General features: G+C 71.7%; 157 protein-coding genes and 4 pseudogenes (1 of these 161 only partly in view). 76 read left to right on the top strand and 85 right to left on the bottom strand.

The genetic code is table 11. The annotated features are described in order from the left end of the window. Positions 1-230 precede the first annotated feature (230 nt). Complete coding sequence (locus ACFYOY_RS28195) at positions 231-809, top strand: hypothetical protein (protein ID WP_388590346.1); 579 nt, start codon at positions 231-233, stop codon at positions 807-809. A gap of 76 nt (positions 810-885) precedes the next feature. On the opposite strand, the gene ACFYOY_RS28190 is transcribed toward ACFYOY_RS28195, so the two are convergent. Further along, positions 886-1,479, bottom strand: a complete 594-nt coding sequence (locus tag ACFYOY_RS28190) for a sugar phosphate isomerase/epimerase family protein (RefSeq protein ID WP_388590344.1) — start codon at positions 1,477-1,479, stop codon at positions 886-888. Positions 1,480-1,839: 360 nt separating this feature from the next. On the opposite strand from ACFYOY_RS28190, the pseudogene ACFYOY_RS28185 reads away from it, so the two are divergent. The 7 genes and pseudogenes from ACFYOY_RS28185 to ACFYOY_RS28155 form a co-directional block, all read left to right on the top strand. Then, positions 1,840-1,944 (top strand): annotated as a pseudogene (locus ACFYOY_RS28185) (LysR family transcriptional regulator); the annotation flags it as partial. A gap of 40 nt (positions 1,945-1,984) precedes the next feature. Next, positions 1,985-2,836: a LysR family transcriptional regulator gene (locus tag ACFYOY_RS28180; RefSeq protein ID WP_351885598.1), complete on the top strand. Its 852-nt coding sequence runs from the start codon at positions 1,985-1,987 to the stop codon at positions 2,834-2,836. A gap of 126 nt (positions 2,837-2,962) precedes the next feature. After that, a complete protein-coding gene (locus ACFYOY_RS28175; RefSeq protein ID WP_351885066.1) occupies positions 2,963-3,781 on the top strand; it encodes a DUF4142 domain-containing protein in 819 nt (272 codons plus the stop codon). A gap of 502 nt (positions 3,782-4,283) precedes the next feature. Beyond that, positions 4,284-4,730, top strand: coding sequence for a hypothetical protein (locus ACFYOY_RS28170; protein ID WP_351885063.1), 447 nt, complete (start codon positions 4,284-4,286; stop codon positions 4,728-4,730). Further along, positions 4,727-5,563: a transcriptional regulator gene (locus ACFYOY_RS28165; protein WP_388590342.1), complete on the top strand. Its 837-nt coding sequence runs from the start codon at positions 4,727-4,729 to the stop codon at positions 5,561-5,563. Before ACFYOY_RS28170 ends, ACFYOY_RS28165 begins: the two co-directional genes overlap by 4 nt. A gap of 37 nt (positions 5,564-5,600) precedes the next feature. Beyond that, entirely contained in the window at positions 5,601-6,038 is a 438-nt protein-coding gene (locus tag ACFYOY_RS28160) for a roadblock/LC7 domain-containing protein (protein WP_351885057.1), read from the top strand. An 86-nt stretch (positions 6,039-6,124) separates the two neighbouring features. After that, entirely contained in the window at positions 6,125-6,499 is a 375-nt protein-coding gene (locus ACFYOY_RS28155; protein ID WP_351885054.1) for a hypothetical protein, read from the top strand. A gap of 97 nt (positions 6,500-6,596) precedes the next feature. On the opposite strand, the gene ACFYOY_RS28150 is transcribed toward ACFYOY_RS28155, so the two are convergent. The 3 genes from ACFYOY_RS28150 to ACFYOY_RS28140 all read right to left on the bottom strand — a co-directional run bounded on the left by ACFYOY_RS28150 (position 6,597) and on the right by ACFYOY_RS28140 (position 10,654). Next, entirely contained in the window at positions 6,597-7,925 is a 1,329-nt protein-coding gene (locus tag ACFYOY_RS28150; RefSeq protein WP_351885052.1) for an enolase C-terminal domain-like protein, read from the bottom strand. Positions 7,926-7,971: 46 nt separating this feature from the next. Continuing rightward, on the bottom strand, positions 7,972-9,294 hold the full coding sequence (locus ACFYOY_RS28145; protein WP_351885051.1) for a gluconate:H+ symporter: 1,323 nt from the start codon (positions 9,292-9,294) through the stop codon (positions 7,972-7,974). 181 nt (positions 9,295-9,475) lie between these two features. Next, the gene (locus ACFYOY_RS28140; RefSeq protein WP_351885048.1) at positions 9,476-10,654 is read right to left on the bottom strand and encodes a mandelate racemase/muconate lactonizing enzyme family protein; all 1,179 of its coding nucleotides are present in this window, start codon (positions 10,652-10,654) and stop codon (positions 9,476-9,478) included. A 152-nt stretch (positions 10,655-10,806) separates the two neighbouring features. Between ACFYOY_RS28140 and ACFYOY_RS28135 the strand changes: the two genes are divergently transcribed. From ACFYOY_RS28135 to ACFYOY_RS28120, 4 genes are all read left to right on the top strand, one after another. Then, positions 10,807-11,709, top strand: a complete 903-nt coding sequence (locus ACFYOY_RS28135) for a LysR substrate-binding domain-containing protein (protein WP_351885045.1) — start codon at positions 10,807-10,809, stop codon at positions 11,707-11,709. 5 nt (positions 11,710-11,714) lie between these two features. After that, entirely contained in the window at positions 11,715-13,001 is a 1,287-nt protein-coding gene (locus tag ACFYOY_RS28130; protein WP_388590339.1) for an MFS transporter, read from the top strand. A gap of 33 nt (positions 13,002-13,034) precedes the next feature. Continuing rightward, complete coding sequence (locus ACFYOY_RS28125) at positions 13,035-13,559, top strand: DUF2867 domain-containing protein (protein ID WP_351885039.1); 525 nt, start codon at positions 13,035-13,037, stop codon at positions 13,557-13,559. 83 nt (positions 13,560-13,642) lie between these two features. Continuing rightward, positions 13,643-14,899, top strand: coding sequence for a cytochrome P450 (locus ACFYOY_RS28120; protein WP_351885036.1), 1,257 nt, complete (start codon positions 13,643-13,645; stop codon positions 14,897-14,899). Here ACFYOY_RS28120 and ACFYOY_RS28115 read toward each other — a convergent pair. Further along, entirely contained in the window at positions 14,896-15,456 is a 561-nt protein-coding gene (locus ACFYOY_RS28115; RefSeq protein WP_351885033.1) for an ATP-binding protein, read from the bottom strand. The two genes, ACFYOY_RS28120 and ACFYOY_RS28115, sit on opposite strands and share 4 nt — an antisense overlap. Positions 15,457-15,654: 198 nt before the next feature. Here ACFYOY_RS28115 and ACFYOY_RS28110 point away from each other — a divergent pair, with 198 nt between their 5' ends. The 4 genes from ACFYOY_RS28110 (at position 15,655) to ACFYOY_RS28095 (ending at position 19,589) form a co-directional block, all read left to right on the top strand. Continuing rightward, entirely contained in the window at positions 15,655-16,422 is a 768-nt protein-coding gene (locus ACFYOY_RS28110; RefSeq protein ID WP_351885030.1) for an IclR family transcriptional regulator, read from the top strand. Between the two features lie 42 nt (positions 16,423-16,464). After that, complete coding sequence (glpK, locus tag ACFYOY_RS28105) at positions 16,465-17,970, top strand: glycerol kinase GlpK (RefSeq protein WP_351885027.1); 1,506 nt, start codon at positions 16,465-16,467, stop codon at positions 17,968-17,970. Between the two features lie 183 nt (positions 17,971-18,153). Next, positions 18,154-18,555 carry an SseB family protein gene (locus tag ACFYOY_RS28100; protein WP_078647054.1) on the top strand — a complete coding sequence of 134 codons (402 nt, stop codon included), beginning with the start codon at positions 18,154-18,156 and terminating at the stop codon, positions 18,553-18,555. Positions 18,556-18,752: 197 nt separating this feature from the next. Further along, positions 18,753-19,589, top strand: coding sequence for an undecaprenyl-diphosphate phosphatase (locus ACFYOY_RS28095; protein WP_351885023.1), 837 nt, complete (start codon positions 18,753-18,755; stop codon positions 19,587-19,589). 44 nt (positions 19,590-19,633) lie between these two features. Here the strand turns inward: ACFYOY_RS28095 and ACFYOY_RS28090 are convergent, their stop codons facing one another. Next, positions 19,634-20,764 carry an alkene reductase gene (locus ACFYOY_RS28090; protein WP_388590335.1) on the bottom strand — a complete coding sequence of 377 codons (1,131 nt, stop codon included), beginning with the start codon at positions 20,762-20,764 and terminating at the stop codon, positions 19,634-19,636. Positions 20,765-20,854: 90 nt separating this feature from the next. Here ACFYOY_RS28090 and ACFYOY_RS28085 point away from each other — a divergent pair, with 90 nt between their 5' ends. Next, positions 20,855-21,796 (top strand): sigma-70 family RNA polymerase sigma factor, encoded by a 942-nt coding sequence (locus ACFYOY_RS28085; protein ID WP_351885016.1) that lies wholly within the window; start codon positions 20,855-20,857, stop codon positions 21,794-21,796. Then, entirely contained in the window at positions 21,789-22,133 is a 345-nt protein-coding gene (locus ACFYOY_RS28080; protein ID WP_351885013.1) for a hypothetical protein, read from the top strand. Before ACFYOY_RS28085 ends, ACFYOY_RS28080 begins: the two co-directional genes overlap by 8 nt. 53 nt (positions 22,134-22,186) lie before the next feature. Here ACFYOY_RS28080 and ACFYOY_RS28075 read toward each other — a convergent pair whose 3' ends face one another. Together ACFYOY_RS28075 and ACFYOY_RS28070 are read right to left on the bottom strand one after the other, a co-directional pair. Continuing rightward, entirely contained in the window at positions 22,187-23,041 is an 855-nt protein-coding gene (locus tag ACFYOY_RS28075; protein ID WP_351885010.1) for an oxidoreductase, read from the bottom strand. Continuing rightward, on the bottom strand, positions 23,038-23,913 hold the full coding sequence (locus ACFYOY_RS28070) for a helix-turn-helix transcriptional regulator (RefSeq protein WP_351885007.1): 876 nt from the start codon (positions 23,911-23,913) through the stop codon (positions 23,038-23,040). Before ACFYOY_RS28070 ends, ACFYOY_RS28075 begins: the two co-directional genes overlap by 4 nt. A 215-nt stretch (positions 23,914-24,128) precedes the next feature. On the opposite strand from ACFYOY_RS28070, the gene ACFYOY_RS28065 reads away from it, so the two are divergent. Further along, positions 24,129-25,274, top strand: coding sequence for a cytochrome P450 (locus tag ACFYOY_RS28065; protein WP_388590353.1), 1,146 nt, complete (start codon positions 24,129-24,131; stop codon positions 25,272-25,274). Positions 25,275-25,318: 44 nt separating this feature from the next. Next, the gene (locus ACFYOY_RS28060; RefSeq protein WP_351885001.1) at positions 25,319-26,488 is read left to right on the top strand and encodes a serine hydrolase domain-containing protein; all 1,170 of its coding nucleotides are present in this window, start codon (positions 25,319-25,321) and stop codon (positions 26,486-26,488) included. A 64-nt stretch (positions 26,489-26,552) separates the two neighbouring features. Here ACFYOY_RS28060 and ACFYOY_RS28055 read toward each other — a convergent pair whose 3' ends face one another. The 4 genes from ACFYOY_RS28055 to ACFYOY_RS28040 form a co-directional block, all read right to left on the bottom strand. Next, a complete protein-coding gene (locus ACFYOY_RS28055) occupies positions 26,553-27,866 on the bottom strand; it encodes an MFS transporter (RefSeq protein ID WP_351884998.1) in 1,314 nt (437 codons plus the stop codon). A gap of 2 nt (positions 27,867-27,868) precedes the next feature. After that, positions 27,869-29,236 carry an NAD(P)/FAD-dependent oxidoreductase gene (locus ACFYOY_RS28050; RefSeq protein ID WP_388590331.1) on the bottom strand — a complete coding sequence of 456 codons (1,368 nt, stop codon included), beginning with the start codon at positions 29,234-29,236 and terminating at the stop codon, positions 27,869-27,871. Positions 29,237-29,352: 116 nt separating this feature from the next. Beyond that, positions 29,353-29,943 (bottom strand): helix-turn-helix domain-containing protein, encoded by a 591-nt coding sequence (locus ACFYOY_RS28045; RefSeq protein ID WP_093469534.1) that lies wholly within the window; start codon positions 29,941-29,943, stop codon positions 29,353-29,355. 64 nt (positions 29,944-30,007) lie between these two features. Then, complete coding sequence (locus ACFYOY_RS28040) at positions 30,008-30,589, bottom strand: TetR/AcrR family transcriptional regulator (protein WP_388590329.1); 582 nt, start codon at positions 30,587-30,589, stop codon at positions 30,008-30,010. Positions 30,590-30,734: 145 nt separating this feature from the next. On the opposite strand from ACFYOY_RS28040, the gene ACFYOY_RS28035 reads away from it, so the two are divergent. After that, a complete protein-coding gene (locus ACFYOY_RS28035; RefSeq protein ID WP_351884989.1) occupies positions 30,735-31,472 on the top strand; it encodes an SDR family oxidoreductase in 738 nt (245 codons plus the stop codon). A 16-nt stretch (positions 31,473-31,488) separates the two neighbouring features. Here ACFYOY_RS28035 and ACFYOY_RS28030 read toward each other — a convergent pair whose 3' ends face one another. Both ACFYOY_RS28030 and ACFYOY_RS28025 read right to left on the bottom strand, forming a co-directional pair. Then, a complete protein-coding gene (locus tag ACFYOY_RS28030) occupies positions 31,489-31,803 on the bottom strand; it encodes a hypothetical protein (RefSeq protein WP_351884986.1) in 315 nt (104 codons plus the stop codon). Then, on the bottom strand, positions 31,800-32,213 hold the full coding sequence (locus ACFYOY_RS28025; protein ID WP_351884984.1) for a helix-hairpin-helix domain-containing protein: 414 nt from the start codon (positions 32,211-32,213) through the stop codon (positions 31,800-31,802). Before ACFYOY_RS28025 ends, ACFYOY_RS28030 begins: the two co-directional genes overlap by 4 nt. A gap of 314 nt (positions 32,214-32,527) precedes the next feature. Here ACFYOY_RS28025 and ACFYOY_RS28020 point away from each other — a divergent pair, with 314 nt between their 5' ends. The 8 genes from ACFYOY_RS28020 to ACFYOY_RS27985 all read left to right on the top strand — a co-directional run bounded on the left by ACFYOY_RS28020 (position 32,528) and on the right by ACFYOY_RS27985 (position 77,305). Beyond that, entirely contained in the window at positions 32,528-33,346 is an 819-nt protein-coding gene (locus tag ACFYOY_RS28020; protein ID WP_388590326.1) for a hypothetical protein, read from the top strand. Between the two features lie 14 nt (positions 33,347-33,360). Further along, on the top strand, positions 33,361-34,560 hold the full coding sequence (locus ACFYOY_RS28015) for a copper amine oxidase (protein ID WP_351884978.1): 1,200 nt from the start codon (positions 33,361-33,363) through the stop codon (positions 34,558-34,560). 49 nt (positions 34,561-34,609) lie between these two features. Next, positions 34,610-35,968, top strand: coding sequence for a serine hydrolase domain-containing protein (locus ACFYOY_RS28010; protein ID WP_388590324.1), 1,359 nt, complete (start codon positions 34,610-34,612; stop codon positions 35,966-35,968). 134 nt (positions 35,969-36,102) lie between these two features. Beyond that, positions 36,103-54,726 (top strand): non-ribosomal peptide synthase/polyketide synthase, encoded by an 18,624-nt coding sequence (locus tag ACFYOY_RS28005; RefSeq protein ID WP_388590322.1) that lies wholly within the window; start codon positions 36,103-36,105, stop codon positions 54,724-54,726. An 11-nt stretch (positions 54,727-54,737) separates the two neighbouring features. After that, the gene (locus tag ACFYOY_RS28000; protein WP_388590320.1) at positions 54,738-74,771 is read left to right on the top strand and encodes a non-ribosomal peptide synthase/polyketide synthase; all 20,034 of its coding nucleotides are present in this window, start codon (positions 54,738-54,740) and stop codon (positions 74,769-74,771) included. Continuing rightward, a complete protein-coding gene (locus ACFYOY_RS27995; RefSeq protein ID WP_351884966.1) occupies positions 74,768-76,024 on the top strand; it encodes an MFS transporter in 1,257 nt (418 codons plus the stop codon). The genes ACFYOY_RS28000 and ACFYOY_RS27995 overlap by 4 nt, the downstream gene beginning before the upstream one ends. 63 nt (positions 76,025-76,087) lie before the next feature. After that, complete coding sequence (locus ACFYOY_RS27990) at positions 76,088-76,291, top strand: MbtH family NRPS accessory protein (RefSeq protein WP_046086618.1); 204 nt, start codon at positions 76,088-76,090, stop codon at positions 76,289-76,291. A 150-nt stretch (positions 76,292-76,441) separates the two neighbouring features. Continuing rightward, positions 76,442-77,305, top strand: coding sequence for an SAM-dependent methyltransferase (locus tag ACFYOY_RS27985; RefSeq protein ID WP_388590317.1), 864 nt, complete (start codon positions 76,442-76,444; stop codon positions 77,303-77,305). Between the two features lie 21 nt (positions 77,306-77,326). On the opposite strand, the gene ACFYOY_RS27980 is transcribed toward ACFYOY_RS27985, so the two are convergent. Together ACFYOY_RS27980 and ACFYOY_RS27975 are read right to left on the bottom strand one after the other, a co-directional pair. Further along, positions 77,327-77,542, bottom strand: a complete 216-nt coding sequence (locus ACFYOY_RS27980) for a ferredoxin (protein ID WP_093469525.1) — start codon at positions 77,540-77,542, stop codon at positions 77,327-77,329. 5 nt (positions 77,543-77,547) lie between these two features. Further along, a complete protein-coding gene (locus tag ACFYOY_RS27975; protein ID WP_351884958.1) occupies positions 77,548-78,738 on the bottom strand; it encodes a cytochrome P450 in 1,191 nt (396 codons plus the stop codon). 135 nt (positions 78,739-78,873) lie between these two features. On the opposite strand from ACFYOY_RS27975, the gene ACFYOY_RS27970 reads away from it, so the two are divergent. After that, the gene (locus ACFYOY_RS27970) at positions 78,874-79,467 is read left to right on the top strand and encodes a TetR family transcriptional regulator (RefSeq protein ID WP_351884955.1); all 594 of its coding nucleotides are present in this window, start codon (positions 78,874-78,876) and stop codon (positions 79,465-79,467) included. Between the two features lie 27 nt (positions 79,468-79,494). Here the strand turns inward: ACFYOY_RS27970 and ACFYOY_RS27965 are convergent, their stop codons facing one another. From ACFYOY_RS27965 to ACFYOY_RS27950, 4 genes are all read right to left on the bottom strand, one after another. Continuing rightward, positions 79,495-82,182 (bottom strand): SMI1/KNR4 family protein, encoded by a 2,688-nt coding sequence (locus ACFYOY_RS27965; RefSeq protein ID WP_388590315.1) that lies wholly within the window; start codon positions 82,180-82,182, stop codon positions 79,495-79,497. Positions 82,183-82,314: 132 nt separating this feature from the next. Then, on the bottom strand, positions 82,315-83,634 hold the full coding sequence (locus ACFYOY_RS27960) for an NAD(P)/FAD-dependent oxidoreductase (RefSeq protein WP_388590313.1): 1,320 nt from the start codon (positions 83,632-83,634) through the stop codon (positions 82,315-82,317). Positions 83,635-83,743: 109 nt separating this feature from the next. Beyond that, a complete protein-coding gene (locus ACFYOY_RS27955) occupies positions 83,744-85,723 on the bottom strand; it encodes a beta-N-acetylglucosaminidase domain-containing protein (RefSeq protein ID WP_388590311.1) in 1,980 nt (659 codons plus the stop codon). Between the two features lie 219 nt (positions 85,724-85,942). Continuing rightward, on the bottom strand, positions 85,943-86,392 hold the full coding sequence (locus tag ACFYOY_RS27950) for an SRPBCC family protein (protein WP_351884943.1): 450 nt from the start codon (positions 86,390-86,392) through the stop codon (positions 85,943-85,945). 203 nt (positions 86,393-86,595) lie between these two features. Between ACFYOY_RS27950 and ACFYOY_RS27945 the strand changes: the two genes are divergently transcribed. Further along, positions 86,596-88,113 carry a glycosyl hydrolase family 28 protein gene (locus tag ACFYOY_RS27945; protein ID WP_351884940.1) on the top strand — a complete coding sequence of 506 codons (1,518 nt, stop codon included), beginning with the start codon at positions 86,596-86,598 and terminating at the stop codon, positions 88,111-88,113. A 26-nt stretch (positions 88,114-88,139) separates the two neighbouring features. Here ACFYOY_RS27945 and ACFYOY_RS27940 read toward each other — a convergent pair whose 3' ends face one another. Continuing rightward, positions 88,140-89,162 (bottom strand): glycoside hydrolase family 113, encoded by a 1,023-nt coding sequence (locus ACFYOY_RS27940; RefSeq protein ID WP_351884937.1) that lies wholly within the window; start codon positions 89,160-89,162, stop codon positions 88,140-88,142. 121 nt (positions 89,163-89,283) lie between these two features. After that, complete coding sequence (locus ACFYOY_RS27935; protein ID WP_351884934.1) at positions 89,284-91,146, bottom strand: polysaccharide deacetylase family protein; 1,863 nt, start codon at positions 91,144-91,146, stop codon at positions 89,284-89,286. Between the two features lie 591 nt (positions 91,147-91,737). Between ACFYOY_RS27935 and ACFYOY_RS27930 the strand changes: the two genes are divergently transcribed. The 3 genes from ACFYOY_RS27930 to ACFYOY_RS27920 all read left to right on the top strand — a co-directional run bounded on the left by ACFYOY_RS27930 (position 91,738) and on the right by ACFYOY_RS27920 (position 95,050). Continuing rightward, complete coding sequence (locus tag ACFYOY_RS27930; RefSeq protein ID WP_351884931.1) at positions 91,738-92,979, top strand: glycosyltransferase family 2 protein; 1,242 nt, start codon at positions 91,738-91,740, stop codon at positions 92,977-92,979. Between the two features lie 161 nt (positions 92,980-93,140). After that, positions 93,141-94,358, top strand: coding sequence for a non-hydrolyzing UDP-N-acetylglucosamine 2-epimerase (gene wecB / locus ACFYOY_RS27925; protein WP_351884928.1), 1,218 nt, complete (start codon positions 93,141-93,143; stop codon positions 94,356-94,358). Then, entirely contained in the window at positions 94,355-95,050 is a 696-nt protein-coding gene (locus ACFYOY_RS27920; protein ID WP_351884925.1) for a family 16 glycoside hydrolase, read from the top strand. Before wecB ends, ACFYOY_RS27920 begins: the two co-directional genes overlap by 4 nt. Here the strand turns inward: ACFYOY_RS27920 and ACFYOY_RS27915 are convergent. Continuing rightward, complete coding sequence (locus ACFYOY_RS27915; RefSeq protein WP_388590307.1) at positions 94,981-97,341, bottom strand: HelD family protein; 2,361 nt, start codon at positions 97,339-97,341, stop codon at positions 94,981-94,983. The genes ACFYOY_RS27920 and ACFYOY_RS27915 overlap by 70 nt on opposite strands. Positions 97,342-97,478: 137 nt before the next feature. Next, a complete protein-coding gene (locus ACFYOY_RS27910) occupies positions 97,479-98,438 on the bottom strand; it encodes an NAD(P)-dependent alcohol dehydrogenase (RefSeq protein ID WP_388590305.1) in 960 nt (319 codons plus the stop codon). 90 nt (positions 98,439-98,528) lie between these two features. Here ACFYOY_RS27910 and ACFYOY_RS27905 point away from each other — a divergent pair, with 90 nt between their 5' ends. Beyond that, complete coding sequence (locus ACFYOY_RS27905) at positions 98,529-99,212, top strand: TetR/AcrR family transcriptional regulator (RefSeq protein ID WP_351884916.1); 684 nt, start codon at positions 98,529-98,531, stop codon at positions 99,210-99,212. A gap of 1 nt (position 99,213) precedes the next feature. Here the strand turns inward: ACFYOY_RS27905 and ACFYOY_RS27900 are convergent. Continuing rightward, positions 99,214-99,570: pseudogene (locus ACFYOY_RS27900) on the bottom strand (CAP domain-containing protein); the annotation flags it as partial. Positions 99,571-100,077: 507 nt separating this feature from the next. Beyond that, positions 100,078-101,769, bottom strand: coding sequence for a phospholipid carrier-dependent glycosyltransferase (locus tag ACFYOY_RS27895; protein WP_351884913.1), 1,692 nt, complete (start codon positions 101,767-101,769; stop codon positions 100,078-100,080). Positions 101,770-102,044: 275 nt separating this feature from the next. Between ACFYOY_RS27895 and ACFYOY_RS27890 the strand changes: the two genes are divergently transcribed. Then, the gene (locus ACFYOY_RS27890; RefSeq protein ID WP_388590302.1) at positions 102,045-103,613 is read left to right on the top strand and encodes an MDR family MFS transporter; all 1,569 of its coding nucleotides are present in this window, start codon (positions 102,045-102,047) and stop codon (positions 103,611-103,613) included. A 15-nt stretch (positions 103,614-103,628) separates the two neighbouring features. Here the strand turns inward: ACFYOY_RS27890 and ACFYOY_RS27885 are convergent, their stop codons facing one another. The 5 genes from ACFYOY_RS27885 to ACFYOY_RS27865 all read right to left on the bottom strand — a co-directional run bounded on the left by ACFYOY_RS27885 (position 103,629) and on the right by ACFYOY_RS27865 (position 111,393). Then, positions 103,629-106,499 (bottom strand): NHLP bacteriocin export ABC transporter permease/ATPase subunit, encoded by a 2,871-nt coding sequence (locus tag ACFYOY_RS27885; protein ID WP_388590300.1) that lies wholly within the window; start codon positions 106,497-106,499, stop codon positions 103,629-103,631. A 1-nt stretch (position 106,500) separates the two neighbouring features. Beyond that, positions 106,501-108,783: an NHLP family bacteriocin export ABC transporter peptidase/permease/ATPase subunit gene (locus tag ACFYOY_RS27880; RefSeq protein ID WP_388590298.1), complete on the bottom strand. Its 2,283-nt coding sequence runs from the start codon at positions 108,781-108,783 to the stop codon at positions 106,501-106,503. Then, the gene (locus ACFYOY_RS27875; RefSeq protein WP_351884904.1) at positions 108,780-109,586 is read right to left on the bottom strand and encodes an HlyD family efflux transporter periplasmic adaptor subunit; all 807 of its coding nucleotides are present in this window, start codon (positions 109,584-109,586) and stop codon (positions 108,780-108,782) included. Before ACFYOY_RS27875 ends, ACFYOY_RS27880 begins: the two co-directional genes overlap by 4 nt. Before the next feature lie 104 nt (positions 109,587-109,690). Further along, positions 109,691-109,909, bottom strand: a complete 219-nt coding sequence (locus tag ACFYOY_RS27870; RefSeq protein WP_078638564.1) for a hypothetical protein — start codon at positions 109,907-109,909, stop codon at positions 109,691-109,693. A 464-nt stretch (positions 109,910-110,373) separates the two neighbouring features. Next, positions 110,374-111,393, bottom strand: coding sequence for a glutathione S-transferase family protein (locus ACFYOY_RS27865; protein WP_388590296.1), 1,020 nt, complete (start codon positions 111,391-111,393; stop codon positions 110,374-110,376). Between the two features lie 210 nt (positions 111,394-111,603). On the opposite strand from ACFYOY_RS27865, the gene ACFYOY_RS27860 reads away from it, so the two are divergent. After that, positions 111,604-112,563: a DMT family transporter gene (locus tag ACFYOY_RS27860; RefSeq protein WP_388590294.1), complete on the top strand. Its 960-nt coding sequence runs from the start codon at positions 111,604-111,606 to the stop codon at positions 112,561-112,563. Between the two features lie 177 nt (positions 112,564-112,740). Here ACFYOY_RS27860 and ACFYOY_RS27855 read toward each other — a convergent pair whose 3' ends face one another. Then, complete coding sequence (locus tag ACFYOY_RS27855; RefSeq protein ID WP_351884895.1) at positions 112,741-114,309, bottom strand: helix-turn-helix domain-containing protein; 1,569 nt, start codon at positions 114,307-114,309, stop codon at positions 112,741-112,743. 241 nt (positions 114,310-114,550) lie between these two features. On the opposite strand from ACFYOY_RS27855, the gene ACFYOY_RS27850 reads away from it, so the two are divergent. Continuing rightward, on the top strand, positions 114,551-115,027 hold the full coding sequence (locus ACFYOY_RS27850; RefSeq protein ID WP_388590292.1) for a hypothetical protein: 477 nt from the start codon (positions 114,551-114,553) through the stop codon (positions 115,025-115,027). Positions 115,028-115,130: 103 nt separating this feature from the next. Here the strand turns inward: ACFYOY_RS27850 and ACFYOY_RS27845 are convergent, their stop codons facing one another. Then, complete coding sequence (locus ACFYOY_RS27845) at positions 115,131-115,739, bottom strand: TetR/AcrR family transcriptional regulator (RefSeq protein WP_351884889.1); 609 nt, start codon at positions 115,737-115,739, stop codon at positions 115,131-115,133. 174 nt (positions 115,740-115,913) lie between these two features. On the opposite strand from ACFYOY_RS27845, the gene ACFYOY_RS27840 reads away from it, so the two are divergent. The 5 genes from ACFYOY_RS27840 (at position 115,914) to ACFYOY_RS27820 (ending at position 122,902) form a co-directional block, all read left to right on the top strand. Then, complete coding sequence (locus tag ACFYOY_RS27840; protein ID WP_351884887.1) at positions 115,914-117,137, top strand: cytochrome P450; 1,224 nt, start codon at positions 115,914-115,916, stop codon at positions 117,135-117,137. Positions 117,138-117,292: 155 nt separating this feature from the next. After that, positions 117,293-118,432: an amidase domain-containing protein gene (locus tag ACFYOY_RS27835; protein ID WP_388590290.1), complete on the top strand. Its 1,140-nt coding sequence runs from the start codon at positions 117,293-117,295 to the stop codon at positions 118,430-118,432. Positions 118,433-118,555: 123 nt separating this feature from the next. Then, a complete protein-coding gene (locus tag ACFYOY_RS27830; protein ID WP_351884881.1) occupies positions 118,556-119,317 on the top strand; it encodes a GNAT family N-acetyltransferase in 762 nt (253 codons plus the stop codon). 154 nt (positions 119,318-119,471) lie between these two features. After that, the gene (locus ACFYOY_RS27825; RefSeq protein WP_351884878.1) at positions 119,472-121,967 is read left to right on the top strand and encodes a glycoside hydrolase family 3 C-terminal domain-containing protein; all 2,496 of its coding nucleotides are present in this window, start codon (positions 119,472-119,474) and stop codon (positions 121,965-121,967) included. A gap of 140 nt (positions 121,968-122,107) precedes the next feature. Further along, positions 122,108-122,902, top strand: coding sequence for an SDR family oxidoreductase (locus tag ACFYOY_RS27820; RefSeq protein ID WP_351884875.1), 795 nt, complete (start codon positions 122,108-122,110; stop codon positions 122,900-122,902). A 66-nt stretch (positions 122,903-122,968) separates the two neighbouring features. On the opposite strand, the gene ACFYOY_RS27815 is transcribed toward ACFYOY_RS27820, so the two are convergent. The 7 genes from ACFYOY_RS27815 to ACFYOY_RS27785 form a co-directional block, all read right to left on the bottom strand. Beyond that, the gene (locus ACFYOY_RS27815) at positions 122,969-124,090 is read right to left on the bottom strand and encodes a class I SAM-dependent methyltransferase (protein ID WP_351884872.1); all 1,122 of its coding nucleotides are present in this window, start codon (positions 124,088-124,090) and stop codon (positions 122,969-122,971) included. Continuing rightward, positions 124,087-125,352 (bottom strand): glycosyltransferase, encoded by a 1,266-nt coding sequence (locus tag ACFYOY_RS27810; RefSeq protein ID WP_351884869.1) that lies wholly within the window; start codon positions 125,350-125,352, stop codon positions 124,087-124,089. Before ACFYOY_RS27810 ends, ACFYOY_RS27815 begins: the two co-directional genes overlap by 4 nt. Continuing rightward, positions 125,349-126,278, bottom strand: a complete 930-nt coding sequence (locus tag ACFYOY_RS27805; protein ID WP_351884866.1) for an alpha/beta hydrolase — start codon at positions 126,276-126,278, stop codon at positions 125,349-125,351. The genes ACFYOY_RS27810 and ACFYOY_RS27805 overlap by 4 nt, the downstream gene beginning before the upstream one ends. 3 nt (positions 126,279-126,281) lie before the next feature. Next, positions 126,282-126,608 carry a phosphopantetheine-binding protein gene (locus ACFYOY_RS27800; RefSeq protein ID WP_351884863.1) on the bottom strand — a complete coding sequence of 109 codons (327 nt, stop codon included), beginning with the start codon at positions 126,606-126,608 and terminating at the stop codon, positions 126,282-126,284. Continuing rightward, complete coding sequence (locus ACFYOY_RS27795; protein WP_388590286.1) at positions 126,605-131,194, bottom strand: beta-ketoacyl synthase N-terminal-like domain-containing protein; 4,590 nt, start codon at positions 131,192-131,194, stop codon at positions 126,605-126,607. The genes ACFYOY_RS27800 and ACFYOY_RS27795 overlap by 4 nt, the downstream gene beginning before the upstream one ends. Continuing rightward, complete coding sequence (locus tag ACFYOY_RS27790) at positions 131,191-138,318, bottom strand: SDR family NAD(P)-dependent oxidoreductase (RefSeq protein ID WP_351884857.1); 7,128 nt, start codon at positions 138,316-138,318, stop codon at positions 131,191-131,193. The genes ACFYOY_RS27795 and ACFYOY_RS27790 overlap by 4 nt, the downstream gene beginning before the upstream one ends. Positions 138,319-138,758: 440 nt before the next feature. Then, complete coding sequence (locus tag ACFYOY_RS27785; RefSeq protein WP_351884854.1) at positions 138,759-140,432, bottom strand: ATP-binding cassette domain-containing protein; 1,674 nt, start codon at positions 140,430-140,432, stop codon at positions 138,759-138,761. A gap of 462 nt (positions 140,433-140,894) precedes the next feature. Here ACFYOY_RS27785 and ACFYOY_RS27780 point away from each other — a divergent pair, with 462 nt between their 5' ends. Beyond that, the gene (locus ACFYOY_RS27780; RefSeq protein WP_351884852.1) at positions 140,895-141,548 is read left to right on the top strand and encodes a hypothetical protein; all 654 of its coding nucleotides are present in this window, start codon (positions 140,895-140,897) and stop codon (positions 141,546-141,548) included. A 98-nt stretch (positions 141,549-141,646) separates the two neighbouring features. Here the strand turns inward: ACFYOY_RS27780 and ACFYOY_RS27775 are convergent, their stop codons facing one another. After that, positions 141,647-142,345, bottom strand: coding sequence for an alpha/beta hydrolase (locus tag ACFYOY_RS27775; RefSeq protein WP_351884849.1), 699 nt, complete (start codon positions 142,343-142,345; stop codon positions 141,647-141,649). A 70-nt stretch (positions 142,346-142,415) separates the two neighbouring features. After that, positions 142,416-142,604 carry a phosphatase PAP2 family protein gene (locus tag ACFYOY_RS27770; RefSeq protein ID WP_351885592.1) on the bottom strand — a complete coding sequence of 63 codons (189 nt, stop codon included), beginning with the start codon at positions 142,602-142,604 and terminating at the stop codon, positions 142,416-142,418. A 209-nt stretch (positions 142,605-142,813) separates the two neighbouring features. Between ACFYOY_RS27770 and ACFYOY_RS27765 the strand changes: the two genes are divergently transcribed. Continuing rightward, complete coding sequence (locus ACFYOY_RS27765) at positions 142,814-143,917, top strand: hypothetical protein (protein ID WP_351884846.1); 1,104 nt, start codon at positions 142,814-142,816, stop codon at positions 143,915-143,917. An 86-nt stretch (positions 143,918-144,003) separates the two neighbouring features. On the opposite strand, the gene ACFYOY_RS27760 is transcribed toward ACFYOY_RS27765, so the two are convergent. Next, complete coding sequence (locus ACFYOY_RS27760) at positions 144,004-144,846, bottom strand: aldo/keto reductase (protein ID WP_388590282.1); 843 nt, start codon at positions 144,844-144,846, stop codon at positions 144,004-144,006. Positions 144,847-145,072: 226 nt separating this feature from the next. Here ACFYOY_RS27760 and ACFYOY_RS27755 point away from each other — a divergent pair, with 226 nt between their 5' ends. After that, complete coding sequence (locus ACFYOY_RS27755; protein WP_351884840.1) at positions 145,073-145,855, top strand: hypothetical protein; 783 nt, start codon at positions 145,073-145,075, stop codon at positions 145,853-145,855. Positions 145,856-146,152: 297 nt separating this feature from the next. Continuing rightward, positions 146,153-147,970, top strand: a complete 1,818-nt coding sequence (locus ACFYOY_RS27750; RefSeq protein ID WP_388590280.1) for a ricin-type beta-trefoil lectin domain protein — start codon at positions 146,153-146,155, stop codon at positions 147,968-147,970. A 49-nt stretch (positions 147,971-148,019) separates the two neighbouring features. Here ACFYOY_RS27750 and ACFYOY_RS27745 read toward each other — a convergent pair whose 3' ends face one another. From ACFYOY_RS27745 to speB, 9 genes and pseudogenes are all read right to left on the bottom strand, one after another. Next, a complete protein-coding gene (locus ACFYOY_RS27745; protein ID WP_351884834.1) occupies positions 148,020-148,772 on the bottom strand; it encodes a class I SAM-dependent methyltransferase in 753 nt (250 codons plus the stop codon). A 234-nt stretch (positions 148,773-149,006) separates the two neighbouring features. After that, a pseudogene (locus ACFYOY_RS27740) lies at positions 149,007-149,918 on the bottom strand (alpha/beta hydrolase family esterase); the annotation flags it as partial. Positions 149,919-150,036: 118 nt separating this feature from the next. Beyond that, positions 150,037-150,825 carry an SGNH/GDSL hydrolase family protein gene (locus ACFYOY_RS27735; protein ID WP_388590278.1) on the bottom strand — a complete coding sequence of 263 codons (789 nt, stop codon included), beginning with the start codon at positions 150,823-150,825 and terminating at the stop codon, positions 150,037-150,039. A 138-nt stretch (positions 150,826-150,963) separates the two neighbouring features. Further along, complete coding sequence (locus tag ACFYOY_RS27730) at positions 150,964-151,476, bottom strand: GNAT family N-acetyltransferase (protein ID WP_388590276.1); 513 nt, start codon at positions 151,474-151,476, stop codon at positions 150,964-150,966. 157 nt (positions 151,477-151,633) lie between these two features. Then, positions 151,634-153,082 carry a gamma-aminobutyraldehyde dehydrogenase gene (locus tag ACFYOY_RS27725; RefSeq protein ID WP_388590274.1) on the bottom strand — a complete coding sequence of 483 codons (1,449 nt, stop codon included), beginning with the start codon at positions 153,080-153,082 and terminating at the stop codon, positions 151,634-151,636. Further along, the gene (locus ACFYOY_RS27720; protein ID WP_351884822.1) at positions 153,079-153,486 is read right to left on the bottom strand and encodes a nuclear transport factor 2 family protein; all 408 of its coding nucleotides are present in this window, start codon (positions 153,484-153,486) and stop codon (positions 153,079-153,081) included. The genes ACFYOY_RS27725 and ACFYOY_RS27720 overlap by 4 nt, the downstream gene beginning before the upstream one ends. 26 nt (positions 153,487-153,512) lie before the next feature. Further along, positions 153,513-154,172, bottom strand: coding sequence for a cyclase family protein (locus ACFYOY_RS27715; RefSeq protein WP_388590272.1), 660 nt, complete (start codon positions 154,170-154,172; stop codon positions 153,513-153,515). A gap of 7 nt (positions 154,173-154,179) precedes the next feature. After that, on the bottom strand, positions 154,180-155,721 hold the full coding sequence (locus tag ACFYOY_RS27710; RefSeq protein ID WP_351884816.1) for a cytosine permease: 1,542 nt from the start codon (positions 155,719-155,721) through the stop codon (positions 154,180-154,182). Next, positions 155,714-156,676, bottom strand: a complete 963-nt coding sequence (speB, locus tag ACFYOY_RS27705; RefSeq protein ID WP_014058268.1) for an agmatinase — start codon at positions 156,674-156,676, stop codon at positions 155,714-155,716. The genes ACFYOY_RS27710 and speB overlap by 8 nt, the downstream gene beginning before the upstream one ends. Before the next feature lie 111 nt (positions 156,677-156,787). Between speB and ACFYOY_RS27700 the strand changes: the two genes are divergently transcribed. Further along, positions 156,788-158,248 carry a PucR family transcriptional regulator gene (locus tag ACFYOY_RS27700; RefSeq protein WP_351884812.1) on the top strand — a complete coding sequence of 487 codons (1,461 nt, stop codon included), beginning with the start codon at positions 156,788-156,790 and terminating at the stop codon, positions 158,246-158,248. 22 nt (positions 158,249-158,270) lie between these two features. Here the strand turns inward: ACFYOY_RS27700 and ACFYOY_RS27695 are convergent, their stop codons facing one another. The 5 genes from ACFYOY_RS27695 to ACFYOY_RS27675 form a co-directional block, all read right to left on the bottom strand. Further along, positions 158,271-159,077, bottom strand: a complete 807-nt coding sequence (locus tag ACFYOY_RS27695) for a class I SAM-dependent methyltransferase (RefSeq protein ID WP_388590269.1) — start codon at positions 159,075-159,077, stop codon at positions 158,271-158,273. Then, entirely contained in the window at positions 159,074-160,678 is a 1,605-nt protein-coding gene (locus tag ACFYOY_RS27690; RefSeq protein ID WP_388590267.1) for a PucR family transcriptional regulator, read from the bottom strand. The genes ACFYOY_RS27695 and ACFYOY_RS27690 overlap by 4 nt, the downstream gene beginning before the upstream one ends. A 96-nt stretch (positions 160,679-160,774) precedes the next feature. Continuing rightward, positions 160,775-162,169, bottom strand: coding sequence for an FAD-dependent oxidoreductase (locus ACFYOY_RS27685; protein WP_351884803.1), 1,395 nt, complete (start codon positions 162,167-162,169; stop codon positions 160,775-160,777). Positions 162,170-162,217: 48 nt separating this feature from the next. After that, positions 162,218-162,883 carry an HAD family hydrolase gene (locus ACFYOY_RS27680; protein WP_351884800.1) on the bottom strand — a complete coding sequence of 222 codons (666 nt, stop codon included), beginning with the start codon at positions 162,881-162,883 and terminating at the stop codon, positions 162,218-162,220. A 68-nt stretch (positions 162,884-162,951) separates the two neighbouring features. Next, positions 162,952-164,319: an MFS transporter gene (locus ACFYOY_RS27675; protein WP_351884797.1), complete on the bottom strand. Its 1,368-nt coding sequence runs from the start codon at positions 164,317-164,319 to the stop codon at positions 162,952-162,954. A gap of 445 nt (positions 164,320-164,764) precedes the next feature. Between ACFYOY_RS27675 and ACFYOY_RS27670 the strand changes: the two genes are divergently transcribed. Continuing rightward, positions 164,765-165,751 carry a D-2-hydroxyacid dehydrogenase gene (locus ACFYOY_RS27670; protein ID WP_351884794.1) on the top strand — a complete coding sequence of 329 codons (987 nt, stop codon included), beginning with the start codon at positions 164,765-164,767 and terminating at the stop codon, positions 165,749-165,751. Positions 165,752-165,858: 107 nt separating this feature from the next. Here the strand turns inward: ACFYOY_RS27670 and ACFYOY_RS27665 are convergent, their stop codons facing one another. Next, on the bottom strand, positions 165,859-167,565 hold the full coding sequence (locus ACFYOY_RS27665) for a CocE/NonD family hydrolase (protein WP_388590264.1): 1,707 nt from the start codon (positions 167,563-167,565) through the stop codon (positions 165,859-165,861). 98 nt (positions 167,566-167,663) lie between these two features. Between ACFYOY_RS27665 and ACFYOY_RS27660 the strand changes: the two genes are divergently transcribed. After that, positions 167,664-168,407, top strand: coding sequence for a TetR/AcrR family transcriptional regulator C-terminal domain-containing protein (locus ACFYOY_RS27660; protein WP_351884791.1), 744 nt, complete (start codon positions 167,664-167,666; stop codon positions 168,405-168,407). Here ACFYOY_RS27660 and ACFYOY_RS27655 read toward each other — a convergent pair. Together ACFYOY_RS27655 and ACFYOY_RS27650 are read right to left on the bottom strand one after the other, a co-directional pair. After that, the gene (locus ACFYOY_RS27655; RefSeq protein WP_208521241.1) at positions 168,404-168,862 is read right to left on the bottom strand and encodes an Rrf2 family transcriptional regulator; all 459 of its coding nucleotides are present in this window, start codon (positions 168,860-168,862) and stop codon (positions 168,404-168,406) included. The genes ACFYOY_RS27660 and ACFYOY_RS27655 overlap by 4 nt on opposite strands. A 33-nt stretch (positions 168,863-168,895) precedes the next feature. Continuing rightward, a complete protein-coding gene (locus tag ACFYOY_RS27650; RefSeq protein WP_388590262.1) occupies positions 168,896-170,092 on the bottom strand; it encodes an acyl-CoA dehydrogenase family protein in 1,197 nt (398 codons plus the stop codon). Positions 170,093-170,248: 156 nt separating this feature from the next. On the opposite strand from ACFYOY_RS27650, the gene ACFYOY_RS27645 reads away from it, so the two are divergent. Beyond that, positions 170,249-173,257: a SpoIIE family protein phosphatase gene (locus tag ACFYOY_RS27645; RefSeq protein WP_388590260.1), complete on the top strand. Its 3,009-nt coding sequence runs from the start codon at positions 170,249-170,251 to the stop codon at positions 173,255-173,257. 17 nt (positions 173,258-173,274) lie between these two features. On the opposite strand, the gene ACFYOY_RS27640 is transcribed toward ACFYOY_RS27645, so the two are convergent. Continuing rightward, positions 173,275-174,015, bottom strand: a complete 741-nt coding sequence (locus ACFYOY_RS27640) for an SDR family oxidoreductase (protein ID WP_351884781.1) — start codon at positions 174,013-174,015, stop codon at positions 173,275-173,277. Between ACFYOY_RS27640 and ACFYOY_RS27635 the strand changes: the two are divergent. After that, positions 173,905-174,795, top strand: a pseudogene (locus ACFYOY_RS27635) (SDR family NAD(P)-dependent oxidoreductase); the annotation flags it as partial. The gene ACFYOY_RS27640 and the pseudogene ACFYOY_RS27635 overlap by 111 nt on opposite strands. 272 nt (positions 174,796-175,067) lie before the next feature. On the opposite strand, the gene wrbA reads toward ACFYOY_RS27635, so the two are convergent. After that, complete coding sequence (gene wrbA / locus ACFYOY_RS27630; protein ID WP_388590350.1) at positions 175,068-175,688, bottom strand: NAD(P)H:quinone oxidoreductase; 621 nt, start codon at positions 175,686-175,688, stop codon at positions 175,068-175,070. 237 nt (positions 175,689-175,925) lie between these two features. Between wrbA and ACFYOY_RS27625 the strand changes: the two genes are divergently transcribed. Next, positions 175,926-176,687 carry a pirin family protein gene (locus ACFYOY_RS27625; protein ID WP_351901911.1) on the top strand — a complete coding sequence of 254 codons (762 nt, stop codon included), beginning with the start codon at positions 175,926-175,928 and terminating at the stop codon, positions 176,685-176,687. 40 nt (positions 176,688-176,727) lie between these two features. On the opposite strand, the gene ACFYOY_RS27620 is transcribed toward ACFYOY_RS27625, so the two are convergent. Beyond that, the gene (locus ACFYOY_RS27620; RefSeq protein ID WP_388590257.1) at positions 176,728-177,663 is read right to left on the bottom strand and encodes an ABC transporter permease; all 936 of its coding nucleotides are present in this window, start codon (positions 177,661-177,663) and stop codon (positions 176,728-176,730) included. Continuing rightward, positions 177,660-178,268, bottom strand: coding sequence for an ABC transporter ATP-binding protein (locus ACFYOY_RS27615; protein WP_351901907.1), 609 nt, complete (start codon positions 178,266-178,268; stop codon positions 177,660-177,662). The genes ACFYOY_RS27620 and ACFYOY_RS27615 overlap by 4 nt, the downstream gene beginning before the upstream one ends. A gap of 153 nt (positions 178,269-178,421) precedes the next feature. On the opposite strand from ACFYOY_RS27615, the gene ACFYOY_RS27610 reads away from it, so the two are divergent. Continuing rightward, positions 178,422-180,722, top strand: a complete 2,301-nt coding sequence (locus ACFYOY_RS27610) for a polyprenyl synthetase family protein (RefSeq protein WP_351901906.1) — start codon at positions 178,422-178,424, stop codon at positions 180,720-180,722. A 31-nt stretch (positions 180,723-180,753) separates the two neighbouring features. Here ACFYOY_RS27610 and ACFYOY_RS27605 read toward each other — a convergent pair whose 3' ends face one another. Continuing rightward, positions 180,754-181,512 (bottom strand): FadR/GntR family transcriptional regulator, encoded by a 759-nt coding sequence (locus tag ACFYOY_RS27605; RefSeq protein WP_351901904.1) that lies wholly within the window; start codon positions 181,510-181,512, stop codon positions 180,754-180,756. A gap of 206 nt (positions 181,513-181,718) precedes the next feature. Between ACFYOY_RS27605 and ACFYOY_RS27600 the strand changes: the two genes are divergently transcribed. Both ACFYOY_RS27600 and ACFYOY_RS27595 read left to right on the top strand, forming a co-directional pair. Then, a complete protein-coding gene (locus tag ACFYOY_RS27600) occupies positions 181,719-182,699 on the top strand; it encodes a formylglycine-generating enzyme family protein (RefSeq protein ID WP_351901902.1) in 981 nt (326 codons plus the stop codon). 48 nt (positions 182,700-182,747) lie between these two features. Continuing rightward, positions 182,748-185,015: an arylsulfatase gene (locus tag ACFYOY_RS27595; protein WP_351901900.1), complete on the top strand. Its 2,268-nt coding sequence runs from the start codon at positions 182,748-182,750 to the stop codon at positions 185,013-185,015. 67 nt (positions 185,016-185,082) lie between these two features. Here ACFYOY_RS27595 and ACFYOY_RS27590 read toward each other — a convergent pair whose 3' ends face one another. From ACFYOY_RS27590 to ACFYOY_RS27555, 8 genes are read right to left on the bottom strand one after another with little or no spacing between them, the layout of a single operon-like run. Then, entirely contained in the window at positions 185,083-185,880 is a 798-nt protein-coding gene (locus tag ACFYOY_RS27590; RefSeq protein ID WP_351901898.1) for an SDR family oxidoreductase, read from the bottom strand. An 8-nt stretch (positions 185,881-185,888) separates the two neighbouring features. Beyond that, positions 185,889-187,379: an aldehyde dehydrogenase family protein gene (locus ACFYOY_RS27585; protein ID WP_351901896.1), complete on the bottom strand. Its 1,491-nt coding sequence runs from the start codon at positions 187,377-187,379 to the stop codon at positions 185,889-185,891. Then, positions 187,376-188,257 carry an ATP-binding cassette domain-containing protein gene (locus ACFYOY_RS27580; RefSeq protein ID WP_388590253.1) on the bottom strand — a complete coding sequence of 294 codons (882 nt, stop codon included), beginning with the start codon at positions 188,255-188,257 and terminating at the stop codon, positions 187,376-187,378. The genes ACFYOY_RS27585 and ACFYOY_RS27580 overlap by 4 nt, the downstream gene beginning before the upstream one ends. Further along, a complete protein-coding gene (locus tag ACFYOY_RS27575) occupies positions 188,250-189,317 on the bottom strand; it encodes an ABC transporter ATP-binding protein (RefSeq protein WP_351901892.1) in 1,068 nt (355 codons plus the stop codon). The genes ACFYOY_RS27580 and ACFYOY_RS27575 overlap by 8 nt, the downstream gene beginning before the upstream one ends. Further along, positions 189,314-190,192 (bottom strand): ABC transporter permease, encoded by an 879-nt coding sequence (locus ACFYOY_RS27570; RefSeq protein ID WP_351901890.1) that lies wholly within the window; start codon positions 190,190-190,192, stop codon positions 189,314-189,316. The genes ACFYOY_RS27575 and ACFYOY_RS27570 overlap by 4 nt, the downstream gene beginning before the upstream one ends. Then, on the bottom strand, positions 190,189-191,139 hold the full coding sequence (locus ACFYOY_RS27565) for an ABC transporter permease (RefSeq protein ID WP_351901888.1): 951 nt from the start codon (positions 191,137-191,139) through the stop codon (positions 190,189-190,191). The genes ACFYOY_RS27570 and ACFYOY_RS27565 overlap by 4 nt, the downstream gene beginning before the upstream one ends. A 16-nt stretch (positions 191,140-191,155) precedes the next feature. Next, entirely contained in the window at positions 191,156-192,670 is a 1,515-nt protein-coding gene (locus tag ACFYOY_RS27560) for an ABC transporter substrate-binding protein (RefSeq protein ID WP_351901886.1), read from the bottom strand. A 5-nt stretch (positions 192,671-192,675) separates the two neighbouring features. Next, positions 192,676-193,749, bottom strand: coding sequence for an isocitrate/isopropylmalate dehydrogenase family protein (locus tag ACFYOY_RS27555; RefSeq protein WP_351901884.1), 1,074 nt, complete (start codon positions 193,747-193,749; stop codon positions 192,676-192,678). 150 nt (positions 193,750-193,899) lie between these two features. Here ACFYOY_RS27555 and ACFYOY_RS27550 point away from each other — a divergent pair, with 150 nt between their 5' ends. Both ACFYOY_RS27550 and ACFYOY_RS27545 read left to right on the top strand, forming a co-directional pair. Continuing rightward, a complete protein-coding gene (locus ACFYOY_RS27550; RefSeq protein ID WP_351901882.1) occupies positions 193,900-195,360 on the top strand; it encodes an amidase in 1,461 nt (486 codons plus the stop codon). Beyond that, positions 195,357-196,139, top strand: a complete 783-nt coding sequence (locus ACFYOY_RS27545) for a FadR/GntR family transcriptional regulator (RefSeq protein ID WP_351901880.1) — start codon at positions 195,357-195,359, stop codon at positions 196,137-196,139. Before ACFYOY_RS27550 ends, ACFYOY_RS27545 begins: the two co-directional genes overlap by 4 nt. A 97-nt stretch (positions 196,140-196,236) precedes the next feature. Here ACFYOY_RS27545 and ACFYOY_RS27540 read toward each other — a convergent pair whose 3' ends face one another. After that, positions 196,237-196,698 carry an Lrp/AsnC family transcriptional regulator gene (locus ACFYOY_RS27540; protein WP_093470041.1) on the bottom strand — a complete coding sequence of 154 codons (462 nt, stop codon included), beginning with the start codon at positions 196,696-196,698 and terminating at the stop codon, positions 196,237-196,239. A gap of 208 nt (positions 196,699-196,906) precedes the next feature. Between ACFYOY_RS27540 and ilvN the strand changes: the two genes are divergently transcribed. Genes ilvN through ACFYOY_RS27520 form a run of 4 tightly spaced genes read left to right on the top strand, consistent with a single transcriptional unit; the run spans position 196,907 to position 200,877 of the window. Continuing rightward, entirely contained in the window at positions 196,907-197,422 is a 516-nt protein-coding gene (gene ilvN / locus ACFYOY_RS27535) for an acetolactate synthase small subunit (protein WP_388590249.1), read from the top strand. Further along, complete coding sequence (locus tag ACFYOY_RS27530) at positions 197,419-198,516, top strand: thiamine pyrophosphate-dependent enzyme (RefSeq protein WP_351901876.1); 1,098 nt, start codon at positions 197,419-197,421, stop codon at positions 198,514-198,516. Before ilvN ends, ACFYOY_RS27530 begins: the two co-directional genes overlap by 4 nt. A gap of 2 nt (positions 198,517-198,518) precedes the next feature. Beyond that, entirely contained in the window at positions 198,519-199,541 is a 1,023-nt protein-coding gene (locus ACFYOY_RS27525) for an alpha-ketoacid dehydrogenase subunit beta (protein WP_388590348.1), read from the top strand. Between the two features lie 31 nt (positions 199,542-199,572). Continuing rightward, positions 199,573-200,877: a dihydrolipoamide acetyltransferase family protein gene (locus ACFYOY_RS27520; RefSeq protein WP_388590247.1), complete on the top strand. Its 1,305-nt coding sequence runs from the start codon at positions 199,573-199,575 to the stop codon at positions 200,875-200,877. 133 nt (positions 200,878-201,010) lie between these two features. Here ACFYOY_RS27520 and ACFYOY_RS27515 read toward each other — a convergent pair whose 3' ends face one another. Beyond that, positions 201,011-201,760, bottom strand: coding sequence for a TioE family transcriptional regulator (locus ACFYOY_RS27515; RefSeq protein ID WP_351901872.1), 750 nt, complete (start codon positions 201,758-201,760; stop codon positions 201,011-201,013). 58 nt (positions 201,761-201,818) lie between these two features. Here ACFYOY_RS27515 and ACFYOY_RS27510 point away from each other — a divergent pair, with 58 nt between their 5' ends. Continuing rightward, entirely contained in the window at positions 201,819-203,021 is a 1,203-nt protein-coding gene (locus ACFYOY_RS27510) for an erythromycin esterase family protein (protein ID WP_351901870.1), read from the top strand. A 6-nt stretch (positions 203,022-203,027) separates the two neighbouring features. On the opposite strand, the gene ACFYOY_RS27505 is transcribed toward ACFYOY_RS27510, so the two are convergent. Next, the gene (locus ACFYOY_RS27505) at positions 203,028-203,954 is read right to left on the bottom strand and encodes an MBL fold metallo-hydrolase (RefSeq protein ID WP_351901868.1); all 927 of its coding nucleotides are present in this window, start codon (positions 203,952-203,954) and stop codon (positions 203,028-203,030) included. A 100-nt stretch (positions 203,955-204,054) separates the two neighbouring features. Here ACFYOY_RS27505 and ACFYOY_RS27500 point away from each other — a divergent pair, with 100 nt between their 5' ends. From ACFYOY_RS27500 to ACFYOY_RS27490, 3 genes are read left to right on the top strand one after another with little or no spacing between them, the layout of a single operon-like run. Continuing rightward, complete coding sequence (locus ACFYOY_RS27500) at positions 204,055-205,011, top strand: AraC family transcriptional regulator (RefSeq protein ID WP_351901866.1); 957 nt, start codon at positions 204,055-204,057, stop codon at positions 205,009-205,011. A gap of 1 nt (position 205,012) precedes the next feature. Beyond that, positions 205,013-206,215 carry an AAA family ATPase gene (locus tag ACFYOY_RS27495; RefSeq protein WP_351901864.1) on the top strand — a complete coding sequence of 401 codons (1,203 nt, stop codon included), beginning with the start codon at positions 205,013-205,015 and terminating at the stop codon, positions 206,213-206,215. Positions 206,216-206,233: 18 nt separating this feature from the next. Then, a complete protein-coding gene (locus ACFYOY_RS27490; protein WP_388590244.1) occupies positions 206,234-207,871 on the top strand; it encodes a vWA domain-containing protein in 1,638 nt (545 codons plus the stop codon). A gap of 14 nt (positions 207,872-207,885) precedes the next feature. On the opposite strand, the gene ACFYOY_RS27485 is transcribed toward ACFYOY_RS27490, so the two are convergent. Beyond that, on the bottom strand, positions 207,886-208,809 hold the full coding sequence (locus ACFYOY_RS27485; protein ID WP_388590242.1) for an alpha/beta hydrolase: 924 nt from the start codon (positions 208,807-208,809) through the stop codon (positions 207,886-207,888). A 181-nt stretch (positions 208,810-208,990) separates the two neighbouring features. On the opposite strand from ACFYOY_RS27485, the gene ACFYOY_RS27480 reads away from it, so the two are divergent. Next, entirely contained in the window at positions 208,991-209,836 is an 846-nt protein-coding gene (locus tag ACFYOY_RS27480) for a helix-turn-helix domain-containing protein (RefSeq protein WP_388590240.1), read from the top strand. Between the two features lie 53 nt (positions 209,837-209,889). Here the strand turns inward: ACFYOY_RS27480 and ACFYOY_RS27475 are convergent, their stop codons facing one another. The 3 genes from ACFYOY_RS27475 to ACFYOY_RS27465 all read right to left on the bottom strand — a co-directional run bounded on the left by ACFYOY_RS27475 (position 209,890) and on the right by ACFYOY_RS27465 (position 211,678). Further along, positions 209,890-210,249 carry a hypothetical protein gene (locus ACFYOY_RS27475; RefSeq protein ID WP_351901856.1) on the bottom strand — a complete coding sequence of 120 codons (360 nt, stop codon included), beginning with the start codon at positions 210,247-210,249 and terminating at the stop codon, positions 209,890-209,892. Positions 210,250-210,288: 39 nt separating this feature from the next. After that, positions 210,289-210,804 (bottom strand): hypothetical protein, encoded by a 516-nt coding sequence (locus ACFYOY_RS27470; RefSeq protein ID WP_351901854.1) that lies wholly within the window; start codon positions 210,802-210,804, stop codon positions 210,289-210,291. A 313-nt stretch (positions 210,805-211,117) separates the two neighbouring features. Beyond that, positions 211,118-211,678: a TetR family transcriptional regulator gene (locus ACFYOY_RS27465; protein ID WP_351901852.1), complete on the bottom strand. Its 561-nt coding sequence runs from the start codon at positions 211,676-211,678 to the stop codon at positions 211,118-211,120. A 124-nt stretch (positions 211,679-211,802) separates the two neighbouring features. On the opposite strand from ACFYOY_RS27465, the gene ACFYOY_RS27460 reads away from it, so the two are divergent. Next, complete coding sequence (locus tag ACFYOY_RS27460; protein ID WP_388590237.1) at positions 211,803-212,714, top strand: SDR family oxidoreductase; 912 nt, start codon at positions 211,803-211,805, stop codon at positions 212,712-212,714. Positions 212,715-212,741: 27 nt separating this feature from the next. Here the strand turns inward: ACFYOY_RS27460 and ACFYOY_RS27455 are convergent, their stop codons facing one another. The 3 genes from ACFYOY_RS27455 to ACFYOY_RS27445 all read right to left on the bottom strand — a co-directional run bounded on the left by ACFYOY_RS27455 (position 212,742) and on the right by ACFYOY_RS27445 (position 213,900). Continuing rightward, positions 212,742-213,032, bottom strand: a complete 291-nt coding sequence (locus ACFYOY_RS27455) for a hypothetical protein (protein ID WP_093470014.1) — start codon at positions 213,030-213,032, stop codon at positions 212,742-212,744. Further along, a complete protein-coding gene (locus ACFYOY_RS27450) occupies positions 213,029-213,313 on the bottom strand; it encodes a hypothetical protein (protein WP_014057924.1) in 285 nt (94 codons plus the stop codon). The genes ACFYOY_RS27455 and ACFYOY_RS27450 overlap by 4 nt, the downstream gene beginning before the upstream one ends. Before the next feature lie 182 nt (positions 213,314-213,495). Next, the gene (locus ACFYOY_RS27445) at positions 213,496-213,900 is read right to left on the bottom strand and encodes a nuclear transport factor 2 family protein (RefSeq protein ID WP_351901846.1); all 405 of its coding nucleotides are present in this window, start codon (positions 213,898-213,900) and stop codon (positions 213,496-213,498) included. 104 nt (positions 213,901-214,004) lie between these two features. Here ACFYOY_RS27445 and ACFYOY_RS27440 point away from each other — a divergent pair, with 104 nt between their 5' ends. The 3 genes from ACFYOY_RS27440 (at position 214,005) to ACFYOY_RS27430 (ending at position 216,842) form a co-directional block, all read left to right on the top strand. Beyond that, positions 214,005-214,457, top strand: coding sequence for a MarR family transcriptional regulator (locus tag ACFYOY_RS27440; RefSeq protein ID WP_351901844.1), 453 nt, complete (start codon positions 214,005-214,007; stop codon positions 214,455-214,457). 477 nt (positions 214,458-214,934) lie between these two features. After that, positions 214,935-215,651 (top strand): DUF998 domain-containing protein, encoded by a 717-nt coding sequence (locus tag ACFYOY_RS27435; protein WP_351901842.1) that lies wholly within the window; start codon positions 214,935-214,937, stop codon positions 215,649-215,651. A gap of 144 nt (positions 215,652-215,795) precedes the next feature. Then, positions 215,796-216,842, top strand: a complete 1,047-nt coding sequence (locus tag ACFYOY_RS27430; protein WP_351901840.1) for an amidohydrolase family protein — start codon at positions 215,796-215,798, stop codon at positions 216,840-216,842. Positions 216,843-216,890: 48 nt separating this feature from the next. On the opposite strand, the gene ACFYOY_RS27425 is transcribed toward ACFYOY_RS27430, so the two are convergent. Beyond that, on the bottom strand, positions 216,891-217,718 hold the full coding sequence (locus ACFYOY_RS27425) for a class I SAM-dependent methyltransferase (RefSeq protein WP_351901839.1): 828 nt from the start codon (positions 217,716-217,718) through the stop codon (positions 216,891-216,893). A 77-nt stretch (positions 217,719-217,795) separates the two neighbouring features. Here ACFYOY_RS27425 and ACFYOY_RS27420 point away from each other — a divergent pair, with 77 nt between their 5' ends. After that, on the top strand, positions 217,796-218,185 hold the full coding sequence (locus tag ACFYOY_RS27420; protein WP_137963661.1) for a signal peptidase I: 390 nt from the start codon (positions 217,796-217,798) through the stop codon (positions 218,183-218,185). A gap of 32 nt (positions 218,186-218,217) precedes the next feature. Here ACFYOY_RS27420 and ACFYOY_RS27415 read toward each other — a convergent pair whose 3' ends face one another. Further along, entirely contained in the window at positions 218,218-218,604 is a 387-nt protein-coding gene (locus ACFYOY_RS27415; RefSeq protein ID WP_388590233.1) for a hypothetical protein, read from the bottom strand. Between the two features lie 430 nt (positions 218,605-219,034). Here ACFYOY_RS27415 and ACFYOY_RS27410 point away from each other — a divergent pair, with 430 nt between their 5' ends. The 4 genes from ACFYOY_RS27410 to ACFYOY_RS27395 all read left to right on the top strand — a co-directional run. After that, positions 219,035-219,835: an acyl-CoA dehydrogenase gene (locus ACFYOY_RS27410; protein WP_351901838.1), complete on the top strand. Its 801-nt coding sequence runs from the start codon at positions 219,035-219,037 to the stop codon at positions 219,833-219,835. Between the two features lie 135 nt (positions 219,836-219,970). After that, the gene (locus tag ACFYOY_RS27405) at positions 219,971-220,726 is read left to right on the top strand and encodes an enoyl-CoA hydratase/isomerase family protein (RefSeq protein ID WP_388590230.1); all 756 of its coding nucleotides are present in this window, start codon (positions 219,971-219,973) and stop codon (positions 220,724-220,726) included. A gap of 111 nt (positions 220,727-220,837) precedes the next feature. After that, the gene (locus ACFYOY_RS27400) at positions 220,838-221,455 is read left to right on the top strand and encodes a cytosine permease (protein ID WP_351901834.1); all 618 of its coding nucleotides are present in this window, start codon (positions 220,838-220,840) and stop codon (positions 221,453-221,455) included. Between the two features lie 87 nt (positions 221,456-221,542). Beyond that, positions 221,543-222,167, top strand: the 5' portion of a protein-coding gene (locus ACFYOY_RS27395; protein ID WP_388590228.1) for an acetyl-CoA carboxylase biotin carboxylase subunit family protein. It continues 563 nt past the right edge of the window; only the first 625 of its 1,188 coding nucleotides appear in the window; it begins with the start codon at positions 221,543-221,545; its stop codon lies beyond the right edge, outside the window.

Raw genomic sequence — 222,167 nt, 5'->3', positions numbered from 1 at the left:
ACCCCGGTCGACCACATCCTGCACTGGTCGACATGGCGCCGCCGACGCCAGCACCAGGCCCGTGTCAGTCACTACAAACGACGCGGACACAGCCCCTGAGCTGGCCAGCAGTCACGGCAAGCACCGTTGCAGTACTAGGGGCGCACGGTAACGGTGGAGTGAACCGGAGGGCGGCGATGGGCGGGTGGAATCGGGACCGGTCCCCGGGACCCGGGTCTACGGTTCCCGCCATGCGGATCACCTGGAGACTCGTCCTCGGCTTCCTCGCCGTCTCGGTCCTCGCCCTCCTGGCCGCCCTGACGAGTCCGTCGTGGCCCCAGGGGCGGGTCGCGGACGGCGGCTCGGGCGCCGGCGCGCCGACGGTGTCGCCCGCCACCGTACGGGGGGCCGCGCCCTGCACCCGGCGCGCCGCCACCCCGCGGGAGCCGGCGCGCCGGGCGGGGCCGGGGGACACCGTCTGCTTCGAGAACAACCGCTGCGAGAAGGTGGACAACATGTGTGTGATGGCCGAGGGCCCGAACGACGGCGAGGGTGACGGCCGGGGCACCACCTCCGACTTCACCATCAGGGGCAACCACTGCGAGACGCTGCGCGCCTCCCAGGCCCTGATGTTCGAGGACGTACAGAACGCCACCATCACCGGCAATGAGTTCGCCGCCCCCACCGACCACGCCATCGGCCTCGCCCGCCACTCGACCGGCGCCCGGGTCGACGGCAACACCCTCCACTCCGGTATCCGCTACGAGGTGGGCATCGACGATTCGTCCAGGGCGGGTTACCGGGGCCCTGAGCCGGGTCGCCTGCCGTAGGAGCCTCTGGGAGGAGGGGCCGGGGGGAGCGGGGGCGCGGGGTTCTCCCGCTCCCCCCGGTGAGCGGGACGCCCGGTCATGCGGCGCCCGCCGCGTCGCGTGCCGCCGCCAGATCGGCCACCAGGCGCTCCTCGACCGGGACGCCGGAGTCGGAGTACTGCCCGGACAGACACACCGGCCCCGTATAGCCGAGCTCCGCCAACTTGCCGAGCGCCGCCGACCGGTCGGCCAGCCCGTCGGGGCCCGGTACGAACCAGGGTTTCCAGTGCCCGCCGACGGCTCCGGCGGCCGGTTCGGTGCGCACATGGACGACGTTCTTGAGGTTGACGATGCCGAGCCGCTCGGCGACCAGGGGCAGGGTGACCCGCGGATCGTCGCCCGCCAGCGCGTCGTGGGCGGCGTCCCAGATCACCCGGAAGTGCTGGGCCGGCAGGCCGTCGAGGAGGTCCATCACCCCCAGCGCGCAGGACACATAGCGGCCGTGGTGCGGCTGCACCCCGATCTGGACGCCGTACTGCTCCACGAGGGGCGCCGCGTCCTCCAGCCGCCGCCGTACGCGGCGGACCGAGGCGGCATAGCCGTCGGAACCCAGCTCGGCCGTGACCCGGATCATCGGCACGCCCGCCTCCCGGCAGGCCGCGAAGACGGATTCGCGGAGATCGCCGGCCACGCTGATCACCTCGACGCCCTCGGCCCGCAGCCGTGCGGTGAACTCCGGCAGCAGCCGCCCGGCTTCGGCCGGCGTGACGTAGGCGGTGTCCCGGGCCGGGATCTCGGCGACGGGGCATGCCCCAACTGGTCAGCAGCACGTCGCTGCCGGCGGCGAGCCGGGCCACCACATCCTCGGTCAGCGGCTCATCGGCCCAGGTCACTTCGTAACGTTTCTCGATCAGCTGCCGGGCCTCGGCGCTGATCACATCGGCGGCACGCTGGGGGTCATGGCGACGGCGAGTCTGGACAACCTGGCTCCTCGGACGGGATCGGCGCGGATCTGCCCTGGCGGTCGTCACGACCGTAGAGGCGGGCCGCCATGCCCGTCCAAGCCCACTTTCGCATCGCCCCATACTCTGAGGGTGTGAACCTCTCCCTGCAGCAGCTCCGCGGCTTCGTGGCGGTGGCGGAGGAGCAGCACTTCGGCCGGGCCGCCGCGCGCCTGAACATGACCCAGCCCCCCGCTGACCCGTCAGATCCAGGCCCTGGAACGCGCCCTGGACGTCGTCCTGTTCGAGCGCACCGGGCGGGGCGCCCGGACCACCGCCGCGGGACAGGTCTTCCTCGACCACTGCCACCGGGTCCTGGCCCTGCTGGACGCCGCGCCGACCGCCACCCGTCGCGCCGCCGACGGCCGCACCGGCACCCTGCGGCTCGCCTTCACCGCGATCGGCGCGTACGCCATCCTGGCCGACGTCCTGGACCTGGTGAACCGCCACCTCCCCGGCGTCACCGTCGAACTGACCGAACTGGTCAGCCCCGACCAGTTCGCCGCCCTCTCGGAGCTGCGCATCGACCTGGGCCTGGTGCGGCCGCCCATCCCCGAGGGATACGCGTCGCTCCTGGTCCACTCCGAGGACCTGGTCCTCGCGGTCCCCGCCGGCCACCCGCTGGCCCAGGCCGGCGACGACACCCCCGTCGCCCTGACCGACGTGGCCGATGACTACATCGGGTACAGCCCCGAGGGTTCCCGCTATCTGCACGACATCTGCGCTGCCATGATCGGCGTGGACCGCTATGCCGTCGGCCAGTTGACCTCCCAGGTCCCCACCATGCTCGCGCTGGTCCGCGCGGGCCTGGGCTGCGCCCTGATACCCCGCTCGATCATGACCATGGGCGTCCACGGCGTCCGCTACCGCGAACTGGCCCCGGCCGACGCCCACTCCGTCACCCTCCACGCCTGCTGGAGCCCCGACAGCCCCAACCCGGCCCTCCAACGGCTGGTGGACGTCCTCACCCGGGAGCGCCTGGCGAGCGGCGCCGTGACGCATGAATCCGGAGGTGGCTGTGAGATAGGCCATACGCGGCCGAAGTAACGACTCAAAGACGTATAAACAGCCGCTGCGCCATTGAGCACAGACCCTCCGCGGTCCGTATTCGCCGGTGCAAGCACGGGCAGACACTGCTCTGCACAACGACCGGCGTCCCCGCCAGGAGGCTCTATGCGATCCCGGTACTTCGTGACAGGTACCTCCCTCCTCATAGGTTCCGTGGTGGTCACCCTCGGCGTGATCATGTCGCCCGCCCTGACGGGTGTGCAGCAGGAGAACCAGACGAACCTGGCGAAGACGAACTCGACGCAGTACGGACCGCTCACCGGGGCCGACAAGGAGTTCGTGGTCAAGGTCCGGCTCGCCGGACTGTGGGAGTACCCCGTCGGTGAGCTGGCCCTCAAGAAGGGCACCACGGCGGCGGTGAAGACAGCCGGTGAACATCTGATCGTGGGGCATGCGCAACTGGACGACGCCTCACGGGACATCGCACCCAAACTCGGCATCACCCTGCCCAACAAGCCCACGCCGCAGCAGCAGGGCTTTCTGGACACGCTCACGGCCGCCACGGGCAAGAACTTCGACAGCGAGATGGCACAGATCCTGCGCATCACCCACGGCCAGATCTTCAGCTCCATCGCCAAGATCCGGGCGACCAGCAAGAACACCCTGGTGCGTCAGCTCGCCACCCAGGCCAACAACACGGTGTTGGACCACATCACGCAGATGGAGAACACCGGGATGGTCGACTACGAGCGGCTTCCCGCGCAGATCACCGAGACTCCGACCCAGGGACCGGACTTCACCAAGCCGGTGATGCCCAAGCCCGGGGAGCCGATGGTGGTCCTGAAGAAGCCGGCCTCGCTCGAGGGCAAGGGCGAACCGCCCACACCGTCCCCGCCCGCTCCGGTCGACGACGCGCCGGGCTCCTCGGCCTCCCCGACCACTCCGGGCGCCGCCGTCTCCCCCTCCGCGCCCGCCGTTCGGTAACGCACCGTCAGGACAGCGCAGACAAGCCGGGTGAAACGCGGGCGGTTTCCGCCACATCGGTACCGTCAAATCTCGCCACTCTGTGCGGCACAGGGGTGCGAGACGGCCCTGGGAGAGCCTCATGGGCGCCCCTGTCGGGCACCGCGCCGCGTTCCGGCTCCAGGCGAATGCGTACTCGACCATCGCACGACCGTCTACTGACCCATCCACCACGCCTGCAATAGGACGGTGGAATATGCGCCCGCCCGTCTGTGGCCCGGTGGGCCCCAGAGCCGCTATGAATCCGTTCAGAGGGCCGGTGACCGGGCCCGGCGTGCCACTGACAGGGGATGCCGAGGTGTACGGGGCCCATGGGGCGGCGGACCCTACTACACGCCCCTCACCATTTCCGAGCATTACTGGATTTAACCCCCAACTGCTGAACCCTGCGTAACCTCTCCGTCACTGGTGAAGCGCCCCCGGTGGGCGCCCGCCACGGGCGACGCAGGGAAGGGGAGGCCGCATGCCCGGAATCGACGAGTGCTTGCTGGAAGCGATGACCGTGCACGGCGCGCGCGGAGCCGCCGTGATCGAGTGGACCAGCGGACTCGCACTCGGCATGGTCGGCGAGGTCCGCGACGAGGACCCCGAGGCCACGGCGGCGGAGACGGCGGAGCTGGCCCGGATGGCCGCCGAGCAGCGGGCGTTCGCCGCGCTGGGTCCCGGCGGCGCGAAGGGCGGCGCCAGGAGCGGCACGGAGAGCGGCGCGGACGGGGACGACGCGGCCGGGGAGCCCGCCGTCGAGGACGTCATCGTCACCACCCGCACCTGCTACCACCTGCTGCGCTTCGTCGACACGGCCTTCGACAGCGGCGTCTTCTTCTATCTCTGGCTCGACCGCCGGGAGGGGAATCTGGCGCTCGCCCGGATGCGGCTGCGCGATATGTGCGGGCGTCTGGCGCTGATATGAGCATGCCTCGCAGGTCCGGTGGGCGAGCCGGCCACGCGCCCAGCCTCGCCGGGCTCGCCGCCGAGCGGGCCAGCGGCGCCCTGCTGTGCGACGCGGGCACCGTCTATCTCCGGGACGGCCAGGTGGTGCACGCCGAAAGCCCCGCGGCCCCCGGGATCGAGGTGCTGCTCACCACCGGTGGGCGGCTGACCGCCGACAGCTGGCGGGAGGCGGTGGGCCGGACGGGCCCGGACGGCGGGGTCGGGCGGTTCCTCGTCGACAGCGGCCGGCTGTCGGACGCGGAGCTGGAGATCTGCCATCTGGGTGCGCTGTTCGACGCGGCGTACTTCGCACTCGGGCACGGCAGTGGCCCCCGCGGCTTCCAGCGGGGCGCGGCCCACTGGCTCGGAGCGGTGCGTGCGGTGGGCGCGGTCGCCGTCGAGCGCGAGACCCGGCGCCGCGGCAAACTGCTGGACTCCCTGTGGCCGTATCCGCAGGTGGACACCGAGCCGGTGGCGCTCCGCCGCCCCGATGGCCGTGCCCCGGCCGTGACCCCTCGTCAGCGCGCGGTGCTGGCGCTGGCCGACGGGGTGCGCACCCCCGCCCGTATCGCGCGGGAGCTGGGCCGTCCCGCCTTCCACACGCTGATCGACATACGGCGGCTGGCGGCGGCGGGCCATGTCGCCACACCACGGCCCGCCCGTCCGGGGCCTCCGGGCCGCCCCGATCTGCCCGCCCCGTCCGGCGCCTCCGCGCCGCCCGCCCCGGACCGCGGTCCCGCCGCGGCCGTCTTCACCGACCCCGATATCGACCTGCTGCGCCGGCTCCGCGACGCCTTGGAGGCAACGCTGTGATTCCCCCGACCGACCCGCCCGACCCGTGCGCGGCGTCATGAGACTCAGCCTGCGGCAGCGCACGGAGCGGAAGTGGCTGCTGGCCGCCGAGCCCGACGTACTGGAGGAGCTGCGCCGGCTGCGGGCCCGGGTGACCCATGTGACCGGCGCCCTCGCCGCCACCAGCGACGGCGTGGTGCTGGCACATGACACGGCCGTCGAGGCCGAGGGCGTGGCGGCGCTGACCGCCGCGGCCCTCGGGGTGGCGCAGTCGCTGGCGGGCGCCACCGGGCGGGGCGCCTTCCGTGAGCTGCTGGTCCGCGGCGAGAACGGCTATGTCGCCACCTATGCCGCGGGTTCCACGGCCGTGCTGACCGTTCTGGCCGGTGACCGCACCAATGTCGGCCGCCTCCATATGGAGGCCCGTCGCTCGGGCGCCCGTCTCGCCGATCTGGTGGGCGTCGCCCTCAGCAGGGCCGAGCAGCCGCAGCCCTGACCACCACGACCTTTCCCCGCCCGGCGCGTTCACCCGTGCCGGCACCCGACCGGACATCAATGACATCGAAAGGAACAGCCACGATCATGGCGAACACCCAGACCGCGCTCAAAGAGGCGATGACGTCCATCGAGGGCGCCCTCGGCGCCGCGCTGGTCGACTACTCCAGCGGGATGGCCCTCGGCACCGTGGGCGGCGGCAAAGAACTCGACCTGACGGTGGCGGCCGCGGGCAACACCGATGTGGTGCGCGCCAAGGTGCGGACCATGGAACAGCTCGGTCTGCAGGACTCCATCGAGGACATCCTCATCACCCTCGGCAGCCAGTACCACCTGATCCGGCTGCTGAAGGGCCGGGACAGCCAGGGCCTCTTCCTCTATCTGGCGCTGGACAAGAACCGGGCCAATCTGGCGATGGCACGGCACCAGCTGCGCAGGATCGAGGCCGATCTGGAGGTCTGAGGTCCGGGCCGTACGACCCCCGATACGGGCGGGGGCCGCTCGATGAGCGGCCCCCGCCGTCTGATCGGCCCGGTCGGCATGCGCGGGGTCACCGCACTCAACGCACCAGGCAGGGACGCTTGTTGTCGAAGGTCCAGCCCGGAATGAGATAGCGCATGCCGACCGCGTCGTCCCGCGCCCCCAGCGCCTTCTCCTGGTAGAGGGCGTGGGCGGCGAGGAGCCGGTCGCGGTCGAGCCGGATCCCGAGCCCCGGAGCGTCCGGGATGGCGATCTCACCGCCGGTGATCCGCGGCGGCTCGACGGTGAGCCGCTCCAGTCCCTCCTGCCAGATCCAGTGGGTGTCCAGGGCGTTGTACTCGCCCGGGGCGGCGGCTCCGCAGTGGGCCACCATCGCCAGGGAGATGTCGAAGTGGTTGTTGGAGTGGCATCCCCAGGTCAGGCCCATCTCATGGCAGAGCTGGGCCACCCGTACCGACCCCTGCATGGTCCAGAAGTGGGGGTCGGCCAGCGGGATGGAGACGGACTGCAGCGCCAGTGCGTGGGTCATCTGCCGCCAGTCCGTGGCGATCATGTTGGTGGCCGTGGGCAGTCCGGTGGCGCGCCGGAACTCCGCCAGGATCTCCCGGCCCGAGTAGCCGTCCTCGGCCCCGCAGGGGTCCTCGGCGTAGGCGAGCGTGCCGAGCAGCGGCCGGCACAGCTCGATCGCCTCGCGCAGCGACCAGGCGCCGTTGGGGTCGAGGGTGATACGGGCGTCGGGGAAGCGCTCCTTGAGCGCGCGTACCGCCTTGACCTCCTCGTTTCCCTCCAGGACGCCCCCCTTGAGCTTGAAGTCCTTGAAGCCGTAGAGGTCGTAGGTGGCCTCGGCCTGGCGGACGATCGCCTCGGGGGTCAGCGCCTCCTCGTGGCGGATGCGGTACCACTCCGCCTCGGCGCCGGGTTCGCGGACGTACTCCAGGTCGGTCCGGTCGGGGTCGCCGACGTAGAACAGGTAGCCCAGGACCCGTACCGCGTCGCGCTGCTGCCCGTCGCCCAGGAGCGCCGCCACGGGCACCTCCAGATGCTGGCCCAACAGGTCCAGCAGGGCCGACTCGACGGCGGTGACGGCATGCACGGTGGTGCGCAGATCGAAGGTCTGGGTGCCCCGGCCCCCGGCGTCGCGGTCGCGGAACCGCCGCCCGATCTCGCCCAGCACCCGCTTGTAGTCGCCCACCCGCGCCCCGACGACGAGGGATTCGGCGTCGCGCAGCGTCTGGGTGATCTTCTCACCGCCGGGGACCTCCCCCAGTCCGGTACGGCCCTCGGAGTCCTCGAGGACGACCACGTTGCGGGTGAAGTAGGGGCCGTGGGCGCCGGAGAGGTTCAGCTCCATGCTGTCCCGGCCGGCGACCGGATAGACGGCGAACGAGGTGATGGTCGGCTGGCTCATCGTGGCGTCCTTGGGTCGGTGTCGGAGGGGGTCGTACAGGGAGGGTTCAGATAATGGCCTCGATGGCCAGCACGCCGCCGAGACCGAGGACCGCGAGCACGGTGGTGTAGGTGGTGCGCGCCTTGATGGCGTCGATGACGGAGAGGTTGAAGTACTCCTTGAACATCCAGAAGCCGGGGTCGTTCACATGGCTGAATGCGATCGATCCGCAGGAGACGGCGAGGACCATCAGCTCGGGGTGGACTCCGCTGTTCTCCAGGAGCGGCTGCACCACACCGGCGGCGGTGACCACGGCGACCGTAGCCGATCCGAGCGCCACTCGCAGGACGACGGCGATGAGCCAGGCGAGGATGATCGGCGAGATGGACCAGTCGTCCGTGAGGTCCTTGATGTAGTCGGAGATCCCGCCCTCGACCAGGACCTCCTTGAAGGCACCGCCGGCCCCGATGACCAGCAGGATCATTGCCATCGCCTGGGCCGCCGAGTTGCAGGAGGCGCTGACCTCGGCCAGGCTCCGGCCGATCCGGGGGCCGAACGCCCACACCGCCAGCAGCAGGGTCAGCAGCAGGGCGATCGGCGCGGAGCCGATGAAGGTGATGATGTGCAGGGCGGGGCTGTCGCCGGACACGGCCATGTCGGTCACCGCGGCGCCGGCGATCAGCACCACCGGGACCAGGGCCACCGACAGCGACCAGCCGAGACCCGGCATCTCCTCCTCGGTGAAGGTGCGCTCGCTGACCAGACCCTTGGGGATCTCGGGGTCCATCCGCCGGACGAACGGGAGCCGCGGCCACACCAGGGCGATCAGCGCACCGGCCGGAACGGCGATGAACAGCCCGTAGAACAGGGTCAGGCCGACGGAGGCGTGGAAGGTCGAGGCCACCGCGGTGGGCCCGGGGTGGGGCGGCAGAAAGCTGTGCATGGTCGACAGGGCGATCGACATCGGGAGCCCGACCCACAGCAGGTTCTTCCGGGTGACCCGGACGATGGTGAACGCCACCGGCACGATGATGACGAAGGCGACCTCGTAGAACATGGTCACGCCGATGAGCATGGCGGTGACCACCATCGCCACCTGGACCCAGCGCAGTCCGAAGGTGTCGATGAGGGTGTTGGCTATTCGCTGGGCCGCGCCGCAGTCACCCATGACCCGGCCGACCATGGCGCCGAGACCGACGACGAGCATGGTGTCGCCGATCTGACCCCCGACGCCCTCTCCGAGGACATCGGGGATCTTCTCCACCTCGACCCCCTGCACCAGCGCGACACCGACGGCCACGAGGAGCAGGGCGATGAAGCCGTTGAGCTTCAGCTTGGTCATGAGGAACAGCAGGATCACCACGCTGATTCCGACGACGACGAGAGGCATGTCTTCAGTTCCCCTTTGAACTGCGGCCGGTGAGCTGGAGGCTCGAGCGGGTCGCCACACGGGCCAAGGAGTCCACGTACATGCACTCCGTCTATATATGAAGATGGAGGCTAGAGGGGTGAACACCGCTGGTCAATGGGTGTGCCCGTGGATTCGCGATCGGCGCCGGCGCGAACCGGACTTACCGGGCGCCGAATTCGGCCTTGGCGCACGTCCAGGCGCGGGCCTGCTCGCTGAGGGTGATGCCGAGGCCGGGCCGTGCGGACACCCGCATCCGGCCGTCGCTGATCTGCAGCCGCTCGTTGAACAGCGGCTCCAGCCAGTCGAAATGCTCCACCCACGGCTCATGCGGATAGGCGGCCGCGAGATGGAGATGGATCTCCATCGCGAAGTGCGGGGCGAGTTGCAGATGGTGCTGCTCGGCGAGGGTGGCCAGCTTGAGGAACTGGGTAATGCCACCGATGCGCGGTGCGTCGGGCTGAATGATGTCCGCCGCGTTGTGGCGTATCAGCTCCCAGTGTTCGGCGACGCTGGCCAGCATCTCCCCGGTGGCCACGGGGGTGTCCAGCGAGGCGGCGAGGGCCGCGTGGCCCGGTGCGTCATAGGCGTCCAGCGGCTCCTCGATCCAGACCAGGCCGAACTCCTCGAAGGCGCGCCCCATCCGCTGTGCGGTGGGCCGGTCCCACTGCTGATTGGCGTCGACCATCAGCGGCACATCGTCGCCCAGGTGCTCCCGTACGGCGGTCAGCCGGCGCAGATCCTCCTTGCCGTCCGGCTGCCCCACCTTGATCTTGATACCGCCGATTCCGCTGGCCAGGGAGGCCGTCGCGTTCTCCAGAACCTGCTCGGTCGGCGTGTGCAGGAAGCCGCCCGAGGTGTTGTAGCAGCGGACGGTGTCGCGGTGCGCGCCCAGCAGCTTGGCCAGCGGCAGCCCGGCCCGCTTGGCCTTGAGGTCCCACAGGGCGATATCGAAGGCCGCCACCGCCTGGGTGGACAGCCCGCTGCGGCCCACGGAGGCACCGGCCCACACCAGCTTGGTCCAGATCTTGCCGATATCGCTGGGGTCCTCACCGAGGAGGGTGGGCGCGATCTCCTGGGCGTGGGCGAACTGGCCGGGCCCTCCCGCGCGCTTGGAGTAGCTGAAGCCGATCCCCTGGTGTCCCTCCTCGGTGGCGAGTTCGACGACGAGGAACGCCACTTCCGTCATCGGCTTCTGGCGCCCGGTGAGCACCTTGGCGTCGCTGATGGGCGTGGCCAGGGGAAGGACGACCGAGGACACTCGGATCCAGGAGACCCGGTCGAGGGTTGCCTCACCTGCCTGCTGCGCGGTGTGCGTTGCCGTATGCGATGTGGTCACCACGTGTTGTCCCTGTGTGTGGGCCCGTATGCGGGGCGAGTGGATGTCGCCGGATCCGCCCCGGGGGCGGCCGGCGAGCTCCTTTGCAAGCTAAGGTCGCCAGACGATCTACGTCTAACTTAAAATTGGCATGCGTTGATACCGGGAGAGCATCGTTGTTCACGCTCATGCAACTCATCAGCTTTGTGACGGTCGCCGAGGAGCTGCATTTCACCCGGGCCGCGGAACGGCTGAAGATGACCCAGCCGCCGCTGAGCCGCCAGATCCAGCTGCTGGAGACCGAGTTGCGGGTCCAGCTGCTGGAGCGCACCAACCGCTCGGTGCGGCTCACCCCCGCGGGACGCGCCTTCCTCACCGAGGCCCGCCGCATTCTGCGGCAGTCCGAGCACGCGGTCCTCGCCGCCCGGCAGGTGGCGACGGGCGAGGCGGGGTCCATCGCCATCGGCTTCACGGCGGCCAGCGCCCACTCCGTACTCGGCACCCTGCTGGAGATCGCCCGTGCCGCCATGCCGGGCGCGGAGATCACCCTGCGCGAGATGGTCACCCGGGACCAGCTGGAGGCCGTCACCGAGCAGAGCCTGGACCTGGGCCTGGTACGGCCCTCGGTCACCGGACCGGATCTGCGCTCCCGGCCCGCGGCCCGGGAGCGGCTGCTCGCCGCCCTGCCGACGGGACATCCGCTGGCGGCGGGCGAAGGCCCGCTCCAGGTGGCCGACTTCGACGGGCAGGACCTGCTGATGTACTCGCCCATCGAGGCGCGCTACTTCAACGAGCTGCTCATCAGCATCTTCCGCGCCGCCCACGCCACCCCGGTCTTCTCCCAGTATCTGAGCCAGGTCCACACCATCCTGGCCCTGGTGAACGGCGGCTGGGGCGTGGCTCTGGTCCCGGAGACCGCCGCCCGGCCGCGCTACCCGAACATCGTCTTCAAATCGGTGGAGCTGACCACTCCGGAGCCGGTAGAACTCAACCTCGTGTGGCGTAAGAACAGCGACAACCCGGCCCTGCATGCACTGCTCCGCCACGCGGCCGCTCTTCTCCCCGCCCAAGGAGCCTGACCGTCGTGACCCCCAGAACCTCCGGTGGCCTGCTGCGGCGCCACCGTGACTTCCGGCTGCTGTGGTGCGGTGAGACCGCCGGGAAGTACGGTGCGGCCGTCACCGGAGTGGCGATGCCGCTGATCGCGGTCACCACCCTGCACGCGGACACCTTCGAGGTCGGTCTGCTGACCGCCGCGAGCTGGGCTCCTTGGCTGGTCATCGGCCTTCCGGTGGGGGCCTGGGTGGACCGGTGGCGCCGAAGGCCGGTCATGCTGACCGCCGCCGCAGTTTCGCTGGTACTGTTCGCGGCTGTCCCGGTGGCCGCCTGGTGCGGCCTGCTGAGCATCGGACTGCTGCTGACCGTCGCCCTGTTGACGGGTACGGCTGCGGTGTTCTTCCAGACCGCCTATAGCGCGTATCTCGCCCGCCTCCTGGACCCCGAGGACCAGCCCGAGGGCAACGCCAAACTGCACGGCAGCGCGTCCGCGGCGCAGATCGCCGGCCAGGGCTCCGCCGGTCTGATCGCACAGGTGGCGGGCGCGGTCTACGGGATGTTCGTCAACGCCGCGACCTTTCTGGTCTCCCTTGCCTGCCTGACCGGCATCGGCTTCCGCGAACCGCGCGTCCCGCGGGCCGAGCGTCCGCCCCGGGCGCTGGCCCGCGAGGTGGCCGAGGGGCTGCGGCTGATCGCCCGCGACCGGTGGCTGCGCACCCTGACGCTCTTCGCCGCCGCGTCCAACCTGGCGCTGATGGGATACCAGTCGATCCGGGTGGTCTTCCTGGTCCGGACCGTCGGCCTGTCCCCCGGGCTGGTCGGTGGGCTCATCGCGGCCGTCAGCCTCGGCGGCGTCGCCGGGGCGTTCTGCGCGCGCCGTGTGGCCGCCCGGGTCGGCGACGCGCGGGCGACGCTCCTGTTCGAGCTGGGGCTGGCCGTGGGCGCGCTGCTCATGCCGATGACCGCAGAGGGACCGTGGGTCGTGCTGTTCGTGGCGGGCGGTTTCTGCGTCACCGCCGGGGTGGTGGCCGGCAATGTGATCAAGGCGAGCTTCCAGCAGCGCTATTGCCCACCGGAGCTGCTCGGCCGGCTCACCGCGTCATCGGCGTTCGTCAGCTACGGAATGCTGCCCCTCGGAGCGCTGCTCGGCGGTGCGCTCGGCACCGCGCTGGGGCTCCGGGCCGCCATGTGGATCACCACGGCGGGCCTTCCGCTCGCCGGGCTGGTCCTGCTCTTCTCCCCCATCCGCCGCTCCCGGGACCTTCCGGCGTCCGCGCCGGCCCGGCCACGCCAGGAAGCGCCGGCCACGCCATGAAGCCCGGCCACATCATGAAATGGAGCTCTCCCCATGACCACTCCCCCGGCCACTCCTCGCGCACGACGCGTCACGGTGCCCGGGGCGCTGGCGGCCCGTGACGACCTCGCGGACGCCCACTACGCCTCGGCGTTCGCCTTACCGGTCCCACGGGCCGGGTCCCTGACCGCCGAACAGTGGGCGCGGGCCGTCTTCGAGGGCGCTCCGGCTCCCCTGCGGCGGTTCCTGGTGCTGGGCTGGACGCTGGGGCTCGGTCTCCGGCTTCGCCCCAGGACCTCGCCGCACCATGTCCTGGGGTGGGCCGTCTCGGACGCGGCGGATCACTCGCTGACCCTCACCGCGCGCTCCCCGCTGGTGCTCACGCACAACGTCGTGGCCGTCGAGGACGCGAGAGTCCTGTGGGCGACCTTCGTACGGTTCGACCGGCCCGCCGGCCGCCCGCTGTGGGCCCTGGCCGCGCCGATCCACCACCGGACGGTTCCCCGGCTCCTCCGGCGAGCGGCACGCGATGCCGCGTCGACCGGGGAAACCACCCGCGGTGACGGCCGGTTGCCGTAGCCCCCGGTCGCGTCGCCCGGCCCAGCGGCCCGAGCTACGCTCAAAAGGGAGGGACTCGGTTCGCCTTCGAAGGGAACGTTTCCGTGTCCGTCACATCACGCGCGTCGACTCCGGCGCCGCTGCCCAGACATCGCGACTGCCCCTTCGACCCGCCCGGTGCCTACGAGGCGCTGCGCGAGGAGGGCGGGGCCAGCCGGCTGGCCTTTCCGGACGGCAAGGCGGGCTGGCTGCTCACCCGGCACGAGGACGTGGCGCAGTTGCTGGCGGACGACCGGTTCAGCTCGGACCGCCGCCGGACCTCCTCACCGGTGCACGCGTTTCCGGTCCGCCCGGACGATCGCCGCATGCTGGGCTCGTTCATCGGCATGGACCCACCCGAGCACACCCGCTACCGGCGGATGCTGAGCAAGTGGTTCACCGCCCGGGGGATGCGGCGGCTGCAGCCCCGGATCGAGGAGATCGTCGACGGTCACCTGGCCGCGATGGAGCGCGCCGGTCCGCCGGCCGACCTCGTGACCTCCTTCGCCCAGCCGATCCCGTCGCTGGTGATCTGCGAGCTGCTGGGGGTGCCGTACCAGGACCGGGCCGACTTCCAGCGGTGGGCCACCGTTCTGCTCCGGATCGGCCAGGGCGAGGAGGAGGTCTACGCGGCCCGGGACGCGCTGTGGGAGTACATGCGGGAGCTGATCGACACCAAGCGGCACCGGCCGGACGAGGCGCTGCTCTCCCGTCTGGTCAACGGCGAGCACGGCGCGCCCGGCGGCTCCGGCACCGCCACGGCGGCCGGGCTGACCGACGAGGAGCTGACCGGTGTGGGGCTGCTGCTGCTCATCGCGGGCCATGAGACGACGGCGAACATGCTGGCCCTTGGTACCTACGCCCTGCTGCGCCATCCCGGGCAGTCGCAGCTGGTGCGGGAGCGGCCCGAGGTGATCGACCACGCGGTCGAGGAGCTGCTGCGGTATCTGACCATCGTCCAGTTCGGGACGGTACGGGTCGCCCGGGAGGATCTCGAGATCGCCGGGGCGCGGGTGCGGGCGGGGGAAACGGTCGTCGGGTCGCTCGCCTCGGCCAACCGGGACCCCTCGCGGTTCACCGACCCCGACACCCTGGACGTCACCCGCGAGACGGCCGATCAGATCGCCTTCGGCCACGGCATTCACCAGTGCCTGGGCCAGCACCTGGCGCGGATGGAGATGCGGACGGGCTTTCCCGCCCTGCTGCGGCGCTTCCCCACGCTGCGCCTGGCGGTGCCGCCAGACGAGGTGCCCCTGCGCCACGACATGCTGATCTACGGCGTCCATCGGCTCCCGGTCACCTGGGACCGGGCTGTCGGTTAGGCGACCGGCAGGTCCGCCCACCAGGTGATGCCCTCATGGCAGGAGTGGCTGCCGTGGCGCGTGGACAGCGCGGTGACGATCCCGAGCCCGCGGCCGTGCTCATCGGGCTCGATGTCCTCGTCCGCCCGCTGACCCGCGGGCACCGGGCCGCCGTCGGTGACCTCGACGCGCAGGCTGGACGAGCCCTCGCACTCGGTCCAGCGCAGCCGCAGCACGGCCGGGGGCAGGGCGTGCAGGATCGCGTTGGTGACCAGTTCCGAGATCACCATGAGCGCCTCGTCGAGGCAGTCGGCCGACAGCTCCCATTCGGTCAGCAGCGCGTGCGCCCGCCGCCGCACGGTGGCCACGGCCTCGCAGATGTGCGGGACCGGGAGGACATGGCCGTCTCCCTCGTCCGCCGGGGGCCGGTCCGGGACCCCGTCGCGTGTCGCCACCGGCGCCAGCAGGGAGTCCGGATCCGGCGCCTGGGAGCCGATGAGACGGGCGCCGTTGAAATCGACGGTCTCCGCGGTCTGCCCGGTGACGCCGGGCTTCGGATAGCTCAGTTGTTCCGCCACGTCTCCTCCTCTCCGAGCCGGGTGGGTTGTCTGTGCCGGGCACCCTTCGGGTCACCTTTTGACATCCTGGTCTTCTTGTCCCGATACGGACGCTATGGCCCCTATCCGCCGGGGTCAACGAATCCGAGTCGGCATTACCGAACGTTTGGCGTTTTCGCCGACAGGCTGTGGCACTGGCCGAAGAGCTACGATCGCGTCATGGCCGGCCCGGTGCAGTCCATCGAGCGGGCAGCGGCGATTCTGCGGCTGCTCGCCCAGGGCTCCGGTCGGCTCAGTCTGGGCGAGGTGGCCGCCTCGCTCGGCCTCGCGAAAGGCACCGCGCACGGCATTCTGCGCACTCTGCAGAGCGTCGACTTCGTCGAACAGGACAAGGCGACGGGGAAGTACCAGCTCGGCGCGGCGCTGCTGCACCTGGGGACCAGCTATCTCGACATCAACGAGCTGCGGTCCCGCTCCATCAACTGGACCGACGCCCTGGCCGCCCGCAGCGGTGAGGCGGTCCGTCTCGGAGTGCCCCTGGAGGGCAAGGTCCTCATCGTCCACCACGTCTTCCGGCCCGATGACACCTTCCAGACCCTGGACGTGGGCTCGCTGCTCCCCCTGCACGCCAGCGCGCTGGGCAAGATCCTGCTGGCATACGGGGCGACCCCTCTGGAGCCGCTCATGGAAACCGAACCGGAGAACTACACCCGTCACACGCTCGTCTCTCCCCAGCAGCTCAGCCGGGCGATGGGCGAGATCCGCGAGAACGGGTGGGCGGTCGCGACCGAGGAAATGATGGTGGGCGAGGCCGATATCGCCGCGCCGATCCGCGGGCAGGGCGGCCTGGTGGTGGGCGCCGTCGGCGTCTCCGGCGCCGTGGACCGCCTCTGCGACAGCAAGGGCCGCCCTCATCCCTCACTCGTCGGGCTGACGCGCGACGCCGCCCGGGCGATCTCCCGCGATCTCGGCGCGGCCCGCTGGTGACGCCCGTGCCCTGCTCGAACCCGCCCGAAGGCAGGCCAGGCCATGGTTGAACGCTATGTGATGTCCATCGACCAGGGCACCATGTCCACCCGGTGCATCCTCTTCGACCACCAGGGACGGCTGGTCTCGGTCGGCCAGCGAGAACATCAGCAGTACTTCTCCAAGCCCGGCTGGGCCGAGCACGACCCCGCCGAGATCTGGTCCCATCTGCGCCGTGTGGTCGTGCCCCGGGCCCTGGAGGGCGCGGGGATCCGGCCCGAGCAGATCGTGGCCATCGGCATCGCCAATCAGCGCGAGACCACGGTCGTCTGGGACCGCCGCACCGGCGTTCCGGTGTGCCACGCCATCACCTGGCAGGACACCCGTACCAGCGGCTATGTCGAGGAGCTGCGGCGGACCACGGGTGACGACTTCTTCCTCGAACGCTGCGGGCTGTCGCCCACGACCTACTTCTCCGCGCCACGGCTGCGCTGGCTGTTCGACCATGTCGACGGCTTGCGCGAGCGCGCGGAGCGCGGGGACGTGCTGTTCGGCACGATGGAGAGCTGGCTGATCTGGAACCTCACCGGCGGGCCCGACGGCGGACTGCACCTCACCGACGCCACCAACGCCAGCCGCACCATGCTGATGAACATCCGCAGCCTGACCTGGGACGATGAGCTGCTGGCCTATTTCGATGTGCCCCGGGCGATGCTGCCGGAGATCCGTCCTTCCGCCGAGTGCTACGGCATGGCCCGCGCCCTGCTGCCGCAGGTCCCGATCTGCGCCGCGCTCGGCGATCAGCAGGCGGCGCTGTTCGGGCAGACATGTTTCGCCAGCGGCGAGGCGAAGTGCACCTACGGCACCGGCAGCTTCCTCCTGCTCAACACCGGCACCGAGCTCGTACGGTCCCGGCACGGGCTGCTGACCACGGTGGGCTACAAGGTGGGCGACGAGCCGACGGTCTACGCACTGGAGGGCCCGATCGCCGTCACCGGCTCGCTGGTGCAATGGTTCCGCGACCGCCTGGGCATGATCCACAGCGCCCCCGAGATCGAGACCCTGGCCCGCGGCGTCGAGGACAACGGCGGCTGCTACATCGTTCCCGCCTTCTCCGGGCTCTTCGCCCCGCACTGGCGCAGCGACGCGCGCGGGGTGATCGTCGGGCTCACCTCGTACATCACCAAGGGACATCTGGCCCGGGCGGTTCTGGAGGCCACCGGGTGGCAGACCCGGGAGGTGGTCGACGCCATGAACGCCGACTCGCCCCAGCCGCTGCGGCAGCTGAAGGTGGACGGCGGGATGACCTCGAACAATCTGCTGATGCAGTTCCTGGCCGATGTCCTGGACCTGCCCGTGGTGCGCCCCATGGTCTCCGAGACCGTCTCCCTCGGGGCCGCCTACGCCGCCGGGCTCGCCTCCGGCTACTGGCCCGATCTGGAGGGGCTGCGCCGCAACTGGCACCGCGCGGCCCAATGGATGCCCACGATGGACCCCGCGCGGCGGGAGGCGGAGTACGAGAACTGGCAGCGGGCGGTCGAGCGGTCGCTGGGCTGGGCCAAGTCGTAGCCCGGGGCACCTTCCCGGGCGGGCTGGGTCGGGCCCTGTCGGGCCCCCGGGGAAGAATCGAGCGCGAGGGGGACGTGTGAGTTCCATGAGGCGGGGTATTCGAGCCAGCCGCGGCTGTTGAATCCAGTCGCTCTGGGACCCAGAAACCCATGAAGACCCAAAACCCGATCCATGGACGGAATCATGACCAGCCCTTCCGATGAAAACGTCTCCGCCACCCAGCAGGCCCTCGGCGAGCTGGCGGCCGACCGGGCGGACGAGTCGGCGCTGAACACCCTTGCCAACAGTGAGGTCCTCCTCCCCTCCGCCGAGAGCGGAGAGGAGACCGACCCCCAGGCCGTGACCCTGCCCGTGTTCCAGCAGGAGGACGGCGCTCAGCTGGTACCGGTCTTCACCACTCCGGACCGGATGCACCAGGCCCTGCCCCAGATCGAGCGGTACCACCTGGTGCCGCTGGGCGCACTGGCCCAGGGATGGCCCTCCGAAGAGCTCTCCCTGACCATCGACGCGGGTGCCCCGGAGGCCGTCACCCTCTCGGCCACCGGCGTACGGAGCCTGCTCAGCGGCTCCGGTCCGGCCGCCTGACCTTTTTGGCCGCGGCGGCCCGTGCCCCTCTCTCTACGGGCACGGGCCGCGGCGATGCCCGGATACCGCGGCCGCCCCTGCCCCGCGATCGCGACGATCGCCGTGGGCCGCCCGTCGATTGGTCACCTTCCCGATCCATCGTCTACCGTCCCGTAGACATTCACTGGTTACGGAAAGACACCGGCGGGACGGAACACGTGAGCGCGATCAACATCGGACAGGCCGTGGTTCTCGGCGTCGTCGAGGGGGTCACGGAGTTCCTCCCGGTCTCCTCCACCGGTCACCTCAAGATCACTGAGGGGCTGATGGACATCCCGGTGGACGACAAGTCCGTCGTCGCCTTCACCGCGGTGATCCAGGTCGGTGCCATCGCCGCCGTGCTGCTGTACTTCTTCCGCGACATCCGGCGCTTCGCCACCGCATGGGGACGGGGACTGGTCAACCGCGAGGAGCGCTACCACCACGACTACAAGTTCGCCTGGTGGGTCATCTACGCCACCATCCCCATCGTGGTCGTGGGCCTCGCGGCCAAACCGCTGATCGAAGGCCCGCTCGCCTCCCTGTGGGTGGTGGCCGCCTCGCTGATCGTGGGCAGCGGGCTGATGTGGCTGGCCGACCGGATGGGCCGCCACAAGCGCGGGGAGGACGACACCAGCGTCAAGGACGCGATGCTGGTCGGCTCCTCGCAGATCCTCGCGCTGCTCTTCCCCGGCTTCTCCCGCTCGGGCGCCACGATGGCCACCGGCCTCATGCTCGACCTGGACCGCCTGGCCGCCACCCGGCTCTCCTTCTTCCTGGGTATTCCGTCGCTGACCGGCGCCGGTCTCTACGAGCTCAAGGACGCCATGGGCGGTGGCGTGGGCACGGTGCCGCTCGCGGTGGGCACGGTGGTGTCCTTCGCCGTGGCCTACGCCTCCATCGCCTGGCTGTTGAAGTTCGTCGCCAAGCATTCGTTCAACGCCTTCGTGATCTACCGGATCATCATCGGCCTGGCGCTGTTCGGACTGCTCGGCTCGGGCGCCCTCAACGCCTGACGCCGCCGCGGCGCTCTCCGCCCCCGACCCGGCCGCGGGCACTCTCACCCGTCTGACGCCGTCCCCCGGCCACTCGCGGGATAGTCGACATAGCCGCCCGCCCCGCCGGTGTAGTACGTCCCCGGGTCGCCCGCCGCCAGCTCGCGGTCCAGGGCGAACCGGGCCACCAGGTCGGGGTTGGCCACGAAGTGCCTGGCGTAGGAGACGGCGTCCGCGAGCCCCGCCTCGATCACGGCGTTCCCGGTCCCCCGGTCGAAGCCGTGGTTGGCGATCAGCGGGCCGTCGAAGAGACGCCGGTAGCGGGCGAAGGCGTCGTGGCCGGGGGCGGCACCCGGCGCGGCGAGGGCCGGTCCCCGCAGATGCAGATAGGCCACGGGGCGGTCGCACAGCTCCGCCACGAGCGCGTCGTAGTCGGCGAGCGTCCGCTCATCGGCGGTGAACCGCTCGGCGGTCCAGTACGGCGACAGGCGGACGCCCACCCGGCGGCCGTCCCAGGCCGCGGCCACCGCGTCGACGATCTCCATCAGCAGCCGCCGCCGGCCGGCCGGGTCGTGGCCGTAGGCGTCGTGGCGGCGGTTCAGCCGCGGATTGAGGAACTGCGGGATCAGGAACGAGCCGAGGGCGTGGATCTCGACCCCGTCGAAACCGGCGCGGCGGGCGTTCGCCGCCGCCGCGCGGTAGTCCGCGACGGTGTCCCGGATGTCCGTGATCGTCATCTCCCGCGGGGTGACCGTCTCCCTGGGCCCGCCGGGCGTGTAGGAGCGCTCCCGGGGATCGACCGCCGAGGGGCCGGCCGGAAGGGCTCCCCCGAGGTGGTCGGGGTGCGAGGCGGCGCCGGTGTGCCACAGCTGCAGCACGATCCGGCCGCCGTGGGCGTGGACGGTGTCGGTGACCCGCCGCCACCCGCCGACCTGCTCCTCGCTGTAGACACCGGGGACGTTCGGGAAACCGATGGCCCGCTCACTGACCCAGGTCCCCTCGGTGATGATCAGCCCGGCCCCGGCCCGCTGGCCGTAGTAGGCCGCGTGCATACCGTTCGGGACCAGCCCCCCGCCCGTGGCCCGGGCCCGGGTCATGGGGGCCATCACCACCCGGTTGGGCAGCCGGAGGTCCCCCAGGTCCGCGGGGCGCAGCAGCGGCTGGTCCAGGACAGCCGGACAGGTGGTGGTGCTCATGGTGTCTCTCCTCGTCACCTCGGCCTGGTCACCCCGGCCGCGTGGGATACGTCTGAAGAGGTGACGGAGCGCGGCGAGGAAAGGTGACCGATGGACGGGCGGAAGCCGGGAGACGGACAGCACCCGCAGGACGGGCTGGCGGAGCGGTTCGAGACGCACCGCGGCCCGCTGCGGGCGGTCGCCTACCGGATGCTCGGCTCGCTCAGCGAGGCGGACGACGCCGTCCAGGAGACATGGCTGCGGCTCAGCCGTGCCGACACCGAGGCGGTCGGGAACCTGTCCGGCTGGCTGCGGACGGTCGTCTCCCGGATCTGCCTGGACATGCTGCGCTCCCGCACCGCGCACCGGGAGGAACCGGTCGGACAGGAGCTGCCCGACCTGGCCCGGGAGCGCGGGGACGGCGGCGATCCCGAGGAGGAGGCGGTGCTGGCCGACTCGGTCGGCAGGGCGCTGCTCGTGGTGCTGGACACGCTGGGCCCCGCCGAGCGGATCGCCTTTGTGCTGCACGATGTGTTCGCGGTGCCGTTCGACCGGATCGCGCCCATCGTGGAGCGCTCACCGGTCGCCGCGAAGAAGCTCGCCAGCCGCGCCCGCCAGAAGGTGCGGGGTGGCGCGGCGGTGCCCCGCGCCGAGCTGGACCGGCAGCGGCGCACCGTCGACGCCTTTCTCGCCGCCGCCCGAGGCGGGGACCTGGAGGCGCTGCTTACGGTGCTGGACCCGGATGTCGTACGGCGTGCCGACCGCGCCGCCCTGCCCGAGGGGGTGCCGACGGTGACCCGCGGTGCGCGGGCGGTGGCGGAGGAGACCGCCGGGCTCGCGCCGAGGTCGCGGTTGGCCGAGCCGGCACTGGTGAACGGGGCGGTGGGGATCGTCGTGGCCCCGCGCGGCCGACTGCTGCTCGCCCTGACCCTCACCGTCGAGGACGAGCGGATCACCGCGTACGAGGTGATCGCCGACCCCGGGCGGCTGAGCCGTCTCGAATTGGGTCTCCTCGACGAGGTGCGGCCTGACATAACCTCGGCCCATGGGTGATGTGCTGCCGTATCTGATCGTCGCCGGGGTGCTCGCAGCGCTCATGGGCTTCCTCGGCTGGGTGGCGTCCCTCGCCCGCCGCCGCGGCGCGACCGGCACGGCCCTGCGGGCGGCCCTGGCCTCCCATGACGAGGCATTCCGGGTGACCGCCCATGACTCCCATCACGAGGTCCGGGCGCAGGCGGAACGCAAGGCGCCGATCCTCTCCCCCGACGGTCAGTGGACGCCCAGCCACGCCATGGCGGGTCCGCCGGACCGTCGGCCCTTTGGCCTGCGGGCTTCCCGGACCCGGCGGGGACTGCTGCGCCGGTGGGGCCGCCGGGTGCGGGGGCGCTGACGGCCCCGGCGGGTCGGCGGGTCCAGGACGCTGCCACGGGGTAGTCGGCGGGCCTAGCGTGCAGCCACGGGGTAGTCGGCTCCGAGGGTGACATCGCGCCAGGCGTCGAAGGCGGTCCTGAGGGAATCCAGCCTGGCCTGGGCGATGTCGTAGGCCGCCTTGCCCAGCAGCAGCCGCAGCGGGGGCTCCTCCGCCTCCACCGCGCCGATGATGGCCTCGCTCGCCCGGGCCGGGTCCCCGGGCTGGTGGCCGTAGGTGGCGAGGGTGCTGGTGCGCCGCGCGCCCGCGCTCTCGGCGTAGTCGTCGATGGCGATGGCGGACTGCCGCATGGAGGGGCCGGACCAGTTGGTGCGGAAGGCGGCGGGTTCGACGATCGTCACCTTGATGCCCAGCGGGGCCACCTCGGCGGCCAGCGATTCGGAGAGGCCCTCCACGGCGAACTTGGTGGCGTGGTAGTAGCCGGTGGCGCCGAAGGCGGCCAGGCCGCCGAGGGAGGAGATGTTCACGATGTGGCCGGAGCGGCGGGCGCGCATGCCCGGCAGCACCGCCCGGGTGACGTCGACCAGGCCGAAGACATTGGTGTCGAACAGGGCCCGCACCTCCTCGTCCTCGCCCTCTTCGAGAGCGGCGAGATAGCCGTAGCCCGCGTTGTTGACCAGGACGTCGATGAGTCCGAAGGCGCTTTGGGCCTCCTTGACGGCCTCCGCCACCTGGTCCTTGTCGGTGACGTCGAGTGCCAGGGCCAGCGCGCGGTCCCCGTGCCCGGCGACGACGTCGGCCAGCTGCCCGGGGTCGCGGGCGGTGACCACCGCGCGGTGGCCATGGTCGAGGACGGCGGTGGCGAGTGCCCGGCCCAGACCGGTGGAACAGCCGGTGATGAACCAGACGGGCGAGTCGATCACGGTCATGCGGAAGAGTCCTTCGTCGTGGTGCTCATGGTGTCGTGGGGTGTCTCCACCGCGTCGGCGGCGAGGCTGCCCAGCAGGGACAGCGCCTGTTCGGACGGGCTGCCCGGTTCGGCCTGGTAGACGACGAGCTGCTGACCGGGGGCGCTGTTCACGGTCAGTGCCTCGTACTCCAGCGTCAGCTCCCCCACCAGCCGGTGCCGGAAGCGCTTGGTCTCATGGGTCTTCTGACGGATGTCATGGCGGGCCCACAGCCGCCGGAACGCCTCGCTCTTCAGCGACAACTCACCGACGACGGCAATCAGTTCGGGGTCCTCCTCGTCGATTCCGGCCGCCGCGCGGAGCCCGGCGACGGTGTTGACCGCCACCCGCTCCCAGTCGGGGTAGAACTCCCGCGCGTCCGGGTCGAGGAAGACCAGCCGCATCAGGTCCCCGCTGTGGGTGTGCCCGTCGAACAGGGCCCTGCCCAGGGTGTTGTGGGCCAGTACGGTCAGACAACGCCCCAGGACGACGGCCGGTGTCCGCGGCCAGCCCTCCATCATCCGCAGCAGGGTCGGGCTCACCCGCTCCCGCCGCGCGGCCGGGCGCCGCCGGCCGGGGGCCGGACGGGCCAGCCGGTGCAGATGGGCGACCGCGTCCTCCTCCAGCACCAGGGCCCGGGCCAGCGCCTCGACCACCTGTGCCGAGGGATGCCGCTCCCGGCCCTGCTCCAGCCGTACGTAGTAGTCGGTGCTGACCCCCGCCAGCAGGGCGACCTCCTCGCGGCGCAGACCCGCCACCCGGCGCCGGCCGGCGGGCAGGATGTCCACGTCCTCGGGCCGCACCAGTTCACGGCGGGCGCGCAGAAAGCGCCCCAGAGGGTTCTCGCTGTCCATGAAATCGAGCCTAGACCTGGGAAAGCGGCATCCGGAGCCCGTAAGGTGGCCGCGCTACTCCTAGTCTGGGCCGGGAGGTGCCGCCCATGGGCGGCGGATCACACGACGACGGATTACGAGACCACGGAGCGCAGGACCACGGGCCACCGGGCCACGGAGCGCGGGAACTCGGGGAGCGCAGGGTCGACCGGGGGCCGTACGGAGGCGGCTGCCCGGTGCGGCGGGGGCCCGACGGGATCTGGCAGGTGGCCGGCTACGAGGAGGCCCGCGCCGTCCTGCGCAGCACCGCCACCGTGCAGGCCGGACTCGGCATCGAGACCGTGCAGAAGCTGCCGTCCCGGTTCCGGCGGCCGGTGCTCTACCGGGACGGTCACGAACACCGTGAGGACCGGCGGCAGACCGCCCGGTTCTTCACCCCGCGCCGGGTCGACGAGCACTATCGCGAGGTCATGGTCCGGGTGGCGGAGGCACAGATCGACACCATCCGGGAGACCGGCCGGGGCCTGCTCGCCGACGCCGCCTTCCATCTGGCGATCGAGGTGGCCAGTGCCGTGATCGGCCTGACGGAGAGCCGGCCCGGGATCCGGCGGCGGCTGGAGCGCTTCTTCCCCGAGAAGTTCGGCACCCCGGGGCTGACCAGTCTGCACGGGATCCGCTGGCTGCTGCGACAGAACGCCAACTGGCTGCGGATCTACTGGGGCGATGTCCGCCCGGCCGTACGCACCCGGCGGCGACGGCGGCGCGACGACCTGATCTCCCATCTGCTGGACGAGGGGTGTTCGGCGGGCGAGATCCTGGGCGAGTGCATCACCTTCGCCGCCGCGGGCATGGTCACCACCCGGGAGTTCGTCAATGTGGCCGCGTGGCATCTGTTCGGCGACGCCGCCCTGCTGGCGCGGTACCGAGCGGCCGACGAGCCCGGCCGGATCGCGATCCTGCAGGAGATCCTCCGGCTCGAACCGGTCATCGGCCGGCTACGCCGTCGTACCACCGCACCGCTCCGGCTGCCCGGCGGCGGACAGGATGCGGGCGCGGAGGTGACGGTGCCGACCGGGGAGCTGGTCGATGTCCTGCTCCACCAGGCCAATCTCGACGGCCGTACGGTGGGCGAACGGCCGGAGCTGCTCCGTCCGGGCCGCCCGATGGCCGCGGGCGCCGGTGCGCCGGGGCTGTCCTTCGGGGACGGTGCGCACAAATGCCCCGGAGCCGCCATCGCGCTTCTGGAGACGGATGTCTTCCTCAGCCGGCTGTTCGCCCTGCCCGGTATCCGTATGGCGTCCCCGCCCAGGGTCGGCTTCAAGGACGAGATCGCCGGCTATGAGCTGCGCGGCTGCGAGGTCGTGCTCACCGACCGGGCTTGACTGCCACCGGCCCCGCCGACCACCCGAGCGTCAGGAGAAACCATATGACCGAGTCCCCGGCCCCGATCCAGGGCCACTGCGACCCCCGGTTCGCCGGAGTGCGGGCCGCCTTCGAGGCGAACTTCGGCGAACGCGACGAGCTGGGCGCCGCGGTGGCCGTGCGGATCGGCTCGCAGACCGTGGTGGATCTGTGGGGCGGCTGGGCCGACGGCGGGCGCACCCGCCCCTGGGAGCGGGACACCCTGGTCAATGTGTGGTCGACCACCAAGGGGCCGGCGGCGCTGTGTGCCCATGTGCTGGCGGACCGCGGGCTGTTGGACCTGGACGCGCCCGTGGCCGCGTACTGGCCCGAGTTCGCCGCGGCCGGCAAGGGCTCGCTGCCGGTGCGGTATCTCCTCTCGCACCGGGCGGGGCTGGCGGGGTTGCGGGAGCCGCACAGCGTGGCGGAGCTGTACGACTGGGAGTTGACCACCGCCCGGCTGGCCGCGGCCGAGCCGTGGTGGGAGCCCGGCACCCGGAGCGGCTATCACGCGCTCACCTACGGCTTCCTGATCGGCGAGGTGATCCGGCGGATCACCGGGCTGCTGCCCGGCGAGTTCCTGCGGCAGGAGGTCACCGGGCCGCTGGGCATGGACTTCACCATCGGCCTTCCGGAGAAGGAGACCGGCCGGGCCGCCGAGTTGATCGGTCCGCGGGCCGGGCGGCCGGGCGGTGAACAGGCCGCGGCGGGCCTGCGGTTCACCCCCGTCGCCCTGGCGGCGCTGGGCAATCCGGTGGTCGGCGCGGCCGAGGCCAACAGCCGGGAGTGGCGCGAGGCCGAGCTGCCGGCCCTCAACGGCCATGGCACGGCCCGCGCCATCGCCGAGCTGTACGGCATCCTCGCCCGCCGCGGTCTGGCCGACGACCGCCGGGTGCTGTCCACGGAGGCCGCCGAGCGCGCCCGCGAAGGCCAGGGTTCCTGCCGGGACCTGGTCCTGGGCGAGGCTCTCGGCCGGGACACGGAGGTGGCGCTCGGGGTGTGGCTGAGCGGTGCGCACGGCTCGTACGGCCCCAACCCGCGCGCCGTCGGCCATGACGGCTTCGGCGGCTCCTGCGGGCTCGCGGACCCGGAGGCGGAGCTTTCCCTGGGCTATGTGATGAACCGTATGGGCCCGCACATCGTCGACGACCCCCGGAAGATGACCCTGGTGAAGGCGGTGTACGCGGCGCTGTGACCGGCGGGGCGGCCCGGCCGCGGCTGGGCCGCCGCGTCGCCGTAGCCGGGCCACCCGGCCGTGGCTACGCCTCTCGCGAGCGTTTCAGCAGCGCCAGGGAGCAGATGAGGGACACCGCCACCAGCGCCATCTGGTAGATCACGACCGGCACGATCGAGCCGCCGGTCGAGCGCAGCAGCCACTCGCCGACCAGGGGTGCCGTACCGCCGATGAGCGCCGAACACAGCTGGTAGGAGAGGGAGATACCGGTGTAGCGCACGGAGATCGGGAAGGCGGCGGCGAGCAGTCCGGCCAGGATCGCGTAGTTCATCGCGCCGGTGATGCCCAGCAGACAGATGCCGAGCCCCACGACGACCGGCTGAGTCGTCGAGACACAGGCGTACATCACGGGCACCAGAGCGAAGTTGAGGCTCAGCAGGGCCGCCACGGTGCGGCGCGGGCCGAAGCGATCGGCCAGCAGCACCCCGAAGGGCTGGGTGAAGAACTGGATGACGCTGTAGACGAGCAGCACGTTCAGCATGGTGGAGCGCTCCATGCCGAGGCTGCCCGTGGACCAGGACAGGACGAAGGTGGTGATGAAGTAGGTGGCGGCGATGCCGATCGAGCTGGCGAGCACGCCGAGGGCGAGGGTTCCGGGGTGGCGGGTGACCAGCTCCCGCAGGGGGACCTTCGCGACCCGCTTCTCGTCCCGCAGCCGGGCGAACTCCGGGGACTCCTCGACCTTGAGCCGCACGACGAGGCCGATGACCACCATCACGGCGGAGAAGAGGAAGGGAACGCGCCAGCCCCAGGCGTCGAAGTCGTCGTCCGGAAGCTGGGTGAGCAGGGCGAACATCCCGGTGGCCAGAATCGATCCGGCCGGTGACCCCTGCTGGGCGAAGGCGCCGAACGACAGAGCCTTCCCCTTGGGCGCGTGTTCGCTGGCGATGAGGACGGCGCCGCCCCATTCGCCGCCGACCGCGATGCCCTGCACCATGCGCAGCAGCACCAGTGCGATGGGCGCGGATACGCCGACCTCGTCGTAGCCGGGGAGCAGCCCGATCAAGGTGGTGGCGATGCCCATCATGAGCAACGTGGTGACCAGGGTCTTCTTCCGGCCGATCCGGTCGCCGAGGTGGCCGAAGACGATGCCGCCGATCGGCCGGGCGAGGAATCCGAGCCACAGGCTGCCGAACGCCTCCAGCGCGCCGGTGGTGTCACCGCCGCCGAAGAAGATCTTGCCGAGGACGAGCGCGGACGCGGTGGAGTAGATGTAGAAGTCGTACCACTCGACGGTGGTGCCGATGAACGAGGCGAGACCCGCCTTGCGGGCGGTCCGCTCGCGGTCGGTGGCCGTGGCGCGGTCCGTGGCCGCGGCGGTGGCGGTGGGCTTGCTCATGGTCAGCGTCCAGATATGCGGTCGGCGAGACGGGCGATGGGGGAGGTGGTGGTGCGGCCGGAGGACTCGGAGCGGTCGGCGGCGCGGTACGCGGCGTACATGCCGTGCACCCCGATCCACCGGAACGGTTCGGGCTCCCATCGACGGGTGCGGTGGCCGACCCAGGGCAGCGCGGTCAGCTCGGTGGAGCGGCCGAGCAGCAGATCGCACAGCGTGCGACCGGCGAGGTTGGTGGCGGCCACGCCATGGCCGACGTATCCGCCCGCGAAACCGAGGCCGGTGGCCGGGTCGTAGTCGATCGAGGCGCACCAGTCTCGGGGCACGGCCAGCACCCCCGACCAGGTGTGGTCGATGGCGGCCTCGGCGGTGTCCGGGAAGAGGCCGGTGAGGATCCGCCGCAGGGCGCGCACGGTGTCCGCGCTGGTCTGTCCGGCCCGGTCGGTGCGGGAGCCGAACTTGTAGGGCACCCCGCGGCCGCCGATGGCGATACGGCCGTCCGCGGTGCGCTGTCCGTAGGTGTAGGCGTGGGTGGCGTCGCTGAGGAGTTCCTGCCCCTCCCAGCCGAGCCGCTTCCACAGCTCGTCGGGGAGCGGCTCGGTGACGATCATCGAGGAGTTCATCGGCAGCCAGGTGCGCCGCTCGCCCTCGATACCGCTGGTGAAGCCCTCGGTGGCGCGGACGATCCGGCCCGCGCTGATGGTGCCGAACGGGGTGCTGACCCGGCCGGGGGCGATGGCGGTGACGGGGGTGGACTCCAGGATCCGTACGCCCCGCGCCTCCACCGCGCGGGCCAGGCCCCGCACCAGCTTGGCCGGGTGGACCCGGGCGCAGTGCGGATTGTGGTAGCCGCCCAGCGCCCCGTCCAGGCGCAGCCGCTCGGCGACCCGGGGCGCGCTCAGCCACTCCAGGTCCTGTGCGCCCCAGTGCCGCAGCTGGTCGTACGCCGTGCGCAACCGGGGCAGTTGGGCCGCGCCGTGGGCGACGGTGAGATAACCGCTCTTGACGATGTCGGCCTCGATGCCCTCGGTACGGGCCACCGAGATCACCTCGTCCACGGTGTGGATCATCTCCCGCTGCAGGGCGATGACGGCCTCGCGTCCGCGCTTCCTCGCATAGGTCCCGGCCGATCCGGCGATCTTGCAGCTGAGCCAGCCGGCGTTCCGCCCCGAGGCGCCGAATCCGGCGAACTCCCGGTCCACGACGGTGATATCGAGATCGGGGACAGCCTGCTTGAGGTAGTACGCGGTCCACAGCCCGGTGAAGCCCGCGCCCACGACGCACACATCGGTGGCGAGGTCACCGTCGAGGGGCGGACGCCGTTCGGGGAAGCCGGTCTGGCGGTACCAGAAGGACACATTTCCGTTCAGCACTGCGGCACTCAGCCAATCGTGATCGTACGGCCGCTGGTCGGGCGGCCTGAGGATGGCCCCGGTTTCGTCGCGGATCGAGAAGGGCGGACCGAGGAGCGTGGACCCAGGGGTGCGGGTCAGTAGCTGGGCGGGCTGATCACCCACAGCACCCGGGCGGCCGCCGCGGCCGTCTCGCTCAGCCGGTGCGGTACGGCGGAGGAGTAGCGGATGCTGTCACCGGCCCCGAGGGTGAAGGAGCGGTCGCCGAGCTGGAGCGAGACCGTGCCCTCGAGTACGTACAGGAACTCCTCCGAGTCGCCGTGGCTGTAGAGGGTCTCCCCCGTGGAGCCGTGGGCGTCGAACTCCCCCAGGAACACCTCGAGATGGTGCTGCGGCCCCGGGGTCAGCCGGAACTTGCGCCCGCCGAGCACCCCGAGGGCGAGCCGGGGCGCCTCCTCGGCGCGCAGCACGCTCGGGCCGCTGGTGAAGTCGTCGCCGAACAGATCGGCCACCTTCAGGCCGAGCGCGGCGGCGACCTGCTGGAGGGTGGCGATGCTGGGGTTGGCCTGCCCGCGCTCTATCTGGCTCAGATAGCCCTCACTGATCGCGGCGGCCTCGGCGACGGTCCGCAGCGTCAGCCGTCGTGCCTTGCGCAGCGCACGCAGCCGGTCGCCTACGGACTCGTCGCCGGTACCGGCGGCCCGGTCCGTGGGGTGTTCGTTCTCCATGGCCGGACACGCTAAGAGCGCTGAGCGGCTGGCACAAGAGTCTGTACTGAAAACTCAGAAATCTTTACTGAGGACGGGATCCGGCGCTCAGTCCGTCCAGGGTGAGGTCGAGGAGGCGGTCGGCCTGCTCCCGCTGCTCGGGCTTCCCCGAGGCGAGGGCGATGCCGGTCAGAGCGGCGAACACGTCGGTCGCGCTGATGTCCGACCGGATCACACCGGCCGCGGCGGCGGCGCCCATCAGCCGCGAGAGGGCGTCCTGGATCATCTCGTGACTCTGGGCGTACGGATTGACGCCCGACGCGACGACGCCCCGCAACGCGTCCGCCATGCCCAGCTTGGCGTTCGCGTAGTCCATGAAGCGGCCCAGCCACGCACGCATGGCCTCGCGCGGGGGCAGGGCCGCCAGCAGCTCGGGGGCGGCGTCGCAGAGCCGGGCCAGCTCATTGCGGTAGGCGGCCTCGATCAGCAGCTCGCGGGTCGCAAAGTTCCGGTAGAGGGTGCCGGTGCCCACGCCCGCCTCCTTGGCGATGCGCTCGAGGTGGGCATCCAGCCCTTCCTCGGCAAACACCCGCACCGCGGCGGAGAGGATCTTCTCCCGGTTGCGCTGCGCGTCGGCCCGCAGCGGGCGCCCTGGATCCCTGGCCATCGACGACTCTCCTCATTCCCCGGTTGCTAAGTGGAGGCGCATCCGCTTAGTGTGGACGGAGTGAAGTGGAGGCGGCTCCGCTTCTTACTGTAGGCCATCCCCGCCTCCCCCTTTTCCCGCAATCCCTCTGGAAGGACTCCCCATGATGTCCGGTATCGAAGGCAAGGTCATCGCCATTACGGGCGCGAGCAGCGGCATCGGCGAGGCCACCGCGCTGCTGCTGGCCGAGCGCGGCGCCAAGGTCGTCCTCGCCGCGCGGCGGTCGGACCGCATCGAGGCGCTGGCGGCCCGGATCACCGAGGCCGGCGGCGAGGCCGTCCCCGTCGTCACCGATGTGAAGCGGCGCGAGGACCTGTCCCGCCTGGTGGCGACGGCACGCGAGCGGTACGGAAAGCTCGATGTACTGGTCAGCAACGCCGGTATCAGCCCGATCTCCGCCCTCGACGATCTGCGCGTCGAGGACTGGGAGGAGATGGTCGACGTCAACATCAAGGGCGTGCTGTACGGCATCGCCGAGGCTCTGCCCGTCTTCCGCGAGCAGGGCTTCGGGCATTTCGTCCACACCCTCTCCACCGCCGGGCTGACCATCGTCCCGCGGATGTCGGTCTACGCCGGCACCAAGAACGCCGTACGCGCCATCTCCGAGGGGCTGCGCCAGGAGGCGGGCGAGTCGCTGCGGGTGACCACCATCTCGCCGGGGTTCACCGAGACGGAGCTCGCGCATTCCATCACCGACCCGGACGCGAAGAGCCAGATCCAGGACTCCATGGCCAAGATCGCGATGCCGCCGAACGCCATCGCCCGCGCCATCGCGTTCGCCGTCGAGCAGCCGTCCGGTGTCGACGTCGGCGAGATCGTGGTCCGCCCCACCGCACAGAGCTGAGGCCCGCGCCCGACGGTCAACCGCCGGGCGTACGGCCGGTATCCAGCAGCGCGACATGGACGGCCGCGGTGAGAACCACGGCCGCCAGTGTCCATGAGATCCAGTTACCCGGGTCGGGCAGCCACTGGCGCCCGAGCGCGATCGGATAGATGGCCACCGCGTACCCGGCGGGTACGGTGCGCGACACAATCCCCTTACGGGCGGCGCCGAAGAATAACAGCGGCGCCAGCAGGCCGGCGGAGAACACCACACCCACCACCCACAGCACCCGGTGGCGTAGGCCGGTGTACACAGTGGGCCGCGCGGATGTTCCGGTGGAATATTCCTTCACGATGGCCTTTCGCTCGGTGCGGAGTGCAGACGATTGAGTGCGTGGTGTGCGCTCACGGCGCCGATGCCTTCCAGATCGCGAAGCTGACGCGCGGAGAAACTGGAGAGTAGTTCGAGATTATCGATACCAGCTCTGAGTAATGCATTGGCCAAACGATGTCCGATTCTGTCGTGTCCAAGGGCATCGAAGAGTTCGCCGCCCTCGCAGGAACCGCATCGTCGTCCGGACTCGCTCGGCGCCTTTTCCCGGACGCCGCACCCACCGCACATATCGATCACCCGGTCATCCCATCGCGCCCTGGACCAGCTCATTTTGACGATGGCCTCGCGAAGCGCACCAATGCTGTCGGCCGCGGAGGAGGAATGAGTGGCGCCACAGATGTCACATCGAATGGTGATCGAATGGCTCATGTGAGCATGATGGCAGAGCGGCTTCCAAGGGGCCTTCCCCGTCATCGCTTTGCGGCCGTTCGGCCACCCATCGGGACATGCGTTTCTCACAGCCGCTTGATGACAAATGCGACTGTTACCCCGCCCGGAGTGGTGAAAGCGTGAGCCATCAGTGGACAGCGAAGTGTCCGGGGGGTCCGCGCAAGCCGTCGTCAGCGGCTTGAATCCCGTCGGTGCGGACGGGGAACGCACCAGCGACAATCCAGGATCCGGCCGAGTGCTGTCACCGCGAGCCCCACCGGGCTCTCCTGACCGACAACGGAAACGGCTGGGTGATGAGAGACAACGCCACTGACAGGGGCGCGGACGATACGAGGGGGCGCCGTCACCGGCGATGGCGCGTATCCGCGGCGCTGGGTCTGACGGCGGTGCTGGCGGGCGGCGGGATCGCCGCCCTCCAGGCGGCCGGATCGCCCGTGTCCGATGCCCCGGAGCCCACGGCCGTCGTCGCCTCGCACTCCGGCCGGCTGACGCCCGGGGAATCGCGCGAGGCGTCCCGCATCGCCGTCGACGCCGCCACCCGGCCCGGGACCGCGCCCGCGCGGGGCGGCCAGGACGCGAAGAAGGACACCGCGGGCGGGGAGCGGAACGTCGCGGGCGGTTCCGGCGCCGAGCCGCTGGACACCCGCCGTCCGCCCCGGGCCAAGTCGGCCTCCTCCGCCCCGGACAGCCGGGCCGAGGTCCAGCTCTACGACTACGCCTCGGACACCCTCATCACCCGGCTGGTCGATCTGCGCTCCAAGAAGGTCCTCGACTCCGCGCGTCAGCACGGCGTCCAGCCGCCTCCCACCCTGGCCGAGGCCCGTGAGGCGGTGAAGGTCGTCCTGGCCGACCGCCGGCTCGGCCCGGGAATGCGCGACTCCTACACCTCGCAGACCGGGAAGCGGCTGACCTCGCCCTCACAACTCCGCCTCCAGAGCATGTCGTTCCTCGGCTCCCGCGCCAAGGGGGTGGACGGCGCGCGGAAGGTGTCCCGGTGCGGTGAGCACCGGTGTGTGCAGCTCTTCGTGCGCCTTCCGGGTGGCAAGTGGATCGACACCAGCCGGATCGTCATCGATCTGTCGGCCAGGCGCGCCGCCGTCATCGGCCTGTGAGGGGAGCTTTGTCCGTGTCCAGTCTGTTTCGGCGTGCCCGTGTGCTGGTCGCCGTGGTGGGATTGCTGGCCCTGTGGGTGCCGGGCCCGGCGTCCGCCGCGCCCACGAGGGCCTCGGCGGCCCCGTCCTGCCCCGCCGCGGATCGCATCGACACCACCCTGAAGAACGGTGCCCGGTGGCAGATGTGCTGGGACATCGACCGCAACACCGGTGCGGTGCTCAGCGATGTGATCTACACCCCGAACCGCGGCGCCCCCACCCGTGTCCTCAAGAGCGCCTCGCTCGCCGAGGTGCATGTGCCCTACGACAGCGGTCAGCCGCGCTTCTACGACGTCTCCGCGATCGGCTTCGGCGATCTGGAGCAAGGCACACTCACCCGGCTCAGCGCCAAGGACTGCCCGGACGGGCGGCTGCACGACTTCCGGGACACCCCCGTGCTGTGCGTCGAGGAGCAGCCCCGCCCGTTCGCCTACAAGAGCGCGGTGGAGAAGGGCGTCCTGCACGGCACCGACCTGGTCGTCTTCTCGGTCTCGGAGATCGGCTGGTACGACTACATCACCGAATGGCGCTTCTCGGACGACGGTTCCATCACTCCCCGCTCGGGCGCCACCGGGAGCCTCTCGCCGTTCCAGTTCTCCGACGCGAGCAGCGGCTGGCCGACCGGGGTGGGCTCCACCCGGTTCAGCGAGAACCACTCGCACAACATCTTCTGGCGGCTGGACTTCGACGTCGACGGACAGTCGGCGAACACCGTGGAGCAGTACGACTACCTGGGCAGCGGTACGGCCGAGCGCACCACCAAGCGCACCGTGCTCTCCGATGAGACCGCGGCGGACCTCGCGCCCACCCGCTTCTGGCGGGTGGTGAACCCCACGGCCGAGAACTCCGACGGCCACGCCAAGTCCTGGGAGATCGACAACCACCACAGCGATCAGTACCGGGGTCCGCACGAGACCGAGGAATTCACCCACCACGACATGTACTTCACGCAGTACCGGGAGTGCGAGCGGCTGGCCTACGGCAACACCGCCCCGGACTGCGCCACCTCGGTCGACAAGTACACCGGCGGCGAGAAGCTCACCGACCCGGTCGCCTGGGTCAGCGTCGACTTCCACCATGTGCCCAGGGACGAGGACCAGGACCCGATGCCCACCCACTGGCAGGGCTTCACGATCGTGCCCCGGGATGTCACGGCCACCAGCCAGCTGCCTTGACCCGGCCCCTGTCGCCCATCCCGTTCCGTCCCCCGGCAAGGAGTGCACCGTGTTACGTCCGACCCCGGCACCGTCCGTCGAGCGGTCGAAGATACGCCGCGTCCTCGAGGACCGCCTGACCGCCCTGGCCCGCGCCCATCAGGTGCCCGGAGCCCAACTCGCCCTGCACAGCGGCGGGACGACGCTCGCCGTGCAGACCGGCGTCCTGGACGCGGAGACCGGCGAGCCGTTCACCGCCGAGGCGGCCGTGCCCATCGGCTCCGTCACCAAGGCGTACACCGCGACCGTGGTGGCGCTCCTGGTGGCGGACGGCGATGTGGAGCTGGACGACCCGGTCGGCGAGCATGTGCCGGAGCTGCGGCGGGCCGGCCCGCCGTGCACGGTGCGCCAGGTGCTCAGCCACACCGCGGGGCTGCCGTCCGGGCCCGACTCGGACCAGGTGGCCTCGGTGACCTCCGCACGCTATCTGCTTGACCACTGCACCGACCGCAGCCTGGTGATGCCCCCGGGCACGGACTTCTCCTACTCCAACGCGGGCTATGTCGCGGCGGGCCGGCTGATCGAGACGGTCACCGGGATGAGCTGGCAGGAGGCCATGCGGTCCGTGCTGCTCGATCCGCTGGGCACCGTGCCGTCGTTCATCGGCACGGCCGCCACCCCGCACCGGCCGACCGCGCGCGGCCACTCGGCCAACACGGCCACGGGCAGGACCAGACCGGTGCGGCAGAACCTCGCCCCCGCCGAGGCCGCGGCCGGTGCGCTGCGGGCCAGTGCGCTCGATCTGGTGGCGCTGGGCCGGGCCCATCTCGGCGACGGCCCGCGGGGGGTGCTGCCCCGTGAGCTCGCGGAGGAGATGCGCCGCCCGGTGCCCGGCGCCGACCCCGGTGTGCTGGCCGACGGCTGGGGCCTGGGATGGGCGCTCTTCCGGCACGGCGAGACGCTGTGGTTCGGGCACGACGGCAACGCCCAGGGCACCTCCTGCTCGCTGCGGGCCGATCCCGCCACGGGGGTGGTGGTCGGCTTCACCGCCAACGCGGGCGGCGGCACCGAGCTGTGGAACGAACTGACCGATGTCCTCGGCGAGGTCACCGGCGTCCGGGTGCCCGCCGGCCCCACCCCGCGGCACCTGGCCGCCCCCATGGCCATGACCTCGCAGTGCACCGGGATCTATCTCAACGGCGACATCGAGTACCAGGTGACCATCGGCGACGGCGGTGGCCTCGCCCTGTCCGTGGACGGCGACCTCCCCGCGCCGCTGGTCTGCCATGAGGACCTCACCTGTGATCTGGTGGACCCCTCCTCCGGACGCCAGATCCCCGGCGGGCGCTTCGTCCGCGATCCGCGGACCGGCGCCGTCGACCGGATCCAGCTCTCGGGCCGGATGGCCCGTAAGAGCGCCCTGGTCTGAGGCCCCACCGCCCACACGCACGGCCGTCTCCCCACATCTCCCCCGGCCGGGTGCGGGCGCCCCGGCTCGGCGCCGACAGGCCCGAACCGTCACTCATCCGCCCGTTCAACCGCTCTGAAGGGCCACACCCCGCCATGACGGACCACTACGCGACCTCATCGGTGTCCGCACCCCAGGATGTCCCGGACCTCCCTCCGGCGGCGTGGAACGCCACGGACCGTGCCGTCTCCCGCGCGCCGCTCGGCGAGCTCTTCGCCGTATGGGCGAGGCGCACCCCCAAGGCGCCGGCCCTGGTGGCGGACGACCGCGAGTGGTCCTTCGGCGAGGTCGAGCGCTGGGCGAACCGGCTGGCCCACCACCTCATCGGGCAGGGTGCGGGGCCGGAGCGCGTGGTGGCCCTGGTCCTGCCCCGCTCGGCCGAACTGGTGGTGGCCGAGCTGGCGGTGGCGAAGGCCGGTGGCGCGTACCTCCCGATCGATCCGGCGCATCCCGAGGAGCGCCGGGCCATGATGCTGGCCGACGCCCGGCCGGTGGCCGTGCTCGACGACCCGGCGCGGATCCGGGAGGTGGCGGCCGGGCCGGGCCCCGATCACGCGCCCGGCCGGGCGGACCTGCTCGGCCCGCTGTTCCCCGAGCATCCCGCGTATGTCATCTACACCTCCGGCTCCACGGGGGTGCCCAAGGGCGTACTGGTGCCGCACGCCGGTCTGGGGAACTTCTCGGCCGCGACGACGGCCCACTACCGGGTCCGGCCGGGCGACCGGGTGCTGCAGTTCTCCTCGCCGAGCTTCGACGCCTCCGTTCTGGAGCTGTGCTCCTCCGTGCTCGCCGGGGCGGCACTGGTGGTGCCCCCGGAGGGGCCCCTGCTGGGCGCCGAGCTGGCCGCGGTGCTGCGGGAGAAGCGGGTGACCCATGCCCTGATCCCCCCGGCGGCGCTCGCGACCGTGCCCCCGGAGGAACTCCACGACGGGCTGCCCGACTTCCGCACCCTGATCGTGGGCGCGGAGGCATGCCCCGCCGATCTGGTGGACCTGTGGGCGCCCGGGCGGCGACTGGTCAACTCCTACGGCCCGACGGAGGCCACGGTCGTGGCCACCTGGACGGACGCCCTGGCGGCGGGCTCCGGCGCCCCGCCGATCGGCCGTCCGCTTCCCAACACCCGGGTGTTCGTGCTGGACGAGGCGGCGCGGCAGGTGCCGGTCGGCGTCACGGGAGAGCTCTGCGTCAGCGGCGCGGGCCTGGCCCGCGGCTATCTCGACCGGCCGGGGCTGACCGCCGAGCGCTTCGCTGCCTGCCCCTTCGGACCGCCCGGCTCCCGGATGTACCGCACCGGTGATCTGGTCCGGTGGAACGCCGACGGTGAACTGGAATTCCTCGGCCGGGCCGACCACCAGGTCAAGATACGCGGCTTCCGCATCGAACTGGGCGAGGTGGAGGCCGCGTTGGCCCGCCACCCCCAGGTGGGCACGGCCGTGGTCACCGTACGGGAGGACGAGCCCGGTCAGAAGCGGCTGGTCGCCTATGTGGTGCCGCCCGGCGGCGGGACCCCGCCGAAGGCCGCGGAGGTGCGCGCCGCGGCGGCCCGGGTGCTGCCGGCGCATATGGTGCCGTCCGCCTATGTGGTGCTGGATGCGCTTCCCCTCACCCCGCACCGCAAGATCGACCGGCAGGCGCTGCCCGCCCCGCGCACCGCGCCGGACATCCACTCCCGCCAGGTCGCCCCGCGCACCCCCGCCGAGGAGGCCCTGGCCCGCATCTGGTCCGAGGTGCTGCCGGTGGACACGGTGGGCGTGGAGGACGACTTCCTGGGCCTGGGCGGTGACTCCATCCTCGGAGTGCGGCTGCTGACCCGCGTCCGGGCCGAACTGGGCGTGGAGCTCTCGCTGCGCGACCTGCTCGACGCCAGGACGGTGGCACGGCTGGCCGGCCGGCTGCCCGCCGGGGCCACCGACGCGCCCGAGGAGCCGATCCCGCCCGCGCCGCGCGACCGTCCGCTGCCGCTGTCGTCCGCCCAGCGGCGGCTGTGGTTCCTGGACGATCTGACCTCCGGCGGCACCGAGTACAACACCGGGGCCGGGCTGCGGCTCGACGGCCCGCTGGAGGCGGTCGCGCTGCGCCGGGCGCTGGACCGGCTGGCCGCCCGCCATGACGCCCTGCGCACCACCTTCGCCACCGTGGACGGGCACGGGGTGCAGCAGGTGGCCGCACACGGGACCGTACCGCTGGACCGGGTCGACCTGGGCGCGCATCCGCCGCGGGAGCGTGCCGAGACGCTCGACCGCACCCTGACCGGCGAGCTGAACCGCCCCTACGACCTGCGGCAGGGGCCGCTGACCAGGGCGCTGCTGATCCGGCTCGCCGACGAGGAGCACATCCTGCTGCTGGCACAGCATCACATCGTCACCGACGGCTGGTCGGTCGGGGTGCTGGTGCGCGAGCTGGCCGCGCTCTACGCCGCCGAGGTGTCCGGAGCCGTCGCCGAGCTCCCCGAACCCGCCCTGCAGTACCCGGACTTCGCGGTGTGGGAGCGCAGCCGTCCCGCCACTGCCCGGGAGGACGCGGATCTGGAGTACTGGCGGGGCCGGCTGGCCGGGATGCAGACGCTGGAGCTGCCCACCGACCGCCCGCGCCCGCCGGTGCGCACGACGGCGGGCGAGGTGCACCGCCGTGAGCTGCCCGCCGAGCTGGTGGCCGGGCTGACCCGGCTCGGCAGGGAGCGGGACACCACGCTGTTCACCCTGCTCGCGTCCGCCGTCGCGGTGCTGTTCTCCCGCTATTCGGGCCAGCGGGACATCGCCTTCGGCACCGTCACCGCCGGACGCCACCGCAAGGAGCTGGAGTCGGTCGCCGGATTCTTCGTCAACACTCTGGTGCTGCGCGCCGATGTCGACGGGGACAGCACCGTCGAGCGGTTCCTGGACGCGATGCGCGAGACGGTGCTGGATGCCTTCAGCCATGACCGGCTGCCGTTCGAGCGGGTCGTCGAGGAGCTGGCCCCGCGCCGCGACCCCAGCCGCAATCCGCTGGTGCAGGCGCTGGTGGTGCAGCAGAGCGCCATGGTGCCCGCCCAGGAGGCGGGGGGTGTGCGGATCAGCGAGCACTCCCTGCCGCGCCCCGCCGCGCGGTTCGATCTGGTGCTGGAGTTCCTGCCCCGCGACGACGGCTCGCTGGGGCTGACCGCCGAGTTCAACTCCGATCTGTTCGACGCGGCCACGATCGAGCGGATGGCCGGGCATCTGCACCGGCTGCTGACCGCCATGGTGGCCGATCCGGGCGCCACCCTGGTCGAGCTGCGGATGCTGGCCGACGCCGAATGGCATGCGATGCTCGACGCCTGGAACGGGCCGGAGCAGACCGCCATCGAGGCCACGCTGCCCGATCTCTTCGCCGCCCAGGTGGCGCGGCGGCCGACCGCCACCGCCGTGACCTGCCAGGACACCAGCCTCTCCTACGACGAGGTGAACCGGCGCGCCAACCGGCTGGCGCGGCTGCTCATCGCCCGGGGCGCCGGTCCCGAGCGGCTGGTGGCCCTCGCCCTGCCGCGCTCGGCCGAGCTCGTCGTCGTCCTGCTGGCGGTACTCAAGGCGGGCGCCGGATATCTGCCGGTGGACCCCGGCTATCCGGCCGAGCGCATCGCGTTCATGCTGGAGGACGCCGCCCCCTCGACCGTCCTCACCACCACGGAGACGGCCGGCTGTCTGCCCGCGGACGCCGAACCGCTGGTGCTGGACGACCCGGCGGTCCGCGCGGAGTTGGACGGGCTCGCGGACGGCGGCATCACCGACGGGGAGCGGATCCGTCCGCTGGACCCGGCCCATCCCGCGTATGTCATCTATACCTCCGGTTCGACCGGCCGGCCCAAGGGCGTGGTGGCCACCCACCGCGGGGTGGCGGGGCTCGCGGCCTGGGCCGAGGCGGAGCTGGGCCGTGAGCGGCTGACCGACGTGGTGGCCTCGACCTCGCTCAACTTCGATGTGTCGGTCTTCGAGCTCCTCTGTCCGCTGCTGGCCGGCGGCAGCGTCGAGGTGGTGCGGGATCTGCTCGCCCTCACCGACCCGGGCGGGCGGCCGCGTGCGCAGGGGCTGCTCAGCGGGGTGCCCTCGGTGTTCTCCCGGCTTCTGGGCGAGGACCCCCCGGCGGCCCGGGCCCGGACGGTCGTGCTGGCGGGCGAGGCACTGCCCGCCCAGACCGTACGGGACATCCGGGAGGCCATGCCGTCCTGCCGGATCGCCAATCTGTACGGGCCGACCGAGGCCACGGTGTACGCCACCGCCTGGTTCTGCGACGGCCAGGCGCCGTCGCAGGCCCCGCCGATCGGCCGCCCGGTCGCGGGCACCCGCGCGTATGTCCTGGACCCGACGCTCCGGCTGGTGCCGCCCGGGGTGACCGGTGAGCTGTATCTGGGCGGGCAGGGCCTGGCCCGGGGCTATCTGAGGCGGCCCGGGCTGACCGCCCACCGCTTTCTCGCGAACCCCTTCGGGCCGCCCGGAGGCCGGATGTACCGCACCGGTGACCTGGTCCGCTGGAACGGTGAGGGCCGGCTGGAGTACCTGGGCCGGGCCGATGACCAGGTGAAGATCCGCGGCTTCCGGATCGAACGGGGCGAGGTGGAGACGGCGCTGCTGCGCCACCCCGATATCGCCGAGGCGGCCGCAGTCGCCCGGGAGGCGGACGGTCATGCGCGGCTGATCGCCTATGTGGTGGCCGCCGCGGGGGCCGCGCCGGACCCGGCGGGGCTGCGGCGGTTCCTGCGGCGTTCGCTGCCCGACTACATGGTGCCCGCCTCGGTCGTCGTCCTGGCGCGGATGCCCCTGAGCCCCAACGGCAAGCTGGACCGCGGCCGGCTCCCCGAGCCGGACTGGGCCGAGGCCGCGGCACCGGGCTATGTGGCTCCCCGTACCGCCACCGAGCGGACCCTGGTGGCGGTCTGGGCCCGGGTCCTGCGGGTGGAGCGCGTGGGGGTGGAGGACAACTTCTTCTCCCTCGGCGGCGATTCGATCCTCAGCATCCAGCTGGTCTCACAGGCGCGGCAGGCCGGGCTCGCCGTCACCTCGCGCGATGTCTACCGTCACCAGACGGTCGCCGCGCTGGCCCTGCATCTGGACACCACCACGGCCCCGGCCGGGCCGCCCGGCTCCGACGGGGACGAGACGGCCACCGGGGAGCTGCCGCTGACCCCCATTCAGCACTGGCTGTTCACCACCGACCCCGAGCGGGCCGGCCACTTCAACCAGACCATCTCCCTGGTGCTGCCCGAGGACGTGGACGAGGACGCGCTGCGGCACGCCCTGGACGCGCTGGTGGCACACCATGACGCGCTGCGCTCCCGGTTCCACCGCCGGGACGACGGCTGGCACCATCGGATCGAGGACGCGGCGGCGGTCCGCGTACCGCTGACGACCACCGGTGGCGCGCATCTGGGCCGCTTCGACCTGGCCGGGGAACCGCTGCTGCGCGCGGTGCTCGACCGGGACGCCGGGCCGCACCCGGTCCTCCATCTCACCGTCCACCACGCGGTCGTGGACGGGGTGTCCTGGCGGGTCCTCCTGGAGGATCTCGACAGCGCCTACCGGCGAGCCGCCCGTGACGAGGGGGCCGGGCTTCCCGCGAAGTCCTCCCCGCTGCGCCGCTGGGCGCTGCGGCTGGGCGCCCACGCGGCCGAGGGCGGGTTCGCCGACGAGGAGGCGTACTGGACCGGCCTGGCCGGGGCCTGCGACCCCTCACTGCCGATGGACCTGGAGGGGCCGAACACCTATGCCTCGGCCCGGTCGGTCACCCTCCGGCTCGGCCCCAAGGAGACCGCCGCACTGCTCCAGACGCTGCCCGAGGTCTACCGGACGCAGGTCAACGATGTGCTGCTGAGCGCGCTGACCCGGGTGCTGCGCAACTGGACCGGGCGGGCCCGGGTGCCGGTGGACGTGGAGGGCCACGGCCGCGAGGAGCTCTTCGCTGACCTGGATCTGTCCCGTACGGTCGGCTGGTTCACCACCCGCTTCCCGGTGGCGCTCGACCTTCCGGACGGCGGCTGGGGCACGATCCTCAAGTCGGTCAAGGAGCAGATGCGGGCCGTGCCACGGCGTGGTCTGGGCTTCGGGGTGCGGCGCCATCTGCTCGATGGCGAGGGCCTCCCCGACGGCCCCACGGCCGGGATCAGCTTCAACTACCTCGGCCGGTTCGAGTCGCCGGGCGGTGGCGACGGCCTCTTCCGTGGTCTCCACCGGGAACTGGCGCTGGACGCCGACCCGTCCTCGCCGCGCCCGCATCCGCTGGAGGTGGTGGGCCGGGTCGAGGGGGACGACCTGGAGTTCACCTGGTTCTACTCCGCGCATCTGCACCGGGAGGAGACGGTCGCCCGGCTCGCCGAGGAGTTCCGCGAGGCGCTGCGCGAGATCGCCCGGCACGGCAGCGCGCCAGGGGCGGGCGGCCGCACCCCGTCCGACTTCCCGCTCGCCGCCCTCGACCAGGCCGCCGTGGACCGGCTGGCGGGGAACGGCGGCACGGTGGAGGACATCTACCCGCTCACCCCCACCCAGGCCGGCATGCTGTTCCACAGCCTGGCCCAGGACGATCGGCGCGCCTACTTCCAGCAGCTGAGTTTCGTCCTCGACGGGGTGCCCGATCCGGCGGCGCTGGCCGCGGCCTGGCAGCAGGTCGCCGACCGTACGCAGGTGTTGCGCGCCCGCGTGGTGTGGGAGGGGGTGCCCGAGCCGGTCCAGGTGGTGGAGCGCGGGGTGCGGATCCCGGTCACCCTGCTCGACTGGCGTCGGCTGTCCGGGCCCGACGAGCGCCGGGAGGAGTTGCGGAGGTTTCTCGCCGAGGACCGGGAGCGCGGTCTCGACCTGGCCGCCGCCCCGCTGACGCGGCTGGCGCTGGCCCGGCTGTCGGCCACCGAGGTCCAGGTGGTGTGGACGTTCCACCATCTGATCCTGGACGGCTGGAGCCTCTTCCAGGTGCTCTCGGATGTCTTCCACTGCCACGCGCGGGCGCGTGACGGGGCCTCCGGCACGGCCCTGGCCACCGGTCTGCCCGGGCGCCGTCCGTTCAGCGACTATGTGGCGTGGCTGCGGGAGCGCGACGGGGTCCTGGCCGAGGAGCACTGGCGGGCCCGGCTCGGCGGCCTCACGGAGTCCACCCCGCTGCCGTACGACCGGGAGCCCACCGAGACCCACCACGCCGAGTCCACCGAGGACATCCGGCTCACCCTGCCCGCCGCCACCACCGGCCGGCTCCAGGAGCTGGCCCGGGGCGAGGGGCTCACCCTGAACACCGTGGTGCAGGGCGCCTGGGCGCTGCTGCTGGCGCGGCAGTCCGGGCGCGAGGATGTCGTCTTCGGGACCACGGTGTCCGGACGGCCACCGGAGCTGCCCGGCGTGGAGACGATGAACGGGCTGTTCATCACCACCGTGCCGACCCGCCTCACGGTGCCGGCCGGCTCCACCCTGCTGTCCTGGCTCGGCGAGGTGCAGGCCGGGCAGACCGAGGACCGGCGGTTCGACTTCGTACCGCTCACCCGGCTGCGGTCCTGGACCGGCCTGCCCGAGCGGGTGAACCTCTTCGACTCCATCGTGGTCTTCGAGAACTACCCGCTCGGTGACGACCTCGCCGCCGCCCACGGCCTCGCCCTGCGCGATCTGGACGGCGTGGAGACCACCAACTATCCGCTGTCCCTGGTGGTCTACCCCGGCGCGGAGCTGGCGCTGCGGCTCGGCTACGACCCGGCGCTGTTCGATACGGCCACCGCCCGGCGGCTGGCGGAGTATCTGACGGTGCTGCTGGCGGCCATGGCCGACGGACCGGACCGGGCGCCCGCACGCCTTCCGATGCTCACCTCCATGCGGCGCCACCAGGTGCTCCGGGAGTGGAACGACACCGACGTCCCGCTGCCCGAGTCCACGGTGGCCGGGATGTTCGCCGACCGGGTGCGGAGTGCGCCGGACGCGACGGCCCTGGACGGCGAGGCGGGCCCGGTGAGCTACCGGGAGCTGGACGCCCGCGCCAACCGGCTGGCCCACCGGCTCATCGGCCACGGCGTCGGACCGGAGCGTCCGGTGGCCGTCCTGACGGACCGGTCGGTGGAGCTGGTGGTGGCGCTGCTGGCGATCGTCAAGGCCGGCGGGGTGTACGTACCGCTGGACACCCGGGCCCCCGAGGACCGGCTGCGCAGCGTGCTGGCGGAGGCGGGCGCGGAGCTGCTGCTGACCGACCGCGCCTGGGAGCGCACGGCGGCGGACCTCTCGGGCGCCGGGCGGATCCTGATGGTGGAGTCCGGCGACGACGACGGCCCCTCAGGGCCGCCGAGCGTGGCGCTCTCCCCCGACAACGCCCTGTATCTGATGTTCACTTCGGGCTCCACCGGGCGGCCCAAGGGGGTGGCGGTGCGCCACCGCGATGTGACCTCCCTCGTCGCGGACCGCGCCTTCACGGGCCACGACCGGGTGCTGGTGCACTCCCCCCAGGCGTTCGACGCCTTTACGTACGAGCTGTGGGTGCCGCTGCTGCGCGGCGGCCGGGCCGTGCTGGCGCCTGCCGGGGACGTGGACGCGGACACCGTGCGCCGGGCGATCGGCGAGCACGGGGTCAGCTGCCTGTGGCTGACCGCCGGGCTGTTCCGGCTGCTGGCACAGGAGGCGCCGGAGGCGCTGCGCGGCGCCCGGGAGGTGTGGACCGGCGGTGAGGCGGTGCCCCCCGGGGCGGTGCGCCGAGTGCTCGCGGCCTGCCCGGAGCTGACCGTGGTGGACGGCTACGGACCCACCGAGACCACGACCTTCGCCACCCGGCGCCCCTTCCGCTCCGGGGAGGCGCTGCCGCGCTCGCTGCCCATCGGACGGCCGCTGGACAACACCAGGACGTACGTCCTCGACAGTGCCCTCCAGCCGCAACCGCCCGGCATCCCCGGGGAGTTGTACATCGCGGGCGCCGGGTTGGCCCGCGGCTACCACGGCCGCCCGGGCGCCACCGCCGAGCGGTATGTGGCCGATCCGTTCGGGCCGCCCGGCTCCCGGATGTACCGCACCGGGGACATCGTGGCCTGGACCGACGACGGTGAACTACGCTTCCAGGGCCGCGCCGACGACCAGCTGAAGGTCCGGGGCTTCCGCATCGAGCCGGGCGAGATCGAGGCCACGCTCGCCCGCCACGAGGCCGTGGCGCAGGCGGTCGTCACGCTCGCCCACGTGGGCGACCGCACGCTGTTGACCGGCTATGCGGTGCCGGTGCGCGGGGCCGAGGTGCCGGGCACCGGGGAGCTGCGCGCCTTCCTGGGCGGCCTGCTGCCCGACTACATGGTGCCGTCGGCCTTCGTCGCCCTGGACGCCCTGCCGCTCACCCGCAACGGCAAGGTGGACCGCCGCAAGCTGCCCGCGCCCGACCCGGACGCGGCCGGGACGGCGGGGTATGTGGCACCCCGTACCGACGCCGAGCGGACCCTCGCCCGGATCTGGAGCACACTGCTGGGCCGGGAGCGGGTCGGCGCCGAGGACAACTTCTTCCATCTGGGCGGGGATTCGATCCTCAGCATCCAGGTGGCCTCCCGCGCCCGCCAGGCGGGGCTGGCGCTCACCCCCCGGGAGCTCTTCCGGCACCCCACGATCGCCTCGCTCGCCACCGTCACCACCCCGACCGCGGCGCCCGCCGCCGACACCGGGCCGGTGACCGGTGAGGTGCCGCTCACCCCGATCCAGCACTGGTTCTTCGGCATGCGGACCGCCCGGCCCGGCCACTTCAACCAGTCGGTGGTCGTCGAACTCCAGCGGGATCCGGACCTCCGCGCACTGCGCGCGGCGCTCGACGCGCTGCTGGTCCACCATGACGCGCTGCGGACGCGGTTCGCGACCGGGGCCGACGGAGGCCCCCGGCAGTACTGCCCGCCGCCGGAGCTGACGAGCCCGGCGCTCTTACGGGAGGACGACCTGTCGGGGCTCGGCACGCCGGAGCGGCGGGCCGCCGAGGACGCGGCGATGGCGGAGGCACAGGCCGGATTCGACCTGGCCCGGGGACCGCTGCTGGCCGCGCGGCTGTTCCACCACGGAGACGGGCAGCGGCCGACACTCTTCCTGACCGCCCACCACCTCGTGGTCGACGGTGTCTCCTGGCGGGTGCTGCTGGAGGACCTGAACACCGCCTACCAGCAACTGCTCACGGGCGGGCGGGCCGACCTCGGCCCGCGCACCACCTCCGTGCGGGACTGGTCCCACAAGCTGACCGAGCACACCGTCACCGGCGGCTTCGACGCCGAACTCCCCCACTGGCGAGCGGTGTCCGCGGAGTGTGCCGCCGGGCTGCCCGTGGACGGCGAGGGCGACAACACGGTGGCGTCCATGGCCCAGGTCACCGTCCGGCTGGACCGTGAGCGCACCGACGCGCTGCTGCGGCTGGTCCCCGAGGTCTACCGCACCCGGGTGGACGATGTGCTGCTCGCGGCGCTGGGACGGGTGCTCGGCGACTGGACCGGACGGCGCCGGATCGCCGTGGACCTGGAGGGCCACGGCCGGGAGGAGCACCTGCTGGACGGGGTGGACCTGTCCCGCACCGTCGGCTGGTTCACCAGCCTGTATCCGGTCGCCCTGGACCTTGCCGAGGGCGGCTGGGGCGAGACGCTCAAGTCCGTCAAGGAGCAGCTGCGGGCCGTTCCGGCACGCGGCGTCGGCTACGGCGCGCTGCGCCATCTCGACCCCGCCTCGGAGCTCCGGGGCGCGGCGGAGCCCGGCATCAGCTTCAACTACCTCGGGCAGTTCGACTGGTCGGCCACGGGTGAGGACCCCGGGGACACCGGTCTCGTCCGCACCGTACGGGACGGTCTGGGCGGTGACGCCGCGCCCGACACGGTCCGGGCCCATCTGCTGGACGTCGTGGGCCGGGTGGAGCACCGGTGCCTGGAGATCACCTGGTACTACGGCTCCGGGACGCACACCGAGGAGACCGTGGCCTGCCTGGCGCGGGGGATGCTCCGCGCGCTGGAGGAGATCATCGGCCACTGCGCCGACCCCGCGGCGGGCGGCCGGACCCCGTCCGACTTCCCGCTGGCCCGGCTGGACCAGGCCGCGGTGGACCGGATCGCCGCTGACGGCCGGGCGGTCGAGGACATCTATCCGCTGACCCCGACGCAGGCCGGGATGCTGTTCCACGGGCTGATGGATCCGGCGTCGGACACCTATGTCAACCAGGTCCAGCTGACGCTGACCGGGGCGCGCGACCCGCAGGCGCTGGGCACCGCATGGCGGCACACGGTGGACGCCAATCCGATCCTGCGCACCCACCTGGTGTGGGCGGACACCCCGGAGCCGCTGCAGGTCGTGACGCGCGGGGCGACGCTCCGCATCGTCCACCACGACTGGACACAGCGGCCCGAGGAGTGGCGCGAGGCCGAGCTGCTCCGCATGCTCGCCGAGGACCGCGCCGAGGGGATCGACCTGGCCACGGCGCCGCTGATGCGGCTGGCGCTGATCCGGCTGTCCGCCGATGAGGTCCGGATCGTCTGGACCTTCCACCATGTGCTGCTCGACGGCTGGAGCGCGGCACAGGTCTTCGACGAGGTCTGCGAGCGGTACGCGGCGCTCACCTCGGGCCGGGCGCCCGTGGTGCCCACCCGCCGGCCGTTCCGCGAGTACCTGGGCTGGCTCGGCGAACAGGACACGGCGGAGGCCGAGCGGTACTGGCGTACGGCGCTGGCGGGGTTCGCCTCGCCCACCGAACTACCGCGCGACCGGCCCGCGTCGGAGGCGCACCGCAGCGCCTCGTCGGGCTCGCACCGGGTCACCCTCGGCGCCGAGGAGTCCGCCCTGCTCCGTACGACGGCGCAGCGGGGCGGGCTGACCATGAACACGGTGGTGCAGGGCGCCTGGGCGCTGCTGCTGTCCCGGTACAGCGGGTCCGACGACCTGTGCTTCGGCACCACCGTCTCGGGGCGGCCTGCCGCGCTGCCGGGGGTCGAGTCCATGGTCGGGGTGTTCATCAACACCATCCCCACCCGGGTCCGGGTGGCGGGGCGGAGCAGGCTGCTGGACTGGCTGCGGGAGCTGCAGTCGGCGCAGTCGGAGGCCCGGCTCTTCGAGTCCGTGTCCCTGGCCCAGCTGGGGAGCTGGAGCGAGGTGCCCGGCGGGGTGAGCCTCTTCGACTCCATCGTGGTCTTCGAGAACTACCCGTTCGACAGCGAGGCCATCACGGCTCACGGCCTGGGCATCCGGCAGGAGCGGGATGTGGAGCCCACCAACTTCGCCCTCAGCGTCGTGGTGGCGCCCGAGGAACGGCTGTCGATCTCCCTGGACTACGATCCCGCGGCCTTCGACGCCCCGACGATCGAGCGGCTGGGCGCGTGTCTGCGCACGCTGCTGGAGGAGATGGCGGCCGATCCGGAGCGCCGGCTGGACGACCTGCCGCTGATCAGCGAGGGCGAGACGCGCGGGATCCTGGACCGCTTCAGCGGCCCCATCGCCGCCGCGCCGCACGCGGTGCTGCCCGCGCTCTTCGAGGCTCAGGCGGCCCGTACCCCGGACGCGGTGGCGGTGCTGGGCGACGGCGGACGGCTGGCCTTCCGGGAGCTGAACGAGCGCGCCAACCGGCTCGCCCGGCTGCTGATCGCCTCCGGCGCCGGGCCGGAACGGTTCGTGGCCCTCGCGCTGCCGCGCACCCCGGAGCTGGTGGTGGCCGTGCTGGCGGTACTCAAGAGCGGGGCGGCCTATCTTCCGGTCGACCCGGCGTATCCGGCGGAGCGCATCGCCTTCATGCTCGGCGACATCGCCCCGGACACGGTGGTGACCACCGGAGACGTGGCGGACCGCATCCCCGCCGGGGCGGGCGGCCGGATCCTGCTGGACGACGCGGAGTGCGGCCGTCAGCTGGCCCAGCTGCCCGCGCAGGACATCGGCGACGCCGAGCGGCGCTGCCCGCTGGACCCCGCCCATCCGGCGTACGCCATCCACACCTCGGGGTCGACCGGTACGCCCAAGGGCGTCGTGGTCACCCATGAGAGCGTGGCCGCGCTGGCCGCGTGGGCGCGGGAGGAGTTCGGTGCCCAGGGGCTCTCCCATGTGGTGGCCTCGACCTCCCTCAACTTCGATGTGTCGGTCTTCGAGATCCTCTGCCCGCTGCTGGCCGGCGGCGCCGTCGAGGTCGTCCGCGATCTGCTCACCCTGGCCGAGGGGACCGAAGCCTGGACGGCGAGCCTGATCAGCGCCGTGCCCTCGGCGCTCGGGCAGGTGCTCGGCAAGGGGTCGGTCTCGGTGACGGCCGGCACGGTGGTGCTGGCGGGCGAGGGGCTCGCCGCCCGCACCGTCCAGGAGGTCCGCGCCGCCATTCCCGGCTGCCGGGTGGCGAACATCTACGGACCCACCGAGGCCACCGTCTACGCCACCGCCTGGACCTGTGACCCCGCCGACCCGGACCGCACCCCGCCCATCGGCGCCCCGGTCGCCGCCACCCGGGCCTATGCGCTGGACGCGCGGCTGCGGCCGGTGCCGGTCGGGGTGCCGGGCGAGCTGTATCTGGCGGGACCGGGCCTGGCCCGGGGGTACTTCGGCCGGCCGGGGCTGACCGCGCAGCGGTTCACGGCCGATCCGTTCGGCCCCGCGGGCGGCCGGATGTACCGCACCGGCGATCTGGTCCGCTGGGACGAGCGGGGGCAGCTGGAGTACCTCGGCAGAACCGACGACCAGGTCAAGGTGCGCGGCTTCCGGATCGAACTGGGCGAGGTCGAGGCCGCGCTGGCGCGCCACCCCGATATCGCCGAGGCGGCCGCGGCCGTCGTCGACACCGGCGGTCACAAGCGCCTGGCCGGCTATGTGGTCCAGGTCCCCGGCGCCCCACCGGCCGACACCGCCGCGATCCGTGCCTTCCTCACCACGAGCCTGCCGGACCATATGGTCCCCTCGGCTCTGGTGGTCCTGGACCGGCTGCCGCTGGGGTCGAGCGGCAAGCTGGACCGGCGGGCCCTGCCCGCGCCCGTGTGGGCGGCCCGCGCCACCGGCCACGTCGAGCCGCGCACGGAGACCGAGAAGGCCCTCGCCGCCATCTGGGCGGAGGTCCTGGGGGTGGAGCGGATCGGCGTGGAGGACAACTACTTCACCCTCGGCGGCGATTCCATCCTCAGCATCCAGATCGTCTCCGCCGCCCGGCGGGCCGGTATCGAGCTGACCCCGCGCCATCTCTTCGTCCACCAGACCGTGGCGGACCTGGCCATGGCCGCGCGGGAGGCCCCGGCCACAGCGACCGCTCACGAGCAGGACCCGGTCGTCGGGGAGGTGCCGCTGACCCCGATCCAGCACTGGCTCTTCGAGCAACTGCCCAGCACGGCGGGGCACTTCACCCAGTCGGTCTCGGCCGAGCTGACCGCGCCGGTGGACGAGAGCGCGCTGCGGGCCGCCCTGTCCACGGTGGTGACCCACCATGACGCCCTGCGGCTGCGCTTCGAGCGGACCGAGGACGGCGCCGTACGCCAGCACAACGCCCCGCCGGAGGACCAGCCGGTGCTGGACCTCCACGACCTGTCCTCCGTGGCGCCGGGGCGGCGGGACGCGGTGATGCGGGAGACGGCCGGGCGGATACGGGCCGGGTTCGACCTGACCCGGGGGCCGCTGCTGCACGCGGCGCTCTTCACCCGGGGCGAGGGGGAGCGGCCCGTGCTGCTGCTGACGGCCCACCACCTGGTGGTCGACGCCGTCTCCTGGCGCATCGTGCTGGAGGACCTGGACACCGCCTACCGGCAGATCGCCGCGGGCCGGACGGTGGAACCGGGCGCCAAGACCACGTCGTTCCGCACCTGGGCACGGCGCCTGAGCGAGCACACCGCCGCCGGGGGCTTCGACGCGGAACGCGACCACTGGGCGGCCACCCACGGCTGCACCGACCTGCCCACGGACAGCGAGGGCCCCAACACCGCGGCCTTCGAGGAGGAGGTGACCGTCCGGCTCGGCGCCGAGGAGACCCGTCTGCTGCTGCAGGAGGTGCCGGGCGCGTACCGGACCCGCGTCAACGACGTCCTGCTCTGCGCCCTGGGGCGGGTGCTGGCCCGCTGGACCGGCCGGGACCGGGTGGCGGTGGCCCTGGAGGGGCACGGCCGGGAAGAGATCTTCGAAGGCGTCGATCTGTCCCGTACGGTCGGCTGGTTCACCAGCATGTACCCCGTCGCGCTGGAGACACCCGCCGACTGGGGGCTGGAGCGGACGCTGAAGGCCGTCAAGGAGCGGCTGCGGACGGTCCCCGGAAACGGCTTGGGCTACGGCGCGCTGCGCCATCTGTCCGGCGCGGCCGCCGCCGGCCTCCCCACCGCCCCGAAGATCAGCTTCAACTACCTCGGGCAGCAGGACTGGGAGCCACCCGCGGCGGATGGTCTGCTGCACGCCCTGACCGGTGGGCTGGAGGGCGATATGAGCCCGGAGGCGGACCGGCCGCATCTCCTCGATGTGATCGGCCGGGTGACCGACCGTCGGCTCGAACTCGGCTGGTCCTACTCCCGGTCGCTGCACCGGCGCGCCACCGTGCGCCGGCTCGCCGAGGAGATGGTGGAGGAGCTGCGGGCGATCGTGCGGCTGTGCACCCGCCCCGACGCGGGCGGGCGGACGCCCTCGGACTTCCCGCTGGCCGCGCTGGACCAGGCGACCGTCGACCGGCTGGCGGGCGACGGCCGGGACGTGGCCGATATCCATCCGCTGACCCCGACCCAGTCCGGGCTGCTCTTCCACGCACTGGCCCAGCGGGACCAAGGGCTCTATGTGGAGCAGGCGACGTTCGTCCTGGACGGGGTCGCCGATTCCGGGGTGCTGGCGGCCGCCTGGCGGCATGTCGTGGACCGCACCCCGGTGCTGCGCGGCGAGGTGGTGGTGCACGATGTGGCCGAGCCGCTGATGGTCGTGCGCCGCACCGCGGTCGTACCGATCGAGGAGCTGGACTGGAGCGGCCTCACGGAGGACGAGCGCACGGCCGCGCTGGAGCGGCTGCTGGACCGGGACCGCGCCCGTGGGATCGATCTCGCCGCGGCCCCGCTGCTCCGCGTCACCCTGGCCCGGCTCTCGCCCGGTGAGGTGCGGGTGCTGTGGACCTTCCACCATGTGCTGCTGGACGGTTGGAGCGTCTTCCAGGTGCTCGGCGATGTCTTCGCCGCCCATGCCGCCCTGGCCGCCGGTGAGCAGCCGAGATTGCAAGCCCGCAGACCGTTCGCGGACTATGTCGCCTGGCTCGGCCGTCAGGACCACACGCGCGCGCAGGCGCACTGGCGGCAGGCCCTGGAGGGATTCACCGCTCCCACTCCCCTCCCCTTTGACCGCAGGCCGACGCCGGAGATCGCGACCCGGTCCTCGCACTGGCTGTCGCAGCGACTCGGTGAGCAGGACACCGCCGCCCTCCAGGACTTCGCCCGGCGGCACCGGCTCACCATGAATACGATCGTGCAGGGCGCTTGGGCGTTGCTCGTATCCCGCTTGAGCGGCGAGTCGGACGTCTGCTTCGGGACGACGGTCTCCGGGCGCCCGGCGGAGCTGCCCGGCGCGGACGACATCACCGGCATCTTCATCAACACCCTGCCGGTGCGGTGCGCGGTGGCGGGCGCCACCGGAACCGCCGCCTGGCTGCGGGAGCTGCAGGCCGAGCAGGCGGACGCGCGCGGCTTCGGCCATGTGCCGCTGTCCGAGCTGCGCGGCTGGAGCGAACTCCCCGCCGGGGTGGACCTCTTCGAGAGCCTGGTGGTGTTCGAGAACTACCCCATCAACAGCGCCGCCGCGGCCGAGCACGGGCTGCGGGTGCGCGATCTGAACGCCCTGGAGTCCACCAACTACGCGCTGACCGTGGTGGTCTCGCCCGGATCCGAACTGTCGGTGGAACTCGGCTACGATCCGCGGCTGTTCGAGGAGGCCACCGCCGAGGCGCTGGCGGACCGGCTCACCCATCTCCTCGGCACGCTGGCCACGGCCCCCGACGAGCTGCCGCTGGACCATATCGACGTCCTCCCGGCCGCCGAGCGCCACCGACTGCTGGTGGACTGGAACGACACCGCCCGGCAGGTGCCCGAGGCGACATGGGCCGAGCTGTTCGAGGCGGCGGCGGACCGCGGCCCGGACGCGGTGGCGGTGGACTCCCTGCGCCTGCGTCTGACCTACGCGGAGCTGGACGGCCGGGCCAACCGCCTCGCCCACCACCTCATCGGGCAGGGCGTGGGCCCCGGGCGGATCGTCGCGCTGGTGCTGCCCCGGTCGGTGGAGTCCGTCGTCGCCCGGCTCGCGGTGGCCAAGACCGGGGGCGCCTATCTGCCCATCGATCCCGACTACCCGGCCGAGCGCATCGAGTTGATGCTCAAGGACTCCGCCCCGCATCTCGTCATCGAACGGGCCGCCGAGGTCCGGGCCCCGGACGGCCCGGCGCACCGCCCCACGGACGAGGACCGCCTCGGCGCCGTCCACCCGGACGACCCCGCCTACGTGATCTACACCTCCGGGTCCACCGGAACCCCCAAGGGAGTGGTTGTCACCCACCGCGGGATCGCCGGGTTTGCCGCCGCCGAGGCCGAGCACTTCCAGGTGCGGCCGGACGACCGCGTCCTGCAGTTCTCCTCGCCCGGCTTCGACGCCTCCGTCCTGGAGCTGTGCATGGCGCTGCCGTCCGGGGCCGCCCTGGTGGTGCCCGAGCCCGGCCCGCTGCTGGGCGGCCATCTCGCGGAGATCCTGCGGCGGCAGCGGATCACGCACACCCTCATCCCGCCCGCCGCGCTCGCGACACTGCCCGCCGGCACCGAGCGTGAGCTGCCCGATCTGCGGACGCTGATCGTGGGAGGCGACGCCTGCGGCGCGGAACTGGCCGCCCGGTGGGCGCCGTACCACCGCATGATCAACGCGTACGGGCCCACCGAGACCACCGTGGTGGCCACCTGGTCCGAGCCGCTCGACTCCAACGCCGCCCCGCCACCGATCGGGCGACCCATCCCCAACACCCGGGTCCAGCTGCTCGACGCACGGCTGCGCCCGGTACCGGTGGGTGTACCCGGCGAGCTGTGGGTCAGCGGTCCGTCGCTCGCCCGCGGCTATCTGGGCCGCGCCGGGCTGACCGCCTCCCGCTTCCTCGCCGACCCCTTCGGGCCGCCCGGCTCGCGGATGTACCGCACCGGCGACCTCGCCCGCTACGACGCCCAGGGCCGCCTCCACCATCTGGGGCGCGTCGACCACCAGCTCAAGCTGCGCGGCCATCGCATCGAGGCCGGTGAGGTGGAGACCGCCCTGTGCGGCCATCCCGCCGTCGCGGAGGCCGTGGTGACGGTGCGGGAGGACGAGCCCGGTGTGCGCCGGCTGGTAGCCCATCTGGTCCTCGCACCCGGGGCCGCCGCCCCGGCCGACACCGAGCTGCGCACCCATCTGGGCCGGACGCTTCCGGGCCCGACGGTCCCGTCGGCGTTCGCCGTGCTGGACCGGCTGCCGCTCACCGAGAACGGCAAGACCGACCGCGCGGCGCTGCCCGCGCCCGGCCCCGCCACCACCGCCGCCGCACCGGCCGGCCATATCGCCCCGCGCACCCCCACCGAGGAGGTCATCGCGGAGATCTGGTCGGAGGTGCTGGGGGTGGCGCCGGTCGGCGCGGAGGACGAGTTCTTCACCTTGGGCGGTGACTCGGTCCGCAGCCTGCTGATCGCCTCCCGGGCCAAGGAGGCGTTCGCCGTCGACCTGACCCCGCGGGACATTCTGACCGCGCGCACCGTCTCCGCCCTCGCCGACCTGGTCGAGGAGCACATCCTGCGCGAACTCGAAGACGCCGCTTCCAGCGGCAGCGACCACGACGACCGGTGAGGAAGGACGACATGACGTCTTCGAGGAGCGATCGCGCCTCCGCGCTGCCCGAGGAGCTGCGGGAGGCCCTTCGCCGCCGCCTCGCGGGCAAGGCAGGGCGCGCCGACGCCATCCCCCGCGCGGACCGCACGCGGCCGCTGCCGCTGTCCTTCGCCCAGGAACGGCTGTGGTTTCTGCACACCCTCCAGCCGGAGGAAGCGGGGTACAACAGCGCGCTGGCGCTGCGGCTGACCGGCGCGCTGGACGTGGCGGCGCTCTCCGGGGCGCTGGACGCCCTGGTGGAGCGCCATGAGGCGCTGCGGACCACGTTCGAGGACATCGACGGCCGGCCCGCTCAGGTGGTGCGCCCGGCCGCGCCCGTCCCCCTGCCGGTGGCCGACCTCACCGGCGCGGACGGGGACACGGGGGCGCTGGACCGGCTGCTGCTGGCCGAGTACGCCCGGCCGTTCGATCTGCGCACCGGCCCGCCGCTGCGGACGCTGCTGATCCGGTCGGCCGAGGACGAGCACGTGCTGCTGCTCACGGCCCATCACATCGCCACCGACGGCTGGTCGATGGGGGTGCTGCAGGACGAGCTGTGCGCGCTGTACGCGGCGGAGCCCGGCGCGGACCCGCTGCCCCCGGTGCCGGTGCAGTATCCCGACTTCGCCCTGTGGCAGCGGGAGCGGCTGTCGGGGGCCGCGCTGGACCGGCAGCTCGCCTACTGGACGGGGCGGCTGGACGGCGTCGTCCCGCTGGAGCTGCCCACCGACCGGCCCCGGCCCCCGGCGCCCACCTCGGCGGGGGCGATCCACGAGTTCACCGTGGACCGCGCCACCGCGGACCGGCTGCGCACGCTTGCCGCGCGGGAGCGGACCACGCTGTTCACGGCGCTGGTCGCCGCCTGCCAGGGGCTGTTCGCCCGCTGGTCGGGGCAGGACGACATCGCCATCGGCACCGTCACCTCCGGCCGTGGCCGCACGGAACTGGAGCGCGCCGTCGGCTTCTTCGTCAACACGGTGGTGCTGCGCTCCGCGGTGGACACGGCCCGTTCCTACCGTGAGCTGCTGGCCGACGCCGGGACCACGGTGCTGGACGCCTTCGCCCATGACGAGACGCCGTACCAGCGGCTGGTGGAGGCCGTGGGGGCACGCCGGGAGGCGGGCCGCAATCCGCTGTTCGACGTGATGGTGCTGCTGCACAGCGCCCCGCGGAGCGCGCCCCGGCTGTCCGGACTGGCGGCGGCGAGCGTGGATGTGCCCCGGCAATCGGCCACCTTCGACCTCAGCGTCGAATTCGTCGAGGACGGGGAGGAACTGCGGGGGCTGCTGGAGTACAGCACCGAGCTGTTCGACACGGCGACCGCCGAGCGGATGGCGGGACATCTGCTGGTGCTGCTCGACGGGGTGGCGGCCGATCCGGACCGGCCGGTGCGGGAGCTGCCTCTGCTCACGGACGGCGAACGGAGGCGGATGACGGCCGCCGGGCGCGGCCCCGCGCTCGCGGTCGAACCGGCCACGTTCCCGGCGGCGTTCGAGGCGCAGGCGGCCCGTACGCCGGAGGCGACGGCGCTGGTGGCCTCCGATGCCACCTACGACTTCGCGGGGCTGAACACGGCCGCCAACCGGCTGGCGCACCATCTGATCGCCCAGGGCATCGGACCGGAGCGCGTCGTCGGGGTGAAGCTGCCGCGGACCGCCGACATGGTCGTGGCGATCCTGGGGGTGCTCAAGGCAGGCGGGGTCTATCTGCCCCTCGACCCGGAACTCCCCACCGAGCGCCTCGCGTTCCTTCTGGCCGACGCCGAACCGGCGCTGGTGCTCGACGAGGCCGCCCTGCGGGCCGTCCCCGCCACGCTGCCGGTGGCCGATCCCACCGACGCGGACCGGACCGCCGCACTGCACCCCGGCAGCGCCGCCTACGTCCTGTACACCTCCGGCTCCACCGGCCGCCCCAAGGGGGTGGCCGTGGAGCACCGGTCGATGGTCAATCTGCTGGTCGGCCACCGGCAGGGCTTTGTGGCGGAGGCGGGTGGCGGGCCGCTGCGCGCGGCGCTGACCGCGTCGTTCTCCTTCGACACCTCGCTGGAGGGGCTGCTCCTCCTGGCGGACGGCCATGAGCTGCATCTCATCGACGAGGCCACCCGGCTCGACCCGGCCGCGCTGGTGGCGCGCATCGCCGAGCACCGCATCGACTTCCTCGACCTCACCCCCTCCTACCTGCGGCAGCTTCTCCCCGCCGGGCTGCTGGACCACCCCCGGCACCGCCCGCGGGTGCTGATGCTGGGTGGCGAAGCCCTCGGCCCGTCGCTGTGGCGGCGGCTGGCGGACACGCCCGGCACGACGGCGTACAACTTCTACGGCCCGACCGAGTGCACCATCGACGCGCTCGCCGCCCGGATCGGCGGCGCCGGGCGTCCGGTGGTGGGTCGGCCGCTGGGCAATCTGCGCGCCTATGTGCTCGACTCCCGGCTCCAGCCGGTGCCGGTGGGGGTGGCGGGTGAGCTGTATCTGGCCGGTGATCAGGTGGCCCGGGGGTACCGGGGCCGTCCGGGGCTGACCGCGTCCCGCTTCGTGGCCGATCCGTACGGGCCCGCCGGGAGCCGGATGTACCGCACCGGGGACCTGGCCCGCTGGACCGCCGAGGGGGAACTGGACTGCCTCGGCCGCGCGGATGACCAGGTGAAGATCCGGGGCCACCGGATCGAACCGGGCGAGATAGAGGCGGCGTTGCTCGATCTGCCGGCCGTCGCCGAGGCAGCCGTCGTCGCGGTGACCGACGACCGCGGCCACACACGGCTGGCCGCCTACTACGTGCCCGCCCCGGGCGGTGAACGACCCGCCTCCCCTGAGCTGCGCGCGGCCCTCGGGCGCACCCTGCCCGGCCATATGGTCCCGGGTGCGTTCGTCGCCCTCGACGCCATGCCGCTCAACGCCAGCGGCAAGCTGGACCGCCGGGCGCTGCCCGCCCCCCGGCTCGACGCGGACCGGCCGGAGCGGACCGCCACGGCCCCGCGCACCGGTACGGAGCGGGAGCTCGCCCGGATCTGGGCCGAGGTGCTGGGCGCCCAGACGGTGGGGGTCAGCGACAACTTCTTCGAGCTGGGCGGCGATTCGATCCTCAGCATCCAGATCGTCTCCCGCGCCCGTCAGGCCGGACTCGCGCTCACCTCGCGGGACGTCTTCCTGCACCAGACCATCGCCGAGCTGGCCGCCGCCGTGACGCCGCGCAGCGCGCCCGGCGCCGCCGAGGAGGAGCGGGCGGACGCGGCGGGTCCGGCGCCGCTCACCCCGATCCAGCACTGGTTCTTCGCCACCCATGGCCCGCTGCGCCACTTCACCATGTCGATGGTCCTCGATCTGCCGCCCGATCTGGACGAGGGCGCGCTGGAGGCCGCGCTGGACGCCGTGGTCGCGCACCACCCGGCCCTGCGCACCCGGTTCGTCCAGGGCGACGACGGTGGGTGGCGCCAGCTCGCGGACGGCGTGGTGGGCGGGCCGCTGCTGCGCCACCATGATCTGGCCGGGCTCGACGGCACCGAGGAGACGGCCTCCGCCGAGGCGGCCGCGGAGGCCGCCCGCGCCGAACTCGACCTGACCACAGGGGCGTTGCTGCGGGGCGCCCTGCTCCGGCGTGGGGCGGGGGCCCGGCCGCGGCTGTTCCTCACCGCACACCATCTCGCCGTGGACAGCGTCTCGTGGCGCATTCTGCTGGGCGATCTGGAGAGCGCCTACCGGCAGGCCGCCGCCGGGGAGCCGGTGCGCCTGGAGCCCGCCTCCACCGCCTTCATCACCTGGGCCCACCGGCTGGGCGAGCAGGTGCGGGAAGGCGGGCTGGACGGCGATCTGGCGTACTGGGAGGGCGTACGGGAGGCGGGCGGCGCGGACCTTCCGGTGGACCACCCGGGCACGGCCACGGCCGGGTCCACCCACACCGTGCGCGTGACGCTCGACCGCGAGGTCACCGACGGGTTGCTGCGACGGGTGCCCGGGGTGTACCGGACGCAGATCAACGATGTGCTCATCAGCGCGCTGGGTCGGGTGCTCGCCGGCTGGACGGGCGAGGACCGGGTGCTGGTGGCCATGGAGGGCCACGGCCGGGAGGAGCTGGACGCGGCCGTCGATCTGTCCCGGACCGTGGGCTGGTTCACCACGCAGTACCCGGTGGCGCTGACGCTGCCCGCAGGCGGCTGGGGCACGGTGCTGAGGTCGGTGAAGGAGCAGCTGCGCGCGCTGCCGCACCGGGGGCTGAGCTATGAGGCGCTGGCGTATCTGAGCGCCCCGGACTCCCCCGCGCGGGCGCTCGCCGACGCGCCGCTGCCGGGCATCTGCTTCAACTACCACGGCCAGTGGGGCTCTGGTGGGGACGGTGGCGCGTTCACGCTCACCGGGGAGAGCCTGGGGCGGGATCTGGCCGCCGACGAGCCCTCGGTCTATCCGCTCGATGTGTCCGCCGTGGTAGCGGACGGTGAGCTGGAGCTGACCTGGCTGTTCTCCGACCGGGTCCATGACGCGGCCACGGTGCGGCGGCTCGCGGACGGCATGCTCACGGCGCTGCGGGAGATCGTGGCGCACTGCGACGGACCGGGCGCGGGCGGCCGGACGCCCTCGGACTTCCCCCTGGCCCGGCTGGACCAGGCCGCCGTCGACCGGCTGGTGGGCGACGGGCGGGAGATCGAGGACGTCTATCCGCTGACGCCGCTTCAGGAGGGCATGCTCTTTCACCGGCTGATCGGCGGCGAGGAGGACGTCTACCTCGACCAGGCCGTGCTGACCCTGGAGGGGGTGCGCGACCCGGAGGCGTTCGCCCGGGCCTGGCAGGAGACGGTGGACCGCACCCCGGTGCTCCGCGGTGGCGTCGTCTGGGAGGGCGTGGAGCGGCCGCTGCAGATCGTCCGCCACCGGGCCGAGGTGCCCGTGACCCATCTGGACTGGCGCGGGCTGTCCGATGAGCGGCGCGAGGCCGAGCTGGAGCGCTTCCGCGCCGAGGACCTGGCCCTGGGCATCGACCTGGCCGCGCCGCCGCTGATGCGGCTGGCCATCGCCCGGCTGACCGACGCCCGGGTGGCGCTGATCTGGACCTCGCACCATCTGGTCCTGGACGGCTGGAGCCTGGCGCAGGTCTTCACCGAGGTGTGCGAGCGGTACACCGCGGCCGCCCGGGGCCATGCCCCGGCGCTCCCCGCCCGCCGGCCGTTCCGCGACTATCTGCAGTGGCTGGACGGGCAGGACGGTCAGGAGGCCGAGCGCCACTGGCGGGACCTGCTCGCGGGCTTCACCGCGCCGACCCCGCTCCCCCGCGACCGCGTGGCCGTGGAGTCCCACCGGGCCCGGTCCTCGGCGACCGTGGCGGTGGCGCTCACCCCCGAGGTGTCGGAGGAGCTGCGCCGTACGGCCCGCGGCGGCGGTCTGACCGTCAACACGATCGTGCAGGGCGCCTGGGCGCTGCTGCTGTCCCGGTACGGCGGTGTGGAGGACGTGGTCTTCGGCACCACCGTCTCGGGCCGTCCGGCGGAGCTGGCCGGGGTCGAGTCGATGGTGGGGATGTTCATCAACACCCTGCCGACCCGGGTCCGGGTGGACGCCGCCCGGAACACCGGTGACTGGCTGCGGGAGCTCCAGATGGCGCAGTCCGCGTCCCGGCGCCATGAATCCGCCTCGCTGGCGCAGGTGTCGGGCTGGAGCGAGCTACCGGCCGGGACCCCGCTCTTCGACTCCATGGTGGCCTTCGAGAACTACCCCTTCGACGACTCCTCGGCGCGCGAGGAGGGGCTGCGGATCGTCGAGGTGCGGTCCGTCGACGCGACCAACTTCGGCCTGAGCCTGCGGGCGCATCTCTCCGACCGGCTGGGCTTCGACCTCGGCTATGACCCGGGGCTGTTCGACGCCCGGACCGCGGCCGCGCTCGCCGACCGGCTGTGCCTGCTGCTCACGGCGATCGCGGCGGACACCGACCGTCCGCTGCGGGCGCTGCCGTGGACCACCGGCGAGGAGCGCCGGCGGATCCTGGTGGAGTGGGGCGGCGGCGCGGCCCCGGCGACACCGGAGCGGACCCTGGTGGAACTGTTCGAGGAGCAGGCCGCCCGCACCCCCGGCGCCATCGCCGTCTCCTGCGCCGGGACATCGCTGTCGTACGCCGAACTCGACACACGGGCCAACCGGTTGGCGCATCGGCTCATCGCCGAGGGCGCCGGGCGGGAGCGGTATGTGGCGCTGGCGCTGCCCCGTTCGCCGGAGATGATCGTGGCGATCGTGGCGGTGCTGAAGACGGGGGCGGCCTATCTGCCGCTCGACCCGGACCAGCCGTCCGGCCGGATCGCCCGGATGCTCGCCGACGCCGAACCGGTCGTCCTGCTGACCACCGCCGTCCTGGTGGCGCGGCTCGGCGAGGACGACGACGCCGTCACCGCCGTGGCCCGGCTGTGCCTGGACGACCCCGCCCTGATCGCCGATCTGGAGCGCCGGCCCGCCGCCGTCCCGGCCGGTCCGGGGCCGCTGCCGGACAGCCCCGCCTACGCCATCTACACCTCCGGGTCCACGGGCGTGCCCAAGGGAGTGGTGATCCCGCACGCCAATGTGGTCCGGCTGTTCTCCCGGACCCACGCGTGGTTCTCGTTCGACGCGAGCGATGTGTGGACGCTGTTCCACAGTTACGCCTTCGACTTCTCCGTCTGGGAGATCTGGGGGCCACTGCTGCACGGCGGCCGGCTCGTGGTCGTCCCGTACGCCGTCTCCCGCTCCCCGGAGGAGTTCCTGCGGCTGCTGGCGGACGAGCGGGTGACGGTGCTCAGCCAGACACCGTCCGCCTTCCAGGGGCTGATGCGCGCGGACGAGGAGAACCCCGGGGCCCGGCTCGCCCTGCGCCGGGTGGTGTTCGGCGGTGAGGCGCTCGACGCGCGGCGGCTGGCGGGCTGGTACGCGCGGCATCCGGACACCGCGCCGGGGCTGGTCAACATGTACGGGATCACCGAGACCACCGTGCATGTCACCTACGCCCCGCTCGACCGCGCCACCGCGTCCGTCACGGCGGCCACCGGAAGCGCCATTGGCACCGGCATCCCCGATCTGCGGGTCTATGTGCTGGACGAGGGTCTTCGGCCGGTGCCGCCAGGGGCGGTCGGCGAGCTGTTTGTGGCGGGGGCCGGGCTCGCCCGGGGCTATCTGCGCCGCCCGGGGCTGACCGCGTCCCGTTTCGTGGCCGATCCGTACGGGCCCGCCGGGAGCCGGATGTACCGCACCGGCGACCGGGCCCGGTGGAGCGCGGACGGCGAGCTGGAGTATCTGGGCCGCGCCGACGACCAGGTGAAGATCCGTGGTTTCCGGATCGAGCCCGGGGAGATCGAGGCCGCCCTGGCCGCCCATCCGCGGGTCGGCGACGCGGTGGTGACCGCGTGGGAGGACCAGCCCGGGATACGGCGGCTGGTGGCCTATGTGGTGGCCGCCGGTGCGGCCGCGCCACCGGACGCCGCCGAGCTGCGGGAGTTTCTCCAGCGGTCGCTGCCCGCACAGATGATTCCGGCGGCGTTCCTGTCGCTGGAGGCGCTGCCGCTGACCGTCAACGGCAAGCTGGACCGGGGCGCGCTGCCCGCGCCCGGCCCGGACGGCTTCGCGGCGAGCGCCGAGCGGATCGCCCCGCGCACCGAGGCCGAGCGTACGGTGGCGCGGGTGTGGGCCGAGGTCCTCCCGGTCGAGGAGGCCGGGGCGACGGACGACTTCTTCGCCCTGGGCGGCGATTCGATCCTGGCCATCCGGGTGGCTTCCCGGCTGCGGACGGCCTTCGGCGCGGACGTCACCCCCCGCGCGCTGTTCACCCACACCACCGTGGCCGAGCTCGCAGCCGCGCTGACCGCGCCCGAGGAGGGCAGGAGTGCGGACACCATCCCGGCCGTGCCACGGGACGGGGAGCTGCCGCTGTCCTTCGCACAGGCGCGCCTGTGGTTCCTGGACTCCTTCGACGGCGGCGGTACGGAGTATGTGACGCCGTTCGCGCTGCGGCTGCGCGGCCGTCTGGACACCGCCGCCCTGCGCACCGCCCTGGACGGTCTGGTGGCCCGGCACGAGCCGCTGCGCACCACCTTCGCCGAGGTGGACGGCCGCGGGGTGCAGCGGGTGCACGACCCGTACCCGGTGGCACTGCCCTCGCACGACCTCACGGACCGTCCCCCGGCCGACCGCGAGCGGGAGCTGGAGCGACTGCTGGAGCTTGAGGGCGCCACCCCCTTCGAGCTGCGCACCGGGCCGCTGCTGCGGGCGTCCCTGATCCGGCTGGACGACGAGGAGCATGTGCTCACCCTGACGATGCACCACATCGTCACGGACGGCTGGTCCACCGCCGTTATCGGCGCCGATCTGAGCGAGCTGTACGGCGCCGCGGTCATGGCACGGCCGCCCGCGCTCGCCCCGCTGCCGCTGGGTTACGCCGACTACGCGGCGTGGCAGCGCGATCCGCTCGGCGGCGCGGCGGCGGTGGAGCCGCAGCTGGAGTACTGGCGGGCGCGGCTGGCCGATCTGGCGCCGCTGGAACTGCCGACCGACCGGCCGCGGCCGGCCGTGCAGACCAAGAACGGGGCCCTGCTGGAGTTCACCCTGCCCGCCGGGCTGGTGGAGCGGCTGCGCGCGGCCGGACGGCGCGGCGATGCCACCCTCTTCATGACGCTCCTCGCCGCCTGCCAGGTGCTGCTCGCCCGCTGGTCGGGCCAGCAGGACATCGCGGTGGGCACCGTGACCTCGGGACGGGAGCGCCCCGAACTGGAGCATCTGGTCGGGATGTTCGTGAACACGCTGGTGCTGCGCACCCGGGTGGACGCCGACCAGCCGTTCGAGGAACTGCTCGGCCGGGTGCGGGACACCGTGCTGGACGCCTTCGCCCACCAGGACGTGCCGTTCGAGCGGATCGTGGACGCGCTCCGGCCGGAGCGGGACACCAGCCGTACCCCGCTCTTCCAGGTCATGGTGGCGCTGCACAATCTGGGCGCGGAGGTGCCGGATCTGCCGGGTCTCGGCGTGGAGGCCGTCCGGGTCCCGGGCCGGACCGCCGGTTTCGATCTGGGCTTCGACTTCGTGGCGCACCTCGGCGCCCTGACCGGTTTCGTGGAGTACAACACCGACCTGTTCGACGCGGCCACCGTGGAGCGGATGACCCGCCGGCTGCGGCTATTGCTGGAAGCGGTGGCCGAGGACCCGGGGCTGCGGGTGGGCGAACTGCCGCTGCTGACCACCGAGGAGCGGCGGACGGTGCTGGAGGAGTGGAACGACACCGCGCTCGCGGTGGCGGACACCACCTTCCCCCGTCTCTTCGAGGAACAGGCCGCCCGCACCCCGGGCGCCACCGCGCTGGTGGCCTCCGACGCCACCTACGACTTCGCGGGGCTGGGCGCCCGCGCCAACCGGCTGGCCCACCATCTGATCCACCTCGGCGTGGGCCCGGAGAAGGTGGTCGCGGTCAGGCTCCCGCGCACCGCCGATCTGATGGTGGCCCTGCTCGCCGTCCTCAAGGCGGGCGGTACGCATCTGTACGTCGATCCCGAACTGCCGCCAGAGCGCGCGCGATTCCTGCTGGAGGACGCCGCGCCCGAGGTCGTCCTCACCCCCGAAGTCCTGCGGGACGCGCCCCTGGACGGGCTGCCGGGCACCGATCCCACCGATGCGGACCGGCTGTCCCCGCTGCTCCCCGGGCACACCGCGTACATCACCTACACCTCGGGGTCCACCGGCCGCCCCAAGGGCGTCGCGGTCGAGCACCGCCAGCTGGTCAACCTCTGCCTCGACCACGCGGCCGAACTCATCGCACCGCACCAGGCCGAGGCGGGCCGCCCGCTGCGCGCGGCGCTGACCGCCGCGTTCTCCTTCGACACCTCCTGGGAGGGCGCGGTGTTCCTGGCCGCGGGCCAGGAGGTGCATCTGGTCGACGACGCGGTACGGCTGGACCCGGCCGCCCTCGTGGCGTTGATCGACTCCCGTGGCGTGGACTTCGTCGACCTCACCCCGTCGTACCTCCATGAGCTGATGGCCACCGGGCTGTTCGCCCAGGGCCGCCACCGCCCCCGGATCGTCATGGTGGGCGGCGAGGCCCTCGGGGCGGCGCTGTGGCGGGAGCTGCGCGCGGTGCCGGGCGTGGCGGCGTACAACTTCTACGGGCCCACCGAATGCACCGTGGACGCGGTCTACGGCGACCTGGCCGGTCTCGGCGAGCGCCCGCTCATCGGACGGCCCGGACGCAATCTGCGGGCGTACGTCCTGGACGGCGCGCTGCGACCGGTGCCGCCCGGCGTCCCCGGTGAGCTCCATCTGGCCGGGGCCCAGGTCGCCCGCGGCTATCTGCGCCGCCCAGGCCTCACCGCGGGGCATTTCGTCGCCGATCCGTACGGCCCTCCCGGCAGCCGGATGTACCGCACCGGCGACCGGGCGCGCTGGACGGCGGACGGGGCGCTGGAGTTCCTCGGCCGCGCCGACGAGCAGCTCAAAATCCGTGGGCTGCGGATCGAGCCCGGGGAGATCGAGGCCGCGCTGCTGGACCATCCGGCGATCCAGGAGGCGGTGGTCGTGGCCCGCGAGGACACCGGCCACCGGCGGCTGGTGGCCTATCTGGTGGCCACCGGTTCCGCCGACTCCCCCGGCCCGGCCGCCGATTCCCCCGATCCGGCCGCCGTCCCCGATCCGGTGGAACTGCGCGCCCGGCTCAAGCGCACCCTGCCCGACTACATGGTCCCGGCCGCCTTCGTGACGCTGGAGCGGATGCCCCGCACCGACAGCGGCAAGGTCGACCGGCGCGCGCTGCCCGCTCCCCCCGACCGGCCGGAGCAGGGGTCGCCGTATGTGGCGCCCCGCACCCATGCCGAGACGGTGCTGACGGGCGTCTGGGCCGAGGTGCTGGGCGTACCCCAGGTGGGTGTGGAGGACAACTTCTTCGCCCTGGGCGGCGATTCGATCCTCAGCATCCAGATCGTCTCCCGCGCCCGCCAGGCCGGGCTGGCCCTCACCGCCAAGGACGTCTTCCGCCACCAGACCGTCGCGGAACTCGGGTTGAGCGTCGAGACCGCCCGGCGGCAGCCGCTTCCGGAGCCCGCCGGGGCGGTGGCCGGACCGGCGCCGCTGACCCCGATCCAGCACTGGTATCTGGACGGTCGACGGCCCGGCGAGCGGCACCACTTCACCATGAGCCACCGGCTGGAGCTCACCGGCGACCTCGACGAGGCCGCCCTGCGGCAGGCGGTGGACGCTCTGGTGGCGCAGCACGCGGCGCTGCGCACCCGCTTCCTGGCCGTCGACGGGAGGTGGCGGCAGGAGGTCCTTCCCGCCGCCCCCGACGGTGTCCTGGAGCGGCACGACCTGTCCGGTCTGGACGACGCGGCACGCGACGCCGCCGTACGGGAGGCCACGGTCGCGGCCCAGACGGGGCTGGACATCGCCGAGGGGGCCGTACTGCGGGTGCTGCTGTTCACCTTCGGTCCCGGGCGGCCGCCCGAGCTGTTGCTCACCGCCCACCATCTGGTGGTGGACGGCGTCTCCTGGCGGGTGCTGCTCGGCGACCTGGAGACCGCCTACCGCCGCGCCGCCGCCGGTGGCCCGGCCACCCTGCCCCCGGCGAGCAGCGCCTTCACGCGGTGGGCCGCCCGGCTGGCGGAACACGTGCGCTCCGGCGGGCTCGACGGCGATCTGGAGTACTGGACGGGCGTGGCGCGCTCCGCGCCCGCCGCGCTCCCCGTCGACCGCGAGGGTCCCAACACCCATGAGACGGCGGCCACGGTGACCACGGTCCTCGACCGTGCCGAGACCGAGGCGCTGCTGCGCCAGGTCCCGGGTGTCTACCGGACGCGGATCAACGATGTGCTGCTGAGCGCGCTCGGCCGGGCGCTCGCGCGCTGGACCGGTGGGGACACGGTGCTGATCGGCGTGGAGGGACACGGCCGCGAGGATCTCTTCGAGGAACTGGATCTCTCCCGTACGGTCGGCTGGTTCACCTCCGAATACCCGCTCGCGCTGGCCGTCGACGCCGAGGCGGGGTGGCGCGACACCCTCCGGTCCGTCAAGGAGCAGCTGCGCGCCGTCCCGCACCACGGGCTCGGCTACGGAGCTCTGCGCCATCTGGCCCTTGCGGGCTCCCCGGCCGGGGAGCTGCGGGGCGGCCCGTCGCCGCAGATCGTCTTCAACTACCACGGCCTGTGGGAGGTGGCGGCGGACGACGACGGCGCGGCCCCCGGCCTCTACCGCGCCGTCCTCCCCGTGACCGGCCAGGACGCCCCGCCCGGGGAGACCCGCGCGTGTCTGCTGGAGGTCACCGGCGCGGTCCAGAACGGCCGTCTGGAGCTGGGCTGGAGCTATCCGGCCCGGATGTACGACGAGGCGACCGTGCGCCGGCTCGCGGACGACTGTCTGGCCGCGCTGAAGGAGATCGTCGCGCACTGCGCGCAGCCCGGCGCGGGCGGGCGCACCCCGTCCGACTTCCCGCTCGCCCGGCTCGACCAGCGCCAGGTGGACCTGATCGCCGGTGACGGCGGCGCGGTGGAGGATGTCTATCCGCTGGCCCCGCTCCAGGCCGGCATGCTCTTCCATGGCCTTGTGGACAGCGGTGCCACCGGTGGCGCCTACTTCGACCAGATCGCCATCCGGATCGGCGGGATCGCCGACCCGGACGCCTTCGCCGCCGCCTGGCAGCGGGTGGTGGACCGTACGCCGGGCTTACGCAGCTCCGTCCGCTGGGAGGCTCTCGCCGAGCCCGTCCAGCTCGTCCACCGCCAGGTCGAGTTGCCCACCGCCCGGCTGGACTGGCGGGGGCTGACGCCGTCCGCGCGGGAGGAGGCGCTGGGGCGGCTGCTGGCCGAGGACCGCGCCGCCGGGATGGAGCTCACCTCGGCCCCGCTGAGCCGGATCGCGGTGGCCCAGCTGCCCGATGACGAGGTCATGCTGGTGTGGACCTCGCACCATCTGATGCTGGACGGCTGGAGTACCGGGCAGATCTTCACCGAGGTGTGCGAGACCTACGCCGTCCTCGTGGCCGGGCGCACACCGCGGCCGACCGCGCGCCGGCCCTTCCGGGACTTCCTGCGCTGGCTGCGCGAGCAGGACCAGGACCGGGCGGAGCGCCACTGGCGCGGGGTGCTGGCGGGGTTCGGCGCCCGCACGCCGCTGCCGTACGACCGCCCGCCCCGGGAGGCACATCGCACCACCTCGACCGCGCTGACCCGGCTGGAGCTGACCGAGGAGGTGTCCGCCCGGCTGCGGGAGACGGCGCGCGGCGGCGGGCTGACGGTCAACACGGTGGTGCAGGGGGCGTGGGCGCTGCTGCTGTCGCGGTACGGCGGTGAGCGCGATGTGGTGTTCGGCACCACCGTCTCGGGCCGTCCGGAGGGGCTGCCGGGCGTGGAGACGATGGTGGGAATGTTCATCAACACGGTCCCCACCCGGGCCGTGGCCGAGGGCGGCCGAGAGGTCGTGGAGTGGCTGCGGGAGCTTCAGGAGCAGCAGAGCGAGTCCCGCCGCTTCGACTTCGTCGCCCTCCCCCGGATCCAGGCCCTCAGCGCGCTCCCGGCCGGTGAGGCGCTCTTCGACAGCATGGTGGTGTTCGAGAACTACCCCTTCGACGAGGCGTCGGCGGCCGGTGCCGGGATCCGGGTCCGGGAGGTGCGGGCCGAGGACTCCACCAGTTTCCCGCTGTGTCTGCGCGCCTACCTCGGCGACCGGCTGGGCTTCGACATCGCCTACGATCCGGCGCTGTTCGACGCGGCCACGGTGGAGCGGGCGGCGGTCCATCTTCGGACGCTGCTGACCGGGATCGCGGATGGCGCCGGGCGGTCGCTGGACGAGCTGCCGCTGCTGACGGCGGCGGAGCGCCTCCGGGCGATGGGCGAGTGGAACGCCACCGCGCGGCCGCTGCCGGAGGGCTCGCTGGCCGAGCTGTTCGCCGAGCGGGTCCGCCGAGCTCCGGACGCCGTCGCCGTCACCGACGGCACCACCTCGCTCAGCTACGCCCAACTCGACGACTTGGCCAGCCGGTTGGCGGGACACCTGGTGCGGTCGGGGGTGAAACCGGAGGACCGGGTGGCGCTGCTCATGGACCGGTCGGTGGAGCTGGTCGTGGCCCAGCTGGCGGTGGTCAGGGCCGGAGGGGTGTACGTACCGGTGGACGTCCGCGCCCCGGGCGATAGGCGGCGGACCCTGCTGGACCAGGCGGGCGCCGCGGTCGTGCTGACGCCGGAGGAGGTGGCCGCCGCACGGGAGGGCGAGCCGATGGCGCACGTGGTGCCGGTGCACCGGGACCAGCTGGCGTATGTGATGTTCACCTCCGGGTCGACCGGTGTGCCCAAGGCCGTGGGGGTGCGCCATCGCGATGTGGCGGCGCTCGCCCTCGACCGCGCCTTCACCGGTGGCGGCCACGAGCGGGTGCCGCTGCACTCGCCGGTGGCGTTCGACGCCGCCACCTACGAGATGTGGGTGCCGCTGCTGGGCGGTGGCCGGGTGGTGGTGACACCGGGCGAGCTGGACGCCGCGGCGGTACGCCAACTGGTGGCCGGGCAGGGGATCACCGGACTCTGGCTGACCGCCGGGCTGTTCCGGCTGCTGGCGCAGGACTCGCCGGACTGCTTCGCGGGGCTGCGCGAGGTGTGGACGGGTGGCGATGTGGTGCCCGCGGCCTCCGTGCGCCGGGTGCTGGAGCACTGCCCCGGGCTGACCGTGGTGGACGGGTACGGACCGACCGAGACGACGACCTTCGCCACGTCCTTCCCGATGTCCCGCGCCGACGAGGTGCCCGAGGTGGTGCCGATCGGCCGGCCGCTGGACAACATGCGGGTCCACGTCCTGGATGCGCGGCTGCGGATCGTGCCGCCGGGGGTCGTCGGGGAGCTCTTCATCGCCGGGGAAGGGGTGGCGCGTGGCTACCTCGGCCGTCCCGGTCCGACCGCCGCGGCGTTCCTCGCCGATCCGTACGGGCCCGCCGGGGAGCGGATGTACCGCACCGGCGATCTGGCGCGCCGGCGGCCGGACGGCACGGTGGAGTTCCTCGGCCGCGCCGATGACCAGGTCAAGGTCCGTGGCTTCCGGATCGAGCCGGGCGAGGTGGAAGGGGTGCTGGCCGGACATCCGGAGGTGGCGGACGTCGCCGTGGTCGCCCAGAGCGGCGGTCCCGGTGGCAAACGGCTGGTGGCCTATGTGGTGGCCGGTGGCGACGGGACGGTGGACGGTGCGCGGCTGCGGGCGTACGCGGCGGAGCGGCTCCCGGACTACATGGTGCCCTCCGCCGTCGTCCCGCTGGACGCACTGCCGCTCGGGCCCACCGGGAAGCTGGACCGCGCGGCGCTGCCCGCCCCGGGCCCGGACATCCGCCGCACGCCCTACCGCGCACCGCGCGAGGGGGCCGAACAGGCCGTGGCGGCGGTGTGGGCCGAGGTGCTGGAAGTGGAACGGGTCGGCGCCGGGGACAACTTCTTCGAGCTCGGCGGCGACTCGATCCTCTCCATCCGCCTCACCTCACGACTGCGGGAGGTGCTCGGAGTGGAGCCCTCGCCCCGCCTGGTGTTCACCCATCCGACCGTCGCCGCCCTGGCCGAGGCGCTCGGTGGCGCGGACGGCCGCGCCGGGGACCGGCCCGCCCCGATCACACCGGTGGCCCGGGACGGCGAGCTGCCGCTGTCGTATCCGCAGCAACGTCTGTGGTTCCTGGACTCCTTCGCGCCGGACAGCGCCGAGTACATCAGCCCGTTGGCGCTGCGGATGCGCGGAGCCCTCGATGTGGACGCGCTCGGCGCGGCGCTGACCGCGCTGGTGGCGCGGCATGAGTCGCTGCGGACCACCTTCGACGCGGTGGACGGCCGCGGGGTGCAGATCGTGCACGGCCCCTGGGAGATCCGGCTCGACCCGTACGATCTGTCCCACCTCCCTGCCGACGGGCGGGAGGCGGAGCTGGTGGAGCTGCTGGCGTACGAACGGGCGCGCCCGTTCGATCTGCGGCGCGGACCGCTGCTGCGGACCGGGCTGATCCGGCTCGGCGCCCAGGAGCATGTGCTGAGCCTGACGCTGCATCACATCATCACCGACGGCTGGTCCACCGGTGTGCTCACCGGTGATCTGCGGGAGCTGTACCGGGCGGCGCTGAGCGGTGAGCCCGCGGCGCTGCCCCCGCTTCCGGTGCACTACGCGGACTTCGCCGCCTGGCAGCGCACCGAGCTCACCGCTCCCCGCGCGGATGAGGAACTGGCGTACTGGACACGCCAGTTGGCCGGGGTCCCGCCGCTGGAGCTGCCCACCGACCGGCCCCGGCCCGCGGTGCGGACGAAGAACGGCGCGACCGTGGAGTTCACGGTGCCCGCCGAGGTGATTCTGCGCCTCAAGGAGTTCGGGCAGGCGCGGGGAACGACTCTGTTCATGACGCTGGTGGCGGCCTCCCAGATCCTGCTGGCCCGGCTCTCCGGCGGACGGGACATCGCCGTGGGCACCGTCACCTCGGGGCGGGAGCGACCCGAGGTGGAGCGGCTGATCGGCTTCTTCGTCAACACGCTGGTGCTGCGCTCCACGGTCGATCCGCACGCCCGTTTCGGCGACTTCCTGGCCGAGGTGCGCGGCACCGTCCTGGACGCCTTCGCCCACCAAGCGGTGCCGTTCGAGCGGGTGGTGGACGAGGTCCGGCCGGTCCGGGACACCAGCCGGACCCCGCTGTTCCAGGCGATGGTGGTGCTGCAGAACGCCCCGGGCCGGGCGCTGGAGCTGCCCGGTCTGGAGCTGGCCGACGTGGAGCTGGAGACCGACACCGCCGCCTTCGACCTGACCTTCGAGTTCGCCGAGGCCGAGGGAGGCGTGCTGCGCGGACTGATCGGTTACAGCACCGATCTGTTCGACGCCTCGACCGTGGAGCGGATGAGCACGGCCCTGCGCGCGCTGCTCGCCGGGATCGCCGAGGATCCACGGCGGCCGGTGGGCGCGCTGCCGCTGACCACCCCGGCCGAGCTGCGGCGCACGCTGGTCGAGTGGAATGACACCCGGCGGGAGGTGGAGCGGGCCACGCTGCGCGAGCTGTTCGAGCGGCAGGCGGCCGTCTCCCCGGATGCCACGGCCGTGCGGTACGGGAAGGGCGATCTCACCTTCGCCGAGCTGGAGACGGCCGCGAACCGGCTGGCGCACCGGCTGATCGGCCAGGGTGTGGGGCCGGAGCGCCTGGTGGCGCTGGTGCTGCCGCGCTCGGTGGAGATGCTGGTGGCACAGCTGGCGGTGGCGAAGGCGGGCGGTGCGTTCCTGCCGGTCGACCCCGGCTATCCCGAGGAGCGGGTGGCGTTCATGCTGCGGGACGCCGCGCCGTCGGTGGTGCTCGACGACGCGGCCTCGGTGTGGGCCGAGGAGGGTCCCGCCGGGCCACCACCCGGCCGTGGCCTGACGCCGGACCATCCGGCGTATGTCATCTACACCTCCGGCTCCACCGGTGTGCCCAAGGCGGTCGTGGTCACCCACGCGGGGCTGGCCGGCTTCTCGGCGGCCGCGGCCGCGCACTACGACGTGCGGGCCGGGGACCGTGTGCTCCAGTTCTCCTCCCCCAGCTTCGACGCCTCCGTCCTGGAGCTGTGCGTCTCGCTGCCCCGTGGCGCGGCGCTGGTGATCGTTGACGGGGGCCCGCTGCTGGGCGAGCGGCTGGCCGAGGTGCTCGGCGGGCAGCGGATCACCCACGCGCTGATCCCCCCGGCCGCGCTGGCCACCGTGCCGGAGGCGGCGTGGCGGGCGGGGCTGCCGGATCTCAAGACCCTGATCGTCGGCGGTGACGCCTGCTCCGCCGAGCTGGTGGACCGCTGGGCGCCGGGCCGGCGCCTGGTCAACTCCTACGGCCCGACGGAGGCCACGGTGGTGAGCACCTGGTCCGGGCCGCTGGCGGCCGGGTCGGGGGCGCCGCCGATCGGCCGGCCGATCCCGAACACCCGGGTCTATGTGCTGGACGAGGCGCTGCGCCCGGTCCCGGTGGGCGTGGCCGGGGAGCTGTATGTGGCGGGCGCGGGTCTGGCGCGCGGCTATCTGGGCCGTCCGGGGCTCACCGCCGCGCGGTTCGTCGCCGATCCGTTCGGCCCGGCGGGTGGCCGGATGTACCGCACCGGCGATGTGGTGCGGTGGACCGGCGACGGCGAGCTGAGGTTCCTGGGCCGGGCCGATGACCAGGTCAAGGTGCGGGGCTTTAGGATCGAACTCGGCGAGGTGGAGAGCGCGCTGCGGCGCAGCCCTCAGGTGCGGGAAGCGGTGGTCGCCGTACGGGAGACCGCCCCGAGCCCGGAGCAGCCCTCCGGTGGGAAGCGCCTGGTGGGCTATGTCGTCCCGGCACCGGGGGCCTCGCCGACCGCCGCCTCGCTGCGCGACGCCCTGGGGCGGACCCTTCCGTCCCATATGGTGCCCTCCGCGTTCGCCACCCTGGACGCCCTTCCGCTCACCGCCCACGGCAAGGTCGACCGCCGGGCCCTGCCCGATCCGGATCCGGCGCCCGTCACCTCCGGTGCGGGCCATGTCGCCCCGCGCACCCCGATGGAGCACCGGATCGCGGACATCTGGGCGGATGTGCTCGGTCTGGAACGGGTGGGCGTGGAGGACAACTTCTTCGACCTCGGCGGGGATTCCATCCTCAGCATCCAGGTGGTCTCCCGCGCCCGCCAGGCCGGGCTCCGGCTGACCACCAAGGATCTGTTCGCCCATCAGTCGGTGGCCGCGCTCGCCACCGTGGCCACGGCCGAGCGGGACGAGGTCCGGGCGGAGCCGGTGACCGGGTCGCTTCCGCTCACCCCGATCCAGCGCTGGTTCTTCGCCACCCACACCGTGAATCCGCGCCACTTCAACCAGTCCACCCTGTTGGAGCTGCACCAGGAGCCGGACGAGAAGGCGCTGGAGGGGGCACTGGCCGCGCTCCTGGTCCACCATGACGCGCTGCGCACCCGGTTCACCGAGGACGGCGGCGAATGGCGAAGCCACGTCCCCGAACCGGACGCCGGGATGGACGTCCTGGACCGCCACGACCTGTCCGGCCTGCCGGCGCGGGAGGCGGACGCGGCGATGGAGAAGGCGGCCGACGCGCTCCACGCGGACTTCGACCTCGGCCGGGGGCCGCTGCTGAAGGCCGCGCTGTTCCGCTTCGGCGCGGACCGGCGGCCGTTCCTCTTCCTGACCGCGCACCATCTGGTCATCGACGGGGTGTCCTGGCGGATCCTGCTGGACGATCTGGACATCGCCTATCAGCAGGGGGCGCGGGGCGAACCGGTGGACCTCGGCTCCAGGACCACCGCCTTCCGCGACTGGGCGAGGGGGCTCGCCGAGCATGTCGCGGGCGGCGCCCTGGACCACGAGGCCGACCACTGGTGCGGGGCGCTCGACACCCGGCCGCTGCCGGTCGACCACCAGGTGGCCGCGCCGGGGGCCGAGATCCGTACGGTGCCGGTCGAGCTCGGCGAACGGGACACCGAGGCGCTGCTGCGCTCGGCGCCCACCGCCTATCGCACCCGGATCAACGATGTGCTGCTCGCCGCCCTCGCGCTGGCGCTGTCCCGCTGGACCGGCCAGGAGCGGGTCTCCGTGGAGCTGGAGGGCCATGGGCGCGAGGACATCCTGGACGGGGTCGATCTCTCCCGTACGGTGGGCTGGTTCACCACCATGTACCCGGTCTCCTTCGAGCTGCCGGACATTCCCGAGGACGGACCGGACGACTGGCGCGGTCTGGTCAAGTCGGTCAGGCGGCGGCTGCGGACCGTCCCCGGCAACGGCTTCGGCTTCGGGGCGCTACGGGCCTTCGGCCCGCCCGCGCTGCGCGAGCGGCTGTCCCGCCAGGGTGCCGGGCCGCAGATCGTGTTCAACTACCTGGGCCAGTGGGACGCCCGGTCGGCGCGGTCCCAGGGCGGTCTGGTGCACGCCGAGCACGGCTCGTTCGGCCAGGACCACGACCCACGCGAAGGCGGTTCCCATCTGCTGGAGGTGGTGGGCGCGGTGCAGGACGGCCGGCTCGGCTTCACCTGGCGCTACCGCCCCGATGTGCACGAGAGGGCGACCGTGGAGGCGGTGGCCGGGGACTTCGCGGAGGCGCTGCGCCGGATCGCCGAGGACTGCCGGGGCGCCGTATGACCGCGGCCCCGCCGGTGTCCCCGCCGGTTCCCCTCTCGCGCAACCGGGACTACCGGCTGCTGTGGGGCAGTCAGGCGCTCTCGGAGTTCGGCTTCCACGCGGCGGTGATCGCGTTTCCGCTGCTGGTACTGGCGCTCACCGGCTCCGGCGCCGCCTCCGGTCTGGTCATGGGCACCATCGCCGCCGCGCAGATGGTGGTGGGGCTCCCGGCGGGCGTCCTGGTGGACCGCTACGACCGCAAGGCCATCATGCTGGGCTGCGAGGCGGCCCAGGCGGTCTCCGCCATCAGCCTGGTGGCCGCCGTGTGGGCCGGTGCGGCCACCGTCTGGCACATGGTGGCCGTGGCGGCGGTGTTCGGGGCGAGCGCGGCGCTCTTCGAACCGGCCGAGAACGCGTCACTGCCGGCCCTGGTGGCGGACGACCATCTGCCCACGGCGGTGGCGATGAACACGGCACGTGCCTCGATGGGCCAGCTGGCGGGCACCGCGACCGGCGGATTCCTCTTCGCCGTGGGGCGGTTCGTCCCCTTCCTGGTGGACGCCGTAACGCATACGCTCTCCTTCGTCGCGCTGCTCTTCGTCAGGCTGCCCCGGCGCGAGCGGCCCCCCGGCGGGGCGGGCCCGCTGGGCCGTGAGGCGCTGGCCGGGCTGCGATGGGTATGGCGGGAGCGCAGGATCCGGGTCACCGTGGCGTGCGCGGTGGTGCTCAACCTGTTCTTCAGCGCCTTCTATCTCGTCGTCATCGTGCTCGCCGAGTCCAGAGGGGTGCCCTCCGGGGAGGTCGGTGTGATGGCGGCCATGCTCGGGGTGGGCGGGGTGGCCGGCGCGCTGGTGGCGCCCGTACTGCACCGGCGACTGGGCCCGTACGGCGCCATCGTCGCGGTGTTCTGGGCCCTGGCCGTGTTCGCCCCGCTCACCGTGCTGGTGGACAGCGGCTATCTCATCGGGGTGCTGTTCGCCCTGATGGCGCTGTTCCCGCCGACGGCGAACACCGCGATCATGACCGATCAGCTGCTGCGCACCCCGGACGAGCTGCGCGGCAGGCTCACCAGCACACTCGTGCTGGCCTGCGGTGCCGCGGGCGCGGCGGGTCCCGCACTGGGCGGATCGCTCGCCCAGGTCGTGCCGGGCGAGCGGGCGATCCTGCTCTGCGCGGCGGGGATGGCCGCCGCGGCCGTCCTGGCCACCGCCAGCCCGACCCTGCGCACGCTGTCCCGGCGCCATGAGGAGGGGCAGCCGACGAAAGCCAACTGAACGTCGCCCGTTACGTCACCGACCATCCCCAACCTGACCGATCACCGACAGGAGAGAACGACCATGGACGACAACGCCCGCTACCAGGTGCTGCGCAACGACGAGGACCAGTACTCGCTGTGGCCCGCCGACCTCGAGGTGCCCGAGGGCTGGCGCCCCGTCGGCAAGGAGGGCACCAAGGACGAGTGCTCCGCGTACGTCGACGAGGTGTGGACCGATATGCGGCCGCGCAGCCTGCGCGAACGCATGGACAACGTGGCCTCCTGACCGGGGCCGCCTCGGGCGGTGCGGCCGGCGCGTAACGGCGTCGGCCGCGACCGGGGCCCCTCAACTTCCCCGTACCGGCGCGCGGTTTACCATCCTGGGAACAGTCGGCCGCGGCGCGAGGGATCGTGCCCGGATACGGAGGAGAACCACGTGACCGCGCAAGGGGTAGCATCCCAGACCGGAAGCGGGCCGGAGCCCCCCAACACCCCTCTCAACCAGGGGCGACCGCACAGCGCCCGGATGTACGACTACTTCCTGGGCGGCAAGGACAACTACGTCGCCGACCGTGAGGCCGCGGCCAAGGTGCTCACCCTCTGGCCGGGTGTCATGATCGCCGCCCGGACCAACCGGGCCTGGATGCACCGCGCGATCCGCTTCCTCGCCGCCGAGCGGGGTATCCGCCAGTTCCTCGACATCGGCACCGGCATTCCCACCCGGCCCAATCTGCACGAGGTCGCCCAGGGAATCGCCCCGGACGCCCGGGTCGTCTACGTGGACAACGACCCCATCGTCCTCGCCCACGCCCAGGCCCTGCTCAAGAGCAGCCCCGAGGGCCGCACCGCCTATGTGCACGGGGACATCACCGAGCCCGGGAACATCCTCGCCTCGCCCGATCTCACCGAGGTGCTGGACCTGTCCCGGCCCGTCGCGCTGAGCCTGGTCTCGCTGCTGCACTTCGTGCCCGACGAGTGGGGCCCGTACGAGATCGTCCAGCAGCTGGTCGACGCGCTCGCCCCCGGCTCCTTTCTGGTGCTGAGCCACATCACCCCGGACTTCGACCCCGAGGCCACCCAGAAGACCGTGCAGGTCTACCGCAGCGGGGGCATCTCGGGGCAAATCCGCACCAGGGACGAGGTGGAACGCTTCTTCACCGGGCTGGAGCTGGCCGAACCGGGCCTGGAGGTGCCGCACCGGTGGCGCACCGACCTGGCCGAAAGCAACTCCCAGGTGGAGACCGGCGATGTGACCGACGAAGAGGTGTCCTTCTGGGCGGGTGTCGCCCAGAAGACCTGACGCGGGGCTTGCGGAGCGGGTTCAGGGACGCGGTCCTACGGTCGTGGTGCCGTCGCGGATGGTGATCGCCAGCGCGGGACAGGAGTCCGCCGCGTCCAGCACCCGCTCCTCCTCCGGGACCTCCTCGTGTCGCGGCCGGGCGTGCTCCTCGTCGAGGACGAACAGATCGGGGGCGATGCCAGCGCACATGCCGGATGCCATGCACCGGCCAGGGTCGATCTCCGCCTTCCAGGTCATCCCGCTCACCACGCGATCGGCATGACACGGGGCCCGCGGACCAGCATCTGGCCCTTCCACTCCACATCCCCGGCCGCCCGCAGGTCCGGGAAGCGGGTGATCAGCGCGCCGAGCGCCTCCTGGAGCTCCAGACGGGCCAGCGGCGCGCCCAGGCAGTGGTGCACACCGTGGCCGAAGCCGAGGTGCTGGGTGGCGGAGCGGGCGACGTTCAGGGTGCCCGGCTCGTCGAAGCGCAGCGCATCGCGGTTGGCCGAGCCCACCGCGACCAGCACGGGCTCCCCGGCGCGCACCAGGGTGCCGCCCACCTCGACGTCCTGCGTGGCGTAGCGGGCCTGGGAGGCCGCCATGCCCAGCGGGACGAAGCGCAGCAGTTCCTCGACGGCACCGTTCAGCAGATCGGGGTTCGCGCGCAGCCGCCGCAGCTCCTCCGGGTGCTCCAGCAGCGTCAGTACGAAGTTGGGGATCTGGGTGGCCGTGGTCTCGTGTCCGGCCACCAGGATGGCCACGCACAGATCGACGAGTTCGAGCTCGGACAGCCGGTCCCCCGCGTCCCTCGCCTCGATCAGCGAGCTCATGATGTCGTCCCGGGGGCTGCTGCGATGGGCCTCGATCAGTCCGGCCATATAGGCGCGCAGCTCCTCGGTGTTGCGGGCGGACTCCTCGGCGCTCAGCGAGCTGGTGGACAGCGCGGCATCGCTCCAGGTCCGGAACCTCGGCCGGTCCTCCTCCGGGACGCCGAGCATGGCGCAGATGACCCCGACCGGAATGGGCAGGGCATAGCGGTCCACGAGATCGGCCGGTGGCCCCGCCGCCTCCAGGTCGTCGAGCAGGTCATGGGTCAACTGCCGGACCCAGGGGCGGAGTTTCTCCACCTGGTGGACGGTGAACGCCTTGGCGACGAGGGTGCGCAGCCGGGTGTGGTCGGGCGGGTCCATGGTCAGGATGCCGCTGTCGCGCCGGCCCTCGGACTGCCGTGGCTCGTCGTGGTGGAGCGCCTCCGCACGGCTGAAGCGCCGGTCACCGAGCACCAGCCGGGCGTCGGCGTACCGCGTGACCAGCCAGGCGGGCTCGCCGTAGGGCAACCGCACCCGGAGTAATCCCGTGCGGTTCCTGGCCTGTTCGTACGCCTCGCTGAGCGCCAGCCCGTCGGAGGAGTTGAAGGGATAGGTGAGGGGTGTCGTCTCCGCTGTGGTCACCGTGGCCTCCCTTGCGTAAGCACGTGCTTACAAACGTAGGAGCCGTCCGCTGGTACGGTCAACGGCCCCTTTGCGCCGTTGATCTGACGGCCCGACGGGTACATCGCCGCAAACTGACGAGAGGGGTGTGTCGTGATGGGGACGACCGTGTCCGAGGGACAGCGGCGGGACGCGCGGAACACACGTCAGCGGCTGCTGGAGGCCGCGGCGGCGCTGTTCGCCGAGCGGGGCTACGAACGGGCGACGGTACGGGACATCGCCGATCGCGCCGGGGTCAACCAGGCGCTGCTGTTCCGCTATTTCGGCTCGAAGAGAGCGCTGTTCGGCGTGGTGATCGCGCACAACGGCGAGGAGCAGCTGCGCACCACCCCACCCCATGAGCTGCCGGAGACCGCCCTGCGCGGGCTGCTGGGCCACGGCGCGAAGGAACCGGGCACCCGCGCACTGGCGACGCTGCTGCGCTCGGTGGACAGCGGTGACGAGATCGGTACGGCGGTGCGCGCCATCAGCGACGACTACGCGCGGGTGCTGGCCTCCCTGTCCAGCGCCGACAACCCCGAGCTGCGGGCGGATCTGGCGCTGTCCTGGTTGCTCGGCATAGGGATGATGCGGGTGCTCGTGGGCAAGGAGCCGCTGGCCGACGCGGACCCGGACGAGGTGTGCGCGCTGGTGACGGCCGCGCTCGGCACCCTCCTGGACGGCCTTCCGGCGGCGGACGGCAGACCATAGGAGAGCGGGCCGCAGGAGGGCAGGGGCCTACTCGCGGAACTCTCCCCGGGGCGTGGTGACGACACGACGGGCCCGGGCCGGGGTGATCACCTCGCGGAACGCCGGATCGGTGAGGAGGACGACCGGGGCGATGCGGTGCGGGGAGTCGGAGTGCCAGTGGGGCAGGGCGGCCTCGATCACGGCCCAGGACTGGTCGATGGCACCGCGGTCGGCCAGTGCCCTGGCCAGGTCCAGCGCCTGCTGGAAGGTGCGGGATTCGGGCAGGGCCGGGGGCACGAAGGCCGCGGCCCTGGCCACCCAGGCGGCGGTGTCGTCGCCCTCGGTGGCGGCACCCCCCGCGGACACACCGCCCGCGCCCACGACCCCGTCCACGCCGTCGGGGAGCCGCGGCAGGATGTCGCCGAGAGCCGAGACATAGCCCCCGGGGGCGCCGGTCCATTCCTCGGCCGCACAGCGCAGATAGAGCGGGGCGGCCTCGGCCCGTATCTGCTCCATGCCGATCACCTCGATGACGTGCGGGTCCCCGAGGACGCGGCTGCGGATCCAGTGGTGAGCGACGCTGATGTCGAGGAACGCCCCGAGGATGATCCCCAGATACGCGCCGGCGCCCGAGCCCTTGACCGCGGCCTGCTCGAAGGTGGCCATCGCCTTGCGCACCTCGCCCCGCAGGGCCTGCGCCCGGCCCTCGGCCACCAGCTCCCCGGCGCTCCCGGGGCGCGCCATGCGGCCCTCCAGGGCCACATGGTCCTCGAAACCGGTGCGCTCCTCGGCGACCAGCTCGGCGAACGAGGCGTGTCGGTCGCCCAGGGCCGGATACCAGCTCGCCCAGATGTACGCGGCCCACTCCCCGTCCTCGGACACATCGGCGGGGTCCAGCAGCCAGTGCTGGGCGTCGCCCTCCTCGGAGACCAGCAGCGCCCGGTCCATGAACGCGGTGTCGTCCCAGTCCTCGCCCGCGCCGCCGCGGATGACGGCCCAGGTCTCGGGGTCGGCCTCGCGCAGCCAGCCGACGGTCTTGGCCGCCCGCATCCGCCACATGAACGGGCTGATGTTCAGCCAGCCGTCGGAGGCGCCCAGGAAGGCCCGGTAGCTCGGCGGGAGCCGGGTGCCGAGCCGCTCCTCCAGGGCGAGGACGCTCTCCTCGTCCGCGCCCTCGAACCCGAGCCAGCCGGCCGCCCGCTGATCGTCGCCGACCTCGCTCAAATCCTCATCGTCGGCCACCCGCAGGATGGCCGCGCTGTACTCCGCCAGATAGGACCGCCACTGTTCGATCGTCCGCGGCAGCGCCTTCGCCGACTCCGGCTCCGGGATGGCCGACAGCGATGTGCCCCGGTATCCGGTCGGCGCCTCGCCCGCGCGCTGGTAGTGGCCGATGAAGCCCCTCGGATGGGGGGCGGAGGTGAAGAACCGGACCTGGGAGAGCTGGACATGGTCCTCCCCCGCGTTCCGGGTGATCTCCAGGCGGTAGTGGCCGTATGCCGTGTGGGCGGGAAAGGTGAACCCCCGGGGCTGATGGCGATGCGCGAAGCTCTCCTCGACGCGGGTGTCGAGGTCCACCCAGTGCTCCCCGTCGTTCGAACCCTTGAGCGTCCAGTCCCTGGGGTCGCGGCCGGGGACATCGTTCGCCGAGGTCAGGACGTAGTGGCCGACGGCGATGGGCCGTCGCAGGGTGAACTCCAGCCAGGCGCGGCCGCCATGGCCCAGCCACTTGTGCCATGAGTCGTGCAGCAGGTTCTCCGCGACCTCGCCCGCATCGGTGAACTCGCTGTGCGCCCGGACCCTGGTGACCAGGTCGGTCACCTCGGCCTCCGGACCGGGCTCGGCGGCCAGCAGCGACACCGTGCCCGAATGTCCCGACGGGTCGCCCCAGATCACCCGCTCGACGGGCGGCCCCCCGTCCTCGATCAGCAGGCGCAGCTCCTGGCGGAGGTGGCGGCCGCCCCCGGCCGCACCGCCCTCCTCCGTACGGAAGCGGTGCATCACCTCTTCCAACCCGCCGTCCCGGAGGGCCGAGCGGCCCTCCAGCGCCCCCCGGTACTCGGTGAGCGTGCCGTCGGCGGCCCGGCGGTGTCCGTAGAACTCCGTCATCGCCGGCTGGAAGCCGATCGACGCCTCCGCGCCGTCCTGCCCGCGCCAGGCGAGCCGGGCGGGGAGCGAGCCCTCGCCCCGGTCGAGATGGACCAGCAGCCGCGGGGCGGGCCGCCATTCCGGGGAGCCCGGGGCGCGCCACTCGGTGCGGTAGACGCACACCGCGGCCTCGGCGGGCTGCTCCTCCGTCATGAGGTGGGTACGGGCGCAGATACGGGAGGGCTCGACGGTGATCCGGTACAGCCAGAGCAGACCGCGCGCCTCGGCGCAGCCGCGCACGCACAGCGTGTTCGTGCCCGCCACCAGCGCGTCACCGGGGACCGCGAAGGCCACCTCCCGGGGGCGGGCGCCGCCGGGCACGGTGAACTGCTTGATCACCGCATGCCCGTTGACGGTGATGTCGATCGGGGCGCATCCTAATGATTCGCCCAGCGGTGAGACCCGCGCGATCAGGGTCAGCGTGAGCTGCTCCGGCAGTTCGCCGTCGTCCAGCGCGAAGTCGAGTTCGACCCGTCCGCCCGCGCCGATCGCGAGTCGGTCACGGTCGGGATGGCATCGCTCGTACCGGGCCGTGCCATTGCCGAATCGAGGCGGATCGATGGTGAAATCCGCAAAAGTCGCTCGCACGCTGTGCTCCTGATGGGGCCGTCTGGACGTCCGTTGACGTCTCGTCGGGGCAGGGGTGCGGGTGGCCGCAACACCCGGATGCTGTCGATGCTAGGACGGTCCACCGGCACCGTCCGGCTGCCGCGACGATCACTAGGGGGATGCGGGTCGGCCGCTCCCTCCTCCGCGCAGCACGGCTCCCAGGACGGCGGGTCGCATCAGCGCGGTGGGGGCGGCGACCAGCGACATCACCTCGTGCAGGGCCTTGCAGACCCGCGGGTCGACGGTGGCACGCCGCATGACCCGGTCCAGGTAGCGGTGCTGAGCCCGCACCGACACTCCGGCGGGGCCGCCCGTGGTGGCGGGGAAGCGCACGTCCTCGCTGGAGGACATCATCCACGCGCTGTTCGTGGCGGCCGCGACGCTCTTACGGGCGGTGTGCGCCGTACGGTGGCCGATGCCGCCGTGGCGCTCGGCCGCGGTCCGCAGGGCGCGGGCGCCGAGCGCGGCCACGGTGATGCCCTGGGCGTAGACCGGGTTGAAGGTGCACCCGGCGTCGCCGATGACGACCAGCCCCCGCGGCGCCCGGCGCTCGTAGTGCCGCCGCACACCGGGGCCGGGCCAGAAGCCGCGGACGGCACCGGCGGGTTCGGCGCCGGCCAGCAGCTCGCGCAGGCTCGGGTCCCGCAGCAGACGCAGCTGCCGGTCGAAACCGGCCGCACCGGGCTCGGCCTGCGCTCCGCGCATACTGCCGACGCTGGCGATCCACCGCCCGTCCTCCACGGGCAGCACCACGCCGAGCCTCGGCGCGTCCGGGGCCTTGGTCTGCAGATAGAGCGCGGGGAAGCCCGGATCCGGCCCGGCGGGGCGGTGGTAGAGCCGGCTGACGTAGGACACGCCCGCGTCGACGCGCTCCTCGGCGGCGGGCGGGCAGCCCAGCCGGGTCAGCCAGGACGGGAGCGAGGAGGTGCGCCCGGAGGCGTCGACCACCAGCTCCGCGCGCACCTCGCGCACCTCGGCGCGGGCGTCGCCCCGCGCCCGGACCTGAGCGCCCGTCACCTCGCCCGGTGCGCCGAGGAGCCCGACGACGTCCGTGTTCTCCAGCCATCGCACCGTGGGCTCGCCGCGCACCCGGCGCAGCACCGTATGGTCGAGCAGCGGTCTGGTGCACGAGAGGAACGCGACCTCGCTCTCGTACTCCGCGAGCCACCCGGCCGCGCCCAGCCAGCGCACGCCCGACATGGGGACGCGCACCGCACCGGCGGCCGTCAACTCCTCGCGCACACCGGGCATCAGCGCCTCCAGCGCCCGATGCCCGGCCTCCAGCAGCAGATGTGCGTGGCGCCCCTGCGGAACACCCGAGCGGAACGCGGGCCGCTCGGGATAGCGGTCGCGCTCGACTATGACAATGCGCTCGGCATATCCCCGCAGCGCCCATGCGGCCAGCATCCCGGCGAGACCTCCGCCGATCACCACCGCGGTCCCTCGCCCCGTACTTTCCCCCTGCACCCCCATACTACGGAGCGTAGTGCACAACCATCCGAGCGTCACCACCTTCGTCAGGATGCAACGCTTCGGAGGCTCAGGCGGGTTCGGAGGGCTCGGCGGCTTCGGCCGCCTCGGCCGCCTCGGCGATGAAGGTGTCGAGCACCCCGTCGGCGATGCGCACCGGCCCCTCGGGGCGGGTCTCGCCCGGGATGGTGCGGATCTCCCCGGCCCGCTTCGCGTCCGCCGCCGCTTCGGCGAACCACCGTGCCGCTTCGGCCTCGTGGCCGTCGAGACGGGCACCCAGCGCGCCCAGGGTGCGCTCGAAGGCACTCCCCCACAGCGACAGCGCGTCCAGCCAGGGCGCGGAGTCCGCCACGAATCCCGGGTCGGCGACACCGGCCCGGATACGCTCGGGGGCCGTGGCGAGCAGCCGGGCGTACGGGCGCAGATCCCGCAGGGCCGTTCGTTCGTGCCCCGCCTCCCAGGCCGTGCGGAATTGGTCGAGCCGGGCGGCGAGTTCGGGGGCCTGCGGCTGCCAGGGTTCGGCGCCGAAGGTGGGCGCGAGATGCTGGGTGTCGAAGAAGGCCAGCAGTGAGCGGACGGTGGAGGCCGTACGGTCCGGACGCGCGCCGGGGCCGTCCCCGGCGAGGTAGCGGGCGGCGGCCTCCCAGGTGCGGGTGGCGTCGTAGCCGGTGTCGTTCCAGGCGAAGTCCGCCCCGCCGAAGAGGGCGACCTTGCTGGCGGCGGCCTGGTTCATCGGGTTGAGGACCAGGCCGGAGAGCTGCCGGTGCAGGCCGGGCTCGCGGGCGTCGTACGGAGCGAGCAGCAGCCGGCCCTCGGCCTGGCCGTAGTCGTTGACCGGGTAGTTGTCCCAGACGAAGACCTTGCGCCCCCATACGGCCGCGGCCCGCTCCGCGTCGGCGACGGTGATGTGTGGCGGCACCACATCGGTTCCGGTCCACATCACCTCGACCCGCGCGTCCAGCCGCTCGCGCAGGACGCGCTTGTACGGGCTGTCGGTGACATCCCCGTACTCGGTCGGCACCATCTGGAGCGGCCTGGTGTCCGCCCGCTCGTCCAGGAACTCCTTCTGCACCGCGTTGAGCAGGTCGGACTGCGCCTCGGCGGCCGCCTCCGACGAGGGGCCTCCGTAAGCGGCGCGGTCGGCCTCGCAGTTCCAGCGGGTGTAGCTGATGTCGTCCAGCGGCATGGAGAAGCTGCGCACCCCGAGGTCGTAGACCGCGTCCAGCTTGGCCTCCAGCGCGGCGATGTCGGCGGGGTCGCTGTAGCAGATGGAGTTCCCCGGGGAGACGGCGAAGGTGAACCGCACATGGTGGTCGGTGGCCTGCCGGACGAGCTCGCCCAGCTCGGCGAGTTTGACTTCCGGATACGGCTCGCGCCACTTCTCCCGGTGGTAGGGGTCGTCCTTCGGCGCGTAGATGTAGGTGTTCATCTTGACGTCCCCGTAGAACGCCAGCTGGTCCATGCGCTCGGCATGGGTCCAGGGACTGCCGTAGAAGCCCTCGATCACCCCGCGCAGCGGCATCAGCGGATGGTCGGCGACGGAGACGGACGCGATGGTCCGGTGGCCGGATACCAGCTGACGCAGCGTCTGCGCCGCGTAGTAGGTCCCGTCCGAGTCGGCGCCCGCGAGCGCCACCGAGGCGCGGCCCGCGGCGAGTGCGTAGCCCTCGGCGGGAAGCTCGCCGGGCACCCGGCCCCCGGCGGCCCGGAGCGCCCGTGCCACCCGTGCGTCGGCGATCCGGCCGACGGTCACGGTCAGCCTCGGCCCGGGGCCGCCCTGGATCCGCGAGGCTCCCGCGCGGCGCAGCACCGAGGTGACGAGATCACGTGTCGGACGGTCCACACCGTCCGCGACGACGAGACGGACACGGGCGGGGACATGGACGTCCGCTCCGATGCGGGACATCTCCTGCGGGTGCGGGGTGACGACCGGCAGCGGCCCGGGGGCGGTGGCAGTGGCCGCGGTGGCGGCCGCGCCGGTGGGCGGTAGCAGGGCGAGGAGGGTGAACAACACCGTGACACGGGCCAGGGTGCTGGAGCGACTGCGCATGGGACATCTTCTCCGTGGCGTTCGGTGGCCTTCGGGGCGGTGCGGTGCCGTGCGGTGATGCCGGGCGTGTGCGGTGTGCCGTGCGCGGTACGAGCCCCGGCGGGGCTCGGCGTATCCCTACCCAGCGGTGAGCGCGGATGATCGGGCCTGTCGCCGGTCGTCAGTTGCCGCACGGGCGGGCGGTTTGAGAGCCGGGCGCCCGGCGGTAACGGCGCCCCGTCACTCCTCGAGCAGCGCGTCGACCACACGGCCGAAGAGCAGACGGCCGGACCAGGCCGTGGGCGGGTCGAGCAGCCGGGGCAGCCCGCGCAGCCGGGCCTCCTCGCGCCACACCACCTCGGACCCGCCGTCCCGGGGGCGCACCTCGATCTCGGCCCATCCCAGGACCACCGAGCCGCGCTTCTCCAGCCTGCAGATGCCGGGATGGTCGCCGGCGGGAGTGTCAGCGGCGGGCGGGTCCCAGCGCACGACCTCCATGGGGTCGTCGAATCCGGCGCGGCCGACGCCGGTGCGCACCACGACCACGGTGCCCACCCGGGTCGGCCCCGCCGGACGGACGGTGACGCCGCTCAGTGGTACATGGGCGCCGTGGCGCGGCCAGTCGGTGAGCCGTCGCCAGGTCTCGCCGACGGGCAGGGGGGTGCGCCGCTGGATACGGAAGTGGGCCACAGCGGGATCGTAGGGGATCGGCGGCCGGAGGCCATTGACAGCTCGTATCCGCCTGTTACTTTCCACAGAGGAGAGAGGTCCTACCTCTCTTGGGCCCGCACCGAGAAATGTTGCCCCAACAAGGGGATCATCGCAGGTCAAATAGGTCCAGACCTAACAACACATCGGATCTCCACGGCTCCACAGGAGAAGGAGAACGAGAGATGAAGAGACTCGCCGCAGGCGCGGCGCTCGCACTCGCCGCCGTCTTCGGGTTGGCGCAGGTGCCCCAGGCGACCGCCGCCCCCGCACCCGACGACGCCGCCACCGCGGCCCCGGTGTTCAGCGTGATGGACTACGGCGCGAAGGCCGACGGTTCGAGCAATGACTCCGCCGCCATCGAGAAGGCCATCACGGCGGCCAACAACGCCGGAGGCGGGATCGTCCGCTTCCCCTCGGGACAGTACAAGTCCAAGAACACCGTCCACCTCAAGAGCGAGGTGACCCTCCAGCTGGACTCCGGGGCCACGATCCTCGGTTCGAGCGCGGACACCTACGACAAGGCCGAGCCCAACCCGAACGACGACTACCAGGACTACGGCCACAGCCACTTCCACAACGCGATGTTCTACGGCGACAAGCTCACCGACATCGGGTTCACCGGCTCGGGAACCATCGACGGCGCGGGCAACCTCATCACCGGAAACCCCGACTCCGGCGAGGCGGACAAGATCATCTCTCTGACCCGTTGCGACGGGCTGACCATCGACGGGATCACCCTGCGGCGCGGTGGCCACTTCGCGGCCCTCATCAACGGCTGCAAGAACGTGACCTCGGACCATCTCACCATCGACACGGCGAGCGACCGCGACGGCTGGAACATCATCAGCACCACCAATGTCACGGTCACCAACGCCAATATCGCCGCCAATGACGATGCGCTCGCCTTCAAGAGCGATTACGCCCTGGGCGCCAAGCTGCCCAACGGCCATGTGCGGGTGACCGATTCACATCTCTCCGCGAAATGCTGCAACGCCCTGATGTTCGGCTCCGAAACCTGTGGCGACTTCACGGACTACGCCTTCCAGGGCATCACCATCACCGGTGCGGACAAGTCCGGGCTCGGCATGGTCTCGATGGACGGCGCCAACATCTCCGATGTGCACTATCGCAACATCACCATGACCAATGTGCACTCCCCCATCATGCAGAAGATCGGGACGAGAAAACGGTGCGGGGGAAATCCGGGAGTCGGCCACATCAGCGACATCACCTACGACAACATCACCGGCACCGGTAACACCCCCTCCTTCAGCCCGACGCTGTGGGGTGAGTCCGGTGGCAATCACATCAGCGGTGTGACCTTCAACCATGTCAGCCTCACCGTGCCCGGCGGCAACGGCACCATGTCCACCGGTGTTCCCAGCAATGACTCCGACGACTACAACCCGAAGAGCATCGGCACCCGTCCCGCCTTCGGCTGGTATCTGCACAACACGGACCACATCACGTTCAACGACAGCTCGGTCAAGTTCGTCAAGAACGACGGCCGTCCGGCGGTCATCGCCGACTCCGGGACCGCGCTGCGCTTCAACCGCTTCACCGCACAGCGCGGCAGCGACAGCCCGGCGGACGTCATCCTCCAGAACGTGTCCGGCTACTGCCTCGCCGACAGCGCCAACACCTCCGGCGGCGCGCTACGGGTGAGCACCAGCGGCTCCAGCGAGAACTGCTCCTCATAACCGACGGCAGTTGGCCACACCCCCCGTCACCCCCGCCACCAGCGGCGCAGCACCTGCTCGGCGGGTTTGCCATGGGGGGTGTAGGCCAGCCGCGGCGCGGTCTCGCCGCTGTCCGGCCAGTCGTCCCACATCCACCAGCACACACCGGCCCACCACGGCCGGCCGTCGAAGGCGCTCAGCAGCGCTTCATACGCGGCGGACTGCTCATCCGCCGCCGCGCGCTCGCTGACGGTCCAGGAGTACGGCGCGGCGACGGCGCCCCGCTGGCTGACATAGCCGGCCTCGGTGAAAAGGATCTTCTTGTCCCACCGGGCGGAAAACGCGGCGAGTTCGGCGACGATCGGCTTCCAGCCCTTCGCCAGCCGTGCGGGGTCGTCGGTGGCGGAGTCGGCCAGCGGCCAGTAGGCGTCGATGCCGATCAGATCGAGTGAGCCCCAGAAGCGGATCCGGGTGTACTCGTCGTAGTTGGCGGCGTAGGTCAGCGGGCCGTCGTAGGTGTCGCGCACCGCGGCGATCACATCGGTCCAGCGGCGCCGGTCGGTGGAGGTGCCGGCCAGTTCGGTGCCGACGGCGAACTGCTCCACGTCCAGCTCGTCGGCCAGCCGGGCGTAGTGGGTGATGAAGCGCCGGTACGCGCTGAACCAGGCGTCCGGATCGGTGGGCCGGATCTCGGCCCGGTCGCCGCCGTCCACCAGGTCCACATGCGGTTTGAGCATCACCTTCAGCCCGGCGTCATGGGCCAGGCCGACGATCCGCCGCACACTGCGGTCGCTCGTGGTCTCCTCGGTGGTGTGCATCGTGGCGCGCCGGATCCCGTTCTGGTACCAGGTGGGCGTGAAGACCACCCACCCGGCGCCGGTGCCGGCGATCTGCCGCAGATAGCGGCGGGCCTCGGGGCGGTCGTAGTCGTCGGTGTTCCAGGCGGGCAGCGTGATGCCCCGCACCTGGCCATGGGGGGTGGGCGGGTCGTCGTCCCCACCGGCCGAGCATCCGGTCAGGACGGCGACGGCGGCGGTGACCGCCGCGGTCGCCCGCCTCAGCGCTCTCATCGGGGCAGGGCCTTCCTCGGGCACGGGCCCGGGTGGTGCGTGGCCGTTCCCGGCCCGCGCGAGGCGGACCGGGAACGGCCTACGGACGGTATGACGGTGGCTCAGGTGGTTCAGGTCGCGCTCAGATCAGGCTCTCGGGGCTGACGAAGGTGTAGCCGAGGGCCAGGATGCCCTCGACGGTCTCCTTCAGCGGCTCGACCGGCTGGTAGGGGTGGTAGTAGAAGCTGGCGAAGCCGTCCCGCACGGCCAGGTTGGCCTTGGCGTTGTTGATCAGGTCGGCCGCCAGCCGGGGCGGGTTGTTGTTGTGGGCCTCGGGCTCGTAGCTGCCCAGGTTCTCCGGGATCACCTTGGTGCCGTAGACGTCGGTGACCGGGTACGGGAAGAACTGCCCGAGGTAGCGGCTGGAGTCGGTCGGAGCGCCGGAGAGAGTGCCCGAGAAGTACAGCGGACGCTCCATGCGGGCGGCGAAGTTCTGCGCGAACACCTTGTAGTCGGTGGCCGAGGCCGCGTAGTGCGGAGTGGTCCACAGCTTCGGCGTGGGCAGGCCCACCCGGGTGAACTCGGCCAGGGCGGCGGTGACCCGGCCCTGGGCCCACTCGGCGGAGTCCTCGGTCACCGGGCCGTCGTAGACCACCGTGTCGGTGGCGTCCACATGGGCCCGGAAGAACTCGAAGTCGTCGGCGGTCAGCCCGTTGTACGGGTTGTCGACGTTGCCGTACTGATGGGTGTAGCCGTGGTCCATCAGCACCGCGCCGTTGTTGAGCATGTACTTGAGGGTGTTCACCAGCGCCGGGCGCTGGGCGAGGCGCACGGTGCGCGCCACGCCGTTGTTCTGCACGCCCTTGGGGTCGCTGTAGACCGGGATGACATTGATGCCGTAGGCGATGTTCTTCGACTTCAGGTAGTCCGCGACCGCCCGCAGGCTGGTGGTGTCGGAGAGCGGGGTGATGTCCTCCAGACGCACCATGGCCCGGTGCTGTTCGGCGGTCTGGGGAGCCAGTGCGTCGAAGAGCAGGTCCTGGAAGGCGATGATCCGGTCGGCCTCGGAGACATAGGTGAAGGGGATCTCACCGACGTAGGTCAGGTTGCCGGAGCGGATCGCCCACGGGGAGGTCTTCTCCGCGCCACCGGCGGTGTCGACCGCCTGGGCCAGCTCGGTCACCGTCGCGTTGTCCCCACCGGGTGTGATGTGGGGGTGCAGGACACCGGCGTCCTGGCCCGCCGGAATCTTCCGGGTGAGGTCCTGGCCCTTGTAGGTCACCTTGGTGATCTGGCCGACGCTGCCGTCCACGTCGTAGAACGACGAGGTCGGGTCCCAGCCGTACCGGTACGCGAACTCCTGCAGGCTGACGGAGTTCGCCATGTTCCAGATGTTCTCGCCGACCCAGATCACCGGCCGCTCGGAGAGCAGCGTGTCCAGGTAGAAGTCCTCCGGTACGGCGTCGGGGATCTCGTCGCCGTAGTAGGTGGAGCCGATGTAGACGGTGGCGTCGTAGCTCTCCATCAGGCCGGAGGTGTACTCCTGGACCGGCTTGGAGGTCACGCTGCCGAAGTGGCCGCCGAGGTTGGCCACGCCCATCGCGTACAGCTCACCGAGGTGTCCGTACGGGCCCGCCGTGTCGTACAGGACCAGCGTCTTGGCCTGGCCGGGCTCGGGGGCCCGCGGCGCGCGCTTGGCCTGGGGGCCGGTGGCCCGGAGCGACCGCCGGACCTCCTTCGATGTCCGTTTTTCGCCGGTGTGGCTTCCGGCCATCTCGGCGCGGCGCTCACGGTCGGCGGACCGCTGGGCGGCCGCCCAGCCCTTGAGGTCCTTGCCGTTCACACCGGTCGCGGGGCTCTGTGCCGCCGACCTGTCGGCGTCCCCCCGGCCCTCGCGGGCCGCCGCCGCGGAAGGCGCCAAGAAGCCGCCGCCCAGCAGGGCGGTGATGGCGAGGGCGATCAACGCCAGCCAGGCCGGCCGTGCTCTTCTTAAGGGTTCCGTCATTGCTCTTTACCCCCCTCATTCGGGTCCCGCATTGCAGGGAACGAGACAGCCGGAAAACAGCGGATCATGGCCGATTACGGCCTGAGGATCATGGCCGGACACCGCGCATGGATCATGGCCGGTTTCCCACCGAATTCCCACCAGCGGGATCACTGAGCTCAACAATCCGGTGATTGTTCTGACGATTCACGTCGCCTGTCAATGGGGCCGATGGGGCAGAAAATTACGTCTTGAAAGTTCAACTGAAGCTCACCTTCGCCCGTGTTGGGTCTGGTACCTTCCGTAAGCGCGCAGAGTTCGGCCCGTTGGGGAGGCGTCCGGCACTCCTGCGCCAACTAAGGTGGGGGGACCGATGTACGGTAGGTCTGCTGTGGGATCAGTGCTGCCCTTGGTCGGCCTGGCCGCGGCGCCGGAAATGATTCCTGGAATTCCGGTTGCCAGGGCTTTGCAGGCAGCCGCCGGGGCAGGATTCCTGTTGTACTGCCTGATTGTTTTCGGCCTGTTGCTGGCTCGAATACGATTACGTGCCCGTCCCTCCGCGACCGGTTCCAGGGCCCCCGGGGCCGAGGACCTGTCCGCGGTGGACCGGACGTGACCGATGAGCCCCTGATATGGGCCAGCGTCGCCATCATCGTGATGGCCGGAACCTACAACTTCGGTCTGTTCCTGCTGTCCCGCCGCCGGCTGCCGCACCGTTCCGGCTCCGGTGAACAACGCTTCTATGTCTTTCTGCTCGCCTGCCTGAACGAGGAGAAAGTGCTGGCCGAAAGCCTTGCGCGAATCACCGCCCTGCCAGCCGGAAAGTGCGTCGCCCTTGTCATCGACGACGCCTCCGACGACCGGACCGCCGAGATCGCCCGGTCCGCGGACCCCGAGCGGGTGTGGCTCCATCAGCGCAAGCTGCCGGGCGCCCGCCTCGGCAAGGGCGCCGCGCTCAACGACGGTGTGCGACTGCTGCGCGCCTCGGGGCTGCTCGGCGGCCGCGACCCGGACGATGTCATCGTCTGTGTGGTGGACGCGGACGGCCGCCTTGACCCGCATGTCATCCAGGCGGTCGACCCGTTCTTCAACGACCCGCGGACCGGGGCCACCCAGATCGGCGTCCGGATGTACAACCGCCGGGCGGGGCTGCTGGCCCGGATGCAGGACATGGAGTTCGTCGTCTACGGCGACATCTTCCAAAGCGCCCGCCGGTTCATCGGCAGCGTCGGCATGGGCGGCAACGGCCAGTTCATGCGGCTGTCCGCGCTCGACTCGCTGGGCGAGGACCCCTGGAGCGACAGCCTCACCGAGGACCTGGACCTCGGGGTGCGGCTGATCGCCCGGGGCTGGACCAATCAGCACTGCACCACGGCGGCCGTCTCCCAGCAGGCCGTACTGGATCTGCGGCGGCTGGTGCGCCAGCGGTCCCGCTGGTTCCAGGGGCATCTGCAGTCGGCCAACCTGGTCCCGCTGATCCTGCGGGAGGTGCCCGGCCGGGCCGCGATGGACCTCATCTACCACCTGTCCAGCCCGGTGCTGATCCTGCTCACCTCACTGCTGCCGCTGTCCTTCCTGGTGGCGGTCCTCGGCACGATCGCCGGCTCCCTCCAGGCCGGCCGGCCACTGGTCTCCACCATGTGGTTCCTCGGCCCGTATCTGCTCTCGTTCACCGCGGCCTGGATCTACGGCTTCGTCTACCGCCGGCGCGAATCCTCGCTCGGCACGCTCCACGCGGTACTGCTCGGCCACATCTTCGTGATCTACGGCTACATCTGGTTCGCCGCGGGCTGGTGGGGGTTGTGGCGGGCCGTCACCGGAAAGCGCACCTGGCTCAAGACCGCCCGCAGCTGACCCTCACGCACGGCCTCGGCACCTCATGCACCGCTGACGCACCGCACGCACCGCTGACATACCTCATGCACCGCCGGTTTCCCACACCCCCTGCGCCACCCGCTTGTGCAGCTCCTTCCTTTTCGCTCCGCTTCATTTCGCTCCTCTCGTCAAGGAGACCCATGTCCCTCATTGGCAGACCCGTGTCCCTGTCCATGGACGAGCCCTCCGCGCCGCGTCCGCCCCGCACCGTCCGCACCATGCTGGTGCTCGGCACCCGCCCGGAGGCGATCAAACTGGCCCCGGTGGTCCGGGCGATGGCCGCCTCCACGCTGTTCCAGCCGGTGGTGGTGACCACCGGTCAGCACCGCGAGATGCTGCAGCAGATGCTCGGTCTGCTGGGCGTCGGAGTGAAGACCGACCTGGCCGTGATGCGGGACCGGCAGCGGCTGTCGGAGCTGACCGCGCGGCTGGTGGACGGACTGGGCACGGTGATCCGCGCCGAACGGCCGGATCTGGTGGTGGTCCAGGGCGACACCACCACGGCGCTGTGCGGTGCGCTGGCCGCGTTCTACGAACGGATACCGGTGGCTCATGTCGAGGCGGGGCTGCGCACCGGCGTCCTGGACAACCCCTTTCCCGAGGAGCTCAACCGGCGGATGATCGGCCGGGTGGCCCGCTGGCACTTCGCCCCCACCGACCGGTCGGCCGCCCAGCTCAGGGCCGAGGGCGTACCGCCGGAGCAGGTGATCACCACCGGCAACACGGTCATCGACAACCTGCTGTGGGTGCTGAAGGAGGGCGCCGGGCACAGCGCCTTCCGCACCGCGCACCGCAAGGTGCTGCTGACCCTGCACCGCCGGGAGAACCAGGGGGAGCGGATGCGGGCGATGGGCGCGGCGCTGCGCCGGCTGGCCGACCGCGGCGATGTGGAGATCGTGCTGCCGCTGCACCGCAGCCCCGCGGTGCGGGAGGCCCTGCTGCCGGAGCTGGACGGCCATCCGGGGGTGCGGATGATGGATCCGCTGGACTATCTGGACTTCGCCGCCACGCTCGCCGACTGCGATCTGGTGCTGACCGACTCCGGCGGACTGCAGGAGGAGGCCCCGAGCCTCGGCAAGCCCGCGCTGGTACTGCGGACCACCACCGAGCGCCCCGAGGCGGTCGAGGCGGGGGCGGCTCGGCTGGTGGGCACGGACCCGGAGGCGATCCTCACCGCCGCCGGGCGGTTACTGGACGATCCGGAGGAGTACACGCGGATGGCGGGGGCGGGAAATCCCTTCGGCGACGGGCGGGCCGCCGACCGCATCATGGCCCGGCTCACCGAGGACTTCGGACAGCAGGAGGCGGTGAACACCGCACGGCGCGACGCGGCCGGCTCGTATGATCCGGTGGCATGACGTCGTTACGAGGGCGCACCTGGTGGCGGGCCGGGGGGCTGGTGCTGGCCATCGTCCTCGTGGTGGTCGGGGCGCTCGCGCTGTCCGGCGTATGGGACCGTGAACGGCCGCCGGAGAACGTCAGGACCTGGCGGGACGGTTCGGTGCACGGCCCGTGGCGGTCGGTGTTCCACGGCTACGGCGGGAACGTCGGCGGGGTGGACGAGCTGACGCTCACTCCGCGGGCGGCCCGCCGTGAGGACCGTACCCACGCCTGTCTGGTGGTCTCCACCGCCCGCTACGAGCGCCTGGACTTCCGGGCCCGGATGCGCACGGCGAAGCAGCTGCGCACACCCGAGCCCAATCCATGGGAAGTGGCGTGGCTGGTGTGGGCCTACACCGACCCGGAGCACTTCTACTATGTGGCGCTCAAGCCCAATGGCTGGGAGCTGGGCAAACGGGACCCGGCCTATCGGGGCGGGCAGCGGTTCCTGGCCACCGGCACCCGCCCCTTCCGGGTCGGCGACTGGTCGGACGTACGGGTCCGGCAGCAAGGTCCGCGGATGACGGTGTCGGTGGACGACCGTCAGGTGGTGGGCTTCACCGACCGGGAACGCCCGTACGCGGCGGGGAGTGTGGGCGCCTACACCGAGGACGCCCGGGCGGAGTTCCGCGACATCACCGTCCCCGCGGAGCCGTCGGACCCCTCGTGATCGGCCAGGTCGGCCGGCTCGGAGGGGTCCGTCGGCTCGGACGGGTCGATCAGCTCGGACAGGTCCGTCAGGTCGCGCAGCCCCTCCGGCAGTGGCCCGGTGTGCACCACGCCCAGCCGCTGGGTGGCCCGGGTGAGCGCCACATAGAGGTCGCTGGTGCCGAACTCCCCGGGCTCGGCCACGATCACCGTGTCGAACTCCAGCCCCTTGGCCTGCCGGGGGTCGAGCAGCACCACCGCCCTGGTCAGATCCGGGGACCGGCCGGTGGACGCCTCCGGGAGAGCGGCTGACAGCGCGTCAAGGCGGTCCCCCGGGGCGATCACCGCGAGACGGCCCTCGGTGCGGGTCTCCCGCGCCACGGCCGCGGCCACCGCACCGGGCAGATCACCGGTGTGCTCCGCCCAGGGCCGCACCCCCGTGGCGCGGACCGAGCGCGGCGGCTGGAAGGCCGGGTCGACGGTGCGGGCCACCCGCGCCGCGATCTCCATGATCTCGATGGGGGTGCGGTAGTTGACACCGAGCCGGGTGTGCTCCCAGCGGTCGCCCACGTACGGCTCCAGGATCGAGGACCAGGAGCCGCAGCCGCCCGGTTCCGCGGTCTGCGCCGGGTCGCCGACCAGTGTCATCGAACGGGTCGGGCTGCGCCGCATCAGCAGCCGCCACGCCATCACGGACAGCTCCTGGGCCTCGTCCACGATGATGTGGCCGAAGGCCCAGGTGCGGTCGGCGGCGGCGCGTTCGGCGGCGCTGCGGTGGTCGCGCTCCTCGGAGCGGTCCGCCAGCCGTTCGGCGTCGATGAGGTCATGGGCGGCCAGCACCTCCGACTCCTCGTCGTCGCGGTCCTCGAACTCCAGGGTGCGGGAGCCGTAGGAGAGATCGAGCACGCCCTGTGCGTAGTCGATGCGCTCCTGGCGCTCGGCCTCCGCGGCGGCGCGGGCCGCCGAGTCGTCGTGGCCGAGGAGTTCGGCGGCCTCGTCCAGCAGCGGGACGTCGGCGGGGGTCCACTCGCCGTCGGTGCGGCGGATCGCGGCGGCGTCTGCGTCGGAGAGGTGGGCGGGGTCGCTGAGGAAGTCGGCCACGAGCTGCTGCGGGGTGAGGGCCGGCCACAGCTGATCGATGGCGGCGTGCACCTCGGGGTTGACCGCGATCGCCTTGCCGAGTTGGGCCACGTCGTCCGCGCCGAGGAGGTTGGGCCCGCCGTAGGGGTCCGCGCCGATCCGGTCGACGAGCTGATCGGTGAGGTCGTCGATGACACGGAAGGCGAAGTGCGGACGGGCGAGGTTGTGCGGCAGCCCGGTCTCCCGGGCCTTGTGGCCGGCTTCGGACGCGATGTCCCGGTCCAGCACCAGTTCGCCGTCGTCGTGGTCGATCACGATCGCGGGGTCGGGCAGCGTCTGCCGGTCCCGTACGAAGCGGGCCAGGGCATCCCCCATCTCCGCGCGGCCCTTGACCTCGGCGGCCTCGGGGGTGTCGGTGCCGGTGGCCGTCACCCCGGGGAAGAGTTCGCCGAGCGTGGCGAGGAGCACGCCGGTCTCGCCGAGCGAGGGCAGCACCTCCCCGATATAGCCGAGGAACGCCGGGTTGGGCCCGACGATCAGCACCGCGCGACGGGCCAGCAACTCCCGCTGCGCGTAGAGCAGATACGCGGCGCGGTGCAGCGCCACGACGGTCTTCCCGGTGCCGGGGCCGCCCTCGACGACGTGGACGCCGTGGTGCGGGGCGCGGATGATCTGGTCCTGTTCGGCCTGGATGGTCTGCACGATGTCGTGCATCCGGCCGGTGCGCGCGGCATCGAGCGCGGCGAGCAGTACGGCGTCCGCGTCGGACCCCTCATGCCCGGTCCGTATGGTGTCCGCGAGATCCAGGATCTCGTCGTGCAACCCGGTGACCTTGGGGCCCTCGGTGGTGATGTGGCGCCTGCGGCGCAACCCCATGGGGGTGTGCCCGGTGGCGAGATAGAACGGACGTGCCACATCGGCCCGCCAGTCGATGACCAGCGGGGTGCGGTCCTCGTCATCGCGCCGGATGCCGATACGGCCGATGTGGTGGTCACGGCCGTCGCGGAACATCAGCCGGCCGAAACACAGCCCCCGCTCCCCCGCCTCGAACGCGGCGAGCAGACCGGACCGCTCGGCCACCAGCACATCGCGCTCCAGCCGAGCCTGGAAGGTGGTGCCTTCCAAGGACAGCGCTTCGGTCACCGACTCCTCGGCTCGTGCCCTGAGCTCGGCGAGGCGCCCGTTGAGCAGATCAAGGAATTCTTGCTCACGGTCCCATTCCTCGTTTGACAATTCGACTCCCGCCGGGATACGATGACTTCATCAGGTTTCCCTATGCCATAAATTCATTGGCACATGGAAATCCCCAATATACGCTGAGAAACGCCCCGGCCGTCAAGGCAGCCGGGGCGTTTCTCTGTTTTATGGCCTCACACCACCTGGATGACGTGTTTGCCGCGGACACCGCCGGCTTCCATGGCGCGGTGGGCCTCTCCCACACCGGAGAGCGGATGGACGGTGTCGATGACCGGCCGGATGGCCCCCTTCTCCACATACGCGGCAAGGTCCGCGAAGAGCTCATGCGTGGGATTGCCGGAGAAGGCCCGCACCCGCCGTGAGCCGTGCAGGGTGGAGATGAGGATGGAGCCCAGCGAAGACAGCGGACGGTCTGCGTCGAAGGCGATGGACACCATGCGACCGCCGGGCGCCAGCAGCCCGCGATACGCACCGAGACCGGTGCCCACTGTGTCCAGTACGGCGTCGAAGGGGCCGAGGGCGGTCGGCCCGGTGGTCCGGTAGTCATGCGCCTCATCGGCTCCGAGCTCCCGGACGAGGTCGAGCGCCTTCGCTCCGGCGAGCGCGGTGACACGGGCGCCGAGCGCGTGTCCGAGCTGCACGGCGACGCTGCCGACACCGCCGGCCGCCCCGCGCACCAGCAGTCGCTCGCCGCTCCTCAGGCCGATCTTGTCGCGCAGCGCCGTGATGGCCGTGGTGCCGACTCCGGGCAGGGCAGCGGCCCGGACCAGATCGATACCGTCTGGCGCGAAGGAGAGCTGACGTGGCCGGACGGCCACGTACTCGGCGGCCGCCCCGAACGTCCCGCGCGGCGTCGCCCCCCACACCCGGTCGCCCACCGCGAGATGACCCACGGAGGAACCGACCTCGGCGATCTCCCCGGTGATGTCGATGCCGGTGCCCTTGGGGAACTTCCGCCCGGTCACCAGCTTCAGCTTGCCCGCCCGGCCCGAGAGCTCGCCGCCATTCACGCTCGTGGCGTGCACCCGCACCAGCACCTCCCGCGGACCGGCCACCGGCTTGGGCAGCGTGCCCTCGTACAGCACCTCGGGAGGTCCGTACCGGTCGTACCGCGCCGCGCGCATCTCACTCATCGCCCTCATCGTCCCTTTCGCACATCGGGGTGGCCGCCACGCTAATGCGCACAAAGGGTCGAACCGCCGGGTCGGCGTAATGTAAGAAACATGCCTTCCCGCGTCTCTCACATAGCGCCCGCCACCAGGGATCCGGCCGTCCAGAGCTCAGGGCTGCGGTCCGACGCGGAGTCCAACCGCCGACGCATCCTCAAGACGGCCCGGGCGCTGTTCGTCTCGCGCGGGGTCGATGTGCCGATGGCCACCATCGCCCGTCACGCCCGGGTCGGGGTGGCCACGCTCTACCGGCGCTTCCCCACCCGCGAGGCACTGGTCACGGCGGTGTTCTCGGATGAGTTCGCCGCCTGTTCGGCGATCGTCGACGACGCCCTGGCCGACGAGGATGCGTGGCGGGGCTTCCGCCGGACCATCGAGTCGGTGTGTGCCTCGCAGGCGCACGACCGGGAGTTCAACGACGCGCTCCTCTCATCGTTCCCCGACGCGGTCGGCTTCGAGCGGGAGCGCTCGCGTATCGAAGACGGCTTCGCCGAGGTGGTCCGGCGCGCCAAGGCCGCGGGACGGCTGCGCCAGGACTTCGACGTGTCCGATCTGACCCTCGTCTTCATGGCCAACCGAGGTGTCATCGGCGACGCGGCGACCGCACCGGCCGCGTCCCGGCGGCTGGTGGCCCACCTCTTGCGGTCCTTCGAGGCGGGGCGGGCCGAGCCGGCCCGCCCCCTGCCGCCACCGGCGGCGCTGGGACTGGGCCGGCTGTACCCGGCTCGGGAGGGATGAACTACCGGGCGGCGCCGAAGTCCTGCGTCCAGTAGTGGCCGGGCTGCGCCACGCCGACGCCGATCTCCTTGAAGTCGCAGTTCAGGATGTTGGCCTTGTGGCCGGGGCTGGACATCCAGCCCTCCATGACGCTCTTGGGCGACTCGTAGCCGTAGGCCACGTTCTCGCCGTAGGTGCTCCAGGAGTAGCCCGCGCGCTCGATCCGGTCACCCGGGGAGGATCCGTCGGAGCCGGTGTGCGACATATTGCTGTGGGCCGCCATGTCCTCGCTGTGGTCCTGGGCGGCCTTGGTCAGCTTCTCGTTCACGGTCAGCGGCTGACAACCGGCCTTGCTGCGCTCGCTGTTGACGAGATCCACCACTTCCTGCTGGTCGGTGGCGGCCGCGGAGGTGGCGGAGGGGGAGCCCGCGGTGGCGGACTGTGCCATCGCGGCCGAGGGAATGCCCACGGCCGCCACGGCGAGGGTGGCGATGGCTATCTTGCGGCGGTGCGTCGTGCTGTTGCGGTGCTTGCTCATACGTGACCTCACACTCGGTTGAGGCCCGTCATTCTTGGAGTCGTCGCCATATGGGGCAACACACGTGTTCGTACTACAAGGGTTCGTAGCGAGGACGGCGCTTGCGATCTGCGGCGAGACATGCTGAGCCGGTTCCGGGGAGTGCTCAGGTGGCCCGACGCCCCATCAGAAATCGCGGCAACCAGGCGAGTGGACGACGGGCCCGGAGCACCGGGGATCGGGATAGCACGGAACCGGCCATTTCCGACAGAGATGATAAAACCACTATGTCGGCTAGTCGATATGCTCCACTAAACCCCCTTTACGACGGCGCCCGGTGTGAGAGATGTCATGACATGGCAGGGGTGGTCAGCGGCGGTAGAGGGTGATCGAGTGGCCGACCTCGTCGATCGGCTCGCTGCCGTCGATCAGCGCCACCAGCCGGCCGGTGGCCTGGGCGATCGAGGAGTCCGAGACCACCAGCAGCCCGCGCACCTCCGCCGGGCGGGCCCGGCGCGGGTCGGACGCGTGGATGCCGTAGGCGGACGGCACACCGCCGCCCTTGTAGACGAGCCAGATCCGCTCGCCCCGGTATCGCTCCCGGAGGCGGTCGGCCAGTCGCCCCAGGTCCTGCCCCCAGTCGACGTTCGAGTCATGCAGCCGCAGATGAGTCCGGGACGGCCCGCCGAATGCCTCGTTGGAGTACGGCAGATAGTACGGATACGTCCGCAGCGAGCTGACCGCGACGAACAGGACCAGCGCCAGCGTGGCCCCGTACACCCAGCGCCACCGCACGGCCATCAGCCCGGCCGCCGCCACCGCCAGGAACATCGGCAGGAAGATGGCGTACCGCACCCCGAGGTTGCGGGCTCCGTCCAGGGCGGCGAGCAGCAGCACGGCCGCGGGGATCAGCACATACGGCGCGGCGGGCCGCAGCCGGGGCACCACCAGCATCACGGCGGTCCCGGCCGCCCAGAGCGCGAGCATGCCCAGGGGCGTCTTCACCAACAACGCGACGGGCAGGTAGTACCACAGCGACCCGAGGTAGCGGCGACCGAGCAGAAAGCCGTGCCAGGTGTCGTACTCGAAGCCGAACTGGACGCGCATCCCGTCGCGGTACGCCTCCGGGAGCGGCAGCAGCTCGACAGCGAGCCCGCGCACCCCGTGGACGACCGGAACCGGCCCGGTGGGCGTCCAGCGCAGCCGGGGGTCGACCAGGAAGTAGACGGCCCACACCACGGCCACCGCGATCAGCGCCACGGCCACCGCCGCCGCCACCCCGATCCCGAGGGACCGCGCATGGCCGCGCGGTGTGCGGTCGTGCGTACGGTGGGCGTACCAGGCCGAGAGCACGGCCAGGAGCAGCAGCACCGGCACCGCCGCCAGCATGCTCATCTTCGTGGCCAGGGCCGCGCCGAGCGCCACTGCCGCGAGCGGAAGATACCGCCGTGGCCGCCGCCGCGCCCGCCACAGCAGCCAGCCCGAGGTCAGTAGAAAACCGGCCGCCGGTACGTCGAGCGTGGCGAGGGAACCGTGCGCGATGATGTCCGGCGAGAAGGTGTACAGGGCGAGCGCCACCGCCCCGCCCACGGGTCCGGTCAGCTCACGGGCGAACGCGAACACCACCAGCCCGAACAGCAGTGTCAGCGCGATCATCGGCAGCCGTGCGCACAGCATCAGCCGCCAGGGGTCATTGCCCGATTCGTAGAGCACATGCCGCCCGAGCGCCGTCTGGTCACCGGCGAAGGCGGCGTCGAGGTGCGGCCGCGCGAGGGCCGCCCCCGCCGCGATGATGAGCTTTCCCAGCGGTGGATGCTCGGGGTTGTAACGCACCCGGTGGTGGTGCAGGGAGTTCACCGCCGTGCCGACGTACACGGGCTCGTCGATGGTCGGCGTCTGCTCCACCGCCGTGGTGACCATCGCGACCGCCATCTGAGCGAGGAGCGCCACGACGGCGGCCACCACCAGCCAGCGCCGATGCCGCCCCGGCCCCGCCTCCCACCGGCCCTTCGGCCCGCCGACGGCCCTGGTCACGCTGTCGATCACACCCGCCCACCGCATAGCGACAGACGCTAGTGCCGATGCGCCACCGCACAGGGCATCCGCCGGGAAACTTGAGCGAACTCCGCAATCCGAACCGTGCCATCCGGGGGTCATGCTCGCCGTCGGAGTGCATCCGCAGCGTGTGCTCGCGCAGGGCTTCGGGGATTTTTGTCCGGTGTGCTCTTCTGATCGGGGCCCGGCTCTTCCAGGAACTCCGACCCGCTCGGGACCTCTTTCGGGGTCGGCCCGTGAGCACCCCCGCGCCGAGCGCGTTGAGAAGGAAGTGATCAGCCATGTCCGTATCCGACGCACCGCCGTCCGGCAGTCCCGCCCCGCCGGAGACCACCCCGAGAAACGTCCGTCTGGCCCTGCTCGGTGTGCTGCTCGCGATGCTGCTGTCGATGCTCGACTCCACGATCGTCGGCACCGCAATGCCGACGGTCGTCGGCGATCTCGGCGGCCTGGAGCACATCTCCTGGGTGGTGACCGCCTACACCCTGGCGACGGCCGCCTCTACGCCCGTCTGGGGCAAGTTCGGCGATCTGTACGGCCGCAAGCACATGTATCTGATCGCCGTCGTGGTCTTCGTGATCGGTTCGGCGCTGACCGGCGCGGCCCACTCGATGACCCAGCTGATCGCCTTCCGGGCGCTGCAGGGCCTGGGCGCCGGCGGGATCGGTGCCGGTGCCTTCGCCCTGATCGCCTCGTTGGCCCCGCCCCGGGAGCGGGGCCGCTACCAGGGCATGACCGCCTCCATCATGGCCATCGGCACCATCGGCGGCCCGTTGCTCGGCGGCTTCGTCACCGGCCATCTCGGCTGGCGCTGGGCCTTCTTCATCAATCTGCCGCTCGGGATCCTCACCCTGGTCTGGTGTCAGCTGATGCTGCGGCTGCCCGCCACCCGCGCCAAGGCCCGTATCGACTGGCCGGGCATCACCATGATGGCGGCCACCGTCTGCGCCCTCACGCTGGCCGCCACCTGGGCCGGTTCCACCTATTCATGGGCCTCATGGCAGATCCTGGGGCTGTTCGCCCTGGCCGCGGCGGGCCTGGCCGCCTTCGTGGCCCGGCAGCGGCGCGCGGCCGAACCGCTCATGCCCCTGCGCATCTTCACCGGACACCGCAACTTCGCCCTGGCGTCCTCGCTGATCCTGGTGGGCGGGGTGGTCATGTTCGGCTGCTCGCTCTATCTGCCGCTGTACCAGCAGACCGTCCAGGGCGTCTCCGCCTCCCGCTCCGGTCTGCTGCTGCTGCCCCTGATGATCCCCGTGGTGATCATGTCGCAGGTCGGCGGCAAGGTCATGTCCGCCACCGGCCGGTACAAGATCTTCCCCATCGTCGGCACCGTCTGCATGGCCGTCGGCCTGTTCCTGCTGGCCACCATGGACACCACCACCTCCCGCACCGCCACCGGGTGCTTCATGGCCCTGGTGGGCACGGGCATGGGCTGCCAGATGCAGATGGTCACCACGATCGCGCAGAACAGCGTGGAGATGCGCGACATGGGGGCCGCCTCCGCGTCGGTCACCCTGTTCCGCACCATCGGCGGCTCCCTGGGCGTCGCGGTCTTCGGTTCCCTCTTCACCAGCGCCGTCCAGGGCCACGCGCCCGCCGGGACGGAGACGGGCGAGGCCCGGCCCGATCCCGCGGCGCTGGCCCGGCTGCCGCAAGCCGCCAGGGACGGCTATCTCCACGCGGTCGCCACCGGCACCCAGCAGATCTTCCTGACCGCGGCCGTCGTCTGCACCGTGGCCTTCATCGCCGCCCTGTGCGTCCAGGAAGTCCCGCTGCGGGGCAGGCCCGGCCCGGTGACCCAGCCGCACAAGGCCGAGGAGGAGGCCGCCAGCCCGGCTGCCCCATAGCACCGCGGGGCCTGACTAGGTCATCTGACGCCGCACCAGCTCGTGCAGCTTTCCGCCCGGGATGGCCATCAGCTCGGCCGGGGCGCCCTGCTCCACGATCCGGCCGTCCTCCATGACCAGCACGCGGTCGGCGTCCATGACGGTCGACAACCGGTGCGCGATCACCAGCCGGCTGGCGTGGAGACGGCGGGTGCTGTCGATGACGATGCGCTGGGTCTCGTTGTCCAGGGCGCTGGTGGCCTCGTCGAAGAAGAGGACGCGCGGACGGCGGATCAGGGCCTGGGCGATCATCAGTCGCTGCCGCTGGCCGCCGGAGATGGCGCCGCTGCCGGAGATCATGGTCTGGAGCCCCATGGGCATCTGGCGGATGTCCTCGGCCAGACCCGACAGTTCGGCGGCCTCCATGGCCTCCTCGGGGGTGAACGGCTCGGCGCCGCGGATGCAGTCGAGCACCGTGCCGCCCAGGGGCTGGGCGTTCTGGAGGACCACCCCGCACTGGCGGCGCACGGCCGCCTGGTCGAGGGCGGCGAGGTCCTGGCCGTCGTAGAGCACGCTGCCGGACACCGGCCGTTCGAAGCCGATGAGCAATCGCAGCAGGGTCGACTTGCCACAGCCGCTCGGACCGACGACGGCCACGAATTCGCCCGGCCGGATCTCCAGTGACACATCGTCGAGCACCAGCGGCCCGTCGTCGCCGTAGCGGAAGGTGAGGTTTCTGGCACGGAGGTCGCCGGAAAGCATCCCCGGCTGTGCGCTGCCGCCGCGGACCTCGGGCGGCTCGTCCAGGATCGGCTTGACCTGCTCGAACATGGGCAGCACCGCGACCACCGAGACCAGGGCGTTGGTGAGCTGCGTAAGGGAGGTGAGCAGCATGGTCACGGAGGTGTTGAAGGTCAGAAAGGCCCCTGCCGACATGCTGCCCCGCGCCGGACCGGCCAGCAGCATGAACACGGTGAGGGAGACCAGCGGAAGGTAGACCGCGTCCAGCACCTGGGTGAGGTTCTTGATGCGCCCGGTGCGCTGATGCAGATCGCGGGAGTGGGCGAAGCCGCGGGCCCAGGCCGCGTAGGCGAAGTTCTCGGCCGCGGCGACGCGGAGCTTGGGCAGCCCGCGCAGGGTCTGGAACGCCTGGTTGTTGAGCTTGTTCTCGCTCTCCACCAGCCGTCGCTGCCAGCGCACCTGCCACAGCCCCATCCCGAGGAAGACCGCGGAGACCACCAGCAGTACGGCGATCACCGCGAGCGCCATGGACGCGCTGTAGTACAGCAGCAGGGCGAGGTTCATCGCGCCCACGGTGCCGGCCTGGAGGACCGTCGGGGCGATCCCGGACAGCACCCTGCGCATGGTGCTGATGCCCATCGCCGCGCTGGCCAGCTCTCCGGTGGAGCGCTGGGCGAAGAAGGTGGTGGGCAGCCGCAGCAGCCGGTCCCACACCGCGGGCTGGAGGGTGGACTCCAGCCGCCCCTCGAGACGCAGCAGGGTCAGGTTCTGCAGCAGCATGAAGGCGGCGGCGACGACGCTGGAGACGATCAGGGCCAGGGAGATCTGGACGATGGGGCTCTTCTCGGCACGGGGCACGAAGCCGCCCAGCACCTGGCCGGTGGCGAGCGGCACCAGCGCGCCGAGCGCCACCGTCACCAGCCCGGCGATCAGGAGGTTGCGGACGTCCCCGGCGGAGCCGCGCACGCTGAAGCGCATCAGCCGCCACATCGTCATCGGCCGGTCGGGCAGCGGACGGTAGAACATCACGGCCCGCGGCTCGAACTCCTCCGCGTTGCCCCCGCCGACGCGGATCCGCAGGCCCGAGGCGGGGTTGACCGCCTCGTACCGGCCGCGCCGCCACAGCAGCGCCACCGGGGCGCCGGACTTGGCGCGGTAGCCCACCAGCGGCCCGGCGTCCTCCCGCCACCAGCCGCCCTCCAGCCGGACGGCGCGGGTGCGGATCCGGGCATGGGCGGCGATGCGCTCCACCGGGTCCGTGCGGTCCTCGGTGTCGCGGCCCCTCGGCGGCTCGGGCAGGGTGATCCCGGCGGCCTCGGCCACCCGGCGGCACACCGCGTGCACGGCGTCGTCGGTGCTCTCCTCCGACGGCCGCCGCTCCCGCCGCTGCCCTCCGATGGAGGCGATCAGCGCCTGGTCGGCCCGGGTGCGCACGGCCTCACCGGCCCGGATGCCGGCCGCGGTGCGGTCCGCGTGGGCCCGATCCATGGTCTCGATCCAGCGGTCCACGGCGGTGCCGAGGCGGTACTGCTGATTGACCATCCGCTGCCACAGCGAGCCGTCGATCAGCAGGTCACCGGCGGCCTGGGCGCTGTACTCGGCTCCATAGCGGACACTGCCGGGCGGCACCGGCAGCCAGAGCAGGTCCTCGTCGGCCGCCTCCGCCTCGGGCGCTGCTCCGCCGTCCAGCGGGGCCTGGAAGAGGACGCCGAGACTGCGGCTCACCCCGAGCGCCACGGCGTGCTCCAGCGGGGTGGGCGGGGTGTCCTGGAATCCGCCCCCGTAGGTGGCGTACGAGTCGTGGGTCTGGTCCGTACCGTACGCGTCGTACGCCTCCGGGCGGTACAGCTCGCGCAGCGGGATGCGGCGCACCAGGCAGTCCTGCGAGGGCCGGCCCAGCAGGGTGTGGCGTGGCCCCTCGACCGGGCCCGGGAGCGCGGCGCCCGCCTCCAGCCGGCCGAGGAAGTGCCACTGCCCCTCCTCGGCGGCGTCGACCGCGAACAGGTCCAGGGCCCCGCCGACGACGAGCCAGAGCACCTGCGGGCCCTCCAGCGGGAGGCTGCGCAGCCCGGCGCAGTCGACGGGAGTACCGAGGGCGCCCAGCGCCTGGACCACCGCGTCGCCGCCGTCCGCGGCCACCGCCGCGGCCGGGTGAACGGACGCCATGTCAGTGCTCCTTCATCAGCTCGGCGTACGGGCCTCCGGCGGCGGCGAGGTCCTCGTGGCGTCCGCGTTCGACGACCGTGCCGCGGTTCAGGACGAGGATCTCGTCGCTGTCCCGCACGGTGCTGAGCCGGTGGGCGATCACCACACACGCACAGCCGCGGCGGCGCAGGTTGTCCATGACGATCTGCTCGGTCCGCGCGTCCAGGGCGCTGGTGACCTCGTCCAGGACAAGCACGCTGGGGCGGCGCACCAGGGCGCGGGCGATCTCCAGCCGCTGCCGCTGGCCGCCGGAGAAGTTGCGGCCGTCCTGCTCCACCCGGCAGTGGATCCCCTCCGGGCGCCGTGTGATCACATCGTCGTAGAGCGCGGCGTCCCGCAGGGCCTCCACCACCGCCTCGTCCGGGATCGACGGGTCCCACAGCGCCACGTTGTCCCGCACCGTGCCCTCGAACAGGAAGACGTCCTGGTCGACGAAGGAGACCGAGGCGGCCAGCGCACCGCGGGGGATGTCCTCCAAGCGCTGTCCGTCGATGCGGATGACCCCCTCCCAGGGGGCGTAGAGGCCGGAGACGAGCCGGGAGACGGTGGACTTGCCGCTGCCGGAGGCGCCGACCAGCGCCACCTGGCGGCCGGGGCCGACGGACAGCGAGAAGTCGCGCAGCAGCGGTTCGTCCAGCGGGCTGTAGCCGAAGGTGATGTTCTCCAGCGTCACCTGCCCGGTCAGCCGGCGGGTGTCCTCGCGCGGCTCGTCGCGGGTGTAGAGGGAGTCCACCGGGAAGTTCTCCACGTCCTTGAGCCGGGTCACATCGGCGGAGAAGTCCTGGATGCGTCCGGCCACTCCGTTGAGCCGGGTGATGGGCGCGGTGAAGCGGGTCACCAGTGCCTGGAAGGCCACCAGCAGACCGATGGATATATGGCCCTCGACGGCCCGCAGTCCGCCGATCCAGAGGATGAGGGCGCTGTTGAGCGTGGCGAGGGTGGGGGCGACCACGGCCAGTACGGCGCTCGGCACGCCGAGGCGCTGCTGCTCCTCCAGGGTGATGGCGTGCTGTCCGGCCCAGCGGCGGAAGTAGCCGGTCTCCCCGCCCGTGGCCTTCACCGTCTCGATGAGCTGGAGACCGGTGTACGAGGTGGTGGTCAGCCGCGCGGTGTCGGCCCGCAGCTTCTGGGTCCTGGTGGCCCGCAGCCGCACCACCACCCGTATCGCCACCACGTTGAGCAGCGCCAACCCGACGCCGACGAGGGTGAGTTGGGGGTCGTAGGTCCACAGCAGAAAGGCGTAGAGCACCACGACGATCCCGTCGACGGCCGCGGCGGCCAGGTCGCGGGCGAGGGTTTCGGCGACGGTGTCGTTGGAGCGCAGCCGCTGGACCAGGTCGGCCGGGCTGCGCTGGGCGAAGAAGGTGACGGGCAGCCGCAGCAGATGCCGCAGGAACCGCGCGCTGCTGAGGGTGGAGGAGATGATGCGTCCGCGCAGCAGATTCGCCTGCTGGACGCCGGTCAGCACGGCGGTGAGCACCACCGCCACGGCCATGGACGCGAACAGCGGCTCCAGCGTCGAGTCCTGGCCGCCGATCAGGAAGGTGTCGATGAAGGTGCGGCTGAGCGCCGGGACCGCGGCCCCCACCGCCACCAGCAGCAGGCTGGCCAGCAGCGAGGCCAGCAGGGTGCCCGTGGTGCCGCGCATGCGCGGCGGCAGGGCGCCCAGCACCCCGGGACGGCGCCCGCCCCGGCGGAAGGACTCCTCGGGTTCGAGGACCAGGACCACACCGGTGAAGCTGGTGTCGAACTCCTCGACGGGGACGAAACGGCGTCCCTTGTCGGGGTCGTTGATGTGGACGCCGCGCTTGCCGAACCGCCGCCCCATGCCGTCGTAGACGACGTAGTGGTTGAACTCCCAGAACAGGATCGCCGGGGCCCGGACCTCCTCGAGGGCCTCGGGCTCCATCTGCATGCCCTTGGCGCGCAGACCGTAGCTCCGGGCCGCCTTGAGCAGATTGCTGGCGCGCGATCCGTCCCGGGAGACACCGCAGGCGATCCGCAGTTCCTCCAGTGGCACATGGCGCCCGTAGTGGCCGAGCACCATGGCGAGCGACGCCGCACCGCACTCCAGGGCCTCCATCTGGAGCACGGTGGGGGTGCGCACGGTCCGGCGCCGGGTCTTCCTCGGCCCGGCTCCGCCGCGTGGGGCGCGGCGCCGTCCGCGGGTCGGCTGGGGGCGGCGCGCTCCGCTGCTTCCGGCGGGTGCGGGCCGGGGCGGTCCGCCCTGGTTCGTCGCGGTCACGGGAGCAGCCAATCGCTGGGATGTTGGTCGGCCAGGTGGACGGTGCCGCTGGTCAGGGTCATGGAGCCGAGGGCGAACGGCGGGCCCTCGGGGGACGACCAGCGGTAGCCGGAGCGGGTGCCGCGGTTGCGTTCGAGGCGCACCTGGACGGCGACCGGCGGGCCGTGCTTCGAGAACTCCTCGCCGAGTTGCTCGCTGCCGAGGTAGGAGCCGATCTGCTGGCTCGACTGGGCGGTCCGGCCGACGGCCCGCACTTCACCGCGGAGCACACCGTAGGTCTGCGTGGGCGCTGACTGCACACTGAGGTCGACCGGCGCGCCCGGCCGCACCGAGGCCGCCCGGTCCGCGGGGATGTACAGGGTCGCGACCAGGGGATCGTCGGAGTGGCCGACCCGCTCCACGGAGGCGACGTTGGCGCCGGTGTTCAGCACGGAGCCGATCGAGGCGGTGAGAGTGGTGAGCCGGCCGCCCGCGATGGTGCGCACGACCGTGGTGCCACGGGTGGTGCGGACCTTCAGCAGCGGTGCGCCCGCCGGGAGGGTGCTGCCCTCCTGGGCGAGGACGGAGGTCACCTGACCGGCGATCGGGCTCTGCAGCACATAGCTGCCCTGGCCGTGGGTGAGGATCCCGGTGGCATCAAGGGTGTTGGACACGGTGCCGGTGACGGCCCATACGGCGGCACCGGCCATGACCGCCATCGTGACCGCCAGCGCCAGCCATCCCTGGGGGCGGGCGTAGCGCACCGGCAGGTCGATGTCCTCTGCCGACTGCAGCTTGGAGAGGGCCTGCTGGCGGAACTGCACGAGAGTCTTTCCTCAGCCGCGAAGGGAGTGATCAAAGGGGGCCACGGACCGCCGAGTGCCCCGGACCAGGCAGGCCCGGGGCACAGGGGAGCGGTAAATCAGCCTCAGAGGGTGCCGACGACCCCACCGACGATGCCGGTGGTGTTCAGGCCGGTGAGGCCGTCAACCGTGCCGGTCACGGTGCCGAGGGCGCCGGTCACCGGGCCGGTGACGGAGTCGACGGTGCCGAGGACGTCGCCCACGGGGCTGCCGATCCCGCCCGCCACGTTGTCCAACTCGGCGTCGGAGATCTCCTGGGTCGCGACCTTGGGCGCGTTGTTCATTGCTGCGTCTCCCTTGGGTGAACGTCTCGTTGAGCTTGCAACAGCGCACGGGAACCGAGGGGAATCAGCTCCCGCGGCATGAACACGGGATGTCCGGAGGAATCCGGGCTCCGTGAAATGCCTGAGCGCGGAAGGGATGTAACCACGGGGCCCGCCACGCGGCGAATCACCCGCGGTCCGGAACCGGGCATTCCGCCACTTTCAGATCACACGGCGGACACATTTGCGCACCTCATCGGCGCCGTTCCCTCACAGAAAGGCCACCGACCTCACGTGGCATCGCATCCCTCGGGCGATGTGACGCGCGTCATTTCGGGTCGGACCGCCAGGGCCGGGGCCGAGGTGGCGCATGAGTCGGGTGGCACACATGGCGTCTGTGTAACAGGTGTGCCGATCACTTGAAGACCGGGCGAACAAGGCCGCATGTGAGGGCGGGATGGCACGGGAATACGACATGTGCGACTTCAGGCCGCCCGGCCCTCCTCCGGCACCACCTCGCCGTCCGGCACCGGTCCGGGCGCGGTGCCGTCGCCGAACGGGCGTCCGCCCAGCTCCTCACGGTGATGCGGCGTCAGCCAGCCGGAGAGATCGGGGCCGAGCGGAACGACGCCGGTGGGGTTGATGTTGGTGTGCACCCGGTAGTAGTGGCGCTTGATGTGGTCGAAGTCGACGGTGTCCCCGAAACCCGGTGTCTGGAAGAGGTCACGGGCGTAGGCCCACAGCACCGGATCCTCGCTGAGCTTGTTGCGGTTGCACTTGAAGTGGCCGTGGTAGACGGCGTCGAAGCGGACCAGCGTGGTGAACAGCCGGATGTCGGCTTCGGTGATGGTGTCGCCGACCAGATAGCGGCGCGTGGACAGCCGCTCGGACAGCTCGTCGAGGCGGGCGAAGAGACGTCGGTACGCGTCGTCGTAGGTGTCCTGGTGCTCGGCGAAGCCCGCCCGGTACACACCGTTGTTCACATCGCGGTAGACCCCCTCCGCCACGTCGTCGATCTCGTCGCGGTGGGCCTCGGGGTACAGGTCCGGGGCGCCCTCGCGCTGGAGGGCGGTCCATTCGGTGGCGAGGTCCACGGTGATCCGGTGGAAGTCGTTGGTGACCAGCACTCCACTGGGGACGTCCACGACCGCGGGCACGCTCACCCCGCCCGGATATCCGGTCTCGCGGGCGTCGTACGCCTCACTGAGGAAGGCGATGCCCAGCACCGGGTCCCGGTCCCCCGGGTCCAGGGTGAAGCGCCAGCTGCGCTCGTCCTGGATGGGATCGGTGATGGCCAGCGAGAGGGCCGGCTCCAGCCCGAGCAGCCGCCGTGAGATCAGCGCCCGACTCGCCCACGGGCAGGCCCGGCTGGCCACCAGCCGATAGCGCCCGGCCTCCACCGGCCAGCCGTCCCGGCCGTCGGCGGTGATCCGGTCGGCGAAGTGCGGCCCGGATCGGCGGAACTCCTTGCGCTCGCCGGGTGTCTCCTGATCAGCGGTGTTCAACGGAACCACCTACCACCTTCCGAAGCGGGAACCGTCGTGGACGGTCCGTGTCACGGGTGCCCGCCGAGGCTTGTGCGCCACGGGTGACACCTACTCGGTTCCACACCCTGGGAAGGGGTATTCCTCACGGATCGGACAGGGTGGCGCTACGGGGGCGCAGGCGCACCAGCGTTCAAGACCGGAGGCGAGGCCGGGGGCCAGGGTCGGGGCATGCCTGAGAACAAGGGCTGGAAGAGCCCGTATCTCCTGCTCACGATCACCATGCTGCTGTGGGGCAGCGCCTTCTCCAGCTCCAAGTCGGTGGTCGCCCAGATGCCGCACACCGTGGCGGCGCTGCTGCGCTTCGGCGGCGGGGCGGTCGCCCTGCTGGCGGCCGTGGCACTCTTCGGCAGACCGGCCGCCCCGGTTTCCGCGCGTGGCGGCGGGCGGGCCGCGCTCGCGGGCCTGCTGGGGGTGTTCGCCTACAACGGCTTCTTCTTCTGGGGGCTGTCGCTGGCACCCTCGCTCGACGCGGGAATCCTCATCCCCGTTCTGAGTCCGGTGCTCACCAGCGCCTTTCTCCTGGTCACCGGCCGTGACCGGCCCTCCGCTGCGCGGCTGGCGGGGCTCGCGCTCGGGCTCGCCGGAGCGGTGCTGTTCTTCTTCGGCGCGGGCGGCAGCGCGCACGGCGGCGCCACCCGGCTGTCGGGCGATCTGCTCTATCTGCTCAGCGCGGTGTGCTGGGCCGCGTACACGCTCATCGGGCCCCGGGTGCTGGCCGGTGTCGATCCGCTGCGTGCCACGACCTACGCGACCTGTGCGGGGGCGGTGCTGCTGGGGGCACTCGCCGCCCCCGATCTCGGCGATACGCACTGGAGCGGGCTGCCGGCGGGCCTCTGGCTGAACGTGGTGTTCCTCGCCATCGGCCCGGCCGCCGTCGCCAATCTCCTCTACTACCGGGGAGTGGGCGCGGTGGGTCCCGCGTCCGCGTCCTTGATGATGTTCATGGTCCCGGTGATCAACACCGGGTGCGCCATGCTCTTCCTGGGCGAGTCCTTCGGCGGTCTGCAGGCGCTGGGCGCCCTGGTGCTGCTCTCGGGTGCGGTGCTCGCCGTCACCCGGGGACGTGGACCGGCACGCCCCCGAGCGGGCACCGCGCCCACCGCGGGAAAGAAGCCCTCGGAGCTGTGAGCACCGGACGGCGCCGGCCTGCATCACTCCCCTCGTGGTGATACAGACCGGCGTCACGCTGGGAGGCGAGGCTTCGTTCCCGCGCTGCGCGGCAGGAGTGACGGTAGAGCGGATCACCGGAGCGGGCAACGGTGCACGGTGCGCATCGCGGGCCCGCGACATGTGCACGGTGCGCAGTCATTCCGCCGGCTGGAGCCCGGTGATGTGCAGGGCGTGCACCAGGTCGTGGATCCCGGAACCGGTGGTGAGCAGGTCGCGGCTGAGCAGGTGTTCGGCGGCCCGCAGATGGGCCCTGACGGTGTTCCGGCTGAGACCGAGATGGCGGGCGGTCCGCTGGGCGTCGGTGTTCGCGTCGATCCAGGCGCGCAGGGTGGCGTACAGATCGCGGCCACGGGTGCTGTACAGCGGGTGGAGGAATTCCCGCGCCCAGGCGTGTGCGGGCTCGGTGCGGAACAGCTCGTCCAGGGTGGGCTCCGGCCGCCCGCGCTCGGCGCCGAAGCCGCCGTCCGGCTGCCCTCCGGCAAGACAGAAGGCCAGATCGAGGGAGGCCCGGGTGCGCACATCGCCCAGGTCCAGGCCGAGGGTCGTCTCCACCCGGCTGAGGTGGTGGGAAACGGTGTTGCGGCTGATGTCCAGCAGCCGGGCCACGGCGGACCGGGGGAAGGTGACGGCGAGCCGGGTGATGTCGAGGGTAGCCCTCGGGGTGGACCCCAGTGGCCGCAGCAGGGCACGGGCCCAGGTGCCAGCCTCCGTGCGGGGCAGCAGCGGCACCAGTGGAGTCCGGCCGAGGTAGGCGGCCACCCGCTCGGGCGTATGGCGCGCCGCGGCCAGGGCGTGCAGGGCCTGCCCGTATGCCTCGGCCGTCGCGCCGAGTGGATACGGGCTGCTGATACCCAGCGCGTAGTGCGGGTTGTCCCGCACCAGGCGGCGCAGCACCGTGCCGTGGCCGTGGGTCACCTCGGGGCCGTCGGCGGAGGCGTCGCGCGAAACGTCGGTGGCCTCACCGTCCGCCTCATCGGTGGCCTTGTCGGCGGACTCGTTGTCGGACCCGTCGGCGACGAGACAGATGAGGTGTTCCTCGAAGGCCGGGCAGTGCACCATCAGGCCCGTGCCGTGATAGCCCGATCCGTCCTGGTAGGTCTGCGCCAGCCGGTCCCGGTCCTCCGGAGGGCAGCGCAGCAGATAGACGCGCAGCCGTTCGGCGTCCAGCAGCGCGGGGACGGCGCCGGTGGTCATCCGGCGGGCCAGAGTGAGGTCTCCCGCCAGCAGGGCGCTGAACACGGCGAACCGCAGCTGCCGCGCCTTGTACTGATAGCCGCGGAAGGTGGTGTCCGCATCCTGCGCCCGGTCCAGGAGCGCGATGAGGCTCCCGGCGTGCGAGACCAGCGACGCCGCTTCGCGGGTGGGCGCCGAGGTGCATGCCACCACCAGGACGGGTCGTGGCGCGCGCGGACCGAGCGCCTCCAGACGCACCTGAAAGGCGCCGCTCTCGGTGACCGCCGCGGCCATCTGACCACCGGCCAGCCGGGACAGCGTCGGCCTGAGCGAGGGCAGGATCTGGCGCGGGAAGCGCGCGGTGGAGGTCTCGACCGCACCCGCGCTCCCGACCAGCGCGACATCGGCGTCGATCTGCCGGCCCAGCCAGTCGAGCACCGCCCGCGGATCCGCCCCGGTCCCCCGGCTCATCTGCCGCCGCACCTCGTACAGCAACTCGTCCAGCCGACCGGTGCGCGCCCGTGCCTCCACAGCAGTGCTCCTCCCACCCCCCGCGGTGCGTCATGCCGCGCGGACCGATCGGCGGTCCGCGCACCCCGCCGTACTTTATGACCGGTTCACGGGGCCTCGTGAAGTGCCGTGGACATCGGGCCGGTTCCGTGGGGCGGGCCTGCCGGATGAGGAAGTGTCCGCGCAGGCCAGGGCGCTGCGTGGGGGTCGTGGCGGGGCTGTTAGGTTGACGTGCCCAATTGAACGGGGAAAAGGAGATCACGTGCGCAAGGCAGTGCACATGGCGGTCACTTCGGTCATCGTCGGTCTTGTCGTCAGCGGCTGCGGAGACAGTGACGACGGGAAGAAGGAATCGAAGCCGAGCGGCGAAGCCACTCAGGCCGCCCAGCAGTCGCCGAGTTCGAGCCCGGCGGGCCGGCGCACGATCATCGAGCGTTCGGCCGGGTCCTGGAAGTCCATCGTGGCGGCGAAGTCCGACGACGCCCTGGAGACCCTCACCATCGCGGACGGCAAGGTCGCGGCGAAGGGCCCGAAGCTCGACTGCACCGGCACGCTGAAGTCCGGTCAGAAGCGCGGCGAGGACGAGCCTTCCCTGACCCTGTCGTGCAAGGGCGGCAGCGACGGCGGCCGGGGCGAGGGCACCGTGGGGATGAAGGGCGACAACGCCCTGGCGATCAACTGGAAGGGTCCCGAGGGCGGCTTCGGCGGTCCGGTCGACAGCTTCCGCCGGTCGGGCTGACCTCAGGCACGCTCAGGCCACCGCGGGCGGGCAACGGCCGCGGTGGACGGCCCACGGCCGCGGTGGCCAAGCGGACGACGACGCGCATGACGTGGCCGCGGACTCAGTCCACCGAGCGGAACAGGCCCTCCAGGGCGCTCGCCACCTGGTCGGCCGACAGGGGGTCGTCGACACCGCCCATCGCGTAGATGCCCCGGTCCAGTTTGATGCCCCGCGTCATCGCGCCGAGCAGCGTGGCCAGTTCGGTGCCTCGCAGGGCGGGCCGGTGGCCGGCCCGATCGAACAGCCCGTCCAGCATGGTGCCGATGCGGCGGCTGAACCGCTTCTCGTGTTCCACCAGCGCGGCCGCGGCATCGCCGTCCCGGAGCGCCATCAGCCGGAATTCGAGGTGGATGAAGACCCACCGGGCGTCCAGGTGCTCGCCGTTGAAGATCTCGGCGAAGGTTCGGGCGAGCTGGGGGGCCAGGTCCCGTCCGGTGTCCATCTCGGCGATCCGCTCCCCGATGTAGTCGGCCGTGCGGTCGCTGTGCCGCCGGAAGACATCGAGGAAGAGCTTCAGCTTGCTGTCGTAGTTGGAGTAGAAGGCCCCGGTGGTCCTGCCCGCGCACTGGCAGATGTATCCGATCGAGGCCCCGTGGAAGCCGCGTTCGGAGAACGCCCGCTCCGCCCCGACGATCAGCGCTTCCACGGTCTTTGACCGCTGCGGCGGCATCGGTGTGCCCCTCTCCCCCAGTTGTTCGGAAACCTGGCCAGATCCGTACGGTAGCCGATCCGTCCCCCTGTTCAGTAGGGAACCCTATCGGTAGCGTTCCCTATCGAAAGCCGCGGCCGACGGCTCCGGGACGTTCGCCCCGGAAAGTTCGAGGAATCACGAAGGAGAGCCATCGTGAACGCTCCGATGCCCACGACCCATGACGACCTACGAGACCTCCACGACCTCCCTTCGTATCCGAACGAGCGGGACGACTACGTCAACCCGGCACGTGCGCTGCTCACCGGGCCGCCGATCAGCCCGCTGAGGTTCGCCGGCGGCAGCGCCGGCTGGCTGGTGACCGGGTATCACGAGGCGCGGGAGGTGCTGCGGGATTCCCGGTTCAGCGCCGAGCGCTGGCGTGGCGACGACACGATGCGACGGGTCCCCGAGTCGGTCCGTCGGGACCGCAGCAGCGGGGCGGGGTCTTTTCTGGCCATGGACGCGCCGGAGCACGGCCGCTACCGGGGACAACTCACGCGGTACTTCACGGTGCGGCGGATGCGCGAGCTGGAAGCGCGCGTCGAAGACATCGTTGCCAACCAGCTGGACGCGTTGGAGGCGGCCGGCAAACCGGCCGATCTGGTGCGGCACTTCGCCCTCCCCATCCCCTCGCTGGTGATCTGCGAGATGCTCGGTGTGCCATACGAGGAGCGGGAGTTCTTCCAGACCGTCGCCGCGCGACTGCTCCGCCAGGACCGCACCGATGAGGAGTTCGTCGCCGGGAAGACCGCGCTCGACGACTTCCTGCGCACACTGGTCGAGGCCAAGCGCAAGGAGCCGCAGGACGATCTGATCTCCCTGCTGACCGCCGTCGACGAGCTCAACGACGTGGAGATCGGCGGGATCGCGGGGCTGCTGCTGATCGCCGGCCACGAGACCACCACCAACATGCTCAGCCTCGGCACCTTCGCCCTGCTGCGCCGGCCCGAGCAGTTCGAGCGGCTGCGGGCCGACGAGTCGCTCCTCCCGACAGCCGTCGAGGAGTTGCTGCGCTACCTCAGCATCGTCAACGCCTTCCCCGTCCGCATCGCACTGGAGGACGTGGTCGTCGGCGGTATCACCATCAAGGCGGGCCAGTCCGTGGCCGTCTCGGTCCCGGCGGCCAACCGGGACCCGGCACTGGTGGACGACCCGGACACGCTCGACGTCGGGCGTCCCCGCAGCAGCCATCTGGCCTTCGGATACGGCATCCATCAGTGTCTCGGACAGCATCTGGCCAGGATCGAGCTGGTGTCGGGCTACCGCGGGCTGCTCCGCAGGTTCCCGGGGCTGCGGCTCGCCGTGCCCCCGGAGGAGGTCCGGATGCGCAGCGACATGATCATCTATGGAGCGCATGAGCTGCCCGTCACCTGGTGACGACGCCGGGCGGGATCCGGCCTCCGCACATGACGCCGGGCCTGCCCCGTCTCCGCACCGCTGAAATCGTCACATGACCTCCACGCACACGGAGTTCATGTGATGATTCGGTGACCCCGGTCCGTCCGGGCCGGGGGTGTGGAGGGGAAATACACGTGAAGTCAACGACCTTCAGATCCGCCGTGGGGGCCGTGCTGACGGCGGCCCTGTCCGCCGTGGTCCTGCCCGCCTCCGCCGCGAGCGCGGCGGAGAGCCCGGCGGCGGCCGGCACCGTGGACACCGCGACCGCACAGTCCTTCGGGCGCCTGGCCGATGCGGTGCTGACCCAGCGCACGGCGGCGCTGCTGGACACCAAGGGGTCGGCGCGGCGTGCGGCCCCGCTCGCCGAGGAGAACGTCCGCCTGTCGGCCGGCCAGGCCCGGGCCGAGGACACCGCGCTGGCCGCGCTGCGCACCCGCAAGGCGCGGCTCGCGACCCTGGGCGAGGCGTACACGTCCGCCGACACCCGGGTGGCGGTGGACCGGGTGCGGGTCGAGGCCGGGCACGCCACCGTCCGGGCCACCGAGACCACGACGCTGGCCTACAAGAAGATACGCGGCGACGAGCCCGCGACGACCGGCTTCCAGGCGCACCACCGGCTGAGCTTCGCCGCCACCGCGGACGGGAAGTGGCAGCTGACCGGCCTCACCTCGACCGACGACGGCCCGCTGGCGGTCAACGAGCCCGCCACGGCGCCGGTGGCGACGGCCAGGACGACGGCCCTGCCCGATGCGACGCCCGCCGCCATCTCGGTGCCGTCCCGGCCGCAGACGAAGCCCGCGGGCAGCTACAACTACGCGGCGATGGCGTCGTACGCCGAGAAGTACTGGCAGAACTACAACCCCGCCTACCGGAAGTTCAACGAGGCCGGTGGCGACTGCACCAACTTCGTCAGCCAGGCCCTGAAGGCGGGCGGCTGGGCCAACAAGTCCGGCGATGCCGAGGACTACCGCAGCTGGTGGTACGACACCTCGTACCAGTCGACGTCCTGGGTGGGCGCCAACGAGTGGTCATGGTTCACGCTGGACGCCAAGCGCGCCACCAACCTGGCGAACGTCTACTACATGGGCGTCGGCGACGTCATGCAGATGGACTTCGACAAGGACGGGTCCAAGGACCACACCATGGTCGTCACCTACCGGAGCTCCAGCGGGGTCCCGTATCTGACCTACCACTCGGTCAACACCTACCGGAAGTCCGTGGCCAGCATCATCGCCTCGTACCCGACCTCGGCCTACTACGCCTACCGCACCTGAGCGGGCCTCCCCGTGACCGTGGACCCCGCCCCTCCAGGGCGGGGTCCACCGCATTTGCCCCCGGCCGGGGGCGGTATGTCACAGTGGGCCGCCCCTCCCCTTCTCCCCACCCTTCCGAAAGTGATGCAGTCCACGACGTTCCCTCCCCGCACCGCGGATCTGTTCACCCAGGGCCTGGAGGACCGCCCGGGCTCCGCCCTGCTGCGTTTCGGTGCGGCGCGCCGACGCCCGCCCGAGCGGCTCAGCTGGTCCGGCCCCGGGGCCGTGGCCTGGCTCGATGGCTCCCGGGGCCATGTGTGGAGCGTCGGGAAGCCGGTGGCCGCCGCCGGACTGGTGCTGGGCGCGGCACAGCGCCTTCCGGACGAAGTGAAGGAGTTCACGGGTCCCCGCGGCACCGACACCCTGGTCGCCCGCCATCTGCCGCTGGCCGATGTGGTCGAGTGGGTCTTCCGCTGGACACCGGACGAGCCGCCCGTCCATCCGGGTGAGGAGCGGGTGGTCGAGCTCGGCGAACGCCACCACGAGGAGCTGCTGGCCTTCCTCCGGGAGCACAGCCCGGCCCATTCGACCGGCCCCGGCTCCTCCGGTATCAGCCTGTGGGCCGGGATCCGGGGCGAGGACGGGGGGCTGGTGGCCTGCGGCGCCCTGAGCAGCCTGCGGGACAGCGGCGCCCCGCTGATGGCGTCCGTGGCGACCGACTCCCGGCAGCGCGGCCAGGGTCTCGGCGCGGCGCTGACCTCGTGGCTGACCCGGTACGCCGTACGCCGGCACGGCTTCTGCACACTGTGGCAGCTCGCCGACAACGCCCCCGCCGAACGGCTCTACACCCGCCTCGGCTACCGCAACGAGGACCTCTGCGTGGCCGCGCGGATCGCCGCGCGCTGAGCCCGACACCTCGATCCCGAAACCCGGCGCACACCGGCGAGCGGCCGACCTCGTGATGTGATGTCCGCACGGTGTTCACCCGACGGACACCGAAGCAACGTCAGCACGCCTGCGTACACACACGTCTTCGAGCCGCGAGAGATGGAGTGACGCCATGCCGGGCGCCCTGTCACGACGTTCCGCCCTGGCCTTCCTCGGAGGGGCGATGGCCGTCGCCGCCACTGGTGGGGGCGGCCGGCCGGCGGCGGCGGCCGATCCCGCTTCCGGCCCCGGATCCGCGCCCGGTCCCGTCTCCCGGGTGGACACGCTGATCGGCCGGATGACGCTCCAGGAGAAGGTCTCGCTGCTGCACGGCGCGAAGGATCCCCAGAGCCTCGGGCAGGCGGGCTACACCCCCGGTGTCCCCCGGCTCGGCGTTCCACCGCTGCGCCTCGCCGACGGGCCCGCCGGTGTACGGGTCGCCCGCCGTGCCACCGCGCTGCCCGCGCCGGTGCTGCTCGCCTCCGCCTTCGACCCGGCCCTGGCGCGGGAGTACGGGCAAACCATCGGGCGCGAGGGCCGCGCGCTGGGCCAGGATGTGCTGCTCTCCCCCATGGTCAATCTCATCCGCACCCCGTACGCCGGGCGCAACTTCGAGACCTTCGGCGAGGACCCCCTGCTCGCCTCCGAACTGGTGGCCGAGGAGGTGCGTGGCATCCAGGGCGAGGGCCTGATCGCCACCGTCAAGCACTTCGCCCTGAACAACCAGGAGTACGAGCGGGAGTCGATCGATGTCGTCGTCGACGAGCGGACGATGCGGGAGACGGAGCTGCCCGGCTTCGAGGCGGCCGTACGGGCGGGTGCGGGGGCGGTCATGGGCGCCTACAACAAGGTCAACGGGGCCTTCGCCTGCGAGAGCGAGCCGCTGCTGACCGGGGTGCTGCGCGAGGACTGGGGCTTCGACGGCTGGGTGATGACCGACTGGCACGCCGCCCACAGCACCGCGGCGGCCCTCGGCGCCGGGCTCGACATGGAGATGCCCGACGGCAGGTATTTCGGCGACGCCCTGCTCAGGGGGGTGGCCGACGGAACCGTACCGGAGGCCGAGGTGGACCGCGCGGCCGGTCGCGTCCTGACCGTCATGGACCGCTTCGGCCTGCTGGACGGCGGCGCCCCGCCGCGACCCGGCCGGGACCCCGGGGCCGGGGCGCGCACCGCGCTGAAGGTCGCGACGGCGGGCGGCATCCTGCTGCGCAATGAGCGCGGCGCACTGCCGCTGAGCGGGCCCGCCGCCCGGTCGATCGCCGTCGTCGGGCCCGCCGGCTCCATCCCCTTCGTCAGTGGCGGCGGCAGCGCCCAGGTGGTCCCCGACCACGCCGCGAGCCCGCTGGAGACGATGCGCGAGCGCGCCGGGAAAGAGGCCCGGGTGGAGTACGCCCTGGGCGAGGACGTGTTCGGCAAGCAGTTCCCCGCCGCCGCGCTCTCCCCGGCCACCGGGCTGGAGGAGCGGAAGGTGGCGGCGGGGAAGAGCTGGAGCTACGACGGCACCCTCACCGTCGCCGAGGCCGATGAGTGGACGTTCGTCCTGCACTTCAGTGGCCCGCCCGCCGGCCGCCCGAAGGTCCTGCTGGACGACGAGGAGTTGTTCCCGTTCCGGCCGGGCTTGGGCGAGTACTTCACCGGTGGCTTCCTCAGCGCCGCCCCGGACGGGCTCGCCGTGCGCCGGGCGGCCGTCGCGCTGACGACGGGAAAGCACCGGCTGAAGGTCACCGCCAAGGGCGGCGGGGAGGGGGTGACCTTCCGGCTGCGCCGCACCACCTCCGCCACTCGCGCCGCCGATGTCGCCGAGGCCGTGCGCGTCGCCCGCGCCGCGCACAGTGTGGTGCTCTTCGCCCACGAGGACGCCACCGAGGGCAGGGACCGCACCACCATCGCCCTCCCCGGCCATCAGAACCCGCTGATCGCCGCCGTCACCGAGGCCAACCCGCGCACCACCGTGGTCCTCAACACCTCCTCGTGCACCTCGATGCCCTGGCTGGACCGCACCGGCGCCGTCCTCCAGATGTACTATCCCGGCCAGGAGGGCGCCGCCGCCACCACCGCCCTGCTCTTCGGCGACGCCAACCCCGGCGGGCGGCTCACCCAGTCCTTCCCCGTCTCCGACGACCGCCATCCGATGGCCGATGACCCCCGGCGCTACCCCGGGGTGAACGGGCGTGAGGAGTACTCCGAGGGCATCCAGGTCGGCTATCGCTGGTACGACGCCAAGGGTGTGCGGCCGCTCTTCCCCTTCGGCCACGGCCTGTCGTACACCACCTTCGCCTATGCGGGGCTTCGGCTGCGAAGACGCGGAAGCGGGCTGGAGGCGGTCTTCACCGTGCGCAACACCGGGCGGCGGGACGGGTCGGAGGTGGCCCAGGTGTATGTGGGGCCCTCCCCCGAGCTGCCGCTCGACCAGGCCGAGCGCGCCCTGGCCGGATTCCGGCGGATTCATCTGAGGCCCGGCGAGGCGCGGCAGGTGACCGTACGGGTGGCGGCGCGGACGCTGTCCTCCTGGGACACCGAACGCCGTGGCTGGGTGCTGGGCACCGGGCGCCGGACCGTGGAAGTGGGCTCCTCCTCCCGCGATCTGAGGCTGCGGGGGCAGATCGAGGTCCGCCACGGGGCCTAGGCCAGTCGTGGCGGATGTCTCGTCGGTCGCGGCCGAAGTCCCGTCGGCCGTGGCCGCCTTCGCATACGACGACTACGCTAGTATGACGCGTGTGCAACTAATGGCGCACGCAAGCATTGAGGCATCGACGAAGGAGCGCCGTGCAGATCGACCTTTCCGGTAGGACCGCCCTGGTCACCGGCTCCACGCAGGGCATCGGATTCGCCATCGCCGCCGGCCTGGCGCGGGCGGGCGCCCGTGTCGCCGTCAACGGGCGCCGGCAGGAGTCCGTCGAGGCCGCCATCCAGAAGCTGGAGGAGGACACGGAGGGCGGCTCGTTCATCCCCGCCCCCGGCGACATCACCTCCGAGGACGGCGCCCGTGAGGTCACCGCCGCCGTGCCGGACGCCGATGTCCTGGTCAACAACCTCGGCATCTTCGGGGCCATTCCGGCGCTGGAGATCAGCGACGATGAGTGGCGGCGCTATTTCGAGGTGAACGTCCTGTCCGCCGTCCGGATGATCCGGAGCCTGCTGCCCGGGATGAAGGACCGCGCATGGGGCCGGATCCTGAACGTCGCCAGTGACTCCGCCGTCGTCATCCCGGCCGAGATGATCCACTACGGGACGTCGAAGACCGCGCTGCTCGCGGTCACCCGAGGCTTCGCCAAGGAGGCCGCCGGTACGGGCGTCACCGTCAACTCGCTGATCGCCGGGCCGACCCACACCGGCGGCGTCGAGGACTTCGTGTACGAACTGGTGGACCCGGAGCTGCCCTGGGAGGAGGCCCAGCGGGAGTTCATGGCCAAATACCGGCCGCAGTCGCTGATCCAGCGGCTGATCGAGCCCGAGGAGATCGCCAACATGGCGGTCTACCTCAGCTCGCCGCTCGCCTCGGCCACCACCGGCGGAGCCGTGCGTGCCGATGGCGGCTACGTCGACTCGATCCTTCCCTGACGCGGGCGTCATCCGCTCCCCCGGGCCCCGAGGCGGGACCCGGGGGACACCTCAGCGGGGGACACCTCAGCGGGGGTCGGGACGGGCCGGGGCATCGCACCGGGCCACCACCCGGTAGGCATTGGACACCTTCCCCCACCCCGCCAGCGGCTTGAGCAGCAGCCGGTCCAGGGTGGTCGCGAGGATCAGCGCGGGGACGGCCGCGAGCAGCAGCGCACAGCGCAGCAGCCAGCGCGCCCGGCCGGGCGGTCGCGGCAGCGAAGGGGCGTCATCGGGCGGGATGACCGCGTTCAGCGACAGCCATACGGCGCCCAGCAGATCGACCGTGTCGGACGGTGCGCGGTGCTCCTCGGCGATGACGGTGAAGCCGAGCGCGTCCAGTTCCTTCCGGAGGTTCGCCACCGGCAGGAAGTGCAGATGCTGAGGCTGGAGCCAGGGCAGCCAGAAGCGGCCGAGGAGCCGGGCGAACCAGCACTCCGGATCGGGCACCTCGATCAGCAGATGGCCACCGGGACGCAGCGCCCGCCGGGCCGCGCGGAGTTCGTCGCGGGGATCGGTGCTGTGCTCCAGATAGTGGAACATGCTCACCACGTCGTAGCCCCCGGCCAGGCGCTCCTCGGCCAGCTCGGGGAAGCTGCCGCGGATGCCCCGGTCTATGCGCCCCGTCCGCTCGGCCAGTTCGACGCCGTCGGTGAAGTCCAGTCCGTCGAAGCGGGTGCCGGGGAAGACGGTGCGGGCCACCGCGGGGAAGTGGCCGTGTCCCGTGCCGACATCGAGCCAGGTCTTCGGGGGTTCGGCGGAGGGCTCCTGGAACATCGCGCGCCGCCGGTACACCTTGTCCCGCCCGGCGAAGAGGTTGCCGAGTTCGATCTCCCCCATCCCGTCGTAGAAGTCGCGGTAGTAGAACTCCAGGCCGTCGCCGTTCAGCCTGGGGTTCTGGAAGACGTGGCCGCAGTCGGCACACGCGTCGAGCACGAAGCGGCCCGGCTTGCTCTGGTAGCGGTCCCTGGTGCGCAGCCGCCGCTTCAGCCGCGTCGAGCCGCACCACGGACAGTCGGTACGACGCGGTTCGAAGAAGCGCCCGGTGCCCCGCGCCAGATCGGCCTGGTAGCGGGGGCGCAGCGCGGCGACGGTCTCGGCGCGCGACGGCTTCGCGGGCGTACGTGGTGCGTCGGACGTGCGGCTCATCGGTCCCCCTCGGGAGTCGGCGTGGCATGGCCACCGGCCTTCGCGGCCAGCGCTTCCAGGTGTCCGGCTGCCGCCACGGCGCCGCCCGCCGCGCGGAACGAGGCCCCGACGCGCTCGGCGGCGACGCGGTACCCCGGCTCGTACAGGACGGTGTCCAGCGCCTCGCCGAGCCCGGCCGCCCTCGCCCGGCCGAACCTGACGCGGACGCCCGCGCCCACGTCCACCACCTGCGCGGCCACCACCGGCTGGTCGTCCCGGATGGGGGCCACGACGAGCGGAACGCCGTGCCACAGGGTTTCGCAGACCGTGTTGTGGCCCGCGTGGCACACCACTGCGCTCACCCGTTCCAGAAGGCGGAGTTGAGGGACGTAGCGGCACACCAGGAGGTCCTTGTCGTCCGGGGTATCGGGGGTGTCCGGGGTGAGTACGCCCTCCGGGTCGACGATGACCGTCTGGAAACGACCGGCCCGGGCCCGTACGGCCTCCCGGCACTCGGTGAGGAAGCGCGCCCCGGCATCGGTGTTCGCGGTGCCCAGCGTGACCAGAACGGCCGGGCGCGCGGGGTCCAGCCACCCCCAGGGGAAGTCCGTCGTGGCCGGCCGCTCGGCGATCGACGGGCCCACGTAACGGACGCGATCACCCGCCCGGGCCGGCCGTCCGGCCAGCTCCTCGGTGGTGAAGGCCAGGACCAGCTCCGGTGAGAACCGGGGATCGGCCGTGCCCTCCGGAGCGCCGATCCGGCCCCGCACCTCGTCCATGAGCCCGTCCAGCCAGGCGTCGATCTTGGGCAGACCGTCCAGCGCGCCCGTGAACTCCGCCGAGGTGGTGGCGGATGTGGCCCAGCGCACCCCCAGCCGTTCGGCCACCAGTCCGCCCGCCACGGTCTGCTGGTCGGCGATCACCACATCGGGGCGGAACTCCTCGATGGCCTTGGCGACACCCGGGGCCATGGCCTCGGCGAGCGGCACCAGGAACCGCTCCCACAGGAACCTCAGCGCCGCCGGGCCGCGTACATCCGGTGGCCGGCCCGCCCCGCCCTCGCCCAGCACCGGCCCGGCGCAGCGGTAGACCGTCGCGCCCTGCCCGGTCAGCCGCCCGACGACCTCGGGCATCCCGGCCCAGGCCACCTGGTGTCCCCGGGCGGTGAGTTCGGCCGCGACGCCGAGGGTGGGGTTGACGTGGCCGACCAGCGGCGGCACGACGAAGAGAAAGCGGCGGGGTATGCGAGGTGGGGCTGCCTGCGATCTGCTGGGTTCGCTCATGAGGCATCGGCTCCCAGGGCCGCATCCGCCGCCGGGGCGCCGGTGTCCGGTTCACACCCGTGGATCCAGGACAGCAGCAGTTCGCGGATGCGCGTGGGCGCCTCGGCGAGGACCGAATGCCCCTGTCCCGGCAGGACGACGGTCCGGGTGCCGGGCAGTACCGACTCCAGCCACCGCTCCTGCCCGGCGAGTTCGGAATCGGCGCCGTAGACGGCCAGTACCGGGCAGCGCACCGCGCCGACCTGCTCCTCGCTCACCACCCGGCTCTCCGGTACGTCCTCGGCGATGGTGGTCGTACGGACCAGGCGGGCGGCCGACTTGGCCAGCCGTGCGGTGTGGGCGCCCCGGTGGGCGCTGACCCAGGCCAGCGACTCGGCCTCATGGACGACCAGTTCGGCGACGACGCGCCGCAGGATTCCGCTGATCTCGGTCAGCCAGCTCTCGGTGGCGGGCTTCGCCTCGATCACCGCGATCCCCGCCACCCGCTCCGGATGGCGCATGGCGTAGGCGAACGCCACCGTTCCGCCGAAGCAGTTGCCCACCAGATGGACCGGTCCAATGATGTCCAGCCGGTCGAGCAGCCGCTCCAGATCGGTGACGAACGTGTCCAGCCGGTAGCCGGAACCGGGGCGCTCGCTGCGGCCGTGCCCCCGCTGGTCGTACATCACCACCTCCAGCCCGGCGGCGGCGAGGTCCGGGGCCACCGTGAAGTACCAGCTGGCGAGGGAGTCGGTGAGCAGACCGTGGATGAGTACGGCGGTGGCGGTGGGCGGACGGTCATCGGGCGGGGACAGCCGCTGGACATGCAGTCGGACGCCGTCCGGCCCGGTATCCGGACCGTCGTGGTCCGTGGCGTGGTCCCCGTCGTCGCCCGTACCGCTGCCCGTGCCGGCGCAGGTGTCGCGGCCGGTGTCGATCATCGCCATGGGTCAGCTCTCCCCGGCCGCCCGGAGGCACCGCACGACGTACTCGACGAGCTGCCCCACGGCGAGATCGATGATCTCGTCGAGCTCCAGGCCCGCCACGAACTCGGCGAAGTTGACCTGTCTGCCGTACCGGGCCTCCAGGCTGCCGGCCAGCGCCACCAGATCGATGCTCTCCAACTCCAGATCCTCGGTGAAGCGGGTCTCCATGGTGACCTCGATATCGTCGAGGCCGTATTCGTCGAGCATCGTCCGGAGCATCCCGGATATCTCCGCGAGCACGGCCGGTGCGTCGGCGGCGGGTACCGAGACGGTCTGATTGGCGGTGGTCACTGGTCGCTCTCCTCGTCCTGTTCCTGGTGGTCCGGGCCGGTCGTCCAGGCCACGGCGTAGTCCCTGTCCGGCAGTCCGGGCGGGTTGGCGATGGTGATGCAGTGGACCTGGTAGCGGCGCGGGCGCTGCTCGGGGGCGGTGGCCGCCACCTCGACGATGAGCCGGGCCGGTGCCGCGTCGGGGTGATCGGCTCCCGGCCGTACCTCGGAAATGGTGAGGTCATGTGGCCGGTCGTGCAGGGCGGTGCCCTCCGTCGTGGTGACCGCCTCCTTCGCGGCCCGGAAGGCGGTGGCCCAGCGGGCGCGCGATCCACCGCCCCCGGCCGTCGCGGCCGCGAGGAGTTCCCGCTCGGCCCGGCCGAAGGCGGCCGCGAGGGCGTGGTCGTCGCGGTCGGCGACCTCTTCGAGCGCGATACCGGGGCCCGGGGCCCCGTGTGCGCGCGGCACCACCAGGGCGGCCCCGGCCTCGGCCCGGTGTGCCAGCGAGAGGGCCAGTTCGGGCAGGGTCCGGCCATGGACGCCGATGGCGTACGGGCGCCCCTGGGCGTCGTAGCGTATCCCGATCTCGGCGGGGAAGACCGGACCTTCGCCGTGGTCCCAGAGCCATCGCCGTACGGCGTCCTTGGCCGCGATCCTGCCCAGCAGCCACTGTCTACGGCCGCGTGGCGGCTGGTGTTCATATTCCGTGCGCTCGTCGCTGGCCAGGTGGTTACGCATGATCAGGTCGCGGGAGGCCAGATCGGGCCAGCGCTCATGGAGCAGTACCCAGCCGCCCGGCTGGGGCCGGGACAGCGTGTTGCGCTGCGGGAAGCGCTCCACGGGGCGGGTGTCGGGGTGGTTGTCGAACCGGCGGTCCTGCCATCCGGACAGCTCCGCCCACACCTCGCCGCCGATCAACAGCTGTGCGTCGGCCTCCAGCGCGGTAGCGGTCAGCGAGGTGATCCTGATCAGGCACTCCACCGGTGTGCCGGGACCCGGATGCGGGCCGAAGAAGCGCATCAGACGCATGCCGACCGGGAAGACCACGGTCCGTTCGGTACGAGTCGCCATGATCCAGTAGCCGAGGAGCTGTCCGACGTTGTCCAGCAGCGCTCCGGGCGCGGGGGGTGTGGTGAGCGTGCCGCGTATGTGCGACTCGCCGATCGCGGTGAGCGCGGTGAGTCCCTGGAAGGCCGGGCCGTGGAACATCCAGCGTTCGGCGTAGACGAGCTGTGCGGTGTGGTCGGGGGTGCGCTCGGTGGCGGGGTCGGTGGGCCAGGGGGCGGGGCGGGTCGCGGGGTGGCGGGGGGCGACTTCCACGGTGGCGCGGGCGCTGCGGCCGAAGGTGACGGTGTAGTGGCCCGCCGAGGCGGGGGTCGCGGTGACGGGGACGGTGCTGGGGGGTGCCGCCGTCACCCACTGGTCGAAGCGGGCGCCGTGGACGGCGACGGCCACAGCGCCTCCGGCCGTCTGCTCCGCCGCTGTGTGTTCCGCCGCGTCCATGAGGTGCTGGACGATCGTGGTGGCCGGGACCACGGGCCAGCGGTCCGACTCATCGGGCCAGCCGGGGCGTTGGGGGAAGAAGCAGTGGTCATGGAGGTAGGGCATGGTCTCGGTGGAGACCTGCAGATCGTGGGTGCGCGGGGTCGGAGGGCGGCTTGCCGCGATGACCGCTGTCGCGGTGGTGGCGGTCTCGTCGAGCAGCGCGTTGAGTTCGGCTTCCCACAACGGTGGTGGGCAATCGTTCCGCGGGTCGGAACGGGCGGGCACCATCCGGCCCGCACCCGGCGACGGCGACGGCGACCAAGCACCACGGCGCGGCCCCGCTCCCCAGGGCACCGCTCGCGATAGCTCATCGCGCAATGCGCTCAGCCTCGGTTCGCTGAGCGAAACCAGTGAACCGTTCAGGTCCAGCCGCACCGGAGGAAGCACTGGTTTCGCCCGCTCAGCCTCGCCGCGCAGTGCCGGATCCACCTCCGCCCCCTCCGTCCACAGGGCCGTGGCCACGCGGCGGAGCTGGGAGACGCCGTCGCGGTGGGGGGAGTTGGCGGCCACCACCAGATGGTCGCGGCCGTGCAGCGTGTCGCCGATGAGCGACCCCAGCTGGCCCGTGCCGACTTGGACGAACGCGCGGAAGCCCGCCTCGTACAGGGCCTCGGTCAGCAGCCGGAAGCGCACCGGCTCCAGCAGGTGGCGGATGAACAGCTCGCGCACCTCCGCCTCGGCCGCCGGATACGGTGCGGCGGTCGTCCCGGACCAGACGGGGATCCTGGGCGGCAGGAGCAGCTCGAAGCGTTCCGTCACGGCTCGGATGGGGTCGAGGTAGGGCGCCAGCATCGGCGTGTGGAAACCGGACTGGAAGGGCAGGAGCTGCGCGATCACGCCCTCGGCGCGCATGGCCCGGACGAACTCCTCGACATCGTCGCGCGGCCCGCACACCATCGACTGGCTGGGCGCGTTGTCGTGCGAGAGCACGATCCGGCCGTCCGACCGTGCCGCCAGCTCCGTGAGCACTCGCGGAGCACCGGCGCCGAGGACGGCGAAGGCCAGGCCGGGCACTCGCAGCGCGTCGGGGTCGAAGGAGTCGAGGAAGGCGTCGACCTCCTCGCCCGCGTAGAGGCCGCCCACGGCCAGCGCGGTCCACTCCCCCACACTGTGCCCGGCCACCGCGTCCGGTACGACCCCCATCCGCCGCAACGCCGCGTCCAGCAGCCGGCCGACGCCGAAGACACCGACGCCATGGCGCCCGATGTCGCCCACGCGGGTCGCCTCGCCGAAGCGGTCCCCGGCGGGGCGGGAGAGCCCGAAGTACTCGGCGACGCCGTCCACGCGGGGGACGAACTCGGCTTCGAGGCCGGGGAAGACGAAGGCGAGCTGTCCCGTGGCCGCCTTCCCCGTGGCCGCCGGGCCCGCGCCGAGCAGCGGCGCGGGGGTGAACCAGATGTCGTTGCGGCCACGCCAGGGGCGGCCTTTGGCCACCATGCGCCGGGCGAGCGCGAGTCGTTTGGCGGTGGGGTCGACGATGCCCAGCCGGGTACGGGCGTCCCGCCCCGTCACCGTCGTCCGTACGGTCGCGTCGTCCGCCGCCAGCAGCTCGGCCAGCCGCTCCGGGGTGTCCGCGGCCAGCGCCAGCACCCGCTCGGGTTCGATGACGACGGTCGTGGCGCGCGGCGCCACCGGCACCGGCGCCTGCTCCAGCACCACATGGGCGTTGATCCCGCCGAATCCGAAGGCGTTGACGGCGGCGCGCCGTACGGGCGCCTCCCAGGGCTCGGCCGCGCCGAGCACCGAGAAGCGGGTGGCCGCCAGCGCCGGATGGGGGTCGTCGCAGTGCAGCGTGGGCAGCAGCCGGCCGTGGTGGACCGCGAGGGCGGCCTTCACCAGACCGGCGACACCGGCGGCGGGCATGGTGTGGCCGATCATCGACTTCACCGAACCGATGACGGCCGTCTCATCCGGCGTGCCACCGGGGCCGAACACCTCGGCCAGCGTGGCCAGTTCGGCGGTGTCCCCGGCGGGCGTCGCGGTGCCGTGCGCCTCCAGCAGCCCGATGGCGCCCGGCTCGCGCGGATCGAGGCCCGCGGCCCGCCACGCCTGTCGTACGGCCCGGGTCTGACCGCCCGGGTCCGGGTTGACCAGACCGGTGGCGCGGCCGTCGGAGGCCACACCGGTGCCACGGATCACCGCGTAGACGCGGTCGCCGTCGCGGAGTGCGTCGGCGAGCCGCTTGAGGACGACCACACCGGTGCCCTCGCCGATCAGCAGGCCGTCGGCCGCGCGGTGGAAGGGCCGGATCCGCTGGCTCGGCGAGAGCGCGCGCAGCTGCGAGAACACGCTCCACAGGGTGATGTCGTGGCAGTGGTGGACCCCGCCCGCGAGCATCACATCGCACCGGCCCGAGGCCAGCTCCCCCACCGCCTGGTCGACGGCGACGAGTGAGGAGGCGCAGGCGGCGTCCACGGTGTACGCGGGGCCGCGCAGATCGAGCCGGTTGGCGATGCGCGAGGCGGCGAGGTTGGGCACCAGGCCGATGGCCGCCTCGGGCCGGTGCGGGCCGAGCCGCTCGGTGAACGCGGCCCGTACGAGGTCGAGTTGGTCGGGGCCGAGGTCGGGCAGCAGCTCGCCGAGGGTCCGTACGAGCTGGTGGGCGGTGCGCACCCGCTGGTCGAGCCGGACCAGCCCGGGGGTGAGATAGCCGCCCCGGCCCAGCACCACGCCCACCCGCTGCCGGTCGGGGAGCCGGTCCTCACCACCCGCGTCGGCGATCGCCGCCGCCGCGACACCCAGGGCGATCAGCTGGTCGGGTTCGGTGCCGGACACCGAGTTCGGCATGATCCCGAACCGCGCCGCCTCGATCCGGGCGAACTCGTCCACGAACCCGCCCCGTCGGCAGTACACCCGGTCGGGTGCCGCAGGCGTGTCGCCACCGCCGTCCGGGGCGTAGAAACCGGCGTCCCACCGCCCGGCCGGGACCTCGCTGATGGCGTCCACGCCGCCGACCAGGTTGCGCCAGTAGGTGTCCAGGTCCGGTGAGCCGGGCAGCAGCACGGACATGCCGACGATGGCCACCGGCGGCTGCCGGTGCGCCTGCTGGTCCGTCACGCTCACCAGCCCGAGGCGGTGTAGACGACGGATCCGGTGGACTCCTCGCCCCAGGCCAGCTCGCGCAGCAGCGCCAGCGTGCCCTCCTCCGGGTCGATGAGCGAAATGCCACGCCGGGCGTACTCGCGGCCCAGCTCCGGAGTGACCATCCCGCCATGGGCGCCCGTCGGTGCCCATGGACCCCAGTGCACGGTCAGCGCCCGGCGGCCGGTGCGGTCCCGCCAGCGCGCGCCGAGGGTCTCCAGCACGTCGTTGGCCGCCGCGTAATCCACCTGGCCGCGGTTGCCGAGGGCGGCGGCGATGCTGCCGAACAACACGGCGAACGCCGGGGGTTCGGGCAGCTCCGCCAGCGCGTCCAGCAGCGTCCGGGCCCCCTCCACCTTGGTGCCGTACACCCGCTGGAAGGACTCGGCGGACTTCTCCGAGATCAGCCGGTCCTCGATCACACCGGCCCCGTAGACGACACCGTCCAGCCGTCCGTGGTCGGCGTGGATCTGCTTCACCGCTTGGAGCACCGCTTCGGCGTCGCGGAAGTCCACCGAGCGATAGCGGACCCGGCCGCCCAGGGCAGTCAGCTCCTCGATGGTCGCGGCGACCTCGCGCCGCGCCAGGATCCGGGCGGCCTCCCGCTGAATCTCGGCGGGACCCAGCCCACCCCGGGCGGCGAGCGCCGCGCGCAGGGCCGTCTCGTCGCGGGCCCCGGCGGTGGCCGGGTCCTCGGGGCCGACGGGCTCCGGCGTACGGCCGAGCAACTCGATCCGGCAGCGGGCGGCGGACGCGAGGGTGGCGGCGCACCGCGCGGTGATGCCCCGCGCCCCGCCGACCAGGACCACCACCGCGTCCCGGTCCAGGCCGAGCGCGGCGGCCTCCGCCGCACCGTCCCCGGCGGGCCCGGCGCCCGAACCGGCGAGCGCGCCCAGCGGGGTCTCCACGAGGTCCAGCCGGTGACGCCGCCCTTCCGCGGTGCGCAGCACGACGGGCGTACGGTCCGGGGCGAGCAGCTCGTCGAGCACCCCGTCGGCCACGGCGTCGGCGAACCTGGGCGCTTCGGTGGACGCGGCCGCTTCGGTGGATCGGGGCGCGTCGGCGGAACCGGCCACGTCGGCGGGCCCGGCCACGTCGGCGGGGAACTCCACCAGCCTGGTGACGATGTCCGGGTACTCCCTGGCCACCGTACGGAAGACCCCGCGCAGCCCGGCCGTGCGCGCGGCGAGCGGGTCGGCGCGGCGGAGCGCCAGCAGCCAGTGCGGGGCGCGCCGCAGGGCCGACTGGAGGGCCGTGAACGCCTCTGGCAACACCGGCGCGCCGGGGGTGGCCAGCGGGTCGAGCAGCAGCACACCGTCCACCCGGCCGTCCTCCTCGGTGAGCGGATGCCCGGCGGCGAGGCGGACGGCCTCGGCACCGCGCTCGCCCAGGCGGGCGGCCACCGCCTCGGCCACCCCGTCGACCTCCCCGCCGAGCAGGGCGAAGCGCCGGCCGGTCAGATCGGGCGGCGCGGTGGCACCGTCCTCGGGTGCGCCGAGGGGCACGGGCACCAGCCGCAGACGTTTGGGCGCCACACCGGACACGGCCACCGGCTCGGGCTCGGCCGCCGCGTCCTCGGCCACCGCCACCGGCTCGTCGGTCGGTGTTGCGGAGGCCGCCGGGGCGGGCGGCGCAAGGCGCGCGGTGAGCCAGTCGGTGACGGCGGCGGTGGTACGGGCCTTGGCCAGCTCCTCCAGCTCCTCGTCGCCCAGGGCGGCGGTGTCCGCGCCCGCGACACCAAGGCGCCGGGCCAACTCGCCCGCGATCTCGGCGCGTTTGATGGAGTCAATGCTGAGATCGGCTTCGAGATCGAGGTCGGGTTCGATCATGTCGACCGGATAGCCGGTGCGTTCGCTGATGATCTCGGAGACCGCGCGCAGCACATCGGGCCCGGTGGCGGGTGCGGGCGGGGCGGATGCGGGAGACACGGTGGCGACCGGCACGGCGGCCCCTGAAGCGGCGACCACCGCAGCAGTGGCCACCGGGCCGATCTCAGCGGGCAACGGGGTGGCCGCGGCGACCGGAGCCGGTGGCGAGGCGTGCCGTTCGCCCGGCGCGCCGCCGAAGTAGGTGAGAAGCACGTCGCGCTGGGCGGCGATCATCTCCCGGCTGGTCCTGAGGAACTCCGAGATCAGGGCGTCCCTGCCCCCGTACTCGCCGCCACCCGTCCGATCGGTCTGGCTCACGGTCGCCTCCATGACACGTCGGGCCGGTGCCAGCGCACCGGGAAGGAGCTCACCGTCCGCGGTGCGGACCAGGTGTCCGTCGACCGTCCAGCCGGGCCGTTTCGGTGGCGGGGCGGATCCCGCCGCCACCGCGTCCCGGCCGTGGAACAGCCAGGCCGTACGCACCGGAACACCGGCGACGGCCAGCCGGGCGAGGGTGTCGAGGAACCCTCGCGGTCCGGCGGAGCCGGTACGCCGTCCCTCGCAGGCGAGGGCGAGGTGCGGACGGCCGTCGAGGATTTCCCCCACGAGCCGGGTGAGCACCGTCCCCGGACCGGCCTCCACGAAGATCCGCGCGCCCGCCTCGTACATGGCCTCGATCTGCGCCACGAAGCGGACGGGCGCGCCGATCTGGGCGACGAGTTCGGCGCGGATGGCGTCCGGCTCAGCGCCGTGCGGGGCGGCGGTGCGGTTCGCCCAGACGGGGAACTCGGCCGCCCGCACCGGATGACGGGCCAGCGCCTCGGCGAACCGCGCACCAGCCCCGGCCACCAGCGGGCTGTGGAAGGCGCAGGCCACCGGGATCCGTTTGACCGAGTGCCCGGCCGCCCGCAGCAGCCGCACCGCCTCCTGGATGTCCCGCTCGGGCCCGGAGATCACGGTCTGCCGTGGCGCGTTGTGGTTGGCGGTCACCACGCGCTCGGCGAGCCCGGCCGCCCGCAGCACCGGCTCGACCTCGCCGGGGGCCGCGGTCACGGCCGCCATGGTGCCGGGCTCCTCCCCGGCGGCCTCGGCGGCGCCGAGGATGGCCGCCGCCCGCTCGGCGCTCAGCCGCGGCAGCGTACGGGGGTCGAGGGTGCCCGCGGCGCACAGTGCGACCAGTTCGCCGTAGCTGTGTCCGGCCGCCATGTCGGGCCGGACCCCGGCGGAGGTCAGGAGGGTGTGCGCGGCGAGCCCGACCATGCCCAGTGCGGGCTGGGCCACCCGGGTGTCGGTGATGGCGGTGCGCTGTGCCGCCTGCCCCGCATCGTCGAAGGCGGCCGGGGGATACAGCGCGTCGGCGTAGGCGCGTCCGTGGCGCAACTGGCGCTGGAGTGCGGGGAAGGTGACGAAGGCGTCGGCGAACATTCCGGGCCGCTGGCTGCCCTGCCCGGGAAAGAGGAAGGCGACCTTGCCGCGCTCCGGCTCGTCCCCGGCCTCTTCGGCCGCCTCCGGGGCGATGTGCAGCCCGTCCGTTCCGCGTGGCCCCGGGCCCGGCGGATCGCCCGCGAGCACCTGGCGTAATCGTGCGGCCAGGTCGTCCAGGTCCGCGGCCACCACCGCCACCCGGACCGGTTCGTGCCCGGCGTCGGCGCGCCGGGAGGCGGTCAGCGCGAGGTCGCGCAGCCGCCATGGCCGTCCGGCCGTGTCATTGGCCATGAGCTGGTCGAGTGTCTCCTGGACCACCCGCAGTGCCGCCGCCCGGTCGGCCCCGCGGAAGAGGAACAGCTCGGCGGGCCAGGCGTCCAGGCCCTGTGCGGGGGGTGCTCCCCGGCCGTGTGCCGCGAGCACCACATGGAAGTTGGTCCCGCCGAAGCCGAACGCGCTGACCCCGGCCACCCGTTCGGCGGGCGCGGCGGCCCACGGGCGGGCCCGGGTATGGAAGGCGAAGGGGCTGCGGCCCGCGTCCCATGCCGCGTTGGGCCGGGTCAGATGCAGGGTCGGCGGTGTGATGCCCGTGTACAGCGCCATCGCGGCCTTCACCAGCCCGGCGAGCCCCGCGGCGCACTTGGTGTGCCCGATCTGGGACTTCACCGAGCCCAGCGCGCACGCGCCCGGTGCGGCCCCGGCGTCGGTGAACACCTCGCCCAGGACGGTGAGTTCGGTGCGGTCGCCGACGACCGTGCCGGTGCCGTGTGCCTCGATCAGGCCGACGTCGGCGGGCGAGAGGTGGGCATTGGCGTACGCACGCTCCAGGGCGGCCCGCTGTCCCTCGGGGCGCGGGGCGGTCAGCCCCAGCGAGCGGCCGTCGCTGGAGGAGCCCACGCCCTTGATGACGCCGTAGACGCGGTCGCCGTCCCGTTCGGCGTCGGCCAGTCGTTTGAGGACGACGCAGGCGACGCCCTCGCCGAGCGCGATTCCGTCGGCCGAGCTGTCGAAGGTGCGGGAGCGGCCCGTCGGGGAGAGGGCGTGCACCGAGGAGAAGAGCACATAGTCGTTGATGCCGTTGTGCAGATCGGCGCCGCCGCACAGTACGAGGTCGCTGGTGCCGGCGGTCAGCTCCTTGCAGGCCACATCCACGGCGGCCAGCGATGACGCGCATGCCGCGTCCACGGTGTAGTTGGCGCCGCCGAGGTCGAGCCGGTTGGCGATCCGCCCGGAGATGACGTTGGCGAGCATGCCGGGGAAGGAGTCCTCGGTGAGCCGCGGCAGCTGGTCCGCCAGGTCCCGCGGCACCTCGCGGACGTAACGCGGCAGGACGGCGCGCAGCGTCTGGGCGTTGGACAGATCGCTGCCCGCCTCGGCGCCGAACACCACGGAGGTGCGGGAGCGGTCGAAGGTCCGGCCGGGGTCGCCGTATCCGGCGTCCTCCAGGGCCCGGCGGGCGGCCTCCAGGGCCAGCAGCTGAACGGGTTCGATGCTGCCGAGCGAGGCCGGGGGGATGCCGTAGCGCAGCGGGTCGAAGGGGATGGGTGGCAGGAAGCCGCCCCATTTTGAGGCGGAGGCGCCGTCCTTGTCGCCCGTGTAATGGACGGCCGGGTCCCAGCGCTCGGCGGGCACTTCGGTGACGGCGTCCACACCGCCCACCACATTGGCCCAGAACGAGGCGAGGTCGGGCGCCTGCGGAAACATGCACGCCATGCCGACCACCGCCACGTCCAGCGGCGCGGGCGCTTCGGTCTCCGCCGGGGCCGAGGCCACGCCCAGGCGCTCGCACACCGCCTCGGCGCGTGCGGTGAGGAAGTCGGCGGCGCCTGGGCCCACCGCATGGTGCAGGGCCCCGATCGTGGTGGTGGCCGAGCGCATCACGGCGACCTGTCCGGCCATGAACATCCCGCCGCTGAGCTGGTCTTCCTCGTCCACCGAAGTCAATGCGCCATCGGGCCCGCGGTCCATGCCCTTGCTGGCGATCCTCAGCCGTCCCACATTCAGCCGCTCCAGCCGCTCCCAGACGTCCCGGTCCGGCAGGCCCTCGTTCCGCAGCCGCTCCTTGATGGTGTCGAAGCTCTCGGTAAAGGGGCTGGGCACACAGCGTGTGGCGTGGCCGGGGGCGGTCTCCAACAGCACGGTGTGCTCGGCGGCCACCACTTGGCGCTGGAAGAGCGGTTGTACGGCGCCGTGTGCCACCGCCTCCTCGGTGAAGAGATACGCGGTGCCCATCAGCGAGCCGACGGCGACGCCGCGCCGGGTGAGCGGGGCGGCGAGCGCGGCCACCATCGCGGCGGAGCGTTCGTCGTGCACTCCCCCGGCGAAGAAGATCTCGATACCCGCGCCGTCGGTCCCGTCGGTCCTGTCGGTCCTGTCGGTGCTGTCGGTGCTGTGGGTGTTCGCCCTGTGACGTGGGTCGTGCGCGATGTTGTCGAGGAAGTCCTCGACGACGGCGATCTGGGCCTCCCATAACGGAAAGCTGTTGCGCGGCCCCACGTGGCCGCCGCATTCGGAACCCTCGAAGACGAACCGCCGGGCCCCGGCCTGGAGGAACTGGCGCAGCAGCCCCGGCGAGGGCACATGCAGATAGGTGGCGATGCCGTCCCGTTCCAGCGCCTTCGCCTGGGACGGCCGTCCGCCCGCGATGACGGCGTGGCTGGGGCGGATCTCCCGTACGGCCTCGATCTGGGCGTTCCTGATCTCCTCGGGTGCGAAGCCGAGGACACCGACGCCCCAGGGGCGTCCGTCCAGCGCGACCGCGGCCTCCTCCAGCATGGTGCGTGCCTGTTCGCGTCCGGCCAGGGCGAGCGCGATGAACGGCAGCGCTCCCCCGGCGGCGACGGCGGAGGCGAACGCGCCCTGGTCGCTGACCCTGGTCATCGGGCCCTGTGCGAGGGGCAGCCGGGTGCCGAGGCGGGTGCTCAGCGGGGCGCCGGGGCGCAGCGCCGAGACGGCGGAGCCGTTCCGTACGGCCTCGTGTGCGGCCTCCCGGATGGCCTCGGTGATGCCCCGGACGGTGCGGCCCACATCCCGCCACCGCTGGGCGAACTGAGCTGCCAGGAAGCCGTCCTGACCCACCGTCAGATTTGGCTCGATGTGCTGCGTGGCGCGCCCCCGGCGCCGCAGGACGCGGTGCCCCTCGACGACGGTGGTCTCGGAGCCGTCCATGGAGCGGATGGCGGCGGCCCGGTCCTCCGGGAGCCCCGATTCGGCGAGCAGGGCCAGTTGGGTGTCGAGCACGACCCCGGCCGCGCCGCCGAGTACGGACGCCGCGGCGGCGTGTGGGCCGATGCCGCCGCAGGCCCACACCGGTAAGGACACCCGGGGGTCGGCGAGGAGCCGCTGCAGCAGGACGAAGGTGCCCAACGCCCCGATCCGCCCGCCGCTCTCACTGCCCCGGGCGATCAGCCCGTGCGCTCCGGCGCGGACGGCCTCGAGCGCCTCGTCCAGGTCGGTGACCTCGGCCAGCACTCGGCAGCGGTCGAATACGGCCTCCACCGGCCAGGGCGAGTCCACTCCGAGCACCACCGTATGCGGACCGGGCGCGCCACCCTCTGGGCTGCCGGCGGCCGGGGCGTCCGGCAGGTCCGCGGGGGTGAGGCGGCAGCCCGCCGCGACCCGCACGCCGTACCGCCCGTCGGCCACCCACTCGCCGATGTCCTCCCACGCCCGGAGGGCCTCACGGCCCGTTGTTCCCAGGTCGAGAACGCCGAGACCGCCCGCGCGGCTGACCGCTGCGGCGAGTCTGGCGTCCGGTTCCCCGAAGGGAGTGATGCCGATGACAAGATCGCCGGCGTCCACGGCGGATGACATGTTTTCTCCGAAAATCGCTAGCGCAGCAGGAAAGGGAGATAATTCGGGCAACGCATGTCGAACGTATGGCACGGGAATCTCGCGAAACGGCGCGGGGCTGAAATTAGCCACTTCATTACTGAAGAGTCAACAAGCAGTCGCAAGCCCGCGCCGCGACGGGCTGATTCTCGCCAGACGCGCAGACATCGGTGGCGTTGCCACCTCCTCCCCCCTCTGTTAAATGTTCATATATCTCAGGTGAAAGAGATCGCTGCCGAAGGTATGCCGGGGCGCATGAGTCAACCTTGAATGCGCCTTAACCTGCGCGGACTCCAGATCCTGATTTCGCTGCCGCGAATTTCGTGTACAGGCAGGAGAGGCGGGGCGGCCGGGCAGGTGGCCACGCCTGTCGGGGTGGTGCCCGGGCGGGTGGCCACGCGGGCCGCCCGCCCGGGCCGGTCTCAGTCGCTCCCCTGCGTCGCGGATGACTCCTCGAGCAGATCCCGGACCTCGTCGGCGCCGGTCTCCCGCAGCTCCTCGCCGACCAGCAACCACCGGGTGATGCCGATGGATTCCAGGAACGGCAGATCGTGGCTGGAGACCACGAGCGCGCCCTCGTAGGAGTCCAGCGCGCTCGTCAGCTGCCGCGCACTGGCCATGTCGAGGTTGTTGGTCGGCTCGTCGAGCAGCAGCAGCTGCGGGGCCGGTGCGGCGAGCATGGTGGCCGCGAGGGCGGCCCGGAAACGCTCGCCACCCGAGAGGGTGCCGGCCGGCTGTTCCGCCCGCGCCCCCTTGAACAGGAAGCGCGCGAGCTGGGAGCGGATCTGGTTGTCGGTGATCCCGGGCGCCCGGGACGCCACGTTCGCCGCCACGCTCAGCTCGTCGTCCAGCACATCCAGCCGCTGGGGGAGGAACCGCAGCGGCACGAACGTCCTCGCCTCCCCGGACAGCGGGGCGAGCTGGCCGGTGAGGGTGCGCAGCAGTGTGGTCTTGCCCGCTCCGTTGCGTCCCACCAGCGCGATGCGCTCGGGCCCCTGCACATGGAGGGTGGCCTCGCGCAGCGCGCCGTACCGGGGGCGCAGTTCACTCAGGCTGAGCACGGTGCGGCCCGCGGGCACGGCGGTGTGCGGCAGGCTCACCCGGATCTCGGCGTCGTCGCGGACCGCCTCGGCGGCATCCTCACGCCGCTCACGCGCCTCGTGGAGGCGGTCTTCCTGCAGGTCGCGGAGCTTTCCGGCCGACTCCTGCGCGGACCGCTTGCGGGCACCGGCGACGATTCTCGGGGCCCGCCGCTCGACGTCCATCTTCTTGCTGTTGCGCTGACGGCGTGCCAGTTTGATGTGGGTCTCCTCCAGTTCGCGTTTTTGCCGACGCACATCCGCCTCGGCGACCCGCAGCATTCGCGCGGCCGCCTCCTGCTGGGTGGCCAGCGCCTCCCGGTAGGCGGACCAGCCGCCGCCGTACCAGGTCACCGACCCGGACCGCAGTTCGGCGATGCGGTCCACCCGCTCCAGCAGCTCCCGGTCGTGGCTGACCACGACCAGCACACCGGAGCGCCAGGAGTCGACGGCGTCGTAGAGCCGCCGCCGCGCGAACAGGTCGAGGTTGTTGGTGGGTTCGTCGAGCAGCAGGACGCCGGGGCGCTCCAGGAGCAGGGCGGCCAGGCGCAGCAGTACGGTCTCCCCGCCGGAGAGATGGCCGACCGTGCGGTCCAGTTCGACATCGCCGAGCCCGAGTGAGCCCAGTGTCGCCAGGGCCCGCTCCTCGACGTCCCAGTCGTCGCCGATCGTCTCGAAGTGGGCCTCGTCGACGTCTCCGGCCTCGATGGCGCTCAGGGCGGCGCGCCGCTCGGCGATGCCCAGGGCCTGGTCGACGCGGAGGGTGGTGTCGAGGGTGATGTTCTGCGGAAGGTAGGCGAGGCTGCCGCCGACGGTCACCGACCCCTGCGCGGGGCGCAGCCGGCCCGCGATCAGCCGAAGCAGGGTGGACTTGCCGCTGCCGTTGGTGCCGACGAGGCCGGTGCGGCCCCGTCCGATGCCGAGCGAGAGCCCGTCGAAGACGCTCGTGCCGTCCGGCCACTGGAAGGACACGCCCGAGCAGGTCACGGAGGCGCTGGGGGTGGGGGATGTAGCCATGGTGTTCTCGCATTCGCAAGCGCTGTGAAAAGGGGCTACGTATGCGAGCACCACGCGGCGACCAAGCCGGGAAATCGGGTGCGGCCCTCCGAAGGGTGAGGGACGGCTGATGCACCGAGGTCGCATTCACGCGGGTCACGGGCGGCGAGAAGGCCGGCTACGACGTGACGGGCTACGGCTTGTGCCGTACCGCGCGATGATCGCGAACCTCAGATACGCAACGTCCACCTCTATCGGAGACAACAGGACCCCGGAAGTGTAGCGCAGCCGTGGTGGGTGATGTCGTGTGCGCGGCCGGGCGGGGCCGCGGTGCCACCTTCCTGCCAACCTTTCCCGCGCCCCCCGCTTCCGCGGAAGACCGCCGTTACGATCACCCGCGTGACCTGGCGGCGCACCGGTACCGAGGCGCGCCGCCCGTTTCGGATCGCATCGGATCAAAGGGCGTGAGAAGTGAATAGCCGGTTGAGCATCGCGGCCGTGTCGGCCGTCTCCCTGGTGGCGTTCCTGGGTGGTACGACGGTGGCGACGGCCCAGGAGTCCGACCCGGCGCCGAAGTCCTGTGACGGTGTCCGGCTGACCGGCGAGCTTCCCGTCCCGGCGCCCGGACAGGCCGTCTCGGGCCAGATCACCATAGGCGCCGACTGCAAGCCGGAACCGGTCTCCGTCCAGCACGGCCCGGCATCGGCGCGCTCGGCCCGCACCGCCACCGCTGCCACTGCCGGGCATCAGCTGCGTGGCTGGAACGAGATGTACGACTGCTGCAACATCCGGATGACGGGCCTGTACACCGCCTCCTCGTGGGACACGGCGAACGGCCGCGTCACCACGGCCGGCACCACGGCCACCCAGGAGTGGAACCGCGAGCCGTGGGACGCCGGTTGGTCGCTCACCTCGCAGACCGCGAAGGACGACTGTGTCACCGACTGCGCCGAGGTCAACTCCGAGGCGCACGCCGACTTCGCGTACCAGGGTGTCTTCGATCCGACCGGCGACTGGTACAACAACACCCACCACTCCTACGTCCAGTTGAAGGCCGACGGGACGGCGAGCTGCCGCTTCGATGTGGAGCTGCGGCACACCTTCGTAGGGTGGAACTGGCGGTACGGCTGCGAGTGACCGCACCGGCGCCGCGGTAGCACACGACGTGGCCGCCTCGCACGAGGCGGGTGACCGGGTCCCGGGCGAACACCGCCCGGGACCCGGTCAGTGCCCAGTCACGATGCCCCGGCACACCGGAGCAGTATCCGGGCCAGCTCGCGCGGCTGGGAGAACATCGGCCAATGGCCGGTGTCCATCTCGACCAGCCGCCAGTGCTCGCTCTTCAGCAGCTCGGCCACGTCATCCGTCGGCTCGGCACCGTCAAGCAGACACTTGATGTACGTGGCCGGCAACCCGCCGAGCGGGCGCGCCAGGACGGCCGGCTCGGACAGCGTGGCGCCCGGATGCGGCGTGGCACCCACGATCCGCGTGATCTGCTCCTCGGTGAGCCCCTGGCCGTGGTAATCGGCCTCCGCCAGGGGCGCCCAGAAACCGCCGTTCGCCGCCATCGACGCCTCCACCCTGGCCCGCCCAGCGGGCCAGGCCGACAGGAACGACTCACCGTCCGCCGGAACGTTGGAGTCCACGAACACCACATGGGCCAGCCGGTCGCCGATGCGCTCGGCGGCCTGACCGACCGGGATGCCCGCATAGCTGTGCCCCACCAGGATCACATCGCGCAGATCGAGGCGCTCGATCTCGCCGACGATGTCCTGGACATGGGTCTGCTGCCCGGCCTGTACACCCTGCTTCTCGGCGAGTCCGGACAGCGTGAGGGCATGGACGCCGTGTCCGGCAGCACGCAGCTCCGGCACCACCCCGTCCCATGCCCACGACCCCAGCCACGCACCGGCCACCAGTACGAATTCCGTCATGGCGGCAAGGTAGCGCGGGGGTCCGACAATGGACCGCCGGATCACTCTCCTCCCGGCGGTGTGCCCGGCCTCAGCCACCGGGACTGGCAGGCGCACAGGACGAGCCGGCCGCGAAGAGCCATCCGCCGATGACATCGCTGAACCAGTGCACACCGAGGTGGACGCGGGTCAGGCCCACTGCCGCGCCCCGGCATCCGATCAGGGCGGCCACCGCTCGTCTGGCACGCGGAGCGCACAGCAGTGCCGCGCCGGTGAGCAGGCCCGCGGCGATCGCGGAGGGGGTGGCGTGGCCGCAGGGGAAGGACCTGCCGGACGCGTGCTCACCCAGTCGCCCGTCCCGGAGCAGATCGACCCCCGCCCCGCCACTGACCGGAACAAGCGATTTCGAGCGGTTTCATCCGGCCTGAGAGGGAAACCCGCTCATGTCGGGCCGCCCCGTCAGGTCGCCCGACAAGGTACGGAGCGCATATGAAGTTGTCGTTTCTCGACCCGCTCTACGCGCGGCCCGGCCCATGGGCCGCCGTCTACCTGGACACCTCCCGCGACATCGAGGATCCGGAGAAGGCGATCGAGCTGCGCTGGCGGCACCTGCGCGACGCGCTGTCCGGCCAGGGCGTGGACAACGCCACCCTCTCCGCCCTGCACACCGCTGTGGGCAGCGACCGGGAGGTGTCCGGACGGCACGGACAGGCCCTGTTCGCCGCCCATGGACGGCTCGGACTGGCCGAGGAGCTCCCCGAGCCGCCGGCGGCCGATTCGGCCCGCTTCACCTCGATCCCCGATGTACTGCCCCTGGCGCTGCAACACGCCCCGGACATCCCCTATGTGGCCGTGGCCCTCTCCCGGGCCTTCGCGGAGACCGACCTGGAAGAGGATGTGGTGGTGCACTACCAAGCCGGGCGGTGGCCCATGAGCCGGGTGGCACCGGAGCCCCGCTACAACCACATCGGCGCGGCCCGGGACTGGCCGGCGAACGCATTCGCGGTCGCCCACGAGCTGGAGAATCTGCGCCGCTGGACCGATGCCGAGACGATCGTGTTGCGGTGCGCGGCGGAGGACGTGTGGTTGCGCGGCGTGCTGGTCAACCATTTGCCCGAGTCCACCCAACAGCACGTCGTCACCGTGCCCGACAGCGGACGACCGGTGGCCGGACCCGGCCGGGCCCTGTTGGAGGCGGAGCTGAACGACACGCTGCGTGCCACGGTGAACGAACAGGACCGGACCTTGACGCACCGCTACATGGCGCAGCGCGCCCGGCACCCGGACACCTCCGAAGGGCTGTCCGCCGCCATCACCGCCCTACAGCGTGGCCAGGCCCACTGCCTGCTGCTCACCCGCCCTGTGAACCTTCCGGAGTCGCTGTGGGCGGGACCCGAGCCCACCCACATCACGCTGATGGAGCCGGACCTCCACAGCTTCGGCGTGCACACCGGACGGCAGGAGCCCGCCGGGGCCGTGGTGGTACGGGCCCTGGTGGGCACCGGCGCCGAGCTGATCACGGTCCCTCGTGAGGAGCTGTCGCTGGAGGACGGGGTCGGGGTGCTGCTGCGCTACCACGACCCGTATACGTGAGGTCCGCCGCGGCCGCATCACGGCCCAGGCACGTAAACCCCGCGTACGTAAAGCCGGTGCGCCCAACGCCTCCGAGGATCTCGGGCTCAAAGTACCTCGAGGGGCACGGGCCCCGTGGGCGGAGGGAAGGCGCGGTCCAGCGCCTCCAGGTCCTCCCGGGTGAGCTCGAGTTCCAGCGCGGCGTGGTTCTCCTCGACATGGTCGACCCGCCCGGCCTTGGGGATCGCCGCCACCCCCTGCCTGAGCACCCACGCCAGCGCCACCTGCGCGGGCGTCGCGCCATGGGCCCGTGCGACCTCCCGCAGCGCACCGGAGCGCAGCAGGCGTCCCTGCTCGATGGGCGAATAGGCCATCAGGGGGATGTCGCGCCGGTGACACCAGGGCATGAGGTCGTACTCGACACCGCGCCTGGTGAGGTTGTAGAGCACCTGGTCGACGGCGACACCGTCGCCACCGGAGGTGGAGACGAGGTCTGTCATATCGGAGACGTCGAAGTTGCTCACACCCCAGTGGCGGATCTTGCCGCTGCCGGTCAGTTCGGCGAAGGCTTCGAGAGTCTCCTCCAGCGGGATCCGCCCCCGCCAGTGCAGCAGGTACAGATCCAGCCGGTCCGTGCCAAGCCGCCGCAGGCTGTCCTCACAGGCCGCGATGGTGCCACTGCGGTCGGCGTGGCCGGGGAGCACCTTGCTGACCAGGAAGACCTCGTCACGGCGGTCGGCGATCGCCTCTCCGACGAGTTCCTCGGAAGCGCCGCTGCCGTACATCTCGGCCGTGTCCACGAGCGTCATCCCGAGGTCGAGTCCATGCCGCAGCGCCGCGACCTCGTCGGCGCGGCGCCGGGGGGCGTCACCGATGTGCCAGGTGCCCTGGCCGAGCAGCGGGATCCGCTCCCCCGAGGGCAGCGGGAGGGTGTCCGGTGTGGTGCTCATCGTGCCCGCCTCTCTGGCTCTCCGGCCGCCTCCAACGGTAGGCGACGGTCACGCCATCCGACATCCGCACCGGGTGGCCCGGCGGTCGCGGCACCACCCGGAAGGCGGAGCCCACCGCGAGCCGGAGCGGCATCGAGTCCATGCTGGGAACAGCCGTCGACCGACAGTCCCGAACGGGCTCGGTGCGTTGACTCCGGGCGGCCTTCGACCTGCGATGAGGCGTTGTATGACTGCGATCAGAGCGACTGAGGACCCCGGTATAGCCATTCAGTTCCTGCACGACGAGATACAGGAGGTCAGGGAATCCGATGACGCCGCGGCCACCATCCACGACCTGATCTTGCCGACCGCGCTCAACGTCCCACTCGCCGGCCCCATGATGACCGAGTCCGCCGAGGCGATCGCGGAAGCCATCGCCGACCGGAAGGCGGACCTCGTGGAGACCGACGAGGGGGACGGCGTCGAGGTCGTGTTCCCCCCGTCCGCGCTGTCCGACGGCCTCTGGGAGGTCGAGGACGTCAGGCCCCTTCCCAGCACGGTGCGGTCCGCCTCCATGGCGGAGACGTTCTCCATGCGCAGCCCGACCGCTCCGACGGGGGCGGCCGTCGGGGACGACCTCTATGTGTTCGCCAGGGACGACGACGGCCGTATCCTGTACAACCGGAGCGGCGCCGACGAGGGGTTCTCGGGCTGGGAAGAGGTGCCCGGTGAGCTCGTGAGCGGCACTCAGCCCTCAGCGGTCAGCAGCGGAGACGAGGTGCTGGTGTTCGCCACCGACACCGAAGGACGCGTGCACTCCAACCGGATCGGCGCGAACGGGGCGTTCACCGGGTGGGAGACGGTGCCGGGCGACATCACGACCGACGGCGCCGTGGGGGTGGGTTCCCAGGCCGATTCGGTGTTCGTGTTCGCACGGCTCGACGACAACCGCATCGCGTTCAACCGGCTGCTGCCGGACGGCACCTACACGGGATGGCTGGACAAGAGCATCGCGTGGCGCGGTGCGTGAGAGCGGCGCTGAGGGGCGGATCGCGGCATCGGTACCAGCGTGCTCCCCCCGCCGGACCACTTCGACCCCGAGCTGCGCCTGACCGCCGGCCGACCGACCGCGGAGGTGCGCTTTCATCGATGCCTCCCCCCTGGGCCCCAGCGGGGGTACTCGAGCGTGAACTCGCCAGCCGCTTCACCACTGACCGTAATTAATTGTCCTCTGGGGGAAGTTCCTGCCGGATACCTTTACCCGCGCCCGCGCGCTCCACCACTATGGGCACTCGTCTCACTGCCGGTGACGCGAGGAGTCGCGAGGGTGACCGACCAGCACGGAACCGAGCCCGATGCCACCTCCGGGCAGCGGCCGTACGCCCGACTGTCGGACGCGGAGCTCACCGAGCGCATCCGCTCCGGGGCGCCCACCGCCCTACCCGCCACCGAGCAGTTGCGGGAGCGCCACCTGCCCGCGGTGCTGTCCTACGCCCGGCTCTGCACCAGGACCCGGACCGACGCCGACCAGCTCGCCCACCTGTCCTTCGGCCTCGCCGCACAGGAGACGTGTCGCGGCATCGACCCCTGGGGACCGTGGCGGCACCATCTGCTGCTGCTCGTCCAGCGGGTGGCCGCCACCTGGGCGGAGGGCAACCGGGCGGAGAGGCTCGATCCCCCGTTCGCGGAGTGGCTCGGCCGCTCCGGTATCACCGCGGACGGCGAGGCCGGGCGTCAGAGGCCGCGGGAGCGTTCGGCCATGCTCGGTGGCTTCCTCACTCTCTCGGCGCGTACCCGTGATGTCCTGTGGTACAGCGTGGTGGACGAGGATCCCGACACAGTGGTGGCCACCTTCGCGGGGCTGGCGCCGCATACCGTCCCCACGCTCCGGGAGACGGCACGGGGCGCCCTGCGCGAGGCGTGGCTGCGGACCCATCTGGAGCGTGGCGGCGAGCAGACCTGTCAGGGCTTCCGGGGCCTTATCGAGGCGGCGGTACGGCCGGACAACCCCCGGCGCTGCGACGACCTGGACCGCCATCTGTCCACCTGCCCGTCGTGCGCCGGGGTGTACGGCGACCTGATACGGATGGACGAGGATCCCCGGACCGTGATCGCCGACGGGCTCCTGGGCTGGGGCGGAGCGGCGTATGTCACAGCTGGACCGGTCGGCGGTCTGCCCTCGGTGGGATCGGCGACACCGTCGCATGCGGAGCCGCGGCAGCCGGATCCGCCCCTGGTCGCCGCTCCCCCGCCGCCCTATCCCCCCGTCGAGACCGCGGAGGGCGCGATGGCCGCGGGGGTCGCCGGGAGGGCTGCCATCGCGCCGGACGTGCCGGACGCACCGATGGACGGTGGATCCGCGGGCCGGTGGCGCCGACCGACCTGGACGGGCTCCCGGCGACCCGCGACCACCGCGCTCATCGCGGTGGCGGCCGCGGCGGCGGTGGCCGCCACGGTCGCCGTCCTGGTGTCCGGCGGGGACGACATGACCCCGGCCGGTGGCACGAACACACCTCCGCCCGTGTCCGCCACCGCCACCCCTTCGGCTCCTTCGGCTCGGCCGACGACGGATCCGCCGGCTCCGACGAAGCGACCACAGCGTCCGCCGAACCCCGGTGGCATGACCGAACCGCCCACGACCGCCCCCGCCACGCCTCCCCCGAGCACCGCACCGCCGTCCGGCGCCCCGATTCCGGGTGACACCTACACGGCGGTGATCAACGCCGATTCCGGGCTCTGTCTGGACATCCGCGACCAGCGGCTGGAGAAGCGCACGGACGCCGTCCTGGCCCCGTGCGCAGGGACCGACACCCAGCGGTGGCGACTGGACTCCGAGGGGCTGCTGCACACCGAGGCCGATCCCGACTTCTGCCTGGACTCACGTGGGGACACCGACCGGGGTGTCGGCATCTGGCCGTGCTCCTCCGCCGAGGGCGACAACGGCGAGAACCTGCGGTTCGCGGTCGACCGCCAGGGGTTGATACGCCCTCATATCGCACCGGACTTCGCCATCACCCCGGACGACGACGCCGACAGCCAGGTCGAGCTGCGCTCGGCCGACGACCGGAACGACCAGCGGTGGACCGCCGGCTACGCCGACGCCTCGGCCGAAGTGTCCGTGTCGGGGCCCGCCCCGACACGGTGACCGCCGACGGACCCCGCATGACGATCCGACCAAGGAGCCCGACCGCCCCTCAGGCCACGGTGTTCCCGGCCTCCGTGGCGCGACGGAAGAGGGCTGCCCACAGGAACGGCTCTCCGAAGAGCGGGGAGTCGGACGGTTCGTCGTGCATGCGGCGCAGCTCGATCTCGGTCAGCTCGGAGAAGATCCAACGCAGGGACTCGGGTGTGTAGGCGAGGCCACCGTGGAGCGCGGACTGACGGTAGAAGGACGCATCGGGGAGTTCGGAGCCCATCGCGCCCGCCGCGAAGCAGCTGAGGGCGAGATGGCCATCGGGGGCCAGGACACGCTCGATGAGGGCGAGGTAGCTGACCCGGCGATGCGGTGGCAGATGGTGGAAACAGCCCGAGTCGCAGATCAGGTCGTACGGCCCGGCAAGCTCACCCGCGGTGAGCGCGAAGGCGTCGCCGCAGTGGAACCGGATCCCGGCTCCGGCCTCACGGGCGCGTTCCGTGGCCCAGGCGATGGCCGTGGGCGAGAGGTCGACGGCGTCCACCGTGAAGCCCCGGGAGGCGAGGTGGAGGGCGTTACGGCCGGGGCCGCACCCCAGGTCGAGCGCCCGGCCCGGGGTGGCCATGCCGCGGTCGAGATAGGACACCAGATGCTCGTCGGGCTTCGCCACGAAGAACGGCACGGGCTTGGAGCGGTCCGCGTAGAAACCGTCCCACCACGAAGCACCGTCGGCCGTCCAGCGGTCGGCCTCCGGTGCGAAGAGGCCGTCCAGGAGTCTCATGACGTCGTCCACCGTGCGGATGTTCCGGTCCACGCGCTCCCCTTCCCGAGGGGGAAAACATAGGCGCGGACCCGGCATAGCACCAGCTCAGGCTCCACACGGCAAGGGCGCTGGCGGCCGCCGGAGGGATGGCGGACGGGAGGACGATGTTGTTCTCCCGGGCCGTGGGCACCGGCCGTCCACGCACCCGCCGAAGGCCGCCAAGGGGCCGGTTTCGCCGGCCCCTTGGCACCTTTCTCATCGTCGTCTCGGCCGGTCAGCAGGTCAGCCGGCGTCCAGGCCGAAGAAGGTGATGGCCCGCGCCGCCATACCGGCGGCCGGGAGGGAGTGTCCCGTGCCCTGAACGCTGATCGCCTCGACAGGAGCCTGGTTGCCCGTGGCGCCGTAGCGGGTGCGGGTCCAGGTGGGCTGCGGACGATCCGTGAGGACGGGGGTCTGGCTCACCCCGAGCACGTTGGTCCACTGCTTGATCTCCTCGCCGAAGTTCGGATAGCGCAGGGTGCCGTCATCGGTGCCGTGCCACAGCTGCATCCTCGGCCGGGCGCCCTGGTAGCCGGGGTAAGCCCCACGTGCGAGATCGCCCCACGCCTGCGGTGTCTTGATGATGGTGCCGTTGGCGCAGGCGCTGTTCCAGCCGGATCCGTCGGTGGTGGCGAAGCAGCCGAAGGGCACGCCCGCGAACGCCGCGCCCGCCTTGAACACATCCGGGTAGTCGCCCAGCAGGACGTTGGTCATCATGGCGCCCGATGAGGCGCCGGTGACATAGACCCGGTTGGGGTCGGCGTTGTGGCGCTGCTGGGCGTAGCGGACCATCGACACGATGCCCACCGGGTCGCTGCCGCCGTCGTGGCGCAGTGCCTGCGGGGAGGAGACGTCGAAGCAGGCGCCGCTTCTGGTGGCGGAGGGGTAGATGACGATGAAGCCGTAACGGTCCGCCAGGGAGGCGAACTCGGTGCCGGAATAGAACGCGGGCCCCGAGCCCGTGCAGTAGTGCACCGCCACGAGGACGGCGGGCCGTGCGGCGACGTTGTTCGGCACGTACTCGTACATGCGGAGGTTGCTGGGGTTGTTGCCGAAGCCGGTGACCTCGGTGAGCGAGGCCGCGGCGGCGGGGGTCGGGGCCAGCAGGAACAGTGAGGCGAGCAGCGGCAGTACGCCGCCGAGTAACGCCGCGGCCATCGATCTCGGTGTCCTCCGGCACCGTCCGGGTATGCGCGTGGTTCCCGCGGACGCGGGGGTGTGGTTCATGCGGCTGTCCTTCCTGGACTGTGACGGTGAAAGGGGTGGCTCATGCGACTCATGCCGCCCGTGCGGCCGACCCGTTGCCATACGCCGTGGAACCGGCTGTGGTGGACTCAGCGGTGGTGGACGAGGGGGTGCCGATACTGCCCGGCACCGACAGCAGCGCCCTCCACCAGACATCGGCCATCTTGTCGTAGCCACCGGCGTTCGGATGCACCCCGTCGGCCAGATCCGCGGGCGTCAATGCCTTGTACATGTCAACCAGATGGACGTGCTTACCCGCGTTGACCTTGCTCTGCACGATGCCCGGGATCGCCGCGTTGTAGGCCCGCACGGTCGAGTCCAGGAAGCCCAGCGGGGTGATGGTGGCGACGAAGAGCTCCGCGTCCGGCGCCTGGGCGGTGACGTGGTCGATCAGGGTGGAGAGGCGGGCGGGCGCCCCGGCGGGGTCGCTGCCGTAGATGTCGTTGGTGCCGATGTGCATCAGGACGGTGTGCGGGTTCTGGGCGCGCAGCCAGTTGACGACGTTGTCGTCGATCTGCTGGATCGTCCAGCCCGAGTGCCCCTCATGGTCGTGATCGCCAAGACCCGCCGGGCCGTTGAAGAGCGAGCCGACGAAATCGACCTTGTAACGGCCCGCCGTGAACTTCTGCCACAGGCCGACGCGGTAGCCGCCCGGAACGTTGAACCCGTCGGTGATCGAGTCGCCCAGCGGCATGACCTTCACCCCGCCGTTGGACTCGGCGCGCGCCGTACCGGCGCCGAGCGGGACGAGGACGGCGAAGACGGCGAGGAACACCAGTAAGGGGATCAGGGCGGCGAGCGGACGTCTGGTGCGTGTCATGGGCTTTCCTTTCGGCGGTCCATGAGGTTCGGTCCATGAGTCATGGGAGCCAGCGGAGTTATGGGAGCGCTCCCATATCGGTGTAGGGCACCACTCCCCCACCGTCAACCCCTCGCGTCCGCCCAGCCCTCGCGTCCGCTACGGCTGAACGGCGATCCGCCGGTGGAAGCAGACCCGGTGCTGCCCGGGGCCGTCGTAGTCGCTGTGCACGGGAACGCCGCCGATCTCCTGATCGCCCGGTTCGACGGTGAACCCCATGGCTCGGTGGAAGGCCACGGATCCGGCGTTCGCGGGCGAGGTGATGGCGCGCACCTCCCGGCGGCCCGCCTCGGCGGCGCGCTGGAAGAAGGCCGTGTAGAGCCTGCCGCCCACGCCCTGCCCGCGCAGTTGGGGGTCGACCCCGACGAAGTGGATGTACGCCTCGTCGTCGTTGTCCGCGGCGTGGAAGCCCACGAGGAACGCCTTGATCCCGTCCCCGTCCTCCAGCACCAGGCTGGTGCCGGAGAAGAACTGCAGAAACAGCCTGGGCACCAGCAGCGACAGCTCGCGCGCCTGCTCGGGGGTGCGGGAGTCGCCCCACCAGCTCCGCACGCACTCGACGATGGTCCCGTGGTCGCAGACATGGGCCCGGCGCAGTGTCATCTCGCTCATGTCGCACCAGGCTAGTCGGGCCGGCCCCGAGCCGGCTGAACAAGGCTTCCGCGACGGCTCGTGCACAGGCGGGTGGTCGGCGCGAGTGGCCACCTTCCCCTCATCACCGCGCCGGATCGGTACGCCGCGGTGATGAGGGCCGGAAGAGCGGCGGACGTCAGAGGGCCGTCATGACGTGCTTGACGCGGGTGTAGTCCTCGAACCCGTAGGCGGAGAGGTCCTTGCCGTAGCCGGACTTCTTGTAGCCGCCGTGCGGCATCTCGGCGGCGAGGATCATATGGGTGTTGATCCATACGCAGCCGAAGTCCAGGGCCTTGGACATCCGCATCGCTCGGGCGTGGTCCTTGGTCCACACCGACGAGGCGAGGGCGTACTCCACGCCGTTGGCGTACGCGACGGCCTGAGCCTCGTCGCGGAAGGGCTGGACGGTGATGACCGGGGCGAAGACCTCGTTCTGGATGATCTCGTCGTCCTGCCTGAGCCCGGAGACCACGGTGGGCGCGTAGAAGAAGCCCTTGTCGCCGACCCGGTGGCCGCCCGTCTCGACCGTGGCGTGTGCGGGGAGCCGCTCGATGAAGCCGGAGACCTGGGCGAGTTGGCCCGCGTTGTTCAACGGCCCGTACAGCACCTCCTCGTCGTCGATGCCACCGCCCGTCCTGGTCGCCGCGGCGGCCTTGGCGAGCGCGCTCACGAACGCGTCGTGGACCGACTCGTGGACCAGCACCCGGGTGGCCGCGGTGCAGTCCTGTCCGGCGTTGAAGAATCCGGCGAGGGAGATGCCCTCCACGGCCTCCGCGATATCGGCGTCCTCGAAGACCACCGCCGGGGCCTTGCCGCCCAGTTCCAGATGGACCCGCTTGATGTCCTTGGAGGCCGACGCGGCGACCTGCATGCCCGCGCGCACCGAGCCGGTGATGGCCGCCATCGCCGGGGTGGGGTGCTCGACCATCAGCCGGCCGGTCTCGCGGTCGCCGCACACCACGTTGAAGATGCCGGCCGGAAGGCCCATCTCCTTCAGGATGTCGCCGATGATGCCCGCGAGCAGCACGGTGGAGGCGGGGGTGGTGTCCGACGGCTTGAGGACGACGGTGTTGCCCGCGGCGAGGGCCGGGGCGAACTTCCACACGCCCATCATCAGGGGGTAGTTCCACGGCGCGACCTGCGCACACACCCCGATCGGCTCGCGCCGGATGATCGAGGTCAGGCCCTCCATGTACTCGCCCGCCGACCGGCCCTCCAGCAGCCGTGCGGCACCGGCGAAGAACCGGATCTGGTCGACGATCGGGCCGATCTCCTCGGTGAGGGTGAGGGCACGCGGCTTTCCGGTGTTGCGGCACTCCGCGTCCGCGATCTCCTCCGCCCGGGCCTCGACCGCGTCCGCGATCCTCAGCAGCAGCTTCTGCCGGGTGGACGGGGTGGCGTCGCGCCAGACGGGGAAGGCCGCCGCGGCGGCGGCCATCGCGGCGTCGACGTCGGCGGCGCCCGACAGGGGCGAGGACGCGTACACCTCGCCCGTGACGGGGTCGGTGACCTCCAGGCGGCCGCCGTCGGCCGCGTCGGTGTAGGCGCCGTCGATGTGGTTGCGCAGGACGAGAAGCTCGCTCATCGTTCCGTCTCCATGATCGTGCCGGGTGCTGCGGAGAGATGTTCGTGTACGGCCAGCCAGTGGCCGTGGGTCTGACGGCGGAAGACGATGGTCTCGCGCTCGTGGGTGGTCTCCTCACCGGCCCTGGTGCTCACCGTGGTCTTCACCAGATGGGTGAACACCGCGGTGTCGCCGAGGAGTTGGACCAGCCGGTCGGTGGAGGCGCAGGCCAGGACGCGGAAGCCGTCCTCGGCGACCCAGCGGTCCCACAGCGCCCGGTACTCCGCGGTCGAGTTGAGCCGGTCGGAGGTGGTGTGGAAGACGAACGTGGCGTCGGGCGCGAACGCCGCGAAGTAGTCGTCGAGGCGGCCTTCGCCGAACGCCGCCACCACGGCGTCGGCGGCCTGCAGAACCTCGTCGTTCATGGGGTGGTGCTCCTTGCGTGGGTGGTTCAGCCGACGCGGGCCACGGCCCGCACGGGGGCGCCGTCGGCCGCGGGGAGCCGCAGCGGCAGCAGGGAGACCTCGATGGGCTCTCCCGCCGTCTGCGCGTCGAGCAGGGGGTCGAGACCGGTGAGGTTCTCGGCGATGACGGCGTGAGCGCCGCACAGGATCCGGTGGGCGGGAAGGTCGTCGGCGGGGGTGGCATCGACGCTCAGCGCGTCGATGCCGACCGTGCGGATCCCGGCGGCCACCAGGAGTTCGGCGGCCTCCCGGGTCAGATACGGATGGGCGAGGTAGTCCTCACCGCCCCAGTGCCGCGACCAGCCGGTGGCCACGAGCACGATGTCTCCGGTCCGCGGCCGGCCCTCGGACAAGCACCCCTCGAACAGGGACGGTCCGAGCGGGGTCCGGGGCTCCGCGCCACGGGCGTCCACCACCACGGCCCGGCCCCAGAAGCGCTCCAGCGGCAGCTGGTCCAGGGTGGGCAGCGCGTCGTCGATGTGGAACGGGGCGTCCACATGGGTGCCGGACTGCGACCCCATGTCCAGGTGCAGCACGTTCACCCCGTCGTCGGCGGCGCTCAGCGCCGGGGCGATGGCCACCCGCGGATCGCCGGGGTAGACCGGCATTCCCGTGGCTACGGGTACGGAGAGGTCGATCAGGCGCACGGCGGCCTCACGCCCCTTCCACCACCGCGGTCCCCGGCGCGCCGGTCTCCGTGGTGATCGGCGGCACGGGCGCGTCCGAGGCGCGGACCAGCCGCGGCCCCTCGGGCCCGTACACCTCGCGCGGTTCGGGGAAGATCCACAGCATGGTCAGGTAGAGGAGCGCGGCGGTGGCGAGACCGACCGGCAGCGAGATGTCCGCGCCGTCGGCCAGATCGCCGAGCGGGCCGACGTACTGCCCGGGGACGTTGACGAACAGCAGGGCGAGCACCGCCGCGGTCAGCCAGGCGCCCATGCCACGCCAGTTCCAGCCGTGGTGGAACCAGTAGCGCCCGCCGCGCTGGCGCCGGTTGAACACCTGGAGCGAATCGGGGTCGTACCAGCCGCGCCGGGTCACATAGCCGAGCACCATGATGATCATCCACGGTGCGGTGCAGGTGATGATCAGCGTGGCGAAGGTGGAGATGGACTGGGACAGATTGGCGGCGAACCGGCCGAGGAAGATGAACCCGATCGAGAGCACTCCGACGAACAGCGTGGCCTGCACCCGGCTGAACCGGGTGAACACGCTGGAGAAGTCCAGGCCGGTGCCATAGAGCGAGGTGGTGCCGGTGGACAGGCCGCCGATGAGCGCGAGCAGGCACACCGGCAGGAAGTACCAGCCGGGCGAGACGGCCAACAGTCCGCCGACGTAGTTCGGCGCGCCCGGGTCCATGTACGGCGCGGCCTTCCTGGCGATGATCGAGGCGGTGGCCAGGCCGAAGAAGAAGGGCAGGATGGTGGCGATCTGCGAGGCGAACGCCGCCGTGACGACCTTCCGGCGCGGGGTGTCGGCGGGGATGTAGCGCGCCCAGTCGCCGAGGAAGGCGCCGAAGGACACGGGGTTGGACAGCACGATCAGCGCCGAGCCGATGAACGCGGGCCAGAATCCGGCCGTGGACGCCGAGGGGAAGGACCCCTGGTAACCGGGGTCGAAGTCCCCCACGAAGGCGAAGAAGCCGAGGATGAACAGCGTCGAGGCCGCCACCACCGCGATCTTGTTGACGAAGAGCATGAACCGGAAGCCGTACACGCACACCGTCAGCACCAGCAGCCCGAAGATGCCGTACGCGAGGGCGAACACGCCGTCGTTCTGCTCCACGCCCATCAGCCGGTGGGCGCCGCCGACCAGCGCGTCGCCGGAGGACCACACCGAGATGGAGAAGAACGCGATGGCGGTGAGCAGCGACAGGAAGGAGCCGACGATCCGCCCGTGCACCCCCAGGTGTGCCGAGGAGGAGACCGCGTTGTTGGTGCCATTGCAGGGGCCGAACACCGCGAGCGGGGCGAGGATCAGGGAGCCCCCCACCACGCCGAGCACGGTCGCCGCCAGGCCCTGCCAGAAGGAGAGCCCGAAGAGGATCGGAAAGGCGCCGAGCACACAGGTGGCGAAGGTGTTGGCGCCGCCGAACGCGACGCGGAACAGGTCGAAGGGGGTCGCGCTGCGGTCCGCGTCGGGGATGCGCTCGACTCCGTAGCTCTCGACCTCGGTCAGTGCCGGGGAATCACTCATCCGTCGTCTCCCGCTTCCCCTGCAGCGCGAGCAGGCTGATCAGGTCGTAGGCCACGTGGGAGGCCGCGACCGAGGTGATCTCGGCGTGGTCGTAGGCGGGCGCCACCTCCACCACATCGGCGCCCACCAGTCGGCAGCCGGCCAGTCCGCGCAGGATCTCCAGGAGCTCGCGCGAGGTCAGGCCGCCCGCCTCGGGGGTGCCGGTGCCGGGGGCGTGGGCCGGGTCGAGGCAGTCGATGTCGATGGAGATGTACAGCGGCCGGTCGCCGATGCGCTGGCGCAGCTGGTCGGCCACCTCGTCGGCGCCGCGCCGGTAGACATCGGCGGAGGTGACGATGCCGAAGCCCAGCTTCTCGTCCTCGGTGAGGTCCTGCTTGCCGTACAGCGGGCCGCGGGTTCCGACGTGCGAGAGGGCGGAGGTGTCGACGACGCCCTCCTCCACGGCCCGGCGGAACGGGGTGCCGTGGGTGTGCTCGGCGCCGAAGTAGGTGTCCCAGGTGTCCAGGTGCGCGTCGAAGTGGAGCACCGCGACCGGGCCGTGCCGCTGTGCGGCGGCGCGCAGCAGCGGGAGCGCGATGGTGTGGTCGCCGCCGATGGTGACCAGGCGGGTGCCGTCGGCCTGCAGGCCGTTCGCGGCGTCCTGGATGGTCTCGATGGCCTCGCCGATGTCGAAGGGGTTGACGGCGATGTCACCGGCGTCGGCCACCTGCTGGGTGGCGAACGGCGACACATCGAGACCCGGGTGGTAGGGGCGCAGCAGCCGGCTGGCCTCGCGCACCGCGGCGGGCCCGAAGCGGGCGCCGGGGCGGTAGGAGACACCGCCGTCGAACGGGACACCCACCACGGCCACGTCGGCGCCGGACACCTCGTCGAGGCGGGGCAGCCTGGCGAAGGTGGCCGGTCCGGCGAAGCGCGGGACCCGGGAGGAGTCGACGGGTCCTCGGGGTTCGGTCATGGTTCTCGCAGTCCCTTCTTCACGTGCGCCGGTGGGGTCCGGTCGGGCGAGTCTGCACAGCGGAGGAACCGCGCGACAATCGTTGCTGAGACAAAGAGTTAGGCTCAATTTGTGGTGAACAACAAAGAGCAGGGTGTGACGGTCGACGAGCTGCTGTCGTATCCGGCCCTCCAGCTACGTCTGATCGCGGGTGGCGCCGGGCTGCACCGCTCGGTGTCGTGGGCCCATGTGAGCGAGCTGGACGACCCCACGCCGTGGCTGCTCGGCTCCGAAATGATCATGACGACGGGGATAGCGATGCCCCGCTCGGCGGCCGGACAGCGCGGCTATCTGGAGCGGCTCGACGACGCCGGGGTGGCCGCCCTGGCCGTCTCCGCCCAGCTGCGCATGCCCCCGCTGCGCCGGGCGTTCTTCGACGCCGCAGAGGAGCGGGGCATGCCGGTCCTGGAAATCCCGCTGGCCGTGCCGTTCATGGCGGTGGCGCAGGAAGTGGCCGCCGCCGTCCAGGAGGACGCCCGCCACCGGCTGGGCGCCCAGCTCCAGGTGTTCGGCGCGCTGCGCTGGCTGACCTCGGAGAATCTGGACACCGCGACGCTCTTCAGCCGGCTGGAGAAGCTCTCCGGTTACGACATCTACCTGTGCACCCCCCAGGGCCGGCCGCTGCTGCCCGGGGTGCCCGCTCCCGACACATCGGTGATCCCCGGCTCGGCGGACGCCCCGCCGACCATCCCCGGCGGCTTCGCCCTCCCCGTCCCCTCCCCCGGTGGTCCGGCGGGCTTCCTCATCGCCTTCGAACGGGAGGGCGCCCGCCCGGCGGGGCTCGCGGTGGTGCAGCACATCGCCACGGTGGCCGCCCTCCAGGTGGCCATGGTCCGCACCGAACGGGAGACGCTGCGCCGCGAGGGCGCGGAGATCCTCGCCGAGCTGCTGCAGGGCGCGCTCGAACCCGCGGTGGCGCGGCGCCATCTGCTGCGCCACTCCATCGAGGGCGAGACCGTGCTGGCGGTGGTCCGGGGCGTCACCGAGGACGCCGTACTGCGGGCGCTGGAGGATCAGCCGTGTCTGCTGCTCAAGCGCGGCGAGGACCGCTATCTGCTCGGCTCGCCCGGCCTGGGTGACGCGGTCGAGTCACTGCCCGGCGTGGCCGCCGGGATGAGCCGCCCGTTCAGCCCGGGCACCCCGCTGCGGATCGCCCAGCGCGAGGCACTGTGGGCGGCCTCCCACGCCGTCGCGTCCGGCCGGGCCCTCGTGCGGTACGGCGACGATGTCACCGGCCGCTGGCTCCCCGACGACCCGGCAGCCCTCACCGACCTGGTCGAGCATGTGCTGGGCGAGGCGCAGCGCTACGACGCGGGGCATGGCTCACGGCTGCTGCCGTCGGTGCGCACCTGGATGGAGCGCGACCGCCGTACGGACGAGGCGGCCGCGGCGCTCCATGTGCACCCCAATACCCTCGCCTACCGGCTGCGCCGCTTCAGCGAGCTGACCGGCCGCGACCTCTCCAGCACCGGCGCGTTCGCCGAGGTCTGGCTGGCGATCCGGGCCGCGGGACAGCTCGGTCTGCTCGACTGAGCACCCCGGCCCTGCCACCCGCTCAGTGGGGGCGCCGCCCCCAGCAGGTGATGAGCGGGGCGGTGGTGACGTCCATCCCCTCGCCGCGCAGATGGTCCAGATGGCGCTCGATCTCCTCCTCGGTGGCCAGATCGCCCGCCACCAGCCGCCCGCGCAACTGACGCACGGTGGCCGCCTCCAGCTCCCGGCACGCCGGGGAGGTCAGCGGGAAGCAGCCCTCGGCACGTACGTCGTGCAGCCCGGCGCCACGCAGCAGGGCGGGCAGGGTGCGGCCGAAGGCGAGGTCCACACCACGCTCGGCGAGCAGCGCGCGGAACCCGCGGCGGATCCGGTTGGCCAGCTCCTCGGCCGGGCCGCGCTCGTCGGGGCAGGCGAGGGGCTGGAGCGCCGGGTCGGCGTCCTCCACCACCAGCCACCCACCCGGCCGCACCGCCTGGGCCATCCGCCGCAGCGCCTCGGCCCGGTCGGGCAGATGCACCAGCACCAGCCTGGCGTGGACGAGGTCGAAGCCGCCGCCCGGTGGCTCATCGCGGGCCACGTCATGGCGCCGCACCTCGATCGGGGCGGCGGCCGGGCCGGACAGCTCCGTCAGCCAGGAGGTGTCGATGTCGGTCACCAGCACCTGCCCGCTGGGCCCGGTCCGCTCCGCGAGGGCGGTGGGCACCGAGGGGCCGCCCGCTCCCACCTCCCAGCAGCGCCAACCGGCGGCCAGGCCGAGCCGGTCGAGGTGGTCGAGGGTCCACGGGTCGAAGAGCTCGGCCAGCGCGTCGAAGCGCCGCCCGGCCTCGCGTTGCCGGTTGTCCAGCAGATAGCCGGTCTCGGATGTCATGCCTCCCATCCTCCCGCGCCGGCCGCCGTCAGCGTGTCCAGGGCGGTGACGGCGACATGGAGCTGGGTGCGCTGCACACCGGACTCCAGGTCGCGGCCGAGCAGCCGTTCGATGGTGTGCAGCCGCTGGTAGAACGCCTGGCGGGAGAGGCCGATCTGCTTGGCGGCGATGGACTTGTTGCCCGCGGCGAGGTAGTGGCGCAGCGTGCTCAGCAGATCGCCCGCATGCCGCTCGTCGTACTCGATCAGCCTGCCCAGCTGGTGCTCAACGTACTTCTGCACGCGGATGTCGTCGCGGAGCGCGTGCAGCAGCTCGGGCAGTCCGATGTCGGAGGGCACATGGAACGGTCGGTGCGGGGTGCCGGGGCCGATGGCGTCCACGACCTCCTCGGCCTCCCGGAACGCCCGTGCCACCTGGTCGATCTCCGTCACTCCCGGTCCGACCGCCACCACCCCCGGCTCGCCGAGTGTCTCCCCGGCGAGCCGGCTGATCCGCTCCACCACCGGCTGCCAGGCACTGGCCCGGGCCAGTGCGAGCAGCACCCCGGTCCGGTCCGGGGAGAGCCGCCCCACCAGGGCCCGGATGCCCGAGTCCCGCAGCGTGTCGGCCAGGCGGTCGTCCAGGCCCGTCTTGTCGGCGGTGGCGCCGTGGTGGCCGATGGCGAGGGCGATGAGGCGGTGGCCGACGACGGGTATGCCGAGGGCCTCGATGCGGATGCGCGCCTCGGTGCGGCCGCGGTAGCTCCAGCGCAGCAGTTCCAGCAGCGCGCAGGTGTGGGCCTGGCGGTCCCATTGGGTGTGGCCGGTCAGCCGGGCCAGGGTGAGGGCGGTGGCGGCGCGCCTGAGAATCATGGTGTGTTCCGGGTCGGCGGCGGGGGCGGCCGCGTCCGGCAGTGCCACCAGCCGCCCCCAGCGCCGGCCGTTGTGCTCGACGGGGGCCACCAGCCAGTCCTCGGGTCCGCTGGCCCCCGCGGTGTCGGGGGTCGGCGTGGCACGGGAGCGGCGCGGCCACGCCTCCAGGACTTTTCCGGCCGTGCCACCGGCCGTACAGGAGACCACCGCGTGGTGCAGCAGGTTCTCCAGGACCACCGGGCGGCCCATCAGATCGGCGGCGGCGCGGACCAGCTCCTTCGGCGCCGCGTTGCGCAGCGTCAGCCCGGTGAAGATCTCATGGACCTGCTGGGAGCGGCGCAGCAGCTCGCCCTGCGCGTCCAGGATCAGCGCGTGGACGGTCTGGGTCACCTCGATGAAGCGGATGCCGCGGGACAGGACGATCAGCGGTAGGTCCCGTGCGCGGCAGGCGGCCACCAGGTCCGGTGGCACCTGCTGGTAGCGGCGGCCGAGCTCCACCACGAGCCCCGCGGCGCCGATGTCGGCCAGCTGGTCCACATAGCCGCGCAGCCGGCTGGGGTCGTTGGGCTGGGGCATGCCGGTGGTCAGTACGAGCTCTCCGCCCTCGAGGAACGAGGCGGGATCGAGCAGCTCGGTGACATGCACCCAGCGGACCGCACGGGCCAGCTGCCCCTCGCCGGCCATGACACGGGGAAGTCCCGCGACGATGACGGGAAGGCGCAGGACGTCGGCAACCGTGAGCAACGGCATCTGGACGGACTCCCTCCGGATACCGCTCATCATCGCAGAGCCGGGCCACCGCGCCCAGGGCCGTCGAACGGGGCCCGGACGCGGCGGCGGGCGGCCTCACGGACGGCGTGCGATGAGGTCGGCGATGGTGGCGATGGGTGAGGTACGGACACGTCCGCCCGCCTCATGGCGGTCGGCGAGGCGGTAGGCGACATACAGACCGCGCACCCCCAGCCAGCGGAACGGCTCGGGCTCCCAGGTGCCCGGGGCGTGGCCGGTCCACGGCAGCCGAGTGAGCCGGGTGTCGCGCTCCAGGACCAGATCGGTGAGGGTGCGGGCGGCCAGGTTGGTGGAGGTGACTCCGTGGCCGACGTATCCGCCGGCCCAGCCGAGCCCGGTGGCCCGGTCCAGGCCGACCGTGGCGGACCAGTCACGGGGCACGGCCAGCACCCCGCACCAGGCGTGGTCCACCCGGACCCCGGCCGTCTGCGGCAGCATCCGCTCCAGGGTCCGGACGAGCTCGCCGATCGTGCGCTCGCCGACCCGCCCCTGGTGGTCGGTGCGCGAGCCGAAGCGGTAGGGCACCCCGCGGCCGCCGATCGCGATCCGGTCGTCCGCGGTGCGCTGGGCGTACATATGGCCGTGGGCGGTGTCCCCGAGGGTCTCCCGGCCCTCCCAGCCGATCTCCCGCCAGATCCGGGCGGGCAGCGGCTCGGTGACGATCATGGAACTGTTCATGGGCAGCCAGGCCCGCCGCAGCCCCTTGAGGGACGCGGTGTACCCCTCGGTGGCCCGGAGCACGACGGGGGCCCGGACGGTGCCGTGCGCGGTGATCGCACGGCCCGGTTCGACGGCGGTGACCGGGGACTTCTCATGGATGGTGACACCGAGCCGTTCGACGGTGTCGGCGAGGCCGCGGACCAGGGCGGCCGGCTGCAGCCGGGCGCAGTGGGGGGTGAAGGCGGCGGCGGTGACCCCGTCGACGCGGATGCGCCTCGCGGATTCGGCGGGGGTGAGCAGTACCGAGTCGGCCACCCCCCACTCATGGTCCTGTGCGACCTTGTGGCGCAGCCGGGTGGCCTGGGCGGGGGTGCGGGCGACGCGCAGGGTGCCGCCCTTGACGATGCCGGCGTCGATGCCCTCGCGGGCGGCGGCGTCGATCACCTCGTCCACCGCCTCATTCATGGCCCGCTGCCAGTCCAGGACCGCGGGCCTGCCATACGCCCTGGCCATCCGGTCGCGGGCGCCGGGGATCAGCCCGGAGGCCCAGCCGCCGTTGCGGCCGGAGGCACCGAATCCGGCGAACTCGGCCTCCAGGACGGTGATCCGGAGACCGGGGTCGGCGTGTTTGAGGTAGTACGCGGTCCACAGTCCGGTCAGTCCGGCGCCGACGACACACACATCCGCGTCGTGGTCGCCGGGCAACGCCGGGCGCGGGGTGGGGAGTTCGGCGAACCAGTGGGCGACGCGGCCGTTGACCGGCGCCGGACGGCCGGCCGTGGTGGCGGTCATGGATTCCCTTCGCGGGGTGGGCGGTGGCGGGAGTGGCCGGGGCGGGGGTCAGACCCCGAGCAGTCCGGGCAGCTCGGACAGGTCCTTGATCTCCTCGTACGGCTGGAAGGCGGGCGAGCCGGGGAAGCCGTAGCGGTTCACCCAGATCCGCCGCATGCCCGCGTAGCGCTTGGTCGGCATGATGTCGTACTCCCAGCCCTGGGCGGTGTGGATGATGTCCCCGGGGCCACGGCCGGTGGCCTTCATGAGGTACTCGAACGCCTGCGGCAGCGGCTTGTAGGCGCCGGCCTGCTCGGCGGTGAGCACATGGTCGAAGTCCACGCCGAGCGCCTCGACGGCGTAGCCGATCAGGTCGTCCTCGCTGTTGGAGAGGATCGCGATGTCGTATTCGCTCTTGAGGCGGCGCAGCGCGTCGGGGACCTCGCGGAAGGGGGTGAACTTCTTGATGGCCTCGATCAGCGCCTCGCCGTCCTCGTCCCGGTACTCCAGGCCGTGCAGTGTCATGACATTGCGCAGGGTGCGGCGGACGATCTCCCGGTAGGGCAGGTATTCGTCCAGGACGCCCTGGAAGCGCATCACATACGCGTCGTGGTGGAACTGCTCTGGGTCGACGCCGAGTTCGGCGAGCCGGTCCTTGACGATCTCGTGGGTGGCGGTGCGGGTGTCGAAGTTGATGAGCGTGCGGTAGCAGTCGAAGGAGACCAGCTTGCGCATGGGCGCGTCCTTTCCGAGGCGACGACAATGGTTTTTGACGGTGTGTCACGCATGAATTTGATGGGACGTCAGGCGCGACTGCTGGCTTCGGCCAGGCCGAGGTCCTTGGTCTCGGGGGCGAGGAGGACGGAGACCACCAGGCCGATGAGTGTGATCGCCACCCCGATGGCGAGGGTGCCGCGTACCCCGAGGTCGGCGGTGGCCATGGGGAGCAGGAAGGTGCTGGAGGCGGAGCCCACCCGGCTCATGGCGGTGGCGACGCCGACGCCGGTGGCCCGCAGATCGGTGGGGAACAGCTCGCTGGGATAGACGAACTGCAGTCCGCTGCCCGCGGCCTCGAAGAACTGGAAGGCGGCGAAGAGGGCCACCACCAGGGCCGCGTAGTGCAGCGGCAGCACGGTGAGCGCGATCAGGGAGACATTGATGCACAGGAAGCTGCCGATGAGCAGCGGACGCCGGCCGATGCGGTTGACCACGAGCAGTCCGAGGCCCGTTCCGGCGACCGCGATCGTGGTGATCAGCGCGCTGGCGCCGAAGGTGCCGGTCACCCCGAAGGACTCCAGCATCTGCGGCTGGAAGGACCGCACCGCGAAGGCCGGCGCCACCTGGCAGATCCAGAACAGCGAGCAGAACAGCGCGGGAATCCCGTAGCCGCGGCGGAACATCTCGGCGAGATTGCCCAGGCCGGAGCCGCCCCGCCGGTCGGGGCGGGACTCGACGAGCAGTTCCTCGGCGCTGACCTCCTGACCGAGGTGGCGGCGTACGACCTCCCTGGCCTCCTCCACCCGTCCCCGTGACGCCAGCCAGCGCGGCGACTCGGGAACGCCCGCCCGCAGGAGGAGGAAGAACACGGCGGGGACCGCGCCGGAGGCGAGCATCCAGCGCCATGCGTCGTCGCCGGTGCCCAGCAGCAGCCACCCGGCCCAGTAGCTGACCCCGTAGCCGACCCACCAGGCCAGGACCAGCCCGGACAGGGCGGGGCCGCGCATCCGGCGCGGCACCAGCTCGGTGGTGAGGGCCGAGGCGATGGGGTAGTCGGCGCCGATGGCGATGCCGATGAACAGCCGCAGCACCAGCAGCTGCCACGCCTCGGTGACGAAGAACTGCAGCGCGGAGCCGATCACGAACGCGGCCAGGTTGAGCACATACATCAGATGGCGGCCCGCCCGGTCGGTGATCGGGCCGAACACCGCGCCACCGAGGAAGACGCCCACGAGGACGGACGCCGCCACGAGCCCGGTCCACAGCGTGTCCAGGGCCAGGGCCGGGGTGATCAGGCTGAGCGCGACCCCCATGATGCCGAGCAGATAGCCGTCGCAGAACGGACCGCCCATGGCGACGAGGACCATCCTGCGGTGGAAGGCGGTGACGGGGGCGTTGTCCAGGGTGGGCGAGGAGTTCTGGAGGGGCTCTCGGGAGGTTCCGGGTAGGGACATGCTTGCTTCTCCTGGGGACGAGGAGGGGCGCTGCGGCGCGGGCCGATGCCGGGGTGCCGGGGCGGTGGCGGGCATCGTGTGTCAAGCATTCGGTGGGCACGCACGGCGATGTACGCGGTCGGGACGCATGCGGCGGGGGAACCGCGCGGTGGGCGGGGTGTGGCCCGGGGGACGGGGATGGGCTCCGGAGCGGCCGGTGACGCGTTCCGGCTGGCCATCACCCTGGTTCAGCCGACGGCCACCGTCAACGTCCACCGTGTTCCGTCCCTCGTCATCGGGTGGACACTCTGTCCGTTGTCCACCGGCGTGGCGGCGGTCACGCTTGAGGCGTCCGCCCGTACCCGTCACGCCCGTGGGAGACCCGTCATGACCGATGCCACCGCCGCGGTAGGTGTTCCAGACGGGCATGTGCGGTGTCACGCCGGCCGGCCCGTGGGAGCCGGACGTGGCTGACCGGCTGGTCGTCCTGTACCGGGACCATCTGCCGCCCAACCGGGCGCGGATCGAGTCCCTCGCCGAGACGGTGTACGCCACCGAGGAGGAGCTGCCGCTGTTCCTCCCCGGGGCGGACGCCCTGCTCGCGTGGTGGCCGCTGTCCGCCGCGGTGGCCGCGGCCTGGCCGGGCGATCCGGCGAAGGCGCCGCGCTGGGTGCATGTGGCCGCGGCGGGAGTGGACCCGTTTCTCTTCCCCGCACTGACCGGCAATCCCGAGGTGGTGCTCACCAACGCGCGGGGCGTCTACGACCGGCCCATCGCCGAATACGTCCTGGGGCTGATCCTCTCCCTCGCCAAGGACTTCCCCGGCACCTGGGAGCATCAGCGCCGCCGGGAGTGGCGGCCCTCGGACAGCGAGCGCATCGGCGACCGTACGGTCCTGGTCTGGGGCACCGGCTCCATCGGGCGCGCGGTCGCCCGTCTGCTGCGCGCGGTCGGCATGCGGGTCAGCGGCGCCGGCCGCACACCGCTGACCGGCGACCCGGACTTCGGCGTGGTGCACGGCCCGGCGGCCCTGCCCGAGGCGTTGGGCGAGGCGGACTATGTGGTCCTCGCCGCCCCGCTCACCCCCGCCACCCGTGGCATGGTCGACGCGCCCGTACTGGCGGCGATGAAGCGGGGTGCGCGGCTGGTCAACGTCGGGCGTGGCCCGCTGGTCGACGAGCAGGCCCTCGTCGCCGCCCTGGCCCAGGGCAGGCTGGCCGGGGCGGCGCTGGATGTCTTCACCCACGAGCCGCTGCCCGTGGAATCGCCCCTGTGGGAGATGCCGGGCGTCATCGTCTCCCCGCACACCGCGGGCGAGGTGACGGACTGGCGCGGTGACCTGGGCGAGCTGTTCCTCGACAATCTGATCCGGCGGAGCGAGGGCCGTCCGCTGCGCAATGTGGTCGACAAGGCCCTCGGCTATGTGGTGGACGATCCGGCCCGGCCACGGTAGGAGGCCCGCCGTGGCAGGGCTCCCGACCGCGGCCGGGTGTCCGCCCGGTGCCGGGCGGAGGTGTGCACCGGCGACTGGCCCGCCCCCCGCGCGCGCCAGTCACCGGCTCACCGCTCGGTGCGGACCACCGGGAGGTCCAGCACCGAGGCCCCGTGCACGGTGATGCGCACGGGCGTGAGGGTGGTCGCGTCGAGCGCCGGCTCGCCGCTTCCGGTGTTGCGGGCGGAACGGGGGTGGGCGCCGCCGCTGATCTGCAGGCGGACCCGGTGGCCGGGGAGGAAGCGGTGGGCGGTGGAGCTCATCGGCACGGTGATCTCCAGGGGCTGCCCCGGCCCGGTCGGCAACCGCACCAGCCCGTCGCACACATTGACCGAACGGCCCTTTTCGTCGACGTCGCACAGGCGGGCGAAGACATCGGCGTACCCGGTGTCGGTGGAGATCCGCAGCCGCGCGGCGACCGGGCCGAGGACGTCCATGGGCTCGTCCATCGGCTCGCCGGTGAACGTCAGCACATCGGGGCGCTTCTCGAGATCGCCGTTGTCACGGTTCCCGGAGGTGGGCGAGAGCAGCGGTCCGCCGATGGACGGGGTGGGGTCGGCCGGGTCGTAGCGGAAGGAGGCCAGTGAGGCGGACGCCTCGGGCGACTGCCGGGTGAGCCGCCCGCCCTCCGCGGGGTACCACGGGGCGGTGTCCGGGGACGGCGGCCAGTCGTCGAGGTCCCGCCAGTGCCCCTGGCCGCCGATGTGCACCCGCACCCGGGCCGGGCGCAGCCCCGAGGGGTCATCGCACAGATACGCGCGCAGCCAGGCGAGACTGTCGGCGAAGACCTCCGGCCAGCCCCGCTGGAGCGCGGAGGTGTGCGTCCACGGTCCGACGAGCAGAGAGGTGTCGCAGTCGGACCGGCGCAGCCTGCCGTACTGCTCGAAGGTCTGGTCCACCAGCGCGTCCTGCCAGCCGCTGATCAGGCAGGTGGGGACGTGCAGGCCATCGGCGGCGCCACCGGCGGACGCGCCTTTCCAGAACGGGTCGTCGGCGTCCGGCTGGGACATGGCGGAGTCCAGCCAGGGCAGTTCACCCCCGAAGCCACGCACATACGATCCGCGCAGCGGCAGCGCCCGCGTGATGTGCTCCAGATGGCGTTTGAGGCGCAGCGTGGCCCGTACGAAGGGGCCGAACCCCCGGTGCTGGGAGGTCATGCCGGAGCCGACGAGCAGGGCGTTCTCCAGCTGGAGCGCGCCGCCGCGGTGGAACAGGGCGTGCGGGTCGTGCAGCCCGACCTGCACCACCATCGCCCGCAGCTCCGGCGGCGGGTCCAGGGCGAGCGCCCACTGCACATAGCCGAGATAGCTCGGGCCGATGGTGCCCAGCGCGCCGTTGAACCAGGGCTGGTCCCGCAGCCAGGCCACGGCGGCCTGGCCATCGGCCGCCTCATTGCGCCACAGGTCGAACTCGCCGCCCGAGCCACCGGTGCCCCGGCAGCTCTGCAGGACGACGTGGAAGCCCTGTTCGGCGAAGAGCATCCCGTACATGGGCGACCAGGGCACTCCCCTGCCGTAGGGCGAGCGCACCAGCAGAGTGGGGAAGTCGCCCTCGGCGCGGGGGAAGTAGTGGTCCGCGCGGAGGGTGCTGCCGTCGGCGGCCGGCATCTCGAGGTCCGGCTCCCGTCCGGCCTCGTAGCGCCTGGCCGGAAGGCCGCGCCAGGTCGCCCTCATCATCCGCGCCGCCAGCGGCGGCCTGCCCGAAGGCGCGACCCAGGCGGCCGCGGCCACTCCGTCGGTGGCCCCGGACCCAGCATCACGTGTAGGTGACGTCATCCCGCATTCCCCTCCCCGCATTCCCGTACCACGTACGAGAATAGTAGATGCTTGGATGGATTCCGCAAGTCGCCATGGCGGGAAGGAGCGATCAGGTCGTGGTTCGCGGTGATGGGTCCGGCGCCGGAGGCGTCGACCCCCAGCAGCTGTGGCAGAGCCCCCAGCAGCCCCGCAAGGGGCGTAAACCCGCCTTCAGCCGTGAGGCGATCACCGCCGCAGCCGTCGCCCTGGCGGACTCCGAGGGAATCGACGCGGTCACCATGCGGCGGGTGGCGTCGCAGGTCGGCGCCGGGGTCATGTCGCTGTACAGCTACGCTCCCGACAAGGAGACACTGCTGCTGCTGATGGTCGACCACGTCAACGGTGAGCTGTCACCACCAGCCCCCCTGACCGGCGACTGGCGCGCCGATCTGAAGGCCATCGCCCATGCCCAGCGCGCCCTGATGCTGCGCCACCCCTGGCTTCCCGCCGCGCTGTTCAACCGCCGCTGGTCCCTCGGGCCCAACACCCTGGCCTTCGTGGAATACGCGCTCGCCGCCCTGCGGCCCACCGCGCTGGACGGCGGTGCGAAGCTGGAGGTGTTCAGCCTGATCACGGGTTTCGTCGCCGGACTCGTCGCCGATGAGATCGCTCAGGCCGCGCTCGCCGACTCACCCGACCGGGCCGCCGCCGATGCCCGGTACCTCGCCGTGGTGGCCGCCGACGGACACCACCCGGAACTCGCCGAGGCGCTCTCCGCCCCCATCCGCCCGCTCACCCCGGACGCCACGTTCGCCCGTCTGCTCGACCGCATGGTCGACGGCCTGGACGCCGGGTCGTCCCGCGGCGGAGGAGGCCGCTAGGGATTGGTCCATGCCTCGGGGTCCTCGGCGAGGCCCAGGACATCGCCGGGCAGCCGGGCCGCGGCCACCTCCGCGAGGGTCACCTCGCCGAGGATCTTGCGCACATTGGCCCGCACCGCGATCCACAGCGGCAACAGCGACTCCGCCGGTCCGCAGTACGACAGCTCGGGCGGGCGCACTCCGCGCACCGACACCAGGGGCCCGTCGACCACCCGGATCACCTCGGCGATGCTGATGGTGTCCGCCGGGCGGGCCAGCCGGTAGCCGCCATTGCCCCCGCGCTGGCTCGCCACCAGTCCGCCCCGCCGCAGATCGCCCAGAATCCCTTCGAGGAACTTGTGCGGTATGCCCTGCGCACCGGCGATCACCTCGGCCTTGACGGAGGTGTCCTCCCCCGCCGCGGCCAGTTCCAACGCCGCCCGCACCGCATAGTCCGCCTTCGCCGAGATCCGCATACCGTGATTATCCGCCACCGGCGCGGCGGGCCGTCAGAAGGGCAGGGTGAACGGGGGGTGCTCGCCGTTGAGGAAGTAGTCCCCGACCTCGTGGAGCCGGTGTGCGACGGGGTGGTAGAGCGTATGGGTGCGCGCGTTGCGCCAGAAGCGGTCGAATCCGTAGGCGGAGGAGGCGGAGCGCGCCCCGACGACGTCCAGGGCGCGGGCGGTGGCGTCGTGGGCGGCCCGGGAGGCGGCGGCCTCGGCCGCGGCGGCGAGCACGGTGATCTCGGCGCATTCGTCGTCGGTCAGGTCCTCGCCCCGCGCCAGCCCGCCGTCCAGGGCCTCCAGCGCCTGGTCGGCGAGGGCGGCGGCGGAGAACGTGGCGACGGTGAGCTCCCCGTAGGTGGTCAGCGCGTACGGATCGCGCGGGGAGGTGTGCGGCCAGGGGGCGTGCACGGCCCTGGTGTACTCGCGGGCCTCGGCGAGCACCCCCTGCGCGATCCCGAGACAGATCTGCGCCGAAACCAGGCGTCCGGTCGGCGCGGCCAGACCGCTGAAGGGCGTCGGGGTGTCCTCGTCCCAGGAGAGCGGGCCGAGCACCGCGTCGTCCTCGACCGGCACCGCGTCGAACTCCACGCTTCCGCCGGCCGCCAGCCGCTGCCCGAAGGTGTCCCCGTCGTCGCTGCCGCACACCACACCGGGATCGGCGGTGTCGACGAGCACGGCCAGGGGTTCGCCGGTGTCGGCGTGGGTGGCGCGGACGGCCAGCCGGTCGGCGACCAGGACGCCGGTGGCGTACCCCTGGCGTCCGTTCACCACCCGGCCACCCCTCCCGGAGGTGAGCGTCAGCCGTGGCTCCCGGGTGGCCAGCCCGCCGCCCCAGCACCACTGCCCCGCCGCCGACTCCCGCTCCAGCCGGGCGGCCAACTCGGCCCCGCCGAAGAAGCGGGCGCTGAAGGACAACAGATAGTGGCAGCCGAGCACCTGGCCGATCGCGCCATCGGCCGCGGCGATCTTCCGCAAGACGGCGCAGGCCGTGGACCAGCCCGCTCCCCCGCCCCCGTGCTCGACGGGGATCAGCAACGCCAACAGCCCCGCCTCGCGCAACCGGGCCACCTCGTCGTACGGCGTCTTGCCCGCCTGGTCGCGGATGACCGCGTCCGTGGCGAGGTCGTCCGCCGCCTCGCCGGCGATCTGCAGCCACCACGCGCGGTCGGGCGCTTCGGCCACCGCATCCACCACCGTCACGCCCGCTCCCCTCCATCCGGCCGGACTTCATCATTCCCTATTTTTCCAGTAGGGAAAATAGGGAACTTGGCCACGGACGTCGACTGAGTGATGCCGGGCATATGCCAGTGCTACGTTTGTCCGAGAATGATCTATTCCATGAGGTGAGGTCCGGGGATGGAGGAGCGGCGCGGAACAGATGCGGCGGGGCGCTCCCACTCATGGGGTGATGAACGGCTTTCCCTGCTCTCGACGGTGGGCGCCGCGCTCAACGACCGTGAGGCGCTGCAGCACGCCCTGGACCAGGCGGTCTCCGAGCTGGGCGGACTCGCGGGGCTGATGCACTGGTCCTGCGGCCCGGCCGGCAGCCGTACGCTGCGCCTGGTCCTGGCCAGTGGGCTGCCGCTGCCCGCCCTCGGGGGCTGGGAGGAGATCCGCCAGGACGAGGCCCCGCACGCCCCCGCCCGGGCCGTGCGGGACGGTCGCTTCGTCTGGCTGCCCGCGGCCGCCGGGGAGACTCTCGGACCCGGGGAGACCCTCGGACCCGCGGAGACCGGCCGCGCCTCCTCCGGGGCCCTGCCGGCGGGCACCACGGTGGCATCCGTTCCGCTGACCGGGCCGGACGGGCCGGTGGGCGCGCTGTCCGTCCTCACCGGCCCGCGGGAGCCGACCTCGGAACAGGCCGCCTTCCTCGAAACGGTGGGAGGCTGGGCCGAGCGCCGCCTCTCGCGCTCGGCGGGCGGGATCGGCGACTGCGACGAACACCCCTGGTGGCATCAGCAGCCGGGCGGCCCGGTGCTGCAGCAGTCCCCGGAAGTGGTCAACGTCGGCTCCTGGGAATGGGGCATCCGCACCGGTGAGATGTGGTGGGACCGGGCGGGCCTGACGCTCCTCGGCGTCCCCCGCGGCTACGAGCGGCGGATCGAGAGCTGGATCGACCTGATCCACCCCGAGGACATGCCGCGGGTGATGGCCGCCACCGAGAAGTCGCTCCGTGAGCGGAGCGGGTACGAGGCCGAGTACCGGGTCCGCCGCCCCGACGGGACCAGCGGGTGGGTGCAGAGCCGCGCCCATCTCGAACTCGACGAGAGCGGCGAGCCCGTCCGCATGATCGGGAAGGTCTGGGACACCACCGTGAGCCGGATGGCCCGGGAGTCGGTGGGGCAGGCGCTGCGGTACATGAGCGACGCGTTCTTCGCGGTGAACCAGGACTGGCGGATCACCTTCCTCAATGTCGAGGCCGAGCGCCTGGTCGGCCCGGCCGCGGAGGTGCTCGACAGGCCGCTCTGGGAGGGCCCCGCCGGCACGGTCCCCGAGTTGGAGGAGCGCTGCCGCCGCGCCGCCGCCGACGGCAGGCCGACCGGGTTCGACATCCGGTGGCCCACCGATGACCGCTGGTACCACATCCGGCTGGTCTCCGTGCCCGATGGGCTGACGGCCTATCTCACCGATGCGACCGAACGGCGCACCCAGGCCGCGCGGCGTGCGGAGGCCGAGCGTGCCGGTGCCGAACAGGCTGCCTGGATACGCAAGTTGACCAGTGCGCTCGCCGATGCGGTGACCACCCAGGACGTAGTCGACGTCGTCGCCGACCATGTGCTGCCGCCGTTCGGCGCCGCGGGTCTGCTGATCGAGATCCTGGAGGGCGGCCGGCTGCACCTGGGCGGAGCGGTCGGCTATCCGAGCGTCTTCCTCCGCATGGTCGACGGAATTCCGGCGTTCGAGGGCTTCCGTCCGCTCAATGATGTGCTCAATTCGCGCCTGCCCCACTTCATCTCATCAGCCGAGGAGTACGAGGAGCTCTTCCCCGACTTGGTCGGCAGGCCCGCCCTCTCGCGGAAGGAAGCATGGGCAGTACTGCCCATGATCGCCTCGAGAGTCACCATCGGCGTGTGCATCATCTCCTTCGCCGAGCCCCGCCAGTTCTCCGACGAGGAGCGCACCCTGCTCACCGCCCTCACCGGCGTGATCGCCCAGGCGCTGGCCCGGGCCCGCCTCTACGACGCCGAGCATGCCCGCGCCCAGGCGCTCCAGCGCGGTCTGCTGCCCCGGGCCCTGCCCTCGCCGGCCGCCCTCACCCCCGCCGTCCGCTATCTGCCCGCCAGCAGCGGCACGGACGTCGGCGGCGACTGGTACGACGTCATTCCGCTGTCCGCGGAGCGGGTGGCCGTCGTCATCGGCGATGTGATGGGCCACGGTCTGGCCGAGGCCGCCACCATGGGGCGGCTGCGCACCGCCGTACACACGCTCGCCAACCTGGAACTGCCTCCCGAGGAGGTCCTGGCCCATCTGAACGAGGTCGTCAGCGATCTGGGCGACGACTCCTTCGCCACGTGTCTGTACGCGGTGTACGACCCCGTCTCGGGGTGCTGCTCCCTCGCCCGCGCCGGTCATCCCCCGCCCCTGATCGTGCGCCCCGACGGAAGCGTGGAGTGCCTGGATCCGACGCCCGATCCGCCACTGGGGGCCGCCGAGCCCCCGTTCTGCACCGTGGATCTCCAGGTGCCCGACGGCACTCTGCTGGTGCTGTTCACCGACGGTCTGGTGGAGTCCGCGGCGCGCGACATCGAGACCGGCATCGCCGAGTGCACCCAAGTGCTCACCAGCGAGTACGGCCGGCTCCTCACCTGTCCTCCGCGCCGTCCACGCACCAACGGCCGGGGGGCGGGCGGCGAGCACGGCGAGGACCACGACCGGCTCGACCGGCTCTGTGACCTCCTGGTCGGGACCATGCTGCCCGCCCAGCGGCTGACCGCCGACGACACCGCCCTGCTGATCGCCCGGCTCCACGGACTGCCCTCCGGGAACACCGCCGGGTGGCCGCTGCCGGATGGCCCGGTCGCCGCCGGTCTCGCCCGCACCCATGTCCGCGAACAGCTGGAGGCATGGGATCTCGACGATCTCATCATGACCACCGAACTGCTGGTGAGCGAGCTCGTGGCCAATGTCGTGCGGCACGCGCGGGGGCCGACCCGGCTTCGGCTGATCCGTGGCAGATCGCTGATCTGCGAGGTCTCGGACGCCAGCTCCACCACTCCCCGGATCCGCCGGGCCGCCGAGACGGACGAGGGCGGACGGGGGCTGCAGCTGGTCTCCGCGCTCGCGCAGCGCTGGGGGACCCGCTACACCGCCGAGGGCAAGTGCATCTGGACGGAACAGCCCATCGCCTGCGGCGGCGCGGTCTAGGTGTTCGGCGGCCCGCGTCAGCCGATGGCGAGTTCGCCGCCCCGGGCCTCCAGGATGGCGCCGGTGATGTAGCTCGCCCGCGAGGAGACGAGGAACAGAACGGCCTCGGCGATCTCCTCGGGCGCCGCGGGTCGGTCCAGGACCGTGGCCCGCGCCACGGTCCGGAGGGCCTCCTCGCCCATCTCGGAGGTGCCCGGCGTACGAACCGGGCCCGAACGGACGGCGTTGACCCGGACTCCCCGGCCGCCGAACTCATCGGCCCACACCCGGGTCAGCAGCTCCAGCGCGGCCTTCGAGGCGCCGTACGCCCCGGCGTTGCGGGCGGGGGCACCGGCGGCGATGGTGCTGAGGTTGACGATGACCCCGTGGCCCCGAGCGGCCATACCCGGTGCGAGCCGCCCGACCAGCAGGAGCGGTGCGCGGGCGTTGATGGCCATATGGACGTCGAACATCTCGGGCGAGGTCCCGGCGGTGTCCGCGAACCGGTAGACACCGGCGTTGTTGACCAGGACGTCCACCTCCCCCGCCTCGTCGGCCAGCCGCCGCACATCGTCGGCCTCGGCGAGATCCGCCGCGACGAACCTGGCCGTGGCCCCTGTCGCGGACACCTCCTCGACCACCTCCGCACCCCGTCGCGCGTCCCGGCCATGGACGACGACCTCGGCCCCCAGTGCCGCCAGACGCAGGGCCACGGCGCGGCCGATCCCCGCCGTGGCGCCCGTGACCAGGGCCGTGGCTCCGGACAGCTCACCACTCATGCGGACACTCCTCACCATGTGCCGGACACCGATCCACACCGCACGCACCGGATGATTACCGCACCGGCCCGCCCCGAGCCGGACGGCTCGCCGCCCCTGAGGCTGAACGGGCAGCGGCGGCCCGGTGACGGGAGGCCATATCCGCTGATCCGCCCGAAGCCGGACGACGACGGCCCCGGCTCCGCGGCTGACACGATCTTCCGCGCGGCGCTGGTCTTTGCTGTACTTGCGGGGGTGCGGGAAACATCGTCAACCAGCCATGTCGCCCTGGTGACGGGGGCGAACCAGGGAATCGGCGCCGCGACGGCACGAGCGCTGGTGGCCCGGGGCGTCGCGGTGCTCTGCACCTATCTGCGCCCGCACGGCCCCGGCGAGGGGGACGCCGCGGATCCGTACCACGCCGCGCGGTCCATCGACGGCGAAGAGGTCGCGGCGGAGATCCGCCGGGCCGGAGGGCGGGCCGAAGCGTTCGAGGCGAACCTCAGCGACCCCGCTGTTGCGGGGCGGCTCTTCGACGTCGCCGAGGACCGCCTGGGCCCGGTCGACATCCTGGTCAACAACGCCTCGGGATGGATCCAGGACACCTTCACCCCCGATCCGGCCGACCGGTTCGACCGGCCGCTGCGCCCCGTCACCGCGCAGACCTGGTCCCGGCAGTTCGCGGTGGACGCGATGGCGCCGGCGCTGCTGATCGGTGAGCTGGCCCGCCGCCACCGGGCACGCGGTGCCGACTGGGGGCGGATCGTGGGCCTGACGTCGGGAGGGGACCTCGGCTTCCCCGGAGAGGTGTCCTACGGTGCGGCGAAGGCCGCGCAGACCGACTACACCCTGTCGGCGGCCGGCGCTCGGTATGCAGCTGCCCTATTGATCGTTCCTGCGGCGGTCTTCCCGCAGCGGGGGGGGGGGGGGGGGGGGGGGGGGGGGGGGGCGGGGGCGGGCGGGGGGGGGGGGGGGGGGGGGGGGGGGGGGGGGGGGGGGGGGGGGGGGGGGGGCCGCCCCCCCCCCCCCCCCCCCCCCCCCCGGCCCGGGGTGGCGTTCGCCGGGTGGCGGGCTCAGGCGGTGGCGAGGCCGGCCTTGAGGGCGGTGGTGAGGCGCACGATGCGCTCGGCCTGGACGCGGGCGGCCTCACGGGTGGTCTGGCCGACGGGGTTGCTGCCCTGGCCGTCGACGTGGGAGGTGCCGTACGGGTTGCCGTCGGCGAACTTGGCGGGGTCGGTGTAGCCGGGGGCGACGATGATCCCGCCGAAGTGATGGAAGGAGTTGTACAGGGCGAGCAGGGTGGACTCCTGGCCGCCATGGGTGGTGGCGGAGGAGGTGAAGCCGCTGTAGACCTTGTCAGCGAGCTTGCCCTCGCCCCACAGGCCGCCGAGCGTGTCGATGAACTGCTTCAGCTGCGAGGCGACGTTGCCGAAGCGGGTGGGGGAACCGAAGATCACGGCGTCGGCCCATTCGATGTCGTCCGGGGTGGCATCGGGGATGTCGGCGGTGGCGGCGGCGTTGGCGGCCCAGGCGGGGTTGGAATCGATCGCGGCCTGCGGGGCCAGTTCGGCCGCCTTGAGCAGGCGGACCTGGGCACCGGCCTTCTCCGCTTGCTGGGCTATCTGCTTGCTGATCTCGGCGATCGTGCCAGTGGAGGAGTAGTAGACGACGGCTACCTTGATCGGGGCGCTCACGGTTGTGGTCTCCGTTCCGTTGGAGTCGTTCGTGCGATTGCGGCTGAAAATGCCCATGGCGGATTTCATCCTCGTCGGTCCGTGCCCGCCGACCGGGGCACTAGTTGAACCGTAAACCATATGGAGGACAACCAGCACCCCGGTGGCAACGGGAATGATTCGGCCCACGATGTTGTATAACGTTCAACTACATCACCGGGTCGCCCCCCCGACCGCACGGACAGAAAGGACACCACCATGGCCTCCCTGCTCGACATCCGGCGCGCCAACGAGCGTTTCCACACCCGCGCCGGCTGGCTCGACTCCCACCACTCGTTCTCCTTCTCGCGCCACTGGGACCCCAAAAACACCCATTTCGGACTTCTGCTGGTCTCCAACGACGACGTCGTCGCCCCCGGCACCGGCTTCGAGACCCACCCCCACCGGGACATGGAGATCATCACCTGGGTGCTCGACGGCGGCCTCGTCCACCAGGACTCCGAGGGTCACAACGGGGTGATCTACCCCGGCCTCGCCCAGCGGATGAGCGCCGGCACCGGCATCCTTCACAGTGAGAAGAACGACTCCTGGACCCTTACCGGTCAGCCCGAGCACGACGACCCCGTCCACTTCATCCAGATGTGGACCATCCCCGACGAGTCCGGTATCCGGCCCGGCTACGAGCAGCTCGACATCAATGACGAGCTCGCTCTCGGCGGCTGGGCCACTCTCGCCTCCGGCATGCCCGGGCACAGCAACCAGCGCGCGATCGGCATCCGGCAGAAGCACGCCGCCCTGCACGTCGCGCGCATCCGCCCCGCCGAGACCCTGGAGATCGTCACCGCTCCCTTCGTCCACCTCTTCGTCGCGCGCGGCAGCGCCGAGCTGGAGGGCGCGGGAACACTGGCCACCGGCGACGCGGTCCGTGTCACCGGCGCGGAGGGCCAGCGGGTCACCGGCGGCCCCGACGGCGCCGAGGTGCTCATGTGGGAGATGAACGCCGCCATCTCCACGGCCTGAGCCCATCCCCTCAGGCCTCCGTCACTCCGCGAGCCCGCCGCTATGGAGGCGGTACCTGCTCCCCTGCCGTGGATGGTTCCGATCCGTGTGACGGTGACCGCCCGGTGCGCTGGGAGGAAGGCTCGCTGACCGGGACGTCATCCGTCAGCGGTGCGGCTTCGGGGTGGCGGGGCGGGACGACACGCGGCCGCCCCCTCTTGCCGAGGGTGTTGCGGGTGCGGCAGTGGAAGGCAAGGAGGGCGACGAGTGCCGCGGCGGTGAACCATCCGGCCTGGATGGCGAGGTACTTCGGAAGCGGAGTGGTGGAGAACCCGGCGCCGGTGGCCGCCTGCATCGCACCGTAGGAGGGCAGGTAGCGCACCACGCTGCCGTCGGAGCTGGAGCTGTAGAGGGGATTTTGCAGGGCGAGGTCGATCACGCTGGTCATCACGATGGCGAACATGCCCTCCACTTCACGGCGCAGCAGTGAGCCGAAGGCGACACCCAGGGCGCCATAGGTGATGCCGGCGCAAAAGAGAGCGGCGGCGAGCAGGGTGGGCTGCTCGGGTGCCCAGAAGGTGCGGGTGAGGATGGTCGCGTAGGCGGCTACGGCGGCGGAGGCCAGCGTCAGGGAGGTGAGTTTGGCGAGGACGAGATGGGTGCGGGGGTAGCCGGCCAGGGCCAGTCGGCGGTCGAAGTGGCCGCCCGCGAAAGAGGCCGCGAACATCATGAAGCCGACGATCAGGGTGACGGCGTTGAGGGCGCCGGTGATCTCGGTGAGCTGGTTGCCGTGCGGAGTGAGCAGCCGGCCGGTCGCACGCAGCCGGAAGCGGGTGGAGGTGCTGGGCACGGACCAGAACGCCAGCGCGGTCCACACGGGGATGAACAGGGCGATGAGGACCATGGCGAAGCGGTTGCGCAGGTGCTCGATCAGCGCGTAGCGGGCCGCCGTCATGAAAAGGGTGCGGTTGCGGCGTACGGCTCGGGAAGGGGTCATGCGGTGGGCTCCGCGGTCCGCCCGTGCAGACGGCCCCCGTCCAGGCGCCACAAGGTGTCGAGGCGTTCGGCGTCGTAGGCCAGGTGGGAGACCACCAGGACCGATCGGCCGTCCTCGCGCAGCCGGGTGGCCAGGTCCCAGAACCGCTGGTAGGTCTCCCAGTCGAAGCCCTGGTAGGGCTCGTCCAGCAGCAGGGTCCGCGGATTGTGCATGAGGGCCAGGGTGAGGTTCAGTTTCTGCCGGGTTCCGCCGCTGAGGACTCCGGCCCGTTCGTCGGCGTACTCGCTGAACCGGAGTGCCTCCATGACTTCTTCGGCTCGCACCAGGTCACTCAGGCCGTAGGCGACCTTGAAGTACTTCAGGTGCTGGCGGACGGTGAGCGCGTCGTTGAGGACGGCGGCCTGCGGGCAGTACCCGAAACCGCCGTAGTGGCGGACCGTGCCGCGATCGGGGGCCAGTTCGCCTGACAGAATCCTCAGCAGGGTCGTCTTGCCCGCGCCGTTCTCCCCGACGATTCCGGCCAGTACACCGGGGCGCAGTCGCAGGTCGACACCGCCCAGCACCGCACGCCGGCCGTAGGCGTGGTACACGCCGGTCACCTCCATCGAGGGCCTCCTCCCCTTGGCGTTCCGCTATAACGAGCGGGCGGCGTCGAGGGCACGGTGACGACCCGAAATCCGGGCTGCGCTGTCATCCGATGAGGTGGGGGCGGTACGACAGCACCCGGTGAGCGGGGTGCTGACATCTAGGTTTCCGGCATGACCATCTCCGCGTCCCGTCCCCCGGCGCAGGGCCCTTCGCAGGCCGCACCGCAGCACACCGCCGGTTCAGCGCCCTTCGGCCTGCCGCACCCTTCGGCCGGTGCCGAAGGGTGGTATCTCAACGGGCATCTGCGGGATGAGAGCGGCGACGAGTACACGTGGATGATCAGTGTCCTGAAACACCACGATGTGCGGGACCGCGCGGCCGGTCCCGGGTACGGCGTGGTGTCCACGTGCTCGGGCCCGGCAGGGGTCTCCCACGGTGCCTGGCTCACGCCCACCATGCATCGCGCGGTCCGCGAGGCGGTCCGCGGCGACACCGCGCAGGATCACCGGGTCCGCGAGGCGCTGGCGCAGGCCCTCGCCGAGGGCCCGCTGCTGCCCGACCGGCTGCTGGCCGGGCCGGTGGCGGAGTCGGCCGACACGCTGGACATGTCCTTCGGGGACGTGGCCGCGCTGCGCCGTGAGGAGGACGGCGGATTCCGCCTGGCCTTCCAGGACAAGGAACGCTTCGAGCTTCTCCTCACCCCCGTCAAGGCGGCGGTCCCGCAGTTCGACGCCCAGGGGCGCTATCCGGGGCGGCTTCCGACCGACGCGGACGCGATGACGTCGTACTTCGTGCCCCGGTTGCACGCTCAGGGGGCCCTGCGTCGTGCGGACGGCACCGAGAGGCGGGTGGAGGGGCACGCCTGGTTCGAGCAGGATTGGGGCAGCACCTACTACGACGTCGAGCGGACCCCGGGAACGCCGGACCACACCTGGGAGTGGGCCGGTATCCAGCTCGGCAACGGCTGGGAGGTCGGCTGCATTCACGCGCGCAACACCGATCCCGCCACAGGTGCCACCACGCTGGAATTCACCCGCGCCACGGTGGTCGCCCCGGACGGCGGCGTCAGCTACCACGACGTGGACTGGCAGCCCGTGCGCCACTGGACCTCACTGGCCACCCTCAACACCTACCCCACCGCGGTGCGCGTGCGCGTCCCCGGCCTCGGGCTGGATGTCGAGGTGATCGCTCCGGCGGCGGAGGGCGAGGTCCGCACTCTGATCGTCGGACGCGCCTTCTGGGAGAGCCCCGCCACCGTGCGCGGTGTCATGGGAACCACGCCCGTGGTCGGCACGGCATTCCTGCAGACCCTGCCGACCAACACCATCGGCGATATCGAGCACTACATGCGCCGCACCCACGACATCGCCCGTGCGGAAGCCGCCGCGCTCTATTCCACCGATGCCACCGACGAGACCGCGCTGGGTCTGCTCACCGGCACCAGCGGCGGAGCGGACCTGGACACCGCCGCCCGGATCCGCCTCCACCAGGCGGTCGCCGCTCCCGTTCTGCACCTGCTGGACAACCCCGGACGCTCCTGGCGCCCCTACGTGGCCGCGGCCGTCCTCTGCCTTCTCGGCGCCGACCCCGAGCGCTACCGGCCGCTGACCGCGGTCACCGAGCTGCTCCATGTCTCAGCGCTGGTCATCGATGACATCCAGGACAACTCGCCCACCCGGCGCGGCCGTCCGAGCGTCCACGAGATCTTCGGCACCGCTCCCGCGATCACCGCCGGCACTCTCGGCTACTACACCTTCGACGCCCTCATCCAGCGCGTCCCGCAGGCCGATGCCGCCACCATGCTGCGCATCTACCGGCTCTATCTGCGGGACCTGCGCGCCGCCCACGCCGGCCAGGCCCTCGACCTCGCCGGGCACCACACCGCGTTCGACCAAGCCGTGGCCACCGGTGACGCCCGCCCCCTCCTCGACCAGATCCGCACCGCCCACCGGCTCAAGACGGGCATGCTCGTCCGCAGCACCGCCGAGGTCTCCGCGATCCTCGGCGGCGCCGACGAGACACAACTCGACGCGATCTGCGAGTACTTCGAAGCCGTCGGAATCGCCTACCAGATCACCGACGACGTCTTCGACCTGTACGGGCAGTGCACCCCCGACGAACACCAGCAGGGCATCACCACCCGCTCCCCCGCCGAAGACCTCCGCAACGGCGAGGTCACCTATCCCGTGGCCCACGCCACCGGCCTCCTCGGCACCACCGACCGCCAACGCCTGCGCGACGCCGTCCGGCAGCGCTCCGACACCGGTGCGCTCCAGGCGTCCGACCTGCTGATGCGCAGCGGAGCCCTGGACGCGTGCATGGCCGAGGCCCGCGAACTCGTCGACACGACCTGGGAAGCCCTCGCCCCCCTGCTCCCGCCGACTCCGCACAAGGCCATGGTGCGCGCGCTGGGCTGGTACGCCGCCCAACGCGAAACCGACCACATCCCCCGGACAACAGCCCTTGGATGAGCGCGGAGCAGGCCGCGAACAGGCGGTGCGGCTACTCCTCGATGAGTGCCTGAAGCATGGGTTTGCTCTCCTCGGCCACATACGAGGCGTAGTACTCATAAAGGTTGCAGCGGGCGAGCCGGTCGGCCTGGACGAGGTCCGCCTGGCGCACCGCCTCGAAAACCTCGGCGTGGTGGGCCACAGACTTGCGCATCAGCGCGACGCTGTCGGGTGCCCGCTGCAGCTTGTCTTCGATGAGCGCGAGGACCGCGCCGCGCACCACCTCACTGCAGACCTGGATCAGATTGTTCCCGCTGGCCTGCGCCACCACGTCGTGGAAGGTGACATCCGCGGCGCTGAAGGCCGCATATCCTTCGTCGATCGCCTCCCGCATCCGCTCCAGCGCGGCCTCGATGGCCTCCACCTGCTCGTCGGTGCGCAGCCGGGCCGCAAGCCGGTTGGCCGAGCCCTCCAGGATCATGCGGAACTGGATCAGTTCGCTGAGCGAAATACCGTCCCTTCTGGCGAGCCGTTCAAGGGGCTTGCGCAGGTTCTTCGTGGAGTAGGACAGCACCTCGGCACCGCGCGGATCGCCCGGTCGTGAGCGGATCAGGCCCGCGCTCTCCAGCACCCGCAGCGCCTCGCGCACAGTGGAACGGCTCACCGAGAACTGGCTCATCAGGTCCCGTTCGCTCGGCAGCCGGTCGCCGGGGCGCAGGGCGCCGCGAGCGAGCGTCTCTTCTACTTGCTCGACGATCGCCTCATAAGCACGAGTCGGACGCACCGGTTGGAAGTACTGCTCTTCTGACACGATCCACCTTTCTGGCCGGTTCGTTCCGCTACGGGTAGCCGAACGTACCGCTCTACGTGCCGTCCCCGCGGCTCGATGAATCCCTTGACAACAGTATTCGGACCGAAACACACTCTTTCAACTAGTCGGAATATGATGCTGGCCAGACCAGTCACCTCGGGAGGTCTTGAGCCGGGCGAGGAACAGCGGCCGCGGTTGGAGGAGCGATGGCAGGAGCATGTTGCGCCCCCACCTCAGGGGGCGACCGGGAGATCCCCGAGCCGTCCACCGTGCGGCTCCAGGCCTCGGACCGGGACCGGGCACAGCGACTGCGCGCCATGCTGCGCATCCCCGGGGGGACGTATCTGATGGGAGGCGATGACGCCGACGCGTTTCCCGGGGACGGTGAGGGCCCGGTCCGGGCGGTGAAGCTGTCGCCGTTCCTCATCGACGCGACCGCTGTCACCAACAGGCAGTTCGCGACCTTCGTGCGCAGCAGCGGCTACCGGACCGATGCCGAGCGCTACGGCTGGTCCTTCGTGTTCTACGCACTCGTCCACCCCGACGCCCGGCACCTGGTGCGCGACGGCACGGTGGCGGAGGCACCCTGGTGGCTCGCGGTCGACGGGGCGTGCTGGCGGGCCCCCTACGGGCCGGGGTCGTCCTGGACCGATCTGTCGAACCACCCTGTCGTCCATGTCTCCTGGCGTGACGCGTCCGCCTACGCGACGTGGGCGGGCAAGCGCCTGCCCACGGAGGCGGAGTGGGAGATGGCGGCGCGTGGCGGTCTGGAACGCGCCCGCTTCCCCTGGGGGGATGAGCTCCGGCCCCGGGGGCAGCACCGCTGCAATATCTGGCAGGGGCGGTTCCCGCAGGTCAACACGGGCGAGGACGGGTATCTGGGCACCGCGCCGGTCAAGACCTACCGGGCCAACAACTTCGGCGTGTACAACACCTCGGGCAATGTGTGGGAATGGTGCTCCGACTGGTGGAGCACCACATGGCACGCGGCCGACCGCCCGGAGACCCGCCAGGACCCGGCCGGACCCCCCGCCGGGGAGGCGAAGGTGATCCGCGGCGGCTCCTACCTGTGCCACGCGTCGTACTGCAACCGCTACCGCGTCGCCGCGCGCACCTCCAACACACCTGACAGCAGCACCGGGCACATGGGGTTCCGCTGCGCGGCGGACCTGCCCCCGTCGTGCTGACGGACCGCCGGCACAGCGCACCAATGTCCATGCGAAGGAGCGTCCTGGATGACCAACCCCTTTCCGCATCCGCCGTCCGCGAGCGGCACTTTCCAAGGCAAGATCGGCACGACCTACGAGGAGTCCACTCCGTGGTGGCCCGAGCAGCCGGCGCCGCCCGAGGACACGCCCAATGTCGTGGTCATCGTGCTCGACGACGTCGGCTTCTCCGACCTCGGCTGTTTCGGCTCGGACATCGAGACCCCGGCCATGGACGCCCTGGCCACCGGCGGCCTGCGCTACACCAACTTCCACACCACCACGCTGTGTTCGCCGACCCGAGCCTCCCTGCTGACCGGCCGGAACCACCACTCGGTCGGCATGCGGATGCTGTCCAACTTCGACACCGGCTTCCCCAGCGGCCGCGGACGCGTCACCAAGGCCGCCGCGATGCTGCCCGAGGTGCTGCGAGACAACGGCTTCAACACCATGGCCGTGGGCAAGTGGCACCTGGCGCCCATGGAGCAGACCACCGCGTCCGGGCCGTACACCCAGTGGCCGCTCTCCCGTGGCTTCGAGCGCTACTACGGATTCCTGGAAGCCGAGACGGACAGCTTCTATCCGGAACTGTTCTACGACAACCACGCCGTGGATCCGCCGAAGACCCCGGAAGAGGGCTATCACCTCAGTGAGGACCTGGTGGACCGGGCGATCGAATTCGTCACGGACCAGACGTCGGTCACTCCTGAGAAGCCCTTCTTCATGTACATGGCCTTCGGTGCGGCGCACGCCCCGCACCAGGCTCCGCAGGAGTACCTGGAGAAGTACCGGGGCCGGTTCGACCACGGCTGGGACGTCGAGCGCGCGACCCGGCACGCCCGCCAGATCGAACGGGGCATCCTGCCGCCCGGCACCGAACTGGCCCCGCGCAACCCCGGAGTCGAGCCCTTCGACGAGCTGTCGGACGACGAGAAGAAGCTGTCCGTGCGCCTCCAGGAGGCCTACGCGGCGATGCTCGACCACACCGACCACCACATCGGCCGGTTCATGGAATTCCTGGAGCGGATAGGGCAGATGGAGAACACCATCACCATCCTGCTCTCGGACAACGGGGCCAGCCAGGAAGGCGGCCAGAAGGGGTCACTCAACCCCACCGCGTTCCAGAACGGCCAATCCGAGGACTTCGACGAGATGCTCGCGCGGATCGACGAGATCGGCACCACGCGCGCGCACGCCAACTACCCGTGGGGATGGGCACAGGCGGGCAACACACCGTTCAAGCGCTACAAGCAGAACACCCACGAGGGTGGCGTCCGCTGCCCGCTCATCGTGCAGTGGCCCCGGGGACTGCCGCGCACCGACGAGAGCCGGCAGCAGTTCCACCACGTCAGCGACATCGTGCCGACCCTCTTCGAACTGCTCGGTCTGCGGGCGCCCGAGGTCTACAACGGCATCCCGCAAATGCCGATCCACGGCACCAGCATGGCCTACACCTTCGATGCGCCGACCGCGCCGACGCGCAAGGAGGCCCAGTACTTCGAGATGTTCGGGCACCGCGCGATCTGGCACGACGGCTGGAAGGCCGTCTCCTTCCACCAGCGCGGAACCTCCTTCGACGACGACAAGTGGGAGCTCTACCACCACGACACCGACTTCTCGGAATGCAACGACCTGGCGGAGGAGCGGCCCGAGCAACTGCAGAAGATGATCTCCCGCTTCTGGGTGGAAGCCGGAAAGTACGATGTGCTGCCGCTGGATGACAACGGATTCGCCCTCCGGGCGAAGATTCCGCGTCCCGGCTCGCCGCGCAAGCGCACCACCTTCACCTACTACCCCGGCATGGCCCATCTGCCCGGCGCCGCGGTGCCACCGGTGATGAACCGCGCGCACCGCATCACCGCGTACGTCGACCGGGCCGCCACGTCGGACGAGGGTGTCCTGGTGTCCCTGGGCAACATCAGCAGCGGATATGTCCTGTACGTCAAGGACAACCGGCTGGTCTACGAGTACAACTTCCTCGGCACCCGGTACACGGTGACCTCGGCGGAGGAACTCCCGATCGGCCCGGCGGAGCTGACCTTCTCCTTCGACAAGACCGGTGACATGCGGGGCGTCGGACACCTGTACGTGTCAGGCAGGCCGGTGGGCACCGCGGACATTCCGCGGGTCCTCCCCCATTTCCTGGGATGGCAAGGCCTCGACATCGGCCGGGACACCCTGTCGCCCTCCTCACCCAGCTATGACGGCGAATTCGCGTTCACCGGAGGGTTCGAGAAGGTCGTCTTCACGGTCGCGCCGGACGAAGAGGGCACGGTGCCCTTCGAGCGCATCGACTGATACGACCCCCAGGCCCCCTCTTCCGGGTTCACCCCGGAAGAGGGGGCCTGGGGGTTTTCGACGCCCGTCAGTTGGGCGGCGTGTAGCGTCCGTCGATCGCCGTCCAGCCTCCGTCCACGAAGAGCTGGCTCCCGGTGACGAAGGATGACGCGTCCGACGCGAGGTACACGACGGCGCCGGCCAGCTCCTCGGGCCGGGACCAGCGGCCCAGGGCGCTCTTGGTCGCATAGGCCTCGGACCATTCCGGTACGGCCCTGATCTGCGCGGTCAGCGGTGTGTCCACGATGCCCGGGGCGACGGTGTTCACCCGCACGCCCGACGGTCCCAGCTCGGCCGCCGCGGTCCGCAGCATCTGGACGAGGCCGGCCTTCGTGGCCGCGTACACCCCCTGCCCCGGTTCGACGGCCACCGCGCGAATCGAGCTGAAGCCGATGATGCTTCCCCTGCCGCGTTCGGCCATGCCCCGGCCGAACGCCCGCACCAGGTCGAAGGATGCGCGCAGATTGAGCGCCACGACCCGCTCGAACTCCTCCGCCGTGTAGTCGAGCAGGTGCTTGCGCACGTTCGTCGCGGCGGTGAAGACGAGCACGTCGACGGGTCCGAGCTCCTCGGCGGCACGCGCGACCGCCTCGCCGTCGAGCACGTCGAGGGCGTACGGCACGAGGCCCGCCCCCATCGACGCCGACTCCGTGGCCGCCGTCAGATCACGGTCGGCGCACACCACCGAGGCGCCGTGCGCGGCGAGGGCCAAGGCGCTCTCCCGGCCGATTCCACTGCCCGCGCCCACCACGACGGCCTTCCGGCCGTCGAGCCGGAACAGGCGGGAGTACGCGTCCACCGCATCGGTGCGGTCCTTTGCTTGCATGGTGGTCCTCACGGCTTCGTTGTCGTCGGACGGATCACTGCCATACGGGTCACGGTGAGCTCTTCGATGGCGAACCTCGGGCCCTCCCGTCCGGCCCCGGAGTCCTTCACACCGCCGTACGGCATGACGTCGGAACGGAAACCGGGGACCTCATTGACGACCACTCCGCCCACCTCCAGGCGGTCGAGAGCGGCGAACGCGGTGTCCAGGGCGCTGGTGTAGACACTCGCGTGCAGTCCGTAGCGCGAGTCGTTGACCAGGTCGAAGGCGGCCTCCAGATCGGGGACGGACCGTACGGCGACCACGGGGCCGAACACTTCCTCGTCCCAGACGGCGAGGGCGCGGTCCACATCGAGCAGCACGGCGGGCTCGATCACACCATCGGTGACCGAGCCTCCGGCCACCAGCGACGCCCCCGCCTCCACCGCCTCGGCCAGCCACCCGCGCACCCGCTCGGTCGACCGCTGGTCGATGAGTGCCGAGACACGCGTCTGCGGATCGCGGGGGTCGCCCACGGTCACCTGGGCCACTCGCTCCGTCAAGCGGGCCACGAACTCCTTCCGCACGGAGTCCACCACGATGACCCGCTGCACGCTGATGCACGCCTGGCCCGACGCGTAGTACCCGCCGCGTACCACCGCGTCGGCGGCGGCGTCGAGGTCGGCGTCGGCGGCCACCACCAGGGCGGCGTTGGAGCCGAGTTCGAGCAGCACCTTGGTGGGTGCCGCGTCCCGGGCGATCTGGTGGCCGACGGCGGCGGAACCGGTGAAGGACACCGCTCCGATCCGGCGGTCGGTGGTCAGCGCGACGCCCACCTCGGGGCCCCCGGTCACCAGCTGCACCGCGGCCTGTGGCGCCCCGCCGGCGCGCAGGGCCTCACGGAGGAGGTGCACCAGCCACAGGGTGGCCAGCGGGGTCTGCGGGGCGGGCTTGGCGATGACCGGGCAGCCGGCGGCCAGGGATGGGGCGATCTTGTGCGCGGCGAGCAGCAGCGGATAGTTGAAGCCGGCGATGCCCACCACCACACCGATGGGCTTGCGGGTCCAGAAACCGAGCAGCCCCTCCCCCGACGGCAGCAGGTCCAGCGGCACCGTCTCCCCGTGCAGCCGGGCCACTTCCTCGGCCGCCGTCAGCAGGGTCAGCAGGGTGCGGTCCACCTCGACACGGCAGTCGACCAGCGGCTTGCCGGTCTCCAGGACGAGGAGCCGCTCGAAGTCCGAGCGCCGGGAGGCGACCGCCTCGTGCGTCGCGAGCAGCGCCGCCCTGCGTACGTGCGAGGGGAGCCGGCCGACGCGCTCGCGGATCGCGAGGGCCGCGTCGACCGCGTGGCGGGCGAGGGCGGTGTCCCCGATCGGCGCCCGTGCGACGAGCGTCCCGTCGTAGGGGAAACGGACGTCCTCGGTGGCGGGTGCCTCCACCCAGGAATCGCCGATGGGAAGACCCTCGGGAAACTCCCTCGCCACGGGGCTTTCGCCGGCGGGTTCGGCATGGGTCGTCACGGTTGGTACTCCCGGTTGAGGTCGGCCGCCGACACTCCGGACAGTGCCTTGCCCAGAGTGGGAACGGCGGAGATCAGCCTGCGTGTGTAGGAATGCTGCGGGTCCTCGTACACCTGCTCGGTGGCCCCGGTCTCCACGATCTGCCCGTTGTGCATGACGGCGACCCGGTCGCACACATGGCGGACCACGGACAGGTCGTGGGAGACGAAGACCAGCGTGAGGGACAACTCGTCGACGAGGTCGGCGATGAGGTTGAGCACCTGGGCTCGTACGGACACGTCCAGGGCGCTCACCGGCTCATCGGCCACGATGACCTTCGGGCGGGGGGCCAGAGCGCGCGCGATCGAGATGCGCTGCCGCTGGCCGCCGGAGAACTGGTGCGGATACCGGTCCGCCGCGTCGGCTCGCAGACCGACGGCCTCGAGCAACTCGGCCACCCGCTCCCGGCGGTTCCCGTGGCCCTGCGCGACGAGCGGCTCGGCCACGATGTCGCCGACCCGCATGCGCGGGTCCAGTGAACTCATCGGGTCCTGGAACACGAGCTGGAGCCGCTCGCGGACGAACCGGAGCTGTCTCTCCCGTAGCCCGGTGATGTCCCGGCCGTCGATCGCGACGCTGCCGCTGGTGGGGCGGTCGAGCCCGGCCAGGATCCGCAGCAGGGTCGACTTGCCGCATCCCGACTCGCCTACGATGCCGAACCGCTGCCCCGCAGGGACGGCGAAGCTGACACCGCGCAGCGCGTGCACCGGCGGGCTGGGGTGGCGTAGCGAGGTACGGGGCCGTCGGTAGTCGCGGGTGACGTCGCGGACGCTGATGGCGTCCGCCGGGCCGGTCCCCGGGCCGGGGGCGAGGGGGGCGCTGGTCGTCTGCTCAGCCACGGCCGGCCTCCTGGTTCGTGGGGGTGCCGGTCCCGGGTGCGCCGCTCTCGGGCACCGGGTGGAAGCAGGCGTAGCCGGAGTCCGGCCCGGTCGCGACCCATTCCGGCCGGGTGGCGCACACCTCGGTCGCCTGGGCGCATCTGTTTCTGAAGACGCATCCGGCGGGGAACTGTCCCGCGGGCGGAACCGACCCGCCGATGGTGACCAGCCGGCCGCGGTCGTCGACCACGGTCAGGTCGGAGGCGCCGATCAGGCCCTGCGTGTAGCGGTGCCGGGGGCGCGTGAACACCTCCCGGACCGGGCCGGACTCGACCACCCGCCCGCCGTACATGACCATGACCCGCTCGCAGGCGGTGGCCACCACGGCCAGGTCGTGGGTGATGAAGAGCATGGCCGACCTGCGGTCCTGGACGCCCCGCACGATCAGGTCGAGCACCCGCGCCTGCACCGTGACATCGAGTGCGGTGGTGGGTTCGTCGCAGACCAGCAGCGCGGGGTCGTTCGCGAGGGCGATGGCCAGCACCACCCGTTGCCGCTGGCCTCCGGAGAACTGGTGCGGGTAGGCGTCGGCGGCGACCGCGGGATCGGGCAGTCCCACCTGGGCGAGGAGTTCCACGGCGGCGGCGCGAGCGGACGCACGGTCGGGCCTGGTCCGGTGGATCAGCAGCACCTCGGCGATCTGCCGACCGATCTTCATCGTGGGGTTCAGAGCGGTCATGGGCTCCTGGAAGACCATGGCGATCTCCTTGCCCCGCACCCGGGACATCCGGGCCTCGTCGGCTCCCACCAGGTCGTGGCCGACTCCGGCGAGCCGCACCGAACCCGTGGCCCGGAGCTCCTCGGGAAGCAGGCCCATGACGCTCAGTGCGGTCAGCGACTTGCCCGACCCCGACTCGCCGATCAGGCCGACCCGTTCGCCTGCCCGGATGGTGAAGTCGACGTCTTCGACGAGCTTGCGGCCGCCCACCGCGACGTCGAGTTTCCGAACGGTCAACACGTCATCGGGCGAGTCGGGCGAGCCCGCTGCGGAGGCCGGTGCCGTGTCAGGTGCCGGGGTCATCGGCGGTCCTCCATCTTGGGGTCGAAGCGGTCGCGCAGGCCGTCACCGAGCAGGTTGAATCCGAGCACCGCCACCGCGATCGCGATACCCGGAAACACGGCGAGCCGGGGGGCGATCGACAGCATCTCCTGGCTCTCCTGCAGCATCCGGCCCCAGGATGGTGTGGGGGGCGGGGTTCCGAAGCCCAGGAACGACAGCGCGGCTTCGGCGAGTACGGCGATGGCGAATCCGACCGACGCCTGCACGATGACGAGACTGCTGACGTTGGGCAGGACATGCCGCAGGGCGACCGCGAACGGCCCGCGGCCCGCCGCGCGCGCGGCGACGACATATTCGGTCCGCATGACTTGCAGCGTGCCGCCGCGGATCAGCCGGGCGAAATGGGGGATGGACGCGATGCCGATGGCGACCATCGCGACCAGCGTGCCGGCGCCGTACACGGCGGAGAACATGATGGTCAGCAGGAGCGCCGGGAAGGCGAGAATCAGATCGTTGCCGCGCATGAGCAGCTCGCCGAACCAGCGGGGCGCCATTCCGGCGACGATGCCGAGGGGCACTCCGACCAGGGCGGCGACCCCCACCGCAACGAAGCCGACGAAGAGCGTGGTGCGCGAGCCCATCATGATCTGGCTGAACACGTCGCGGCCGAATTTGTCCGTGCCGAACCAGTACTCCGCCGACGGCTTCTCCAGCCGCGCCGCGGGGTTCACCAGGGTCGGGTCGTGCGGGGTCCACACGAAGGACAGCAGCGCCATGCCGAGTACGACCAGGACGATGAGACCGCCCACCAGGAGGCTGCCCGTCACCGGGCGGCGCCGCCGACGGCCCTCGGGCGCCGCGGACGCGACAGCGGCTTCCGTGTTCAGAGCACTCATGACGCACCCACCCTCAGCCGCGGGTCGATCATCAGATAGATGATGTCCACCAGGAAGTTCACGAGCAGCACCGCCGTTGCGATGATCATGACCACGTCCTGCACCAGGATGAGGTCGCGGTTGGAGACGCTGTCCAGCAGCAGGCTCCCGAGCCCGGGGATGACGAAGACCCGTTCGATGACGACGGCACCCACCAGCAGCGTGGCGAGTTGCAGCGCCAGGACGGTGACCACGGGCACCGCCGCGTTCCGCAGGCCGTGCCGCAGCAGCGCCTGCGTCGGACGGAGTCCTTTGGCACGAGCGGTGCGCAGATAGTCCTCCCTGAGGACCTCGAGCACGGCGCTGCGGACATAGCGGGTGAGCACTGCCCCCTGCACCACTCCGAGGGAGAGCGCGGGCAGCACCAGCTGCTTGAGGAACAGGACCGGATCCTGCACCGGGGGTGTCCAGCCGTTCGCCGGCAGCCACCCGAGCCCCACCGCGAACACGGTGATCAGGAGGATGCCCGCGAGGAACGCCGGGACGGCCACGCCGATCTGGGACAGGGCCGAGAGGATGAGCCCGGACGGCCTGCGGTGCCGCACGGCCATGACCATGCCCATGGGGATCGCCAGGATGCAGGCGATCACCATCCCGGTGCCGACGAGCCACAGGGTGACCTGGAGGCGGTCGGAGATCTGCGGGCCGATCGGGGCGTGTGAGATGTAGGAGTTACCCGGGTCGAAGGTCACCAGTCCGTGTATCCAGCTCAGGTACTGGTCCACGAGCGGCCGGTCGAGCCCGAACTGCTCGCGCAGTTGCGCCACCGCGGTATCCGATGCGCTGGTGCCGAGTGCGACGCGCGCCGGATCCCCCGGCAGGACCGCCATGAACGCGAACACCAGCACGGAGCTCACGACAAGGCTGGCCAGGAGGATCGCGATCCGCTGCGCCAGACGGACGATCATGGGTTGAGGCCGCCTTTCATGACCGGCCCAGGCCGGTGAGATCCAGTGACTCGGAGACGGTGTTCACCGGCAGACCGGTGATGTCCTTGTTCGCCACCATCAGGTTCGGCAGCAGGAACAGCCAGTCGGCCGCGGCGTCCTTGGACAGCAGCCGGGCAGCCGCCCGCATGGAGGTGATCTGCTCCTTCTGGGTGCCCTGGTCCGCCTTCTTCAGCAGAGCGCGGAACTCAGGGTTGTCGTAGCGGGTGTAGGAGGTCTTGCTCCCGAACACCGCCTGCATGTCGCGGGGTTCCACATGGCCGATGATGGACATGTCGTAGTCGGCGTTCTTGAACACGGTGGTCAGCCAGGCGGCGGGGAACTCCAGTTGGTCGAGCTTGACCTTGAACCCGGCCTGTTCGAGCTGGCTCTTGACCACGGTGCCGCACGCGGTGGCATAGGGCAGCGTCGGAAGCCGCAGCCGCAGCGTACGGCCGGCCTGGCCGGACTCCTCGAGGAGCTTCTTGGCCCTGCCGCGGTTGTACGGATACTCGTTCGTGAGGTTCTGGTACCACGGGTCGGTCGGAGGGACCATGCTGCCGATGAGCTTGCCGCGGCCCGCCCAGCAGGTGTCCATCAGGGCTTTGTGGTCGATGGCGTACCGCACTGCCTGGCGGACCTTCGGATTCTTCAGCGGGCCCGAGCCATTGTTGAGGGAGAGGACCACCTCGCCGTTGGTCGTGCCCTCGATGACCTTGTACTTCGGGTTGTTCGCGAACCGGTAGAGGGCATCCGGGGACTGCATCGTGCCGATCACGTTGATGGTGCCCGTGAGCAGCGCGTTGTTCATGGCCGTCGGGTCCTTGAAGTACTTGAGGGTGACCGACGCGAAGTGCGGCTTGCGCCCCCAGTAGTCAGGACGACGGGCCAGCGTGATCGAGTCGCCGCGGTTCCACTTCTTCACCGCGTACGGGCCGGTGCCCACCGGCTCGGTGGCCAGCTTGCCCACGCCGGTCCGGCTGAACATCGCGCCGACGCGGGTGGTCATCCGGTACAGCCAGTCGTTGCTCGGCCGTTTCAGGGTGACCTTCAGTTCGGTGGGCGACACCGCCCGCGCCGTGTCCACGACGTCCATCTGGGCCTTCTGCGCAATCGTCCAGTCGGAGCTGACACGTCCGATGGAAAATGCGGCGTCCTTGGCCGTGAACGGTGCGCCATTGCTGAACCTGGCCTTCTTCACCAGGTGGAACGTGTATGTCTTGCGGTCCTTGGACAGGCTCCACGACGTGGCCAATTGCGGCCGTATCTTCCCGGACTGGTCCAGCTTCACCAGGTTCTCGTAGACGTTGTAGAGCAGTGCCTGCGAAATGGCGGCACCTTCGGTCTTGGTGAAGTCGAAGTTGGCCGGCTCGGCGGTGAGCCCGATGTTCAGGGCGTTCTTCCCGGTACCGCCGGCTGCCGTGGACCCGGCCGAGCAGGCTGCCAGCAACAGGCATGCGAGCGTGGCCGCGAGGGTCCCGGTCCCCCGCGCCAGCCGCCTGGTATGTCTCATATGTACTACCCCTGGCTTTCCATCGTGTGCAGGACGGCGGATGCCACCTCCGCCGTGGTGGCGTTGCCGCCGAGGTCGGCCGTGTGGTGCCGGGCGTCGCGCAAGGTGGCCGCCACCGCGTCGTGGATGCGGCGAGCCGCGCCGGCGTGTCCGAGGTCGTCGAGCAGCATCGCGCCGGAGAGCATGCACGCCACCGGATTCGCCACACCCTTCCCGGCGATGTCGGGTGCGGAGCCGTGCACGGGTTCGTAGATACCCGGCACATCCGCGCCCGGAAGGACGTTGGCGCTGGGCGCCATGCCCATACCGCCGGCGAGCACCGCGGCGAGATCGGACAGGATGTCGCCGAACAGGTTGCTCGCGAGCAGCACGTCAAGGGAGCGCGGAGCCTGGATCATGCGGGCGGCCATGGCGTCGACCAGTACGGTTTCCAGTCGCACGGCCGGGTAGTGCTCGCCGACCTCGCGTACCACCCGGTCCCACAGCGGATAGCCGTATCGCATCGCGTTGGACTTGGTCACCAGACACAGACGTCCCGTCCGCCGGCCGGCCAGGGCGAACGCCTGGTGCGCCGCCCGCTCGATGACGCGACGGGAGTGCACGGCGACCTCGATGCCGAGATCGTGTCCGCTGCCGGCGTGCGCCACCCCGCCGGCGCCGACGTACTCGCCCTCGGTGTTCTCGCGCACGATCACCAGGTCCACGCCATCGGTGTCGCGCACCTTGGTGGGAACGCCGGGGAACGCGCGCACCGGGCGGAGGTTCACGGCGAGGTCGAGCTGCTGCCGCAGGCCGATGATCAGGCCCCAGACCAGTTCGTGCTCCGGCACATCGGGACGTCCGACGGCGCCAAACAGCACGGCGTCCGCCTTCTTGACGAGGTCGGCCGCATCGGCCGGCATCGCCGCGCCCTGCCGGAGGTACCGCTCGCCTCCCCAGTCGTACGAGGTCACGTCGAGCCGGCGGCCTTCGGCCTCCAGCGCGGTCCGGAGCGTGGGCACGGTCGCCGCGACGACCTCAGGGCCGATTCCGTCGCCCGGTATGACGGCGAGCCGCACGACCTCGGGGTCCCGCGTCATGGACGCCACCTTTCGTTGTGACTGGCCTGACCAGTAAGCTCATTTGCCAGGTACCGTGACGACTGAAACTGCTCTTGTCAAGGGTTCGAATTCCCCAGGCATCGCCAGGGGGTACCTCCCAGCGGTGGCTGGGGGAGAAGGAGACTGCGGGTGCTCACGGAACAGGGCCTGGCCACCATGCCGGCCGTCGAGATGGTGGCCCGATTCGCTGACCGCACGTTGTCGCCGGTCCAGGTCCACGACGCCGTCCAGTCGGTCATCGAGGCACGCGAGAGTGTGCTCAACGCGTTCTGGGTGCGGGATCCGGACGAGTCCCGCAAGGCGGCCCAGGCCAGCGAGGCCCGATGGGCCGCGCGGGAACCGCTCGGGCCCATCGACGGCGTGCCCGTGACACTGAAGGAGAACGTCGCCCGCAGGAGCGTCCCCATGCCCTCGGGCAACGCGGGAACCGATCCCGTCGTCCCCGAGGCGGACGCGCCCATCACCGCGCGGGTCCTCGAATCCGGCGGGGTGATCCTCGGGTCGACCGTGATGCCGGACTGGGGCATGCTCTCCTCGGGGGTCTCCAGCCGGCACGGCATTTCGCGCAGCCCGTGGAACGCCGCCTGGACCACGGGCGGCTCCAGCTCCGGTGCGGGGGCCGCGGCCGCCGGGGGGTACGGTCCACTCCACGTGGGCACCGACATCGGAGGATCGATCCGGCTGCCGGGCACCTGGCTGGGGCTGGCCACGCTCAAGCCCAGCTACGGGAGGATCCCGCTGGACGCCCCGTACCTGGGGCGCGCCGCCGGTCCGCTGACCCGCACCGTGGCGGACGCGGCCCTGTTCATGCGTGTCCTGAGCCAGCCGGATCCCCGGGACTGGACAAGCCTGCCGCCACAGGACATCGACTGGTCGGCGCCGGCCGGCGAGGTACGCGGACTGCGGGTGGGGGTGCACCTGGACGCCGGCTGCGGCGAGCCGTGCGACGCCGAGATCCTCGCCGCGGTGAACCGCGCCGCCGCGGTCTTCGAGGCGGCGGGAGCCGTCGTGGAGCCCGTCGAGCCGTATCTGAGCCAGGATCTCCTGGACGACCTGGATCTGTTCTGGCGGGTACGGTCCTGGAACGACTTCCGCGAGCTGACGCCCGAGGCCGGGCTGCGCGTCCACCCCCACATCATCAGGTGGTGTCAGGGGGGCGCGGACGTACCGGGCACGAGGGTGCTCCAGTGCTACCAGCAGATCATGCGCATCCAGGCGCGGACCGTCGCCGCCACGGGCCCGTACGATCTGGTGCTCTCGCCGGTGGCTCCGGTGGCGGCGTTTCCCGCTGAGCAGCCGATGCCGTTCACGGGGGACGCGAAAACCATGGCCCACATCGGCTTCACCGCGCCGTACAACATGTCGGGGCAGCCCGCGGCGACCGTCAACTGCGGTTTTACGGCGGACCGTCGGCCCATCGGGGTGCAGATCGCGGGCCGCCGCTTCGACGATCTCGGCGTCTTGAGGGCGGCGGCGTGGTACGAACGGAACCGGCCCGCCGAGGCGGTCCCGCACTGGCCGGACAGCGCCCCCGGCGCGCCCACCGGGGAGAAGACGACACGTACCACGCTCGAAGGGAAGAATCCGTGAGTGATGGGGCACAGTTCCGGCAGGTCTCACCGGTACGGCTCTACCAGCGCATCGTCGAGCAGATCGAGCAGGCGATCGCGCGAGGTGATCTGAAGCCCGGCCAACGGCTTCCGAGCGAGCGGGAGTTGGTGACGCAGTTCGGGGCGAGCCGACCCACGGTGCGGGAGGCCCTGCGCGTGCTGGAGAGCAACGGCCTCGTCCGCTCGCGCCCGGGTGATCCGAACGGCCCGGAGATCCTGCCGTTCTCGCCGGCCGGCCTGACCAAGGAGATGACGCGGCTCGTCCAGTTCGACAACGTGTCGATGGCCGAGTTGATCTCGTTCCGCATGATCCTCGACGGGTCGGCGAGCCTGCTGGCGGCTCGGCTGCGGTCCGAGGAGGAGCTGTCCGCCATGGAACGGACGCTCGCCGTCATGTCGGACGCGATCGAGGCAGGGTACGAGGAGTTCAGCAAGGCGGACGTCGCATTCCATGAGGCGGTGGCCGTGGCCAGCCGCAACTCCCTCATCGAGGTCTGCAATCAGGTGGTCCGGGGCGCTGTCCTCTCGCTGATCTCGGACAAGGTCGCCCACGCACGCAACAGCACGGCGCTCATGCGGGAGTCGCTCCGCCACCACCAGGAAGTGCTCGAGGCGATCCGGGTACGGGACGGCCAGGCGGCAGCACGCATCTCGCGGCGCACGCTCTACGACTACTACGCCGGCTACGTCCCCGAGAACGAACAGGGGCCGCTGCTCGCGCTCGTGGACGACGAGGAGACGTCAACCACTCGACCGTAAACGCTCGGGGGAATCGGTGTGCTCGCTGGTCGCGAGCACCCGTGACCCGTGTGCGGCGTGCGGGCGGCAGGCGGTCGGCTCGTCGGCCACCTCGATCTCAGGGCACGGAAGTTCCGCGTTGCCAGGAGGCGATGACGATCAGCGTCTTCGTCTGCAGCACGCCGACACCCTTACGACGCAGGCGATTCACTACTTTCTGCAGGTCATCGACATTGTCGACATGCAACCGGACGAGTGCGTCCACGTCGCCCGTGAGCGTCAACACCTCGTCGACCTCCGGCAGAGTCGACGCGAACTCCACGATGTCATGGATGTCCGTGTCGCCCGTGAAACGCAGCTCAGTGACTGCCTGGAGGCCCTGACCGAGCTTGGCCTGATCCGTCGTGATCGTGTACCCGGTGATGACTCCCGACTCCTCGAGGCGTGTGATGCGCCGCCGGACCGGCGCCGGCGAGAGCTGCACCAGGCGTGCGATGTCGCGAACGGTGCGCCGCCCGTCGGCTCGCAACAACTCCAAGATCTGCAGATCGACCGAGTCGAGATGTACGGGTGCTGACATACCGCAACTGTAAGCCGTACTTCCCTCAACGGTCACTCCCGACCCGGTTGGACTGCTCATGTGCGCCTGCTTCGCATCGCTGTGCGCACCTTTGTTGTGGACGGACCGGGCCCTTGGAACTGTGTCCCTCATGTCAGTCGCGATACAAGCAGCAACACCCGCTGCCCCCTCTGAAGCCATGAAGCCGGACACGCACCATGGTGGTGCCGTGCTGCGACTCGATGTCGTGGCCATGCCCTTGGCGCTCGCTCGAGTTGCATCGATCTTGGCGCATCGCCAGTTCAACGTGCTCACCATGGACGTCGCCGCGCCCGTCGACGGGCTGCGGAGGATCACCATCGAGGTGGACACGGCAGACGAGATCAAGTTGGAACGGCTTGTCAAGTTCTTGAACCGGGCACCCGACGTCGTCAAGGTCGTCCGCTTCTTCGATGACACGTCGCACCATCGGCGCGGGGCATTCGTGGCGGTCGCCTTCCCCGAAGGCCGACTCGCCGAAGTCGTCGCCATCGCCCGGGCGTTTTCCGCGGATGTCGTGGAAGCCGGCCGGACTCGCTGCACCGTCTTCGCCGCAGCGGAGCCCGCGCAGGTCGATGCCCTCGTCGAAGCGCTCTCCGGCTTCACCATCCGGGAGCTCGTGATGGCGGCGCCGCTGCGGATGCCGCGCCTCCTCCGGAAGGGTCACACCGCCGTGGACCGCGCGCACACCTGGGGGCGGTCATGAGCGCGAACTCCATTGCGACATCCGCGGCGGCCCACGCCGACGACGTCCTGCAGTTGGTCGACCCTGCCGGAACGCTGAACGAGCAGGCGGCCGCGGGCATGCTCGAGGTGAGTGATGAACTGGTCCGTACGCTGTACCGCGACATGGTGCTCGGGCGCCGCTTCGACCAGGAGGCGTACTCCCTGCAACGCCAGGGTGAGCTCGGGCTCTGGCTGATGTCCCTCGGGCAGGAAGCGGCACAAGCCGGTTCGATCCGGGCTCTTCGAGCGGACGACCGGGTCTTCCCGTCCTACCGCGAGCACGTGGCAGCCCTTTGCCGTGGTATCTCACCGGCGGAATTGCTGTCGCAGTGGCGCGGTGCCAGCCATGGCTCGTGGGACCCCGAGCGGCATCACTTCCACATCTACAGTCTTGTGCTGGCGACGCAGACACTGCACGCGGTCGGCTATGCGATGGGCGTTCGGTACGACGCCACCGACAGCGTCGTGTTCACCTACTTCGGTGACGGCGCGTCCAGCCAGGGGGACGCCAACGAGGCGCTCAACTGGGCGGCGGTGGCGTCGGCACCCATCGTGTTCTTCTGCCAGAACAACGGATGGGCGATCTCGACACCCGCGAGCAAGCAGTACGCCGCCCCACTGAGGGAACGTGCGAGGGGATTCGGACTCGACGCGGTGTCCGTGGACGGCAACGACGTACTGGCTGTCCACGCCGCCACACAGCGCATGGTCGAGCGAGTCCGGGCCGGTGGAGCACCTGGGTTCATCGAGGCGCACACCTATCGCATGTCCGGACACAGCACGTCGGACGATCCCAAGCGCTACCGCGACAACGCCGAGCTCGCCCGGTGGGAGGCCCACGACCCCGTGGAGCGCGTACGCCTTCTGCTCACGGCGCGCGGCTGGGCCGACGAGGACTACTTCGCGACGGTCGCCTCCGACGCCGAGGAGCTCGCGGCGCGGACACGCCGGGAGTGCCGTGCCCTTCCGGAGCCGTCCCTGAGCGACACCTTCCGAAACACCTTGTGCGAGGAGACCGAGGCCCTGCGACACGAGCGCGAAGGCTTCGAGACGTATCTGGAGTCCTTCCTGTGACCATCACCGCCGCGGCCACCTCGGCCGAGAGGGACGCCCAGGACAAGGCCGCCACGACCACGCTCGGACGCGCGCTGAACGAGGGGCTGCGGCAGGCCATGCGCGACGACGAGCGGGTGGTTCTGCTCGGCGAGGACATCGCCTCCCTGGGCGGGGTGTTCCGGGTGACCGATGGCTTGGCCGAAGAGTTCGGCGACCGCGTGGTGGACACCCCGCTGGCCGAATCGGGGATCATCGGAACGGCGATCGGCCTGGCCCTGCGGGGGTACCGGCCGGTGTGCGAGATCCAGTTCGACGGTTTCGTCTACCCCGCCTTCGATCAGATCGTCAGCCAGCTGGCGAAGATGCGGGCACGGTCCCGCGGGCTGCTGCGGCTTCCCGTCACCATCCGGATCCCGGTGGGGGGCGGGATCGGCGCGGTCGAGCACCACAGCGAGTCGAATGAGGCGTACTTCTGCCACACGGCCGGGCTGCGCGTCGTAGCGTGCGGCCACCCCCAGGACGCGTACGACATGCTCCGCGCCGCGATCGCGTGCGACGACCCCGTCATCTTCTACGAGCCGAAGCGCCGATACTGGGACCGGGCCGAGGTCGGCCTCGGCCGCCCTGTGGACGGCGACACCTTGAAGCGCGCCCGGGTCCTGCGCGAAGGCGCCGACGTCACCGTGGTCGCCTACGGGCCCACGGTCGCGGTCGCGCTCAACGCGGCCGAGGTCGCCGCCACCGAAGGCCGTTCGCTGGAAATCCTCGACCTCCGCTCGCTGTCGCCGCTCGACACCGCCGAGCTGTGCCGCTCGGCGTCGAAGACGGGGCGCGTCGTCGTCGTACACGAGGCACCCGTCAACGTCGGCCTGGGCGCCGAAATCGCCGCCACGGTCATGGCGCACTGCTTCTACGACCTCGAGGCCCCCGTGGAACGGGTCGGCGGCTACAACGTCCCCTATCCGCCGGCCCGCGCCGAAGACGACTACCTGCCCGATCTCGATCGAGTTCTCGACGCCGTCGACCGGGTGTGTGCCCCGTAAACCGTCCGGCGGACCTCTCCTGGAGGACACGATGCTCGTAACCAAGCACTTCCATCTCCCCGACGTCGGCGAGGGTCTCACCGAGGCCGAGATCCTCGAGTGGCGCGTGGGACCCGGCGACCCGGTCGGCGTCAACGACACCATCGTGGAGATCGAGACGGCGAAGGCAGTGGTGGAGCTGCCCAGCCCGTACGCCGGGACCGTCACCGAAATCCTCTGTGCCGCCGGCGAGGCGGTGGCCGTCGGTGCGCCGATCATCACGTTCGAGGTCGAGGACGACGGCGCCCCGCAGGCGGGTCCCGGACTCGACGCCAGACCCCAAGAGCCCGTCGATCCGCCTGCCCCAGACGAGCAACCGTCCGCCCCCGCCCGCGAGCCCGTCCTGGTCGGCTATGGGCCGGCCCACGCGCGGACAGCGCGACGCCCGCGAAAGAGGAAGCCCGAGCCACCGGCCGTCACACCTTCCACCCGGAAGTCCCTCGCCACCCCGCCGGTGCGCAAGCTCGCCCGCGACCTCGGAGTCGACCTGCGCCTCGTGGCCGCCACAGGCCCGTCGGGACGCATCACGCGCGAGGATGTCCACCGCCTCGCCGGGAAGCGGGCAACCGCGTCGAACGCCCCGGACCTCCCCCGTGACGACGTGGTGCGCACGCCGATTCGCGGAGTGCGCAAGCACACCGCGGAGGCCATGGTCACGAGCGCCTTCACCGCTCCGCACGTCACGGAATGGGTCACCGTCGACGTGCAGCGGTCCCGCAAACTGCTGAAGCGGGCACGCGCCGACAAGGCGTTCGGGAGTGTGCGCCTGACAGCGCTGTGTCTCGTCATCAAGGCAGCGCTGACCGCCATCGCGCGGCATCCCGAGATCAATGCGAAGTGGGACGCCGCGGCCGGTGAGATCGTCCAGTACCCCGACGTCAATCTCGGCATCGCAGCGGCGACACCGAGAGGGCTCATCGTCCCCAACATCGCCGCGGCCCAGCGGCTCTCCCTGCGTGAGATCGCCTTGGCCCTCACCGACCTCATCGATCAGGCCCGCGCCGGCAAGACGCCACCCGAGCGGATGAGAAACGGGACGTTCACGATCACCAACATCGGTGTGTTCGGCATCGACGGCGGAACCCCGATCCTCAACCCTGGCGAAGCGGCGATCCTCTGCTTCGGCCAGGTGCGGCGAACACCGTGGGAACACAAGGGACGCATACGGCTGCGCGACACCGCGACCCTCGCCTTGTCGTTCGACCACCGCCTCGTCGACGGCGAGCTCGGTTCGCTCGTCCTCCGCGACATCGCCCGGTTCCTCGAGCGGCCAGAGCTGATGGTTCTTCACCAGTGACCTCTTCGGTTGTCGGGGGTGGCTCTGAGGCGTCCGCCCTGACTGTGCACCGCGGGCTCAAGAAGATCGCCAAGTCCGGGCCGGCCGAGGCGGAACCGCCTGTCTCCTGTTCTTTCGGCCGGCGGCCGACGTCTCATCCGCGCTCGTGCAGGTACGCCTCCAGCTCCGCGGCCCCGGTCAGCATCGCCCGCCCGCGGGCGGACAGCCGACCCTGCCAGTCGCACAGGGCGGCCTGAAGCGGCTCCAGCCCGCCGGCCGCCCGCACCTGGGCGATCAGCGGGGCGATCTGCTCCAGCAGGTAGCCGCCCCGCCTGAGTTGGTGGGCCAGCCGGGCGTCCCGTACGGCGGCCTCGTCGTAGACGCGGTACCCGGTCAGCGGGTCGCGGCGCGGGCGCACCAGCCCGGCGCGCTCCCATTTGCGCAGCGTCGCGGGCCCGATTCCGAGCTTTTCCGCCAACGGCCCGATGAACGTGTCGCCGGGCCCGGGCGCCGTGGTGGGCCCGGGCCCCACATCGGGCCCAGGCGCCGTGGTGGGCTCCAGGTCGCGGAGGGCGGTCTCCACGGCCTGGAGGGTCCGGCGATCGTCGAGGAGCTGGGCGTGGCTCTCGTCGATGAGGCGGAAAGCCTCCTCGGCCAAGCCCTGGTTCACGGCCCGCATGATCGACGTCGCCGTCCGGTGGCCGTGGCCGGGCACCAGGGCGAGGAACGCGCGCAGGGCCGCCGCGTGCAGCGAGGTGTAGGTGCGGTAGCCGTGGGGTGTGCGACCGGCGGCCGGAAGGATGCCGGTCTCCTCGTAGTTCCTGATCGCCTGCGTGGACAGACCGTGTCCGCGCGCCAGATCAATCGGCCTGAGCCGCTCGCCGTTTTGAAGGTTTCGTCCCATGGTTCTGCCGATATCGCGAAGAAGTTTCAATCGAAGGTTCAACGATACCGTTGAAGGCATGGCTACCGAGATCAAGGACACCGCCCATGCCGTCGAGGCCGCCGCCGTCATGAGGCTGCTTCCGGCCCGGGCCCGGCTGCTCGCCCTGGGCGAGCCCACCCACGGCGAGGACACTCTGCTCGACCTGCGCAACGAGCTCTTCCGGCAGCTCGTCGAGCAGGAGGGCTACCGGACGATCGCGCTCGAGAGCGACTGCCTGATGGGCCTGGTCGTGGACGACTACGTCACCTCGGGCACAGGCACGCTCGACGAGGCCATGGAGCACGGATTCAGCCACGGCTGGGGCACCTCCGCGGCCAACCGCGAACTCGTGCGCTGGATGCGCGCCTACAACGACGGCCGGTCCGCGTCCGATCGGCTCCGCTTCGCCGGTTTCGACGGCCCGCTGGAGATCACCGGCGCCGCGAGCCCCCGGCAGGCCCTCACCGCGCTCCACGGCTACCTCGCGGCCGGGGTGGACGCGGACCTGCTCCCCTGCACCGGGGAAACGCTCGACCGCCTGCTCGGCGCCGACGACCGGTGGGCCCACCCGGCCGCGATGATGGACCCGACCCAGTCCGTGGGGCAGTCGGCCGGGGCCGGGGAGTTGCGGCTGCTCGCCGACGATCTGGTGGCACTGCTCGACACACAGACACCGCACCTGCTCGCGGCAACCTCGCGGGACGACTGGGACCGGGCGCGCCTGTACGGGCGCACCGCCACCGGCCTGCTGCGCTACCACTACTGGATGGCCGACACCTCACCGGCCCGCATGACCTGGCTGGTGAGCCTGCGGGATTCGATGATGGCCCACAACCTCCTCGCCCTCGCGGAGCAGGGCCCGGCCTTGGTCCACGCCCACAACGGCCATCTCCAGCGGGCGAAGAGCACGATGCGGATGGGCGGGACGTCGCTGGAGTGGTGGAGCGCCGGTGCGCTGGTGAGTGCCCGGCTCGGCGAGGAGTACGCCTTCGTGGCCACGGCCCTGGGCACGATCCGGCACCAGGGAGTGGACACGCCGCCGCCGGACACCGTCGAGGGACTCCTGTACGCGCTCCCGGAGGACCGCTGTGTCCTCGACGCCCCGCGACTGGGCGCCGCCCTCGGCGACACGCTGCCCGCGCACCGCGTATCCCCCTGGTTCGGCTACTCCCCGCTCGACCCGGCCCATCTGGCCGGCACTGACGGCATCGTGTTCGTCAAGGACGTCCCGCAGCGCTGACCCGCTCTACTTCTTCGGGCTGAATGTCGCCCATGGGCCGAGGGCGAACCCACCGCTCCTCCGTCGGACTTCCAGGGCGCCCGCACCACCGAAGTGTGCCGGGACGAGCAACTCTCGTTCATCGGCTGCCCGCCCGAGAATCCGACGGCGACTGGCCACCGCTTGTTCCGGGACCAGACAGGCGTCGCTGTTGCAGCAGGGCTGGAGAATCTGCACCGGACTGTGCAGCAGATCTCCGACGAAAACCGCCCGGTCGCTCCCGGAGGCGAGCCGCAGTACGGACGAACCGGGAGTGTGGCCGGGCGCGGACTCGAGCGTGAGGTGTTCGTCGATGCGGTGGAAGCCGTCCCAGAGCACGGCCTGTCCGGCCCGGTGGATGGGCGCGATGCTGTCTTCGTAGATCAGGCGATCGACCTCCTGCAGACCGTTCCCCTGCGCATTGCCGGGACGGTAGTGGGAGTCGTCGGCGGCCGGAATGAGGTACTGGGCGTTGGGGAACGTCGGTACCCACTCCCCGTCCGCGTGGGCGGTGTTCCAGCCGACGTGATCGACGTGGAGGTGGGTGTTGACCACGACGTCGACATCCCGCGGGCGCACACCGGCCCTCGCCAGAAGGCCGAGAAAATCACCCTGACACTGGTGGAAGAACGGCGCCATGCCCGGCCGCTCGCGGCCGTTGCCCGCACCTGTGTCGACCAGGACGGTCCGCCCACCGCTGCGCAGCACCCACGTCTGCAGCGCAACCACCGTCCGGTCGCTGTCCGGCTCCCAGTGGTCCGGTGCCAGCCAGTCCTCATTGTCCTTCCACACATCGGCGGTGGCTCCCGGGAACATGCCGGAGGTGGGCAAGAACGGTCTGTGCCACTCAATGACCCGGATGACCTCGACATCCCCCAGCACCATGCTCTGCACACGCTCGTTCTCGTTCATCATGTGCTCGACCCTAAAAAGGCCGCACGATCCTCTCAATGCGCATTCGGCTCAGCGAGATACGCATCCGTCTCACGCCTCATACGGGAGATATCCTCGGCGCATGGATGTGGTGAGCGACGCGATCTCTGCCGTGCACCTCGGCCACCCCTGGTCCCACCGGGTGCGGACGAGTGGGAGTTGGTGCGCGCGCCTGGACCCGTATGACGGTGCGGGCTTCTACGTCGTCCTGAAGGGCAACTGCTGGCTGCTGACCGACGGCGGCACCCTGGTACCTCTCGGCGTGGGTGACGCGGTGCTGCTGCCCCATGGCACGGGCCATGTGATCGCCGACTCCCCCGTCGATACGGCGGTCGCGAAGGAGAAGGCGGTGCCGTTCGGGCAATGGCTCGTGGCGGCAGGGCCGCGAGCCCGGCCTGATCACGAGACGACGGAGCTGCTCTGCGGCACGTACTGGCTCGACTGCAGCCGCATGCACCCGCTCATGGCAGAGCTGCCTGAAGTCGTCCACCTTCCCCACCGAGTAGGCGGCCACCTCGAACTCCGCGCCGCGATCGACCTGCTCGCCGGTGAGCTGGACGAGAGCCGGCCCGGCTCCTGCGTCGCGCTGCCGAACCTGCTCGACCTCCTCCTCGTCTACATGATCCGCTCCTGGATGGCCGAGACCACCCGCGGAGCGTGGCCCGGCGCACTGGGCGACCCGGTGACGGCCGCCGCCCTGCGGGCGATGCACTCCGACCCGGCCGCGCCGTGGAGCATTGACCGCCTGGCGGCAGAGGCGGGCGTCTCCCGTCCCACTCTGGCGCGTCGGTTCACCACTCTGGTCGGCCGCCCTCCGATGACGTACCTCACGTGGTGGCGCGTGATCCTTGCCGCCACTCTGCTCCGAGACACTCCGGATACCCTGGCCACCATCGCAGGCCGAGTCGGCTACGGCAGCCCGTACGCACTCTCACACGCCTTCGAGAGGGAGTTCGGCACGACACCGGGGCGGTATCGAGCACAGGCCACGGAAGGGCCGTCTCGTGAGCCCAACAGGGTGCCGCAGGCAGGGGGTTGAGTTGGACACCGGACAGGACGCGCAGGACACGGCCAAGCGGCTGCGGGCGATCGGCGACGAGCTGTCGGACCGTTTCTATGAGCGGGCCGACGTGGTGCGGACGCTGGTGGTGACGCTGCTGGCCGGGCAGCACTCACTGGTGCTCGGCCCGCCCGGAACGGCGAAGTCCGAAATGGCCCGGGAGCTCACGAGCCGGATCGAGGGCGCAGCCTACTGGGAGATCCTGCTGTCGAAGTTCACCGCGCCGACGAGGATGTTCGGTCCCATCGACGTCGCCGCGCTGGCCCGGGGTGAGTACCGCCAGGTCTACGACGGCCGCGCCACGACCGCGCATGTCGCGTTCATCGACGAGATTTTCAAGTGTTCCACGGCGGCGCTGAACGAGACGCTCGGCTACCTCAACGAGCGGATCTACCACCCCGAGAGCGGCGGCGAGCCGATCCGCTGCCCTCTGATCGGGGCCATCACGGCGAGCAACGAACTGCCCAGCGGGGAGGATTCGGCCGCGATCTACGACCGGCTGCTGGTGCGGATCGAGGTCGGGTATCTGGAAGACCCCTCGAACTTCGCCGCCTTGGTCCGCTCCGCCGTCAGCCGCCCGGCGACACCGGCCCGGACCACGGTCGAGCTGGCCGCGTTGCGGCACGCCGTGGCCGAAGCCGTCCCGGCCGTGGACGTCCCCGACGCGATCGTGGACGCGGTGTGTACGCTGCGGGCCGCCCTGCGCCGCAAGGAGCTCATCGCCTCAGACCGCCGCTGGCGGCAGGCGGTGGGTCTGCTCCAGGCGTCCGCGTACCTCGACGGCCGTCCGGCGGTCGCCGAGACCGACCTGTCGGTGCTGACGCACGTGTTGTGGGACTCTCCCGCCCAGCGTCCGACCGTCGAGCGCGAGGTGCTGCAACTGGTGAACCCCGACGCCAAGGAGGCGCTCGACCTGGCCGACGCCATCGAGGAGCTGGAGGCCCAGCTCGACGCCATGGCCGGGCAGTCCCGCGAGGCGCTGAGCGAGTGGGTCATCAAGAAGGCCCACAACAAGCTCGCCATGGCCGGGAAGCGGCTGGAGACGCTGCGCCAGGACGCGGCGAGCGCCGGACGCTCCACCGCCGCCATCGACCGGGTCACCGGCCGCCAGCGCGCCGTCCGCGCCCGCGTTCTCACCGAGGCCCTCGGCGTGGACGCGAGCACGGTGCAGGCCCAGCTCTGAACACCGGGGATCAGGAGCATGGACGAGACACCGGACCGGACACCGGGCCGGCTCGACGAGCTGGCGGGCCGGGCCGGGACGTGGCTGGGCCGGGCCGCCGCCGCTCCCGAGCGGCACACGGCGGTCGTGGCCGCGGACCGGTTCGACCGGATCACCTGGCGCGACACCTACGAGCAGTCGGCCGGACTGCGCGAGGTGGCCGAGGAGCTGAACGAGCGTTACCACTACACCACCGACCTCCTGACCGACGTGTTCCTGGCCGCCTACAAGGTCGGCCCGCGGCTGCGCAGGCGCGCGGAGATGGCCCCCTCCCGGCTGGTCAACCACCTGGTCCTCTCCTCGCTGGTGGAGTCACTGGAGTTCACCGAGCTGCGCCGGGAGACGGCCGGAGACCCTTACGCCGCCGCCATGGCGGTGCTCGCCCAGGCCGCCGCGCTGCGCGGGATGCTGGAGCGCTCCCGGACGGCCCAGGACCGGGCCGAGCGGGCGAAGCAGGCCCAGCGGGACGCCGAAGGCGCGGCGGACGCCGTGGGCGAGGCGCTCCAGCAGGCCGCGGGCGAGGCGTACTGGTCCAACGGGGTCGGCACCGTGCAGGCCCCGGCCGCCGACGCCGTACAACAGGCGATCGAGGCCGCCGAGACCGCCGACGCCGCCGCGCGGCAGGCCGCCCAGGACGCCGCGCAGGCCCTGGCGGCGGCTCCCGGCATCCGTGCCGCCGCGCGGAACGCGGCGGCGAAGGCCGCCCGGGCCGTGCGGGAGGAGGCCGCGCTGATGCGGGCATGGGGCGTTGGCCCCGGCGAGCTGGAGCGGATGCCGTTCGACCAGCGCGCCCGGCTCGCCGAGCGGCTGCGCAGCGGTCGTCTCGCACAGTGGGCCGAGCTGATCGGTCGCTTCCGGCAGATGGCCGGCGGTGAGCGCGCCCGCAAGGTGGAGAACGCCACCGGCGAGCTGGTCGGCGTCACGCTCGGCAATGACCTCTCCCGCCTCATCCCCTCCGAGCTGGCCAACCTCGGCCTGCCCGAGCTGCGTGCGGTGTTCGCCGCGCGCTACGCCGCCGGGGAGCTGATGCTCTACGACAGCCAGGGAGAGCAGGCCACCGGCCGGGGCGCCATCATCGCGTGCGTGGACACCTCGCACTCCATGTACGAGGCGGGGCCCGGCGGGGTCACCCGGGAGGCGTGGGCCAAGGCATGCGCCCTGGCGCTGCTGGACCAGGCCCGCCACGCCAAGCGTGACTTCGTCGGCATCCTGTTCTCCGCCGCCGACAAGATCCAGGTCTTCCGCTTTCCGTCCGGTCGGCCCGCCGGCATCGCCCGGATCCTCGACTTCGCGGAAACCTTCCTCGGCGGCGGCACCAGCTACCAGACTCCGCTGACAGCGGCCCGCGAGCTGCTGGAGGAGGAGTTCAACGACACCGCCCGCACGCGCGGCGACATCGTGATGATCACCGACGACGAATGCGGCGTCACCGAGGAATGGATGCGCGGCTGGAACGCCGCCAAACACCAGTTGGGCTTCCGGGTCTTCGGCGTGGCCATCGGCGCCCCGCGCGCCGCCGAGACCGGCTCGGTCCTGGAGGCCCTGTGCGACAACCTCCGCTCCATCGAGGACCTCACCGACGTCCACGCGGCCGCCGACCTCTTCCGCGTGATCTGACCCGGCCCGGGAATTCAAGGTTGGCCGAGGTGCTCGCTGAAGAACCCGGCGAGCTTCTCGACGGCGGGGTCCACGTACTGCTCCTTGTCGTAGAGGTCGACATGGCTTGCGCCGTTGACCCAGTGGATCTCCTTTGGTCCGATGGCCCGCTGGAACGCTTCGACGCTCATCCAGGAGGTGACGGCGCGGGTACCCACGATCATGAGCAGAGGCCGTAGCCCGATCAGCGGAATCGGGGTGAAGGCGTCGAAGGTTGCCATCTTGTCGATGCTGGTCCAGGTGAAGAAGCGCGCCGAGCGGGCGTGCCCGGCTCGCGGGGTGCGGTAGTAGTCGAAGCCCTCGGCGCCGTGTTCTCCGCCGAGCGCGCGGGCCTGCTCGGCGGTGTCGGGGAAGAGGGTCAGGACCGGCGGCGTCTCACCACGAGCCTCGGTGGTGCGTGCTTGAGCCGCGGCATCCAGCATGCCCTGGAACACGGACGGATCCTGAGTTCCGTCGGTTCCCAGGCGGAACTGGCGGCCGATGTCGACGGCACTGACCGTGGCGACGGCCTTGATGCGGTGATCGCTCGCGGTGGCGGGCAGTACGTAGCCACCGGAGGCGCAGATGCCGAGTGCGCCGATGCGCTCCGCGTCGACATCGCCGCGGGTGGTGAGGTAGGAGACGGCCGCCTTGAGGTCCTCGACGCGGTGGCCGGGGTCCTCCAGACCGCGCGGCTCGCCGCCGCTCTCGCCCTGGTGGGCCGCGTCGAAGGCGAGCGTGACAAAGCCCCTCTCGGCCAGGCGCCGCGCGTACACTCCGGCGGCCTGCTCCTTCACCCCGCTGCCGGGGTGGCCGACGACGATCGCCGGACGCGGGCCCGGTGCCGGGGTGTCGGGAAGGTAGACGTGGCCGGCGAGCGGGATGCCGACACTGTCGAAGGTGACGTTGGTCTTCGCCACGGGATGCTCCCTATGCGCTGTCTCGGCGGGGCCGCACCCCTGCGGTGGGCTCCGCGCCCGGCACCTCGCCAGGCACGTGTCCACCCTCGGCTCGGCTCTGAGCACGCAAAAGGGGCACGTTCTTGGCTGGGCAGAAACCTGCCCCCTCACCACCTGTGCCGCTCACGCGAGAATGGGAAGCATGACTCCGGCACCCGCCCCCCGCGAGCTCGGAGCCTTTCTCAAGGCTCGCCGAGCACAGCTGGCGCCGCAGGACCTGGGCCTGCCCGAGACGGACTCGCATCGCAAGGTCGCGGGACTGCGCCGCCAAGAGGTCGCCCAGCTCGCCGCCATCAGCGTCGACTACTACACACGACTGGAACAGGGCCGGGTCCGAGCGTCCGTATCGGTGCTCGACACCCTCGCCCGCGCGCTGCGCCTCGACGAGGACCAGCAGAAGTACCTCTACGAACTGGCCGGCAGGACCGACGCGCGGCCGCGCCGTCGGCGGGGGCCCGCGCAGCGCGTGCGGCCCGCCATGCGGCGCCTGCTCGACCAGCTCACGGGGTCCCCCGCCGTCGTCCTCGGCAAGCGGATGGACATCCTGGCCTGGAACGTTGCCGCCGCGGCCCTGTTCACCGACTTCTCGCTGACGCCACCAGTGCGGCGCAACTATGTCCGTCTGCTGTTCACGGACCCGGTCGTCCGCGCTATGCATCGGGAGTGGGAACACGACACCCGCGACGCCGTCGCCGCGCTGCGGATGGAGGCCGCGGCGGACCCCGACGACCCCGAGCTGGCCCAGCTCGTCGGCGAGCTGTCCGTCCAGGACGCCGACTTCCGCACCTGGTGGGCCGAGCACCGCGTCAACAACCTCAGCTACGGCACCAAGCACTACCGGCATCGTCTGGTCGGTGACCTGACGCTGGACTGCGACGTCTGGAGCAGCCCCGACGGCTCAGGGCAGCGCCTCATGGTCCTCACCGCCGAGCCCGGCACCCCGTCGCACGATGCCCTGCGCATCCTCACGTCCTGGACGGCCGCGTAACCGCAGGCGGCCGACGGTCGCCGTGGCGGCCGGACAGCGTCGACCGCCACGGCTCAGGGCAGCCTGCGCCCCATCTTCGCGGACTGCCGCTCACTTCCCTTGGTGTCCCACCACTCCTCCAGCAGGCTACGGACCAGGGATACAAGCATGCTGAGCCGGTCAGGCTCGGGCGCGGAGGAAGTGAACACATCCACAAAGGACTTGTCGTCCCATGGCAGCGTCACCTCCCAACGCTCCTCCTCATGACCTTGAGGCACGACGGCCAGCCGGTACGTCAAGGTCACCGTGCGGTCCGGGTGATACTCGATCCCCAGATCAGAGACCTCGAACGTCGTGCCTCCGCTGGTGAACGAGCACGCCAGGCGGGATTCCGCCGGAGTTTGAGCCGCCATGAGCAAGTCCGAGCCTTTCACCTCATCCGACGGGAACGAGCCCGGCCAAGCGGGCAGCCGCTAACACATCACGGCTACGGCCGGGTCGACCTTGTACGCCGTGCGGACGTCGTTGATCCCAGCCGGGGTTCCGACCTTCACACGGAACGTTTCACGGCTGCACGGCGCCAGGGTCCAGGTCGAGAAGGTACTGACAGTCTGCCGCCCAGTCGCGATGGCATTGCTGATCTTGTTGTCGAACGAGCGGCTCCAGCGCTGCTTGATGTGCTTCCACCCCCATGTGCTGGTGCCGCAGCGGAGTGTGTACCTCGCGGGTCCGCGGAAATACTGCCGCACTGCATAGTTCCGGCCGTTGTTCCTGCATGTCGCCGAGATATCCGACACTCCGGCCTCGGCCCCGTTCCCGTCGGCCGTCGGCCGCGGAGCGGACCGGCCGTCCTGAGCGACGGCGGGGGCCAGGGCTCCCGTCGTCGCGAGTAACACACCGGCCAAGGCAGCCGTGGTGACGGCCTTACCAGCGTGGCCGGTGCTACGCGTGATCGCGACACCATCTGACATCAGCATCCTGCGTTTCATGATGATTCCTCCCGTTGGGCCGTCAGCAGGCGATGGAGCACTTGCTGCGCTTCCGTCCAATTCAGGGCTATCCGGGAGCCGTAATCAACGTCCGCGGACGCGGTCGCGCTGCGCCGCTGGGACGACGCGGCAAAGGACCCGGACGGCCCGCGGCTCACGATGCCGGACCTCCTGGCGGCCCACGCCCACTGCGTCGCGTCGCGGCGGACCTGACAACGGCGGCGCCCCCGGGGGCAGGCCGAGCGGCCTGCCCCCGGGGGCGTTGTGCGTATGTCCGCGGCGCGATGAGTGCCTGCTCTCCCGCCTGGCTTCCCTATGTCGCCGAGAGGGCGCGCAGATCGTCGAAGGCTCGGGAGAGATGCGCGTCCAGGCTCTGTGAGGGGTCGTCGATCCAGGCCCCGGCCGCCTGGTGAAAGGCGGCCCAGCCGGCCTGAGCGGCCAGGCCGGCCAGCCGGTCGGCGACACCGCGCTGCCGCAGCGCCTCCGCCACGGCTTCGGTGAGCGACGCGGCCTTGGCCAACTCGCGTTCGCGGAGCGCTGGTGTCTTGGCGATGACTTCCAGCCGCGGTTCGGAGAACGGGCGGTTCTCCTCAAGGATCCGTCCGGCTTCCCGGAAGGCGCAGAGCAGTATCTCGAGGGGCCGCAGACCGTCGGGCGCTTCGGCCACCGATTGCATCAGCGCGGCGCGCAGATCGGCTTCGCCATAAAAGAGCACCTCGCGCTTGTCCGGGAAGTGCCGGAAGAACGTGCGCTCGTTGACGCCGGCCCGGGCGGCGATCTCAGCCGTGGTGGTCTGGTCGAACCCCCGCTCCCGGTACAGCTCCAGCGCCGCCTGCTGAAGGCGGCGGCGCGCTTCTAGTCCGCTCCGTGGCACTCCCCGAGTCTATCGCGTCATGTCAGTGACCGACACCACATTGCGCCAGTGACTGGCACTACGCGTAGAGTCAGTCACTGGCGCTAAGTAGTGCCAGTGACTGACATAAGTGGGAGAGCGTTTCATGCATGCCTTCGTTACCGGTGGCTCCGGCTTGACCGGCCCCGCCATCGTCACCGAGCTCGTCGCGGCCGGCCACGCCGTCACGGGTCTGGCGCGCTCGGATGCCGCCGCCGCTCGGCTGGAGTCGCTGGGCGCCACACCACACCGCGGCTCCCTGGACGACCTCGACAGCCTGCGGAGCGGCGCCGAAGCCGCCGACGGCGTCCTGCACATGGCCTTCGGCGGGGACTTCGCCGACCCCGACGACATGATGCGGCGCGACCGGACCGCGATCGAGACGCTCGGCCGGGCGCTGGCACACTCGGGCAAGCCGTTCGTCAGCACCTCCGGCACGCTGGTCATGCCCGTCGGCCGGGAGACCACCGAGAGGGACGAGCCCGACCCGGCCGGGGTCGCCGGATTCCGGATCCCGGGCGAGCGAGCATGCCTGGGCTTCGCCGCCCAGGGAGTACGCACGAGCGTGGTCCGGCTCGCCCCCACCGTCCACGGCCCCGGGGACTACGGCTTCATCGGCATCCTCGTCGCCACCGCACGAAAGACCGGTATGTCGGCCTACGTCGGCGACGGTGGCAACCGGTGGCCCGCGGTGCATCGGCTCGACGCGGCGACCCTGTTCCGTCTGGCATTGGAGAAGGCTCCCGCGGGCAGCGTGCTGCACGGGGTGGCCGAAAGCGGCGTCACCTTGAAGAGCATCGCGGAGACGATCGCCCGAGCCCTCGATCTGCCCGCGGCCTCGCTGACCCCGGACGAGGCTGCCGCGCACTTCGTAAGCCCGTTCATGGCCACCGTCTACGGCATCGACGCGCCCGTCTCCAGCTCTCACACCCAGGAGCTGCTCGGCTGGTCGCCCGCCCACCCGACGCTGCTCGACGACCTGGAGCACGGCGATTACTTCGCCACGCCGGCCTCCTGACCACTTCGCGCCGGGGCGGACAGGACGTCAGCGGAACCAGACCAGTACGGGGACGCGGATCTCGCGGAGTTCGGGGAGTACGACGTATTCGAAAACGATCGGCTCCCCGCCGATCTGCAGGCTGTACCGGGTACCGAGGTCGTCCATCGGGTCACCGGGCGGCCGCCGGTCGCGGTCAATCGCGCCGCCGACTTCGAGGGCCAACGCGCTCAGGAAGTTCACCACCTTCTTGGAAAGGTCCGGTGGCATGTCGAGCAGCGTCCGTGCGGGGATCTCCTCGGTCCACACCGCCCAGCCGCGCCGCGGCTGGGCGGTCATCGGCTGATTCCCTCGAGCTGGTCGGCGAGGTCCTCCACGGAGACCAGGCGGGTGCCGGCGGCGGCGTTGGAACGGCTCTCCGCCGCGCCGGGGGCGCTGTCGAGCATGGCCGCCTTCCACCACTTGCGCATGATGCCGGGGACGGTCTCCTCTTCGGCGGCCAGGACCTCGGCGTAGAAGTGGGCCCGGTTCGCTCCGGTCAGCGCATCGCCGATGCCGTTGATCGTGTTCGGGATCGCCGGGATCCTGCGGTCGGTGGGGTGTTCGGGCTGTGCGCTCATCTCCGAGTTCCCTTCCCCGCATCGGGTGTGACGTTCTGCGGCCCCAGTCGAGACGCCTTCGCTCGGGCTCGGGCCATTCTCTCGCAGGACGTGTGCCCCATGGGGCGCAGTGGGAGATCAGGGTAGTCGGTGGGGGCGTACGGGAGCGCGGCACTGCTCCCGAGCGCCGGCGCCGCGCGGTGTCAGCGAGCGCTCCCCATGTTCCGGTCGGCGTCGGTGCCCTGCAGCATGAGGGTGGTCTCCTCGATGCGGCGGAAGCGCCCGTCCGGGGCGAACTCGCCGAAGAGGTAGACCTCCGTGCGCACGGTGGAGCCGTCGGTCTTCGCGACGTCGATGACGTGACGGTCCGCGTAGCGGTCGCCTTGTACGAGTTCGTCGAGGACCTGGACCGATCCGCCGGCGACGATCGTGCGCAGGTGGGCGATGTGGGACATGAACTCACCGCGGTCGTCCCAGCGGCCGTCGGTGCGCTGTCGGTAGTCGGGAGTGAAGTGCCGGTCGACGGCCTCGGCCAGGTCAAGGCCGGGCGTGAAGAGCAGGTCGGTGAGGGCTGCGGCGATATCGGAACGAGAGGTGGCGGTGGCCATGACGGTGCCCTTCGGTAGGTGGAAGCATCGAAAACTGCGTGCGCCGAGCACGCATCTGCACCGTACCGCATATTGCGTGCGCAGCGCACGCTAATCTGGGAGTCATGCCGAACGATGTGGGACACGAGATCGCCGACGCGCTGGGCACGCTGCTCAGGCGCAGCACCCGTGAGCAGATCTACCGACGCCTGACCGAGGGCCTGGGCGAGGCCGTGGACGAGGTCACCTACCCCGTGCTCAGCGGTCTCGCCCGCACCGGCCCGCGCAGCGCCGCGGGCCTCGCCGACGAGATCGGCCTGGACCGCTCCGGCGTCACCCGCCGCGCGACCCGCCTGGAGGAAGCCGGGCTGCTCCACCGTGAACCCGACCCCGGCGACCGGCGCGCCACTCTGCTCGCCCTGACCGAGACCGGGCGACAGGCGATCGAGACCACCCGGCAGCGCCTCGCCGCGCATATCGAGGACTCTCTCGCCTCCTGGCCCCCCAGCGAGGCGCGGACGTTCGCCCGCCAACTCCATCGCTTCGTCCACTACGGGCCCTTCACCGAGGAGCGATGAATCGGCTGGACCGGCGTGCCGGGCGGCCGGCCCGCGCCAGTGCCGGAGGTCAGACCACCTCGGCTAGCTCCGGCGGCCGACGGACATCCAGGTGATCACTGGCCGGCGGTCGCAGGAAACGGCGGACAGAAAGACCCGGGCCGCCACTTCGCGAGACACAACGTAGGAGGTCGAGGCGGCCGGGACCGCCGCACGGGGGCGGGCGGGCGAGTTCCGGTTGTAGATATATGCGATTGTGTCGCGCGGAACGCGTGCTTCCGCGCTGCGGCCGTGCCACACTGAGGGTGGCCCTCACCGCATCCCCCGTCGGTGAGGGCCACTTTCGTTTCCCGGCCCCCGGGAGACGGTGATGAAGCTTCAATTCCGCTCTGCCCGCAGTTCCGTGACCCCTTGAAACGCGGACACAGGTAGGGACTGCCCCACCCCGCTCCGGGGGCTGGTCGGAGTGTTTGAGGCCGACGCCGCATGATCCGCTGTATGCACAAACATCGTGCGAGCGAAGGCGGACAGGTGAAGGCTCGAATCGGATATTCCGCGTGGGTGGCGGGTGTGGTGCAGTTCTTCGCGGTCCATTGGTTCGTCGAGTCGGCCTGGGCGCGACCGTACAGTTGGGCATGGAACAACATCAGCGACTTGGGAAACGCTCACTGCGCTCTGCGGTCCGATCCCGAGCCACGCTATGTCTGCTCACCTGAACATGCCGCGATGAACGCCTCGTTCATCGCACTGGGAACACTGCTCGTCATCGGCACCGCCCTGACTGGCCCTCTGTGGCGCCGAGGCTCCGCCTCGACCGTGACCCGATTTCTGTTGGCCGGGGCCGGCGTCGGTTTTGTGCTGGCCGGGCTGGCGCCCGCTGACGTCCACGAGAACCAGCACGTCCTGGGCGCCCTGCTCATCATGGGAACGGGCAACATCGGTCTTCTTCTGACGGGAACCAGGCTCGCGGATGATGTCCCGGGTCCCTTGCGCTGGGTGACCACCTTGCTGGGAATCACCGCGCTCACGGCCTTCGGGCTCTTTCTCTCCCGCCACTACCTCGGACTCGGTATGGGGGGCATGGAGCGGGTCGCGGCCTTTCCTCTCTTGGCGTGGGCGCTGGCTGTCGGCAGCCGTGGCCTGTTCCGCCAGAAGACCCGTACGCCGGGCACCGCGCCGGAAATGCGTATCGCGCGGGCGCCCCACGGACGATGAGACTTCCTGGCCGACTTCCAGCTCGACCGGCACGGCACCGTAGGCGCGGCCTGTTCCAACGGCCGTTCGGGCAGGCCGCCTTGATATGAACCGGCCAGTAAGATCGACGAATCGGCCCGTGCGGATTCGAGGAGGCGCTCGCCGGTGGTACTCCAGGTGCGCGGCGTCGTCCTGCCGGAGCGGGAAGAGCGGTCCTTCTGGATTGACGGGGACCGGCTACGGACCGACCCCGTCCCCGGCGCGGATCTCGTCGTCGATGGCGGATGGCTGCTGCCTGGCCTGGTCGACGTGCATACGCACCCGGGCACCGAGGACATCGACGTCCCGTTCAGCGACGACACGCTTCGCCGGCACCTGACCGATCACCGCGACTGCGGCGTACTGCTGGTCCGGACACCCGGGTCCGCCGCGCGCATACCGAGCTGGGTGGACGAGGAGCCGGAGATGCCACGGGTGCGCTCAGCCGGACGGTGGCTGGCCACTCCGGGCCGCTTCTTCCCCGGCTTCGGGCGTGATGTGAGTGAAGCGGATCTGGTGCGGGCGGCCGTCGAGGAAGCCAAGGCGTCCTCGGGCTGGTGCAAGGTCATCGTCGACTGGAAGTACGACGAACCGGCGCTGCCCCAGGAAGTCCTCACCTCCGTGGTGCGAGCCGTACACGCGGTCGGCGGCCGGGTGGCCGCCCACTGCCAGACCGCCGACGGCAGCCGCCGTGCCGTTCAAGCAGGCGCCGACAGCCTGGAGCACGGCATGCACCTGGACCCTGGCCTGATCGATCAGATGGCTTCCCAGGGCACCGCGTTCGTTCCGACGCTCAGCGTCTTCGGCGCCGGAGCCGACCGACGTCGCGCCGAGGAGCCGAGCGCTCGTCGCGACTGGTGGTTGGCCGGCTGGGAAGGCATGCTGCCGAACGTCCGGGCCGCATGCGAAGCCGGCGTCACGGTACTGGCAGGCACTGACAGCTTCCCCTGCGGCAGGGTCACGTCAGAGATCGAATGGCTGGTACGCGCCGGGCTGTCGGCGGAAGCGGCTCTCGGGGCGGCATCGTGGGCAGCCAGAGCCTGGCTGGGTCTGCCCGGCCTGGTCGAGGGAGGCCCCGCCGACCTCGTCGCCTATGACACCGATCCGACACTCGACAGCTCGGTTCTGGCCCATCCCAACCGCATCATTCTGCGCGGCCGGGTCATCGCCTGAGGGGCGGGCTGTCAGAGGTGTGTGCGGTGGGCACGGCCGGAGCGGCGCCTACCGAAGAGCCGGGACCGTTCGTGACACCCGCAGTTCGGTGAGATACCGCTTGGTGACCCGGCCTCCGTACCGCCTGTCGATCAACCCGGCGATGCACTCCAGCAGCCCCTCCCTGGCCTGCGGCGGCAGCGCCCGGTGGCCGGAGTAGGTCCGCAGCACTGCCAGGTACTCCGCCGTGGTGTACGTCAGGTCCCACTCGTACCGCCGGAAGTCGACGGGGCCGAACCGGCCACTGCGTGCGACCTCATCCGCATGGTCCGAGGTGTCGACGTCCGCTGCGGGAGGAAGTCGCAGCCCCGGCGGGGTGGCCGGATCGAAGCGCTCGTAGCAGTCCTGGACGTCGACGAAGAACTCTTCGCTGCCGCCCGCCACATGCTGAGTGGCGACGACGGCGAGGGCGCCACCGGGCCGCAGCGCGTCGGCGGCCTTTGCCATCCGCACCGCCGGATCGATCCAGTGGAACGCCGTCGCCGAGACGACCGCGTCGAACGGCTCCTCCGGCAGTGGCCACGTCTCGAAGTCCGCCGTCACGATCTCCACCGCTGCGAACCCGGCCAGATTGCGCCGGGCGACGGCGGCCATGTCCGCGCCCAGCTCGACGGCCGTGATCCGGCAACCGCGCTCGGCAAGCGGCACGGTCGCCTTGCCGGTGCCCGCCCCTACTTCGAGAACCCGACAGCCGGGGCCGGTGCCGGCCACCTCGGTGAGGTCGTCGAACAGCTCGGGCGGATACCCGGGCCTGGCCCGGTCGTACAGCTCCGCGTCCTCGTCGAAGATCCGGCTCAGACGGACACGGCGCGTTTCGTCAGGCGTGTCGTCGCGCATGGCAGCACACTAGGGCCTGACCGGCGCGCATCAGGCACGGATTACCTCCACAAGAGCGGCTGCTAACGTCCGGCCGTGTGAACGACAGTGTGTACGTGGGCAATGCGGGCAAGGATGCGGCGCTGGACCGGGGGTGGCTCCTCGGGCACTTCAAGGACGTTGGCGATCCGCGCCACAGCGAGGCCGTAGAGATCAAATGGGGTGTCCACCCTCGTGGGGACGAACGATTGCAGTGGGTGAAGGGCGAGGAACGCACAGCGCTCCTGGTTCTCATCAGCGGCCGTTTCCGCGTTGAACTCCCCGGCCGCAGCGTTCTTCTGGAAGAGCAGGGCGATTACGTCGTATGGGGGCGCGGAGTCGACCACTCATGGTTCGCGGAGGAGGAGTCGGTGGTGCTGACTGTTCGTTGGCCGTCCGTGCCCGGCTACGCAGTGGCGGAGGAGAGTGGGGCGCGGCCGCAGAGCTGAGCGCGGAGGCGCGTTCATGCGGTTGATTCCGCTCAACGGCAGGGCGTCAGTTGGGTTTGGGTCGCCGCCGTGGGGACGAGGTCGCGGCGGATGTACCACTCAGTGGACACCAGTTCCGCCCGGTCGGTCGGCGGGGGTGCCGCAAGCCGCCCCGGCAGCGCTCCGCGCGCCACTTCGGTGCGGTGGGCGAGCGCCGCACCGATCTTCTGTTCGAGCCAGGGACTGACGTCAACCGTCGCGGTGACCCACTCGTCGGCGACGCTGTACATCGTCCTGCCTTCCCGGACCAGGTGTGCGCCCAGCGCCTGTGCTGCCGAGTGTGGGTGCGTGGCCAAGTAGAGGGCGCTCGGCTGCCAGGGCGCGCCGGTATCCGGGTAGAGCCGGTCCAGCCCGGCCGCCTCGGCTGCGAGCGTGGTCACCCTGTGGGTGTGGAGGTGGTCTGGACGGCCGGTCAGCGCCTGGGCCGGTGCAGGTGTGGGAGCTTCAGCCGCATGCGCTTCAGCCCCCGCCGGTGCGACTGCGGGCGGCGTTCGACGGCGTGTCGGCTTCGCGGCGGCGATGGCCGTCCACCGGGTACGCCACGCGTCCAGCTCATGGGACCGGTTTCCGGGCGGCTCGCATTGCGCTCCCCACTCGTCGCACGACATCATGCCGCCAGCCTGACCGGCAAGATCATGCAGTTCGCGGGCCTCACCATCCTGGAACAGGTCGTGTTCCAGGACGAGTTGGGCAAGCTCACCAGCCCTGTGGGACGCGGTATGGCGTCCCGCCAACTGCCTCAGCGCCTGCACTCCCGAGCAGCGCGAGCGCTACCTCGTCCCGGACATCGAGGGCCGCCGCCGCGACGCGGTGGCCATCACCCAGGCCGACCCGTCCCGGATCCGCACCACGGCCACCCGGGACGGTGACGGCTATGTCCTCAACGGCGAGAAGTGGTTCGTGACCGTCGGCGACGCGGCGGACTTCCTCATCGTCCTCGCCTATGTGCGACCGGACAACGAGCCGACGATGTTCCTCGTCGACAAGGACACCCCCGGCGTCTCCGTCAAGCGCACCCCCTGCTACACCCACACCTTCGTCTACGAATATCCCGAGTTCCTCTTCCAGGACGTCCGGGTCGGCCAGGACGCCGTGCTCGGCACGATCGGCGAGGGGTACGACCTGACCCGCGACTGGTTCACCGAGGAGCGGCTGATGATCGCCGCGCGCACCATCGGCGCGGCCGAGCGCGCGCTGCGGCTGGCCGTCGACTGGGCCAAGGAGCGTGAGCAGGGCGGGGAGGTTCTGATGAACCGTCAGCTCATCCAGGGCGTGATCGCCGACTCGGTGACCGAGATCGCCACCAACCGCACCTTCCCCCACCAGGTGGCCTGGGAGTTCGACCAGGGTGGCGACCGCGAGACCCTGCACGTCAAGGCCGCCACCGCCAAGCTCGCCGCCTCCGAGGCGTCCAACCGGATCGTCGACCGCTGTGTGCAGATCTTCGGCGGCGGCGGCTATATGCGGGACATGCCGGTCGAGCGGCTGTGGCGCGAGCTGCGGGTGGACCGGATCTGGGAGGGCACCTCCGAGATCCAGCGGCTGGTCATCGCCAACGAGGTCGGCAAGCGCGGCCTGGACGACCTGCTGTCCTTCACCGCCGGGAGCTGACCGGCGCCGTCCGGCGGCGGGGGCCGTACGGCCAGGCCCACGGCCCCTGCCGCCGAGCACCCCACTGTCGATGCCGCTCGACCATCCGGCGCGGCAACGACCCTCAAGCAGCCAGGCAGGAGAAGCACCAGCGCCATGACCGTCACCGACACAACGCCCACCGCCTCCCCGGACGCCGGCACCGTGGAGATCGAGCGCACCGGCGAACACCACGACATCGCCGTGCTCACACTGCGGCGCGAGCGGAAACTCAACGCGCTCTCCACCCATCTGGGGACCGTCCTGCTCGACGCCCTGCGCAGCCAGCAGGTGCGCACCAGCCGGGCCGTGGTCGTCACCGGAGTGCCGCGCGCCTTCTCGGCCGGGGCGGACACCGGCGAGCTGCGCGAGATGACCCCCGAGGCGATCGCCGACTACTACCGCTCCTCCGGCGCCGTGTACGAGACATTCGCCGCCCTCCCCCAGCCCACGGTGGCGGCCCTGTCGGGCTACTGCCTCGGCGGCGGCCTGGAACTGGCGCTGGCAGCGGACACCCGGGTGGCCGACCCGGACACCGTCTTCGGCCTGCCCGAGGTGGGCATCGGCATTCTGCTCAGCTCCGGCGGGGTGACCCGGCTGGTGCGGGAGGTCGGACCGGCCCGCACCCGCGATCTGGTGCTGCGCGGCCGCCGCTTCGGGGCGCGGGAGGCGTACGCCTGGGGGCTGATCGGCGAGATCGCCGAAGGGGGCACCGTGCGGGAGAAGGCGGTGGAGATCGCCGCGGAGCCGGCCGGGCAGCCGCGGCTCGCCGTCTCGGTCGCCAAGCAGGTGATCACGGCGGCCGCCGATGCTCCACGCGAGGCGGCGTTGCTGGAGCAGCTCGCGTACGCCGCGCTCAACCGAAGCGGCTGAACCGCTCCGCCGCGACCACGACCGTCAGGGGGGATCCGCAACCACACGCCCAGCCACGCTCGCGCCCAGGAGAAACCGTATGGCAGTCAGCACCACCAAGGCGACCCACGCTTGACCCTGGGCACCCGCATCGCCACGCTGGTGGCCATCGGCGTGGTCTCCACCGCGCTCGCCTTCAGTGCCAACGATGACTTCCTGACCACCTTCGGGGACTTCCTGATCGTCCTTGGCTACCTCTTCACACCGTGGACCGCGGTCAACCTGATCGACTTCTATGTGGTGCGGCGTGGCCGCTACTCGCTCCGCGAGATCTTCAACCCTCGTGGCATCTACGGCCGGTGGAACTGGCGCGGGCTGACCGCCTATGGCGTCGGCTTCGTCTCGATGCTGCCGTTCGCCGTGATCGGCGATGCGGAGGGGCCGCTCGCGCACTGGGTCAAGGGCGCCGATGTCACCATGCTGGTCGGACTCGCCGTGTCATCCCTGCTCTATCTGGTGCTGTGCCGCTCGCTCGACATCGACGCCGAGCGCGCCGTCATCGCGTCCGCCGACGCCGGCTCGACCCGGACCACGCCGGACACCACGCATGACCGGAGCCGATCCAACGATCTCGTGCCATATGCCTCGTTTGATTCGCCGGTGAGAAGAAAAGGAATGGACGATCCATGCCACCCACCACAAAGATTGCTTGTGACTTACATCACAGGCAGCATCTCCGCACCTCTGTGAAATGATGCCACCGGTATTGGCATCGGATGACGGTATGGCGCAGCGTTTCTTCAATGTTTTGGCCAGCCGTAACCGGGGGAGACAAGAATGCCGACGATGATTGTCATCGGACATAGGGACGGTCTGGACCAGGCACTGCAGCGCCGAGGCTTGGATCCCTTCTATATCGTGCAGGCGCCGGCGAACACGCCAAAGGGCAGACGCTTCAGTTGTGTCGTCGATATGGAGAACGCCCAGGAGATTTTGCGTGCAGTGCTCTCCGCACAGCTTGATGATGTAGCAGGAGTGCTGACCGTCCATGAAATGGGCGTCTTCGGGGCAGCCTATGTGCGGCAGCAGCTGGGCCTTCCCGGCAACACCGATTCGAAGGCAACGCTCTATTTCCGGGACAAGTACCTGCAAAAGAGCAAGCTGCCGCCGCAGGTCAAGCGAGCGCGCTGCCGATATGTGCCCGTCGGTACGTCCTTCACGGATCTTGCCGGCGACCTGGGCGATGTCTTCGTGGTCAAGCCGGCGACCGGCGCCGGTGCCCTCCGCACGAGCATCGTCCGGTCCGCGGACGAGTACGCGCAGGCCGTGAAGCCGTTCTCCGGGCAGTCGGATGTCGAGATCGTAGCCGAGTCCTTCATCGACGCCTCGGAAGTCTATATAGACGGCATCTGGAAGAACGGCGACCTTCAATGGTCGTCCATGAGCCGCAACCACATATCAC

The organism is Streptomyces sp. NPDC007875, from assembly GCF_042868035.1.
GTDB classification, from domain to species: domain Bacteria; phylum Actinomycetota; class Actinomycetes; order Streptomycetales; family Streptomycetaceae; genus Streptomyces; species Streptomyces antimycoticus.
The sequence above is the reverse complement of the archived record's forward strand: the minus strand, read 5'-3'. Positions and strand labels throughout refer to the sequence as shown.

Bases quoted from the DNA above. Each gene is read 5' to 3' on its own strand.
- ACFYOY_RS28000 (WP_388590320.1), top strand. From the start codon at position 54,738: ATGACGTCTTCGAGGAGCGATCGCGCCTCCGCGCTGCCCGAGGAGCTG.
- ACFYOY_RS27730 (WP_388590276.1), bottom strand. From the start codon at position 151,476: ATGAGCGAGATGACACTGCGCCGGGCCCATGTCTGCGACCACGGGACC.
- ACFYOY_RS28165 (WP_388590342.1), top strand. From the start codon at position 4,727: ATGAGCATGCCTCGCAGGTCCGGTGGGCGAGCCGGCCACGCGCCCAGC.
- ACFYOY_RS27735 (WP_388590278.1), bottom strand. From the start codon at position 150,825: ATGACACGCACCAGACGTCCGCTCGCCGCCCTGATCCCCTTACTGGTG.
- ACFYOY_RS27405 (WP_388590230.1), top strand. From the start codon at position 219,971: ATGACCGTCACCGACACAACGCCCACCGCCTCCCCGGACGCCGGCACC.
- ACFYOY_RS27510 (WP_351901870.1), top strand. From the start codon at position 201,819: ATGGCTACCGAGATCAAGGACACCGCCCATGCCGTCGAGGCCGCCGCC.
- ACFYOY_RS27685 (WP_351884803.1), bottom strand. From the start codon at position 162,169: ATGACCGCCACCACGGCCGGCCGTCCGGCGCCGGTCAACGGCCGCGTC.
- wecB (WP_351884928.1), top strand. From the start codon at position 93,141: ATGTCCCTCATTGGCAGACCCGTGTCCCTGTCCATGGACGAGCCCTCC.
- ACFYOY_RS27610 (WP_351901906.1), top strand. From the start codon at position 178,422: ATGACCATCTCCGCGTCCCGTCCCCCGGCGCAGGGCCCTTCGCAGGCC.
- ACFYOY_RS28100 (WP_078647054.1), top strand. From the start codon at position 18,154: ATGACCAGCCCTTCCGATGAAAACGTCTCCGCCACCCAGCAGGCCCTC.
- ACFYOY_RS27560 (WP_351901886.1), bottom strand. From the start codon at position 192,670: ATGAGACATACCAGGCGGCTGGCGCGGGGGACCGGGACCCTCGCGGCC.
- ACFYOY_RS27695 (WP_388590269.1), bottom strand. From the start codon at position 159,077: ATGACATCCGAGACCGGCTATCTGCTGGACAACCGGCAACGCGAGGCC.
- ACFYOY_RS27615 (WP_351901907.1), bottom strand. From the start codon at position 178,268: ATGGAGGTGACCGGCGTGTACCACGCCTACGGCCGGCGTGCGGTGCTG.
- ACFYOY_RS28160 (WP_351885057.1), top strand. From the start codon at position 5,601: ATGAGACTCAGCCTGCGGCAGCGCACGGAGCGGAAGTGGCTGCTGGCC.
- ACFYOY_RS28090 (WP_388590335.1), bottom strand. From the start codon at position 20,764: ATGAGCACCACCACCTGTCCGGCTGTCCTGGACCAGCCGCTGCTGCGC.
- speB (WP_014058268.1), bottom strand. From the start codon at position 156,676: ATGACCGAACCCCGAGGACCCGTCGACTCCTCCCGGGTCCCGCGCTTC.
- ACFYOY_RS27445 (WP_351901846.1), bottom strand. From the start codon at position 213,900: ATGGCCACCGCCACCTCTCGTTCCGATATCGCCGCAGCCCTCACCGAC.
- ACFYOY_RS28110 (WP_351885030.1), top strand. From the start codon at position 15,655: ATGGCCGGCCCGGTGCAGTCCATCGAGCGGGCAGCGGCGATTCTGCGG.
- ACFYOY_RS28025 (WP_351884984.1), bottom strand. From the start codon at position 32,213: ATGAGCCATTCGATCACCATTCGATGTGACATCTGTGGCGCCACTCAT.
- ACFYOY_RS27970 (WP_351884955.1), top strand. From the start codon at position 78,874: ATGGGGACGACCGTGTCCGAGGGACAGCGGCGGGACGCGCGGAACACA.
- ACFYOY_RS27955 (WP_388590311.1), bottom strand. From the start codon at position 85,723: ATGCGCAGTCGCTCCAGCACCCTGGCCCGTGTCACGGTGTTGTTCACC.
- ACFYOY_RS27640 (WP_351884781.1), bottom strand. From the start codon at position 174,015: ATGAGTGGTGAGCTGTCCGGAGCCACGGCCCTGGTCACGGGCGCCACG.
- ACFYOY_RS27895 (WP_351884913.1), bottom strand. From the start codon at position 101,769: ATGCGGTGGGCGGGTGTGATCGACAGCGTGACCAGGGCCGTCGGCGGG.
- ACFYOY_RS28020 (WP_388590326.1), top strand. From the start codon at position 32,528: ATGAGAGACAACGCCACTGACAGGGGCGCGGACGATACGAGGGGGCGC.
- ACFYOY_RS27860 (WP_388590294.1), top strand. From the start codon at position 111,604: ATGCCTGAGAACAAGGGCTGGAAGAGCCCGTATCTCCTGCTCACGATC.
- ACFYOY_RS27830 (WP_351884881.1), top strand. From the start codon at position 118,556: ATGCAGTCCACGACGTTCCCTCCCCGCACCGCGGATCTGTTCACCCAG.
- ACFYOY_RS27490 (WP_388590244.1), top strand. From the start codon at position 206,234: ATGGACGAGACACCGGACCGGACACCGGGCCGGCTCGACGAGCTGGCG.
- ACFYOY_RS28055 (WP_351884998.1), bottom strand. From the start codon at position 27,866: ATGAGCAAGCCCACCGCCACCGCCGCGGCCACGGACCGCGCCACGGCC.
- ACFYOY_RS27690 (WP_388590267.1), bottom strand. From the start codon at position 160,678: ATGCCGTTGCTCACGGTTGCCGACGTCCTGCGCCTTCCCGTCATCGTC.
- ACFYOY_RS27995 (WP_351884966.1), top strand. From the start codon at position 74,768: ATGACCGCGGCCCCGCCGGTGTCCCCGCCGGTTCCCCTCTCGCGCAAC.
- ACFYOY_RS27595 (WP_351901900.1), top strand. From the start codon at position 182,748: ATGACCAACCCCTTTCCGCATCCGCCGTCCGCGAGCGGCACTTTCCAA.
- ACFYOY_RS28195 (WP_388590346.1), top strand. From the start codon at position 231: ATGCGGATCACCTGGAGACTCGTCCTCGGCTTCCTCGCCGTCTCGGTC.
- glpK (WP_351885027.1), top strand. From the start codon at position 16,465: ATGGTTGAACGCTATGTGATGTCCATCGACCAGGGCACCATGTCCACC.
- ACFYOY_RS27980 (WP_093469525.1), bottom strand. From the start codon at position 77,542: ATGACCTGGAAGGCGGAGATCGACCCTGGCCGGTGCATGGCATCCGGC.
- ACFYOY_RS27905 (WP_351884916.1), top strand. From the start codon at position 98,529: ATGCCTTCCCGCGTCTCTCACATAGCGCCCGCCACCAGGGATCCGGCC.
- ACFYOY_RS27425 (WP_351901839.1), bottom strand. From the start codon at position 217,718: ATGCGCGACGACACGCCTGACGAAACGCGCCGTGTCCGTCTGAGCCGG.
- ACFYOY_RS27575 (WP_351901892.1), bottom strand. From the start codon at position 189,317: ATGACCCCGGCACCTGACACGGCACCGGCCTCCGCAGCGGGCTCGCCC.
- ACFYOY_RS27625 (WP_351901911.1), top strand. From the start codon at position 175,926: ATGGCCTCCCTGCTCGACATCCGGCGCGCCAACGAGCGTTTCCACACC.
- ACFYOY_RS27790 (WP_351884857.1), bottom strand. From the start codon at position 138,318: ATGTCATCCGCCGTGGACGCCGGCGATCTTGTCATCGGCATCACTCCC.
- ACFYOY_RS27940 (WP_351884937.1), bottom strand. From the start codon at position 89,162: ATGAGAGCGCTGAGGCGGGCGACCGCGGCGGTCACCGCCGCCGTCGCC.
- ACFYOY_RS28040 (WP_388590329.1), bottom strand. From the start codon at position 30,589: ATGGCCAGGGATCCAGGGCGCCCGCTGCGGGCCGACGCGCAGCGCAAC.
- ACFYOY_RS28155 (WP_351885054.1), top strand. From the start codon at position 6,125: ATGGCGAACACCCAGACCGCGCTCAAAGAGGCGATGACGTCCATCGAG.
- ACFYOY_RS28145 (WP_351885051.1), bottom strand. From the start codon at position 9,294: ATGCCTCTCGTCGTCGTCGGAATCAGCGTGGTGATCCTGCTGTTCCTC.
- ACFYOY_RS27935 (WP_351884934.1), bottom strand. From the start codon at position 91,146: ATGACGGAACCCTTAAGAAGAGCACGGCCGGCCTGGCTGGCGTTGATC.
- ACFYOY_RS27600 (WP_351901902.1), top strand. From the start codon at position 181,719: ATGGCAGGAGCATGTTGCGCCCCCACCTCAGGGGGCGACCGGGAGATC.
- ACFYOY_RS28085 (WP_351885016.1), top strand. From the start codon at position 20,855: ATGGACGGGCGGAAGCCGGGAGACGGACAGCACCCGCAGGACGGGCTG.
- ACFYOY_RS27885 (WP_388590300.1), bottom strand. From the start codon at position 106,499: ATGGCGTCCGTTCACCCGGCCGCGGCGGTGGCCGCGGACGGCGGCGAC.
- ACFYOY_RS27570 (WP_351901890.1), bottom strand. From the start codon at position 190,192: ATGAGTGCTCTGAACACGGAAGCCGCTGTCGCGTCCGCGGCGCCCGAG.
- ACFYOY_RS27455 (WP_093470014.1), bottom strand. From the start codon at position 213,032: ATGACCGCCCAGCCGCGGCGCGGCTGGGCGGTGTGGACCGAGGAGATC.
- ACFYOY_RS28125 (WP_351885039.1), top strand. From the start codon at position 13,035: ATGACCACTCCCCCGGCCACTCCTCGCGCACGACGCGTCACGGTGCCC.
- ACFYOY_RS27680 (WP_351884800.1), bottom strand. From the start codon at position 162,883: ATGCGCAAGCTGGTCTCCTTCGACTGCTACCGCACGCTCATCAACTTC.
- ACFYOY_RS27910 (WP_388590305.1), bottom strand. From the start codon at position 98,438: ATGAGTGAGATGCGCGCGGCGCGGTACGACCGGTACGGACCTCCCGAG.
- ACFYOY_RS27500 (WP_351901866.1), top strand. From the start codon at position 204,055: ATGGATGTGGTGAGCGACGCGATCTCTGCCGTGCACCTCGGCCACCCC.
- ACFYOY_RS27725 (WP_388590274.1), bottom strand. From the start codon at position 153,082: ATGAGCGAGCTTCTCGTCCTGCGCAACCACATCGACGGCGCCTACACC.
- ACFYOY_RS27555 (WP_351901884.1), bottom strand. From the start codon at position 193,749: ATGACGCGGGACCCCGAGGTCGTGCGGCTCGCCGTCATACCGGGCGAC.
- ACFYOY_RS27870 (WP_078638564.1), bottom strand. From the start codon at position 109,909: ATGAACAACGCGCCCAAGGTCGCGACCCAGGAGATCTCCGACGCCGAG.
- ACFYOY_RS28075 (WP_351885010.1), bottom strand. From the start codon at position 23,041: ATGACCGTGATCGACTCGCCCGTCTGGTTCATCACCGGCTGTTCCACC.
- ACFYOY_RS28070 (WP_351885007.1), bottom strand. From the start codon at position 23,913: ATGGACAGCGAGAACCCTCTGGGGCGCTTTCTGCGCGCCCGCCGTGAA.
- ACFYOY_RS27775 (WP_351884849.1), bottom strand. From the start codon at position 142,345: ATGACGGAATTCGTACTGGTGGCCGGTGCGTGGCTGGGGTCGTGGGCA.
- ACFYOY_RS27460 (WP_388590237.1), top strand. From the start codon at position 211,803: ATGCATGCCTTCGTTACCGGTGGCTCCGGCTTGACCGGCCCCGCCATC.
- ACFYOY_RS27620 (WP_388590257.1), bottom strand. From the start codon at position 177,663: ATGACCCCTTCCCGAGCCGTACGCCGCAACCGCACCCTTTTCATGACG.
- ACFYOY_RS27710 (WP_351884816.1), bottom strand. From the start codon at position 155,721: ATGAGTGATTCCCCGGCACTGACCGAGGTCGAGAGCTACGGAGTCGAG.
- ACFYOY_RS27785 (WP_351884854.1), bottom strand. From the start codon at position 140,432: ATGGCTACATCCCCCACCCCCAGCGCCTCCGTGACCTGCTCGGGCGTG.
- ACFYOY_RS27990 (WP_046086618.1), top strand. From the start codon at position 76,088: ATGGACGACAACGCCCGCTACCAGGTGCTGCGCAACGACGAGGACCAG.
- ACFYOY_RS28170 (WP_351885063.1), top strand. From the start codon at position 4,284: ATGCCCGGAATCGACGAGTGCTTGCTGGAAGCGATGACCGTGCACGGC.
- ACFYOY_RS27760 (WP_388590282.1), bottom strand. From the start codon at position 144,846: ATGAGCACCACACCGGACACCCTCCCGCTGCCCTCGGGGGAGCGGATC.
- ACFYOY_RS28005 (WP_388590322.1), top strand. From the start codon at position 36,103: ATGACGGACCACTACGCGACCTCATCGGTGTCCGCACCCCAGGATGTC.
- ACFYOY_RS27470 (WP_351901854.1), bottom strand. From the start codon at position 210,804: ATGAAACGCAGGATGCTGATGTCAGATGGTGTCGCGATCACGCGTAGC.
- ACFYOY_RS27590 (WP_351901898.1), bottom strand. From the start codon at position 185,880: ATGCAAGCAAAGGACCGCACCGATGCGGTGGACGCGTACTCCCGCCTG.
- ACFYOY_RS27645 (WP_388590260.1), top strand. From the start codon at position 170,249: ATGGAGGAGCGGCGCGGAACAGATGCGGCGGGGCGCTCCCACTCATGG.
- ACFYOY_RS27720 (WP_351884822.1), bottom strand. From the start codon at position 153,486: ATGAACGACGAGGTTCTGCAGGCCGCCGACGCCGTGGTGGCGGCGTTC.
- ACFYOY_RS28035 (WP_351884989.1), top strand. From the start codon at position 30,735: ATGTCCGGTATCGAAGGCAAGGTCATCGCCATTACGGGCGCGAGCAGC.
- ACFYOY_RS27765 (WP_351884846.1), top strand. From the start codon at position 142,814: ATGAAGTTGTCGTTTCTCGACCCGCTCTACGCGCGGCCCGGCCCATGG.
- ACFYOY_RS27755 (WP_351884840.1), top strand. From the start codon at position 145,073: ATGACTGCGATCAGAGCGACTGAGGACCCCGGTATAGCCATTCAGTTC.
- ACFYOY_RS28045 (WP_093469534.1), bottom strand. From the start codon at position 29,943: ATGGAGAACGAACACCCCACGGACCGGGCCGCCGGTACCGGCGACGAG.
- ACFYOY_RS27675 (WP_351884797.1), bottom strand. From the start codon at position 164,319: ATGTCCCTACCCGGAACCTCCCGAGAGCCCCTCCAGAACTCCTCGCCC.
- ACFYOY_RS28175 (WP_351885066.1), top strand. From the start codon at position 2,963: ATGCGATCCCGGTACTTCGTGACAGGTACCTCCCTCCTCATAGGTTCC.
- ACFYOY_RS28150 (WP_351885052.1), bottom strand. From the start codon at position 7,925: ATGAGCCAGCCGACCATCACCTCGTTCGCCGTCTATCCGGTCGCCGGC.
- ACFYOY_RS28080 (WP_351885013.1), top strand. From the start codon at position 21,789: ATGGGTGATGTGCTGCCGTATCTGATCGTCGCCGGGGTGCTCGCAGCG.
- ACFYOY_RS27565 (WP_351901888.1), bottom strand. From the start codon at position 191,139: ATGATCGTCCGTCTGGCGCAGCGGATCGCGATCCTCCTGGCCAGCCTT.
- ACFYOY_RS27890 (WP_388590302.1), top strand. From the start codon at position 102,045: ATGTCCGTATCCGACGCACCGCCGTCCGGCAGTCCCGCCCCGCCGGAG.
- ACFYOY_RS27845 (WP_351884889.1), bottom strand. From the start codon at position 115,739: ATGCCGCCGCAGCGGTCAAAGACCGTGGAAGCGCTGATCGTCGGGGCG.
- ACFYOY_RS27540 (WP_093470041.1), bottom strand. From the start codon at position 196,698: ATGTCAGCACCCGTACATCTCGACTCGGTCGATCTGCAGATCTTGGAG.
- ACFYOY_RS27665 (WP_388590264.1), bottom strand. From the start codon at position 167,565: ATGACGTCACCTACACGTGATGCTGGGTCCGGGGCCACCGACGGAGTG.
- ACFYOY_RS27450 (WP_014057924.1), bottom strand. From the start codon at position 213,313: ATGAGCGCACAGCCCGAACACCCCACCGACCGCAGGATCCCGGCGATC.
- ACFYOY_RS27515 (WP_351901872.1), bottom strand. From the start codon at position 201,760: ATGGGACGAAACCTTCAAAACGGCGAGCGGCTCAGGCCGATTGATCTG.
- ACFYOY_RS27825 (WP_351884878.1), top strand. From the start codon at position 119,472: ATGCCGGGCGCCCTGTCACGACGTTCCGCCCTGGCCTTCCTCGGAGGG.
- ACFYOY_RS27945 (WP_351884940.1), top strand. From the start codon at position 86,596: ATGAAGAGACTCGCCGCAGGCGCGGCGCTCGCACTCGCCGCCGTCTTC.
- ACFYOY_RS28060 (WP_351885001.1), top strand. From the start codon at position 25,319: ATGACCGAGTCCCCGGCCCCGATCCAGGGCCACTGCGACCCCCGGTTC.
- ACFYOY_RS27810 (WP_351884869.1), bottom strand. From the start codon at position 125,352: ATGAGCGAACCCAGCAGATCGCAGGCAGCCCCACCTCGCATACCCCGC.
- ACFYOY_RS27435 (WP_351901842.1), top strand. From the start codon at position 214,935: ATGCACAAACATCGTGCGAGCGAAGGCGGACAGGTGAAGGCTCGAATC.
- ACFYOY_RS27815 (WP_351884872.1), bottom strand. From the start codon at position 124,090: ATGAGCCGCACGTCCGACGCACCACGTACGCCCGCGAAGCCGTCGCGC.
- ACFYOY_RS27805 (WP_351884866.1), bottom strand. From the start codon at position 126,278: ATGGCGATGATCGACACCGGCCGCGACACCTGCGCCGGCACGGGCAGC.
- ACFYOY_RS27520 (WP_388590247.1), top strand. From the start codon at position 199,573: ATGCTCGTAACCAAGCACTTCCATCTCCCCGACGTCGGCGAGGGTCTC.
- ACFYOY_RS27655 (WP_208521241.1), bottom strand. From the start codon at position 168,862: ATGCGGATCTCGGCGAAGGCGGACTATGCGGTGCGGGCGGCGTTGGAA.
- ACFYOY_RS27505 (WP_351901868.1), bottom strand. From the start codon at position 203,954: ATGATGAACGAGAACGAGCGTGTGCAGAGCATGGTGCTGGGGGATGTC.
- ACFYOY_RS27480 (WP_388590240.1), top strand. From the start codon at position 208,991: ATGACTCCGGCACCCGCCCCCCGCGAGCTCGGAGCCTTTCTCAAGGCT.
- ACFYOY_RS27440 (WP_351901844.1), top strand. From the start codon at position 214,005: ATGCCGAACGATGTGGGACACGAGATCGCCGACGCGCTGGGCACGCTG.
- ACFYOY_RS27920 (WP_351884925.1), top strand. From the start codon at position 94,355: ATGACGTCGTTACGAGGGCGCACCTGGTGGCGGGCCGGGGGGCTGGTG.
- ACFYOY_RS27530 (WP_351901876.1), top strand. From the start codon at position 197,419: ATGAGCGCGAACTCCATTGCGACATCCGCGGCGGCCCACGCCGACGAC.